Here is a 227,644-nt window from a genome sequence, read left to right on the forward strand (position 1 = left end):
CACCCACAACGCCACCCAGAAGATGACCCTGGAGGACGGCACCGAGCTGAGCGCCGCGCTGGGCATCGGCTCGTTCGCCGAGAAGACCCTGGTGGCTGCCGGGCAGTGCACCAAGGTCGACGAGGATGCCGACGCCGCCGCGGTGGGCCTGCTCGGCTGCGGGGTCATGGCAGGCATTGGCGCGGCCATCAACACCGGTGAGGTCAAGCGCGGTGAGTCCGTGGCCGTGATCGGCTGCGGCGGGGTGGGAGCCGCGGCCATCGCCGGCGCCCAGCTGGCCGGGGCGACCACCATCATCGCGGTGGACGTCAACCCGGACAAGCTCAAGACCGCTCAGAAGCTGGGTGCCACCCACACCGTGGACTCCAGCAAGCAGGACGCCGTGCAGGCGATCCAGGAACTGACCGGGAGCTTCGGCGCCGATGTGGTCATCGACGCGGTGGGCCGGCCCGAAACCTACAAGCAGGCCTTCTACGCCCGCGACCTGGCCGGACGCGTGGTGCTGGTGGGCGTGCCGACCCCGGAGATGACCCTGGAGCTGCCGCTGCTGGACGTGTTCGGCCGCGGCGGGGCGCTGAAGAGCTCCTGGTACGGGGACTGCCTGCCCAGCCGGGACTTCCCGATGCTGGTGGACCAGTACAAGCTCGGCCGCCTGGACTTGGACACCTTTGTCTCCGAACGCATCAAGCTGGACGAGATTGAGGCGGCCTTTGACAAGATGCACGAAGGAACCGTGCTGCGATCGGTGGTGGAACTCTAATGAACGCACAGATTGAAAACGTGATCACCTCGGGGACCTTCAGCCTCGATGGCGGGACCTGGGATGTGGACAACAACGTCTGGATCATCGGCGACGCCAAGGAGGTGCTGGTCATCGACCCGGCCCACGAGCCGGAGAAGATCCTCACCGCCCTGGGCGAGCGCAAGGTCAAGGCGGTGCTGCTCACCCACGGCCACGATGACCACATCCGCGCCGCCGGGGAGTTCGCCGACAAGGTCGGTGCCCCGCTGTACCTGAACCCGGAGGACTCGATGCTCTGGGACGCGGTCTACCCGGAGCGCAAGCCCGACGCGGAGATCAAGGACGGGGACCAGTTCTCCATCGCCGGGGTCACCCTGCATGCGATGCACACCCCCGGGCACTCGCCGGGCTCCACGTGCTTCCACGTGCCGGAGCTGGATGTGGTGTTCAGTGGTGACACCCTGTTCAGCGGGGGCCCTGGCGCCACCGGGCGCAGCTACTCCAGCTTCGAGACGATCATCGAATCGATCCGCGAACGCCTGCTGAACCTGCCGGAGAAGACCGTGGTCTACACCGGGCACGGGCCGAGCACCAGCATCGCGGCCGAGGCCCCGAACCTGGATGAGTGGATCGCCCGCGGCCACTAGGTCCTGGGGCAACATTCCGCGCTAAACCTGCCGTCGCGCCATGGCTGACCCGCCATCGCCCGACGGCAGGTTTTTGCTTTGGTGACTCCCCAGTGGGTCCGGCCCGCGCGCCCGGCGCCGAAAGTGCGCGGGACCCGGTCATAATGACAACATGTCAACGAACCTTCCCGGTACGAAGCCGCGGCCTCGCGGGGCCGCCATCCTGATGCTGAGTGGAGTCCTGTGCCTGATCGCCGGGCTGGTCATGAAGTGGTGGGATGCCCGCCAGCTGCGCGAATTCGGCTGGTTCGCCTACGCGCCGCTGAGCGAGACCACGTATTTTCCCGGCCCCACGCCGATGGCGGTGGCCGCCCTGGTGCTGCTCTTCGCCGGGGTGGCGGCATTCTTCCTGGGGCTGGGCATCCGGCTGGGCCGGCGCCGGCGCTAGCCACGGCCGCTGCCTCGGGCGCCCGCCGGGCCGGAATGGGCTAGAACAGCTGGGAGGTATGGGGTTCGACCAGTTCCGGTGAGTTGTTGCGGACGTTGCCCACGGCGGAGTCCACCTCATGCATGGCCCACTGGGAGGCAACGTCGAAGGCCTGGTCACGCAGCTGCTCAATCAGCCCCGCCCCGTCCTCGTCCATGGGGGCCAGCCACCGGGCCATCATGTCCTTGTCCATGGGAATCGGCAGGCGGTCGTGCAGGCCAGCCAGTTCCCCCAGCACCCCGGGCTCCGATTCCTGGGGCGATTCCATGGTGAGGATGGAGGTGGACAGGATCCAGCTGCCGTCCTCGTCCTTCCACCACTCGTACAGGCCGGCAAAGAAGATCAGGCTTCCGTCCCCGGTGTGCACGAAGTACGGACGTTTCTTGCCCCCGGGCTCCTTCTTCCACTCGTAGTAGCCTTCCACGGGCACCGCGGCCCGGCGTTTCTTCACCGCGGCCCGAAAGGTCGGTTTGCTTTCGGCGGTCTCGCTGCGGGCGTTGAAGGCCCGCACCCCGACCGACAGGTCCTTGGCCCAGCCGGGAACCAGGCCCCACCGGGCCACGTGGACTTGTCGATGCAACTGCCCGTCGATCAGCCGCTCCAGGACGATCGGCACATCGGTGGTCGGCGCAACATTCCAGGACTGGCGCAATTCCAGGTTCGCATCCGCTTCGGCTTCCGCTTCGGCCACCAGATCCCCGATGGCCTTGGCCATGACGTATCTTCCGCACATGGGAACAAGTCTGCCAGCAAAATGGTTCAATGAGGTATGAGCAACCCAGTAAATTATGACCAGTACATCCCGGAATCCGGGTCGGTAACCATGTTCACGACCAGCTGGTGCGGTTACTGCCGCAACCTCAAGCGCATGATGGACCAGAAGGGTGTGAAGTACACCGAGGTGAACATCGAAGAGGTGGAAGGCACCGCCCAGATCGTCGAGTCCTTCAACGGCGGCAACCAGACCGTGCCGACACTGGTGTTCTCCGACGGCAGCGCAGCCACCAATCCGCGCATCGAAGAGGTCCTGGAACGCGCCTAACGGCGTCGGTGATTGATCAGAGAACTTAGCGCAATGCCCAGCAGCCCGCACCGCGGCCTGCTGGGCATTGCGTTATCCGGCAGTAGCTGGCTGACCCCGGGTCGGCGTTGCTAACTAAGTGTCTTCTCCCCCACCTGGTCCAACTGGTATCTGGTGGAGTACTCCTTTAGTAGAGCTCGGGTAAAGTCCTCGACGCTGAGCCCGGGAACCAGGTCATCAGCCGCCCCAATGGTCGATGGATCCATGGGGATCTGCATCCGCTGGTAGACCTCGTCGAGCACGGCACGGATGGGAGCCGATTCGCTGATGACGAAGACCGATGAAAAAAGCCACGCCCCGGCCACCACCCGTTGGGCCGTTCCGATGAGTTTCACCGGGGCGTCGACTCGTGCGCCTGGGCCGGGCACCCCGTGCACGGAGTGCTCTCCGGCACAGTATTCGCCAGCCAGTTCCCCCATTCGCGCCTGGACTCCCAGCCGCTGCAGCGCCCTGGCATACAGTTCCCCGAAATCGGTGAACCGGGCCTGGTGTCCCATCATTGCCTCGGCTTCGGCCTCAATGTGATCCACAATCAGTGTGCCGCGGTGGTAGGCCGCCGCCCGCCCACCGGCCTGGCGGACCACGGGCGTGAACCCATGACGTTGCGCCGCTTCCACGGCCGCCTGATAGCCCTCGAGCCGGACATCACGCTGCCCGAAGGCCAGGGTCGGATCGGGGCGGTAGATGCGCAGCAGTGCGGGCATCTGACCGGCGCGCACCTCACGCAGCAGCTGCACCCCGCGCTCCAGGTCCGCAGCCGGATCCCCGCTCGGTTCCTCGATGAGCACACGCAGCCGTGCCGGCTGACCTTCGCTAGCTAAACCCATGATGTCGATTCTACTGCCAGCCCGTACCACCGATCCGGAGGTGACAAGGAATGCCCCGACCAGGACCGCATCGTTTACCGGTCGGTACGGTTCTGCGCGATAATGGTCAGCGTGCCTCTTTCAACAACCCCGGTGATACTTATTGGCGGAGCCTCCGGCTCGGGCAAGTCCTATCTGGCTTCCCGCTACGGCAGGCCGCACCTGCCCCTGGATTCCTTCTACCGCCAGATCAGCGAAGACGGCCAACCGGAAATCTTCCCCCGCACCCAGTACGGCGAAATCGACTGGGACCATCCGGGAACCTGGAACCGCGCAGCGGCACTGGAGGCGATCGGCGAGCTGCTGGAAACCGGGTCAACGAACGTGCCGGACTATTCGATCGCCACCTCCAGCTACAGCGGGTACCTGCGGATCACCGGGGCCGGACCAATTGTTGCCGAGGGGATCTTCCTGGCTGAACTACTGCAGCCGCTGCGGGAGATGGGGGTAAACGTACAGGCCTACTACGTAGATGAGCCGGCCCTGGTCACCGCCCTGCGCCGCTTCGTCCGCGACGTCTCCGAACGTCGAAAACCGGTGGGTTTCCTCATCAAGCGCGGCTACGCCCTTTACCGCTCCCACAGCGCCAACCGTGAGGCCTACCGGGCCCAGGGATTCACCCTGCTGCCCAAGCCCACGATCAAGCAGCTGCTAGCCGACCTGGCGCAGGACCCCTCACGCAGCTAAAGCGGGCGAACCGTGAGGATCTGTTCGCTGTGCCCGAAAGGGCCCTGCTCGTCATGCAGGACCGCGGAGGTCAGCCCAATCCCGTCGGCGCCGTAGCTCTGCTGAGCCTGCAGCCCCAGCCACTGGCCCACCGGTTCACGGTACATGTGGATCTGCAGGTCCACGTTCGGGAACATCCAGCTGTTCGGGCCGGGTTCGGATCGTGGCGCCACACCGTTGGCGGTGTCCACCATTCCCAGCAGCCGCACCATGTCCGGGGAGCTGACCCCGTCCACCAGGCTGAACGGATTGCGCAGCCAGACGATGCCCTTGCCCGGCCGGTGCCCGGCCGCCGCACGCATTTCAACTCCACGAATGTAGCCGCCAGGCCACTGGGATACCGCGTCGTAGGGCTCGCACTCCTGCGGGCCGGGCACCCGCGCGTCCTCGCTCCCGGCCACTGCCGAGGAATCCCCGGTAGCCAGGCGCCAGGCCCGGGCAACGATGCTGGTCCGCCCATTGGTCACCATCTCGGCTTCAATCAGCTCAATCGTGCGTCCAGGACGAATCATGCGGGTATTGACTTGGAACTCACCGGCGTGGATCAGGCCGTGGATCTCCAGGCTCACCCGGGCCAGTCGCATGTCATCCCGGGGCTGGAAGTTCAGCATTTCATGCACCAGCACACCGGTGGCCGGAGCCATATGCTGCTCATGTTCATTCCAGGCGCCCTGGGCATGAATCGTGGAGCGGTATCGCCCCTCCCCCAGCGGTTCATAGTAGAAGTCACCGGTAGCCAGGATTTGTTCGAGCTCTTCGCCGACCTGATGAGTCATCGCATTACCTCATTGAAATGTTCCGATACGTGCTGCAACTCACCCTACCCGAACCGGCTTCGGCGCTAGGCATCACCATGTGAGCAGTGAATTTGCTGCCCAGTGGTGTCAAGAATGCTCAGCAGCTCGGCCACCCCGCCCACCGCCCAAAACGAATGCGGCGTCATCGTGTCGAACTGGGCGGCCTGTCCCGCCTTGACGTGGTAAATGCGCTCGCCGAGTCGCAGCTTCACTTCGCCGCGCAGCACCGTGAACCAGTCCTTGCCCGGGTGAACGCGTGGTTCGGGTTCACTGCCGCCTTCTCGCGGGTCGATGCGCATCTTGACGACCATGGACCCGTGCAGGCCGTCGGGTTCGGACAGGCGCCAGGTTGTCAGGCCCGGAACACTGACCGGTTCGGGGCGAATGAGCGCGTCCTGCTCCGCCGGGGGCGCCACCAATTCATCAAGGGTGGTGTCCAGGGCCTGGGCAAGCGGCACCAACTGATCAAGGGCCATGCGGCGATTGCCGGTCTCCAGGCGGCTGAGGGTCGAGACGCTCATTCGTGCCCGGGTCGCCAGGGACTCCAGCGACCACCCTTTGGCTTTGCGCAGTCCTCTGAGCCGAAGCCTCACGACAGAATCCACATCCATTTCTTGCGTCATAGGCAAAACTATATCCGATAAGAGCAAAAACGGTTAGCGTGGCATTGTCCCACTCCCCCACCTACAGAACGGATCAAACCATGGAACATTTCGATGTAGTCGTGATCGGCGGCGGAGCCGCCGGCTTGGCCGCCGCTTCAACTCTGGCCCGCTCACTACGCTCGGTGCTCGTCTGCGACGCCGGCGAACCGCGCAATGCGACATCGGCAGCAGCACACAACATCCTCGGACACGACGGCGCTTCACCGCAGCAGGTGCTGCAGCTAGCGCGAGACCAAGCGATCAGTTATGGGGTGAAACTGAGCGGGTCAGCGGTCACGGGCCTGGAAGGGTCCCTGAACCAGGGATTTACGGTGCGCACCGACTCCGAACACTTTGGCGCCCGCCGCATCGTCCTTGCCACCGGGCTGCGGGACACTCTGCCAAAAACCCTAGGCCTTGGGCAGGGCTGGGGAAAGAGCGTACTGCATTGCCCGTACTGCCATGGCTGGGAAGTACGCGGACAACGGATCGCGATACTGGGTGTCAGCGCGATGAGCTCACATCAGGCCCAGCTCTTCTCCCAGCTCAGCAAGCACGTCACTTACGTGAACCACGATCCCTCGGCACTCGCCGAAGATCAGCGGACCTTGTTGGAAGCCTTGGGCATTGAGATCGTCAATTCGGCGGTCCAGGCGTTGGACGTCCACGATGATGGCTCGCTGCATGGGATTACATTGTCCAACGGGGTAGTCCTTGACGCAGATGCGGCGGTAGTGGCCAGCAGCATGCACGCAAATGCGGGACTCTACCTGAGCTTGGGCGGCCAACTGGCCCAGCACCCAATGGGAGAATACATTGCCACCGACCAGATGGGCACTACTGATATTCCCGGCGTTTACGCCGCAGGCAATGTTGCCAGCCTGGGCGCTATGATCCTGGCTTCAGCTGCCGCAGGGGTGACCGCTGGGGCGGCAGCCAACGCTGACCTATTGCAAGAGGCTGCAAAGAAGGTCATGCTAGGCCGGAAGACCAAGTCCCCTGCAAGCCGCTAATCCTTCCCAGGCCCACCGCACCTGGGGTGGGCCTGGGGAATGGGGTGCGATAGAGGATCAGCAAGACCACCCCGGTCACCGGGCATCAAAGTGAACGGCGTAGGCACCCGATGGCTAGCATCGATTCACAGACTGCTTTCAGTTGGCACTCCCACTAGGCGCTATGCGGAAGAACGAACTGGGAAAGCTCAGTTTGGCAATGAAGAGTGCAAGTTCTGACCATAAACCTGCTAGACTCGTATAGTTATCTTGTGCACCGTGTCGGCCTAACAGCTTGCGGAGCACCGTGACTCGGCTCTGGTACATACTCAGGGCCGCGCACAGCAGCAGTTCAGCTCGATGTGTTCCACACGCGTTCGAGCTCTTAGTTTGAATCGAATCCTTAATCTCTTTTTATCCACTGTCTTTCGGCTCAGCACCGTCACCTTCCCTCAACAGGGTTCTCTTCGTGCATCCCCAAGCCATTCCCTTTCCAGTGGCCAACTTCAGCGCAGAAATTCGATTCACATCATTCACGTTGCATCACCACCCCGTGCGGTCTCTGCAGCATCCAAAGTTCAGTAATCGATCACCGATGCTAGTGCCTCGTGCTTCGGCGCGAGCCGAGTCAACGGATAACCCACAATTTTCGTGCCGCGAACGCAGCACGGCTTCATCGGCCACACTTGTGGCCAGAACAAAATAAGGAAACAAAAAATGGCCACTGGCACTGTGAAATGGTTTAACGCTGAAAAGGGCTTCGGCTTCATCGCTCCCTCTGACGGTTCCGCCGACGTCTTCGCCCACTACAGCGCAATCCAGAGCTTCGGTTTCCGCGCTCTGGAAGAAGGCCAGACCGTGGAGTACAGCGTTGAGCAGGGCCCGAAGGGCCTGCAGGCAACCAACATTCAGGCTCGCTAAAGCTTGAGCCGTGTGGGAGCCAGGAGATCATCCTGGCTCCCACACTCATTTAAGACCTGCCAAGACCAAGAAATTACGGCGCCTTTCGCCCGTCATTGTCGATTTTCGCGGTAATGCCCGAACCCTGGGCTGCCATCGGTGGACTCTCGCGCAACAGACCAACGCCGATCAGACGCGCCGGAATCCTCGCCAACTGTGGAATTCTGCGCAGCACCCATCCTATGGCGCTTGACAGTTCGACCTCGGAGTCACTGTCCAGGATCTGCACCAGGCCCCGGTGCAGAATCCGCTGAACCGACTGCACCACCATCGTCGGCAGTTCTCGTCGGCGCTGAACTGCAGCCACATCGCGATCGGTAATCCGGCCCGTCGCCAGCGGAACAGCAAGCCGCCGTGCGGCGCATACCGCATCCTGCACTGCCAAGTTCACCCCCACGCCTCCAACCGGACTCATCGCATGAGCTGAATCCCCGATGCACAATAATCCGCGCCTCCACCATTTATTGGCCCGGTTCAGCAGCACCTCCAACAGCTTCAGATCTTCAAGTTCCAGGTCCTGGACTGCCGATTCCAGGTCTGGAACGGCCGCAGTGACCTGACGACGGAACTCCTCAATGCCTTGACGCCGCAGCTTGGTGTCATCCCCCTTTTTGAGCAGCATCGCCGTTTGGACATAGTTTCCCCGGGGTATGAGCACGAAGACGCGATTGGGCGAGAACACCGGCAACAGCGTGTTGCTGGCCTGCATTGACCCCTTGATGCGGAACCACCAGACATCGACCGGTACTCGATATTCCCTTAAAGATAGTCCCGCTTGACGGCGCACGGTAGACCAGCGTCCGTCCGCGGCGATCGTGAGCAGCGCCCTGAGCTGCCCCTCCCCGGTCTCGCTGCGGTACTGGACTCCGACAACTTGGCCGGATTCAATCACCACGTCGGTCACTTCGCAATTCATCCGCAGCTCGAAGTTCTCCTCCTGCTCCCCCGCACGGGCCAACAGGCTCAAAAAATCCCACTGCGGCGCCATGGCGATAAATGGGTAGGGATGCTTCAGCCCGGCAAGGTCAACCACCCTGACGTCGTGCCCCCGGCGATCCGGGATGCTGGCACCAAAGACCTTCGAATAGGGAATCTTCTCGAATTCGCCCATCAGACCCAGCTGATCCAGAAGTTCCAGGGTCGAGGGATGAATGGTGTCCCCCCGGAAGTCGCGCAGGAAATCACCGTGCTTCTCCAAAACGACGACCTTCACCCCGCAACGCGCCAGCAGGAGTCCGGCAACCATTCCCGCCGGACCGCCACCGACAATGATGCAGTCGGGATTTTCTGCCATAACCACTCCCTCGCCTCGCAACCTGTTTCAACTCTCGCACCGAAAAGCGGCTCGCGGAAGCCCGGAAAGGTGCTTCCATCCAGGGGAAGGTCAGCTCAGGGTCTGGCTGAAATGGCGGGGAATGTTAACCAGCAGCACCACCGCGACCAGGCCCAGCAACACGAGCCCCAGGCCGCCGAAACCGAGCCACACGAGGATGGGGCCGGCGACCAGTCCCCCGGCCGCACCGCTGAGGTTCATCAGCAAATCCGAGGTGCCCTGCAGCTGCGGACGATGGGCAATGTCAACCGCCCCGCTTACCATGGCCGCGCCGGCCACGGTGGAAGCGCTCCATCCCAGGCCCAGGCAGACCAAAGCCGCGGTGATCAGCGCATAGCTCTCCATGCCGAACCACACCAAGATGCTCGCGGTAATGAAAAGCAGTTGGCCGGCATACACGACGGGGCGTGCGCCGACCCGGTCGGTCAACCAGCCGAAGACTGGGGAGAGCGCGTACATTCCGGCAACGTGGGCTGAAATGGTGACTCCTATCAGGGTCAGCGTTGAGCCGTGGTGCTGCAGGTGGATCGGGGTCATCGACATCAACGCAACCATGTGGGCATGGCTCATCGCGACCGTGATGACTGCTCCCCGGGCGGCCAGGGAGGTGCGCAGAATGGAGAACCCACTGGTTCGCGATACCGCTCCGGTTCCGGGGTTCCCCTCCCGGTGCTGGGCCACGAGCATCGGGTCGGGGCGCAGGCCAAACCAGTAGATCCCCAATCCCACCCCTTGGGCCACCATGGCGATGAGGAAGCCGCCGGTGAACTGCGGCAGATTCAGGGCCCGGGAGATCACTTCGCCCGGCTCAAACAAGTTCGGCCCGGTAACGGCACCAATCGTCGTCGCCCAGACAACCAGGGAGAGATCCCGTCCCCGAGTCCTGTCACTGGACAGGTCGGTGGCGGCGAACCGGGATTGCAGGTTGAGGGCGCTTCCGGTTCCCAGCACTCCCATCCCCAGTAACACCACCGGCCACCAGGCAAGAAGCGTTCCGGCCAGGATGGTCAGCACTCCCACGATGGCGATCAGTGCCCCGGTGGCCAATGAAACCCTGCGTCCCCGACGCTGGGCAAGAATGGCCAGGGGTATGGCCATCACAGCAGCCCCGATGGTGTTCATGGTTGCTGCCATGCCCGCCAGGGCGTCGGTTCCGGCAACGTCCACGATCAGCAGGGAACCGAGAGTCAGGGTGGCTCCGGCACCCAGACCGCCCAAGACCTGCCCCAGCGCGAGGACCGAGATTGAGCGGCGGCGCACAGCCTGAACCTGCTGTTCGGTCCATGTGATGCTCATAAGCCTCATTTCAGCACTGATGGTTCGGGGCCGATAGTAATACCTGTCATGATCCTAGCGGCCCCGGCGCCACCAGGAACACCGCTGTCGTTGTTGCGGGCGCATCGGTCGCGGTTGAAGCAGCCGTCCATGGACCTGTCCGGCTACACGGTGGCAGATCAGCCTGGGGGCCGTGCTATTGGCGGGCCCATTAAGCTGGGTTCGTCCTCCGCCCCTTTGAAAGCCAATGGCGTCGGTACACGCAAGGCCCGAAACCTCCCGATATTTTCGGGGGCCTCGGGCCCTGTTGCCGGTGCAGCTAGCCGCTGATCAGCTGGCTCGTTGTCTGGCTCCTAGAAGTCCCAGTCCTCATCCTCGGTGTTGACGGCCTTGCCGATCACATAGGAGGAACCGGAGCCGGAGAAGAAGTCGTGGTTCTCATCGGCGTTCGGGCTCAGTGCCGAGAGGATTGCCGGAGATACGCCGGTGACGGTGGCCGGGAACATGGCCTCGTAGCCCAGGTTCATCAGCGCCTTGTTCGCGTTGTAGTGCAGGAACTTCTTCACGTCCTCACTCAGACCGACCGGGTCGTAGAGGTCGTGGGTGTACTGCACTTCATTTTCGTAGAGTTCGAAGAGCAGGTCGAAGGTGTAGTCCTTCAGTTCCTGGCGGCGCTGCTCGTTCTGCTGTTCCAAGCCCTTCTGGTACTTGTAGCCAATGTAGTAGCCGTGCACGGCTTCATCGCGGATGATGAGTCGGATCAAGTCCGCGGTGTTCGTCAGCTTTGCACGCGATGACCAGTGCATCGGCAGGTAGAAGCCCGAGTAGAACAGGAAGGACTCCAGCAGGGTCGAAGCGACCTTGCGCTTGAGCGGGTCATCACCGTGGTAGTAGCTCTCGATGATCTGCGCCTTCTTCTGCAGGTTCTGGTTCTCCGTGGACCAGCGGAAGGCCTCGTCAATTTCCTTGGTCGAAGCCAGGGTGGAGAAGATCGAAGAGTAGCTCTTGGCGTGCACCGACTCCATGAAGGCGATGTTGGTGTACACCGCTTCCTCGTGCGGGGTCAGCGCATCGGGAATCAGTGAGACCGCGCCGACGGTTCCCTGCAGGGTGTCCAGCAGGGTCAGCCCGGTGAACACCCGCATGGTCAGCAGTTTTTCGTCTTCGTTGAGGGTGGCCCAGGACTGGATGTCGTTGGACAGCGGCACCTTCTCGGGCAACCAGAAGTTGTTGACCAGCCGGTTCCAGACTTCAACGTCCTTCTCGTCCTGGATGCGGTTCCAGTTAATGGCTTCGACCTTGTTGGTGAGCTGAATCTTCTCGGTCATGGTTCCTCGTTGAAGAGTCGTGGTTTGGTGGTTTAAGTCTACCGCCGCAGGCGGATTCCGGTCTGGCTGGAGGGGGCACCTGTGGGTTCGCCGGTACTGTCTGGAAGCAAACGAGGCATCTGAAAACATTGCGGTCTTCAGATGCCTCGTTTGTTGTGCCCCTCGCGGTGCGAGTCGGGCCAGCTCAGGTTAGAGCATGCACGAGACGCAGTTGTCGACCTCGGTGCCTTCCAGGGCCAGCTGGCGCAGGCGGATGTAGTACAGGGTCTTGATGCCCTTGCGCCATGCGTAGATCTGGGCCTTGTTGATGTCGCGGGTGGTGATCGTGTCCTTGAAGAACAGGGTCAGCGACAGGCCCTGGTCCACGTGCTGGGTGGCAGCGGCGTAGGTGTCGATGATCTTCTCGTAGCCGATCTCGTACGCGTCCTGGTAGTACTCCAGGTTCTCGTTGTTCATGAACGGCGCCGGGTAGTAGACGCGGCCGATCTTGCCTTCCTTGCGGATCTCGATCTTCGAGGCCACCGGGTGGATGGAGGAAGTCGAGTTATTGATGTAGGAGATCGAACCGGTCGGCGGGATCGCCTGCAGGTTCTGGTTGTAGATGCCGTGCTCCATGATGGAGGCCTTCAGCTTCTTCCAGTCTTCCTGGGTAGGGATCTGGATGTCGGCGAACAGTTCACGAACACGCTCGGTAGCCGGCTCCCACACCTGGTCGGTGTACTTGTCGAAGAACTCTCCCGAGGCGTACTTCGAGTCCTCGAAGCCGTCGAAGGTCTCGCCGCGCTCGATCGCGATTTTGTTCGAGGCGCTCAGGGCGTGGAACACCACGGTGTAGAAGTAGATGTTGGTGAAGTCCAAGCCTTCTTCGGAACCGTAGTGCACGTGCTCACGGGCCAGGTAGCCGTGCAGGTTCATCTGTCCCAGGCCGATGGCGTGAGAACGCGAGTTGCCGTCGGCAATGGAGGGAACCGAGTTGATGTCGGACATGTCCGAGACCGCGGTCAACGCACGGATGGCGATGTCCACCGAGCCGGCCAAGTCCTTGCCGTCCATGGCCTTGGCGATGTTCATCGAGCCCAGGTTGCAGGAGATGTCCTTGCCGACACGGGCGTAGCTCAGGTCATCGTTGTATTCCGACGGCGAGGAGACCTGCAGGATTTCCGAGCACAGGTTGGACATGGTAATCCGTCCGGCGATCGGGTTGGCCCGGTTCACGGTGTCTTCGAACATCAGGTACGGGTACCCGGATTCGAACTGGATCTCGGCGATGGTGGTGAAGAAGTCGCGGGCGTTGATCTTCGTCTTCTTGATGCGCGAGTCATCAATCATCTCGTAGTACTTCTCGGTCACCGAGATTTCGCTGAACGGCACCCCGTAGACGCGCTGCACGTCGTAGGGGCTGAACAGGTACATGTCCTCGTTCTTGCGTGCCAGCTCAAAGGTGATGTCCGGAACGACCACGCCGAGCGAGAGGGTCTTGATGCGGATCTTCTCGTCCGCGTTCTCGCGCTTGGTGTCCAGGAAGCGCAGGATGTCCGGGTGGTGCGCGTTCAGGTAGACGGCACCGGCACCCTGGCGGGCACCGAGCTGGTTGGCGTAGGAGAAGGAGTCTTCCAGCAGCTTCATGACTGGAATGACGCCGGAGGACTGGTTCTCGATCTGCTTGATCGGGGCCCCGTACTCACGCAGGTTGGTCAGCGCCAGGGCGACACCGCCGCCGCGCTTGGACAGCTGCAGCGAAGAGTTCACCGCGCGGGCGATGGACTCCATGTTGTCTTCAATGCGCAGCAGGAAGCAGGAGACCAGTTCGCCGCGTTGCGCCTTGCCGGCGTTCAGGAAGGTGGGGGTTGCCGGCTGGAAACGGCCGGAGATGATCTCATCGACCAGCTTTTCGGCCAGCTGCTCATCTCCGCGGGCCAGGTGCAGGGCCACCATGCACACGCGGTCTTCGTAGCGTTCCAGGTAACGCTTGCCGTCAAAGGTCTTCAGCGTGTAGGAGGTGTAGAACTTGAAAGCGCCCAGGAAGGTCTGGAAGCGGAACTTGTGGTTGTAGGCGCGCTTGTAGAGACCGCGGATGAAGTTCATCGAATACTGGTCGAGGGTTTCCCGCTCGTAGTAATCGTTCTTCACCAGGTATTCGAGCTTCTCATCCAGGTCGTGGAAGAAGACGGTGTTGTTGTTGACGTGGTCCAGGAAGTACTGGCGCGCCGCGTAACGGTCGACCTCGAACTGGATCTTGCCATCGGGACCGTAGAGGTTCAGCATGGCGTTCAGGTCGTTGTAGCTCAGTCCCTGCAGGTTCGCAGGAAGCTCCTTGGCATCCTTCATCAGGTCCGCTTCTGAGACTTTAGTGTCCAAAAGGTATCAAGCCCTTCTTTGACTTTGTGGACGTCTTCCGATGTCCCCATCAATTCAAATGTGTATAGAACCGGCACCTGGCATTTGGCTGCGACGCGTTTAGCCGCCAGACAATATGTGGTGCCGAAGTTGGTGTTGCCCGAGCCGATGACTCCCTGAAGAAGCCGGCGGTTCTGTTCATTCCTCAAGAAATTCAGAATTTGCGGTAGAACTGCCCGTTTTCCGTTCTCTCCCCCATAAGTGGGAATCACCAGAACGTAGGGCTTGGTGGCAATGAGCTCTGGTTCGCGCGCAAACAAGGGGATGCGCGCCGAACCGATATTCAGTTTTTGCACAAACCGGTGCGTGTACTCCGACGCAGAAGAGAAGTAAATCAACTTCTGGTCGGTGTACTGCACGGCGTGGCTAGCCTCATCCAACTGCTGATTCTCGGCCAGCGCTGATGGTGGCAAGTCGATCGCCTCCGCTTACTAGTTGAGACGAGTAAAACCCGTGGTTGTTTCGAGTGGCTGAGCCTAGTTTGCCTGGGCCAGAGTCTCGATCTTGTCCGGGCGGAAGCCGGACCAGTGGTCGTTGTCGGTGATGACGACAGGGGCCTGCATGTAGCCCAGGTTGCGCACACGCTCCAGCGCCGCGGCGTCCTGGGAGATGTCGACCTTGTTGTACACGATGCCCTTCTTATCCAGGGCTCGATAAGTGGCGTTGCACTGCACGCAGGATGGCTTGGTGTATACCGTGACGGTCATGTCCCTGTTCCCCTTTGGAAAGTCCCTTTTTGGCTCTGCGACACCCTTCAAGGGTTCGTCACGCGGCCGCCTCTCAAATGCCCCGAAACCGTGATATCGAGGTGTTTCCGGCGCCTAACGCGCCATCGGGTTCAATACTACATCTTGTGTTGGCCCGTGCAAGCAGCCACAACATGATGTATTACAAGTATGTCATTCGGCCATTGTCAAGTCCACACGTCTTGTGGATAAGAGGCCCGGTTTAAACCGCGATTTCTCGGGGTCGACCCCATCTTGTCCACAGCCGGTGGACGGCTCGATGTGCGTTAAAAATTCTTTGTGTGAGCCTCCTTTCGGCGTGTTGGGCGAGCCTGCGGCGGACACACTATCTAGTGCCGGGCGACGGCTGCCGGACCTATCCCTAGTGTCATCCCCGGCACCGACGTTTAGGCTTCGATATCGCCGAATGTGGGAAACTTTTCCGCACCCGTTTCCGCCGCCGCAGACCGCCCGCCACGGACTGATCGGAGCCAACCTCCCTTGCCTGACACAGACTGATACCAGTGCACGAGAGTGTGCGGGCATGCGGAAGGCCGCGGGGCTCGGGACAAGTGTCCCCAGCCCGCGCGACCTCTAGAACAGCGGATGGTTGCCGGAGAGCGCGCTCGAGGTTCCCAGCACCGCCTGTTCCACTGCCGGCAGCAGCTCGCTGCCGCGCAGCAGTTCACCGATCATCAGCCCGGCGAAGCAGTCTCCCGCGCCCTTGGCGGTGCTGGTGACCCTGGCGGTGTCTACCTGCTCGAAATGCTCCTCGTCCAGGGCGATCAGGCACCCGATGAGGGACGGATCATCGGTGGGCGCGGAGGTGAGCACCACGTAGCGGCAGCCGGCCTCCATCAAGTCCAGGCAGGCGTTCGCCGCGTCCTGCTCGTCGTAGATCGGCTCCCCGCTGAACAGCGCCAGCTCAAAGCGGTTCGGGGTGCTCAGCCAGGCGATCGGCAGCAGGTGCTCCCGGTAGCCGTCGGCAACGTCCTGGTGGGTGTAGAGCCCCACATCGTCATCACCCATGGCCGGGTCCAGGATCAGCTTTAGCTGCGGGTAGCGCTCACGGGCCCGGAGATACCAGGCGGCGATGATCTCGGCCTGCCGGGCCTCACCCAGGTAGCCGACGAACACGTACTGGGTGTCATCGAGCACCTGGCGGGCCAGCAGATCGTCAAGGAACCCGGTCAGCCAGGTCTCGGGCACCGGGCCCCCGGCCAGGCTCGGGTAGTGCGGCAGGTTGCTGAGCACCACGGTGGGCACCTGCACGCAGCGGTGCCCGGCCGCCTCGATCATCCGGGCCACGGTGTTGTTTCCCACCGCGCCGTAGGCCAGCTGGGATCCGATCACCACGGTCTTGACCGGGCGTCGGTCCAGTTCCAGCCCGCTCACTGCGCGGGCCGGTCCGGATAGTGGCGGGCGCCGAAGATTCCCTGGCCTACGCGCACCACGGTGGCGCCTTCGGCGATGGCCAGCTCGAAGTCCCCGCTCATGCCCATGGACAGCTGTGTGAAGCGTTCCGGGTTGGGTGCGGCATCGCGCACCGACTCGGCGCACTCGCGCAGTCGCCGGAAACTGGCCCGCACTATCGCCTGGTCGGTGGAGTGGGCCGCCATGGTCATCAGCCCGCGCAGTTCCAGGCGGTCCAGGGGCTGTAGCGCGGCGGCCAGTTCGGCGGCCTCGTCGGCCTGGATCCCGGATTTGGTGTCCTCGCCGGACGTGTTGACCTGGATGTAGACCTCCAGGGTCCGCTCGGCGGCCTCCAATTGGCGCTGCAGGATCTCGGCCAGGCGCAGCGAGTCCAGGGCGTGGAACTCGTGGGCAAAACGGGCCACGAACTTGGCCTTGTTGCGCTGCAGGGGCCCGATGATGGCATAGCGCAGGTGGGTCAGGTCCGCCAGCTCCTCGCTCTTGGCCAGGGCCTCCTGCACCTTGTTCTCCCCCAGCGTGTCAACGCCGGCGGCGATGGCCAGGCGCAACCGCTGGGAGGGGATGGTCTTGGTTACCGGCAGCAGCCGTACGTCCTTCGGGTCCCGGCCGGCCGCGGTGGCCGCCGCGGCGATGCGCTGGTGAACCGCCTGCAGGTTGTGGGTGAAATCCTCGATGGTCGCGGCGTGCGCCGCAGCTGGTTGCGATGTCATGAAAGCGTACAGGCCTCTTCTTCAACGTAGTCGATCTGAACGTCCGCAAAACGTGGTGCCCCGGCGGGCACGGTCCTGCTTAAGCATAGGCTCCTACGGGCGTGGGCTTCACATTTGACGCAGTAGCCCGCCGATGTCCGGGCGGGTGTCGATGATGCTGCGGATCGGGCCCAACACGGCGGCGACACTGGCCCGCCGGGTGAGCGCGTCGCGCACGGCGGCCCAGGCGGCGCTGCGCCGGAACATCAGCCGGGCCAGCCGGCGCGAGTTGTCCTGGGCGGCCAGCACGCGGGGCCTTGCGGCCTTCAGGTAGCCCGCGAGCAGCTGCGGCAGCGGGTAGCGGCCGTGTTCGGCCAGGGCGCCGGCCAGCAGCCAGGCCGAATCCAGGGCCATCCCGGCCCCGATCCCGGCGGTGGGCAGGAAGCCGGCGGCCGCGTCCCCGAGCAGCACCACCGGCCCGCTGACCCACCGGCTGGCCCGCACATCCTCCAGGTTCCAGTAGTAGGGGTGCTGCTGGGACATCAGCGTGTCCCCGACGGTGCGAAATTCCTGCGGGATGGCCCCGGTGCCGCGGTAGACGGTGTCCAGGAAGCCGGCCGGCCCGGCCTGGCACAGGGCGCTGGGCCCGCCCAGGAAGAAGCCGGTGGCGCCGGGAACCGGGTAGGCGCCCATGAAGTAGCCGTTGCCCCACAGTTCACTGCCGGTGGCTGGCGATGCGGGTTCAGCTGCCCCGCCGGGCTCAACGCTGCGCCGGCCTTCGGTTTCCTCCCACACCACCCAGCCGCCCCAGCCGGTGTTCAGCCGTTGGGTGGGTACCCGCAGCAGGGTTCGGGTGGAGGAGTTCATGCCTTCGGCAACGATCGCCAGGTCAAAGCGTTGGGTCCATTGCCGTTCGGGGTTCTGCAGCGTCACCGAGGCCTGCTCCCCCTGGACCTGCAGGTCGGTGAGGATCGTGTTGTAGGAGGCCGGGACCGCCGCGGAGCGCAGCAGCTGCAGCAGCCCGGCGCGGCCGATGCCGCGGTAGCTGCCGGCGGCGCCCATCAGCTCGCCCAGCCGGTCCTCGCGCAGCAGTGCGCCGTGCCGGTCGTAGAGCCGGTAGTTGGCCAGCTCGATGCTGTGCCGCCGGTAGGCTTCGGTGAGCCCCAGGGCGTGGAAGAGGTCCTCGGCCAGCGGGAAGAGGGCGAGCATGTATCCCGCCGGGGCGTGGGCGCCGGCGCGTTCAATCAGGGTGACCCGGTGCCCGCTGCGCTGCAGCAGCCCGGCCACCGCACTGCCGGCGATTCCCGCGCCGCAGACCAGCACGTCCAGTGGCGTACTGGTCTGCGGCAGCTGGTGCTCGGTCATGGCGGTGGGTTGGGGCTACCGGGGACTGGTGCGGGTCATCGGCGGTGTCCTAGAACATTCGGCGCCAGTTCGTCTTGGCCAGATCCAGCAGTTCGTCGCCGCGACCGGACATCACGGTCTTGATCGCGAACAGGGCAAAGCCCTTGGCCTGTTCGAACTTGATGGTCGGCGGCATGCTCAGCTCCTGGCGGTCGGTGAGCACATCGAGCACCACCGGTCCGTCGTGGGCGAACATCTGCTCCACCGCGTCGGGCAGGTCCGCCGAGTCGGTGACCCGGATGCCCTTGATGCCCATGGCCTCGGCCACGGCGGCGAAGTCCGGGTTCTCCAGCGTGGTGCCGTAGGTGAGGTAGCCGGCGGCTTTCATCTCCAGCTCCACGAAGTTCAGCGAGGAGTTGTTGAACACCACGGTCTTCACGTTCAGCCCGTTCTGTTTCACGGTCAAAAGCTCACCGAGCAGCATCGTCAGCCCGCCGTCACCGGCCAGCGCGATGGACTGGCGCTTGCGGTCCACGGCCTGCGCGCCGATAGCGTGCGAGAGCGCGTTGGCCATCGACCCGTGGTTGAAGGAGCCCAGCAGCCGGCGCTTGCCGTTCATGCTCAGGTAGCGCGCCGCCCACACGGTCGGTGAGCCGACGTCCGCGGTGAACACCGCGTCCTCGCTGGCCGCCTGGTCGACCAGGCGGGCCAGGTACTGCGGGTGGATCGCGTCCCCGCGCTTGGAGGGGGTGGCCAGCTCGTCCAGCTTTTCGCGGGTCTTGGCGAAGTGCTTGGTCGACTCGTCCAGGTGCTTGCGGTGCTTGGAGCGCGGCAGCACCTCGGACAGGGCCCGGGCGGTGTCCTTCACGGTGCCCACCAGGGGGATGTCCACCTTGGTGCGCCGCCCGATCTGTTCACCGCGCAGGTCCACCTGGATGGTGGTGGCCTCCTCGCGGAGGAACTGCTGGTACGGGAAGTCGGTGCCCAGCATCAGCAGCACGTCGCAGTCCTCGATGGCGCGGTAGCCCGAGGCGAAGCCGATCAGCCCGGTCAGGCCCACGTCGAACGGGTTGTCGTAGGAGATGTGGTCCTTGCCGCGCAGCGCGTGCACCACCGGGGCGGCGAGCTTGTCGGCCAGCTCCATCACCTCGGCGTGGGCTCCGGCGCTGCCGGCACCGGCCAGGATGGTGACCTTCTTGGAGCCGCCAAGCACCTGGGCGGCGCGTTCGATTTCCGCCTCGCTGGGCAGCACCCGTGGTTCGGTCTTGGCGATCTTGCGCGGGGTGATGCGCGGCATGTCCTGCAGGGCCACGTCCCCGGCGATCACCAGGACCGCCACCCCGCGCTTTTCAATGGCCTCGCGCATCGCGATGTTCATGATGCGTGGCATCTGCGAGGCGTCGGAGACCTGCTCGACGTACACCGAGCATTCGCGGAACACGTCGGTGGGGTGGGTTTCCTGGAAGTAGTTGGAGCCGATTTCCTCGGTGGGGATGTGGGCGGCGATGGCCAGTACCGGCACGCGGGAGCGGTTGGCGTCGTACAGCCCGTTGATCAGGTGCAGGTTGCCCGGCCCGCAGGAGCCGACGCAGACGGCCAGCTCCCCGGTGATCTCGGCTTCGGCGGCGGCGGCGAACGCGGCGGCCTCCTCATGGCGGGTGTGCACCCATTCGATGCGCCCGTTTTCCCGCAACGCGTCGGTCAGGCCGTTGAGCGAATCGCCGGGGATCCCGTACATCCGCTTCACGCCCTGGACTTCGAGCTGGCTAATGATGTTTTGCGCGACCGTAGGCATAGTGCCTCCTCATTTTCGCCGGCGGACGATTTCCACCGTTTGCCTCACTGCTGAGCCTACGACGCATTGCGCCCAGGTGCCACGTTTGGCCACAAATCTCACACCCCCGTGTGCATAAGGCCGCATGTCACCGGTGGAACTCTTAGGTCGGATCGGGGGTGGCGGCTAGCCGGCGAAGCCGGGCCAGTAGTGGCTGTCGGGCAGGGCGCGGGCCCCGAAGATCGCCTGGCCGACCCGCACCACGCTCGCGCCCTCGGCGATGGCCAGTTCAAAGTCCCCGCTCATCCCCATGGACAGTTCATCCAGGCCCACCGTGTCCGGGGCCTGCTGGCGCAGCCGCTCACGCAGTTCGCGCAGGCGCACGAAGCAGGCGCGCACCCGTTCGGTGTCGCTGGAGAAGATCGCCAGGGTCATCAGCCCGCGCACCCGCAGCCGGTCAAAGGCCGGCAGCTGGGTGAGGAAAGGCGCGGTGTCCTCGGGCGCCAGTCCGAACTTGGATTCCTCGGCGGACGTGTTCACCTGGACGAACACATCCAGCGTCCGGTCCTCCAGTTCCAGCCGCCGCTGCAGGGCGGTGGCCTGGCGCAGGTTGTCCAGCGCCTGGAATTCGTGGGCGAAGCGGGCCACGTACTTGGCCTTGTTGGTTTGCAGGTGCCCAATGACCGAGAACTTCAGGTTCGGGATGTCCGCCAGGTTCTCCGCCTTGCGCGCGGCCTCCTGCACCTTGTTCTCCCCCAGGTAGTCCATGCCGGCGCCGATCGCGATGCGCAGGCGTTCCTCCGGCACGGTCTTGGACACCGGCAGCAGGCGCACCGAGCCCGGCTCGCGTCCGGCGGCGCGTTCGGCTTCGGCGATGCGTTCGCGCACCGAGGCCAGGTTGTGCTGGAAGTCCTGCAGGGTCTGTGCGTGCGCTGCGGCGCTGGAACCTGGCTGGGGTGCTGTCATGATGCGTGCTTCCTTCCCACGATGCTGGTCACGGTGCGGGCCCGGCGGACCCGCCCACTGCCCTTCAGTCTAGGCACTCCCGGCGAAGAACCGGTTCCCAAAGGTCGCGGGGCTAAGCTGTGGCAAGAGCCGGCAGACCCAGCCGGCACACCCCAGGCCGTGAGATAGAGGAAGTCTTGTCCCCTAAAGACCCGCAGACCATCGATGTGCGCCAGATCCCCAAGCCGCAGCGCCACGCCCGGATTTTCGAGCTTTTCGCCCGGTTGCAGACCGGTGAACAGCTGGTGCTGCTGGCCGATCATGAACCGCAGAACCTGCGCCGCGAGTTCGAGCGGGACCAGCCCGGCGCCTTTGACTGGCAGGCCCGGGCCCTGGATTCCGGACAGTGGCGGGTGCTGCTCACCCGGCTGGCCTCCACGCCGCTGCCCCGGGTGCTGGCCAACACCACCGGGCTGGCCGCGGCGGCCCAGGGCAGCGGGGCGATCTGGAAGCTGGAGCCCGAACAACGGGATCTGGATGGGAACATCATCGCGCTGGGCCCCGGGGAGCAGATCGGCGAACACCGGGGCCCGGACCTGGACGTGCTGATCCACGTGTTTTCCGGCTCCGGGATGCTGTACACCGAAACCGGCAGCGTGCCGCTGGCGGTGGGCGACGTGCTCTACCTGCCGGCCCGGTCGCGGCGCCGCTTCGTGGCCGCGGATGCGGGACTACGCTACTTCTCGGTCCACCAGCGCAAGAAGACCCTGGGCCTGATGCCCACCCTGCGCCCTTCGACGTAGCGGCGCCCCGACCGGCGGAGCGGGCTACTGGCCCGGATCCCACTGCCCGGTCTGCAAAAAGTGCTCCAGCACCGCGGTCTGGTGTCGTGGCTGCAGGTCATTGGCCTGCAGCCACGCGTCATCGTAGTAGGTGTTCTGGTAGCGCTCGCCCCTGTCGCAGATCAGCGTCACCACGCTGCCCTGCTCGCCATTGCGCAGCATCCGGGCGATCACCTCGAAGGCGGCGTACAGGTTCGTGCCGGTGGAGGCCCCGGCCCAGTGCCGGGTCTTGGCCCGCAACAGGCGCATGGCGGCGATGGACCCGGCGTCGGGAACCTGCAGCATCTGGTCGATCACCCCGGGCACGAAGGACGGTTCGACCACCGGACGCCCGATGCCCTCGATGCGTGAGCCAATGCCGGTGGCGTAGTTCATGTCCCGGCGCCGCCAGCCCTCATAGAAGGCCGAGTTCTCCGGGTCGGCGACGGCGACCTTCGTCGCGTGACGCCGATAACGCACATAACGCCCGAAGGTGGCGCTGGTGCCGCCGGTGCCGGCGCTGATCACGATCCAGGAGGGAATCGGGTGGCGTTCGGCGGACATCTGGGAGAACACCGATTCGGCGATGTTGTTGTTGCCCCGCCAGTCGGTGGCCCGTTCGGCGTAGGAGAACTGGTCCAGGTAGTACCCGTTGCTCTCCGCGGCCAGCTCACGGGCCGACTGGTAGACGGCCGCCGGCCCATCCACGAAGTGGCAGTGCCCGCCGTAGAACTCAATCAGCTCCACCTTCTCACTGCTGGTTCCGTGCGGCACCACGGCTATGAACGGCAGCCCCAGCATGCGGGCGAAGTAGGCCTCGGAGACCGCGGTGGACCCGCTGGAGGCCTCCACCAGGGTGGTGTCCTTCCCGATGTGGCCGTTGACCAAGCCGTAGAGGATCAGCGAACGGGCCAGGCGGTGCTTCAGCGAACCCGTGGGGTGCACCGATTCGTCCTTCAGGTACAGGTCGATGCCCCACTGGGCGGGCAGCGGGAAGACGTGCAGGTGGGTGTCGGCGCTGCGGTTGGCGTCGGCGTCAAGCAGCGCAATGGCTTCGCGGACCCAGTGGGCGCCCTCGGAGAGTTCTTCGTTCACTTGATCAACACTAGCCGTTTGCCGCCAATCCGTCAGCGGCACGCCGTGTTTCGGCCCCGCGCCCACGCTGCGGTGGTATGTTGTGACAACCATCAGCTCACTAGGCAGGATCTATTGAGGACAGGAACGTCTTGAGCACCAGCACCCCACAGGTTTCCACGACCCTGGCCCTGGGCTGCGCAGCGCTGGTTTTCGCCGGTGCCCTCTGGGCGCTGCTGGCCCACGGGCTGGCCTTTGCCACCCAGCTCGGCCCGCACGGCGTCGGCGTGCTCTATGCCCAGCATGGCGCCCCTGCCGCGTCGGCGGACTGGATCTGGGTTCCGCTGCTGCTGGGGCTCGGACTGTATGCCCTGTACCAGTGCCGGGAGCCTCAGCGCCAGGCCCTGCTGCACTACCGGATCCGCTTCCTGGTCGCCGCAGCGGCCCTGCTGGCCGGGTTGTGGCTGCAGCTGCTGGATGCGCGGCAGCTCGGCGCGGCGCTGGCGATCGGGCTGCTGCTGCTGGCCGATCTGTTCCTGATCCTGCGCCGGATCAGCCGCAAGGTGCTCTACACCTCGGCGGATCGGTGGATTACCCGGGCCACGATGGGACTGTTCTTCGGCACGACGCTGGTGATGGTCCTGACGAATTTCACCGCCTGGGTTCCCACGCTCGGTGTCGAGGCCCTGGCCCGGCCAGTGCATGCGGCCACCGCGCTGCTGGTACTGCTCACCTGCCTGGCGGTCAGCGCGATGACGTTCTTTAACCCCATGGGGATCTATGTGAACCTCGGCGCCGCCTGGATGGCCCTGTGGATTGCCGTGGCCGCCTATGACGGTCCGCGGGCCTCCGCCCCGGTCGCGATCTGCGCCACCATCGGCACCGCGCTGCTGCTGATTTGCCTGCTCAGCAGCGTGCGCATCCGGGTTCGTCAACTCACCGGCGCCTGAGCTTTCGCGCCTGCCGATCTGGCCCATGGCACACCGGCCTTGGTCTTCCCCCGGTGTTCGCCCACAGCGGGATTACTGGGAGTTTTCCATAATGAGCCGGTGTTGCCTTGAGTCGGAACAACGCGCTGGCTAGGGTGTAATCAGTAGCTTTCGTGGTGTCCCCATCATGGAAGCGCTGGGGAATCCAAAGGAAAGAGGGAACGTATGTCCAAGACCAAGAAGAGCTTCAAAGAAGTCGAGAAGTCGCTGAAGAAGCTCGCCAAGAACGCGAAGACTGAAATCCCCCAGGAACTGAAGGAAAGCTGGAGCAAGGCCATTGCCGGTGTTGATGCTGGGGCCATCAGCGACGCAGGCGCCAATCTGGTCAGCAACGTGACCGGGAACTCCAAGGCCGCCAAGCGCACCCGCAGCTCCGTCGAGGATGCCGTGAACCGCGCGCAGAAGGCCTTGAACACCCAGAAGAAGGGCTCCAAGGGACGCAAGTTCCTGATGTTCCTTGTTGTGGCCGGTGTAGCCGTCGCCGCCGCCGTGGCCGCCAACAAGAAGACCGCCACCAGCTAATTCCCACACCCAGTTTTGGCTCACGCCCCGGAACGCTCGTCGTTCCGGGGCGTTCGCGTCTACCCGGCGGGCCGGCGACGCAAAGTGTCCCGGGTCCCTATTTCTTTCCGTACTTCCGGTGTGCCGCCTGTCGGCTGATGCCCAAAACCGTCGCGATCCCCGACCAGCTCATCCCCGCGGTGCGGGCGCTGCGAACCGCGGCGGCCTCACGACGGGCCAGCTCCTTTTTCTGGGCCACGATGTCACCCAGCTCCCGGATGGGGTCCCGTCCGTCATCCTGGCGCAGATTCGTTTTCATTTCCCTGTACCCTCCTGCCAAGTTGTCAATTAAAGGTGACACAGTTTGCCACGGCCGTCAATGGATGTTGACAACCATGCCCGATGGCTCCGAAGCGCCGACGATCAACCGGCGTTGGCACCGCAGGCACTGGCCGCATGAACGAAGGACGCCGACGCGTCGATAGGATGGAGCGGTGGCACACATCGACGTATCCGACATCCAGTACTTCCTTTCCGACGGCACGCAACTCCTTGGCGGCGTCAGCTTCAAGGTCACCGAAGGTTCCAAAACGGCCCTGATCGGCCCCAACGGCACCGGCAAGACGACGCTGTTCAAGATCATCGCCGGGGACCTCAAAGCCGATGACGGCGCGGTCAGCCGTTCCGGAAGCCTCGGCATCATGCGTCAGTTCATCGGCCAAGTCCGCGACGAAAGCACCGTGCGGGATCTGCTGCTTTCCACCGCCACACCGCAGCTGTCGGCCATTGCCGAGCGGGTGGCCACCCTGGAAGCCAAAATGCTGGAGTCGGAAGACGAAAAAGTGCACATGAAGTACGCCGAGGCGATCATCGAATGGGGTGACGCCGGCGGATATGAGCTGGAAACCGCCTGGGACAAGGTCTGCATGGCTGCGCTGGGGGTGGAATTCGAGGCGGCGGCAGGACGTCTGGCCTCCACGCTCTCCGGCGGTGAACAAAAGCGTCTGGTTCTGGAGGCGTTGTTTGCCGGACCCGACGACCTGTTGCTGCTTGATGAACCGGACAACTATCTGGATGTCCCGGGGAAACAGTGGTTGGAGCAGCGGCTGAACGAATCGGCGAAGACGGTGCTGTTCATCAGCCACGACCGGGAACTTCTGGATAACGCCGCCACTCGGATCGCCACCCTTGAACCCGGGCACAGCGGCGCCACGGCGTGGGTGCATGGCGGCTCCTTCGGCAGTTATGTCGAGGCCCGCCGCGAACGCAACGAACGCTTCGAAGAGCTGCGCAAGCGCTGGGACGAGGAGCATGCCAAGCTCAAGGAGCTGGTGAACATGTACAAGACGAAGGCCGCGTTCCGTTCGGACATGGCCAACCGCTATCACGCGGCACAAACCCGGCTGGAAAAGTTCCTGCAGGACGGTCCCCCGCAGGCAATTCCACTGGAACAAAACGTGCAGATGCGCCTCAAGGGCGGGCGGACCGCCAAGCGTGCAGTGGTCGCCGAACGGCTGGAACTCACGGGCCTGATGAAACCCTTCAGCAACGAGATCTGGTTTGGCGACCGGGTGGCCGTTCTGGGATCCAATGGGTCGGGCAAATCCCACTTCCTGCGCTTGCTCGCCTCCGGTGGCACTGATCCAGAACGCGAACACCTCCCGGTCTCGGACGTCGAGATCGCTCCGGTCAACCATGCGGGCACGGTGAAACTTGGGGCACGAATCCGCCCTGGCTACTTCGCCCAGACGCACACGCGCCCGGATCTGTTCGGCCGCACGCTGCTGGAGATCCTGCATCGCGGCGACGAGCACCGCAGCGGGCTGCCCCGCGAAGCCGCAGCCGCCGCCCTTGACGGCTACGGCCTAGCCGGGCAGTCGGAGCAAAAGTTTGAATCCCTCTCCGGTGGGCAGCAGGCACGCTTCCAGATTCTGCTGCTGCAGTTATCCGGTGCCACCCTGTTGCTGCTCGATGAGCCCACCGACAACCTGGATCTGCATTCCGGGGAAGCACTGGAACGCGCCATCAACGCCTTCGAGGGCACGGTGGTGGCCGTAACCCACGACCGCTGGTTCGCCAGGTCCTTCGATCGGTTCTGGGTGTTCGGGGCCGACGGACGGATCTACGAGTCCGACACCCCGGTATGGGATGAGCAGCGAGTGCAACGCCAACGCTGAGTCGGCGCTTTCTGTCACATTGAGGGTGACAGGGGTGATTTGTGGGGTGAATATTCCGCTGACCACGGTTTTCTCCACAATTTGAGGAACACTTAGAAGTGAGTGGTACACATGGGGGAGCCATTTGTTCGCAAATGACTCAAGTACCGGACGTCAGCCACAACTCGCTCAGGTCGGCGTCATGCTGGGTCCAGCCGCACCGTGCGTGCTGGACCCTAGCCATTCTGCCCGCCTGCCGGAACCGGGAAGTCTCCCTTTCTTCACAGATCGGTCAAGAACGGCATCTAGAATTCGTCTATCACAATCTTCTTCATCCCCATGAGTTTTTCGAACGCACCGGACAGCTGCATCAGCTCCCCCATGTTCTGCGGAACGATCTGCCAGCTGACACCGAACCTGTCGGTCAACCAGCCGCATTGCTCAGCCTCAGGGACGGCCGAGAGCGCCTCCCAGAGCGCGTCGATTTCAGACTGGTCACGGCAGGCAACTTCCAGGGAAACACCGGGCGTGAAGGTAAAAGCCATCTCCACTCCGGAATCCATGGCCGAGAACATCTGACCCTTGAGAGTGAAGTCACAGTACATCACCGACTCCGTGGTGACCGGCGGATTGGCCTCGGGATAGTGGAAGCGCTGCCCCGGCTTGCTGTCGCTGAAAGTGGCTACGTAGAAGTCCGCGGCTTCGGTGGCGTGGTTCTGCGCCGGTCCGCAGAACATGAGGCACGGAGTCAAGAACTCGGGCACCCTCTCCCCCTGGTCCACCAGGGTCAACTGCCAGCTAACCCCGTAGCGGTCCTCCACCCACCCGTACCGGGGACTGAACTCATACTCGTCCAGCTCCATCATGACCTGTCCGCCCTCGCTCAGCCGCTGCCATGCCTGGTCCAGCGCGGTCTGGGTTTGTCCCGGATCTCCCCCGAAGAACGCCGGGTGGAAATTGGCGGTGAAGGAAATGGCGGGATTGGGCCGAAAGTTGTCATCGGCGTTCACCAGGGTAATCTTTGTGCCGTTGACATCAACGGCGACCGTCAGTGGTTCCCCTGCCAACAGCTGCTGGAAGTCCAGCAGACCCTGGGTCGGGTACCGCGACTCAACCTCACTGGTGGTGCGCGGAAAAATCCCTGCGTAGAAATCCCCGACTTCCTGCGCATTGCCGTTGCACCAAATATTCGGAACGATATAGGCCATTGCTGCCTCCCGGCTTTCCCGACCACAGGCCTGTTGAACAAACGCCAGCCCTCCTGGCGCCATCGGGCCGCGGGCTGCAAGGCCCGGACCTGCGCAGTCCTTAGCCTACCGACAACGCCGAAAGGCCGGTACCCTCTGAGGGAAAATCACTGCCCACCGAGCCGAGACAGCTAGGGATCAGCCTCTGCCGTCCGGTCGGGGCTGGCTCTGAGCGGCGGTGCGGCCGGTAAAGCCATCCATGGATCGGTAGATTCCCAGCGGCCCTCCGGCCAGCCGGTCCCATAGCGAAGTGGGCAGCAGCCCACGCAGCACTTGGCCCAGCTTGCTTGTCCACGGCATTAACACAATCGGGGTGCCACGCAGCATCGCTTCCCACGCCTTCCTCGCAACCTGTTCCGGGGACAAAATCGGCGTGAACAGCATCTTGTTGACCCCGGCGAACATCCCGGTGGAGACATAGGTGGGGCAGAACGAAGTGATCTTCACCTGGTGTCCCCGGACCCGCTCCAACTCCAAACGAACCGAATCGCTCCAGGTCAACACGGCCGCCTTGGAGGCCGCGTAAACGCTCATGTTCGGGTTGGAGACCAGGGCCGCCGCCGAGGCGATCGTCAGGATCCGCCCCGGGCCGCGGCTGGCCAGCATCCCGGGAAGGAAGTGGGAGGCCAGGTACATCGGAGCTAGGGTGTTCACCGCAAGGGTGGCCTCAATGTGGTCGGGCTCCTGGTCCATGAAGGCTCCGCCGGTCACGACCCCGGCATTGTTGATGAGCACTTGCACCCCACCATGGTGGCGTACCTTCTCGGCGGCGCGCTCGATCGATGCGCGAGTGCTCAAGTCGACCACTTGAGCATGGATCGCCACCTGCGGGTGCTGCTGGCGCAACTCATCGGCGGTGCACTGCAGCAATTCTTCATTGATGTCCCAGAGGAACAGTGACTGAGCCCCCTCCGCCGCGGCCGTCCGGGCAAAGATGGCGCCCATGCCTTGGGCGGCACCGGTGATCAGCACCGTCATCCCCCGCACCGATTCCAAGGAGTCTTGGTGATTCATCCTCAGTCCTTCCCCCGCTTTCGATCAGCGGATCTTGCCGCAGGCGTCTACGCCTGGCGGAGCCGGCCATCACCTTCTATGTAGATTACGTCACAGTAACCCATGGATGGCATTGAGACATGGCCGGGGCGGCCCTTCGCCCCTGAACCAGGGCCAGAGACCCCACCGAGCGGTGCAGAGAATGCAGCCCACGCGCTATTCGGGAGAGGACTTTCCCACCGGAACGGTAATCTGGGATGAGACCCAAGCCACCAACTGCGAGGACCGACCCCGTGCGACTTGATCGATTGGATGCCCAGCTGATCCAATTACTCACCGACTCCCCCATGCTGCCAGCCATGGAGTGCGCTCGTCGGCTGGGGGTCGCCCGCGGAACCGTGACCAGCCGCCTGTCCCGACTCCAGGACAACGGGGTCATCGAGGCGATCGTTCCACGGATCCAGCCGGCCGGGTTCGAATACCAGCTGGTGGCATTCTGCTCCGTGGAGATCAACCAGAAGTTCGGACACGAGCGGGTCACCGGCGCCCTGGCGCGCAGCATCCCGGAAATCATGGACATGTACACGGTCACCGGCGACTTTGACCTGCAGCTGCGGGTCGTGGCGCGCAACGCCTCGGAACTTCAGGATGTCTTCGACCGCATTGCGCAGGTGCCGGGCGTCGCCCGAACCTCCTCCGCACTGGCCCTGCGCGAGCATTTTCAGGGCCGCACCCTCCCGCTCGTCCAGGCTCAGGCAGACCGGGAAGATTAACAGGTTCTAGCTATACAGTCTGTATAGTGAAATACCTCCGCCGTAGCCAGAAGTTGGTCAATTCGCACAGTGTGGTGCGCACCACTTGCAGTGGGCGCAATGAGACTTCTACCATCACAGTTCGTGATCCTGTTCACCGAACAGGGCTTTAATTACGGCCAAGCACGAGGAACAGAATCCGGGGAATGAGCACGCAATTCCAGCTGTCGACCAAACTTGGTGTCCACCGCGTTGGCGCGCGGCACCGATACGGCAGTCATCCCCCGGCCCGGCACTGGTTGATGTCCTAGTCTCGCGGCCGCGTCCAAACGCTTCCCACCTGCCACTGCCCGTACCGCCGCCACCGCGGCCACCGGGAGGGCGCATGTTCCATTCAGAGAGGAATGTCATGACCATCCACCACCGCCCAGGCCTGGAGCTGGTACCTGCCTACCGTCAGGGAAAGGCTGCCGCCCCGGGAGCCTCCAAGCTTTCCTCGAATGAATCCCCGAACCCTCCGCTGCCCTCGGTCGTCAAGGCGGTGGGCCAGGAGCTGGAAATGATTCACCGCTACCCGAACATGGGGGCGAGAGACGTCATTGCCGCGCTGGCGCAAAAGAACGGCGTCCAGCCGCAGAACATCACCCTGGGCTCCGGTTCGGTGGAGGTGGCAGCCCAGCTGATCCACGCAGTCGCCGGTCCCGGCGATGAAGTGATGTTCGCCTGGCGCTCCTTTGAGGCCTACCCCTCCCTGGTCCGCGTTTCCGGCGCCGTGCCGGTGCAGGTGCCGTTGGATGAGAACTACGGCCATGACCTGCCGGCCATGCTCGATGCCATCACCGACCGCACCCGTCTGATTTTCATCTGCAACCCGAACAACCCGACCGGCACCGTTCTGGAGGCCGAGGCGCTGGAGAAGTTCGTCGCCGCCGTTCCGCGCAATGTGCTGGTGGTCATCGATGAGGCGTACGTGCATTTTGACCGTTCAGAGGTTCGCGCCGACGGGCTGGCCCTGTTCGCCAAGTACCCGCACGTGGCCGTGCTGCACACCTTCTCCAAGGCCTACGGCCTGGCGGGTCTGCGCATCGGCTACGCGATCAGCCCAGAGCCGGTGGCTGAAAACCTGCGCAAAGTCGCCGTCCCGTTCGGCGTGACCAACTTGGCCCAGGCCGCGGCGGTGGCCTCCCTGGCCGCCGAGGACGAACTGGCGCTGCGGATCAACGAGGTCGTTGAACAGCGTGAGCGGCTCTACCAGGGCCTGATCGCCGCCGGTTACCCGGCCGTGCCGTCCCAGGCGAACTTCGTATGGGTACCGGCCGGTGAGGGCACCAGTGAGCTGGAGGCAACCCTGGACGCCGGCGGTGTGGTTGTGCGCGCCTTCCCGGGCGAGGGGCTGCGGATTTCCTCGGGGACCGCCGAGGACGTGGACCGGGTGCTGGCCGCCCTGGCTCCCAAACTGTCCGGGGTCAACGCATGAACGGGGCTGATGTGAAACACAGGACCACCACCAAGAGCACTGACTCCAATGCGCTGCATTCGGGTCTGACCCGCTCCCAGATTTCCATGATGGGCCTGGGCGGGGCCATCGGCGCGGGTCTGTTCGTCGGCTCGGGCCAGGCGATCTCCATCGCCGGGCCCGCCGTGCTGATCTCCTACCTGCTGGCCGGAACGATTGTCATTGTCATCATGGCCATGCTCGCCGAAATGGTGGCCGCCAACCCGTCCGCCGGTGCCTTCAGCACGTTCGCGCACAAGGCCCTGGGCCGCAGCGCCGGCAGCACCGTGGGCTGGCTGTACTGGATCCAGCTGGTGGTGGTGATTGCCGCCGAAGCCACCGGCGCCGCCGCGATGCTGGTGATCTGGTTCCCCGGCATCCCCCAGTGGGCGTGGGTACTGGCCTTCGTGGTGCTGTTCACCGGCATCAACCTGCTGGGTGTGGGCAACTACGGCAAGTTCGAATTCTGGTTCGCGTTCATCAAGGTCGCCGCCATCCTGGCTTTCCTGGTGCTCGGTGCCCTGGTGATCGTGGGCGTGATCCCCACCAACCAGCCCATTGGCTTCGCAAACTTCACCGCCCATGGCGGGTTCGCACCGGCCGGCATGGCTGGCATCGCTGCGGCGCTGCTGATCGTGATCTTCTCCTTTGGCGGTACCGAGGTCGTTTCGATCGCGGCGGCCGAGTCCGATGACCCGGCCGGCAACATCAAGCGCACCGTCTCGCAGGTGATGCTGCGCATCCTGTTCTTCTACCTCGGTTCGATCATCGTGATCGTGGCCGTGCTGCCGTGGAACTCACCAGAGGTTGTCGAGGGCCCGTTCGCCGCCGTGCTGTCGGTGCTCCACGTGCCGGGTGTCGAACTGATGATGTCGCTGCTGATCGTGGTGGCCCTGCTCTCGGCCATGAACGCGAACATCTACGGCGCCTCGCGCATGCTCTACTCGCTGGGTACCCGCAAGATGGCCCCCACCGCAGTCACCCACGTGACCGGCAAGGGTGTTCCGGCCAACGCGGTGGTCTGGTCGGTGTCCTTCTCGTTCATTGCGGTGGGACTGAACTGGATCTGGCCCGATGTGGTCATGCCGCTGCTGCTGAACGTGGTCGGCTCAACCATCATCGTGATTTGGTCGTTCATTGCGGTGACCCAGTTCGTGCTGCGCCGCCGGGCAGATCGCGAGAACCTGCAGATGCCGCTGCGTCTGTGGGGCTTCCCGTACCTGTCGTTGGCCACCATTGCGGCGATGGCGGCCGTGGTGGGCATTGCAATGACTGACGTGACCGCGCGCACCCAGTTGCTGCTGACCCTGGGGTTGACCGGTCTGCTTTGGCTGGTCTCCAAGCTCAGCTACCGCAACCGTCAGCCACAGGACGTCGCCTAGCTGTCGATTCCCAACTGGTGAATTGCTGAAGGCTCCATCGCAAATTGCGGTGGAGCCTTTCTGCATGTGTGGGACGGGTGAGGCCGCAGATGCGGGGCGCCGGGTTTATTGGGCCGCGGCTTGTTGGCGGCGCACCATTTCGTTGATCCATTCCGGGGCGAACGGTGAGGTGCAGCCCGGGGAGGTGGGGTAGTCGGCCAGGACCTGCAGCCTGTTTCCGATGGCCAGGGCCCGTTCGCGGTGCTTCGGGTGGTTGATGCCGATCTGGGCCAGTGTGGTGTTCATGGACCACTGCAGACGTTCTGGCGCGGCAGCCATCTGCTCCTCGATGGTGTCCAACAAGGCCGCAAACTCCAGCAGTTGTGGGGCCCTGATGACCTGGTGGGCCGTCAGCTCCCAGCCTGCGCTGGCAATTACGGGATCGAGGTCCCCGATCCACAACTGCCGCAGCGGTTCGAGGAACTTGCTCTTCTTCACCACGTAGTTCAGCAACCAGTCCTGCACCTTGGGAACCCTGGCCTCGCGCAACCAAGCATCGAGCTGCTCCTGGCTGAAGGCCTTGGGGCGGCAGATGAGGAGCGCCAGCAGCCGCAGGGTGCTCTCCCCGCTTTGCCAGAGCTCCTCGGCCAGCTCCTGGTTCGTTTTCAGGGCCTTGGCCATCGCCCGCAATTTGGTCAGGTTGATGCCGAAGTCATTGCCCTGCTTCTCATTGACGGCCCGCATCCGAGGATCCTCAAGACGCTGGATTTCGTCCCGAATCGCCACGATGCTGCTGCCCGGGTGAAGTTCGTCCTGTTTGGTCATGCCGTGCTCGCTCACCGTTTCTCCTCGTCGTACGTTACCCGTGGCTGCCTCACCGGCCCAGCCTGGGGCCTGTTCCCCAACTTTATCGCCGCGCTCGACGGTGCTCCTAGGCGAACAAAATATCGTCCACAGTATTCAGCCAGCGACGCTGAAACACGGTTTCGACCGCGCGCGGAGAGTAGCGTTACCTCACCCACTCGACAGCGCACCCGCAACGCATCCCGGCAAGCATGACCATGACCGTCAGCGCCGTACCGGTACGCCCAACACCTCCCCGGCAACTGATCAGCCCCCGCTCCTCGGCGCAGCGCTCGAACGCCGTTTGCAGCTCGTTGAGCGCTTGCCCGGTGTCGGTGGGGGCCCGAAAATCCGGCCATTTGATCCATCGTTGGTGCGGATCATCCTGAACCGGCCTGCGCCCAGCCAGGCGGACCAGCAGCTCAGGCGGTGGGGTCAATTGGAACGCGATTCGTCTGGGAAGCCCACGGACCGTACTGCCGTTGGGCAGCACCAGGACTTCGAGTGATTCGTCCCAGGCCACCATGCAGCAGAGCTTAGCAAGAGATGGCGCACGGGCGACATGGGCCAGGATGCCCACAGGGCAAGACCTTCCCCGGATGCCGGGAGCATGACGCTATTCGTGATAAATCAGGCCACCAATTTGACAGCGTGCCATCTGAGATTCGCGTACGGAATATTGCCTGGATCCCTCCGGCATTCGTCAGCTGCATTGCGCTCCCGCACGTTCTGGATTTCAATCGTATTCTGTAATCTGATTCCACGCATTTGCACCATAACATTATCCGAATATTCGTCCATATACCGTGGATCACCTATCAAATACAGGGTGTCAATGCCCTACTCAGCACGGAATTTCTACGTCGATCAGCGCGTCGCCCGCATGGATCACGCGCATATTTCCGCAGGTGCGGAGCCGAGTTCTGCTAGACTGAAAGACATTGGCTCCCAGAATTGGTGAGATTTTTCCTCGGCAAGTGACCACTTTTTGTTGCGTTTAGCCGAGATGGCGGCTGGTGCCTGTTCTTCCGCGCGGCGAACATCAGTCGGATTTTTTGTTTGGTTTGCCGCGCGACGAATGAGATCAGGCTCTAAGCCGGAGAGGTACTATTGGCACAACGCGTCGCAATTATCGGTGCAGGACCCAGCGGAATGGCGCAACTTCGAGCGTTCGAATCCGCGAAGAAAAAGGGAGCAGAAATCCCGGAAATCGTCTGCTTCGAGAAGCAGGATGACTGGGGTGGGCAGTGGAACTTCACCTGGCGAACCGGGCTGGACCGCCACGGTGAGCCGGTGCACTCAAGCATGTACCGGCATCTGTGGTCCAACGGGCCGAAGGAAGCACTGGAGTTCGCGGAATACACCTTTGATGAACACTTCGGTCGACCGATTTCCTCCTACCCGCCTCGCGCTGTGCTGTGGGACTACATCAACGGCCGCGCCGAAAAGTCGGGGGTGAAGCAGTTTGTCCGCTTCAGCACGATCGTACGGTGGGTCGACTTCGATGAAAGCAGTCAGAAGTTCACCCTGACCGTTGAGGACCTGAAATCGGGTACGACCGAGACCAGTGAATTCGATCAAGTGATTGTCGGTTCCGGACACTTCAGTTTCCCCAATGTTCCCGACTTTGAGGGGATTGAGACTTTCCCGGGTCAGCTGCTGCACGCCCACGACTTCCGCGGCGCGGAGGGCTTGGCCGACAAGGATGTCCTGCTGATCGGTGCGAGCTACTCTGCCGAAGACATCGGGGTGCAAACCTTTAAGATGGGTGCCCGCTCGGTCACCATGAGCTACCGCAGTGCCCCCATGGGCTTTGACTGGCCAGAAGGCATGGAGGAACTGCCGCTGGTGGAGCGGTTCGAAGGATCCACCGCCCACTTCAGCAACGGCGAATCACGGCGCTTCGATGCCGTGGTGCTGTGTACCGGCTACCTGCACCACTATCCGTTCCTTCCTTCCCACCTGGCGCTGTCCTCCCCCAATAACCTCTACCCGGATACGCTGTACCGCGGGGTGGTCAGCGAAGCGAACAACAAGTTGTTCTACCTCGGCTCGCAGGATCAGTGGTTCACGTTCAACATGTTTGACGCCCAGGCGTGGTACGTGCGCGACGTGATCCTGGGGCGTGCGCAGCTGCCGGGGAAGGCGGAGCAGCGCCGCAGCATCGAGACCTGGCTCGATCGGCTTCACAGCCTGGAATCGGCCGCCGATGAGGTTCATTTCCAGGCCGACTACATCCGGGATCTGATCGAGCAAACCGATTACCCGATGTTCGATCTGGATGAGGTTTCACGCATCTTCCTGTCCTGGAAGAACGACAAGCAGCACAACATCCTCAATTACCGAGATCAGGTGTACCCATCGGTGATGACTGGAACCATGGCGGCCGTGCACCACACTCCGTGGTTGCGCGAGCTCAATGACTCGTTGGAGCGCTACCTGTCGGTGCCCGAGGAAGACGATCTGGAAAAGATCATGCGCGGGGCCGACCAGGACGTTCAGGCCCGCAGCTAGCGCGGCCACAGGCTCACGCGTTCGCTCGTTGGCCAACGCATAAGGCCCTGACGAACCACCCGCGGGTGATTCGTCAGGGCCTGTGACAGTGGCCTAGGGGAAGCTAGCCCAGATCCGCCTTGCGCAGCCATTCTCGGGCGATCTCCGAGGCGGGCAACTGGTCCGCCACACTGCGCCGGTTCATGTTCAGCAGGTCCTCGGGTTGCATGGCGGCACTGACCTTGTTGATCACGTCCTCTGCTCCCTGATCCACGTTGTCGCTGGCCAGCGGGACCACGTGGGAGGCCAGGAACAGCCCCTTGGTGTCCTTGATCGGCACCAGCTTGTTCTGGGCGATGGTTGGGTCGGCGGTGTAGATGATGGCCAGCTGAATGGAACCGTCATTCAGTGCCTTGACGGTCAGCGGGCCACCGCTGTCCTCGATCGGGGTGAAGCCCACATCGACGCCGTAGGTTTCCTTTAGGCCCTTCGGTCCGTTGGGGCGTTCCTCGGCCTCGGAATTCGCCCCCATGGTCATTGGCTCGGTGACCTTGGCCAGGTCGTCAATCGTCTCGACTCCCCAACGCTCGGCAAACTCCTTGGTGACCGTGTAGGAGTCCTGGTCGGTGGCCGGGGACTGTTCCAGCACGCGCAGCCCGTCCGGGGCCGCCTTCTTCAATGACTCATAGACGTCATCGGACAGCCGTGCCTCGGTGTCCGGCTCCCAGTACTGCAGCAGCGGACCGGTGTACTCCGGGAAAAGATCGATGTCTCCGGACTCCAGCTCCGGAACATAGACCTCACGCTGTCCAATGCGGAACTGGCGGTCCACGCTGTAGCCCTCGGCCTCCAGTGCCTGGGCATAGACTTCAGAAATGATTTCGCTGGAGTAGTAGTCCTGTGAACCGATGACAATCGGCTCGCCCTTCCCGGAGGCTGAGGACTCCCCGGAATCCAGTGGATCACCGGAGCCACAACCGGCCAGCGCAAACATTGCGGCCAAACCGATGATTCCGGTTCGGATCATTTTCCTCATGGTTCGATCTTCTCCTTATACCTGGCTGCCGTTGCCGGACAGCTCCGAATCCTGTCTTTCACGGGCCGCCGGGCTCGCTTTGCGCCGTGCACGTCGTTGCCACATAGCCAACAGGATCTCGGCCAGCACGGCAAGCACCGCGACGAGAATGGCTCCGGCGAGCATCTGGGCGTAATCCCTGGTCTTCAGGCCGGCGAACAGGTAGCGGCCCAGCCCGACGTCGGCCGTGTAGGCCGCCAGGGTTGCCGTGGCAATGACCTGCAGCACTGCGGCGCGCACGCCGCCAATGATGACCGGAGCTCCCAGGGCCAGCTCGACACGGCGGATAAGCTGGCCTTCGCTCATGCCCACCGCCCGGGCCGCATCCACCACGGTGCGGTTAGCCGATTCGACCCCCGCGTAGGCACCCGCCAAGAGTGAAGGAATCGCCAGGATGATCAGCGCGATGACCGGAGCCTTCAAACCAATCCCGAGCCACAACCCCAACAGGGTGAGCAGCCCCAGCGTGGGTACGGCACGTGCCGCTCCGAGAACGCCCACAACCAGGGTCCGGCCGCGGCCGGTGTGTCCCACGGCAATCCCAACGGGCAAGGCAATGACGGCGGCGACCACAACCACCAGCAGCGTGATGAAAACGTGTTCACCCAGCCGGGTGCCGATGCCATTCGCCCCCGACCAGTGGGTGGGCTCAGCGAGCCACTGAAGTGCATCCAAGAACAAGCTCATGCGCTCACCTCACGGGTGGTGTCCTGGGCCTTGATTGCCACGTGCTGGGAGGCCCAGGGGGTGGCGATGCGACCCAGCAGGAGCACCAGCCCGTCAAGCACCAAGGCCAGGATGACAGTGGCGATAATCCCGGTCAGCACCGAGGCGGTGATTCCACGCTGGAAACCATCCGTGAACAAGGTGCCCAGGCTCGCGATGCCGACCAGCGCCCCAATCGTCACCAGCCCCACCGTGGAGACCACCACCACCCGCATTCCGGAAATCAGCACCGGGATAGCCAGCGGCAATTCCACCTTCCAGAACGTCTGACGCGGGGAATGGCCGATCGCCATCGCGGCCTGACGCACCTCAGCAGGCACGGCGTTAAACGCATCAGCGGCGGTACGCACCATCAATGCGATGCCGTACAGCGTCAACGCCACGATAATCGTCGCCGGGGACCGCAATGAGAACCCGAAGAGTGCTGGAATGATGATCAGCAGTGGAAGGGCCGGAATCGCGTAAAGCAGGGTCGCGGCCGAGAGCAACGCTCCGCCCACCCGCGGATGACGGTACGCCAGTCGCCCGAGCGGCACCGCGATCAGCACACTGAGCACGATGGCCGGCACGCTCAGTGCCAGGTGGCGTGCAGTGAGCTCAAAGATCCAAGGCCAGGAATGGCTCAGCCAGTTCACGAAGGCAGCACCCCTACCGCCCGGCCCCGGTCATCGACCGCCAGCCGAGTTCCGTTCACCAGCTTTTCGCTCAGTTGGCGGCTGCCGCGGTGTGCACCGGTGAATTCGCGGACAAAGTCATCGGCCGGATCACTGAGGATTTCGGTGGGTGAACCCGCCTGGGCGATCTGGGCACCCTCGCGCAGGATCACCACCTCGTCGGCCAACCGGAATGCCTCGTCGATATCGTGGGTGACCAGCACGATGGTCTTGCCCAGCTGCTGCTGCAGGTGGGCCAGCTCGTCCTGCAGTTCACGGCGCACAATCGGGTCAACCGCGCCGAACGGCTCATCCATCAGCAGGATGTTCGGATCCGAGGCCAAGGCCCGAGCCACTCCCACGCGCTGCTGCTGCCCGCCCGAGAGCTGCCCCGGATAGCGTTGGGCCATCTTCTGGTCCAAGCCGACCCGGGAAAGCAGCTCTTCAGCTTCGCCCAACGCCTGACGGCGCGCAGTCCCGTTGAGCATGGGTACGGTGGCAATGTTCTCCAGCACGGTCCGGTGCGGCAACAGGCCCCCGGCCTGCAGGACGTAGCCGATTGAGCGGCGCAGGCGCACTGGATCGGCGTCGGCCACGCTCTCGTCATCGATCAGCACACTGCCGGAGGTCGGCTCGACCATCCGGTTCACCATCCGCAGCAAAGTGGTCTTGCCGCAGCCGGAGGAGCCAACCAGGGCGACCACCTTATGGGAGGGGATCGTGTAGCTGAAATCGCGCACGGCAATGGTGCCGCCCGGGTACTGCATCTGTACTGCACGAAATTCGATCATGCTTCCCCTTCTCCCCTGCTGTAGGCACACAGTCCACGCCCACCTGTGTTCACCCTACCGAGGCGAAGGAACCCAATTCCAGCCGATGCGTAGTCAAACAGGAAATTCTGAGCGAGCGGCGTGAGCGGCGTCTATCCGGTAAGTATCGAACCTGACAGGAAACCGATTTGGTAACTACCAAGTGACAGGAGTAGTCTCGATTAAGTCAGGGGCTATAGCTCAGTTGGTAGAGCGTTTCGTTCGCAATGAAAAGGTCAGGGGTTCGATTCCCCTTAGCTCCACTGCTAAGAAACCCGCCCTCACGAGGTCATCAATCACTGGTGAGGGCGGGTTTTCTTGATTGTGCCGCCAGTTTCCCGTTCGCCTAAGGGGTTCGAACCGTAGGCGAACCGGAAATCACGGGTTAAGTCCCAAAATGTGTGTATGGAGTCGTTGTCATGTTTGCGTCATCGGCGTCCGCCCCATCCTTTTTGGATGCCGTTACCGTCTTCGTAGCTGAAGTGCCGGCCGTATAGTTCGGGGCCCGGGTCTTCTTCGGTTACGGGTCGTGGGGCTGGTTTGGCCGACCAATGCTTGGGGGTCACGAAGCTCCATGGATCCACCGGGTTCTGCGTCCGCTGGTACAGGTGCCAGCTCACCAAGGACATGGCATGTTTGGCTTTCAGGCCGCGGTGGGCCCGCAGGTGGTCTTTGATGCCAGCGTTGATGCCTCCTTCTAAGGGGCTGGTGGTCCGAGGAAGCGTCTCATCTTCTGCGGCCATTTCTAACCATGTGAACAGTTGCTTATTCTTCAGCAACCCGTGAATGAGGCGATCAGCTCGACGTAGGCGCAGATGCGTGTACCACCAGACCTGGTTGGGCTTGACGTGCAAGGGTCTGTTGCCGGCGTGGTCCTTGGCGTAGGTGCGGGCTTTGAGGGTGGTTTCGTGCATGGCCCGCCAGGCCATGAATTGTTCTTCCCACTTGTTGGCCAGTTGAAGTGTGGTGATGTCTTTCAGCGCTTTGATCAGTGAAAGGAGTTGCTGACCTGGGATGGTGCGGGGGTTGCGGGTCAGGTGTTTGTGGATGGTTTGTCGGATATGGAAGTAGCAGCGTTGGATGCGGGTTTCGGGCCATAGCGCTTTGATGACAGATTCCAGGGCGCCGTGCCCGTCAATGATCACTAGGTCCGGGGCTGGCAGACGTTGCAGCAGCAGGGTCCAGGAAGCGACTTTTTCGCGGTCGCAGTATTGCCAGCCGATGATGTGTTGGCCGTTGTAGGCGGTAAGGGCGCAGAAGCCGTTGAAGTAGGTGCCGTCGAGCATGAGGTACCGGTATTGTTCCCCAGTCGGGATCAAGGTCGGGTGAACTTTCCAGCACCAGTAGGTGTTGCGGTAGAACGTGGAACGGGCAATGCCGGTGTCGGACACGGAGAGCTTACCGGTGGCCCATTGGTGGAAGGCCCTAAATTGGGCTTTGGCGGTGGTGTCTGGACGGGCCAAGGTACTTGACGCGCCGCAGATCTTACACCGCCAGCGTGTGCGCCCGGAGCTGGTTTTCCCGTTCTTGACGAGCTTATTTTTGCATACACCACAGGTAGGTCGGTTTCCAACTTTTGCCACGGTACATGCTTTCAAAGCATGTGATTGAGGTGTTGCCCCTAGTGGTTAGATGGTTTTGAGGGTTTCTGTACACACATTTTGGGACTTAACCCGAAATCAGAGCTTGTCAGATGGATTGTGTAAGCCCCTAGTCACCTCTGTTTTTCAGGGCTTGTAATACTCAGTTCACGTACGGCTCGACACGTTCCGGGTAAGCCATCGCCAGCTGCTGCAATGCCTGTTTCCACCCGTTCGTCCCAGCGCCTTCCACCAGGTGCGAACCGGCACCAGCGCGCGGGGTGCGGCCTTTCCTGGCAGCGTCCTTGAACCGTTCACGGGCCCGCTTATCCTCGATATTACAGATCGCCAGCCACAGCATCTTTACCGCCGCCGTATCGGACGGGAAATGCCCTCGGGATTTAGTGACCTTGCGCAGCTGGTAGTTCATCGACTCAATCGCGTTCGTCGTATAAATGACCTTCCGCAATTCAGGGGCGAACTCCAAGAACGGGGTGAACCTTTCCCACGCGTTGCGCCAGGTCGCCACCGCCGAGGGGTACTTGCGCCCCAACTCGCTGGCCTCGAAGTCCTCCAACGCCGCCTGCGCGGCCTCGATGCTCGGAGCAGTGTAAATACTCTTCAACTGGGCACTGACCGCCCTGCGGTCGGTGTAGGACACGAACCGGTTCGCCGTCCTGATCAGGTGCACCACGCAGGTCTGCACCGTGGCCTTGGACCAGGTCGCCTCGATCGCCTCGGGGAAACCGGTCAGCCCGTCGCAGCAGGCGATCAGCACGTCCTTCACGCCTCGATTGGCCAACTGGGCGCACACCTGAGCCCAGAACTTCGCACCCTCATTCTCGGTCACCCAGATGCCCAGCACGTGTTTGATGCCCTCCACGCTCACCCCGACGGCCATGTGCGCGGCCTTATTGCGTACTTGGTGCCCGTCGCGGACCTTGATGACAATCGCATCCAGGTACAGGATCGGGTAGAACTCCTCCAAGGGCCGTTCCTGCCATGCAGCGACTTCATCCAGCACCTCGTCGGTGATCTTGCTGATGGTGTCGTGGGACAGTTCGGTGCCGATGGTGGTTTCCAGGTGGTAGGCGATATCCCGCACGGTCATGCCCCCGGCGTACAGAGACACGATCATCTCATCCAGGCCACCGGTACGCCGCGACCCCTTGGGCACCAGGGTGGGGGTGAACGTTCCGGCCCGGTCCCGCGGGATCTGCAGGTCCACGTCCCCGGCCACCGTGGATACGGTCTTGGGGTAGGAACCGTTGCGGGAATTCGGGGCGAACCGTCCTTGCCCGTCGCCCTTTTCGTATCCCAAGTGCTCAGTCAGTTCGGACTTTAGCCCGCGCTCCAGTCCGGCGCGGATGATCTGCTGAATAAACCCGTCCTTGCCATCGAGCTGGATCTCTCCTCGGTCAATAAACCCCATGAGCTCATCGAACGCCCCGGACTCTTTGACCGCATCCATGGAACCCAGGGCGGCGAGTTTCTCGGCAACGTCGGAGGCATTCTTCATCGGGGTCTGATCCTGGTCTTTCTCAACGGTCATCGTGTGTTCTTCCTAGTCGTTTCTATCAACTGACTAGAGGTCTTACACAATCCCTCTGACAGGCTCCGAAATCACCAGGCCTCCCCCGGCAAATAATTAGCAGTACATCGTCCACGGGACTAACCGGCACTGATCCGCAGCATCCTTGGTTCGCTCCCACGTGAAGTCATCCTCGAAGGCCTCACAAACTGGGCCCTCGCTCCTCAAGCAGGGTAAGTAGTGGCAGCCGCTTCCCAGCGAATGAGGCGCCAGCCTGCTTTGAGACAAACGCGGCGACCAGGAACACGCTGGGCAATGGGCAACCACGCAAGAAGGGGTGGCCCCTCCAGATCGGCCCGTGCCCACGCTGTAACGACAACGACGTGAGAACCCAAAACGCGTTCCTCACTACCGCCGACCCGCGCAAAGGCGCTAGGGCGAGGAGCGTGAAGCAGGCGACGCCGTTCCTTGTTTCAGGCGCAGTAACAGGCGTGATCATGGTCACCCTTGCGTTCTTCATCGAGGATGCCGGACAGTCGAAAGGCACCTTGTTTGCGGGACTGATCGCAGCGGCGACCATTGCTGCGATGCCCATCTATGACATCAATTCATGGCCGCTCGCGAAACGATCGCTCGTGCATTTCCTTGCGATGCTCGTGACCGTGTTGCCGTTGCTTCTATTCAGCGCATGGTTCAGCGTACCGCTAGCTTTCGGCGTGTTCCTGCTATTGGCATCGCCGGATGAACAATCGGATATCTTGTCAACCGGATTCAGGAACTGAAGCGGTCCTAAAACTTGAACAGCCGACAGTGCACGGAACGAAGCTTCGAGGTGACGTGCTGAATGGTTCAATCCAAGAAAACTGCCAGGGACTAACAAACCTCGGCTTGACGCGCGAATGAGCGGCTTTCGTCGTTTAGCCGAAACCCCGTCATCGCCAGAGCCCTCAGGCAAGGCATCGCACAGCTACCCGCTTCTCTCAGCATGAGCCCGACCTAGACCCGTGGAGATCGCTTCCTGCGAGGTACTGGGCCAGAGTGCGTTGAGAACATAGGCAACTTCGCTGCCGCTTCTGCTATTCCTAGCGATATACCTGGGCACAAAAAGAAGATGACGCCGGAAACCCGACGCCATCTCTTATTCGGTGGACCTCCGTAGAGAGTTTGAGAACCCCTGCCCACACCTGAAAACCTTGTCTTTGCGCAGGTCACGGAGCTTCTACGACCACGACCGACGCCCCTCGGCACCTACCGTTTCCGACTCAAGGGGGCGAGTGGTGCGAACACTTGGGATGGCTCAAACCCTCCTTCGCCCCGAACAAGTCGACGATCTGGTGGCTCAGTACCGCGAGGGCGCAACGCTCGTCGAGCTGGGATCCATCTTCGGAGTGAACCGCCGGACGGTGGCCATGCACCTCAGCCGGCGTGAGGTGGCGATCCGTCGTGGTCGGTTCGATCCCTCCCGCATCCACGAAGCAGCCGACCTCTACCTCAGCGGGTTGACGCTGGTAGAGGTCGGCGTGAAGGTTGGGGCGGGGCCTCAGGCTGTCCGGAAAGCACTCGCTTCCCATGGTGTCGTGATCCGGCCTGGCGGAGGGCGTCGTTCGCGAATCACGGCATCCGCTGCCGTCGGCGGTTGAGCCTAGGAATGAAGGAATGGCACACGCCTGTCTGCTTCGGCGACCGCCTCGCAGCTCTGGTGCCGACGGATCACGGCCTCGCGCAGGCGCGCACGAGTGAGTAGAACGACGCTCACGGGTCCCATGATGATGAACTTCAGTGCGCTCCAGCAGGCCCACAGCACGATGAGGTGGAGCCAGCCAGGACCGCCGTCTGCTGCCGCGCCAGAGCAGACGCTGGCGATCAGGAAGTATGGAAGTGCGATCAGCATCGCGGGTGTCCCCCACTTGAGTCCGCGACGGGTGCGGATGGCAGCGAGCAGTCGGTTGCTCGGCATGTAGCGGTGCAAGTAGTCGCGGGTGCGAACGCTGAGCGTCCAGATAAGGCGGAACATGGCGGACCTCTCGTCACACGTGTTACTCCCTCGAGGAGGCAGAACGTGTGTCAGTGCCCGAAGGCCGTCCCGGAGGACCCGCAATATGAGGAGAACCTGCCTCACCATCCACTGTACGCCGGGGTTGGCGTTCACGAAACCCTCACCCCCGGCTCCCGCGTCGCAGCGCGCACCTTTCTGTAGAAGCTAGAGGAGCCGACGATGACGATCTTGAGCCAGGTAGTCCAGGACGAGCGCACGGCGCGGATGGCGCTTTCGATGCTCGTTGAACCGGACGATGCCGTGACGGGTCGCCTCTTGGGCGAGTTCGGTGCGATTGACCTGTTTCGGCTCGCCGAGGGTGAAGGCGCGGTGCCGGGGTTCAGTACCGTTGACACTCAGGTGTGGCGTGCCCAGTTCCAGCGCTCAGATGCTCGGACACTTGAGCAGAACATCGTCGGAGCAGGGCGCGCCGGTATCAGCACGCTGATTCCCGGCGACAAAGAATGGCCTTCCGCGCTCGACGATCTTGGCGACCGGCAATCGTACATCCTCTGGACTCGTGGCTCCGCATCATTCCTCGCGCGATCGCTCAACGATCTCGTCACGATCACCGGCGCGAGGGCCTCGACCTCCTACGGCGAGCATGTGGCCGGGCAGCTTGCCTCCGACCTCGCCAGCGCTGAGCGGATCATCGTGGCCGGCGGTGCATACGGCGTCGAAGGCGCTGCCCACCGAGCGGCCCTCGCTTCAGGCGGCGACACGATCGCTGTCATGGCGAACGGCGTGGACCGCATGTACCCGATGGGTCACCGTGAACTGCTTGAGCGGGTGGCAGGCCTCGGCCTTCTTGTCAGTGAGGTTCCACCGGGCGCGGTGCCGACGCACCATCGTTTCATTGCTCGGACGCGGCTCCTGGCTGCGCTCGCCGCGTCGACCGTCGTTGTCGAAGCTGGCGCTCGATCTGGATCGATGACCGTCGCCCGGCATGCGCACGAACTCGGGCGTGCAGTCGGAGCTGTTCCCGGCCCGGTGACCAGTGCGACGAGCACCGGGCCACACCAACTCCTGCGAGATGGCGCTTCACTGGTCACGGATGTCACGGACCTTCTCTCTCCACGAGGACATAACAGCGCAAGCGCGATCCGGGCTTCTGCGGCATCCCGCGGTACAGGGCGACGCTCAGTAGCCACGAAGTCGATGAGTACCCGCGACCTGTAGCCGCCTGCGAGCCGCTTCGACGCCGATCCGGCGTTCAGGTGGAGATGTATGCCGAGCGCGCTGCTTTCGCCTTCTCCCAGTCTTCCTGCACTTCGCTCACAGTCGGCTTGGTGCTCATGTACTCGGCAGCGTGAGAGTGTCCGGTCATCCGTTCGCAAGCACGATCGAAGAGGGGATCAATGACTGCAATGGCAGCGTCGAGCCGAGAGCTGTCGATCTTCGACAGGCGGGTCATCATGATGTTCTTGCGATATCGCTGTGTGACGTTCTGCAAGAGTTCCTGCTCAACGAATGCTTCGCACCAGGCGCGAATGAGGTCGTAGGTCTCTTTGATGAGTGCATCCTGGACCACGGGCTCCGCGCTGGTCATCTCTTGAAGTTTGACGTTGATCCGCTTGGCTAGATCGGCCGGCGTATCGAGTCTCGGCTCGACGTCGGCAGCCAGAATTCCCTTGACCTCTCCACCGTCGCGCACCTCGTATATTTTCGTCCTGAGCTTCTTGTTCTGCCTGGCTGCCATCAGCGCTGACGCGAACATAATGTTGTGGGTCAAAACAACGACCTGATGTGTCTCGGCGAGATTCTGGATGCGTGCAGCAACCTCATCAAGTCTGCGGTAGTCGAGACTTGTCACCGGGTCATCGAAGATCAGAGGTGCTTTGGTCCCTCGCATCCGACTCTCGGCAAGAAAGTCGGCCAGCGCCAGAACTTTCTGCTCACCTTCCGAGAGCACCGCAGAGGGCTTGTATGAGGCGACCGCTTTCTTGCGTTGCGCCTGCCCGCTGCGCCCTTGAAACCGAAGTGCGACTTGAGGCGCTCGGAGGCGCGCGCACTCCTCGGCGAACAGCGTCTCGAAGTTCTTGTTCACGAGGTCTTCGCTGGCGAGTTTGGACTGGACCGTGAGCTGCTTCGACGCGCCGCTTGAAATGACCCGTGAGAGCTTTTCGAGCTGTTGCGCTCTTCGCGCGCGTCGGACATACTCGCGGGCTGCGGCGATGTTCCGGTTCAACTCAATGCGTGCAGCGAGCTCTGAAAGTTCCTTCTGCTTTCCGGTGAGCGCGGTTGTCGCATTCGCTTTGTCCTCCGACATCTGCTGGATCGCTGCCCGTGCAGTCGCCAGTTCGGCTGCGACCGTCGAGGCTACTGTTTCTACGCTCTCTCGGAGGGTGCCTGCGGTCACGGGCGTCCCATTCGCAGTGTCCTGCGCGGCGGCCCGAGCCGTAGCGAGCACCTCACATGCTTGAGTGGCCCATGCCGGAGGGTCTTCACCATCCCGCTGTTCTGTGGCGAACTCATTCGCGCGGGTGAGCTCGGCTTCGTCGAACCTGAGGCTGGAGTTGCGCACCTCGGTGTTCGCGTCCTCGACCTGACGGACAAGCGTTTCATCGAGGAACGTGCGATATCGAGTCAGCAGATTCAAGGCCGTCGGGCTGAGCTCCTGCATGCAGTAGAGGCACTTGTCCCCGGCAGTTGGATAGTGCTCGCGGCCAAGGTGTTGGCGGTATGAGTCTCCGGCAACGATGAACTCCTGCCATTCCCCATCTGCTGGGCCTGGCAACTCATCCTGACTGAAGAGTTGCTCTCGCGCTTCTGTCCTTCGACCTTCAGCCTCCTGGAGTTTCACCCGAGCCTTCTCGTAGACGACCGCATCGAAGTTCATCGCCGTTGTAAGCACGCCGTGCAGCCGATTGAGGTGACGTCCCGTCTCCTGTGTGTTGGAAAGAATTGCGTCGAGCGAGTTGGAGCGCAATGCCGCGATCTCACCTTCGAGACGCTCGCGGTTGGCTTCGGCACCGTCCGGCAGCGTTGCCAGTGCGTCAAGCTCCGCGAGGTCCGTGGTAGCACCCAGGGTCTCGATCACGGGATAGACCTTCGTACCTCGCGTGAACCTCGACAACAGCGGGTTACTCCCCGGCGCCAAGGCCTTGACCTCGGTGGCGATCCGCTGCTGAATACCTTGCAGCCCGGCAGCGACGTGACCAAACAGTGCCAGTTCGGCCGGCGTGTAGACGTAACCCAGATCGCTGTCAACGTGCAACGAGACTGCGCTCGCGTCGAAGACGCTGATGCGGGTGAATGGCGCAAGGCCGGATTCGTCCTTCCACATCACCGAGGAGTCCGTGCCAGATAGTCGGTACTGGATGGTGGCACTGGGCGACGGCGGGCTGTCGAGATAGGCGGTGTGCGCGTTCGGCAGGATGTCCTCAGCGGTGCGAACCGCCGAGATGCGCTTCAGTATTCGTGCATACCCCGTCTTCCCCGATCCGTTCTGCCCAAAGAGCACGGTCAGTTCCGGGTCGAAGCCAAGTTCTTGGTCAGCGGCGAGCGCATTGACACCTTCGATATTCGTCAGACTGACGAGTTCAAGAGTCTCCTCTTCCGCCGCATCCGTGGCGACGAGTTCAAGCTTCGAAACTTCCGGGGCCTCCCCGTCGCCAAGCCCCTTTTCCGCAAGGAAGGTAGTGTAGGCGGCGTCCAGCAGAGCATCGCTCGGCGCCTGTCGAGAGAGGATCGTCTCGGCAGTGATCTGACGCACCCATGCGTCCTGCCCGTTCGCCCAATCCACGAGCAAGCGTCGGGGCGTCGCGTCTCCCAAGTTGACCGAGACCTCTTCAGCGGCCACGTCTGCCTCCGTCCTGGCGAACGGTGTCAGGAAATACGTGTCGCCGATCCAGCTCGAACTGTCATGGTGCTTTCCATCATGCCCGAGGAGTCGGGGTCGGGGCTGGACGACACAGCGGCTGCAGCGCTCCGAATCTCGTTCTGGCTCACAGCGACGGCCCGGTGCGCTGGGTCCCAGAGTGTCGGGAGTGTTCTTGATCTTGTTCGACGCGAGCGAGGTTCAGCGTTCTGTCTAGGGCTGTACGCGCCCGCGCCGCGTCGATCCTCTGCGCGGCAGACTCTGGCGCGGTGCCGAGGGGTGTGTCCTCGGTGAGGCGGTAGCGGTCTCGGTAGGCGGCGACAACCCGGGCAGCCTTGCGCCAGGCCGCGGCCCGTCGTCGGTCGTTCGGCTGCGCTCCAAGAGCTTCCGTCCACGGTGCGCTCTCCGTCAGCGCAGCTTCGAGTGCGGCGTCGGCGCGCGCCTCGATCAGTTCCTCTCGCTCGTCGAGAGCCGCTCGCATCTCGGCGTCGATGACTCCGCGCGCCGATGGGATGAGGCCGACGATGAGCCGCGATGGCTTGCGAGCCCTTCCTGATCCTGCCGGACGCGCGGTCGCCCGCTCGACCCGGTAGTGGAGGACGGCGGCGATGTCGTCCGCGGCACCAAACCCGCGCGCGGCCACAAGGCGCGGCAGCAACACATCGACGTTGTGATGATTGGCCTCGGCGCGTCGGAGTTCAGCCGCGAGCGGGCCGAACGCCTCAGACCCGACGGCGCTCTCGGCTTGTGCGTCGGTGAGCCCGGAGCTGCGGACGAGGGTTGCCCAGCGATCGTGCTGGGCCACCGCGGCGATGGTCTCGTACTCGGCAGCGAGCTGCACGATCGAGCCCCACTGCTCCTGCTCAGCCACGATGGTCTCGTGCGCCGAGAGTTCGGCGCCGCTGTGCTGCAAAACGCCGTAGAGCACGCTTCGCACTGTGGCATGCGGGTCGTCGCCGGGGTGCGGCTGGGCGTGGCCGTCGGCGCGGTCGAAAGTCACATAAGCGCGGGTTGCGTGCCGTCCCCGGGTCATCGCGACGTAGAAGGTCTCCCTCGTCGAAGTCGGCTCGACCACAACGTGCGCGGTGTCGGTCGTGATGCCTTGGGCACGGTAGGCAGTGACTGCATAGCCGAGATCGACATGCTCAGCCACATACGAGGCCGGAATCACGATGGTGCCACCGAACCTGCGCCCACGCTTCCGAGCCTTGATGGTTCCGTCTTCCCTGACCGCGGTGCCGGTCCCGTAGTCGTGTGCGATGGTGACGGTCCCGTCGTCACCGACGGCGGTGACAGTCCAGATGTCGCCGTTGCGCACCCAGTCCCGCCCCGTCAGGGTGCGGAGTTTCCGGTTGTTGAGCCGCGTGATGATGGTGTCGCCGACGCCTGCGGCGGTGCCGTCGCGCAGCTCGACCTCGCGATCGGGGTTCAGCGTCCTGTTGAGGATCAGGTCGGCACGGGCGCGTCCGTTCGGCGTGGTCACGTCTTCGTGGGTTTCGGCGATCAGCACCGAGATGAGTCCGGCGTCGCGGTCGGCGCGCCAGGCGTTGTAAGCGGCATCGGTCATGGCCTCGGCGTCGCCGTCGGTAATGCGCTCGCGGATGCGGTAGGTGTCGATAGCCGCCGTGCGTCCGTGGCGTAGTTCGAGTGAGGCGGTCTTTTCCCAGGAGTGGGTGAAGCGGTGGACGTCGACCAGTTCGGGGGTGTCGGCCCGGTCTCTGGCGATCATCGCGAACGCACCGCCCGCATCCACGGATTGCAGTTGGGCGTAGTCGCCATCGAGCAGCACCTTCGCGCCCGCGTCCTGGGCGAGGTGGGTGAGGCGGTCCAGTGACAGGGTGCCAGCGAGGGAGGCTTCGTCGATGACGACGAGCTGGCCCGCCTCGAACGTCGTGCCGTGGAGAAGGTGGTTCTGCCACCACTTCGCCGTGTTCTCCGTCGCGATACCGAGATCATCGGCGAGGACTTGGGCTGCGATCGCTGACGGTGCAAGCCCGACAACGGAACCGGTGCCGTGCTCGGCTTCCCAGGCGCGGCGGAGGGCGTACATGGCGGTGGTCTTCCCAGCCCCGGCGGGACCGACCAGTACATCGAGGGCGCGTCCCGAGACTGCGATGCGGGTCAAAGCGTCGGCCTGGTCGTCGCCGAGCATCCGGCCATCCGCGTCGGGACTGCGCGTGATCTTCTCGACCGTCGCGAGCTGTACCGTCGGACCGGCCAGGTTCGCTGCTCGTTCAAGGAGTCTGTCCTCGGCCGCGAGCTGGGACTCGGAAGTGAACACCGTTGAGCTCTTCGGCCGGAACACCGAGGTGCCATCGGGCCGACGGAACACAACCGGCGAAGCGGAGAGTTCAGGCGGCGTCAAACGAAGCGAGACGAGCTCGGCGGCGTCGGCGACCATCGCGACGACGGCTTCCCGGTCCTGCATAGTGGCGAACCGCCAGCCCATCGTCTGCCGGGACGCCTCGGCCATGAGATTCCACCGTCGCCAGGTCGAACGCTTCTCACCGACCACCTCGACGACCGACCCAGCCAGCTCGCCGATCACGTCAAGCGGCACGTCGTCGGCACGCAGCAGGAGCGGTCTATCATTGTCGGTCACCTCGCGCGCCCAGGTCGTCGCATCCCGCCCCAGCAACTTCGTGGCGCGCTCCCGCCATTCGGCGGTCAGTTCAGCCAAGGATCGGACCTGCTTCTCAGGCCGGGTAGCAAGCGTTGCTTGGGCTCGGAGTTTCATGATCGATGCTGGTGTCGGGCGTCGTCCGTGCAATGCGACGTACTCGGCGATGAGGTGATCGGTCTCAGCATCGATGTGACGGGCGCGGGTCGAGAACTCGGCGATCAGTTCCTCGGGCACCCCAGTGATTGCCCCTGCCGGGTTTCGGTAGCGACCCATCTCTCGGGCCTCCCAGGAGACGCCGAAGGTGCGCGTCATGTGGTCGGCAAACACGGCTTCGTGTAGTTCGGACAGGGCGACGACGGCGGCGTGCATCGGCCTGCCATCGAGTGATCGCCATTTGCCGTCGAGGACGGTCTTGGCCTTGTTGCTGATGACCACGTGCGTGTGGAGGTGGGGGTCGCCGGCGCGGGAGTCGAAGTGATCGAAGGCGGTCGCGATGAGCCCGGTGACATCAACTTGGGCAACCGCGCCGTCCCCGGCGGTTGCGCCCGTCCGCGTTGCTGCAACCTCGCGTTCCATGAACGCAACCACCTCCGCAACCGCACGATGATGCGCTTCCCCGATGAGTGCCTGAACCTCGGCATCGGCGACTGCCCACACCACTGATGCGGACTTCGGGATGGAGAAGGTGAAGTCGAAGCCTGCCACCGCTCGTCGGGTACTCCGGGCAGTCTCCTCGGCAACGATCTGCGCGACCGCCTCTCCCTTGGCCCCAGGTGTCATGGTCGGCTCGAGTTCGGCGATCCGCGCTTCGATCCGCTCCTCCTGGCTCTTGTGTGCCGGGAACGCCAGACCGAGGTTGTCTCCGGTGATCGGATCGCAACCCGTGCCCATCAGGAGATGGAGTTGGTCTTCAGATACTCGGTCGCCCACCTGAATCTCGCCCTTCCCGAGGGCCGCTACGCCCGCGCCGAGCCAGCGACCAGGCGGGGTGCCTTCCTCCATGTAATAGCGCGTGAGCGGCGTCGAGAGCGGCCGGTCTCCGTCGGCTGCCGCGACGGTCTTGAGCAGGTACTTGTAGCCATCACCCGCCGACATCACGCGCATCGAAACCGTCATGTTCACCTCCGCTCCTGGCGAGCAGGTGAGCACCCGTACCCGGTGACTTCTACCTCGACCTGCAAGAGGCGTGTGACCTCGGACGGCGGTCGGAGCGGAGGCCGGAGGTGGAGGCATCGGGCGGCGACAAGCGAGAGCTCGGTTGAGCAGCGGGCGCGTGCTGGAGCCGTGCACCTGACAGGTGACCAGCTCTGCATCAGCTTCGTGATGAGGCGATGCAGGGGACGACCGTCACCGGAGCGGACTTCATGCACGACCTCGACGCCAGCGGCGGCTCAGAACTCAGGATCGGGTCGCTGTTCAGCGGCTACGGCGGCCTCGACCTCGCGGTCGAGCACGTCTTCAACGCCAAGACCGTGTGGTTCTCCGAACTCAACGCGCCCGTCGCCCGCGTCTTCGCCCGCCACTGGCCCGACGCACCGAACCTCGGCGACATCACGGCCATCGACTGGAGCCAGGTCGAGCCCGTGGACATCCTCATCGGCGGGTTCCCGTGCCAAGACGCGTCCACCGTCGACAAGCGCGCCGGCCTCGCACCCGGCACGCGCTCGGGGCTCTGGGCGCACATGGCGGCAGCCATCGACGCGCTCTAGCCCGAATGGGTCGTCATCGAGAACGTTCGCGGGCTGCTGTCCTCACCCGCGACGCGGCCACCCGCACAAGGAGACGACCATGACCGACGCAACCCCGGCGATGCAACCCCCAACGGCGCAACCCTTCACGGCGTGGAATCCGACCCGTGGCATCTGGGAGACAACGCAGCTCGACCTCTACGGGCTCTCGGCGCCGTTCTCGGCGATCTGGCCGACCTGCGGCTGGATGCGCGATGGATCGGCCTACCGGCTTCCCTTGTCGGCGCTCCTCACCAACGCTTCCGCATCTTCGCCCTCGCCCGGCGCGCCGTCCCGCACCCCGCTGGCGACGGACTCCTCGCGCGGCGGGGAGACTCGCGATCAGGTGCGAGCGAGGCGAGGGACGATCGCGCTCTCGCACCAGATCATCGACTTCGCACTCCACGGGCCGGCTGGCTCGCCGAGCAGGAGAGCCGAATCGGAGACTCTGTGTTCTCTGATCGACGGACTGTTCAGCGCTGGGGACGTTACGCCGACGCCATCACCCGCTGGGAACACATCACCGGACGATCCGCTGCAGCGCCAGCCCTCTTGAACGACGCCGACGGCCCCCGCCCGGCACCAGCATTCGTCGAATGGCTCATGGGCCTGCCGACTGGATGGGTCACGGACACCGATGAGCTGACGCAGAATCAGCAGATCACCGCGCTTGGCAACGGAGTGCTACCTCTCCAAGCCGTGTCCGCACTGTCGCTGCTCGCCGCGTGAACGTCGGCTACGAGAGAACCGCGTCCTCCGGTGCGCCCGGTGTTGTTCCCAGAGCGGCGAGTAGACGGGTCCGGATTCGCTGCTTGCGCCCCTCGAAGAACGACGTGAAGTCGGCCAGGTCGAGCGGAAGGCCGTCGAGGTCGTTCTCGGCGAGGTAGGTGGCGCGCTTGTCCTCGCTCGGGAAGGCGGTGTCGATCCACTCCGCAGGCAGGCCGTCCTGCTTCTCGATGTTGGCAGTCCCGGCGAGCAACTGGAGGTTCGGCAAGAGGTTCACGGCAGCCAGATAGTCGTCGACGCTGTCGAGCGGGACACCGGCGTCGAGAAGCTTCTTCTTGGTGAACCGTGACTTCGGGAATATGTGATCCTCGTGGAACTTCTTGCTCAGGTCCAGCCCCGGGTATAGCACGGACAGCACTGAGAACGTCCGCTGGCCCGCGTACTTGAGGTTGAGCAGCTCGTCGATCTCGGCGTTGTCGAACGCGAGACTCTTGCCCACGGCCGCCATCGCCTCCTCAACCGCCACAACCGGGAAGCCATTCATCGAGTTGCTCCGGAGGACATCGCGGATGCGGGTGAGGAGCGTGTCGAGCCCCGAACCCCAGATGCCACGCTTGACCAGCGAGCGGGTCACCCACCGTTGGAGGGCGAGCCTGTCGGCAGCGTCGGCGGTGGAGTCGAGGTAAGAGTCGCCTGCACCCCGCAGGTGCAGGTAGTGCGCGACCGGGACGATCACGCTGTTAGCAGTGAGGTTGCGTTCGTTGTACCCGAACTGCTGAAGCAGCGTCGCGGCGCGGAGCAAGGCTCCCTTGATCTGCGGCCAAGCGGCCTCCACCTTGGCCATGTTCCCCTGGGTGAAGTTGGTGACCTTGAACCGCACGTCCACGTCCGCGATCGTCAGCGCGGTCTTCAGCACCACATCCTTGGAGAACGAGAACTGTCGGCCGGCGTTGCTGTTGATCTCCGAGACCAGCGATCGGACCTCCTCCCGCGCATCCAGATCTTGCCACTGGTTCGTCGCCATCGACAGCAGCAGGTCAGAGTAGGAGAGCGTGGTGCCGCCGCTGTTGACGCGGACGAAGATTTCGAGCACCTTGTCGGCGTCCTGATCGGTCACCAGGAAGTAGTTCATCGGCTTGAGAACCCGCACCGCCTCGTACAGGTCGTAGAGCCGCTGGAACGCGTCAGCCGATCCGGCGATACCCCGCTGCTCCAGCTTCCGCATGATCGCAGGGCCAGCGTTGGCGAGATCGAGGACCGCTCCGACCCGGAACCACTTGTCAGCCTCGCCGTCCGCCGCAGAGGCCTCCTGGTCGGTGAGGAACCGGAGGTCGTACTTCGTGCCGAGTTCTTCGTCGTCGGGATCGTCGACGAGATTGAGATAGAGGCGCTTGACGGGGAACGCGTCCGCGCTGTTCCACCACGCGTACTTCTTCTTCTCCGCGAAACTGCCGTACAGCGCGATGTTCAGGGAAGTGAGCCGCTGCTGTCCATCGAGCACCGCCGTCGTACCGCTCCCGGCGGGAACAGTCGCCTTGTCCGCGTAGGGGTTATCGCGCTCGTGGTAGTTCGTCAGGAACTCGTAGAACGTGTACGACTGCGCGGTTTCAGGCTTGACGTCCCAGAGCAGGAAGGACCCGACGGGGTACCCGCGCATGAGGCTATCGACGAGCTTGGTGATCTGATCGGCACCCCAGACGAACTCTCTCTGGATCGCCGGCATCAGGTACTCGCGCTTGTGGATAGCGGTCAGCATCTCCTCGATGCTGCGCGGGGTCTGGAACGACATGTGGATTCTCTCGGTAAGGCTGGCAGGTGGTCAGGCGATGGCGTCGGCATCTACGGCCACCACGGTGTCGTAGAGGCCGTAGCGCCGCAGCCCCTTGTGGGACTCGATCCCGGTGTAGGACAGGGACGAGTCTTCGTAGCGGCGGAAGGCGAAGACAGCCTGGTTCATGTGGGTCGCGTTGAAGACGCCAAGGTTGACGAGGAGGTGGAAGTCCTCGACGGTCAGTCCGGTGACGGTGCGGAACAGGCCGGGCTCGAGTTTGGTGATGACATCCTGGAGCGTGTTCTCGCGGAAGTCGGTCAGGTACATGAACGCTGGGATGCGGGTGGCGAACTTGACCAGCTTCTCCTGAATCTGCTTTCGCTTGGACTTGTACTCCTTCTCCTCCGCTGTGAGCTCCTTTTTCTCCGCCGGGGTGATGTCGTCGCCCTTCTCCTTCCTAGCCTTCTTCACGGCGTCGCTCTTGTTCACGACGGTCTCGAAGATGTCGTTGCCGAGTGCGCGGAAGCCTTCGATGTTCATGACGGCGCTTAGGGCGTCGGGGTTGTTCATGATCTTGCGCAGGGTGTCGTTGTCGACGTTGACGAGGATCGCGGACTCCCACTTGCGGGCCAGGAGGGTTGCGGAGGTGCCCGACATGGCGATGTCGAGGATGCCACCGGCATCGACCTGGGTCATGTTCGACCCGTCGTAGGCCAAGACGGGCAGGAACTTCACGAGCTCCTCGACGGCCTGCTCCGGGTTCGGCGTCTCTGGTGACAGACCGGCACCGTAGTCGGCGATCTGACGTAGCGCCCGGGTCGGCGCGAAGTCGAACACGAAACACACCGGCTTGAGTACGGCCTCGGCGCTCGGGTTGTCTCCGTCGGGATTCTTGATCGACCAAGGTGACTGCACGCGGAACGCTGCCTGGAAGTAGGTCTCGGGCGAGTTGAGGTTGCGCAGCATCAGGATCGAGGACCACTGTTTGACAGTGACGCCTGTAGTGAGCTTGCCGCAGGACAGGGTGATCGTCTTCGTGTCGTGGCCGTCGCCGATCGCCGCCCGTACCGGTGGAAGGGCATCCAGCCCGATGCCCGCGCCGGCACCCGCGACGACGAGGACCTGGTAGTCGTGCCAGAACACGTTCTGCTTCTCCGCGAGCAGGTTCGCCATCGCCTGGCACGCCGCAACGTTGGGCAGGAACCAGAACGAGTGCTGGAGGTACGGCAGGAGCCGGACATCGGAGTACGGGAACGGCGGGCGGGTGCCCATCCGCATCGCGTCAACCTGCGTGGGCAGGTGAGCACCGCGGATGAGATCGAGCCACTTCTGCACGTCGGTCTTGTGCGTGAACTCGGCGTCCTTGCCGATGCCCTTCGCCTCGAAGAACTCGTTGAGGTCGAACTCGTCGAACTCTCCCTGGTTCGCGACGGCGATGAGCTCGTCGGGCATCTGGTAGGTGAACAGGCGCATCTCCGGGAGTGCCCCGTACGGGTTCCAGACGTTCGGGTGCGCGACTGCGTACTCGGCCTTGGCGCGCTGCTCGTCGGTGTAGGTCCAGTTGAAGATTTGCTCCTCGATGAACTCACCTGTGGCCAGTGCTTTGAACGGCGTTCCCGACAGGTACAGGTAGGCGCGGGTGGTGATCGGCAGGAAGTCGTCCTCGTCGTTGCCGAGCTCGTCGAGTTCCTCGTCGAAGGCCACGAGGCCGTCGTTGTACTCGGCGGCCAGTTCCTTCTGCTTGACTTTCTCGTCCTCGCCCTCGAACAGCTCCTTGGCGGACTCTCGCCAGGCACCGAAGTGGTACTCGTCGAAGACGACGAGGTCCCAGTTGGTGGTGTGGACCCACTCGTTCTTCGCTTTGATGAGCCCGGTCTTCCGGTCGCGCCCGAGCAGGTCCTGGAACGAGCCGAAGTAGACCAGCGGTCTCGTCTTGTCGGCATCGTCCGGGCTACCCCCGGTGGCCGAGGAGAGGTACTGCCAACCGTCGAAGTCAGCGTGAGACTCCAGGTCGGTCTGCCAGGCATCTTCCACCGCAGGCTTGAAGGTGACCACGAGGATGCGTCTCGCGCCGAGCCGCTTCGCGAGCTGGTAGGAGGCGAAGGTCTTCCCGAAGCGCATCTTGGCGTTCCACAGGAACCGCGGCACCGCCTGGGAATCCTCGGCCCATATGGACTCGTAGTACCCCTCGGCCTTGTCCACGGCGCTGGCCTGCTCCGGGCGCATCGGGAACGTCTCATGATGGGTGCCACTGAGTTTCACGCCGGTGCGAAGCTCTGTGATCGCTGCGCGCACATCGTCCGGAGTGCAGCGCATCCACTCTCGCGCCGAACCGAAGATCGGGTTCGCGAAGCCCTTGTCGATCAGACGTTGGCGCACATCTGAGTCACGAAAGATGGACCCGTCGTGGCGCTCGGCAAGTTCATCAACGTGCAGCGTGTAGGCTTGCTGCATCTGGCCCTGCGACTCGCGAATGCGCGCATTAACGTCCGTCTTCGTCGTCTGCCCCACCTTCAATAGACCTGCGTATCCGACCGGTGGAGTTTTCGGTGACCACGCGTAAATGCGAAGACGCACTTCGGGCTTTGCAGGGAGCAGACCCTCAACGCCGCGCATCATCACGCAATGGGAGCACCTCGTCGTATAGCTCACCACAGTTGATTCGAGCCTTGAGTCGAGTACCACGCCCCGCCGTCCAGTTGCGTGTAAGGCCTACGGGAACGCCGGATTCGGAATAGAAGTGAATCCGCTTCTCCGGCGCCCAAGCCCCCTGCTCCTGATTCTGTTCATGGTAAAACTCCACGTCTTCAGAATTGATCAGGTACTCAAACGCCTCTTTCTTCTCCGCCTCATTCATGAATCTCACTTGCTGATTCTTGCCGTACACAAGTTTAGTCATTGGCCTGCCTCCTCCATTTCCTTGATGGTCTCGTTGATCAGTGCAACTTGCTCAGCCCTCAACTGATACTCGTGGTAAAGGGCGTCATCTGTCCATACTCGATCCAGTGGAGGGAGCGGGACAAACTCGAACATCGCCCGCGTGATGTTTTGCGTGAGAAGTATCGACGACACAAGGAACCGCGCGAAACGCGTGCGTAAATACGAAACGGCGCTTTCGGCCTCTGATTCAGACTCGAATGGACCTACGATTAAATAGGACTCCGTTGCGACGGACCCCGGAGGCATCACTTCCACACGTGATAGCACGCGCTTCATTCCGTTCTTGTCCGTCTGACCGGCATGCTCGCTCGACGTCTTGGACAACAGCACTTTCCACTTGTCGACCAAATCTTCGCCCCGCGTCACATTATTGCGGTCTGTCCACCCGTCCCCCGAGCTCGAGTAGAGACGCGTGTTCCCAGAGGCCGACGCACGTAGCGAAGCATCGAGCCCGAATGGACGCCTGCTCGACACGATGGTCGAAAACGAATCGCTGCCTAAGGAATTGACATGTTCGACGACCTCGAGCACCCGATTGTCACGGATGAACACGCTATACGCGTCCAACTGCCGCTCCGCGCGCGTTACGCCACCGGACCCGACGGTCTCGACAGAACAGAGACCCTGCCAGCTCCGGTCCCAGAGAAAGTAACACACGCCTCCCGCAACGTCGACGCCACCAAACACGTCCCTGGAATTGGGGAAGTCCACTAGCTTCTTAAGACGTCGGTCACCGAGCATTTCACTTCGAAAACCGTCAAGGCCTTTGCCGCCAGCGAACCAGCGTGATGGGATCACCATGGCCAAGAATCTAGGGTCAAGTGCTTTAGCGCGATCCACAAAGGCGTTATAAATTGGCCGTGCACTTGACCCAGCACCCCCTCCATCGCTGAGCTGGTACGGCGGGTTGCCTATGATGACGTCGAACTGCATGTTGTCTCCGAACAGCTCCGCGATGCGAGCATTGATGTCGTCTGTGTGGATGAAGGCGTAGGCGTGAGTCTCAAGATCGTCACCACGAGCGTAGTCATCCTCGCCCGCCCCGCAATAGATGCACTTGCGGTTGGTATAGACGGCGACTTCCTCGCTGGTCAGTGGATCAGCACGGAACTCGCGCTTCCCGCCACCCCAGGTGTGCTCGGTGCGCTCGAACCAGATATTGCCGTCCTCGGACGTGAACGACTTGCCGATCGAGTGCGGGCCGTTGGCGGACTTCGAGCAGTAGACGCTCCGGCGAGCAAGCAGCGCCGTGAGCTGGGTGATCCCGATGCCAAACACTTGGTGGGTGAGGATGTGATCGACGCGCTCGGTGAGGTCGGGTATAGCCAGGATCAGGCCGTCGGTGAGTCGACGGACGATCTCTCGGAGGAACACGCCGGACTTGGTGAAGGGGTCGAGGAAGGTGACGTCGGGGTTGGCCCAGATGTCGGCGCCGTCGTTGGCGTCTGCCCACGCGGTCGTGAGCGTGTCGAGCATCTGGTTCGCGAACTCTGGCGGCGTGAAGACCTCATCGTTGGAGAGGTTAGCGATGCAGGTCAGGACATCTGGGTTATGCCGTCGGAGGGTGAATGGTGCAAGGGTCACGCGGCGGCCTCCGCGATCTGGCTGACGGTCATCGTCGGGTAAGTCTGCGCGGGGATGAATAGGTCGTCCTCGTCGAGTTCGCCGAACAGGGTCCCCTCGTATGAAGCACGCTGGGTGAGGTCTTCGTAACGAAAGTCGCGCCTCTGGAATTTTCCTTTACCGAGGTAACCCCACTCAGGAAAAGTGATCGGTTGGCCGCTGGGCACGGTCATGGTCAAGGCATCGCCTTGGACAATGTTCACCGCTAGAACCGCGCGTGCTGCTTGCGCCCACCGGTCATCGTTGCTGATGCCCAGAAACAAGTTGAACAACTCGGCAAGGTTGTCGCGGCACTCGTTGGCGTTGTCTACTAAAAGTTCGATACCATAAGTGCACATCAGCGCGAATAGCGCGTAGTGGCGCTTCTCGAACTCGCTTTTGCCGTGGCGAAGCCGGACGGTCGCCAGCTTACGAGCCAGGACCGGGACAAGGAAGTTGCCCGAGCCGCAAGCGGGTTCGAGCACGCGAGAGTCGATCCGCTCAGACTCATGCTTGACGAGATCGAGCATGTCCTCGACCATCCACCCCGGTGTGAACACCTCGCCGTGATCCGCAACGCGTTGCTTGGACTTCACTAAGCGCTGGACTTCACGCAGCGTCATCGCCTCTCCTCCCTGTGCTCTTCGTCATAATCGTAGGAACGACCACCGACATTGGCGTGACATGCTGCGGCGCCTCGTGGTCGCTGGCTGCAGCCCCTCGTCGCACCCAGTCGTCGATCTCGCAGGCTTGGAACTTCCAGTGGCGGCCGACCTTGTGGGCGGGCATGGCCTTCTCGGCGATCCAGGTGTAGACGGTGTCTTTGGTGACCCCAAGGTGGGCGGCGATGTCGTCTGCTGACAGCCACGGCTCAGCCACGTTGGTCCTCCCTCGCTCTGGCCTGTGCAGGCCAACACTAATGATGATACCAGTGGAGGTACGGCTTGAGTTGGGTTTCTGCGGGCGTGGCCGAACGAGTGGGCTGCCGAGGGTGGTCGCTGCGTTCTGCCGATCAGTCCCGGACACGGGCCTTGAGCCAGGTCCACTGTCTCGTGCCACCGGTCGGGGTTGGCGTTCCAGCAGACGGTGTGGCCAGCGTCAAAGGTCGCCAGATCAACAAGGTCTGGGCGTGCGTCGTGGAGTGTTTGTGAGAGCCGGATCGGTACGTTGTCGTCTCGGGTGCCGTGGAGGATCATGGTCGGCTTGGTTATGTCTGGGGCCCACGCAGTCCAGTCGAAGGAGCGGAGCGGGACGCGGCGTGGTAACCCGCCTGCGCGCCCCAGTGGTGTGATGGTGAGCCACGGAATCGAGAGGTGCCCGGCTGGTGCGGGCAGTCCGCTTCGGGCGCAGTTGGCCTTGATGACCTCGCTCCAGTTCAGGATTGGTGAGTCGAGGACGGGCGCGGCGTTTAGTCCCTCGTGGCGAGGCCGGTCGTCGAGTTGGAGTGCGACGGCGGCACGCATTGACCAGCCGAAGAGAATGATTCTTGGGGCTCTGCGTCGTACGACGTATCCGATGGCCTAGTCAACGTTAGGAGTCACGGTATCGACGAGGGTTGATCGCCCGGTGCCGACTCGCGGCCCTTCGGCGGTGTTGCGATAGCTGAGGACGAGCGAGGTGTAGCCGAGTTCGGTCGCGGCGAGGACGCCGCGGAGGGTGCCTGATCGAGTGCTGCCGAGCCCGTGGACGTGGATCGCCCACGTCGAAGGGTTGCCGTCAATGCGCCACGCCGGGCAAGGTCCAGCCGGAGTGGTGATGGTGATCTCGCGCGTACGGAGCCCGGCGTCGGCTGGTGTGGCCTAGCAGATGCCGCTTCAGGAGACACGGTCGCCGATCTTCGGGGTGAGGCCAGGTGCAGTGCCGGTGATCCCTCGCGCCACGCGAGTAGCTCCGCGATCGACGATCTCGGTGGATAGCTGGCCCAGCTTCCGTGCTCGGACCAAAGATGGTAGCTGCCAGGCGCGGTGGTTTGGTCGGTGTGGCCGAGCACGATCAGGTCATCTTTGCCGTCGTGCTCAACACCTCGATTAGTGAGGTCGAACGTGAGTGGGCCGACGGGTGTGGTGAGCCGCCGAGCGATGGCCCACCTGACCCTAGCAGCCGTTACCGCTGCGACCCCCGCACCGACGGTGATGCAGCCGATCATGCTACACGCTCGTCGATGTTGGGAACGTGCAACGTCATTGCGACGGCCATGTCGTTTCCGACGAGGTGGCGCTCGGCGCGTTCGAGTAGGTCGCGGTCGTCGGCGCCGATGTCGAAGGTGATGCTGGGGTCGATCATCGCGTCGCGGATCTCGACGATCACGCGGTGGAGGTGTCCCTTGGGGGCGTCGCTGCTGGCGGCGAGGGGGCGGCCTATTTGAGCCCGGGTCGTGCGTGTGTCGCTCGGAGCCAAAGCGGCTCCAACTGCTCCGTGAACGAGATGGTGTGCTGACGCCGGGATCGGTGCTTGGCGCCGCGCGCAGCTGGCTGGACAGCGAACCCGGCGCAGAGGAACACGAAAGTGAGGACGGACAGCGGGTCGTAGACGGCCTGAATGGCGTGCATGAGGTCGAGGTGGCCTGCAGCGTGGGCGATGTCTATGACAATTACGGCGAGGCTGAGCGTGACACCGAACGCCGATCCTAGTACTACAGTCGCGTTTATTTTCATCGCTCACGGCGGTTTAATCGGACTTCACACCAGAATCCTGTTAATCCTGTTCCGTGAGCGATGATATTTGTGTGGCAGAAATACGTGAATGGGCCCAAGGACTTGATGAAATCCGTGAATTGATCGGTAGTCAGTTCGCCCGCACCGAGCCGAGAAACAACGCGATCGGATACATCGAAGGCCTGCTGTCCGATGAGGAACGCAAGAATTCCTGGACCCTGTCCGAACGTGCCGGGCACGGCACCCACGACGGGATGCAGCGCCTGCTGTCCACCACGGACTGGGATCCCGATGCTGTCAGGGATCTACTGGCCGGCTACGTCATCAAGCATCTGGGAGACCCGGAAGGGATCCTGGCCATTGACGAGACAGGTTTCCTGAAAAAGGGCACCGCCTCGGCCGGGGTCGCCCGCCAGTACTCGGGCACCGCTGGCCGGATTGAGAACTGCCAGATCGGCGTGTTCCTCACCTACGCCACCCGGCACGGGCGCACCTTCCTGGACCGGGAACTGTACCTGCCCAAGGCCTGGATGGATGACCCGGCACGCTGCGCCAAGGCCGGGATCCCCGCAACCCGGGCCATGGCCACCAAACCGGTGCTGGCCGCCGACATGATCGAACGAGCCCTGGACGCCGGAGTCCAGGCCAAATGGGTGACCGGGGACTCGGTCTACGGGCAGCATTCAGGCCTGCGCCGCCGGCTGGAATCGCGCGGCATGCACTACGTGATGGCCGTGCCGACGAACCAGCAGGTCATCACCCCGGCACCCGCCGGTATCGGCACCCAGGGCCGGGTCGATGAGCTGGTGGCCGCGCTGGATCCGCGGGCATGGAGGGAACGAACCGCCGGAACGGGATCGAAGGGCGAACGGATCTACGCGTGGGCGAAACTGCGGATCAACGGTCCTGGCGAGGACGGGGAGCATTGGTTGCTGGCCCGCCGTTCGGTGAAGGACCCGACGGACCTGGCCTACTTCGTGTGCTACACGCCCAAGGGCATCACACTGATCGCCCTGGCCCTGGTGGCCGGGGCCCGGTGGTCGATCGAGGAAACATTCCAGACGTCCAAGGGCCAGACCGGGCTGGATCACTACCAGGTGCGCCAGTACACCGGCTGGTATCGGCATATCACCCTCTCGATGTTCGCCCACGCGTTCTTAAGGGTGGTGCGGGCTAAAAAGGGGGCTCTGATCCAGGTTCCGGGGCTTTGGTGAGGCTTTCACTGCCTGAGATCCGCCGGTTGATGTGTTTGGTTGTTTTCCCTTGGGTTCAGCACCCGGAACTGGTGCTGGACCGTTCACGGTGGAGGCGTGCGCGTCAGTTCCGGGCGCGGGAGTGTCATTTCAGGGCACGGGGGTTCACTCGCGAAACGCGACTGTAGTACTAGGGCCCGGAACCCGGCCCACGGGCACCGGGTGGCGTGCGCTGGCCGGGCCAATCGGTCAACGCATCCTGGCTGGACTCCTGCCCGCGCGCAGGCTGCGCACCGGGCCACGCACGGTGAAACGAGCGATCTCGGAGTACCAGGCCAGGGCTCATAAGCCACACGGCCCCACCCTGCCGGCCTGGCTGCGCGTGCAGATCATCGGTGCGGAAACGGGGTTGACAGCCGGGGCCGTGACTTAACTGAACGGCATTGGCACTAGGCCGCGCCGAACAAGCCCGAGTAACGACGATACGACCGCACCTGTCGACCTGCCGCACGTCCTCGTCACCGTCGCAGAAGATGGCACTCTCACCGCCGCAGTCGATGGAACACCGTTCCCGCCCCAGGACGGGACCGCGTGGACGCGGCGCACCTGTCTGACAGAGCAATCGACACACAGTTGGTCGCCCGAGTCAGGAGGAGGCCATTATGGCCATTCACACCCAGAAATCGCTGTCAGGCTTCATCGCTTCGGAGCCGCAACTCACCGAGACAGCCAAGGGAGACGCCGGATTCTTCGCACGTATCGGCAAGGAGCACTTCCGCCGCGAGGACGACGGATCGTTCACGCAGACCGAGACGACCTACCACCACTTGGTGATGTTCGGGCGTTCCGCTGAGCACGCGCACGCAAACTTCTTCAAGGGCGACAACTTCGTCGCCGAGGGTTACACCCGGCCGGTCAACTACGAGCGCAACGGCCAGGCGATCGAAGGCGAAGCTTTCGTCGCCAAGAAGATCGGCCACGACGCGGCCCGGACCCGCTACGAGGTGGACCGCACACCGCGCAACGGAGTCGGCAGAGACGCAGCGGCATACAAGCCGACGAAACGAGCAGCGACCACGGCGCACGCCCCGGTCAGCATGTGAGTTCGGGAGCCACAGCGATGAACGATCAGCATGAGATGGTGAGCCGGACGTCTTCGACGGACCGCCCCGCGTCACCAACGCGGACATGCCCGAGCCGCCTCACCCCGTGAACTGGAACCTGCTGAGGGCGCACGAGCTAGAGCAGGAATGGCTCGCGCTGAACCGGTGGGTTGACTGGCTGCGACGCACCTATGGCCTCACCGTCGCGGTGGTGCCGCCGTTCTGGCACCAGCACCCGGAGATGGTCTGGGAGCTATCGGCGTTGGCTCGCGGCCTACGATCCCGAGCAGAACGCATCCGCGCCGCTCGGCTGGCACCGCGACTTCGCCGACGCACGCGAGCGCCTTCGCTACTCAGTCACCGCCTGTGGAACTCGTGGCGATCGTGACCGCCCGACCCGGCAAGCTGCGTGGCCCGGTGAGGACCCGGCACCCGCGATCCAGGACTTCACCTTCACCAACCGGGACACCGAGTTCGTCGAGTTCGTCATCGCCCAAGTCCGCAAGCGCCAGGAGGCCGAAGACGAGTTCTACGCCAACCTGGCTGACGACGAGGGTCCGTAGACCGATGAGCCGCTATGCCAAGAAGACCGACCGTCGCCCGTACGAGGAGCGTTCGTTCTCCGTTCGGGCCGTCCACCGCGAACGCGCCGACCTGCACAAGCTCGCCGAGGTTCTCATCCGGCTGACCTTGCAGGAGACCGGCGAGAGCCGCGCGGCCCGCGCGGCCACGCGGCTACCCGACACCTACCGAGCGGTTACGGATGATCTGGCCACTTCTGAAGCCGCCCGGTAGAATGAACACTGCAAGCCGCGCAATGCGGGGTGTTGTGGCCTAAACCTGGCCGCTCGGCGGGCAACTCGCACCGAGACCATCGGGTCTCGCCCTACAGTCTTCACCGGCTGCTCTCACGATCAACACCCCTCCCACGAACAGTTGGGAGCGCGAGGGTCGAACCGCGTGAGAGTGAGCCCCCGATGACCACCATTGCCAACGATTCGGCTGCCAGCCTCATCGACCCGCCCAAGACAATGGCCGCCGCTGTGTCCTACCTGCGGGTCTCGAACCGCGAGCAGGCTGAGAAGGGCGGCACCGATGAAGGCTTCTCGATCCCAGCCCAGCGCGAAGCGACCAGGCGCAAGGCCGAACAGCTCGGCGCCGGGATCGTCGAGGAGTTTATCGACGCGGGAGCGTCAGCCAAGTCTTCCGACCGGCCCGAGCTGATGCGGATGATCCAGTACGTCAAGGCCAAAAAGGTCGCGTACTGCATCGTTCACAAGGTCGACCGGCTCGCCCTCAACCGCGCCGACGACGTGAGCATCCACCTCGCACTCCAACAGTGCGGGTCCTGCTCGTATCCGCGTCCGAGAACATCGACGAGACCCCCTCCGGGATGCTGCTGCACGGCAGCCTGCCCACGCCGAAACGCCCCGCGAAGCCGCTGGCCGTGTCCTCCATCCACCGGCTCCTGACCAACCCGTACTACAAGGGCGATGTCATCAACCGAGGCACCCGCTACAAAGGCAACCACCCGGCGCTCGTTCCTGCCGAGGTCTGGTACCAGGTCCAGTCCGTGCTCACCGCGCACCAGCGCGCCGTCGAGGCGACCCAAATCCACGGCCACTACCTCAAAGGCACCGTCCACTGCGGACAGTGCGGCTCCCGGCTCATCGTCTCCAACGTGAAGAACCGCCACGGCAACGTCTACTGCTATTTCGTGCGCTCCGGGCGGCACTCCAAGCGCACTGACAGCACGCGCCAGGCAATGCTTATCCAGGACGTCGAGAAGCTCATTGAGGACTACTACTCGCGTGTCCAGATCATGCCTGCCCAGCAAGACGCCCTGTCAGGCATCCTCCACCACGAGTTCGACCGGCTCATGGCCGCCGAAACCGAAGAACTGGAACGCCTCACCAACAACCGCGACCGGCTCGAATGCGAGCAGGACCGGCTCATGCAGGCGCACTACGCCGACGCGATCCCGCTCTCCGTGCTCAAACGTGAGCAGAACCGCATCCTCGCTGAACTCGACCAGGTGACCCGCCGCATCGACGCCCACTTTGGCGACTATGCCGAAGCCCGCGCCCACCTCGACGACGCGCTCGGCTTGCTAGGTGATTGCGCCAAAATCTACCGCAGGTGCGACGACACCAATCGGCGCCTGTGCAACCAGGCATTCTTCACCAAGGTCTTCCATCGACGAGGACAACGAGGTGCGCGTCGAGCACAACCGGACCTTCGAGATGCTTCTCGATCCGCAGGTGAACGCCAACGCTCTGACCTGGGCCGCAGACCCGAACAAGGCCCGAACCTCGACCAACGTTTCCGTTGGCAAGGGTTCGAGCCTTGTGCATAGGGTGGAGGTAAGGGGATTCGAACCCCTGACCTTCTGCATGCCATGCAGACGCGCTACCAACTGCGCCATACCCCCGAAAGGTTTGCCGCCCTCATCAGGCAACTCAATAATCATAAGTGAGTTGCCGACTCAGACGCAAATCCAGACCTAGCTTTGTTCCTGAGCAACCTCTGCCGGCAGGTCGATGACCGGGCAGTCGGCCCAGAGACGTTCCAGCGCGTAGAACACCCGGTCTTCCTGGTGCTGCACGTGCACCACGACGTCACCATAGTCCAGCAGGACCCAACGGCCCATGCCGAAGCCTTCACGACGCACCGGGCGCAGGCCAAACTTTTCCAGCAGCTTCGCCTGGATCTCGTCCACAATGGCATTGACCTGCGGCTCGGAAGATCCCGAGACGATCAGGAAGGCGTCGGTCACGCCCAGGCGGTCGGCAATATCCAATGCGACCTGGTTTTCGGCCTTCTTCTCGCTGGCGGCCAGTGCGGCAGCGTGAACAAGTGCGATGGAATCAGCGTGTGCGCCCATATAGTGGAGTGTCTCCTCGACGATGAATTAAGTCAGCTCAATTATAGTTGACGGATACAGCTTAGTTGTTGAGCATCATGATGATTCCGACAACCAATGCGATCCCGCCCACGGCCAGGGCCGCAATCATGGCCAGGAACATGTTGTTGGCGCGGCGCACACCAGCCGTCTGGGCGTCCAGGGGCTGCAGTCCCTGGGCGCTGACGGCTTCGACACGCGGCATCTGCACCGGGTCGCCCGAAGTGGCCTGGGCCGAGGTGGCCTGCTCTTCTTCCTTGGGCTTCGGCTTGGCCGCTGGCGTGGCCTTCTTCACTGCCGGCTTCTGTGCCGCAGGCTTGGGCGCGGGCTTGGCCGCTTCCTTCGCCGTAGGCTTTGCCGGGGTCTTGCCGGCCGGCTTGGCTTCAGGTTTCTTGCCGGTCTTGTCCGCCGGCTTTTTGGCCGGGGCGATCTTGCCGGTGGAATCCAGGTCCAGGGACACGCTCTCGGTCTTCGGGCTGGGCACCCCGGAACGTGAGACCTTGTCCTCAAGTTCACTGATGTTGCCCATCGCTCCGGTGAAGGGATCCGAGGCGGGAGCTTCCTGGCCGGCCTTGGCGTTCTGCTGACGCAGGCGTTCGCGTTCGGCCGCACGGCGGGAGATGATGGCGGCGCGGGCCGCCATTTCGCGCTGGTGGGCGAGAACTTCCAGATCGATGTCGTTGTCGTCATCACGCAGCAGGTTCGGGTCCACTGGCGGCGCGGGGGCGCTTTCACGGCGGGCCGCCAGAGCCTCCTCCACGCTCATGACGGTGGTTTCCGGGGAGTCCTCGTCCTTGGACGGCGTGGAATTCTTGGGCTTGACCGGTACTGGATTGGCTGCCCCGGCGTTCTCCGCCTTCTGCTGTTCGGCCAGGGCCTGCAGACGCAGCTGGCGGCGGGTCAGCGGCTTCGGGTCATCCCCGGGCTCAACGGCGGGAATGTGGTTGGTCAGCTGGGAAACTTCCTCCTGCAGCCGACGGCGCTCTCGCAGCGCTTCACGGTCCCGGGCACGTCGCAGGGACGCGCGCTCCCCCGCCGCCGTTTCACCAGATTCGCTTTCGCTCGACTGGGCGGCAGGCTTGGAGTCCCCCGCCTTGGCGTCAGTGGGCTTCCCGTTTGGGGTCTTGACATCCGCTGGCTTCGCGGCGGGCTTGGCATCCGCAGGCTTGGGAGCAGCAGATTTCGCGGCCGCTGGCTTGGTTGCGGCCGGCTTCTCGGCAGCCTTTTTTGCCGCCTCAGGCTTGGCGCTCTGCTGGGTTGCGCCGCTCTTGGCGGTGTCCTTCTTGGCCTCGGCGGCCTTGGCGGCGCCGCTCTTGTTGGCAGGCTTCTTGGGTGCCTCGTCAGCCTTGGGTGCGTTCTGCGGTGCGGGCTTTGCGCCCGAAGCGGGCTTAGAGGTGTTCGAACCGGAGGTGGAGGAAGGCTTAGGGGTCTGCTTCCCTGGGGCCGCGGCGGGGGTTCGCGGAGCCTTCTTGGAATCGGCTGCCTCTTCACGGGCTGCCTGTTCCCTGGCTTCCTGCTCGGCCTTGCTGTTGGCCAGCAGGGCCTCCATTTCCGCCCGACGCTTTTCACGCAAAGCACGCCGGCTTGAAGCCGGTTGCGTGTTATCGCTCATCCTGTCCTTCTCCCGACCGCGTAGACTTCTGCATGCACCCTTACCAAGTGATTATGCCGTGTTTTGGGTGCCACTTTCAGGCTGCGACTCGGTATAGAGCCCATATTTTGCAATGTACTGCACCACACCATCCGGCACCAAGTACCATACCGGTTTTCCCTGTCCAACGCGGGCCCGACAATCCGTGGAGGAGATCGACAGTGCCGGGATCTCCAGTTCGGAGGCGCTGGACTGTGCGACTTCCGGCATCGGGTGGCCGGGACGGGTGACCCCCACGAAGTGTGCCTGGTTCCACAGTTCGTCGGCGTTCTTCCAGCTCATGATCTGGCTCATCGCGTCGGCGCCGGTGATGAAGAACAGTTCCGCCGTGGGGCGTTCGGCCCGCAGGTCGCGTAGCGTGTCGATCGTGTATGTCGGCCCCTCGCGGTCGATGTCGACGCGGCTGACGGTGAAGCGCGGGTTGGACGCGGTGGCGATCACGGTCATCAGGTAGCGCTGCTCGGCGGGGGTGACCTTCCGGTCGGCCTTCTGCCACGGCTCACCGGTGGGAACGAACACCACTTCGTCCAGGTCGTATTCGGCAGCGACTTCGCTGGCGGCGACGAGGTGGCCGTTGTGGATGGGGTCAAAAGTACCGCCCATCACGCCGAGGCGGAATGGGCGGTGCTGTGCTGTTGAATTCACCGGGGCCTAGTGCTTGGTCTCGTGCACCTTGGTCTGGCGGTGGATGTCGTGCGGTTCCGGCTTCACCTGGTGGCGGTTGCCGACGTTGGTGTACGACATGGTGATCAGCAGGCCGACCATCAGCGCGACGAAAATGCCCACACCGATCAGCAGTGCCCAGGTCTCGCCTGAGAGGGATGAGGTGGAGGCTGCGGTAGCCAGGTTCAGCGCGTTCAACTAACTCTCCAGATATTCTTGGTGATCAACGGCCTGCCATCGATCGTTTGTGAATAGTTTGTTCTTCTACATCGTACCGAAAACAGGTTGCAGAAACTATTTGCGGATGTGCCCGTCGCCCTGCACGATCCACTTGGTGGTGGTCAGCTCCGCCAGCCCCATTGGCCCGCGGGCGTGCATCTTCTGGGTGGAGATCCCCACCTCGGCGCCCAGGCCCAGCTGCCCGCCGTCGGTGAAGCGGGTGGAGGCGTTTACGATCACCGCGGCCGAGTCGACCTCGGCCACGAAGCGTTCGGAGTTTTGCAGGCTGCTGGTGATGATGGCCTCGGTGTGCCCGGTGGAGTATTCGGCAATGTGCTCCATGGCCTCATCGATCCCGTCCACGACCTTCACCGCGATTTGCAGGTCCAGGTATTCATTGGCCCAGTCCTGCTCATCGGCCTGGACCGGGTCCAGGCCCTCGGCCAGCTCGGCGGCACGCGGGTCGGTGTGCAGGCGCACCCCGGCCTTGGACAGCTCCTCCAGCACACTGCGTCCGGCGGCCGCGTCCTGGTGGATCAGCAGCGTCTCCACGGTGTTGCACACACTCGGGCGCTGGGTTTTCGCGTTGAGCAGGATGTCCACTGCGGTGTCGGTGTCCGCCGACTCGTCGATGAAGATGTGCACATTGCCTTCACCGGTCTCGATGACCGGCACCTTGGCGGTGGTGACCACCCGCTGGATCAGTTCGCGTCCACCGCGCGGGATCAGCACGTCGATCTTGCCGCGCGCCCCCATCAGGGCATCGGCTCCGGGGCGTCCGTATTCATCCACGGAGATCACGATATCCCGCGGCAGCGAGACCTTCTCCAGGGCGTCGCGGATCAGCCCGACCAGTGCCAGGTTGGAGTTCAGGGCGGCCGAACCGCCGCGCAACAGAACCGCGTTGCCACTTTTCAGGGCCAGTCCGGCAATGTCCACGGTCACGTTCGGGCGGGCTTCGTAGATGGTGCCGACCACGCCCATGGGCACGTTGACCTGGCGCATGCGCAGCCCGTTGGGCAGGGTTTCCCCGCGCAGCACGGTGCCCACCGGGTCCGGCAGTCCGGCCAGCTCCTCCAGTGCGCCGATCAGTCCGTCGATGCGGGCATCATCCAGCTTCAGCCGGTCCAGCATGGCCGCGGAGGTGCCGTTGGCGCGCCCGACCTCCAGGTCCTTGGCGTTGGCCTGCAGGATGGAGACGCGGTTGGCGTCCAGGGTGGCACCGATCTGGCGCAGGGCGCGGTCCTTCCAGTCCCGGTTGGCGCGCGCCAGCAGGCGTGAGGCCTTCCGGGCCCGGTCGGCCAGGCGGTAGACCTGTTCGGTCACGTCCTGGCCCTGGCCGGCGGCGGCGTCGGTGGCGTGCTGGCCCTGGTCGTTGGCGGGGGTGGCGGCATGCAGACTCATGCCTCCATGATAGGAATTGGCCCTAGACCAAGGCCAGATCGTCGACATGAATCACGGCCCGTTCGTAACCTTCACCCAGCCAGGTGGCCAGCTGGCTGGTGGTGCGTCCGAGCATGGCCGGCAGCTCGTGGGAGGCGTAGTTGACCAGCCCGCGGGCCAGCACGCTGCCCTGCTCGTTGCAGACCTCCACCGCGTCCCCGGCCTCGAACTCGCCGTGCACGGCGGTGATGCCCGCGGCCAGCAGCGAGTTTTCCCCGCTGCGCACCGCCCGGGTGGCTCCGGCGTCAATGTAGAGCTTGCCCTGCGGCTTGGCCAGGTGGGCCAGCCACACGTCGCGTGCCGAACGGCGGGTGTTGCGGGCGGCGAACCAGGTGCCCACGTCCTTCCCGGCCAGTGCGTCGGCCGCGTTCTCGGCGCTGGTCACCAGCGCCGGGATGCCCGAGGAGGAGCTCATCACCGCGGCCTCGACCTTGGTGATCATCCCGCCGGTGCCCACCCCGGCCTCCCCCGGGGTGCCGAGGTTCACCGCCTCCAGTTCGCTGGGGTTCTTGATCAGGGCGATGCGCTGCCCGCCGTGGCGGGGGTGCGCGTCGTACACGGAGTCCACGTCGGAGAACAGCAGCAGCGCGTCGGCCTTGATCAGGTGGGCGACCAGGGAGGCGAGCCGGTCGTTGTCCCCGAAGCGGATTTCGTGGGTGGCCACCGTGTCGTTTTCGTTCACGATCGGCAGCACCCCCAGGTTCAGCAGCCGCACCAGCGAGCGCAGCGCGTTCGTGTAGGTTTGCCGGCGGCGCAGGTCATCGGCGGTGAGCAGCACCTGGGCGACGGTCAGCTCGTGGGCGGCGAACTCGGTGGTGTACTGGGCCAGCAGCAGGCCCTGGCCGACGGCGGCGGCCGCCTGCTGGGTGGCCAGGTCCTTGGGGCGCTTGGCCAGGCCCAGCGGGGCCAGCCCGGCGGCGACCGCACCGGAGGAAACCAGCACCACCTCGGTGCCGGCCTTCACGGTGGCGGCCAGCGCGTCCACCAGGGCGGAGAGCCGTTCGTGCGAGATCCCGCCGTCCACCGTGGTCAGCGAGGAGGAGCCGACCTTGACCACCAGCCGCTGCGCCTGCGGCAGCTGGTGGCGGGAGGTGATGGCCGACAGCGTCTTGGTGGCACGTACGCTCATGAAGGTGGTTCTTCCCCTGCCTGGTTCCTGCGGCCCGTGGCGGGCCGGTGCTAGTCTTCCTCGGTCTGCCCGGTCTCGGCCGCGGCGCGCCGGGCGTTCTTGCCCTGCACGCTTTCGGTCCAGATCCCGGCCTTGCGCTCGGCTTCCAGTTCGGCGCGGGCCGCGGCCTTGGCGGCCTTGCGTTCCTCGTGCTCGGCGCGCTTCTGTTCGCGGGTGGGACGGCTGCGGTCTTCCAGGCGCACGTCCTCGCCACGGCGCGAACCACCCAGCAGATCGGCCCCGGCGGCCATGGTCGGCTCCCAGTCAAAGACGACCGCGTTGTCCTCGGCGCCGATGACCACCGCGTCCCCGGGGCGGGCCCCGGACTTGAACAGTGCGTCCTCCACGCCCAGCCGGTTCAGCCGGTCGGCCAGGTAGCCCACGGCCTCGTCGTTGGAGAAGTCGGTCTGCAGGATCCAGCGTTCGGGTTTCTCCCCGATGACCCGCCACAGCGGTTCCAGGTTCTGCTCCTCGCGGCGGATCGTGAATTCCTGGCGGTTCACCGCGCGCGGGCGGACCACCGGCACCTCCACCACGGGGGCGGCGTGCTCCAGCTTGGCGCGCTCCTGCTCCACCAATTCAGCCATGGCGAAGGACAGTTCGCGCAATCCGTTACGCGACAGGGCCGAGACCTCGAACACCCGGTAGCCGCGCTTTTCCAGTTCGGGGCGCACGAATTCAGCCATGTCCTGCCCGTCGGGCATGTCAACCTTGTTCAGCGCCACCAGCTTGGGGCGTTCGCTAAGCGGGATGATGGTCCCGTCGGTCCCGGCATAGGAGGAGTCGACCTCGTAGGCGGCCAGTTCGGCCTCGATGACCTCCAGGTCGGTGATCGGGTCGCGCTCGGATTCCAGGGACGCGCAGTCAAGCACGTGCACGATCGCGGCGCAGCGCTCAACGTGGCGCAGGAACTCGTGACCCAGCCCCTTGCCCTCCGAGGCGCCGGGGATCAGCCCGGGCACGTCGGCCACGGTGTAGCGCACTTCACCGGCCTGCACCACGCCCAGGTTCGGCACCAGGGTGGTGAACGGATAGTCGGCGATCTTCGGACGCGCCGCGGACAGCGCGGCGATCAGCGAGGACTTGCCGGCCGAGGGGTAGCCGACCAGGGCGATGTCCGCGACGGACTTCAGCTCCAGGACCACGTCCTGCTCCTGGCCGGGGATGCCCAGCAGCGCGAAGCCCGGGGCCTTGCGCTTGTCCGAGGCGATGGCGGCGTTGCCCAGCCCGCCCTGCCCGCCGGCGGCCGCCAGGTAGCGGTCCCCCGGGTTGATCAGGTCGGCCAGGATGTCCCCGGCACGGTTCTTCACCACGGTGCCAGCCGGGACCGGCAGCACCAGGTCCACGCCCTGCTTGCCCGGGCGCAGCCCGCCCTTGCCCGGTTCGCCGTTGCTGGCCTTGCGGTGCGGCAGGTGGTGGTAGTCCAGCAGCGTGGTGACCTGTGGGGAGACTTCGAGGATGATGTCGCCGCCGTTGCCTCCGTTGCCGCCGTCGGGGCCGCCGAGGGGCTTGAATTTCTCGCGTCGGATGGACACGCACCCATGTCCGCCGTTTCCGGCGGTGGCATGCAGGGTGACGCGGTCAACGAATGAAGCCACGGGGGTTCTTCTCCTTGGTTCTGGCGGTGCAAAAGACACTCGCCATTAAGTTTAGCGAAACGCACGCAAGGGGTGGGCCGGTAATCCGACCCACCCCTTGGCGTACTAAAAAGTTTTGCCTGGTGCCTAGAACTAGGCGGCAGAAACGATGTTCACCACGCGGCGACCACGACGGGTGCCGAACTCAACCGCACCGGCGGTCAGGGCGAACAGGGTGTCGTCCTTGCCACGTCCCACACCGTTGCCCGGGTGGAAGTGGGTGCCACGCTGGCGCACGATGATCTCGCCGGCGTTGACTTCCTGGCCGCCGAAGCGCTTTACACCCAGGAACTGCGGGTTGGAGTCGCGACCATTCTTGGTCGAGCTCGCACCTTTCTTACTTGCCATAGCTTAAACCTCTTTCGCTACAAATTTTCTTGATCTCTACGATACGCCAGAAATTAGGCGATCGAGGTGACCTTGACCTTGGTCAAGGCGGCACGGAAGCCCTGGCGCTTCTTGTAACCGGTCTTGTTCTTGTACTTCTGGATGACGATCTTCGGACCGCGGAGGTTCTCAACGACCTCGGCGGTGACCTTGACCTTAGCCAGCTCGGCAGCAGCGGAAGTTACCTTCTCGCCATCCACCAGCAGCAGGGCCGGAAGCTCAATGGAGCTGCCTTCGGCAGCCTGAAGACGGTCAACGGTAATGAGGTCTCCAACGGAAACCTTTTCCTGGTGGCCGCCAGCGCGGACAATTGCGTACACCACGTGGGTACTCACTTCTACTCGACGTTTCATTGTCTTACGGCGCAGAAATCAACCCGTATTCCTTATACAGCGGAACGACCTGGGGATCTCATGCGCTTGTGCCGTGACGCCGAGCGGACAAAACCGTGATCTTGGCGTTTAGCACCGATGAACCAGATTACGCTAGGAAAGCGTGCCGGGGCAAATGAAAACCCGCCCCGGCGCGCCCTGCGTGATCAGGATCATCATTTCAGTTCGCGTACCGGAACCCCGACCCCGAGCATGACCGGCTTGGCGGCCGGCTCGGCGGGAGTTTCGCTTGGCTTACTGGACGTATCCATCTGCACCCGGTTGCCCTGGGCAGTGGCTACTTCGCTCACGACAACCTCCGCGTTCGCATCCCCCTGGGCCGAGGTGGCCCGGCGGCTGCGGCGCTTTGGCTTCGTGGAACTCTGTGGGGCGGCCGGCGCGGACGACTGCACAACCGGCTGCTGTGCGGCAGCGGACTGCGCGGCGGCCTGGGCCGGCGCCTCAATGGTGTCGGCCGGCAGGGCCAGCCCGGTCAGCAGCGGCTGCTCACTGACCGCACCGGTGGCGGACCCGGCGGGGCTGCCGGCACGGCGCGAACCGCGCTTGGTGCGTGCCGGGCGCTTGTCCTCGCCGGACTCGGCGCGCTCGGGCGCGGTCTGGGCCGGAGCCTGCTCGGTCTGCTGCCCGGCGGCGGGCTGATCGCCCTGCCCAGCCTCCTGCTGCGGCGCACCGGCAGCCTCCTGGCCGGAGTGCTGCTCGGCGGTCTCGGCGCCCTGGCCGTTGCGGGACCGCGAACGCGGGCGGCGACGCTGCTTGCGCGGCTTCTGCTCGCCGGTCTCCTCATCCCGGTCCTGGCCCGGCAGGGCGGCTTCCAGCTGCTCCAGGCTCACCGGAGCCTGGTCCTTGCCGGATTCCTGCTTGGCTTCCGCTTCCTCGGCCTCGGTCAGGTGCGAGGCGGCGGCGATGCTGGCCAGGGCGCTGCGTGCGGCCTCGCTCTTCTCGTCGCTCTCGGTTTCCTGGGCGGCCCGCTGCTCGGCGGGCTTGGTTTCCTCCTGGCCGCTGGAGCCACCGCGACGGCGCCGGGAACGGCTGGACTTGGATTCCTGGTTCTTCTTGGCGTGCGATTCACCGTGCGAGTTGTAGCTCTTGCGGTGCTCCACCGGCTCCTCGTGGGTGATCACCCCGCGTCCAGCGCAGACCTCGCAGGCCTCCCCGAAGACTTCCAACAGGCCGGTGCCCATGCGCTTGCGGGTCATCTGCACCAGACCCAGGCTGGTGACCTCGGCGACCTGGTGCTTGGTGCGGTCGCGGCCCAGGCACTCGATCAGCCGGCGCAGGACCAGGTCCCGGTTGGCCTCCAGCACCATGTCGATGAAGTCGATGACGATGATGCCGCCGATGTCGCGCAGGCGCAGCTGGCGCACGACCTCCTCGGCCGCCTCCAGGTTGTTCTTGGTGACGGTTTCCTCGAGGTTGCCGCCCGAGCCGGTGAACTTGCCGGTGTTCACGTCCACCACGGTCATCGCCTCGGTGCGGTCGATGACCAGCGAACCGCCGGAGGGCAGGAACACCTTGCGATCCAGCGCCTTGTTGATCTGCTCGTCGATGCGGTAGTGGGCGAAGATGTCCTCTTCGTTCTTCCACTGCTCCAGGCGGCCCATCAGGTCCGGGGCCACGTACATCACGTAGGCCTCGATGGTGTCCCAGGCCTGGGTGCCGGAGACGATCAGCTTGGTGAAGTCCTCGTTGAACACATCGCGCACGACCTTGATGGTCAAGTCCGGTTCGGAGTGCAGCAGTTCTGGGGCGAGGGTCTTGTTCGACTTGGACTGTTCCTCGATGCCCTCCCACTGGGCGCGCAGGCGGTTGATGTCATTCATCAACTCTTCCTCGCTGGCACCCTCGGCGGCGGTGCGCACGATGACGCCCGCGTTCTCCGGCAGGTGGTCCTTCAGGATCTTCTTCAGCCGCTGGCGCTCCACATCCGGCAGCTTGCGGGAGATGCCGGTCATTGAACCGCCGGGAACGTACACCAGGTAGCGTCCGGGCAGGGAGACCTGGCTGGTCAGGCGGGCACCCTTGTGGCCCACCGGGTCCTTGGTCACCTGCACCAGCACCGAGTCGCCGGCCTTCAGCGCGTTTTCGATGCGCCGCGGCTGGCCCTCCAGGGCTGCGACGTCCCAGTTGACTTCGCCGGCGTACAGCACGGCGTTGCGTCCGCGCCCGATATCCACGAACGCGGCCTCCATGGAGGGCAGCACGTTCTGGACCTTGCCCAGGTACACGTTGCCGATCAGGGAATCCTGCTGGGTCTTGGACACGAAGTGCTCGGCCAGCACCCCGTCCTCCAGAACACCGATCTGGATGCGGTCCTCGCGCTGGCGCACGATCATCTGGCGTTCCACCGACTCGCGGCGAGCCAGGAACTCGGCCTCGGTGATTACCTGACGGCGGCGACCGGTTTCCCGCGATTCGCGGCGGCGCTGGCGCTTGGCTTCCAGACGGGTGGAACCGCGCACCGAGGTGACCTTGTTGGAGACCGGGGTGTCCAGGCTGGCGCGCGGGGCACGTACCCGGGTGACGGTGTTCGGCGGGTCATCCTGCGAACCGCCATCCAGTTCCAGATCCACTTCCCCGCGACGGCGGCGACGCCGACGGCGTGAGGTGACCTCATCGGCGTCCTCGTCGTGGTGTTCCTCCCCGCGCTGTTCGGCTTCGGCCTGCTGCTTGGTCTTGGGGATGGCGTGGCGTACGACCGTGTGGGCCGCCTCGGGCACGGCGAAGGGATTGATCATCATGGTGCTGCCGTGCTGCGCGAGCAGGGCGCCGGTGTGGTCCTCGTTTTCCTTCGCTGCGCCGCTTTCGCTGGCTTCAGCGGCGGCATCGGTTTCGGTGGTTTCGGTCGCCCCGGTGGATTCGGCAACTGCCTCGGTGGCCGCGGTCGGTTCCTGCTGGCGGGGCGCCTTGGAGGTCTTGGGCTGGTGGGACTCTGCCGGGGCTTGCTTGCGGTCGGTGTCCTGGCCGCCCTGGGCCGCGCTGGCCTTGTCCGTGCTGGTCTCGTTGGCGCTGGCCTCGGCGTCGGCCTGGGTGGCGCGCTGGCGGCGTTCGGCCTGGCGATTCATACGTGCGGTGTCCGGGGTGGAGACCGGGGTGCGGCGGGTGACCCGTATGCGGGTGCCGGTGGGTTCCACGCCGGCGGCCGCGTTCAGTTCGGCCAGGGTCATTGCCTGGCGCAGCGGGCGGGCCGGGGTGGTGGCTACGGTCGTGCGCCGGGCACGAGTCGAACGGTTGCCACGCTTATTTCCTCCGGAACCACTCTTGCGTTCTTTTGATGCGCTCATCAGGTTCGCGTACTCCTCTAAAACATTCCAGCGCCGGCGCTTCCACAGACAGCGCAGCAGCCGAAACTCTATTCATTTATGCCATGCGGTCGGCCACGTTTCTGGCCTGTCGGGCATCAAAGTCCTCTGTAGGTCCGTCTCACCGATTTTCGCGATGCAACGTATTGCACCGTGGAAACTGGACACGGTCAACGGGTGTGCTTCAGAACCGGCCGTTTTCCTATACGGCCCTTCGATCCGCGGTATTCCCCCGGGAGGCGCACTTTCTTGGGCACTCAACCGGAGCGATGCATCGCCTGACGATCTGTCGTTCAAAGTCTCTCGTTGGGTTGAAAGCAGACTGTGGATCCACGAACAACCACCAACATTCTCTCACATTTAGCCGCATAGCGGATGATCTTCGCTATGGGAGCACACAGTAAGTGCTTTTAGGATTGGAATAACCAATGCGCAAAACCGCGCATTCCAATGAGCAAACGGACTAGGCAGAACATGAATTCAGCTGTAGAGAATCCCCCGACACCGGGCGTGTTGCCCCGGTGGGCCAAGGATCGCGGTTTTGGAATTTTTACCGTGGTGACCGGCGTGATCGCCTGGATCGCCTCCGGTGTACTGGTGCTGGATCGGCTGGCCTTGTACAAGAACCCGGACTACGTCACCAGCTGCGACATCAACCCCTGGATTTCCTGCGGCACGGTCATGAAGTCCTGGCAGGCCGAACTGCTGGGCTTCCCGAACCCGCTGCTGGGCATCGTGGGATTCGCGATCGTGATCACCGTGGGCATGGCCTTGCTGGCCGGGGCCCGCTTTGCCCGTTGGTACTGGATGGGGTTCCAGATCGGCATCACCCTGGCGATGGTGTTCATCATCTGGCTGTGGTCCCAGGCACTGTATGACATCAGCGCGCTGTGCCTGTACTGCATGGTCGTATGGGCCATGGTGATCCCGCTGTTCGTGCACACCACCGCTCGCAACGTCATCCACGGGGTGATTCCGGCCGGGGCGGGCGTGAAGAAGTTCTTCGCCGAGTGGTCGTGGGTGATTACCGTGGTCCTGCTGCTGGTCGTCGCCGCGACCGTGGTCTTGCGCTTCCCGAACGCCTTCTTCGGCTAGGGCACGACGAAAGCCTGCTGATGCGCCGCATGGCACTAACGCGTCGGGCGTGGATGGGGATCACCGCACTGCTGGTGGTCCCCATCGGCCTTTTCGCCCGCTTCCTGCCCTTGGGGCTGGCCGCCGACCTGGCTGGGGGTCTGCTCTACGCCACGCTGCTGTATGTGCTGCTCGGTATCCTCTTCCCACGCGCGGCCCGGCTGCGCCTGTTCCTGGGTTCCCTGGGGTGGTGCGTGGCCGTAGAACTGCTGCAGCTGACTCCCCTGCCCCTGCAGCTGGCCCAGTCACTGCCCATCCTGCGCCTGGTGTTGGGCACCAGCTTCGCGGTGCTGGACCTGTTCGCCTATATGGCCGGGGCCGCGCTGGCCTGGACGGTGGATGGACTCATCCGCCGGACGCGGGCCCGTGCCCAGGCGGCCCGGGAGCTCTAGCGCAGGGCTTGCCCGGGCGTGTCGCCCGTACCGCGTCCGGCTGCTGCACCGCAATTGCGCCCACTCGTGGCGGTGGGCCACCCAGCGTAAACCATGGCAAAAGTGACCCATCTGGCACACCGGGAGAAAAACCGACTAAGTTTGAGTCATGGCCCATGACAATTGGAATACGGAAACAGCCCAGGATTACGGCATCAACCTGTTGGTCTCCGACACCATCAGGCTGCGAGAGCTTCAGGAAGAAGACCTGCCAGTCCTTGCCGGCTGGTGGAACAGCCCGGAATTCATGGCGCTGCAGGGCAACATTGTCCTGCCCCACCCGCGCACCGAGGCTGCGGAGATCTTCCGGGACTGGAGTCAGAACCGGGGCACGAAGGACGGCATCGGCTTGTGCATCACCCTGCCCGACGACACGCTGGTGGGGCACACTGCGCTGTACAACTACCACGCCTCGGCCCGCTCGGCCGAGCTGATGATGATGATCGGCGGCTCCTATGTGGGCCAGGGCTACGGCACCGAGGCGACCAAGATGATCGTGGATTTCGGGTTCCGCGAAATGGGCCTGAACCGCATCGGGTTGAGCATCTGGGAGTACAACGAGCGGGCGCTGCGCACCTTCACCAAGGCGGGTTTCCGTGAGGAGGGCCGGGCACGGCAGGCCGGGTTCCACAACGGCGAATTCCACGACAAGATCCTGCTCAGTCAGCTGGCCGACGAGTACTTTGGCTAGACCCGCCGCAGACTTCGGCGCCGCGGCAACCGGCGCGAGGCCTGACCGGGTTCGTCTGCGCGAACTGCGTGCGGAGGACCTGCAGCCGTTGTCGTGCTGGTGGAATGACCCGGCAACCATGGTGCACCAGACGAACCTGGTGCTGCCCCAGCCGATGAAGGGCCTTTACCGGGTTTGGCAGGTCTGGAGCCAGAACCGGCCGACTTCCCGCGAAGCCGGTTTCAGCATTGAGCTGGTCGGCGGGCCGCTGATCGGGCACGCGACGCTCTACGGCGGGAACACCCCGGCCCGGGCGGCCGAGTTCGCGATCATCCTCGGCCCGGATTTCCGGGGACAGGGCCTGGGGGCGCAGGCCACCGCGCTGATGCTGCGCCATGGCTTCCACCAGCTGGGGCTGAACCGCATCCACCTGGGGGTGTACGAGTACAACCAGCGCGCCCAACGCACCTACACCAGGCTGGGTTTTCGCCCCGAGGGCCGCCAACGGGCCGCCGTTTTTCATGATGGCCGGTTCCACGACCGGATCCTGATGGGCCTGCTGGCCAGCGAGTACCCCGCCTCCCCCGCCGCGGGGCTGGCAGCAACCCGCTGAGGGCGGGAACCAAGCAGTGACGGACAGTTGAATTAACTCATCCTTTTGGACGTGTCTCCCGCGCTTCGGCGACCGCTAGCCTATTGTTTAATTGATCAATCCCCCTGACGTAGGAGCAAGAATGGCGTTCTTCCGCAAGGCTGCATCCTCAAAAAACAGGCCACCGACACAGCAAGTGGTGGTCGCGGCAGAAGCACCGGTTCGTGAGCGGCCGGAGTTCACGGTTCAGGGATTGTGGACCGACATGCTCGGCCGGTTGGGGATCCGCTGCCTGCAGATCCTGATTGTGGGACTGGTCGCCGGCTTCGTCATCATTGGCATGCTGCGCCTGACCATGATCGTGATCCCGACGCTGATCGCGCTGATCCTCTCCTGCGCCCTGTGGCCGCTGGTCACCAAGCTGCGCAAGCACCTGTCCCCGATGCTGTCCGCCTGGGTCGTCTTCCTCGGGTCGCTGCTGGTTCTTGGCGGGATCGGCACCGGCCTGGTCTTCTCGGTCATGCGCGAATGGAACACCCTGGTCAACCAGGCCGCGGAGGGCTTTAACCAGCTCAACGACCTGGTGCAACAGTTCATCGGGGACATGCCGTTCACGGTGGACCAAGGCCAGATCGATGAGGCGGTGGACACCGTCACCTCGTTCATCACCAGCTCCCAGTTCGGCGCCGGAGCCCTGAACACCATCACTGCCGCCGGCAGCTTTGTCACCGGCAGCATCCTGCTGATGGTCATCCTGTTCTTCTTCCTCAAGGACGGGGACCGGATCTGGGCGTTCTTCATTTCCTGGACCCCGAAGCACTACCGCCACAAGTGGATCACCTCCGGTGATCGGGCGCTGCACACCTTCGGCGGCTACATCCGCGGCACCGCGATCATCGCAGCCGTGGATGCCATCGGCGTGACCGCCACCCTGCTGGTGCTGCAGGTGCCGCTGGCCCTGCCGCTGGGCGTGGTGGTCTTCCTCGGCGCGTTCATCCCCATGGTCGGCGCAACCGTGGCCGGCATCCTGGCCACCCTGGTCGGCCTGGTCACCAGCGGCCCGCTGGTTGCCCTGGTGGTGCTTGCCGCGGTGATCATCGTGAACCAGCTAGAGGGCAACTTCCTACAGCCGGTGGTCATGGCCCAGGCGCTGAACCTGCATGCCCTGGTGATCTTGATGGCCCTGACCGCCGGCACCGTGCTGGGCGGAATCGTCGGCGCCGTGCTGGCCGTGCCGCTCTCCGCCGTGGCCTGGGGAATCATCAAGGTGTGGACCGAGCGCGAGAACATGGACGCGGTCGCCGCCGCCAAGGCGCAGATCAAGATCGAGGCCGAGATCCGTGCCGAGGACAAGGCTTTGGAAAAGCTGAAGAAGAAGGAGAAGGTCGACGAGGTCAAGCAGGACGTGGACGAGATGGCAGATGAGATCATCGCCAACTCGGAAGAACACTCCGACAAGGCCCAACGTCCAGACACGGAGCAGTAGGTCGCAACACCGCAAAGCGTCATCAAGGGCAACGTCGTTGACCGGGTGAACCTCAAGTGTGTTTAATGTGAATTAAGTTAAAATTGTGACTCCGTCCTCGGCTTCTCGCGCTTTCGCCGCCGGCACCCGCGGGCAGCCAGGACAAGATCCGGGTCACAGCGAAACTCATGTGCCTTCGAAAGTTGGATGCGAAGGCAGGAAGGTAGCCTCATGCTGAACGTCAGTTCCTCAGAAGGGCCAGAAAATCCCAGAACCCTTACCGCCGCGGCCCGTGATTCACGCGCCGTCCATTCCGCGGGTGAAGGCGGCGGCGGTCAGCTGCTGACCGAGAACGGGTTTGCCGCCTCAGCGGCGGCCAAGGGCGGAAGCGCGGACAGCGGCTGGTTGGATGAGCCCGCGAGCGGCTACCTGCAGAACGCGGGCCGCACCAACGACACGCTCGGCGGCTGGCTCTAGAGCACGAACCACCCGAATCAAGCCCCAGGGGCTGCGGCATGCGCCGTGGGCTCCTGGGGCTTGTTTGTATCCGGGACGGGCCCTTGCCGGCGTGAGCGGCGCGGGAACGCAAAACGCCCGGGTGCTGCCTCCAATGGGAGGCAGCACCCGGGCGTGATCGACGGCGGAGCTTCGCCGAGTTAGTCCGTGACGGCTAGTTGCCGAACCAGATGCTGATCTCACGCTCGGCGGATTCGGGCGAGTCCGAGCCGTGCACCAGGTTCTGCTGCACCTTCACGCCCCAGTCGCGGCCGAAGTCGCCGCGGATGGTGCCCGGGGCGGCGGTGGTCGGGTCGGTGGCGCCGGCCAGCGAACGGAAGCCCGGGATCACACCGTGGCCCTCGGCCACGATCGCCACGACCGGCCCGGAGAGCATGAACTCCACCAGCGGCTCGTAGAACGGCTTGCCCTCGTGCTCGGCGTAGTGCGCGGCCAGCATCTCGCGGGTGGCCTGCAGCTGCTGCAGCTTGGCGATGGTGTAGCCCTTGGCTTCGATGCGGGCCAGGATCTGTCCGGTCAGCCCACGCTTGACGCCATCGGGCTTGACCAGGATCAGGGTGCGGTCAGACATGTAAATACCTCTTGTCTTCGACGAAATTGATACTTACCTAGGATTCTACCGGTGGGTTGTTGCGTTCCCATTCGGCCTGCTCGGCTTCCCGGCGCTTGTTCTCCACGTCCATCTGCCCACCCTTGTACAGGGCATACCACCAGCAGGCGGCGAACGCGGCGCCGATGTAGAACATGTCGGCCAGCACGAAACCGCACAGGATGAACATCAGCTGGATGATCCAGCCCATGACGATTCCGAACGGCTTGCGCAGGAAGGCGCAGGTGATGATGCACAGCGCGATCATCACCGCTCCCCCGCCCAAGATGAGCCCCGGGGCAACCTCAGAGCGCTTCAGCCCCAGGGTGGCCAGGGTGAAGAACAGCGCCACGAACGCCTCCAGGGACAGCACCGAGGAGGCCAACATGATTTTCAGCGAGCGCGGCTTCTTGCGCATGCCCGGGCGCCATTCGCGCTGGGCCTTGGTCAGACGTGCCATGAGTGCTACTCACGTCCCTTCAACAACAGTGAAATCTCGCCAACCAGCGTAATCGACCCGGTGACCAGCACGCCGCCGGCCAGGTCGTTGCCGGCCTCGGCCCGGCCCACGCACCATTCGATGGCGTCTTCCAGGTCCTCGGTCACGTGCAGGTCCTCTTCGGGCCAGCCGGCCTCCAGGGCCAGGTTCGCCAGTTCCCCGGCGGGGATGGCCCGCGGGGAGGAGGACTGGGTCAGGCACAGATCCTCAACCAGTTCCCCGTATTCCTCGCGCATCTGGTAGAGCATCCCGGCGGGGTCCTTCTCCTGCAGGATCCCGACCATCAGCACCAGGCGGCTGAACCCGAAGGATTCCTTCACCGCGGTGGCCGCTGCCTGGACCCCGTCCGGGTTGTGCCCGGCGTCCACCAGCACGGTCGGCGCGGTGCGCACGATCTCCAGGCGTCCGGGGCTGGTCACCTCGGCGAAGCCCTGGCGGATGAGTTCCACGTTCAGCTCCTTGGCTCCCCCACCCAGGAAGGCCTCCACCGCGGCCAGCGCGACGGTGGCGTTCTGCGCCTGGTGGGCACCGTAAAGTGGGAGGAACAGCTCGTCGTAGCGCGCGGCCTGGCCCTGGATGTCCAGCATCTGACCGCCCACGGCGACCTTGCGCTCCAGCAGCTTGAAGTCCAGGGTCTCAAAGGCGAACGGCACCTCAAGCTCCCGGGCCTGGCGCAGCAGCACATCGGCCGCGTCGACCGGCTGCACCGCGGTGACCAGGTAGCCGCCGGGCTTGAGGATCCCCACCTTCTCCTCGGCGATCAGCTCGGTGGTGTCGCCCAGCAGGTCGGTGTGGTCCAGGGAGATCGGGGTGATCACCGAGACGTCGCCGTCGGCGACATTGGTGGCATCGGTGATGCCGCCCAGGCCTACCTCCAGCACCAGCACGTCCACCGGGGCGTCGGCGAAGATCGCAAATCCCAGGATCGTCACGGCCTCAAAGTAGGTCAGCCGGTTTTCCCCGTTGGCCTGCAGCTCCGAGTCCACCAGGTCCAGGTAGGGGGCAATCTCGTCCCAGATCCGCACGAAGGTCTCATCATCGACCGGTTCCCCGTCGATGCTGATCCGCTCGGTGACCGAGACCAGGTGCGGGGAGGAGTAGCGCCCGGTGCGCAGGTCATGCGCGCGCAGCAGCGACTCGATCATCCGCGCCGTGGAGGTCTTGCCGTTGGTGCCGGTGATGTGGATGACCGGGCAGGCCTTGTTCGGCTCGCCCAGCACCTCCATGGCCCGGAACATCGGGGCCATGCGCGGCTCAATCTTGTTCTCCGGGGCGCGCGCCAGCAGTTCGGCGTACACCCGTTCCAGTTCGCTCACGCGCTGACCTCGACCTTCACCTGGGGTTCCTTGGCGGCACCGTTGGCCTGCAGGACCAGGTCAACGGTCAGCGTCTCGCCGCTGATCAGTTCCCGGTTCGCCTCCAGGGCCGCAATCACGGTTTCGTTCGCGCTGATGGTGGTGCGGATCCGGTCCGAGACCTGCAGATCCGCGTCCTTGCGGGCGGCCTGGATGCTGCGGACCATGTCGCGGGCGATGCCCTCGGCGGCCAGCTCCTCGGTGACCTCGGTGTCCAGCACCAGGAAGCCGCCATCGATGACCGCTGCGGCGATGTCCGCCTCCGCGTTCACCACGGTGTCCAGGGTGTACTCACCCTCCACCAGCTCCAGCCCGCCGGCGGTGACCACGCCGTCGGCCACGGACCAGTCGCCGGACTTGGCGCCCTTGATGGCCTGCTGCACGTTCTTGCCCAGGCGCGGGCCGGCGGCGCGCGCGTTGACCACCAGCTGCTGGCTGATCCCGTAGCTGGCCGCGTCCACCCCGGCCGCGTCGATCAGGGTGACCTGCTTCAGGTTCAGTTCATCCTTGATGATCGAGGCGTAGGTGCCTTCCAGGCGGGCGGCGTCACTGAGCACGACCTTCAGTTCGGCCAGCGGCAGGCGCACACGCAGGTTCTTGGCCTTGCGCAGCGAGGAGCCGACCGAGCAGATCTTGCGGGTGGTGTCCATGGTTTCCAGCAGCGCGGCATCGGCCGGGAACTGCTCGGCGTCCGGCCAGTCGGTCAGGTGCACCGAACGCTGCCCGGTCAGCCCGCGGTAGATTTCCTCGCAGGCCAGCGGCAGCAGCGGGGCGGCGACCTTCACCAGGGTCTCCAGCGCCGTGTACAGCGTGTCAAAGGCGTGGGTGTCCTCGTCGAAGAAGCGCTGGCGGGAGCGGCGCACATACCAGTTGGTCAAGGTGTCCATGTACTGGCGCACCGCGTCGGTGGCGTCGGAGACCTCGTACTCATCCAACGCGGTGGTCACCTCGCGCACCAGCTGGCCGGTGGCGGCGATCATGTACTGGTCCAGCGGGTCCGGGGAATCGTGGGAGATCTTCGCCTCGTACCCGGCGCCGTTGTTCGCCGCGTTGGTGTACAGGTTGAAGAAGTGCCACACGTTCCACAGCGGCAGCAGCACCTGGCGCACCCCTTCGCGGATGCCCTGCTCGGTGACCACCAGGTTGCCGCCGCGCAGGATCGGGCTGGCCATCAGGAACCAGCGCATCGCATCCGAGCCGTCGCGGTCCAGCACCTCGGTGACATCCGGGTAGTTGCGCAGCGACTTGCTCATCTTCTGCCCGTCGGAGCCGAGCACAATGCCGTGGGAGATCACGTTGGTGAACGCCGGGCGGTCGAACAGGGCGGTGGACAGGATGTGCAGGGTGTAGAACCAGCCGCGGGTCTGCCCGATGTACTCCACGATGAAGTCCGCCGGGTGGTGGCCGGTGTCGAACCATTCACGGTTCTCAAACGGGTAGTGCACCTGGGCGTAGGGCATTGAACCGGAGTCGAACCAGACGTCCAGCACGTCCTCGACGCGGCGCAGCGTGCCCCCGGCCGCGCAGCCCGCGTGGGCCTTGGTCAGCTCGTCGATGAAGGGGCGGTGCAGGTCCGGCTCGCCCTCATGGCTCACCGGCAGCCGGCCGAAGAAGTCCTTCAGCTCCTGCAGGGAGCCGAACACCTCGCGGTGCGTGCACTCCACCCCGTCGCACTCCCACACCGGGATCGGGGATCCCCAGAAGCGGTTGCGGGAGATCGACCAGTCGCGGGCGTTTTCCAGCCACTTGCCGAACTGGCCGTGCTTGACGTTCTCCGGGATCCAGTTGATCTGCTCGTTCAGCTCCAGCATCCGGTCCTTGATCTGGGTGACCTCAACATACCAGGAGGAGATCGCACGGTAGATCAGCGGGTGGCGGCAGCGCCAGCAGTGCGGGTAGGAGTGCTCGTAGGAGGCCTGCTTGACCAGTCGGGCGTCGTCCTTGAGGACATTGGTGATGGTCTTGTTCGCGTCAAAGACCTGCACCCCGACGATGTCGTTCAGCGGCCCGCCGGCGAACACCGGCAGGAACTTGGCGCCCTCATCGACCGAGAGGATCACCGGGATCCCGTTTTCCTCGCAGACCTTTTGGTCATCTTCGCCGTAGGCCGGGGCCTGGTGCACCAGGCCGGTGCCGTCCGAGGTGGTCACGTAGTCGGCGGTGACGATCTGCCAGGCGTTTTCGGTGCCGTACTTCTCGGTGTCGGTGTAGGTGTCCCACAGCGGTTCGTAGCGCAGCCCGGCCAGTTCGCGGCCCTGGTAGCTGGCGGTGATGGCGGCTGCGGCCTGCTTGGCGTCGGCGTAGCCCAGGTCCTTGGCGTAGGAGCCGAGCAGGTCGCGGGCCAGCAGGAAGCTGCCGCTGGCGGCCGAGGCCTTCACACCGGCTTCCCCGGCGGGCACGACCACGTATTCCACGTCCGGGTGCACGGCCAGCGCCTCGTTGGTGGGCAGGGTCCAGGGGGTGGTGGTCCAGGCCAGGGCCTGCACGCCGACCAGGTGGCGGGAGACCGGCAGCTCGCCCTCAAGGATTGGGAAGGTGACGGTCACGGTCTGGTCCTGGACGTTCTTGTAGACGTCGTCGTCCATGCGCAGTTCGTGGTTGGACAGCGGGGTCTCGTCCTTCCAGCAGTACGGCAGCACGCGGAAGCCCTGGTAGGTCAGCCCCTTGTCGGAGAGCTGCTTGAACGCCCAGATCACCGATTCCATGTATTCGACGTTCAGGGTCTTGTAGTCGTTTTCAAAGTCGACCCAGCGCGCCTGGCGGGTGACGTACTCCTCCCACTCGTCGGCGTACTTCATCACCGAGCTGCGGCAGGCGTCGTTGAACTTGTCGATGCCCATCTCCAGGATGTGCTTCTTATCGGCCATCCCCAGCTGCTTCATGGCCTCCAGCTCGGCCGGCAGCCCGTGGGTGTCCCAGCCGAAACGGCGTTCCACACGGTGTCCGCGCTGGGTCTGGTAGCGGGCGACCAGGTCCTTGACGTAGCCGGTGAGCAGGTGGCCGTAGTGCGGCAGGCCGTTGGCGAACGGCGGGCCGTCGTAGAAGACGAATTCGTTGTCTTCGCGCTGGTCAATGGAGGCCTGGAAGGTGTTGTCCCGCTTCCAGTACTCGAGGACTCGTTTTTCGATCTCGGGGAAGCGCGGAGATGCCGGGGTGGAACCGGAGGGATCGGTAGTGACCTTCGGGTAGAAGCTCATCGTAGGCGGCCATCCTTACAAGCGTAGGTTCGGAAACATCCACTGCGAGGACGACCTGTGGCCGCGGTACCACCCCGCTTGTTCCCCCATCCGGCACCGCGTGGGGGCCGGCGGACAAACCGCTTGTCTTCAGCTGTCACGGGCTGGTCCCGCTCGGTTCTACTAGGCCCGGAACCGGGCTGTTCTTCCAAGGACTCCCCGGTGATGGCCGGATCAACGTCGTACGTCTTCCACTTTACCCGGATTTGTCCACCACGTCATGCCACCCTGACCGCATGCTTCGGCACATCCTCGGCCAACACGGCCCCTGCTGCCCTGAACGCTGGCCGGTGAGCGGCTTCTGCCCTAGGCTCGGGGTGATCGGCACGGATGGGAGCACCGCGCCGCGCATTGTTCGAAGGGACCAGGAAAGTCAATGACGGACCATCACGGGCAGGACGGGATCTGGACGCATCTGGAGGATCTGCCGGACACCGACGCCGGTCCACCGCACGACAATGCCCCCATCGCGGGTGAGGGCGAGTTTAACTTTGCCGTCAAGGCCAATATCCAGGTGCAGGGCCTTCCGACGAACGCGGCCAGTCCCGTCTATGGCGGGTACCGGGCTCCGGCCGATGCACTGGTGGTTTCCATCCTGCGCCAGCATGGCGGTCGGGTGCACGGCCTGACGAACATGCATGAGCTGGCGTTCGGGATCACCAGCAACAACGCCGTCTACGGGCCGGTGCGCAACCCTTATGATCGGCAGCGCACCGCGGGCGGATCCAGTGGCGGCAGCGCCGCGGCCGTGGCCGCCGGAACCGTGCGCATTTCCCTGGGTACGGACACCGGCGGCTCAATTTCCATCCCGGCCTCCTCCTGCGGGGTGGTCGGGTTTCGTCCCAGCACCGGACGTTGGCCCATTGACGGGATCATCGGGCTGTCCACCTCCCGCGACACCATTGGCGTGCACACCCCCACCGTGGCCGAGGTGGGCCTGCTGGACAACTGGATCAGCAACACCCCGCCGGCACCTGCCCCGGTCGCGCGTGCGCGCCTGGGACTGCCCGCCGCTTTCCACCGGGACCTCGATCCCGACGTGGCCCGGGTGCTGCGCCGGGCGCTAAAGTCCCTGGAACCCCATGTGCAGTTCGTTGATGTGGACCTGTCCCCGATCATTGCCCTGACCGACCGGGCGCAGTGGGACCTGGTGGGGTGGGAGGCTCCGCGGCTGCTTAGCGCCTGCCTGGCGGCGGCCGAGGACCTGAGCCCAACCCGGGCGTGGGCCGAGGTGGTTCACCGGGCGGCCTCCCCCGACGTGCGCGGCATCCTGGACAGCTATGCCAGCGAGCCGGTGGACCAACGCTCCTATCAGCAGGCCAGGCTCGCCATGGCAGCGGCGCGAGAGCGGTATGCCCGGCTCATGGAGCACCAACGCCTCGACGCCCTGTTCTTCCCCACCATGCCTGCGCTTCCCCAGCGGGTGGGCGAGGACCATGTGGTGGACCACTGCGGCCAGCCGACTGCCCTGTTCCCACTGATGACCCGGAATGTCGGGCCGGGCACGATACTGGGCGTGCCGTCGGTGACCCTGTCCGCCGGCCGGGGCTCGCACGGACTGCCGGTGGGGATGACGGTGCAGGGTAGCGCCCACCAGGATGCTGATCTGCTGGCATTGGCGGGGCAGCTCGAGCCACTGCTCGCGCGCGCCGGCTGAGGCGGTTTCCGTCCGGCGCGCGGCTTGTTCCACGGGCGGGCCAGCTATTGACAGTGAGCCTCGGCACACCAGCTCGTGAGGCCGCGGTGTACCGCGGGCAAGGAAAAACCAAGGAGAACGCCATTGTTCTTCCCTTGGTACCTTCAGCATATCGTCTGGGTGGGGGCTGGCCGCAAGACCCGGGGCAGGATTGAAAATGAGTAGCCGAACCGCCACCCCGATCCCGTGCAACATCAACCATCCGTGCCACCTCCCAGCGGCCCTGCGACCTGCTGCTGGTGATGTCCGAATGGGGCAACGCCGTGCCCGCCGATTCACTGCGCCCTTACTTACCGCCGTCCGAGGCCTCTCACCGACAGCGGCCTCCACCGAAAATCATTGACGAACCGGCCGAATGCCAGGAGCATCTAGCCGCGGTGGCAGAGCGCATACCTCAGCTGCGCGCCCAAATGTAGCAGATTCCGCATCGGCGCATGATCCGGCGGAGGATAGAAATACGACTTCCAGGTATCAGACTCGGTCACTTGGCCACTGTGTGCGTACCGGACCGGTGACGCTCAGCCGCTGCGTCGACACGCCGCAGATACTCCGTCTGGTCGATCGCACCGCGGGCCTCGTCGGTCAAGTTCTCGACGTCCTCGCGGTTCGGGACCCATCCCTCATGCCAGGCTGCGGCCAGTGACTGCCGAACGGCATTGCGTTGGTTAGCATCGAGCTGCGCAAACAGTTCTGGCCAGCGTTCCTCAATATCAAACTTCTCGGTCACGGCCGGACTCCTTCCAAGAAAATGACCCACTTCATTTTACCAAGTCACCTGAAAACGATCCTTAGATAGTTTCGGTTGGTGCTGGTTTCGGGCACAGGTTTCGGGCCGCCTTTCTGCGGCGTGTCACTCGAAATAGTGAGTGCCAGGCAAGACGGTCTTAAAACGATCGTTTTTGGCGTCCGTATGAGGCACCTTCATTGGGCATTCTCGCGGGCGGGGTATACGCGACGCGCATCTTGGCCGCGAGCATAGAGACCTCTAGCAACCCACATCAGTAGAGCCGGTGCCCCGGTGAACGACGACCGTCGTATGGGACAAGCATCAGCACTTGAGAGAACTTCGTTTCTATCATCCTTGCTTTGGACCAGAACTTGTTATTGGTGATCGCCCCCGGCACAAAAAAGTCTGATCGCGAGGGTCAATGCCAAATCAGCAGGTCATTGGGTGGGCTGGTAGTCGCTTGGCGAAAACGTTCTAGGAGGAGTGCCGATCCAGGCTGTTTTCACGGGCAGGCTGGGGCTGGAGGGCGACGATGAAACTAATTGGGCCGGTGAGTGATCCAAGGCAGCATCCAATGATCAGGAGCAGCGTCACGTCATAGTCTGGAATCTGCTGCGTGAGGAGAGCAAAGACGAAGCCCAGAAGCAGCACGCCCGCGACGGATGCAATAATTCCTCCGGAAACTCGCCCCTTTCGGCTCCCCAGCACGAACAGTCCCGTCGAGACGACAGAAGCTATCAGTGCAGCGAAGACGCTGGAAACGGCGAAGAATACCACTAGCGTTGAGATGCTGTCGGAGAGTGAATTTGAGTTATATCCAAGGAGCGAAGAGAGCGTAGCCAAGACGACAGTTCCGAGCGAACTGATGAAGGAGAGACCAAAGCCACGAATATGACTAGATAGGTTTTCCTTCATTCGGGTCTCCTTACACGAGGTAGAGACCATTTCCCGCCCTCTTTAGCGAAGGGCGCGTCTCCTGGTTTCCGAATATGTCCCTCACCTTACCTCTGTGCTCCATTGCCGAATGCTCAGAGCTTCCGGCGAAGGCGTATTGGAGCCAGAGAGCCCTTCGCTGAAGAGTCGAGGACGGGGCAGCGTTAGGTTGATACGCTGCCCCGTGCTGTCAACCTGTTTAGGTCATGGCAACGCGCGCGGTCCGGTAGGCGAACGTCTTCCGGGGCTTCTCCGGTCATGGGCAAGGGCGTCTTTGGTTCTCGGTTACTGGTTCGGCGGCAGCTACGGCCGTGAGGTTGCTCGGAGGGGCGTCGTCCAGCACGAGCACATGCAGCCCGCAGAGCATGCCAGAACGGGCCAGGTGGAAGATAGTCGTGGGTCTTCCGACCCCGCCTTTCTGGTTGCCGAGAGCGCAAGTGTGGGTGGTCCTTGCAACCCGGGATCCTTCGGTGCCGGCGTCGTCGGCGCGGTGGACCTCTATATTTTCATAAACAGAGCCCCTGCCCAGCTGGTGATCCTTGGGCCATCCGAACCTGCGACCTAAGTGAGGTTGAACCGGCTGCCGGCCGGGTTGCGAGGCCCGGCCAGGCCGCCTAAGGGAATGATCTGGCTTTCTGAGGCACCGCGCTTGGGACATGGTTGAGCCCGCAAGGACCCGGTGGCGGCTCCTGACTGGCTCGTGTCGGTCGCAGTTTTCCGGCGTTCGCGAAGATACGCACGCCGCAACGGTTATCTAGGAATCCTTGCCGTTCTTGGAGGGGCGGGTCCCCAGTTCCCCGTCGACCTGATCGGCAAACTTCGTGCTCGCCGCGGTTTCGGGTGACTCTTCCTGCCAAATCATCTCAAGATCGGCAGCAAGGTTCGCTTCCTTCCGTGCCTTTTTCCTCTGTTCATTAGCCATGGCCTCAGTCTAGCGACCTTTGGGAAAAGAAGCAGTGACCCCCGATACCGGTGCACTCCAAAACCGCCTTGTCACCTCGAAATGGGCTGCCGGTTGCAGAACGGCCCCCGCGCCGCGACAGGGGGTTCCTGTCGCGGCGCGGGGGCCGGTTCTAGAGCCTGGGGTAGTGCTTACAGGCTCTCAGCAAATTTTTTTGCCCGGGCATGCTCCAGCATCTCTTCGCGGGAAACTACCTTGACGCGGTCACGGGTAACCTCGCCGAAGCGGGTCGGCACGGTTCCGGCCTCGCTGCCCAGCTGCTTCTCCTGCTGGTCCAGGGCCAGCCAGCCTTCCCAGGTGGCGAAGTCGACGCCGCGTTCCTCCAGCAGCTGAGTGATCGGTGCGTCCTGGCTCGGCTGGGCCAGCTGGTCCAGGTCGGTGAGCAGGTGGTTGATGGTCTCCAGGGCGTCGCCCTTGGTGTGGCCGATCAGGCCCACCGGACCACGCTTGATCCAGCCAGTGGCGTACAGGCCCGGCACATGCTGGCCGTGGGCGTCCAGGACGCGGCCGCCTTCGTTGGGCAGCACGCCGGCAGCGCCATCGTATTCGATGCCGTCCACGGCCGAACCGAAGTAGCCCACCGCGCGGTAGACCGCCTGGACGGGGTATTCGGTGAACTCTCCGGTGCCGCGCACGTTGCCGGTCCCGTCCAGTTCATTGCGTTCCATCTTCAGCCCGGCAACCTTGCCGTCCTCGCCGACGATCTCGACCGGGGACTGCAGGAAGTGCAGGTGCAGGCGACGCGAGGCGCTGGGGGCCTCTTCGCGTTCTTCCTGCTCGATCAGCCAGTTGGTCAGCGTGGAGACCATGGTCTTGGTCTGGTTGTTGGTCTTCATCGCTTCATCGGAGGCGGCGTCGAACTCGAAGTCCTCCGGGTACAGGACGATGTCCACATCCTTGGAGTGCGACAGTTCGCGCAGCTCCAGCGGGGTGAACTTCACCTGCGCCGGACCGCGGCGGCCGAAGATGTGCACGTCGGTGACGGCCGAGTTGTTCAGCTGCTCGTAGATGTGCTCCGGGATTTCGGTTTCCAGCAGCTGGTCGGCGTGCTTGGACAGGATGCGTGCCACGTCCAGGGCCACGTTGCCGTTGCCGATGACGGCCACTTCCTTGGCCGACAGGTCCCAGGTGCGGTCGGTGTCCGGGTGGGCGTCGTACCAGGAGACGAAGTCGGCGCCGCCGAAGGAGCCTTCCAGGTCCACGCCTGGGATGTTCAGGTCGGCGTCCTTCTGGGCGCCGGTGGCGATGATCACCGCGTCGTAGCGGGCCTTGAGTTCATCCAGGGTGATGTCCCGCCCCAGGCCCACGTTGCCGTAGAAGTCGATCCAGTCGTTGTGCAGCACCTTGTGCAGGGCGGTGATGATGCCCTTGATGCGCGGGTGGTCCGGGGACACCCCATAGCGGATCAGGCCGAACGGGGTGGGCAGCTCGTCGAAGAGGTCGACTTTCAGCTGCAGGGCGCCGGAGGAGACTGCTTCGCTTTTGGCCAGCATGTCGGCCGCGTAGATCCCGGCCGGTCCGGCGCCGACGATGGCCACGCGCAGGGGTCGGTTGGTCAGGTGCTCTGGAATGCTAAGTTCACTCATCAAACAACTTCTACTTTCTTAGTCAACGAATAGGGCCGGCACAGCAGTATCGGTGTGGGTCAGCGGCTGAAGCTCAGCCAGCTGCACTGCAGCATCGGGGGCCAGTCGAACCACGTCACCAATCACAATGACGGCCGGATTCGTTACTGCGGCTTGTTGGGCGCGCACTACGATCTCTTCTAGGGTACCGATAGTTGTGCGTTGCGTCTGTGAGTAACCTCGCTCAATTATGGCAATCGGAGTGTTAGTTCCCAGCCCACGCCCAGTTAACGTCTGCACTGTGGCGGCCAGGCGGCCCACGCCCATCAGGATCACCAGGGTGTGGTCCGTGCGCAACGGCACATCGCCAAGCTCCTGGTGGCCGGTGACCACGCTGAACCCGGTGGCCAGCCCGCGGTGGGTGACCGGGATGCCGGCGGCGGCCGGCACCGCCACGGCGCTGGTGATGCCGGGAATCACCCGCACGGTAAACCCGTGGGCGGCCGCGTAGGCGGCCTCTTCTCCCCCGCGGCCGAGCACGTACGGGTCTCCGCCCTTCAGGCGCACCACGTTCTTCCCCTGCCGGGCCTGGCTGACTAGGCATTGGTTGATTTCGTCCTGGGTGGCCAGGTGGCTTCCCGGGGCCTTTCCCACGTCAATGACCTGCACGTGATCTTCCAACTCGTCCAGCAGCGCCGTGGGACCGAGCCGGTCCGCCAGGACCACGTCCGCTCGCATCAATGCCTTGTACCCGGCCACGGTGATCAGCTCCGGGTCTCCCGGGCCGCCGCCGATGAGGGTAATGCTTCCTTTATCCATTGTTTTCTCCAGTTCGTCTCATTCCCCGGTCCCGCAGGAGTTTGCGTTCCACCGGGGCAAAGCAGGCCAGTTCAATGAGCACCCCGACCAGCAGGATGACCACTATGACCAAGATCACCAGGGGCAAATCGGCCAGGTCCCGTCCACGCTGCAGCAGGGAGCCGACCCCGGGGGCCAGCGCGCCGCCGACCGCGATCAGTTCCGCGGCCATCAACGAGCGCCAGGCGAAGGCCCACCCCTGGCGCAGCCCGGACACATAGCCGGGCAGGGCGGCGGGCAGCTCCACATGCCACAGGTGCTGCAGCCGGTTTGCGCCCAGCACCTGGGACAGGGCCCGGTACGCCGGGGGCATCAGGTCCATCCCGCCCAGCAGCCCGTTGATGATGGAGGGAATCGCCCCGAGCAGCAGCACCGTGTAGATCGTGGCGTCGCTGAGCCCGAACAGGATGATCGCCGCCGGCACCCAGGCGATGGAGGGCAGCACCTGCAGGGCGGAGACCAGTGGGCCGATGCCTTTGCGCAGCAGCGGCTGGCGTCCCAGCAGCAGGGCCATGGGGGTGGCGACCAGCACGGCCAGCACAAACCCGCTGGCGGCGCGCCAGAGGCTGGTGCCCACCGCAGCCACCAGCGTCCCGTCCGCCAGCACGGCCGGCAGCCGGGCCGCGACGTCGGCCGGGGCCGGGAACAGGTCATCGCGCAGCGGGGAAACCCAGGCCAGGATCTGCCAGAGGCTCAGCGCCACGACCACCACCAGCAGCGGGGCAACAACCGCATCAATCCGGGAGGGCACCGCCGGCGGGCGGCGCCGGGCGGCGGGTGCCAGGCCCCGTTCAAGCCGGGGTGCGAGAATGCTCATTTTTGGCCTGCTCCTTTCTGAGGATCGCGGTGAGTTCGTCCGCCAGGTCGGCGGCCCGGACCGCGTTGTTGCGCAGCGCGTCGCTGACCTGCCGGGTTTCCAGGATCCGCCCCGGGTGGGAGGAGAGCACCAGGATCCGACCGGCCAGCCGGATCGCCTCGCGCACGTTGTGGGTGACGAAGATGATGGTCTTGGCCGAGCTGTGCCACAGGGCGCGCAGCTGTTCATGCAGCAGGTCCCGGGTGATGGCATCCAGCGCGGCGAAGGGCTCATCCATCAACAGCACCTGGCGCTGCTGGGCCAGGGCCCGGGCCAATGCCACCCGCTGGCGCATGCCGCCGGAGAGTTCATGGGGTTTGCGCTGCGCGGCGTGCCCCAGCTGCACCAGTTCAAGCAGCCGGTGCGCGTCCTGTCCCCGCTGGTCCGCCGGCACCCCGGCCAGCTTCAGCGCCAGTTCCACGTTCTGCGCGGCGTTCAGCCAGGGCAGCAGGTTCGCGTCCTGGAACATGAACGCGGCCCCGTCGGCCGGGACCTCCACCCAGCCGGCGGTCGGTGGCTGCAGTCCGGCGATGATGTTCAGCAGCGAGGACTTCCCGCATCCCGACGCGCCGAGCACCGCCACGAACTCCCCGGCCTCGATCCGGGTGCTCAGCCGGTCGATCACCACCGGCCCACCCGGGTAGCGCAGACTGAGCTCGTGCAGCTGGACGCTCATGGCTCCTCCTGGTGGCGCACCCAACGCCGATCGATCAGCCCGCTCACGTCCCCCGGCTGGCCCAGCCCCACCTCGGCGGCGTGCTGCACCAGGGTGGTGAAGCTGCTGCCGTCCGGGACCGGGCTGAAATCCACCTCGGCGAGCGCGGCGCGAATCACGCTGCGGGGCAGGCTCGCCCCGTTGGCCGCGGCCAGGGCCTGCTGCACCGCCTGGACCTGCTGGTCCGTGGTGGCCTGGTTCAGCCAGGCGATCGCCTCGGTGTTCGCCTCGGCCAGCCGGGCCACGGTCTGCGGGTGGGCGTCAATGAATTCGGTCCGGGCCACCAGCACCGTAGTGGGGAAGCGTCCCTGCGGCCACAGGCTGGCTTCATCCACCAATCGGCGGGCCCCGTACCGTTCGACCAGCAGTGAGGCGTAGGGTTCGGGCAGCCAGGCCCCGTCGATGGCGCCGCGGGCGAACAGCTGGGCGACCGTGCCGTTGGAGGTGGGGGTGATGCTCACCGCGTCGGACAGCTGGTGCTCGGCCAGAAAGTGGCGCAGCGCCACGTCCTGGGTGCCGCCGTACTGCGGGGTGGCCAGCTGCCTTCCGGCCAGTTCGGGCACCGTGGTGATCGTGGGGTCCACCACCAGGCTGGCTCCGGATTCGGTGGCCCCGGCAATGATGCGCAGCGACTTTCCGCCGCTGGACAGGTAGCTGTTCAGGGCCGGGCTGGGCCCCAGGTAGGCGGCATCCAGCGCCCCGGAGTTCAGTGCCTCGATGGCGGCCGGTCCTGCGCTGAAGACCTGGGGCACCAGTTCGGTGCCATGTGGCTGCAGCGCCTGCCCCAGCAGTCCCCGGGATTCGGCGATCAGCGCCGGGGCGTGGGTGATGGTGGCGAAGTAGCCCAGGCGCAGCTGCTGGGCCGGGCCCGCCGCCTGCCGCCGTTCGCCTTGGGGCGCCGGCAGGAACGCGGTGAGGACCGCGGCCGCGGCCAGCAGCGCCACCAGCGTCCCGCCCACCCGACGGATGCGGTGCGGGGCCCGGGCGGCGCCGGCGCTGAAGCGGGTGCGGGCGCCGTCGTTAGGTGCGGGCACCGGTTGCCTAGGCGGGGACATGGCCGGGATCCTCGTGGTGTGCCGCATCCGTTTCGGCCCCTGGGGGCCGGATGATGCCGGCCGCCAGGGTGGCCCCGTCCCGCGGGTCGATCAGCAGCAGGGAGCCGGCGGCGCGGGAGTGGGCGTAGTCGCCGGGGGCGATCGGGGCGGAGCTGCGCAGATTGATCCGACCCAGGTCGTTCAGCCCCAGCGTGTCGGCCGGATGCCGGGTGTAGTCGGCGACCTGCAGTACGCAGTCGATGTCGGTGATGCGCGCCGGGGCCACCCGGGTGCCGTGCTTGAGCAGTACCCGGTCCCCGGCGCTGAGCCGACGGTTCTCGAGCACGCACACCTCGGCCTGCAGCTGCCGGGTGGGGTCCGGCAGTGCGCCGGCGATGATGGTGTCCCCGCGGGCGATGTCCACCTCGTCCTCCAGCAGCAGGATGACCGCTTCCCCGGCAGCGGCCCGTTCGGCCGGTCCGGCGGGGGTGCGCAGCTGGCGGATGCGGCTGCTGAGCACCTGGCCGTTGGACAGGATCTGCACCGGGTCCCCGGGTGCCAGCTGCCCGCCGCTCAGGGTGCCGGCGTAGCCGCGGAAGTCCCGGTACTCGTCCTGGTCCAGTCCGGGGGCCAGCGCCCCCTGCGGGCGGATGACGTATTGCACGTCCAGCCGGGCCGGGCCGTGTTCGGTTTCGGCCGGCAGCCCTTCGAGCAGCCCCAGCAGGGTGGGCCCGGTGTACCAGGGCGCCTGCCCGGCCGGTTCGACGATGTTCTGCCCGTGCAGGGCGCTGACCGGGATCAGGTGGGTGGTACCCACCCCGAGCCCGGCGGCCAGCTCACCCACCTGCTCGCTGATGCCGCGGAACACGGTTTCGTCCCAGCCGACCAGGTCCATCTTGTTCACGGCGATGATCAGCTGCGGCACCTGCAGCAGCCCGAGCACCCCCAGGTGGCGGCGGGTTTGTTCCACCACCCCGTGGCGGGCATCGACCAGCACGATGGCCGCGTCCGCGGTGGAGGCGCCGGTGACGGTGTTGCGGGTGTACTGCACGTGGCCCGGGCAGTCGGCCAGGATGAAGGAGCGCTGTGGGGTGGCGAAGTAGCGGTAGGCCACGTCGATGGTGATCCCCTGTTCGCGTTCGGCGCGCAGCCCGTCGGTGAGCAATGCCAGATCCAGGGCCGGGGTGTGGCCGCCGAAGCCGCGTTCGGCGCTGGTGCGGGCCAGCTCGTCCAGTGAGTCGGCCAGGATCGCCTTCGCATCGTGCAGCAGGCGGCCCACCAGCGTGGACTTGCCGTCGTCCACCGACCCGGCGGTGGCGATGCGCAGCAGGGTGGTGCTCGGCGGTGCGGTGGCGTGTGGTGTGGTGTGGGTGGCGGTCATTTTAGAAGTAGCCTTCCTTCTTGCGGTCTTCCATGGCGGCGGAGGAGATCCGGTCATCGGCCCGGGTGGCTCCGCGTTCGGTCAGGGTGCTCAGGGCCAGTTCGTCCAAAACCTTGGGGACGGTGTCGGCCTCGGAGAGCACCGCCCCGGTGCAGCTGGCGTCCCCCACGGTGCGGTAGCGCACCTTGCGCACGCTCACGGTCTCGTGCGGGTGCGGCTGGCTGACCGGGGTGACGGCCCGCCACATCCCGTCGCGTTCGAACACCTGGCGGCAGTGGGCGAAGTAGATGCCGGGCAGTTCGATGCCTTCGCGTTCGATGTACGCCCAGATGTCCTTTTCGGTCCAGTTGGAGATCGGGAAGGCGCGCACGCTCCAGCCGGGCTCGTGGCGCCCGTTGTACAGGTTCCACACCTCCGGGCGCTGGTTGCGCGGATCCCAGGTGCCGAATTCGTTGCGCAGGGACAGGATGCGTTCCTTGGCCCGGGCCTTGTCCTCATCCCTGCGGGCGCCGCCGAAGACCGCGTCGAAGCCGTTGGCCTCCAGCGTGTCCAGCAGCACCCGGGTCTGCAGCCGGTTGCGGGTGCCGTCGGCCGGCTGGATGAGCTCGCCGCGCTCGATGTACTCCTGCACCGAGCCGGTGATCAGGCGCAACCCGTACCGGGCGACGGTGGCGTCGCGGAACTTGATCACCTCACCGAAGTTGTGGCCGGTGTCGATGTGCACCACGGGGATGGGGATCCGGGCCGGGGCGACGGCCTTGGCCAGCAGGTGCAGCACCACCACCGAATCCTTGCCGCCGGAGAAGAGCAGGGCGGGTTTTTCGAATTCGGCCAGCACCTCACGGATGATGTGGATGGATTCGGCCTCCAGGGCGTCCAGCACGCTGCGGGCGGTGGCCGGTGGGGCGGTAGCGGTCAGGGTCATCGGGTTCTCCTTCGGAGGGCAGGGTCGGCGCCGGGACCGCGGGTGGGGTGCCCGGCGGCGGAGGTGTCATGGCGGGAAAAAGGGGGTGTCAGAGGTGGATGCCGCATTCGGTCTTGGCCAGCCCCGCCCAGCGTCCGGAGCGCGGGTCCTGGCCGTCGGCGACCGGCTGGGTGCACGGGGCGCAGCCGATGGACGGGTAGCCGTGGGCCAGCAGCAGGTTCAGCGGCACCGCGTGCTGGGCGGCGTATCCGCTGAGCTCGTCGAAGCTCCAGGCGGCCAGCGGGTTGAACTTGATCAGCCCGTGCGCCTCGTCGAAGGTGACCAGCGGGGTGCCGGTGCGGGTGGGCGCCTCGTCCCGGCGCACCCCGGTGAACCAGGCCGAATATCCTTCTAGGGCCCGGCCCAGCGGCTGCATCTTGCGCATCCGGCAGCAGGCGGCAGGATCCCGGGCGAAGAGGTCCCTGCCGTGGGCGGCGTCCTGTTCGGCCACCGACAGTTCGGGGGTGATGTCAATGACGTTCACCTTCAGCCCGGCGGCCACCGCATCGCGGGTCGCATGGGTTTCGGGGAAGTGGTACCCGGTATCCAGGAACAGGACATCGACCCCGGGCAGGCGTTCGGCCACCAGGTGCGGCAGCACCGCATCGGCCATGGAGCAGGCCACCGCAATCCCGGGTCGGGGCAGGTGCCGGGCGGCGAAATCCACCACGGCCGCGGCCGGCGCATCCCAGCCCAGCTCCTGGGCGCCGCGCTGCGCGATCGCGCGCAGCTGCTCCTGGGTGTGCGGTGTGCGGCTCATGACAGTTCCCCGTCCTCGGCGCGGTGGGCCCAGGTGGCAAAGGCCTCCCCGTCCGCGGAGTGCCGGGAGTAGCTGCCCAGCACGCGGGTGACGTACTCGGGCAGTTCATCGGCGGCGATCTTCAGCCCACGCACGGTGCGCCCCAGCCCGGCCTCCCCGTTCTCCACCCCGGCCAGGGTGCCGCCCAGGTGCACCTGGAAGCCGGGGACCTGTTCGCCGTCCTGGTTGGTGATCAGCTGTCCCTTGAGCCCGATGTCCGCGGTCTGCACCCGGGCGCAGGAGTTCGGGCACCCGTTCACGTGCAGGGTCAGGGCCTTGGGCAGCCGGCCCTGGTGGTCGCTGAGCCGGGCTTCGATCTGCCGGACCGCGTCGATGGTGGTGTCCTTGGTGTCCACGATCGCCAGCTTGCAGTACTCGATGCCGGTGCAGGCGATCGCCGAACGCTTGACCAGGCCCGGGAACGCGTCCAGGCCCAGCGCGGCCGCGGCATCGGTGAAGCGCCGCACGTGCTCGCCGGGGATGTCCAGGGCAATGATCTTCTGGTGCGGGGTGGTGCGCAGCCGGCGTGAGCCCTGGGCCTCGACCAGCTCGGCGAGCGCGAGCAGGATGCTGCCCGAGACCCGCCCGGCCGGGGCGGTCAGCCCGATGTAGTACTTCCCGTCGTGTTGTTCATGCACCCCGGAGTGGTCCCCGGCCTGTTCGGGCTTGGGCGCCGGCGGCCCGTCGGGCAGCTCGTAGCCCAGGTACTCCTCCTGCAGCACCTGCCGGAACTTTTCCGGGCCCCAGTCGGCCAGCAGGAACTTCAGCCGGGCCCGGTTGCGCAGCCGGCGGTAGCCGTAGTCGCGGAAGATGGAGGTGACCGCCTCCCAGACGTCCGGGGCCTGCCCCGGGGTGACAAACGCGCCGAGGCGCTCACCCAGGCGCGGGTTGGCGGACAGTCCCCCGCCCACCCACAGGTCGTAGCCGGTGCCCAGTTCCGGGTGCTGCACGCCCACCAGGGCGAAGTCGTTGATTTCGTGGACCACGTCCTGGCTGGGGTGCCCGGTGATCGCGGTCTTGTATTTGCGCGGCAGGTTGGAGAACTGGGGGTTGCCGATGTAGCGGCGGGCGATTTCCTGGATCACCGGGGTCGGGTCGATCAGTTCGTCCTTGGCGATCCCGGCCACCGGGGAGCCCAGGATCACCCGGGGCACGTCCCCGCAGGCCTCGGTGGTGTGCAGGCCCACCGCTTCCAGCCGCCGCCAGATTTCCGGGACGTTGACGATGTCCACCCAGTGCAGCTGGATGTTCTGCCGGTCGGTGATGTCCGCGGTGTCGCGGGCGAAGTCCCGGGAGATCTGCCCGATGACCCGCAGCTGTTCGGTGCTCAGTGCGCCACCGTCGATGCGCACCCGCAGCATGAAGTATTCATCTTCCAGCTCATGGGGTTCCAAGGTGGCGGTCTTGCCGCCGGGGATGCCCTGGGCGCGCTGGGTGTACAGCCCCCACCAGCGGAAGCGTCCGTGCAGGTCGTCGGGGTCGATGGAGTCAAAGCCGTGCACCGCGTAGATCGTCTCGATGCGTTCGCGCACATTCAGCCCGTCATCGGCCTGCTTGAGTTCCTCATTGGCATTCAGCGGGGTGGGGCCATCAATTTTCCATTGCCCGTTGGGTTTCGCGGCCCGTGGGGGCCGGCGGCTTGGTGTGGTTGTCTGCGTCATGGTTGCCAGCGTAGGAAGTGGGCCCCACCCGCTGGCAACCGGTCGCTGTCACATCTCTTCGTGCGGCTTAGCGGCCCTCAACTTCGACTTTTTTCGTCACCCACGCCGCCGCTTGCAGCGCCTGGAAAAGTCTTTCAAGGAAACATTGCGCGATCATGACGTCGGGCAACAGCGGTGTTGTCACCTGCCAGGCGCCGGTGCTACGCAGCTTGTCCTGGAAGAACCCCTCGGCCAGCAGGGCGCTGAGCACCAGGGCGCGCTGCCCCGCCTGTCCCTGCACCAGTGCTGGCACCCTTGGTTCGGCCCCGGCGCAGTAGCCCACCTGCACACCTCGGCCCAGGCGCTGGGAAAGCTGCCCGGCCAGGTCGCTGATCTGCTGCTGCCCGGCCGGCAGACGGGTGCCGGCGGCGGCCAGCACCACCGTCGTGGCACCGTGCAGGTGTGGTTCGGCCCGGTTGGCGAGCACCGCGGCCAGGGCCGGCAAGGCGCCCAGCGGTGCGGCGGCCACCGTGTAGGCCCGCCCGGCAACCGCCCCGGCGATGTCTTCGGTGGTGTGCACCCCATCGGCCACCAGAAGCGGCAGCACCAGGGCCGCTTCCCCCTCCGGCAGGCTTTTCAGGACCTCGGGCAGCTGCGGATGCTGCACGTCGACGTAGGCCTCATGCCAGATGAGCTCCACGCCCTGGTCCCGCAGGGCGCGGTGCCCGGCGGCCTGCTCGACCAGCTGCTGGCGCAGCCGGTTGATCTGCTCCTGCCCATGCGGGTTGTCCGTGCCGTGCGAGGCGGCCACTACGTGCACCGGGCGCACCGGCTGGTCGCTGCCGGGCTGCGGGCCGGTCACTGTCCCGGCTCCTGGCGGCGCACCAGCTTGTGGTTGGCGGCCTGCGCCTGCGGGCGGATCACAATCTCGTCCAGGTTCACGTGGTGCGGCAGGCTGACCGCGTAGCGGATCACCTCGGCCACGTCCGCCGCGCTCAGTGGTTCGGCCACCCCGGCGTACACCTGCTCGGCGGCCTGCTCGCTGCCCAGCCGGCGCAGCGAGAATTCCTCGGTGGCCACCAGCCCGGGCAGCACCTCGATGACCCGGACCCCGTGCTCGACTTCCTCCAGGCGCAGCGCCTGGGTCAGGGCCCGCTGGGCGGCCTTGGCCGCGTTGTAGCCGCTGCCGCCCTCGTAGCTGGCCAGGGCGGCGGTGGAGGTCAGGTTCAAAACGGTGCCCTGCACGGTGCGCAGGTGCGGCAGCAGCGCCCGGGTCAGGCGCATGGTGCCCATCACGTTCACCTGCAGCATGAAGTCCCAGTCCGCGTCCTTGGCCTGGGCCAGGTAGTCGACCCCGCGGGCCCCGCCGGCCACGTTGATGACGGTGTCCACCCCGCCGGCGGCAAGGATCCGGGAGGTCAGCTCGTCGACGCTGTGCTGCTCGCTGACATCCCCGGCCAGCGCGATGGCCCCGGTGTCCGCGGCCAGGCTCTGCAGCCGCTCGGCGCGCCGGGCGATGGCGTAGACGCGCCACCCTTCCTGGCGCAGCGCCCTGACGGTGGCCTGGCCGATGCCGCTGGAGGCCCCGGTGACGACGGCGGATCTTTCGGTGGCGGGGGCTGGGGAGTTTTCATGGTTGGTCATGGCACCAGAATAGAACGGCGCGGCGGCCCACCACGAGCGGGGTGAATGACTCTTACGCGCTGTCCGCCGGGTGTCCCACCCCATGGGCCGCAATGCCCGCCCGGGCGAGGAAACATGAAAGAATGGCTTACATGGCAGAAGAAAACTTGGGCACAGACACGCCCAACACGGTTTCAGTTCCCGACAAGCCCGCATTGGAAGGCCTGGAGGAACGTCTTTCGTCCCGGTGGCGCACCGAGGGCACCTATCACTTCAATGAGGACACCAGCCGCGAGGCGGTGTACTCCATCGACACTCCCCCGCCGACCGCTTCCGGTTCGCTGCACGTGGGCCATATGTTCTCCTACACCCAGACCGACGTGGTGGCCCGCTACCAGCGGATGAGCGGGAAGAACGTGTTCTACCCGCTGGGTTGGGACGACAACGGCCTGCCCACCGAGCGCCGCGTCCAGAACTACTACGGGGTGCGCTGCGACCCGTCCAAGCCCTACATCCAGGACTACCAGCCGCCGGCCAAGCCGGCGAAGAACCAGCGCGACTGGGACGTGGTCAGCCGCAGGAACTTCATCCAGTTGTGCGAGCAGCTGGCCGTGGAGGACGAGAAGGTCTTCGAACAGCTGTTCACCACCCTGGGCCTGTCCGTGGACTGGCGGATGACCTACCGGACCATCGATGACAACTCCCGGGCCGTGTCACAGCGCGCCTTCTTGGAGAACCTCTCCGCCGGGGACGCCTACATGGCCGAGGCCCCGACCCTGTGGGACGTCACCTTCCGCACCGCGGTCGCCCAGGCCGAGCTGGAGGACCGCGAGGTCGCCGGCGCCTACTACCGCTACCCGTTCACCACCGAGGACGGCGAGCAGGTCTTCATCGAGACCACCCGCCCCGAACTGCTGGCCGCCTGCGCCGCCCTGGTCGCCCACCCGGAGGACGAGCGCTACCAGCACCTGTTCGGCAAGACCGTCACCTCCCCGCTGTTCGGCGTCCCGGTCGAGGTGCGCCCACACGCCCTGGCCCAGGCCGACAAGGGCTCGGGCATCGCCATGGTCTGCACCTTCGGTGACCTGACCGACGTGACCTGGTGGCGTGAACTGCAGCTGCCCACCCGCGCCATCGTGGGACGCGACGGACGCATCATCGCCGAAACCCCCGAGTGGATCACCAGCCCCGCCGGGGCCGAGGCCTACGCCCAGATCGCCGGCAAGACCGTGTTCTCCGCCAAGGAGACCGTGGTTGAGCTGCTGCAGGAAGCGAACCTGCTCGACGGAGAGCCGAAGAAGGTCACCCGCCCGGTGAACTTCTTCGAAAAGGGCGACAAGCCCCTGGAAATCGTCTCCTCCCGCCAGTGGTACATCCGCAACGGCGGACGCGACGAGGACCGCCGCAAGGCGATGATCGCCCGCGGCGAGCAGATCGACTTCCACCCCTCGTTCATGCGCTCACGCTACGAGAACTGGGTCTCGGGCCTGAACGGCGACTGGCTGGTCTCCCGCCAGCGCTTCTTCGGGGTGCCGATCCCGGTGTGGTACCCGCTGGATGAGAACGGCGAGCCGAACTACGACGCGCCGCTGCTGCCGCAGGCCCAGCAGCTGCCGGTGGACCCGGTGGCCGAGGCCCCGGCCGGCTACACCGAGGACCAGCGCAACCAGCCCGGCGGCTTCATCGGGGACGCCGATGTGCTGGACACCTGGGCCACCAGCTCGCTGACCCCGCAGATCGCCGGACGCTGGAACACCGACCAGTCCTTCTTCTCCAAGGTCTATCCGTACGACCTGCGCCCGCAGGGCCATGACATCATCCGCACCTGGCTGTTCTCCACGGTGGTGCGCGCCGACGCGCTGCACGGGGACGCCCCATGGCGCCACGCGGCGATTTCCGGCTGGATCCTGGACCCGGACCGCAAGAAGATGTCCAAGTCCAAGGGCAACGTGGTGGTTCCCACCGAGGTGCTGGAGAAGTTCGGCGCGGATGCCGTGCGCTACTGGGCGGCTAGCGCCCGGCTCGGCGCCGACACCGCGTATGAGATCAACCAGATGAAGATCGGGCGCCGTCTGGCCATCAAGATCCTCAACGCCTCCAAGTTCGTGCTGAACCTGGGTGCCACCGAGGCGAACATTCTCACCGATGACGCCGCGGTGATCACCAACGGGCTGGACCGTTCGCTGCTGGCCCGCCTGGCGGTGGTCATCGAGGACACCAAGCGCGCGTTCGAGTCCTACGACTACGCCCGGGCCCTGGACATCACCGAATCGTTCTTCTGGTCGTTCACCGACGACTATGTGGAACTGATCAAGGACCGCGCCTACGGCGGGCACGGGCAGGCCGAGCAGGCCAGCGTGCTGGCCGCCCTGGCCACCACCCTGGATGCGGTGCTGCGCCTGTTCGCCCCGTTCCTGCCCTTCGCCACCGAGGAGGTCTGGAGCTGGTGGCGCACCGGTTCGGTGCACCAGAGCGCCTGGCCGACCGCCGGGCACCTGTCCCAGGTGCGCCAGAGCGCGGACACCGCGGTGCTGCCCACCGTGGGCCTGGCACTGTCCGGGATCCGCAAGGCCAAGAGCGATGCGAAGGTCAAGCAGCGCACCGAGGTGCTCTCCGGGCAGATCCATGCCCCAGCCAGCCTGCTGGACCAGCTGCGTCCGGGATTCGCCGACCTGAAGTCGGCCGGCAACGCCCGTGACCTGCAGCTGATCGAGTCCGACGGTGAGCTGCAGGTACTGAACGTCGAACTGGCTCCGGCCGAGGACGTCGCCGCCCAGTAGGTGCACCGCGCAGGGTGATCACCCAAAAAACAACCGTGGCTCCGGAAGAATGACAAACATCCTTCCGGAGCCACGGTTTTCCCAGAAGCCCGCAGCGCCTGCCCCCGGCGAGACGGTTTAGCGGCCCAGGGCGCGCAGGGCCGGGCGCAGCGAGAACAGGCCCACCACGGCCAGCACCACCACTGCGGCCAGTGCCGGCGGGGACACCGCGAATCCCAGGCAGAGCCACAACGCGATCAGCAGGATCGTCCCGTAGCCCACGCCTTCGCGCAGCCGTGCCCGCACATCCGCTCGGGCACCGGCATCCCGTGCCGCTCCTTCCCCGGGCGTGATGAGCAGGCGGCTGGCCACCGCCAGCACACCCACCCAGATCGCCAGCGCCACCAGCAGCGAATGCTCCTGCTGCACCAGGTTCGTGTACCCCTGGCGCACGATGCCGCCGCCCTGCCCATCCTGACCGAGCCAGCGGCCCAAGGAGGACTGGACGAAGTCGGACAGCGCGACCACCGCGGCCAGCAGCAGGCTGGCAGTGGCCGCCGTCAACGGCAATGCACGGTAGTTCAGCAGCAGCCCGGCAGCCAGCAGGCCCAGGCTCGCCCACAGCAGCCAGCCGCCGGTGGCGTCAAAGAACGCCACCCACCCCTTGGCCTGGCCCAAATCCGAGTAGTGCAGCAGCACCACCTCATGATCGACGTCCGGGATCAGTGAGGCCAGGGAAACCCCGCGCTGCTCCAGGTCGGTTTTCACGGCATCAACCAGCACCCCCAGATTGATGCTCAGGCGTCCGGAGTCCTGCAGGTTGACCGTGGAGCTTTCTTCACGCAGCACCGCCAGGCTCTGGGTGTGGCTCAGATGCACACCCTGCTCCCAGGCCCGGGCGAACGCGTCGGAACGCACCGCGGACTGCACCGCCTCATGCACCAGCGGCTGAACCTTCTCATCCAGAGCCGTGTCCAGTGCATTCCCCAGCGCCGTTCCGGTCTGCTGGGCCAGGGTCGAGAGCCACTTCGGCAGCCTATCGGCGGGGATCCGGGAGTCGTGCACCACGGATTCCACCCGGTCCATGATGGCGCCGGTGGCTTCGTCCGTGACCTGTTGCTGGATCCCTGGATCCTGGGCCAGCGGGGCCAGGGCGGCACTGAAGGTGGGGGTGTCCAGCAGCTGTGTTTTGCCCCAATGGCTGATGATCCCGGTGGGCAGGGCCAGCAGGCCCAGGATCAGCAGCACCGCCGCGATCACCCGGGGTATGGGGTGGAGCCGCATCGAGCCGTCGTGGGAAGCTTGCTTAGCTAGTGCCACTGATTTTCCTTTCACGTGGCCTACGATCTGGATGGGACTAAACGAGAAAAGCGACCACACTTAGTGGTCGCCATTCTCGTTGGGTCATGCCTAGTTCTCGAAGACCGGGCTCTCGGTGCGGGTGCGCTTCATCTCGAAGAAGTACGGGAAGGAAGCCAGCTGCACGGAGGCGTCGAACAACTTGCCCGCGTCCTCGCCGGTCGGGACCCGGGTAATGACCGGGCCGAAGAACGCGGTGCCGTTGACCTCCACGATCGGGGTGCCCACGTCCTGGCCCACCTTGTTGATGCCCGCCTCATGGCTGGCGCGCAGCGCCTCATCGTGGGCATCGCTCTGCCCGGCCTCGGCCAGCTCGGCCGGAAGACCCACCCGTTCCAGGGCCAGGCGGACCACTTCCTCGCGGTCCTGAACCTTTTCGTAGTGGATCAGTTCGCCCATGGCGGTGTACAGCTTGTCCTTGTACTGCTCACCGTGTTCGGCCGCGGCGGCAATGATCACCCGAACCGGAGCCCAGGCGCTGTCCATCGACTTGCGGTAGTCCGCATCCAGGTCGCGTCCCTCGTTCAGCACGGACAGGCTCATGACGTTCCATGTCACGTTCACGTCGCGGACCTTTTCCACTTCCTTCATCCAGCGGCTGGTGGCCCAGGCGAAGGGGCAGATCGGATCGAACCAGAAACCTACTTGGGCTCGTTCGGCCATGGTGATTCCCACTTTCTTCTCGACGTTGCGTTCTGTGTACTACTGCGCTCTCCCGCGGTGCCGACGCCGGCTGCGGTTCTGCAAAGCCGGCGGCCGGTCCTAGGCGGACTTCTTGCCGCGCTTGTCGGAGACGGCGGCGGAAACCAGGGTCGGTTCTGCGCCGTCGAGCACCACCTCACGGGTGATGACCACTTCCCCTATGTCCTCCAGGCTGGGCAGGTCGAACATGATCGAGGCCAGGGTCTCCTCCAGGATGGCGCGCAGGCCGCGGGCACCGGTTTCCCGCTCGATCGCCAGTTCGGCGATGGCCTCCAGTGCCGGCTGTTCGAAGCTGAGGGCCACCCCGTCCATTTGGAACATCTTCTGGTACTGCTTGACCAGCGCGTTCTTCGGCTCGGTCAGCACCCGGACCAGGGCCTCGCGGTCCAGGTGTTCCACGGTGGTGATCACCGGCAGGCGGCCAATGAATTCGGGGATCAGCCCGAACTTCAGCAGGTCCTCGGGCCGCACGTCCGAGTAGGAGGCGGTTTCGGATTTCAGCGCGGTCAGCGGCGCCCCGAAGCCGATGCCCTTGCGTCCGGCGCGGGAGGAGATGATTTCCTCCAGCCCGGCGAAAGCGCCGGCGACGATGAACAGAATGTTGGTGGTGTCCAGCTGCAGGAAGTCCTGGTGCGGGTGCTTGCGTCCACCCTGGGGCGGCACGGCGGCGACGGTGCCCTCCAGGATCTTCAGCAGTGCCTGCTGCACGCCTTCCCCGGAAACGTCGCGGGTGATGGACGGGTTTTCGCTCTTGCGCGAGATCTTGTCGATCTCGTCAATGTAGATGATCCCGGTTTCGGCCTTCTTCACGTCGTAGTCGGCGGCCTGGATGAGCTTGAGCAGGATGTTCTCCACATCCTCACCGACATAGCCGGCCTCGGTCAGGCTGGTCGCGTCGGCGACCGCGAACGGGACGTTCAGTTTCTTGGCCAGCGACTGGGCCAGGTAGGTTTTGCCGCAGCCGGTGGGGCCGATGAGCATGATGTTGGACTTGGAGACCTCGACGTCGCTGAGCGGGTCGTCGTTGGTCAGGGCCGCGACGGGGGCCTTGTCCTGGTTGCCGTGGATGCGCTTGTAATGGTTGTACACGGCCACGGACAGGGCGCGCTTGGCGGCTTCCTGCCCGATGACGTACTCCTCCAGGGAGGAGAAGATCTCCCGGGGCTTGGGCAGCGAAAATTCCTCGCTGGTGTGTTCCTCGGCGAACTCCTCGGCGATGATTTCGTTGCACAGCTCAATGCATTCGGTGCAGATATAGACACCGTGGCCTGCGATCAGCTTCTTAACCTGCTTCTGGCTCTTTCCGCAGAAAGAACACTTCAGCAGGTCCGAACCTTCTCCCATTCGTGCCATCGCGCTGTTCTCCCTATAAGTTGAGGACCGTGATCTAAAGTTAAGTCTAAGACAGGACGCCGACGCTTTAGCTGAAGATGGCGGTCTACCGATCGTGTGCCCGCTGCCTGCTCGGGGTTACTCTCGGTAAACCGCCATCGTTCACTTCTTTATTCCCGGGTCGCCACCCGGTTTGCTGCTAGTGCCCGACCTGGCGAGCGAGCTTGCGGGAGGTGAGCACCTCGTCCACAATGCCGTAGGCCTTGGCTTCATCGGCCGTCATGAACAGGTCACGCTCGATGTCGTTGCGGACCTTCTCGGTGTCCTGACCGGTGTGGGAGGAGAGGGTGTTCTCCAGCCATTCGCGCATGCGCATGACTTCCTCGGCCTGGATCTGCAGGTCGGTCGCGGTGCCGCGCTCCCCGCCGCCCATGGCCGGCTGGTGGATCAGCACACGGGCGTTGGGCAGCGCCAGGCGCTTGCCCGGGGTGCCGGCGGCCAGCAGCACTGCGGCGGCCGAGGCGGCCTGGCCCAGGCACACGGTCTGCACTTCGGGGCGGATGAACTGGATCGTGTCGTAGATCGCGGTCATCGCGGTGAAGGAACCACCGGGCGAGTTGATGTACAGGGTGACGTCGCGCTCCGGGTCCATGGATTCCAGCACGAGCAGCTGGGCCATGACGTCGTCGGCCGAGGCGTCATCGACCTGGGCGCCCAGGAAGATGATGCGGTCCTCGAACAGCTTCGCGTACGGGTCCTGGCGCTTGAAGCCGTACGGGGTACGCTCTTCGAACTGCGGCAGGATGTAACGGGCCTCGGGCATTGTCCCCGCGGTGGCTTCAGGGTTGAACTGCATGGTGTCTCCTACAAAAAATCTGGTGAATTCAATCGAGGGGCTGGCTTTAGGATTCGTTGCCCACGCCGCCGCCACCGCTGACGCTGCCGGCGTGCAGGGCGATCTTGTCGAAGAAACCGTATTCCAGGCCTTCTTCCGCGGTGAACCACTTGTCGCGCTGGTTGTCGATCAGGATCTGGTCCAGGCTCTGCCCGGTCTGCTCGGCGGTCAGCTCGCTCATGATCTTCTTCATGTGCATGATCAGTTCGGCCTGGATCTTGATGTCCGAGGCGGTGCCGCCGATGCCGCCCGAAGGCTGGTGCATCAGAATGCGGGCGTTCGGGGTGGCGTAGCGCTTGCCCGGGGTGCCGGAGGAGAGCAGGAACTGGCCCATCGAGGCGGCCAGGCCGGTGGCCACGGTGACCACGTCGTTCGGGATGAACTTCATGGTGTCGTAGATGGCCATGCCCGCGGTGATCGAACCGCCCGGGGAGTTGATGTAGAGGTAGATGTCCACTTCCGGGTCCTCTGCCGAGAGCAGCAGCAGCTGCGAGCAGATGGCATTGGCGTTCTCGTCGCGCACCTCGGAGCCAAGCCAGATGATGCGTTCCTTGAGCAGGCGGTTGTAGATGTAGTCCTCACGGTGGGCCGGGTCAACGCTGGCCATCGTGGGAGTGCGCGAATCATTTGACATGTTCTCTACCTCTTCCGAATGTGGAGATCAGATCGTGGGAGCCGGGCTGGCTCCCGCGACGAGACTGGTTATCTTTGAGATTACTGACTTCAACTGCCTCTTGGGGAGTTTCATGCCCGTGTTTCGCTCACGGCGCATGCCCGGTGGGGAAGAAGCACACAATTCGCCCCGGGGCGGGGCGCGGTGTGGTGCAGGCAGCGGATTCCTCTCACATTTGAGCCCAACCCGGTACTCCCCACGGTATTCCCTCCGTCCCCGGCGGCAGCAACGCAAAACGCCTCCGGGCTGCCCAGCGCGTGGCGGGCAGCCCGAAGGCGTTGCGGTTGGCTACAGGCCAGGACTACTTGGCGTCGGTCTCTGCGGCCTGTTCGGTGGCGGTTTCCTCGGCCGGGGCCTCGGCGGCCTCTTCCTCACCGGCCGGCTTCACGAAGGAGGTCAGGTCGACCTTCTCGCCGTTCGAGTCGGTGACCACGGCGTACTCCAGCACCTTGGCCAGTGCCTTGCGGCGGCGCACCTCACCCATCAGCATCGGCACCTGGCCGGCACCGTCGAGCATCTGGGCGAACTGGTTCGGATCCATGCCGTACTGACCGGCGGTCTGCACGATGTAGTCGATCAGCTCGGACTGCTCCACGCCAACTTCCTCGGCGTCGGCGATGGCGTCCAGCACCAGCTCGTTGCGGAAGGCACGCTCGGTGTTCTCGCGCACCTCGGCGCGGTGCTCCTCGGTGTCGTGGTCCGCTTCGGCGTTCGGGTTCTCGAAGTGCTGCGCAACCTGCTCTTCGATGACCGACTCCGGAACCGGTACCTCGACCATTTCCAGCAGCTTGTCCAGCACCAGTTCGCGGGCCTCGACGCCCTGCTCGACGACCTTGCCCTCGGCGGCGTCCTTGGCCAGCGACTCGCGCAGTTCGGCGATGGTGTCGAACTCGGAAGCCAGCTGGGCGAAGTCGTCGTCGGCCTGCGGCAGCTCGCGCTGCTTCACGGCGGTGACGGTCACCTTCACGGTGGCGTCCTTGCCGGCGTGCTCGCCGCCGGCCAGCTTGGTTTCGAAGGTGGCGTCTTCACCGGCGGACAGGCCGGTCACGGCCTCGTCCATGCCCTCAAGCATGTTGCCGGAACCCACCTGGTAGGACAGGCCCTGGGCGTTGTCGACTTCTTCGCCCTCGACGGTGGCCACCAGGTCGATGGTCACGAAGGAATCGGCGGCGGCCGGCTCTTCAACTTCCTTCAGGGTGCCGAAACGACCGCGCAGGTCGTCCAGGGCCTTGTCAACGTCTTCGTCGCCAACTTCCTTGGCGTCCACGGACACTTCCAGGCCCTTGTAGTCGGGCAGTTCCACGTCCGGGCGGATGTCAACTTCCAGGGTGAAGACCAGCTGGCCCTCGCCTTCCTTCTCGATGGAAGGCAGTTCGGTGATGTCAACCTCGGGACGGGAGAGCGGGGTCAGCTCGTTCTCCACCATGGCCTGCTGGTAGTAGTCGTTCAGGCCCTCGTTCACGGCGGTCTCGATGACGTAGCCGCGGCCAACGCGCTGATCGATCAGGCGTGCCGGAACCTTGCCCTTGCGGAAGCCGGGGACCTGGATCTGCTGTGCGATGGTCTTGTAGGCCTCGTCCACGCGGGGCTTGAGCTCCTCGTAAGGAACTTCAACGGTGAGCTTCACCCGGGTCGGGTTGAGGTTTTCGACGGCGCTCTTCACAGCGTTGTACTCCTGATTTATCTAAGAATTAGGTCTTATCTGCAAAAGAACCCCGCAACAAAATACTTGTTGCGGGGTTCTTCACACAGAGTCGGGGTGACAGGATTTGAACCTGCGACCTCACGCTCCCAAAGCGCGCGCTCTAGCCAAGCTGAGCTACACCCCGATTAGCAGTGACAAGTCTAACCGCAGTCAGACTCGATCCACTAATCGTTTGTGATTCCTTCCGGCAACCTATTGAGTTTCCGCTGATCACAAGAACTAAACGAATTAGATCTCATCTGCCCCGGAGGCGACACGGTCAAGTGCTTTAATCCGGTTCAGAGTCGGGGTGACAGGATTTGAACCTGCGACCTCACGCTCCCAAAGCGCGCGCTCTAGCCAAGCTGAGCTACACCCCGATCAGTAGGCTTTGAGTTCCACCCAAGGCAGAACATAAAGACACTAATCACATGGTCATTTCGAACTGTGCCGCGAAGGCTGTCCGGGATTGGCCACAAGAGACAAATTTACACTGCGCGAAACTGAAAACAAAATCTGCGGCGGATTGTGATTGAGCGTGTTCATTGGCCCAATTACGGGTTAAGTCCCAAAATGTGTGTACAGAAACCCTCAAAACCATCTAACCACTAGGGGCAACACCTCAATCACATGCTTTGAAAGCATGTACCGTGGCAAAAGTTGGAAACCGACCTACCTGTGGTGTATGCAAAAATAAGCTCGTCAAGAACGGGAAAACCAGCTCCGGGCGCACACGCTGGCGGTGTAAGATCTGCGGCGCGTCAAGTACCTTGGCCCGTCCAGACACCACCGCCAAAGCCCAATTTAGGGCCTTCCACCAATGGGCCACCGGTAAGCTCTCCGTGTCCGACACCGGCATTGCCCGTTCCACGTTCTACCGCAACACCTACTGGTGCTGGAAAGTTCACCCGACCTTGATCCCGACTGGGGAACAATACCGGTACCTCATGCTCGACGGCACCTACTTCAACGGCTTCTGCGCCCTTACCGCCTACAACGGCCAACACATCATCGGCTGGCAATACTGCGACCGCGAAAAAGTCGCTTCCTGGACCCTGCTGCTGCAACGTCTGCCAGCCCCGGACCTAGTGATCATTGACGGGCACGGCGCCCTGGAATCTGTCATCAAAGCGCTATGGCCCGAAACCCGCATCCAACGCTGCTACTTCCATATCCGACAAACCATCCACAAACACCTGACCCGCAACCCCCGCACCATCCCAGGTCAGCAACTCCTTTCACTGATCAAGGCGCTGAAAGACATCACCACACTTCAACTGGCCAACAAGTGGGAAGAACAATTCATGGCCTGGCGGGTCATGCACGAAACCACCCTCAAAGCCCGCACCTACGCCAAGGACCACGCCGGCAACAGGCCCTTGCACGTCAAGCCCAACCAGGTCTGGTGGTACACGCATCTGCGCCTACGTCGAGCTGATCGCCTCATTCACGGGTTGCTGAAGAATAAGCAACTGTTCACATGGTTAGAAATGGCCGCAGAAGATGAGACGCTTCCTCGGACCACCAGCCCCTTAGTACTACAGTCGTGTTTAATTTCATCGCTCACGGCGGTTTAATCGGACTTCACACCAGAATCCTGTTAATCCTGTTCCGTGAGCGATGATATTTGTGTGGCAGAAATACGTGAATGGGCCCAAGGACTCGATGAAATCCGTGAATTGATCGGCGGCCAGTTCGCCCGCACCGAACCGAGAAACAATGCCATCGGATACATCGAAGGCCTGCTGTCCGACGAGGAACGCAAGAACTCCTGGACCCTGTCCGAACGTGCCGGGCACGGCACCCACGACGGGATGCAACGCCTGCTGTCCACCACGGACTGGGACCCCGACGCGGTGCGTGATGCGCTGACTGGCTACGTCATTAAGCACCTGGGCGACCCGGAAGGGATCCTGGCCATCGACGAAACCGGCTTCCTGAAAAAAGGCACCGCCTCCGCCGGGGTCGCCCGCCAATACTCCGGCACCGCCGGAAGGATCGAAAACTGCCAGATCGGCGTGTTCCTCACCTACGCCACACGCCACGGGCGTACCTTCCTGGATCGGGAGCTCTACCTGCCCAAGGCCTGGATGCAGGATCCTGCCCGCTGCGCCAAGGCCGGGATCCCCTCAGATCGGGCCATGGCTACCAAACCGGTGCTGGCCGCCGACATGATCGAACGGGCCCTGGACGCCGGAGTCCAGGCCAAATGGGTGACCGGGGACTCGGTCTACGGGCAGCATTCAGGCTTGCGCCGCCGGCTGGAATCCCGCGGCATGCACTACGTGATGGCTGTGCCGACGAACCAGCAGGTCATCACCCCGGCACCCGCCGGTATCGGCACCCAGGGCCGGGTCGATGAGCTGGTGGCGGCACTGGATCCGCGGGCATGGAGGGAACGAACCGCCGGGACCGGTTCCAAGGGGGAACGGATCTACGCGTGGGCGAAACTGCGGATCAACGGTCCTGGCGAGGACGGGGAGCATTGGTTGCTGGCCCGCCGTTCGGTGAAGGACCCGACAGACCTGGCGTACTTCGTGTGCTACACGCCCAAGGGCGTCACACTGATCACCCTCGCATTGGTGGCCGGGGCCCGGTGGTCGATCGAGGAAACGTTCCAGACGTCCAAGGGGCAGACCGGGCTGGATCATTACCAGGTGCGCCAGTACACCGGCTGGTATCGGCATATCACCTTGTCGATGTTCGCCCACGCGTTCTTAAGTGTGGTGCGGGCTAAAAAGGGGGCTCTGATCCAGGTTCCGGGGCTTTGGTGAGGCTTTCACTGCCTGAGGTTCGCCGGTTGCTGTGCTTGATTGTTTTCCCTCGGGTTCAGCACCCGGAACTGGTGTTGCATCGTTCTCGGTGGAGGCGAGCACATCAGTTCCGGGCGCGGGAGTGTCATTTCAGGGCACGGGGCTTCGTTCCGGAAACACGACTGTAGTATTAGAAGGAGGCATCAACGCTGGCATCAAAGACCACCTGCGGGCCCACCGCGGCCTGAAAGCCAAACATGCCATGTCCTTGGTGAGCTGGCACCTGTACCAGCGGACGCAGAACCCGGTGGATCCATGGAGCTTCGTGACCCCCAAGCATTGGTCGGCCAAACCAGCCCCACGACCCGTAACCGAAGAAGACCCGGGCCCCGAACTATACGGCCGGCACTTCAGCTACGAAGACGGTAACGGCATCCAAAAAGGATGGGGCGGACGCCGATGACGCAAACATGACAACGACTCCATACACACATTTTGGGACTTAACCCCCAATTACCGGCGAAATTCCGCGGAATCAGGGGAAATTATCCCTACCACTCCTGGCCCTTGCAGGCCTGCCGCGACTCCGGCGTTGACCGAATGGCTGTGATAACCACGACACGCAGCGTGAAGAGACCGTGATTTGCGGGGAAACAGAAACAGGACCCCGGGTGAACGGGATCCTGTCGGTGGAGGGGATGACGGGAATCGAACCCGCGTCATTAGTTTGGAAGACTAAGGCTTTACCATTAAGCTACATCCCCAGATTCCGCAGCGACGGTGCCGCGAACAGGAATCAGTCTAGAACACTTTTCTTGACTAGCGCAAATCCGGGGTTATCCAGTTCCGACTAGGGCTCTCATTTCCCACTGCAGGGCACGCGCGAGCCGCTGACCGCGCAGATCACCGACCAGTGGCTGGGCCGGCTGGACGCTTGCGCGGCGGTCGCTGGCAGCGAGTGCACCAATACAGTTTGCGGCCCGCGACCTCCTCGAGCCGGATGGCGGTGCCGCAGCGCCGGCAGGCCTGCCCCTGACGCTGGTAGACGTAGTAGGCGTTATCGGGCCACAGAGGTCCCGGCTCGTTGCGGTCCTCCTGCCAGGTGGTGATGATTTTCCCGTCACGCACCCCGTCCTGCATGATCTGCACAATGTCCCACCACAGCTTCTTGGCCGCCCGGGCGGAGAGCTCATTGGCCGGCAGCTGCGGGCTGATCCGGCAGCGGTAGAGCGACTCAGCGCGGTAGATGTTCCCGACGCCGGAGATCAGCGCCTGGTTCATCAGCACCAGGCCGATGGGCGTGCGGGTGGCCGACAGGTTGTGCCGGAACTGGCGGTACCCGGCCTCCAGTGCGGCCTGCGGGTCGGCGTCCAGGTCCCTGCCCTTGGACTGGTTGAACCGGATCGCGGCTCCAGCCAGGGGGTCCGGCCCGAGCTTGTCCAGTTGCACCTGGACCTGTTCCCACTCCAGCACCTCGCAGGCGCTGGGGCCGCGCAGATCCGCCCAGCCGTGCTCGCTGACGATCCGGGCGCGCACCTGGCCCACCGGCTCGGGCGGGCCCAGGTATTCCCCGTTGGCCTCGGCGGCAACTTCCCGTTCGCCAATGCGCCGGGGCGCACCGATGGAGGAGGCGCCGCGGAAGAACTCGTCCCCGCCAAAGTCGAAGGCTCCGTAGAGCCCAAGGTGGATTCGCAGATACAGGTCGTTGGAGAACTGGCAGAACAGTTGCTTGCCCTTGGCCCACGCACGTTCCAGCTGCTGGCCGCTGATGCGTTCGGCGTCGGCGGCGAACCGTCCCTGCGGGGATGAAACCTGAACCGCCTGGCCGGCGAAGACGTCGTCGAATTGGCGGGCCAGGCGGTGCAGTGAATGTCCTTCCGGCACGGCTAGTCGATGACCTCGCCGGTGGTTTCATAGGTGGCGATCTTGCCGATGCGCCGGCTGTGGCGCTCGGCACCGCTGAACGGTTCGGCCAGGAAGGCCTCGATGATGGCGGTCGCTTCCTGCGTCGAGTGCTGGCGGCCGCCTACGGCGACCACGTTGGCGTCATTGTGCTGGCGCGCCAATTGAGCAGTGTCCAGGTTCCAGGCCAGGGCCGCGCGCACCCCTTCGACCTTGTTCGCGGCGATCTGCTCGCCGTTGCCCGAACCACCCAGCACGATTCCCAGCGCCTCAACCCCGGCCCGCTGGTCATTGATCACCGCGCGGGCCGCGTTGATGCAAAAGGCAGGGTAGTCATCTTCCGGGTCGTAGGAGCTCGGTCCATGGTTGACCATCTCGTAGCCCTTGGCGGTCAGGTGCTTGACCAGATGGTCGCTCAGTTCCAGGCCGGCGTGGTCGGTGGCGATGTGCACGCGCATAGGTTGTCCCTCTTCGTGTTTTTGCTTTGATGACATTTTGCCCCGGGGGCGGAGGTCTTCTGTGGCCGCTGCCGTCATTGGCGGCGGGCACCACTCCAGCTTATCCACCGGCGCTGGGGTTCGCGCATTGTGTAGCGTCTTCGCGCAGACTCCCCCGCCGACCGCGCCTTCCCCGATCGATCGGGGCGGGGCCGGCGGAAGCGGAAATATCCGCCAAATGACTTGCGCCACCCCCTTGCCGCAGTGGCAGAATAGGGACTAGTTGTTCAATAGATATTTCAGATTTCCCTAATGCGGCGCACGAGCCGCATGGATGCGGAGCGAATGCATATGCCCGGAATGAACCTGACCCGTGACGAGGCCATCGAACGCGCCAACACGCTGCGTGTTGAAAGCTACGAGGTGGAGCTGGACCTGACCAAGGGTGAGCGGGTCTTCGGCTCACGCACCACAGTGCGCTTCACCGCTACCGCAGGCGCTTCAAGCTTCATCGACGCGGTCACCGACACCGTCCGCTCGGTCACCCTGAACGGTACCGAACTGGATCCCTCCGAGGTCAGCGACGGCGTACGCATCCAGCTGCCGCACCTGGCGGCGGAAAACACCCTGGTGATCGACGCTGATGCGCTGTACATGAACACCGGTGAGGGCCTGCACCGTTTCGTGGATCCGGTGGATGACGAGGTTTACCTGTACACCCAGTTCGAGGTGGCCGACTCACGGCGCATGTTCGCCGTCTTCGAGCAGCCGGATTTGAAGGCCAGTTTCCAGTTTTCCGTCACCGCCCCGAAGCACTGGAACGTGGTCTCCAACTCCCCCACCCCGCATCCGCAAATGCTGCAGGAGGGCAAGGCCCGGTGGGACTTCTCCCCCACCCAGCGCATTTCCTGCTACATCACCGCGCTGATCGCCGGACCGTACCAGGTGCAGCGCGATTCGCTGGTTTCCCGCGATGGGCGCACCATTGAATTGGGCGTGTTCGCCCGCTCCTCGATGATGGAATACCTGGATTTCGAGAACATCATCACCGTCACCAAGCAGGGCTTTGAGTTCTTCGAGAAGAACTTCGCCGTGCCCTACCCGTTCGTGAAATACGACCAGCTCTTCGTCCCGGAGTTCAATGCCGGAGCCATGGAAAACGCCGGGGCGGTCACGTTCCTGGAAGACTACGTCTTCCGCTCACGTCCCACCCACGCCATGGTCGAACGCCGGGCCATCACCATCCTGCACGAGCTGGCGCACATGTGGTTCGGCGACCTGGTCACCATGAAGTGGTGGAACGACTTGTGGCTGAACGAGTCCTTCGCGGAGTTCATGTCCACCCTGGCTGCGGCGGAAAACACGGAATTCACCAGCTCCTGGACCACCTTCAACATGTTGGAGAAGAACTGGGCCTACCGCCAGGATCAGCTGCCCTCCACCCACCCGGTGGTCGCCGAGATGCGGGACCTGGCCGACGTGGAGGTCAACTTCGATGGCATCACCTACGCCAAGGGCGCCTCCGTGCTGCGCCAGCTGGTCGCCTTCGTGGGCCAGGAGGAGTTCATGGCCGGGGTGCGCAGCTACTTCGCCAAGCACGCCTGGCAGAACACCGAACTGCCGGACCTGCTGCGGGAACTGGAGACAGCCTCCGGCCGCGACCTGAGCAACTGGTCCGGCCAGTGGCTGGAAACCGCCGGGGTCAACACGCTCACCGCCGCCATCGAGGCCGATGAGAACGGAACCATCACCGACTTCAGCATCCGGCAGAGCGCGGTCACCGACTACCCCACGATCCGCGACCACCGTCTGGCCGTGGGCTTCTACAGCCTGAATGACTCCGGCCAGCTGGTGCGCACCCACCGCGAGGAACTGGATGTCACCGGCGAAAGCACCCCGGTGCCCGCACTGGTGGGACTGCAGCGTCCAGACCTCGTGCTGCTCAACGACGACGACCTGACCTACGCGAAGATCCGTCTCGACGAGCGTTCCCTGGCCACCGCCACGAAGCATCTGAAGGACTTCACGGAGTCCCTGCCGCGCACCCTGGTCTGGAGTGCCGCCTGGGATGCGGTGCGCGATGCCGAGGCCCCGGCCAGCACCTATGTGCAGCTGCTGCTGAACAACATCGGCCACGAGGTGGACTCCTCGGTGATCATGGTGCTGCTGCGCCAGCTGAACACCGCATTGGACTTCTACGTGAACGAACAGGCACGCGAACAGTCGGGCATCGACGCCGCAGACCGACTGTGGGAGCTGGCCGGCAACGCCGAGCCGGGCTCCGACGCGCAACTGCAGTTCACCCTGGCCTACGCCAAGCGCGCCCGCACCGAAGCCCAGCTGGATGCCGTGGCCGCGCTGCTGGAGGGTTCAGCGAGCCTGCCGGGGCTGGAGGTGGACACCGACCTGCGCTGGTCGCTGATCAGCGCCCTGTCCGCCGGTGGACGCCAGAGCCCGCAGCAGCTGCAGGCCGCCCTGGGCAGCGACTCAACCGCCAAGGGCAAGTCCAGCTGGTACACCGCCCAGGCGGCCCGGCCCACCGCCGAGGCGAAGGCGGAGGCGTTCGAGCAGATTCTGTCCGGAACGCTGTCCAACGACAACCACGGCGCGGTGATTGCCGGCTTCAACATGGTTCATGACCCGCAGCTGATTTCCGGCTACACCGAGCGCTACTTCGCCTCGATCCTAAAGAAGTGGACCGGCCTGTCCCATGAGATGGCCAAGCAGATCGTGGTGGGGCTCTACCCGTCGCAGGAGGTCTCACAGGCCACCATCGAGCGCACCGACCAGTTCCTGCAGGAGCTGGGCGAACAGCACCCGGCCCTGCGCCGCCTGCTGCTGGAAAGCCGCGCCGACATCGTCCGCGCCCTGCAGGCCCGGCAGGCCGACCAGGCCTGATCCCCCGGGTGACGCCCATGGCGTGGTCCACGGCCGCCGGCTGTGGACCACGCCATACCCGTTTGTGGGCGAACCATGGGAGAATCGGGCCATGGACCTTTCGCGACACAACTACCAGATTTCCATGCGCTGGACTGGTAACCGCGGCGAAGGCACCACCGGGTACCGCAGCTACGGTCGCGAGCACATCATCAGCGCCGCCGGGCTGCCCGATATCGCCGGCACCGCGGATCCCACCTTCCACGGGGACGCGCAGCGCTGGAACCCGGAGCAGCTGCTGCTGGCGGCCCTGAGCCAGTGCCACATGCTCTCCTACCTGCACATGGCGGTCAAGCATTCGCTGGTGGTCACCAGCTACGCGGACCATGCCAGCGGCACCCTGAAACTGAACTACGACGGCAGCGGGCAGTTCACGGAAGTCACCCTGCGCCCCGCGGTGGGGCTGCAGGATGAATCACAGCGCGAACTGGCCGATGCCCTGCACGCGCAGGCCAACAAGGTCTGCTTCATCGCCCGCTCGGTGAACTTCACCGTGCACCACGAACCAGTCATCCCCTCATCAGGAAAGTAGACATGAGCGAAGCCAACCCGTTGACGCCCCGCGTAGTGAACAACCCGTTCAACAACCCGGTGGTGACCGGCCCGTCGTCCCAGGAGTTCCTGGACCTGGCCACCGAGCCGGTCGACGCCGCCGAATACGGTGGAACCTTCTACGAGGAGGTCGGGGGCCGCCCGGTCTTCGCCGAGCTCACCCGGCTGTTCTACGCCTCGGTGGCAGAGGACGCGGACTTCCGGCGCATGTACCCCGAACAGGACCTGTACCCGGCGCAGATCCGCCTGCAGCTGTTCCTGGAACAGTACTGGGGCGGGCCCAAGACCTACTCGGAGCACCGCGGGCACCCGCGGCTGCGGATGCGCCACGTGCCATTCCACATCGACTCGCACTACCGCGACGTGTGGCTCGGGCACATGAACAAGGCCATCGACCAGTTGGAACTGCCGATGCTGCACGCGGAAACGCTGCGCGACTACTTCGAGCGCGCCGCCCATTCGCTGGTGAACCAGCCCGACTGAGTCGCCCCGGTCCGACTTCAACCGCACCAAACTCAAGGCCTGCAGCGAAGTGATCGCTGCAGGCCTTGGGCCTGCTCGGGCATCGCGGCTGGGAGCCCGAGCCCCTAGAGCAGGGAGTTGCTGCGCCGCACCAGCACGTGGCCGCGCGGGCCACTGACCCGCAGCCAGCTGCCGCTGCGGTAAACCGCACTGGTGCCCGCCTCGGTGATGAAACCCAGCGAATGCATCGCGAACCCCGCCCCGAGGGGAAGCTGGATGCCGCCGGGCAGGTTGGTCTCGGGCAACGGCGAGGACCAGATGCGCTGGCGCACCTGGGTGATGACCGGGGCTCCGGGGTTCTCCGGCAGCGCCTCGGTTACCGCGTTGATCCCGCTGCGCGCCGCCTCGGCCAGATGCGCGTCCCTGATCTGGCCCACCGGTTCCCAGCCCGCGACCGGCACCTGGATGCCGGCCCACGCCGGGTTCTCCTCCACCGGGGGCAGGGTGAACGTCGTGGAGGTTTCACCCATGCGGGCCAGGCGGTCCTGGATGGAGGCCAGCGAGTAGCAGGCATTGAGCTGCCGCGGCTCGGCCAGGCGGTGCACCCGCATGCCCAGCACCGTAAAGTCCCCGCCGTCGACCGACCCCTTGGCCAGCACCGGAACATAGACGGCCAGGGCGGTGCCCCGGGCGACGAACTGTGCCGCGTCATCCTCGATACTCTTGGCCCGGCTCACGAAGCTGGCCAGGTCCTTCACGGCGGAAATGTCATCAAAAATCAACGCTTCACTTGACATGTTTTCATGCTCTCACGTTTCTGCGGACCCGAGCCCGGCAATGTGATGATTTAGGCATTTGGCGCGGAATCGGGCAATATCTACTCATAAACCGACTTATGCCGACACACTGGAAGTTACTATTCCGTAAGGATACTCTTTTCCACAGATAGCCTCTGATTCGCACGCGCACCACACCGAGGGAGTACACATCGTGGCTGATGACAGTCAGAACACCCAGACCCTGCTGAAGCTGTTGGATCTAAACGGGATGGAGGCACGCACCGACGAGGACATCTTCGTCGGCCATACCCCGCACCAGTCCCGTCCACGGGTGTTCGGCGGACAGGTCCTGGGCCAATCGGTCATCGCCGCCACGCGCACCGTGCCGGAAGACCGGCAGATCCACTCCATGCACGGATACTTCCTGCGCCCGGGAGATACCCATGTGCCGATCACCTTCGGGGTCGAGCGGATGCGTGACGGTCGCTCCTTCTCGGCTCGCCGTGTGCACGCCTACCAAAACGGCAAACCGATCCTGTCCATGATCGCCTCCTTCCAGGAACCGGCCGAGGGCCTGGAACACCACGACCCGATGCCGCAGGGAGTCCCGGACCCCGAGACCCTGCCGACCACGGCGGACCTGCTGGGCAAGATCAATCACCCGGTCGCCCGCGAGTGGGCCTTCGAGCGCCCCTTCGACATCCGCCACGTCACCGAGCCGATCTACTTCGGCCCCACCAGCGAACGGACCGCGGAGAGCGCGGTATGGCTGCGGACCACCGGGCCGATGCCCGATGACCCGGCACTGCACCGCGCCGCCCTGGCCTACGTCAGCGACTACACGCTGCTCGAACCGGTGCTGCGCCGCCACGGGATCGGCTGGACCCGGGAGGACATGAGCGTGGCGAGCCTCGATCACGCGATGTGGTGGCACCGGGACTTCCGGGTCGATGACTGGCTGCTGTACGTGCAGCGTTCCCCGTCCGCTTCCTCGGCCCGCGGGTTGGGCACCGGCAGCATCTATGACCGTTCGGGCCTGCTGGTCGCCACCGTCGCCCAGGAGGGCATGGTGCGACTGCCCGAGGGCGAACTGGACTGAACCCGCGCCCCCCGGGGAGGATCGGCGCGCACGAGCGCCGGCGTCCCCGCGTGGGGCACACTAATGGGCCCGGTGTTTACCGGGCCCATTTGCCGTTGGCGCCTACTTGCGCTGTCCCTGCTCCAGGTGCAGCGCGGTGGACAGCCCCAGGTAGCGGCGGTCCTGGTACAGCAGGTGTTGATCCGTCGGTCCGTGGAAGATGTCCAGGATCTCGGCGGCGATCAGCCGCGAACCGCCCACCTGCAGGGAGCTGTGCATGCGGGCGCGCATCGCGACCGGCGCCTGGTCGAAGTACGGTTCACCGTTCTCCAGGTACTGCCACTGCTGTTCGGAGCTGAAGCGCTCCCCATCGGGGCGGGCGAACGCGTCGGCGACGCTGCTGTGCTGCTCGCCAAGCAGATGAATCATGAAGGTCGGCGACTGCAGCAGCGCCCCGGCCGAGCCCGAGGAACGGGTGAGGGAAAAGGACACGGCAACGGGGTCGATCGACAACGAGGCCAGGCTGGAAATTGTCAGCCCTACGGGCCGTCCATGCGGGTTCGCGGTTACCAGGGCCACTCCCGCTGGATGGGAACGGAACGCCGCACGGAAATCGTCAGCCAGGCTGCTCATGGATCGCTGCTCTCAATTCTTTGAAACCTCATCTTGTCGGCCATCCTAGACCACGCGAATGGGATGGCCGCCTGTCATGAACGATCCTAGAACCTCAAGTAGACTTGAGGTCAACGCCAAAGGTTCGGAGGTGCCCAATGTCACACTCGTCACGCCAGGAGGCCACAGCGGCCGATGAGCTGCTGACCATCGGGCAGGTGAGCGAGCGCACCGGCGTCGCCCGTTCGGCGCTTCACTACTATGAGCAGCTCGGCCTGGTTGGTTCCCTGCGCACCGCCGGCAACCAACGGCGCTATCCCCGGCATATGATTCGGCGCATTACCCTGATCTCCGTCGGAAGGAACCTGGGGATCGCGCTGGAGGACATTGCCCGTGCCCTGGAGCCGGTCCCCCTGGATCGCCGCCCGAGCGAAGCCGATTGGCAGCGCGCCTCCCAGGCCTGGATCAAAATCCTGGAACAGCGCCGCCGCGCCATTGAAGAACTGGAAACAAGGCTGACCGGGTGCATCGGCTGCGGCTGTTTGTCCATGCAGGCCTGCCAGCTGCTGAATCCACAAGACGAGCTGGCCACCGAGGGCGTGGGGCCACGTCGCCTGGCCGCCCAGGAGTCCGGCGTCTGCGATTAACGCGATCCGCCCGCCACCCTTTGGCAGGGCGGCGGGCGGTACAACCAATCGGAGAAGATCAGTCGCGGGTTAGGCGGCGGTGGGTGACGCGGTGCGGCTTCGCGGCATCCGGGCCCAGGCGGTCGACCTTGTTCTTCTCGTAGGAATCGAAGTTGCCCTCGAACCAGTACCAGTTCGCGGGATCCTCTTCGGTGCCCTCGTAGGCCAGGATGTGGGTGGCCACGCGGTCCAGGAACCAACGGTCGTGGGAGACGACCACGGCACAACCGGGGAAGTCCAGCAACGCGTTTTCCAGGGAGGACAGGGTCTCGACGTCCAGGTCGTTGGTCGGCTCGTCAAGCAGCAACAGGTTTCCGCCCTGCTTGAGGGTCAGCGCCAGGTTCAGGCGGTTACGCTCACCACCGGAGAGTACCCCGGCCTTCTTCTGCTGGTCCGGGCCCTTGAAGCCGAAGGCGGAGACGTAGGCACGCGAGGGCATTTCGACCTGACCGACCTGGATGTAGTCCAGGCCATCCGAAACCACTTCCCACAGCGACTTTTCGGGGTCGATGTTCTCACGGTTCTGGTCCACGTAGGAGATCTTGACGCTGTCGCCAATCTTCAGCGTTCCGCCGTCCAGCTCCTCCAGACCAACAATGGTCTTGAACAGGGTCGACTTGCCAACGCCGTTGGGGCCGATCACGCCGACGATGCCGTTTCGGGGCAGGTTGAAGGACAGCCCGTCGATCAGCACGCGGTCGCCGAAGCCCTTCTTCAGGTCCTGGGCCTCGATCACCAGCTGGCCCAGACGGGGGCCCGGTGGGATCTGGATTTCTTCGAAGTCAAGCTTGCGGGTGCGCTCGGCTTCCGCGGCCATTTCCTCATAGCGAGCCAGACGTGCCTTCGACTTGGTCTGACGGCCCTTGGCGTTGGAGCGGACCCAGTCGAGTTCCTCGGCCAGGCGCTTGGCCAGCTTCGCATCCTTCTTGCCCTGAACGGCCAGACGCTCACGCTTCTTCTCCAGGTAAGTGGAGTAGTTGCCCTCGTAGGGGTGCAGACGACCACGGTCAACTTCACAGATCCATTCGGCAACGTGATCCAGGAAGTAGCGGTCGTGGGTAACCGCCAAGACGGCACCCGGGTAGGAGGCCAAGTGCTGCTCGAGCCACAGCACCGATTCGGCATCCAAGTGGTTAGTCGGCTCATCGAGCAGCAGCAGGTCCGGCTTCTGCAGAAGCAGCTTGCACAGGGCCACGCGGCGGCGTTCACCCCCGGAAAGGTGGGTTACCGGCTCGTCGCCCGGAGGGCAGCGCAGCGCGTCCATGGCCTGCTCCAGCTGGGAATCAATATCCCAGGCATCGGCAGCATCAATCGCTTCCTGCAGCTTTCCCATTTCCTCAAGAAGTGCGTCAAAGTCGGCGCCCTCCTGGGACATCTCCTCGGAGATCTGGTTGAAGCGCTGGATCTTCTCGTAGATCTCACCGACGCCTTCCTGGACGTTGCCCAGGACGGTCTTCTCTTCGTTCAGTGGTGGTTCCTGCAGCAGGATGCCCACCGAGTAGCCTGGCGAAAGACGTGCTTCGCCGTTGGACGGGGTATCGATCCCGGCCATAATCTTCAAAATTGTCGACTTACCAGCACCGTTAGGACCCACAACGCCGATCTTGGCGCCCGGGAAAAACGACATGCTGACATCGTCAAGAATGACTTTGTCACCAACGGCCTTGCGGGCCTTGGTCATCGTATAAATGAATTCCGCCATGCTCTTAAGGCTAGTCGCTACCCAGCCCCATTTCCGAATTACCGCGTCACCAATTGGCGCGGGCGGTGCGCAGGGTCACAGGAAGGTTCTGCGCACCGCCTCGGGGAAGCAAAATCACGCGGCATCCGGGTGTTCTTCAGGCCAGTGAGTGACCGTGGGCCCCTCAGGGTTCCCCCTCGAGTCCGGTTGACTGCCCCGGTGGCTGACGCGCTCCTTCTCACCGCCTTCAAAGCGCACGCGGTTGAAGCTCGAGGTGCCGAACCTCAGGTCGTGCCCGACCGCATAGGCTTCGACATCGGCGCTGGTTCCCTGCGTGCCGTCGGTGCGCTCGAACTGCCGGATCTGCAGTTTGCCGAAGATGATCACCCGGTCCCCTCGCTGCAGGCTTTCCATCGCGTTCTCCCCCAGCGCGCGGAAGCATGAGACCGAAAACCAGTTGGTTCCCGCATCGCTCCATTCCCCGGTTTCCGGATCACGCTTCCGTTCGTGGGTAGCCGCACGGAATTTCAAAATGGTGGTTCCTTGGGGTGTGATGCTCAGCTGCGGTTCGGTACCGACCACGGCACGGATGGTTACTAGATCACTCATGGATCAACACTCCTTCGTTGGCTTCGTTCCCGGATTCCCTTACCCGGTCGTGCCACCATGTCTCAGTCATCGACCGGGCGCTGGTGGCGTCGAACGCTTTGTGGATAGTCGAGGCGAAGGTTGTTTCGTCTTGTCGGGAGCCAATGGGCTAAACTATTTTCGGTCAAGCCTCCATAGCTCAGCTGGATAGAGCAAGAGCCTTCTAATCTCTAGGTCGCAGGTTCGAATCCTGCTGGGGGCGCCGAAACCGCCGTCACCTGGATTCCAGGTGACGGCGGTGTTGTTTGAAGCTTCGCATTCAGATCATTGGGGTCAAGCCACTAGGACAGAGCGTTGGACAGCGCTCGGCCGGCCTGCAAACCGGAGAACAAGCAGCCACCCAAGAATGTGCCTTCCAATGCGTTATACCCGTGCAGGCCTCCCCCGCCGAAGCCGGCCACTTCCCCGGCCGCATAGAGCCCGGGTACGGGCGTTCCGTCGTTGACCAACACGCGACCGTCAAGGTCAGTTTGGATCCCACCCAGGGTTTTGCGGGTGATGACTCGAAGTCGCACGGCGATTAGTGGACCGGCCTTGGGGTCCAAGATCCGGTGCACCTTCACGGCGCGGGTTGCCCGATCCCCGAGGTAGCGGCGTGCGTTGTGGATGCTCTGGATCTGCTGATCCTTGCCGAAACGGTTGCGTGTCTGCAGATCCCGGGCTTCCACCTGCTGGCGCACAAGTGCATGGTCGATGGGGGTTTGCGGTTCCAGCCGGTTCATCCCTTCCACGAGCTGTTCCAGAGTGCGGGCAACAACGAAATCCTCGCCGCGCTCCAGAAAGGCCTGGATGGGCGCCGGGGCACCGCGTGCGAAAAGCCTGTCCATCACCACTCGTCGCCGATCACGGCTGGTCAGATCCGGGTTCTGCTCTGATCCGGAAAGCGCGAACTCCTTGGCGATGATGCGCTGGTTCAAGATGAACCAGGAGTGATCGTAGTTGTCGATTCCAGGATCCGTGCGAAGGTGCTGAAGGGTACCCATGGTGTCGTGACCGGGCAGGCACGGTGCTTCCATCCGGCGGCCCAGCGCGTCGAGCCACAGGGACGAGGGACCGGGCAGTATTCGAATGCCGTGCCCGGGCCACACGGGATCCCAGTTCTTGATGCCCTCGGTGTAGTGCCACATCCGATCACGATTAACGATTCGGGCTCCGGCGGCCTCCGCCACCTGCAGGCCACTGCCGTCAACGTAGCTGGGCACCCCGGTGAGCATGTGCCGCGGCGCCCGCCCCAGCCGTTCAGGCCAATGCTTGCGGATCAGGTCATGGTTGGCCCCGATCCCTCCAGTGGCGATGAGCACTGCCTCGGCCCTGAATTCGAATTCCGCGAGGACTTCACGTGAGGAGCTGACACCTCGCGCCGCACGGTCTTCTCTTAAGACCTGCCCACGCGCTCCGGTAACCGCTCCGTGTGTGGATACCAGCTCGGTAACTTTGTGCCGCCCGCGGAACACGAGTTTCCCTTCGTCACGAGAGCGCAGAACCTTCTCGGCAAATGGTGTCGAAACGCCGGTTCCGGTCCCCCAGGAAACGTGAAACCGCGGGACGGAGTTCCCATGCCCCTCGGCCCTCCCGTCGCCTCGCTCTGCCCACCCGACAATGGGAGTCAGCTCGATGCCTTGGCGGCGTATCCATTCCCGCTTCTCACCGGCAGCGAATTCCACATACGCCCGGGCCCACCGCTCGGCCCATTGGTCTTCATCGTCAAGACGGTCAAATTGGGCGCTCGACGTCCAATCGCTCCAGGCAAGATCCAGCGAATCCCTGATTCCGAGCCGACGCTGTTCGGGCGAGTCAACCAGAAACAACCCACCGAACGACCAGTGCGCCTGGCCGCCCAGGTTCGCCTCGTTTTCCTGATCAAGGACGAGGACCCGCAAACCCGCCTCGACCGCTTCGCAGGCGGCCACGAGCCCGGAAAGGCCAGCACCAATGATCAGCAGGTCCGCATGCTCTGTCTGGTGCACGGTATTGACGCCTTTCCCCGATGGGCCGCGCCGCGGCGGCTTTCCTCGACCCTACTGGGTAGTTCTCCTCGTGAGAAGGGTGTGAATCAGTACTAGTCGGCCACTTTGGCAGCGGAGGCCGCGGCCTGTTCGGCGTCCAGCATCGACTCGGTGCCGCGCCCGGTAGTGCGGGTGTGTGAGCGGAAAGCTCCACAGAGGATCATGAGCACGATGACCACGGCCGGAAGAATCCAGCCGGTCCACCCGGAGATGGTCATGCTGGTGGGGTCAAGGAATCCACCGAATGCCAGGAAAAGCACGCCGAAACCGACGCTGGCGTTGAACACTCCATGAGCCAGCGCTGCTGGCCACACCGAATTGCTGTACAGGCGCAGCCAGCCCAGCAGCGCACCGAAGACGATGCACATTCCGGACATGCAGGCGATCGCTACCGGCCCCGAGGAGTACGGGTAGTTGTATCCCAGCAGCAACAGGGGTGCATGCCAGACGCCCCAAACCACCCCGGAGATCAGAATCGCCGGAACGGACCCCAGGCGCAGCAGCCGTGGAAAGAGCCACCCGCGCCACCCGATTTCCTCCCCCAGCGCCGGTATCGCGTTGAGGAATCCTCCCATCACCGCAAAGCCCAGTTGGGTCCAGAGGAATTCGCTCGCACCAGTGCGTCCGGCCAGAATTCGCACCGTCGTCAGGTGCTCGAAATCTGCCGGGTAGACACCCAGCAGATCACCGACGAACAACGCCTGGAAGATCAGCGCCAGCGGTATCACGATGGCCAGCAGCACGCCGAAGAGAAAACGGCCCAGGGGACGGACGGGCCACAATCCCACGTTCCTCGCAAAGCCGCGCAGGCGTCGCTGAAAGGCGCTGACAATCACTGCCGCCACGGCCGGAGTCCACATCATGACGACCGCGATCCAGGTGAACTGCGGGTGCTGCAGTCCGGGCCCCAGCCAGAGCGGAAGCGCAACGAGCCAGGCCAGCCCCATGCTAAGAACGACATACCAGAGCACGGGAACAAGCCAGTGTACTTGACGCTGCTTCATTTCATCTCACTTAGACAGGGGCACGAGTTCGATCTTGCACCTAGTCAACCAGATTCGGAAGCAGCAAGGAGCAACGCCGTTGAAACCACGGCGCCAATCCCTGCGCTGTGCGTGCGCGCCGGAGCGCTCGTCCCGCGAAGCGAATGGTTTCCATTACTCCCGCCTTCGCGTCGGTAGAGGACGCACGCCTGCCGCGCATGCCAGAGTGCGGCAGGAGCCGCGGCTCTTCCTCGCGACTAACCACTTCGAAAAGTGATGCAGATAACACCAGCGTGAGGAAATTGCGAAGTGGAGCTGTGAGTTGGGTTTGCCGCACCTCAAACATTGCCCAATTGTTGGTCTTCCCGCGAGCTGTCTGTTGATACATCAGCAATTGAGGAGATAAAATCAAAGTACTGTAGATATTTGGAGGTTTCTCTCATGGCCATCGCCGCCAAGCCAGCCAGCCGGTTTACCGGCGAACGCCTGGGCATCAGCCTGGTGTTCTTTTTGGCCGGGCTTTGGTATGCCTCCTGGGTGGGCCGACTATCGGTCATCGGCGATGTATTTGACTTCTCCAGCAGTGGGCTCGGCGCGTTCCTAGCGTGCCTGACGGCCGGCTCGCTCGTAGGGCTATCGGTCGCCCCGATGCTGATTCGCCGTTTTTCGATCCGGAACCTTTTGTTCTACCTTCCCCTGGCACTGGCGATCGGCCTGTTGCTCATGGGGCTGTCCATTTCCACCTTCGTCGAACCGGTTCTTGCCTACGTCGTGCTGTTGGGCAGCGGAATCATCTTCGGAACTTTGGACGTGGCCATGAACGTCTACGGCGGAGGCGTCGAACGCCGTCAGGGACACAGCATCCTGCCCTCACTACACGGATTTTTCAGTCTTGGAACCCTGCTCGGCGCCGGTGCCGCCACCGCCACTATTAGTCTGCAGTGGCCAAGCCTCTGGCATTTCAGCGTCATCTCGCTGATTATCGCGGCACTGGCGGTCTGGTCCACAACCCTGGTCGCGGACGAGACCCCCGCTCCCGCGCCCACGCCGGTCACCGAAGAATCCTGGTCTTCCAATGCGGCAAGCGGAAGATACACGCGATACACGCTGCTGCTGTTGGGGCTGATGGTCGCCGGCCTGAGCTTCACTGAAGGAGCGGCCAACGACTGGCTGGCGGTCGCCACCAATACCGGCCACGGGTTCTCCCACTCCCTCGGCGCGCTGGTCTTCACCCTCTTTGTCGCGGCGATGACCCTGGGGCGCTTCACCGGCGGTCATATCGTGGACCGCCTGGGTTCGGTGCGGGCCCTGCTGCTCATGGGCGGCATCGGGCTGTTCGGCGTGGCGTTGTTCATCGCCGGAGACAGCGCCTGGAGCATCGGGATGGGCGCGCTCTTCTGGGGACTGGGCAGTTCACTGGGCTTCCCGGTGGGAATGTCCATCGCCGCCTCGCATTCCAAGCACCTGGGGCCCCGGGCGGTCAGCATCGTCAGCGGCTTCGGCTACGGGGCGATGCTCAGCGGTCCACCACTAATCGGGCTGCTCGGTGACCACATCGGCATCCTGCCGGCCCTATGGCTCCCGGCCCTGGTGATGCTCGGCTCCCTGCTGCTCACCCCAATCGTCGGCAAACCTGCGCGGCGAGAAGGGAAAAAGGTTACACCGGCAGCAGAGCCCGGTCCTTGATGTTGCGCATGACAATGGTGCTGGTTAGCTTCTCCACTCCGGGAAGTTCGACCAGCACGTCGTCATAGAGTTGCTGATAGCTGGGAAGGTCAGCGGCATAAACCCTTAAGAGGAAATCCGGTTCCCCAAAGAGCCGCTGCGCCTCGACGATGAAATCCACTTCCTCCACGGCGGCTTCAAACTGCTTCATCTCCGAACGGTTCTTCAGCGTCACGAAGACCAGCGCCTCAAACCCCAGCCCCACCAACTTCGCGTCGACCACCGCCTGGTAGCCGCTGATAACTCCGCTTCGCTCCAGTTCCCTGATGCGTCGATGACACGGCGCCACGGTGAGACCAACTTTTTCGGCCAGCGCGGTGGCGCTGAGCCTGCCGTCCCTCTGAAGCTCTGCGAGGATGGCTCGATCCAGCTGATCCATGCCGCTTTTCCTTCCTATGCGCAAATAAATTCTTAATTTCAACCTGCTTCACCTATTATCTTGCGCTAGGAGCGGGTAAAGGGAGAAACTTCGCAAGCACATTTCGCCGTTTTTTGCCTAGCGTTGAGGCAGAACGACCGAACGGAGAAACTCATGGACCCCTCGCTCCTGGCAGGCTTTGCGCTTGTCTCGCTCACCCTGGCGTGCACCCCGGGAGCCGATTGGGCCTACATCATCTCCTCGGCGATCTCCCGTCGCTCCTTTGTCCCGGCCGTGATCGGCCTGCTGGTGGGGTACCTGTTTCACACCGCACTGGTGGCAGCCGGGATCGCGGCGCTGGTGGCAGGATCCCCGCAACTGCTCAGCTGGCTGACCGCCATCGGGGCGCTTTACTTGTTCTGGCTGGGGATCAGCACCCTGCGCAATTGGAAGTCGGCCGCATTCCATGACGGACCACTGGAGGAAATCGAAGCAGAAGACCGCCTAGAAATGGCGGATGCTTTCGCACCGCAGCCAACATCCGGAACCCTGACCATGATTCGCAAACCAAAGTTGCGCCGTGCCACCCCGCGCGCCGATTTTGCCAAGGGCGTGCTGACCAGCGCGACGAACCCCAAGGCCCTATTGCTGTACGTTGCCCTGATCCCGCAGTTCATCACCGAGGCCGCCGCGTGGCCATTGGCATTGCAGACCACGCTACTGGGACTGCTGCACTTCGCGGTGTCCATTGGCGTGTACTTCGCGGTGGCACTCGGAGCGCGCATCCTGTTGCGCAGTCGGCCACTGGCCGCCCGTGCCGTGACCGTCCTGAGTGGGCTGATCATGATCTGCCTGTCCATTGGGCTGATCTTCGAGCAGATCCTGCTGAAGTAGGCCCGACCACAGATTTGTTGCAGCATCCGCCTCCAGTAAGCGCCGGGGCTTTCGGTCGACTTGCGGCCATAACGTGACGATTCTTGAACACTGATCAAGACAATTGAACAGTGATCAAGTATGCTCTTGCTTGACGGTTCCACGGAACCGGGCACAGCCGCCGCAGGATCTCAGGAAGAATCGCATGACACAGCCCCGCACCACCCCGATTCCACGCGAACTCCACTTTCAGGGTACGCCGGAGCAGGAACAGCTTTCCGCACTCCCCCAGATCCCGCAGCTGAGCATCGACCACGTGTCCGTGCAGCGGGCAGGCACACTGGTGTTGGATGACATCAACCTGACCCTCAACGAATCTCGCATTGGGGTAATTGGTCCGAACGGCGCGGGCAAGTCCACACTGGTGCGCCTGCTCAACGGCCTGGTTCTGCCCAGCACCGGTACCGTGCGGGTGGGCGAACTGAGCACCACCCGGGACGCGAAGAAGGTGCGACGCGATGTCGGGTTCGTGTTCCAGAACCCGGCCAACCAGATCATCATGCCCCTGGTCGAGGACGACATCGCCTTTGGCCTGAAGAACCTGCGCCTGCCGGCCACCCAACGCCGCGAACGAGTCAGCGCCACCTTGCATGAACTGGGGATCAGCCACCTGGCGCAACGCGAAAGCCACACGCTCTCCGGGGGTGAACAACAGATGGTGGCGCTGGCCGCCGTCCTGGCCATGGACCCGAAGGTCATCGTCTTCGATGAACCCACCACGATGCTGGATCTGCGCAACCGCCTGCGATTCCAGCGGGAGATCGCGCGGCTGCCGCAACGCTGCCTGGTGGTCACCCACGACCTGGAGCTGCTCGAGGACTTCGACCGGGTGCTCGTGGTCACCGACGGCGGCATCGGCTTCGATGGCCCCCCGTCCGCAGCGGTGCAGTACTACCGCGACTGGAGCGCCCAATGATAACGGCCCACAATGACTCATGGCTTGGCCAGGTGCCCGCCGGAGCGAAGTTCCTGGTGCTGCTTCTGGTGAGTATCGGCCTCTATCTGATCCCCAGCTGGCACGTCCTGGCGGCCGCCCTGGTCGTGGCGGTACTCCTGATGCTCTCCGCCCGGGTGCCGTTGCGCAGCCTGAGACTGCCGCTAATCACCCTGGTGGTCATCGTGGGGCTGGTCTTTGTGGTGATGGGGCTGCAGACCGACTGGAACCAGGCAGCGGTGGCGGCTCTGCGCCTGCTCACATTATGCGTCTGCGCCTATACGGTCAGTCTCACCACCACGTTCGACCAAATGCTCGAACTGTTCCAGCGCATTGTGGCGCCGCTGCGCCACGTCGGCGCGAATCCGGCGCAGATCGCCCTCGGGTTGGCCCTGGCCATCCGCTTCATCCCCGAACTCAAGCGCATTTACCTCGAAGTACGCGAGGCACAGCACGCCCGCGGACTGGGCAACAACCCGTTGGCCGTCTCGGTCCCACTGGTCATCCGGGCCCTGCGGGTTGCCGATGAGACCGCCGAAGCCCTCGACGCCCGCGGCTACGACAGCGTCGAGGCGGGCCAGCAGGCCCGAACTCGCCCAGAACGCCACGCATAGCCGGCCCGAACCACACCGGCCGGGCCTTGCTCGGCAACCAGAAATTCAGACTCTTCCCATCCACCCTTGATCCAGGAAGCAACAATGAATCGCACTCCTTCAGTTAGAGACTCCGCCAACGGCAGCTCGGCGCGCCCGTCGAACCTGCCGGAAAACCCTGGCCGTTCCAACGCCACCAGGGACACCGTTCTGGTGGCCGTGTTCGCGGCCCTGATCGCCGCGATGGGCCTGGTACCGCCGATCACCTTGGGTGTGATCCCCGTTCCGATCACACTGCAGACCCTGGGTGTCATGCTTGCCGGAGCCCTGCTGGGCCCCTGGCGCGGCATGCTGGCCAATCTCACCCTGGTGGCATTGGTGGCCGCGGGGCTTCCGCTGTTGGCCGGCGGCCGTGGAGGGCTGGGCGTCTTCGCCGGTCCGACCGGCGGCTACCTGCTGGGCTGGGTTCTCGGTTCGCTGCTGATTGGCCTGTTGTTCAAGTACTGGGTGCTGCGGTGCCACAGCAAGGGCGCACAGCTGGCCGCTGGCCTGGTGTCCACCATCATTGGCGGCATCCTGGTGATCTACGCCTGCGGCATCCCCTGGACCACCATGGTCACCGGCATCCCGATGGGCACCTCGGCCCTGGGCTCGCTTGGCTTCCTGCCCGGTGACCTCTTCAAGGCCGTCCTGACCACCGTGGTGGCCGTGAACGTGCACCGCAGCTACTCCGGACTGATGAAGTAGCACCCATGGATCTGGCCGCCACCCTTTATCAGCGTGCCCTAACGGCTCCGCAACAGCCGGCACTGATCGGCACCGAACGGACGCTGAGCTACGCCCGGCTCTACGCCGCGGCCAGCCGGGGCGCTGACCGGGTGGCGGCCGCCACCGGCAGCAAGATTTCCGAGGACCAGCTCCCGCCCCGGGTGGGCCTCTTGGCCTTCGAACCGCTGCACGCCATCACCGGGTTCTACTCATTGGTGCTGGCGGGGATCAGCGCCGTGGTGCTGGATCCGGCTTGGCCGGAATCCCGCCTGGGAGCCGTGATCCGCCAGCTGGATCTGCGCCACGTGCTGTGTGACGCGGCAGGCGCCCAGGCGCTGCAGCAGGCAGCCGTCCCCGGCCTGATGCGGTTGCCCATTGACTTGTCCGAAGATGAGCCAGAGTCCCTACTGGCCCCACCGCACATCGATGCGGACCGTGAATTGCTGGTCGTCTTCACCTCGGGTACCACCAGCTTGCCCAAGGCGATTTGCCGCACCCGCCACTCCTGGCAGGCCAGCGTCCGGTTGGGCAGCAAGATTCTCCACGCCACCGCCGGAGAAATCAGCCTCATTCCCGGGCCGCTGGCCCACGGACTCAGCCTCTACGCGGTCGTGGAAAGCCTTACCACCGGGGGCACGGCGCTGCTGACCGGACGCTGGATCCCACGGCAGGTACGAGAACTGCTCGAATCCCACCGGTGCACCCGCGTGGTGGCAGTTCCCTCCATCCTGCGCCGACTACTGGAGCAGTTTGATCCACGGCTGCTGGAGGGCCTGCGCTACGCGATCAGCGGCGGGGAAAACCTGCCCGCGCCCCTGCGCCGCCGGCTGCAGCAGCTGCCCGGCCTCGAGGACGTCGTGGAATACTACGGCACAAGCGAACACAGCCTAATCGCCTACCGCAGCACCACCACGGCGCAGCGTAATGCCTCCACCGGATTCGCCGGCACTCCATTTCCCGGCGTCCAGTTGCACATCGCCGCACCGGATCAAGAGACCGGCATCGGGGAAATCTACGTGCACAGCCCCCTGCTGGCCAGCGGATACCATCCCAGCGGTCAGGAACGCTTCCGCTGGGACGGCAACCGGCTCAGCGTCCGGGACATGGGCCGGTTTACGGACGGGACGCTGTTTGTCCTCGGGCGGGCCGGAGGAATGCTGAACCTGGGTGGCAACAATATCCACCCCAGCGAAATCAGCCAGGCCATGGCCGCCGCACTGGGGCTGGCCCATGTCGAGGTTCTGCTGCATGAGGAGCCTGAAGCGGCTCCCCGGCTGATCGCGGTCATCCACCGAGACGAGCTCTGCCCCACCCTGGATGCGCAGGAAATCCGCGCCCGGCTGGCGGCGGTCCTGCCGACCTACAAGATCCCGCACGAGCTGCGGTGCGTCGACACCTGGCCGCTGACCAGCAGCGGCAAGATCGCGGTCGGGCGGCTTTCCGACGTCTGGTCGCCCGAGGGCGCGGTGCTGCTGCGGGCGCCGGCCAACAACACGGTACGGGCTTAGGTTTGCGGCGCACGCGCGCGAAGCCCGCTGGGTCCGCACCTCGTGCAGGAAGGGAAGAGTTCATGAACCAGGTCTATGTGGTTGCTGCACGGCGTACCCCGATCCTGCGCAGCGCCAGGCAGTACTCGCAGATCGGCGCCGAACGCTTGGCCGCCACCGTGATCGATGCACTGCTACAGGAGACCGGGGTGCCGCCCGGGGAGGTGGATCAGGTGCTGCTGGGCAGCGCGGCCGGGCCCGGGGGCAACATTGCCCGGGTGGCCACCCTGGCCAGCGGCCTCGGCCCCGACGTGCCGGCCACCAGTTTTGACGCCCAATGCGCCAGCGGGCTGGAGGCAATCGCGGCCGGGGCCAGGATGATCGCCTGCGGCGAAGCCCGGGTAGTCATCGCCGGCGGCACCGAAAGCGTGAGCACCGCGCCCTGGAGGCTGAGCAACCCCCACGATCCGATGGAACCGGTCCGCCGCTATTCCCGTGCACGGTTCACGCCCGCCCCGGATCCCGACCCGGGCATGGGGGTTGCGGCAGAAAACATTGCCAGGCGCTATGGGATTTCCCGCGAACGACAAGACCGTTTCGCGCTGCGCAGCCACCATCGGGCGCTGGCGGCCCAACAGGCCGGGCACTTCACCGGCGAGCTGGTTCCGGTTGGCACGCCACAGGGGGTCGTCACCCACGATGGCTGCCCCAGAAGCAACCTGAGCATGGAGAAGCTTTCCGCGTTGCGTCCGGCCTTCGTGACTGGGGGCAGCGTGACGGCCGGGAACAGTTGTCCGATCAATGATGGCGCGGCGGCGGTGATGCTGGTCGATGCCGAAACCCTGGGGCGTCTACGAGTGGGTTTTGCGTTGCGGTACCTGGGCGCTGCCGCCGGCGCCTGTGATCCGCAGGTATTGGGAATGGCGGCGGTGCCGGCCTACCGCAATCTGCAGCGGCTGTTGCCGCAGCTGCTGCAGGCCCCGCCCCGGCTGGTGGAGTTCAATGAGGCCTTCGCCGTCCAGGCCCTGGCGTGCCTGGACGAACTGGATGTGGCCGAGGCCTGCGTCAACCTGGAGGGCGGCGCCCTGGCACTGGGACACCCGTATGGGGCCAGCGGCGGGATCCTGGTGTCCCGGCTCTTCTGGCAGGCCCGGCGGCATGGGCTGCACGGGGCGAATGCCGTGGCGTTGATGGCTGCCGCCGGGGGTACGGGCAGCGCGGTCGCCTTCGAGGCCCTGGCCTTGCAAGGCCCTGCTGCGGCCTAGGACTGCTCCTACGCGCGGGCCGGAACTAAATGTTGAAGCCCAGTGCCCGCAATTGCTCTCGTCCCTCATCGGTGATCCGCTGCGCGCTCCAGGGCGGCAGCCAGGCCCAGTTCAGGTGGTAGGTGCCGACCAGGTTCCTTAGGACCGAAGCGACCTGTTCCTCGATCACATCGGTCAGCGGGCATTCGGCGGTGGTCAGCGTCATGTCGATTTCCAGTACCCCGCGTTCGCTGAAGCGCAGCCCGTACACCAGGCCCAGATCGATGATGTTGACCCCGAGCTCGGGATCAATCACGTCCTTCAGCGCCTCGCGGATCTCGGCCATGGGCCGGGCCAACCGGGTGGGGACGCCGTGTTCCGGGGATTCGGACATCAACTGCTCCGCAAACTCATGTGACTAAGGCGAACCTGCATTGATTACGCCACTTGACCATCACGTTATCATCCGGCGTGGCGGTCCCCCAGCAGATGACGCCGCACCGGGTAACTTCCACGCAGCCGCTGCTTGTGGCGGCGCGGCTGCGGCCGGCTGCTGCACCCCCGCCGCGCGGGGGTTAACGCCAACAGGCCGGCACGCCCGCCCGTGGGCGGTGTGCCGGCCTGCTGGACCGTGGTCTGTGACTAGATGTTGAACCCGAGGGCACGCATCTGGTCACGGCCGTCGTCGGTGATCCGTTCCGGACCCCATGGCGGCATCCAGACCCAGTTCAGACGGTGCTCGTCGACTATGCTCTCCAGCGTCGCTGCCACCTGCTCCTCGATCACGTCGGTGAGCGGGCAGGCCGCGGTGGTCAGGGTCATGTCGATCAGAAGCACGCCGTCCTCGGCGTACTTCAGCCCGTAGAGCAGACCCAAATCGACGATATTGACTCCCAGTTCCGGGTCAATAACATCCTTGAGCGCTTCCTCGACATCCTCCAGCGGGGTCGTGGTCGACCCCTCGTGCTGTTCAGTTGATTCGCTCATGGTTTCCACCTAACTAGGCCGTGACCTTCAGGAAACGGTCGTAGCCCTCTTCTTCCAGACGGTCGGCCAGCTCCGGGCCGCCCTGTTCGGCGATCTTGCCGTCAACGAACACGTGCACGTGGTCCGGCTTGATGTAGCGCAGGATGCGGGTGTAGTGGGTGATCAGCAGAACGCCCATCTCGTTCTCGTCCTGGGCACGGTTCACGCCCTCGGAGACAACCTTCAGCGCGTCAACGTCCAGGCCCGAGTCGGTTTCATCCAGCACGGCAAACTTCGGCTTGAACAGTTCCAGCTGCAGGATTTCCACGCGCTTCTTCTCACCGCCGGAGAAGCCTTCGTTGACGTTGCGCTGGGCGAAGTCGGCGTCGATCTTCAGCTTGCCCATGGCTTCCTTGACGTCCTTGGTCCAGGTGCGCAGCTTCGGTGCTTCGCCGTCGATGGCGGTCTTGGCGGTGCGCAGGAAATTGGTCATGGACACGCCCGGGACCTCGACCGGGTACTGCATGGCCAGGAACAGGCCGGCCTTGGCGCGCTCGTCAACGCTCATCTCCAGCACGTCCTCGCCGTCCAGCATGATCGAGCCGCTGGTGACGTTGTAGCGCGGGTGACCGGCGATGGTGGCGGCCAGGGTGGACTTGCCCGAACCGTTCGGACCCATGATCGCGTGGGTTTCGTTGGTGTTGATCACCAGCGAGACGCCCTTGAGGATTTCCTTCTCGCCCTGCTCGGTGTCGATCGAGACGTGCAGGTCCTTGATTTCCAAAGTAGACATACGTCGTTCCGTTTCTGTGTCTAAAATCTTTCGAATTACCCGGCCAACTAGTTGTTGGTGACGGCCAATTCCTTTTCGATGATGTCGGTCAGGCGCGCTTCAAGTTCCTCATCGCGGATCTGCTGCACGATTTCGTTCAGGAAGCCGCGAACCACCAGGCGGCGGGCGGACTTCTCGTCGATGCCACGGCTCATCAGGTAGAACAGGTGCTCGTCATCGAAGCGTCCGGTGGTCGAGGCGTGCCCGGCACCCTCGATCAGGCCGGTCTCGATCTCCAGGTTCGGCACCGAGTCGGCACGGGTGCCGTCGGTGAGCACCAGGTTGCGGTTGGCTTCGTAGGAGTCGGTCCCCGAGGCCTCCTTGCGGATCAGCACGTCGCCGATCCACACGGTGTGTGCCCCTTCGCCCTGCAGCGCACCCTTGTAGAGCACGTTGGAGGTGCAGTTGGGCAGGTTGTGGTCCACGAACAGGCGGTGCTCCTGGTGCTGGCCGGCGTCTGCGAAGTACAGGCCGTACAGCTCCACCTCACCGTGCTCCCCGGCGAAACGGGCCGAGGGGTTCACGCGCACCAGGTCGCCACCGAAGGAGATGGCGATGTGCTTGAAGTAGGCGTCCTTGGCTACGGCAGCCTGCTGGCTGGAGGCGTGGATCGCGTCATCGTTCCAGGCCTGCAGCGACACGACGGTCAGCTTCGCCCCGGCGCGCACCTCGAACTCGATGTTCTGCGAGAGCACGGCGGAACCGACGTGGTCCAGCACCAGGGTCGCCTCGGAGTTCTCCTGGGCGATCACGATGATGTGCTGGGCGGCGGGGTCCATGGACTCACCGGTAATGGTCAGGTGCGACTTGATGCCCTCGGCGTTGGCCGGGATGGTCAGCACGTGCGCCTCGTTGGCGTACTTCCAGCCGTTGGCCGCCACCCGATCCTCCGGGGTGGAGACCACGCCGCGCAGCTTGTCGCTGGCCGGCACGGTGGTGATGGTGACCTTCTCGTCGCCGCTGAGCTCAACCTTCGGCGCGGCGCCGGTCAGTTCCTTCTTGTGCAGCCCGCCCAGGCGCTTGAGCGGGGTGAAGCGCCAGTCTTCCTCGCGGCCGGTCAGCGGCGCGAAGTCATCGACGTTGTAGCTGGTCAGACGGCCGGCACGGGAGGAGTCGGGAATGCCGACCCCGCCACCGTGGCTGTGGCCCTTGACCGAGTCGCCGGCCAGCGGCGAGGCGGCCTCGTTCAGCGGCGAGAGGTTCTCGCCCTCTTCGGTGAAACCCGGGATTGAGGGGGCGCCGATGCGGGCCTTCTCGTCCGGAATATGGGTAGTGGTCTCCGACATGCTTAGCCGACCGATCCTTCCATCTGCAGTTCAATGAGGCGGTTCAGTTCCAGTGCGTATTCCATCGGCAGCTCGCGGGCGATCGGCTCGACGAAGCCGCGCACGATCATTGCCATGGCCTCGTCCTCGGCCATGCCGCGGCTCATCAGGTAGAACAGCTGGTCCTCGGATACGCGCGAGACGGTCGCCTCGTGGCCCATGGTGACGTCGTCTTCACGCACGTCAATGTAGGGGTAGGTGTCCGAACGCGAGATCTGGTCGACCAGCAGCGCGTCACACACCACCGAGTTCTTGGTGCCCTTGGCGCCTTCGCGCACCTGCACCAGGCCGCGGTAGGCCGAGCGTCCGCCATTGCGGGCCACCGACTTGGCGACGATCGCGCTGGAGGTGTTCGGGGCGATGTGCACCATCTTCGAACCGGTGTCCTGGTGCTGGCCCTCGCCGGCGAAGGCGATGGACAGGGTCTCGCCCTTGGCGTGTTCGCCGACCAGGTACACGGCCGGGTACTTCATGGTGACCTTGGAGCCGATGTTGCCGTCGACCCACTCCATGGTGGCGCCCTCTTCACAGATGGCGCGCTTGGTGACCAGGTTGTAGACGTTGTTCGACCAGTTCTGGATGGTGGTGTAGCGAACGCGGGCGTTCTTCTTCACGATGATCTCCACCACGGCCGAGTGCAGCGAGTCCGACTGGTAGATCGGTGCGGTGCAGCCCTCGATGTAGTGCACGTAGGAGCCCTCATCGGCGATGATCAGCGTGCGCTCGAACTGGCCCATGTTCTCGGTGTTGATGCGGAAGTAGGCCTGCAGCGGGATTTCGACGTGAACGCCCTTGGGGACGTACACGAACGAGCCGCCGGACCATACGGCCGTGTTCAACGCGGCGAACTTGTTGTCGCCCGCCGGGATCACGGTGCCGAAGTACTCCTGGAAGATTTCCGGGTGTTCCTTCAGCGCGGTGTCGGTGTCCAGGAACACCACGCCCTGCGCTTCCAGGTCCTCACGCAGCTGGTGGTAGACGACCTCGGACTCGTACTGGGCGGCCACACCGGCCACCAGGCGCTGCTTTTCAGCCTCCGGGATGCCCAGCTTGTCGTAGGTGTTCTTGATGTCCTCGGGCAGGTCCTCCCAGCTGGTGGCCTGCTTCTCGGTGGAGCGAACGAAGTACTTGATGTTGTCGAAGTCGATGCCCGACAGGTCCGCGCCCCAGGTGGGCATCGGCTTGCGGTCAAAGTACTTCAACGACTTCAGGCGGCGTTCGAGCATCCATTCCGGCTCGCTCTTCAGGTGCGAGATGTTCTCCACCACGGCCTCGCTGAGGCCACGCTGGGCGCTGGCACCTGCCTCGTCGCTGTCAGCCCAACCGTATTCGTAGTTTCCGATCCCGTGGAGTTCAGGGTTCTTCTCCAGGATCTCGGAAATCACGCCCGGGTCGGCAGACTCATGTGCAATCTGATCCGTCATCGCGGCCTCTCCTGCTTCGTGAACTGAATTCGAGTTCTCTTCTCGGCGCGTCGCGGCGCCTTTTCACGGCCCACGGGGATGTGGGTCGTGCACACGTGACCGCCGCTGGCCAGCGTGGAGAGCCGACGTACGTCGACCCCCAGCAGCCGGGCGAACATTTCCGTCTCGGTGTCACAGAACACCGGGAACTCACGTGCCAAGTCTTGGATGGGGCAATGCCCCTGGCACAGCTGCACGCTGTGCATCAACGCCGTGGGCAGCTTGGTGTCCACGGTGCGCGTGTACCCGACAAATCCGTCGGCGTTCAGCAGCTCACCGAGCACCTCGGCCCGCTGCTCCAGGCCTTCGACCCCCTCAAGGGCCTTGGCGTACCGGGCCTCCATGTCCTGGAAGCGGCGGCGGGCGAACCCGCGGATGGCGTCCTCCCCGGCCGCGTCGCCCAGATCCCGCAGGGCCTGGGTGGCGATGTCCAGGTAGTCGTTGCCCAACTTCGCCTGCCCCCGGTGGGAGAGCACGTACCGACGCGAGGGGCGTCCGGCACCAGACTTCTGGTTTGCGACCAGCTTGACCTCGACCAGCCCGGCCTTGGACAGGGCGTCGAGGTGGCGTCGAACGGCTGCCGGGGTGAAACCAAGTTTCTTGCCCAACTCTGCCGCGCTGACCGGGCCGTCTTCCAAGACGGCATACAACACGCGGTCGCGCGTCCGTTCTTCGGTATCCCCAATCGCGCCCACTACCTTTGCCGGCTGATCGCCAACTGAGTTTGCTTTAGATGAATACACAACACAAGCATGACCATATTTAGCGCTAAGGTCTAGTAAGGAAGTGCTTACTAAGGTTAGCCATTGTCGGCACCTGCTCGGCACCGGCAATTTTCAACATGACCACGAAATTTATCTTAGCGTGTTTGCCCGAAAACCGCCGTGAGCAAAGCCTCATCGGACCCAACTTCGACCTAGCGTAGAATCGATGGGTGTCTTCCGATTCCCCCAGTCTCATCATCAGTGAGCTGTGCAAGGACCTTGGACCGGTGCCGGCGCTGAATAACCGGATGCTCCGGGTCCTGCACTCCGTCTCACTCAAGGCCCACCCCGGACAGGTGACCACCCTGCTTGGCTCCAACGGCGCCGGGAAGTCCACCACCCTCAGCTGCGCCCAGGGCCTGCTGCGCCCGGACAGCGGAAGCATCCAGCTGCTGGGGCAGGACCCCTACGGGGACAAGCCCGAACTGCGCTCCCGTGTGGGAGTGATGCTCCAGGATGGCGGGCTGCCCCCGTCGATGCGCCCGATCCCGCTGCTGCGCCACGTCGCTTCGCTTTACCGCAACCCCATCGACCTGGATGCGCTGATCAAACGGCTGGACATCGAATCTTTCGCCTCGCGCACCATCCGCCGGCTCTCCGGCGGACAGAAGCAGCGCGTCGCGCTGGCCGCGGCACTGGCCGGGGACCCGGAAGTCGTCTTCCTCGACGAGCCCAGCGCCGGGCTGGACCCGCAGTCGCGCCAGGTGGTGTTCGACCTGATCGGCGACCTGCGCGATGCGGGCAAGGCCATCATCCTGACCACCCACCTGATGGATGACGCCCAGAAGCTCAGTGACTACGTGTACATCATCGACCGTGGGCGCACCGTCGCCCAGGGCACGGTCAGCGAACTGACCACCCTGGCCGCCGCCGAACAGCAGACCCGCCCGGTCTCCTTCGGGGCCGGAGCCGGCCTGGCGCTGCCGGATGCCGTGCCCGCCGGACTGCACCTGAGCGAAACGGCCCCGGGCGAATACCGCCTGGACGGGGTCCGCTCCCCCGACCACCTGCTGTGGCTGACCACCTGGTGGGCCGAGGCCGGCATCCTGCCCCACCACCTGAGCCTGCAGGCCCGCAGCCTGGAGGACGTGTTCCTGGAGATCGCCCAGAAGGAGCCCGATAACGCATGAGCGCACCGACCGAGCTTCCCCGGCACCAGAGCGTGCCCAACAACGCGGTCTCCCCGTTGCGGCGCATCGCCCTGCAGGGCAAGTACGAGACCCTCGTGATGCTCAGCAACGGTGAACAGCTGGTGCTGGCCATCGTGATGCCGCTGATCGCCCTGTTCGCCCTGACCTTCACCAACCTCATCGACGGGGTGGCCGAACGCAACATCGACGCCGCCGTGCCCGGGGTGCTGGCCCTGTGCGTGGTGTCCACCGCGTTCACCGGGCAGGGCATCGGCACCGGGTTCGACCGGCGCTACGGGGTGCTGCGGATGTTCTCCACCACCCCGCTGGGGCGCACCGGGCTGATCTTCGGCAAGGTCGTGGCCGTATTGACCGTCCTGGCCATCCAGCTGGTGCTGATCGGGGCCTGCGCGCTGCTGCTGGGCTGGGAACCACGCCTGGTCGGCATCCTGCCCTCCCTGCTCTTCCTGCTGCTGGGCGCCGGCTGCTTTACCGCCCTGGGCCTGCTGATCGCCGGGACCGTGCGGCCCGAGGCGACGCTGGCCATCACCAACCTGGCCTGGATCCTGCTGGCCGGCGTCGGCGGGGTGCTCTTCCCGACCTCCATGGCCCCGGCCTGGATCCACCCCATCCTCAACGCCCTGCCCTCCGCGGCATTGGGCGATTCGCTGCGCGCGGCGCTCATCGACGGCGTCTTCCACTTCCCGGCAGGCCTGCTGCTGGTGGTGTGGACCGTCGTGGGCTCATTCGCGGCCGTCAAGCTGTTCAAATGGAACTAACCGCCACACCAATCCGAGGGAGAAGTTAATGTCTTCGTCCGTTGCCCCGTCCACGAGCTGGGCGGACAGGCTGCCCACCAAGGTCACCAAGACCGTGCACGGCTTGGCGATCGCCTCGCTGGTCTCCCAGGTGGGCATCATCATCAGTGGCGGCGCCGTGCGCCTGACCAAGTCCGGGCTGGGTTGCTCCCAGTGGCCGAACTGCATGCCCGGCACCATGACCCCGGTCCCGGAAATGGGCATCCACGGTTTCATTGAGTTCGGCAACCGCCTGCTGACCTTCGTGCTGATGGCCATCGCCCTGGCCTTCCTGGTGGCCATCTGGAGGATGCGCTCCACCCGCCGTTCGCTGTTTGTGATCGGCTGGGTCCTGCTCATCGGCATCCCCTTCCAGGGGGTCATTGGCGGCATCACCGTCTGGTCGGGGCTGAACCCGTGGGTGGTGTCCCTGCACTTCCTGCTGTCCATGGCCCTGGTCATGCTGGCCACCGTCCTGGTCAACCGCACCGGCCGCGAATACAAGCACACCCCCGCCCCGGTGCAGGACAAGACCATCGCCCAGGTCTCCTGGGTGGCCTGGATCGCCTCCATGCTGGCCATCATCTTCGGCACCGTGGTCACCGGCACCGGTCCGCACGCCGGGGACGCCTCGGCCCCCCGCCACCTGTTCGACCCGCTGACCGTGACCCGCATGCACACCGCCCCGGTGTACCTGCTGATCGGCGCGACCATTGTCCTGCTGGTGCTGGCGGCCAAGCGCAAGGCCGGTCCGGAATTCACCCACGGGCTGTACTGGCTGGTCGGCGTGCTGCTTTTGCAGGCCGCGATCGGGTACATCCAGCACTTCACCGGCCTGCCGATCGTGCTGGTCATCCTGCACATGCTGGGCAGCGCGCTGCTGGGCATCGCCACCACCAACGTGTGGGACCGTGCGGTGCGCCTGCCCAAGTACGAGGTGCCGCAGCACAACGTCTCCCAGCTCTAGCCGGCCCCAAGGCGGCCCCAGGCCGTCCCACCGTGGTGCGCAGCGACCCGGTGCCGGAACCCATTGCGATCCGGCACCGGGTCGCTGTTCTTTGTCCAGCATCACGCGCTTCCGGTGGCACTTCACTGCCCGAAACCCTGGCGCGGAGCCGCACACAGCCGGGGACGCCCGAGACCCGGGGCGAGGCTGCTGCACCCCTGCTTTCGGTCGGTTGATGGCCCTGGAAGCTAGGACAGCTCGCTGGCGGCCTCCGGCACCCGAAGCGCGCTGCGCGGGGGCAGGCGCAGCAGTCCGTACAGCCCCATCGCCAGGATGACCCCACCGCCGACCCACAGGGCAGCGACCAGGATTCCGGCATCAACAACCGCCACCCCCAGTACCAGCAGACCGTAGGCCAGGGTGACCCAGTGGGCTGCACGGGAGTTCGCGGCATAACCCGCGGCAAGCAGCACACTAAAGACGGCCCAGAGCAGCAATGGGATCTGAGCCGCGCCGAAGCTTCCCACCATCAAGCCGGCGAGGACCAGCACCACCGGCACCACCAACAGCAGTGCCCCGAGAATGCGCATCACCAGCGCCTCCGCCCGGGGCGCTGTCACCGTGCTGGCATACCCAATGACGGCGCCCATCCACGCGGTGACCGCCATGGGCACCAGGAACAGGCCCGCGTCGAAGGGCCCGATGAACACCAGCACACTCAGCAAGGCCGCGATGAGCATCATCAGCCACCGCCGCGCACCGTACGGCACCAGCACCACCGCAGCGCAGGCCAACGCCGGGAGCAGGGTCAACACGGCAGCGCCCGGGCCATACGCGTCGACCAGGGAAGATAGCGTCCCCTGCGGCACACTGGTCGCCTCCGGGCTCTGCCCCTCGGGATTGCGCAGGAAAAAGCTCACCACCACCGCGGCCAGAACACCCAGGGCGACCGTGACACCCCACAGCACCGCTGCCGGATTGCGCACGCCGCCCCGGGCGCGTGGATCCAGTTCGCTGCGGCTTGCCTCGGCGACGAGCCTGGGCTCACCCAATGCCGCCAGGATCCGTTCCGGCTCACGCCCCTGGGCCAGGGCCTCGTCAATATGGTCCCGCACGTCCTGCAGAATCGATTCCCTCTCAGGTCGCGGCACATCGGCCAAAGCACCCTTGAGCCGGCGCAAATACCGCTGGGTCGCACGATCGGTGGAAATGCTAGCCATGATGCCCTCCCAAGAGCCCGTCAACCTGCTGCTGAATCCCCCGCCACACCTCACGAAAGCTGGCCAGCTGATGTCGGCCGTGCTCGGTGATGGCATAGTACTTCCGCGAACGGGTGCCATCACCGGCCTCCCAGCGCGCATCGACGCTGCCAGTGTGCTTCATGCGCGCCAAAAGGGGGTACAAACTTCCTTCGCTGGCCGAAAGCTCGCGTTCCATGAGCTCGTTTGCGATCTCCAGGCCGTACATTTCGCGTTGATCGAGCAAGGCGAGCACACAGTACTCCAGCACGCCCTTGCGCAGGTTGGTTGCCATTTTCTCCACTGCCCGATCCATAAGTCGAAGATACCTTGTACCACAAGACTTGTACAGCAAGAGTTACCCATCGGCCGAACTTAGGAGCTGGACGAGAACGCAAAAGCCCCCGGTGAATGCACCGGGGGCTGAAGTGTGGGGTTCTAGCCGAACAGCGGGCTGCCGACGAACGGGTCGATGGCCAGCGCCAGGAACACGATCGACAGGTAGGTGATGGAGATGTGGAAGACCTTCATCGCCTTGCGGTTCATCTCAGCGGGCTTGTGCTCGCGCTGGGCTTCGCGGTAGAGCACGTGCGACTCGTAAACGAACCAGAGACCGGCCCCGCCGGCCAGGGCGGTGTACACGATGCCGGCGTAGCCCATGGGCACCAGCAGCATCGAGCAGACGAAGGTGGCCCAGGCGTAGAGCACGACTTGCACGGAGACGCGCCGAGCGTTGGCGATCGCGCCAAACATCGGCACCGAAGCCGCGTTGTAGTCATCGGCGTACTTCATGGACAGCGGCCAGTAATGCGGCGGGGTCCACAGGAAGATCACCACGAACAGGATGAAGGCCGGCCATTCCAGGGTGTTGGTGACCGCGGCCCAGGCGATCAGCACCGGCATGCATCCGGCGATGCCGCCCCACACGATGTTCTGGGTCGTGCGGCGCTTGAGGATCAGCGTGTAGAGCACCACGTAGAACAGGATGGCCAACAGCCCCAGCGCCGTGGTCAGCGGGTTGGTGCCAAACCAGAAGATCGCCAGGGAGGTAATGGCCAGCACCCAGGAGAAGATCAGCGCTTCGCGCGGAGTCACATCTCCGGTCACCAGCGGGCGGCCCTTGGTACGCTTCATCAGCCGGTCCATGTCCCGGTCGAAATAGCAGTTGAAGGCGCCCGAGGCGCCAGCGGCCAATGCGCCGCCAATCAGGGTCGAAGCCATCAGCCACACCGAGGGGAACCCGCCGTAGGCGAAGATCATCGTGGGCAGGGTGGTGACCAGAAGCAACTCAATGACGCGCGGCTTGGTCAATGCCACGTAGGCACTGGCCTTGCGCTTGATGAATTCGCCGGTGGTCTCATCGAGCTGACGCGAGGCCTGGGGGCTCGGCGCATCGGCGACACTAAGAGACTTCAATTAAACGCACTCAGTTCTTCACGGGTACAAGACAGACGTCCTTATTCTACGCGTAATAGAAGACTTAGGGTAGTTGAGTTGGGTCATATCCGGCCTACTCCGGCGTGATTCCGGCCATCTCCCGCACTAAATCGGCAAACGGGCGAGAACAGGGCAGGCGTGGGCGCACCGTCCCGCCCTGTGGACGGCGGCACATTCGCCCCGGCTGGCGGCCCGGCTCCGGCTACCACGTGCGCGACGCGGCAGCGGCAGGCCAAGCGCCGGACTGCTGAGAGAACCCAACGAACCGCGATCCTGCACCTAACAAGTAACAGGCTTTGTAATGTGCCAGGCGAACAATGCCGAAGACTTGTGGGCGCGTTCCGAAGACGGGTACAGGCAAGACAGCCTCCGCACCCGCAGGCCCGGGGAGGAGGCAGGGGTGTCCGCGCCGTCGGTCCCGACGGGGAAGCAGCCCGGAATCCGCGGCGGACCACGACAAATGCGTCCGGCGTACGCCGTCAGCTAACTTGGCCCCGTCATCTTGAAACAACCCACCACAAACCGGGTGATCCGCGATAGAGTGGACACTAGTTGCGCCGTCGCCGCCTTATCCCCGAGTTCGAACGACACGGGTTCGAGGTCGACGGCGTATTGCGTGTCAGCGGGAAAACACCATTCCCCCAGCCTGAATGGAAGGAAACGCCGCAGTGGCGACTGAATCCTTAGTTGAAGAATTTTCACTCACCGAGTTGGACCAGAAGGCCATCGACACGGCTCGCGTCCTGGCCGCTGATGCCGTCGAGAAAGTCGGCAACGGCCATCCCGGTACCGCCATCAGCCTGGCCCCGGCCGCCTATCTGATCTTCCAGAAGCACCTGCGCCACGACCCGAACGACCCGAACTGGTTCGGCCGCGACCGCTTCATCCTCTCCCCCGGTCACACTTCGCTGACCCTTTACCTGCAGCTCTTCCTCTCCGGCTATGGCCTGGAGATGGAGGACCTGGCCGCGCTGCGCACCTGGGACGCCAAGACCCCGGGCCACCCGGAGTTCGGCCACACCGCGGGCGTGGAAATCACCACCGGCCCGCTCGGCCAGGGCCTGGCCTCCTCGGTGGGCTTCGCCTACGCCCAGCGTCGGATGCGCGGCATGTTCGACCCGCAGGCCCCGGCCGGCACCAGCCCCTTTGACCACACCATCTACGTCATCGCCTCCGACGGCGACATGCAGGAGGGCGTCACCTCCGAGGCCTCCTCGCTGGCCGGACACCAGCAGCTGGGCAACCTGGTGGTGATCTACGACGACAACGAGATCTCCATTGAGGACGACACCGACATCGCCTTCAGCGAGGACGTGCTCGCCCGCTACGCCGCCTACGGCTGGCACACCCAGCGGGTGGACTGGACCAAGACCGGTGACTACGTCGAGGACATGAACGAGCTGGACGCGGCGATCCGCGCGGCGAAGGCCGAAACCACCCGCCCGTCGATCATCTCGCTGCGCACCATCATCGGCTGGCCCTCGCCGACCAAGGCCAACACCGGCGGCATCCACGGCGCCAAGCTGGGCGGGGAGGAAGTCGCCGGGCTGAAGAAGGCCCTGGGCTTTGACACCGAAGCCCACTTCCACATCGCCGACGACGTGCTCGCCCACGCCCGCAAGGTCGCCGACCGTGGTGCCCAGGCGCACCGTGAGTGGGACGAGAAGTTCTCCACCTGGGCCAAGTCCAACCCGCAGGACGCGGCCCTGCTCGAACGCCTGCGCGCCGGCGAGCTGCCCGAGGGCTGGGAGCAGAAGCTGCCGGTGTTCGAGGCCGGCACCTCCCTGGCCACCCGCGCGGCCTCCGGCAAGGTCATCAACTCCATCGCCGAGGTGCTGCCCGAACTCTGGGGCGGCTCTGCCGACCTGGCCGGTTCGAACAACACCACCATCAACGACGCCGCGTCCTTCGCCCCGGCCGAGCGCTCCACCGACGCCTGGGCGGCCAACCCGTACGGGCGCGTGCTGCACTTTGGCATCCGTGAGCATGCAGCCGCGGCGATCACCAACGGCATCGTGCTCGGCTCCCCGACCCGCGCCTTCAACGGTACGTTCCTGATCTTCTCGGACTACCAGCGCCCGGCCATCCGCCTGGCCGCGCTGATGGGCGTGCCCTCGATCTTCGTGTGGACCCACGACTCGATCGGCCTGGGCGAGGACGGCCCGACCCACCAGCCGGTGGAGCACCTGGCCAGCCTGCGCGCCATCCCGAACCTGGACGTGGTGCGCCCCGGCGACGCGAATGAGGTCTCCTACGCCTGGCAGGGCATGCTGCAGCTGAAGACCAACCCGGCCGGCATCGTGCTCTCCCGCCAGAACCTCGCCGTCTTCGACCGCACCGCCCCGGGCTTCCGCAGCGCCGAAGGCACCCTGAAGGGCGGCTACATCCTGGCCGAGGCCATGCGCGGGGGCGCCGAGGTCACCCCGGACGTCATCCTGATCGCCACCGGCTCCGAGGTGGAGCTGGCGGTGCAGGCCCGTGAGGAACTGGCCCAGAAGGACATTGCCGCCCGCGTGGTCTCCCTGCCGAGCAAGGAATGGTTCGCCAAGCAGGACGCCGCCTACCGCGAAGAGGTGCTGCCCGCCGCCGTCACCGCCCGCGTCTCCGTGGAGGCCGGGGTGGCCATGGGCTGGCGTGAATTCGTTGGCGCGCAGGGCGAGATCATCTCGCTGGACCACTTCGGCGCCAGCGCCGACTACAAGACGCTCTACCGCGAATTCGGGATCACCACCGAGGCCGTGGTGGCCGCCGCGGAAAAAGTTGCGAAGTAAGGAAACCATTTACCCATGAGTAATCCAAACACCCAGGCACTATCCGACGCCGGTGTCTCCATCTGGCTCGATGACCTCTCCCGTGAACGGCTCACCAGCGGTTCGCTGGCCAAGCTGATTGAGGAGAAGAACGTCACCGGCGTGACCACCAACCCCTCGATCTTCGCCGCCGCCCTGTCCAACGCCGAGGTCTACGGCACCGCGATCGCCGAACACCGCGAGAAGTCGGTGGACGCGGCCATCCTGGAAATCACCAGCGACGACGTGGCCCGCGCCTGCGACCTGTTCCGTCCGGTCTACGACGCCACCGGCGGGGTGGACGGACGCGTGTCCATCGAGGTGGACCCGCGCCTGGCGCACACCACCGCGGAGACCATCGCCCAGGCCAAGGCGCTGCATGAGCGCGTGGGCCGGGAGAACGTGCTGATCAAGATCCCCGCCACCCTGGCCGGGCTGGAGGCCATCAGCGAGACCATCGCCGAGGGCATCAGCGTGAACGTCACCCTGATCTTCTCCCTGGAGCGCTACCGCGAGGTCATCAACGCGTACCTGATCGGCCTGGAGAAGGCCCACGCCAAGGGCCTGGACCTGTCCAAGATCCATTCGGTCGCCTCCTTCTTCGTCTCCCGCGTGGACACCGAGATCGACAAGCGCCTGGATGCGCTGGGCACCGATGAGGCCGCCGCCGTGCGCGGGCAGGCCGGGGTGGCCAACGCCCGCCTGGCCTACCAGATCTTCGAGGAGCAGTTCTCCACCGCCCGCTTCGAGGTGCTGGCCGCCGCCGGCGCCAACGTGCAGCGTCCGCTGTGGGCCTCCACCGGCGTGAAGGACCCGGCCTACCCGGCCACCTTGTACGTCACCGAGCTGGTTGCCCCGCAGACCGTGAACACCATGCCGGAAAAGACGCTGGACGCCACCGCCGCCGAGGCCCAGGTGCGCCCCAACGCGATCGCCGGCAGCTACGATGCCGCCAACCGCGTGCTGGACAAGCTGGCGGCCCTGGGCATCGACTACAACCAGGTCGTGGAGCAGCTGGAGACCGAGGGCGTGAAGAAGTTCGAGGACTCCTGGAACGAACTGCTGCAGGACATGGCCGTCGCGCTCAAGGAGGCCAAGTAAATGGAACTGGGTCTGGTGACCTCCGGGGCCGCCCTGGCCTCGGTCGAGAAAAACCTGCCGCGGCTGCTGGAGGATAAGGTCGGCAGCCGCATCGCGGCCCAGGACCCCACCCTGTGGGGGCCCGAGGCCGAGTCCGAGGCCGCCATCCGGCTGGGCTGGACCAACCCCTTCGACACCGCCGAGGAACTGGTGCCGGCAATCCTGAACCTGCGCGATGAGCTGGTGGCCGAGGGCCTGACCCGCATCGTGCTGTGCGGGATGGGCGGCTCCTCGCTGGCCCCGGAGGTGATCACCGCGAACGACGGCGTGGACCTGGTGGTGTGCGACACCACCGACCCGCAGATGGTCTCCGCGATCCTCAACGAGGACCTGGAGCACACGGTGGTGGTCATCGCCTCCAAGTCCGGCTCCACCGTGGAAACCGATTCGCAGCGCCGCGCCTTCACCGCCGCCTTCCAGGCCGCCGGCATCGACCCGGCCACCCGGCTGGTGCTGGTCACCGACCCGGGCTCGCCGATGGACGACCCTAGCGGGGTGCGGGCGGTGTTCACCGCCGACCCGAACGTGGGCGGACGCTACTCGGCGCTGACCGCGTTCGGCCTGGTGCCCTCGGGGCTGGCCGGGGCGGACATCGACGCGCTGCTGGAGGAGGCCGGGCTGGTCTCGGACCTGCTGGCCGAGGACGACGAGGACAACCTGGCCCTGCACCTGGGGGCCGCGCTGGCCACCACCGGGCGGGACAAGCTGGTCTTCGCCTCCGACGCCCAGGCGCTGGGCGGGTTCGGGGACTGGGCCGAGCAGCTCATCGCCGAATCCACCGGCAAGCTGGGCAAGGGGATCCTGCCGGTGGTCGCCCACCTCAACGCCCCGGAGCTGCGTGACCCGGCCGGCGATGTGATGCCGCTCTACCTGTACGGGCAGCTGCCCGACGAGGTGGCCGAGGACACCACCGCCATCCACTTCTCCGCCCCGCTGGGCGCCGCGTTCCTGATCTTCGAGTACGCCACCGCGGTGGCCGGCTACCTGCTTCAGCTGAACCCGTTTGACCAGCCCGACGTGGAGGCCGCCAAGGCCGCCGCCCGCACCCTGCTGGACGCCCCGTCCGCCGGGGAACCGGACGCGGTGTTCGGCGCCATCGAGGTCTACGGTTCCACCGCCGACAGCCTGGCCGATGCGCTGGAGCAGCTCACCGCCCAGCTGCCGGAGAACGGCTACCTGGCCATCCAGGCCTACCTGGACCGGCACGGGGATGCGAAGCTGCAGTCGCTGCGCGACGTGCTGGCCGAACGCACCGGACGCCCGGTGACCTTCGGCTGGGGTCCGCGCTTCCTGCACTCCACCGGGCAGTACCACAAGGGCGGGCCGCGCACCGGGGTCTACCTGCAGCTGACCACCCAGTCGCAGCGGGACGTGCAGATCCCCGGGCGCAGCTTCGGCTTCGCCGGGCTGATCGCCGCGCAGGCCTCCGGGGACGCGAACGTGCTGTGCGATGAGGAGCACGCTCGCCCGGTGCTGCGCCTGCACTTCACCGACCGCGCCGCGGGCACCGCCCAGCTGCTGACCGCGCTCGGCCTCGAGGACGGCGCGCAGTAGCCGCGCCGGTGCCCCACCCGGCTTCCGGGTGAGTGTCCCGTCCATCCCGGCCAGCGCCGGCGTGGGCGGGGCACCGCCGGCGGCCGACCGGGTAGGCGGGCACCAAAGGATTTTTGACCATCAGCCAGCCGCTGATCGGTGAGCTTAAGGACGAGTGAGCTAAGGAACAGATGAGCAACCCACTACGCGATCCCCGGGACCGGCGGCTGAACCGCATCGCCGGTCCCGGAGCGCTGGTGTTCTTCGGGATCACCGGCGACCTGGCCCGCAAGAAACTCATGCCCGCGGTCTACGACCTGGCCAGCCGCGGCCTGCTGCCGCCGAACTTCGCGATCGTCGGGTTCGGGCGGCGTGACTGGTCCGCCCAGGACTTCGCCGCCGAAGCCCGTGAATGGATCCTGGCCAGCGCCCGCACCCCGTTCAACGAGACCGTGTTCGAGCAGCTGGCCTCCGGGATGCGCTTCATCTCCGGCGCCTTCGACGACGACGCCGCCTATGAGCAGCTGGCCGCCACCCTGGATGAGCTGGCCGAAACCCGCAACACCGGGCGCAACCACGCCTTCTACCTCTCCATCCCGCCCAGCTGGTTCGAGGTCGTCTGCCAGAAGCTCTCCGAGCACCACCTGGCCAACGACAACAACCCCGGCTGGGAACGGGTGGTCATCGAAAAGCCGTTCGGCCACGACCTGGCCAGCGCCCGGGAACTGAACAGCATCGTCGAATCGGTCTTCCCGCCCGACGCCGTGTTCCGCATCGACCACTACCTGGGCAAGGAGACCGTGCAGAACCTGCTGGCCTTCCGCTTCGGCAACCAGCTGTTCGAACCGCTGTGGAACAACAAGTACGTGGACCACGTGCAGATCACCATGGCCGAGGACATCGGAATCGGCGGACGCGCCAGCTACTACGACGGGGTCGGCGCGGCCCGCGACGTCATCCAGAACCACCTGCTGCAGCTGCTGGCGCTGACGGCCATGGAGGAGCCGATCTCCTTCAACGCCGACCACCTGCGCGCCGAAAAGGAGAAGGTGCTCACCGCCGTCACCCTGCCCGAGGACCTGGACGCGGCCAGCGCCCGCGGACAGTACACCTCCGGTTGGCAGGGCGGGGAGAAGGTCGTCGGATTCCTGGACGAGGAAGGCTTCAACCCCAAGTCCAAGACGGAAACCTACGCGGCGATCCGGCTGAACATCAACACCCGGCGCTGGCACGGGGTCCCGTTCTACCTGCGCGCCGGCAAGCGCCTGGGCCGGCGCGTCACCGAGATCGCGGTGGTGTTCAAGCGCGCCCCCAACCTGCTGTTCACCGACCACAAGGATGACGAGTTCGGGCAGAACGCGATCGTTATCCGGGTGCAGCCCGACGAGGGCGCCACCATGCGCTTCTCCTCCAAGGTGCCCGGCACCCAGATGGAGATCCGCGACGTGACCATGGACTTCGGGTACGGCAACGCGTTCACCGAATCCTCCCCCGAAGCCTATGAACGGCTCATCCTGGACGTGCTGCTGGGCGAGCCGCCGCTCTTCCCGCGCCACGAGGAAGTCGAACAGTCCTGGCGGATCCTGGACCCGTTCGAGGAACACTGGGCCGCGCTGGACTGCCAGCCCGAGCCCTACCACCCCGGGTCCTGGGGCCCGTCCAGCAGCGATGAGCTGATGGACCGAGACGGAAGGACGTGGCGCCGGCCATGATGATCGATCTTCCCAACACCACCACCAGCCAGGTGGCCAAGAAACTGATCACCGCGCGGCGCACCCACGGCGCCTCCGCGCTCTCCCGGGTGCTGACCCTGGTGGTCATCACCCGTGAGGGGTTCGCCGAGAAGGCGATCGACGCCGCCGACCTGGCCAGCCGCGAACACCCCTGCCGGGTGATCGTGGTGGTGCGCGGGCCGGTGACCGGCAAGAACTGCCTGGACGTGCAGATCCGCGTGGGCGGAGACGCCGGGGCCTCCGAGGTCATCGTGATGCGCACCCGCGGCCCGAACATCATCGCCGACGAGGCGCTGATCTCCGCCCTGCTGCTGCCCGACGCGCCGATCGTGGCGTGGTGGCCGCACGGGGTGCCGGACGACCCGGCCAACACGCCGCTGGGCAAGCTCGCCCACCGGCGGATCACCGACTCCGGGCAGGCCCCGGACCCGGAGGCCGCCCTGTTCCAGCGCGCCAAGACCTACCAGGCCGGGGACTCGGACCTGGCCTGGACCCGCATCACCCTGTGGCGCGCCCAGCTGGCCAGCATCATCGACCTGATCGGCACCAAGGGGCTGAAGAACATCACGGTGAAGGGCTCGGCGAACTCGCCGTCCACCACCCTGCTGGCCGCCTGGCTGACCATGTGCCTGAACGTGCCGGTCACGATCGCGGCGGACAAGTCCACCGGCGGGCTATCCAGTGTGCGCCTGAGCCGCAAGGCCGGGGACGTGGAACTCTCCCGCCCCACCGGGGAGGTCGCCCACCTGTACCTGCCCGGCAGCGCACCGCAGCGGATCTCCCTGCCGCGCCGCCCGATCGCCGACTGCCTGGCCGAGGAGATGCGCCGCCTGGACGCCGACGACGTGTTCGGCGAGGTGGTCACCCGCGGACTGCACCTGACCAACCTGAGGAGTATTGAGCCCAGTGATCGCTAGACAGATCGTCATCCACCCGGACGCGGACACCACGGCCCAGGCGGTGGCCGGCCGGCTGATCACCGCCGTGCAGGACGCCATCGCCGCCCGCGGGGTCGCCCACGTGGTGGTCACCGGCGGCAGCCTGGGCATCGCCGCGCTGCAGGCCGTGGCCGGCAACCCGGCCCGGCACGCCGTGAACTGGTCGCTGGTGCACTTCTGGTGGGGCGATGAGCGCTTCGTCGCCGCCGATTCACCGGAGCGCAACATCGGCCAGGCCGCGGAGCTGTTCACCGAACTCGACGCGCTGGGCCTGGACCGGCAGACCGTGCACCCGATGGGTTCCAGCGACGAATACGACACCGCGGAGGCCGCCGCCGAGGCGTACACCGCGCTGCTGGCCGCCGAGGCCCCCGAGGGGCAGGCCAGCCCGGCCTTCGACGTGCTGATGCTGGGCATGGGGCCCGACGCCCACGTCGCCTCCCTGTTCCCGCACCACACCAGCTCACAGGACACCGGGGCGATCGCCGTCCACGAGTCCCCCAAGCCGCCGGCCGACAGGGTGTCGCTGACCATGCCCACCATCAACGCGGCCCGCGAGGTCTGGCTGCTGGTGGCCGGCTCCGAGAAGGCCCCGGCCTTGGCCGCGGCCCAGCACGAGGTCAACGAGGCCGCGGTCCCGGCCAGCGCCGTGCACGGCACCACCGCCACGCGATGGCTGGTGGACCGCGCCGCTGCGTCCCTGCTCTAGACGCCACCGGGTAAAAGCCCCGCTCGCCGGCTCCCTGTCCTCCAGGACGGGCGCCGGCGGCCGGGGCTTTTGGCTGCGCCCACGCCCACCGGGCGCCGGGTCTAGCCGGGAAGGCTGAACAGCCAGAACGCGACCCCCAGCAGAAAGGCGGCCACTCCCCCGATCACGCAGGCGTGCCCCAAGCCCAGACGGTGGACGGCGGCCTCGGCCAGGCTCCTCTCGTAGCGGCTGCGGTTGGGGAAGCGCCAGAGGAACCAGGCGCGGCGCACCGCCTGCTGCGGTGGAGCCTCGGCGCGGGTGACAAACCACAGCCCGGTGAGCATCAGGCCCAGCCCGAGCAGCAACAGCACGATGATCAGGCTCCGCCAGGGTTCGGCCACCAGGTCCAGTGAATCCCCGCTGACCACCACCGCCGAGACCAGCAGGGTCAGCAGGCCCGTGTAGCCGGCACCCCACACCTTGGCCGTGGCCGCCGTGCGCGGCAGCATCCCCTGCACGATGTCATCCCACAGCTCCTTGCGTTCCAACGCATCAGCGCCCGGGAACGTGCTGGGCCGGCTGGGCACCCAGACCCCCGCATTTTGCTCCTTGAGCGCAACACGGAACACCGCCCCGCACCCCAGGGGTTCCTGCGGCGGATGCCCGGAATGGGAGTAGGTGCAGCGGCAAAACACATCCACCTCGATCCCCAGGGTCTGCGCGGCTTGCGCCGGAGCCGGAGTGTCCGTTTCGGTGCGTATTGAGATTCCGGGTTCCGCTGCGGACCGGCCGGGTACGGCCGCGACACCTCGTTCAACGCTGCGGTACGTCATCTCATCCGCACAGCGCGGGCACGCCCCGAGGACCGTGATCTCACTTGCCGCGGCGTCCGCGACGGTCACTGACAACCGCCCGTCGTTGATCGATTCCCAGGCCAGCTCCGTCCACAGCGGGTCCAGGCGCCGGCGTGACTCCAGATCGGGTATCCGCCCCTTTGGCACTCGTGTCCCCATCGCCTGCTCCTCCCCACGCCCGATCCAACGGCGGACGCCGCTGTCCCGTCCCCGGTGCCTCCACCGTACCGCCGCGCCGCCACGGCGTCCATGCACCCTCGGCCCGGCTCAACAACCGTGGAGAAGCACAGCCGCCGCGTTGCGGTTAACCCGCAGGCTGGGCCGCACCCCCTGGCATTTCACCGGAGCTGGCCTAGGCTGGGGTTAAAGCTCGATCCCCCGGGAAAGGAGCCCGACATGGAACCGTTCATCTCGCAATGGGTGTGTTCGCTCATCATGGTCATTGGTATTTTCTGCCTCCTCAGCGGCCGGGCGGAACTTGGGGTGCTGTGCCTGGTGTTGGGTGTGGGCCTGACCCTGGTGGACCGGTTCATTGCGCCCCAGGCCGGTGAAACCGAGGGACGCACGCAGCACACTTAGCAGGAGGAGCGCGCAGTTCACCTGCCCGTCGCCATGATGCCACCGGTTCCTCTTCCCTTTGCCATCGCCGAAGCCTACGGTGTTAGAAAGCGTGGGACCTAACGGGGTAAAGATGGCAGATGAAACGCAGTCGCTGACATGGCTCAAGGTGCTGTTGGGCGCCATGGGGACCGCATGCCTGATCACCGGACGGGTGGAGCTGGGCCTGTTGTACCTGGTGCTGGGGATGAGCGCCGAACCGCTGCGCCGCCTGCTGAGCACCCCCGCGGCGTTGCGTTGCCAAAGGCCCCCGGACTGACCTGGGCACTGATTCCGCCGAGCCAGCCCGCCGCTGTGCGCAGTGCTGCTCCCCCTGCCAATCCTTTGGATCGGACGCTGTCCCTGTTGACAAAACCTTCCGTCCGGTACCCTGAAAGACCAGGGTCCTCGACAGGGGGTGAACCGCAGATGAGTCCTCGGAGCATGATGCTGCTGCAGGGTTTCATTACGCTGGTCGGCATTATCAGTTTGCTCAGCGGAGCCACCGGCTTCGGAGTGTTCTGTCTCCTCGTGGCCATGGCGCCCAGTATTTATGACCACTACCGCAGGCAGAATCGCACCACCAGGCATCACCACGGCAGTGACGCCCGCTGACCGTCAGGGTGCGTTAAAAAGCGGTGGGGACTTCCCTCATGGAAAGTCCCCACCGCTTTTTTGGTGGTCTAGAGTTCGACGCTGAAGCGCATGATCAGCGCCAGCCCGATGATCACCGCGGCCCACACCAGGCCGAGCACGACGGTGATCCGGTTCAGGTTCCTCTCGGCGACGCCGGAGGAGCCGAGCGAAGAGGTGACCCCGCCGCCGAACATGTCCGACATACCACCGCCACGGCCCTTGTGCAGCAGGATCAGCATGGTCAGCAGAACACTGGTGATGCCCAGCAGTACCTGCAGGACGATCTTGATGATATCCACTACGTCGGTTCCTTACCTAGGGTTCAGTCGGTCACGAGGTGATGCTCGAACCTAACAATGTTAGCAAACTCTTCGGCATCCAGGCTGGCGCCGCCGACGAGCACGCCGTCCACATCGCGTTCGCGCATGATCGCCGCCGTGTTGGCGGCCTTCACGCTGCCGCCGTAGAGCAGGCGGATCGACTGTGCGACCTCGTCGCCGAAACGTTCGGCCAGGGCGGCACGGATGGCGGCGCACATTTCCTGTGCGTCGGCCGGTCCGGCCACCTCGCCGGTGCCGATGGCCCACACCGGTTCGTAGGCGATGACCAGGCTGGCGGCCTGTTCTGCGGTGAGCCCCGCAATGGAGCCCTCCAGCTGGTTGAGCGTGTATGCCACGTGCTCGCCGGCCTGGCGCTTGTCCAGTCCCTCGCCGATGCACAGCACCGGGGTCAGCTCGTGGCGGTACGCTGCGGCCAGCTTGGCGGCGACGACCTCGTCGGTCTCGTTGTGGTACTGGCGACGCTCGGAGTGACCGACCAGCACATAGCTGCAGCCCAGCTTGTTCAGGAACTGGCCGGAGATTTCCCCGGTGTAGGCTCCCGAATCCTGGGTGGACAGGTCCTGGGCACCGTAGACGATGTCCAGCTTGTCACCCAAGGTCAGGGTCTGCACCCCGCGGATGTCGGTGAACGGCGGGAATACGGCCACTTCGGCGCGGTCGTAGTCATGCTGGTGGTCCTTCAGGGTCCAGGCCAGCTTCTGCACCAGGGTGATGCCCTGGATGTGGTCCATGTTCATCTTCCAGTTGCCGGCGATCAACGGCGTGCGGACGAACTTTCCATCTTTTGAAATAGTCATTGACTAGCCTTCCAGAGCGGCCAGACCCGGCAGGGTCTTGCCCTCAAGGTATTCCAGCGAAGCTCCGCCGCCGGTTGAAATGTGACCGAAGTCGTCTTCATCGAAGCCCAGGGTGCGTACCGCGGCCGCGGAGTCTCCGCCGCCCACCACGCTGAAGGCCTCCGATTCGGCCAGGGCACCGGCCACCCGGCGGGTGCCTTCGGCGAAGGCCGGGATTTCGAAGACGCCCATTGGCCCGTTCCAGAAAACGGTGTTGGCGCTGGTGATGTAGCTGGCGAACAGTTCAGCGGTCTTCGGGCCGATGTCCAGGCCCAGCCCGTTGGCCCCAAAGCTGGCCTGCTCGATCTTGTCGGCGTCCAATACTTCGTGCGCGGCGTGGGCGTCGAACTTCTCCGCCACCACAACGTCGGTCGGGATGATGATGTCGCAGCCAAGCTTCTCGGCGCGGGTCAGGTACTCCTGGCAGGTCGCGACCTGGTCCTCTTCCAACAGGGAGCCGCCGACGGCGTGCCCCTGGGCCTTGAGGAAGGTGAAGGCCATGCCGCCGCCGATCAGCAGTTGGTCGGCCTTGCCCAGCAGGTTGTCGATGACCGCCAGCTTGTCCGAAACCTTCGAGCCGCCCAGCACGACCACGTAGGGGCGCTTCGGGGCTTCGGTGAGGGTCTTGAGCACCTTCACCTCGGTGGCCACCAGGTCTCCCTGGTAGGAGGGAAGCAGTGAAGCGATGTCGTAGACCGAGGCGTGCTTGCGGTGCACTGCACCGAAGGCGTCGTTGACATACGCGCCGTTCTGGCCGGTCAGCTCCGCCAGTTCGCGGGCGAACTGGCCACGCTCGGCGTCGTCCTTGGAGGTCTCGCGCGCATCGAAGCGCACGTTTTCCAACACCAGCACCTGCCCCTCGGCCAGTGCGGCGGCGGACTGCTGGGCGGAGGGGCCCACCACGTCCTCGGCCACGATGACCTCGAAGTCGGACAGTTCATTGAGCCGGTGGGCGGCCGGGGCGATGGAGTACTTGGGATCCACGGTGCCCTTGGGGCGGCCCAGGTGGGCCATCACGATCACCTTGGCGCCGGCCTCGGTGAGTTTGGTGAGCACGGGCAGGGACGCGCGCACGCGTCCGTCGTCGGTGACAGTGGTACCGTCCAGCGGCACGTTCAGGTCGCTGCGGACCAGAACGTGCCGCCCACGGACACCGTCGGCGAGCAATTCGTCGAGAGTGTGTGCAGACATGTCTCTAGATTATCTGACTAGAGCTGCGATCCCACGAATTGAGTCAGGTCAACGAGTCGGGAGGAGTAGCCCCACTCGTTGTCGTACCAGGCCAGGACCTTCACGCTCTTGCCCATGACGGTGGTCAGCTCGGAGTCGAAGATCGCCGAATGCGGGTTGGTCACGATGTCCGAGGAGACCAGCGGATCGGTGGAGTACTGCAGGTACGGGGCCAGGCTGCCTTCGGATGCCGCCTTCTCGAAGGCTGCGTTGACTTCCTCCACGGTGACCTCGCGCGGCAGGTTCACGGTCAGGTCGGTGGCCGAACCGGTTGGGACCGGCACGCGCATGGCGTAGCCGTGCAGCTTGCCCTTCAGCTCCGGCAGCACCGAACCGATGGCCTTGGCGGCACCGGTGGTGGTCGGGATGATGTTCAGGGCGGCGGCGCGGGCACGACGCGGATCCTTGTGCGGGGCATCCTGCAGGCGCTGGTCGGCGGTGTAGGCGTGGATGGTGGTCATCAGGCCGTCAACGATCCCGAATTCGTCGTTGAGCACCTTGGCCATCGGGGCCAGGCAGTTGGTGGTGCACGAGGCGTTCGAGATGATGTGGTGGTTGGCCGGATCGTACTGGTCGTCGTTCACACCCATCACGATGGTGATGTCGTTGTTCTTCGCCGGGGCGGAGATGATGACCTTCTTGGCGCCGGCGTCCAGGTGCTTCTGGGCATCCTTGGCCTTGGTGAAACGTCCGGTGGATTCCACGACGATGTCGACGTTCAGTTCGCCCCAGGGCAGGTTTTCGGGGTTCTTCTCCGAGAGCACCTTGATGCGCTTCTCGCCGACGACGATGACGTCTTCTTCCACGCTGACCTCTACGGGCAGAACACCCAGAACGGAGTCGAACTTCACCAGGTGGGCCAGGGAGTCGATTGAACCAAGGTCGTTGACGGCGACAATTTCAATGTCTGCGTTCTTGGCCAGGGCCGCGCGCAGGTAATTGCGTCCGATTCGTCCGAAACCATTGATTCCAACACGGGTTGTCACGTGACTATCTCCTCTAAGTGGGGATGTTGGTGCCACTACCGCGTGCTAACGGAAGCGGCCTTTCGTTGAAGGACACTCCGTTGTGTCGTGTCTTCGGGCCCCGATGGTTCGGGGCCCGAATCACTGATTACATTCTACGCCATCACTGGCGAGATGTGTGAGACAGCTAACTGTCTCTTTCGTTACTTGCCCGGAACGACGAGCGAGGTTGCACCCTGGCGGGCGGCCGCGAAGCGAGCCTGAACGTCAGCCCAGTTCACGATGTTCCAGAACGCCTTGACGTAATCGCCCTTGACGTTGACGTAGTCCAGGTAGAAGGCGTGCTCCCACATGTCCAGCATCAGCAGCGGGATGGTGCCGACCGGGACGTTGCCCTGCTGATCGTAGAGCTGCTCGATGACCAGCTGGCCACCGATCGGCTCGTAGGCCAGCACGGCCCAGCCCGAACCCTGCAGCGAAGTCGCAGCAGCGTTGAACTGGCCGCGGAAGGCGTCGAACGAGCCGAAGAACTCGTCGATGGCAGCTGCCAGTTCGCCCTCGGGCTTGTCGCCGCCCTCTGGGGAGAGGTTGTTCCAGAAGATCGAGTGGTTGGTGTGGCCACCGAGGTGGAAGGCCAGGTCCTTGGACAGCTTCGGGATGTTGCCGAATTCACCCTTTTCGCGGGCTTCGGCCATCTGCTCCAAAGCGGTGTTGGCCCCGGCCACGTAGGTGGCGTGGTGCTTCGAGTGGTGCAGCTCCATGATGCGAGCCGAGATATGCGGCTCCAGAGCGGCGTAGTCGTACTGCAGTTCAGGCAGCGAATAAACAGCCATGATTCTCCTCAATCTTCTCAATCGGATGAATCTCCGCGAACTGTTGTCCGCGGGGACACTTACTGTTCCAGTGCATCTACTGGAACGCTGGACTCAGTCCCAGGTATTCCCAGTTCGCCCGCCTTTTTGTCGGCCATGGCCAAAAGGCGGCGGATCCGGCCTGCGATGGCGTCCTTCGTCATTGGCGGTTCGGCCATGCGACCAAGCTCGTCCAATGAAGCTTGTTTGTGTTCCAGTCGCAGTAACCCGGCGTAACGCAGGTGCTCGGGCACCTCGTCGCCCAGGATCTGCAGGGCACGTTCCACGCGCGCTCCGGCGGCCACCGCCGCCTGGGCGCTGCGTCGCAGATTGGCGTCGTCGAAGTTGGCCAGCCGGTTCGCGGTGGCCCGCACTTCCTTGCGCATCCTGCGTTCTTCCCACACCATCAGCGCATCATGTGCGCCCATGCGTGTCAACAGCTGGGCAATGGCGTCTCCGTCACGGATGACCACGCGGTCCACCCCGCGCACTTCACGGGCCTTGGCGGTGATGTCCAGCCGGCGGGCGGCACCGACCAGGGCCAGGGCGGCTTCCGGGCCGGGGCAGGTGATTTCCAGGGCGGAGCTGCGCCCGGGTTCGGTCAGTGAGCCATGGGAGAGGAAGGCGCCGCGCCACACCGCTTCGGCGTCGGCAGTGGACCCGTTGACGATCACCGAGGGCAGTCCGCGCACCGGACGCCCGCGGGCGTCCAGCAGCCCGGTCTGCCGGGCCAGCACCTCACCGTCGCGGGCGACCCGCACGATGTAGCGGCTGCCCTTGCGGATGCCGGAACCGGTGACCATGACGATCTCGGCCTCGTGCCCGTACAGTTCGGAGATCGCGACCTTCAGTCGGCGGGCGGTCGCGGCCAGGTCGACCTCGGCCTCGATGACGATGCGTCCGGAGACAATGTGCAAGCCGCCGCTGAAGCGCAGCATGGTTGAAACCTCGGCCTTGCGGACCGAGGGCTTGCGGATCTCTACCCGTGACAGCTCGTCTTTGACGGAAGCCGTCAATGCCATGAATCAAACTCCCTTACATGGTTCTTCGTACTACGAGCCGATGGCGGTGAACACTTCGTGGTAGGCCGCCGCGAGTCGCAACGGGTCGTGAACAGCACGACCGTCAGATACCCCTACTGTACCGAAAAAGACCCGGGCCCCGAGCTTTTGTGCTGCCAGCTCAAAGCGCTCCCGGTTCCCCACCTTGGATTCTTCGGCGATAATGGCGTCGAACTTCACCTCCGGCGCGTAGCGGGCAATCACCTCCAGGTGCGCGGTGCCATCCATCCCGCCGGTCTCGGCGGTATTCGTGGACAGGTTCATGGTCAGCAGCTTCTTGGCCGTCGTCGAGGCGATCGCCGAACGCATTTCGGGCAGCAGCAGGTGCGGCAGCACCGAGGTGTACCAAGAGCCCGGACCCAGCACCACCCAGTCGGCCAGGTCGATGGCTTCCAGCGCCTCGATGCACGCCGGGGCGCCTTCCGGCTCCAGGTTGACGTTGGTGACTAGGGCGTTGTTCCCGGCGGCGGCCAGATCGGCTTGCCCGTCGATGCGCCCGCGCACCAGGTTTCCGTCCTGCCCGGCCTGCAGCACCTCACCGTGGATGGTCAGCGGCACGGTGCTCATCGGCAGCACCTGTCCGCGCGCGCCGAGCAGCGCCCCGGCCCAGCGCAGCCCGGCCACCGGGTCCTCCAGCAGTTCCCACAGCGCCAGGATCAGCAGGTTGCCCACCGCGTGCCCGTTCAGCGGCTCGGTCTCATTCGTCTTCGCCTCGAAACGGTGCTGCATGACGTCCCGCCACGTGCGCCCCCAGTCGTTATCGTCACATAGTGCGGCCAGCGCCATGCGCAGATCCCCGGGAGGCAGGACCGGGAAGGATTCGCGCAGCCGCCCGGAGCTTCCCCCGTCATCGGCGACGGTGACCACCGCGGTCAGCGACGTGGTCAGTCGGCGCAGTGCCGAGAGCGACGTCGACAGCCCGTGCCCGCCGCCCAGGGCCACGACGGAGGGGTTGTAGGAGTTGTCTCTGCTCAGCCCCTGGATGGGGATGGGCCCGGTTGCAAATGCCACGGTTTACCGCCGCCTATTCCCGGCCCAGGTCACGGTGGGTGACGTTGACGCGCACGTTGGGCAGCTGGGCCAGGCGGCGGCCCAGCTCGATGGCTGTGGCGACCGAACGGTGCTTGCCGCCGGTGCAGCCCACGGCAATGGTGGCGTAGTGTTTGTTTTCACGCCGGTAGCCTTCGAAGACCGGTTCCAGGGCCTTGAGGTAGCTGACAATGAACTCCTCGGTGCCCGGGTGCTCCAGCACGTACTCGGCCACCTCGGCGTCCCGCCCGGTTTTCGGGCGCAGCTCGGGCACCCAGTGCGGGTTGGGGATGAAGCGCACGTCCGCAACGTAGTTCGCGTCGGTGGGCAGGCCGTACTTGAACCCGAAGCTCATCACGTTCACGCGCAGGATGATCGGCCCGGAGTCGCTGAACAGTTCGTTGACCGCGCGGGCCAGGTCGTGCACCGACATGTCCGAGGAGTCCAGGACCACCTCGGCGGCCTCGCGCAGCTGCGCGGTGACGTCGCGTTCCCGGCGGATGCCGTCCAGGATGCGCCCGTCGGCCTGCAGCGGGTGGGGGCGGCGGCCCTGCTCGAAGCGGCGGACCAGCACGTCGTCGTGGGCGTCCAGGTAGAACAGCCGGTAGCCCACTCCCCCGGCGGTCAGTGCGGAGAGCGCCTCACGGATTTCGGGGAACAGGTCCTTGGAGCGCACGTCCATGACCACCGCGAGCTTGGGCAGCCCGCCCTGGGAGCGGCTCATCAGTTCGGTGAGCATGCCCAGCATGGCGGGGGGAAGGTTCTCCACCACGTACCAACCGAGGTCCTCCAGGGCGTGGGCGACGGTGGTGCGCCCGGCTCCGGACATGCCGGTGACGATTACCAGTTCTGACTCGGGGGGCTTTACTGTCTCATACTCGACGGTCATACCTCAAGGCTAGTCGAGAATTTCGCCGGTCGTCATGTTGACGGCGCCGGATGACTGACCTTCCAAGGATTCTTTGATCGTTTGCGCCAGCTTTTCACCTACGCCCTTGACCTGTGTTAACTCCTCGATGTTGGCGGCGCGGATCTTCTTCATGGAACCGAAGTGCTTGCGCAGCGCGGCCTGCTTGGCCGCGCCCAGTCCGGGGATCTTGTCCAGCTCGGATTCGATCATCGACTTCGAGCGCTTCTGCCGGTGGAAGGTGATCGCGAAGCGGTGCGCCTCATCGCGCAGGCGCTGCACCAGGTACAGGGCGGCCGAGGCGCGCGGCAGGATCACCGGGAACGGGTCATCGGGCAGCCACAGCTCCTCCAGGCGCTTGGCCAATCCCACCACCGGAATGTCATCGATCCCCAAATCGTCCAGGGCCCGCTGCGCGGCGGCCACCTGCGGCGGTCCGCCGTCAACGATCACCAGTGAGGGCGGGTAGGCGAACTTGCGGGTTTCCGGCTCGCTGCCGTCGATCACCCCGCTGGTGAACTTCTTGGCGTCCACCTTGTCCTTCAGGTACCGGCTGAAGCGGCGGTGGATGACGTCGTACATGCTGGCGGTGTCATCGCGGGCCGCTTCCCCGGTGATGGCGAACTTGCGGTATTCGCTCTTCTTCGGCAGTCCGTCCTCGAACACCACCATGGAGGCGACCACGTTGGTGCCCTGCGTGTGGGAGGCGTCGTAGCATTCGATGCGCAGCAGCGCATCCTCGGTGCCCAGCGCCTCCTGCAGTTCCTGCAGCGCCGCCGAGCGGGTGGAGATGTCCCCGGCCCGCTTGGACTTGTGCAGCCGCAGCGCCTGTTCGGCGTTGTCCACCACGGTCTTGGCCAGCGCCGCCTTGTCCCCGCGGCGCGCCACGCGCAGCGAGACCCGCGACCCGCGCAGTTCGCTGAGCCAGGTGGTCAGATCGTTGATGTCCTCGGGCAGTTCGGGAACCAGGATTTCGCGCGGGATCCGGTCCGGGTGGTCCGCGTACACCTGGGTGAGCAGGTGCTCAACGAATTCGGCCATCGTGGTGTCGACGACCTTCTCCACCACCCAGCCGCGCTGGGAGCGGATGCGCCCGTCGCGCACGTGGAAGACCTGCACGGCGGCTTCCAGCTCATCCTCGTGCACCCCGAAGATGTCGGCCTCGGTGTTTTCGGCCAGCACCACCGCGTTGCGTTCAAACACCCGCTTCAGCGCGGCAATGTCGTCACGGTAGCGGGCCGCCTGCTCGTACTCCAGCTCGGCGACGGCCTCGTTCATCTTCGTTTCCAGCTGGCGGACGAACTTGGTCGCCTCCCCGCCCATGAACGTGCACAGGTCATCGGCCAGCTGGCGGTGGTCCTCCACGCTGATCCGCCCGACGCAGGGGGCGGCGCACTTGTCGATGTACCCCAGCAGGCAGGGGCGCCCGGAGGCCTGGGCGCGGTTGAAGACCCCGGGTGAGCAGCTGCGTACCGGGAAGACGCGCAGCAGGGTGTCCAGGGTTTCGCGGATGGCCTTGGCCGGGTAGAACGGGCCGAAGTACTTCACGCCCTTGCGCTTGTCCCCGCGCATCACCAGGGCGCGCGGGAACTTCTCGTTCATCGTCACCGCCAGGTACGGGTAGGACTTGTCGTCCCGGAAAACGATGTTGAAGCGCGGGTTGTACTCCTTGATCCAGGTGTACTCCAGCTGCAGTGCCTCCAGTTCGGAGGCCACCACGGTCCATTCCACGCTGGCGGCGGTGAACACCATCGCATGGGTTTTCGGGGTCAGCCGGGCCGGGTTGACGAAGTAGGAGGCCAACCGGTTGCGCAGCACCCGGGCCTTGCCCACATAGATGACCCGCCCGTGTTCGTCGCGGAAGCGGTACACCCCTGGGCGGGTGGGGATGTCCGAGGACTTGGGTCGGTAACTGGCCGGATCTGCCATGGCTACTTCGCGTCCGGGGGCAGCTGGTTGTAGGACTCCACCCGCTCCTGGCCGCTTAGTTCGGCGATCGCGTCCACGATCCGGTCGGTGGCCCGGCGCCGTTCGGGCAGCGGGTGCTTGCGCCCCATCTGCTCGAAGTACAGCGGTTCACCGTAGTGGATGGAGAACTTGGTGGGGCGGATGCCCTTCTTGTCGGCTGGCTGCAGCTTTTCGGTGCCGATCAGCCCGACCGGGACCACCGGCGCACCGGTGGTCAACGCCAGCCAGCCCACCCCGGTGCGTCCGCGGTAGAGCCGGCCGTCCCGCGACCGGGTGCCCTCCGGGTAGATGCCGATGCCGCTGCCGGAGTCCAGCACGTCGATCAGCGAATCCAGCGCGGCCACGCTGGCGGCCTGCTCCCCGCGCTGCACCGGGATGGAGCCGACCGATTCGAAGAAGTTCTTCATCAGCTTGCCCTTCACCCCAGGGGTGGTGAAGTACTCGGCCTTGGCGAAGAACGCGACGTCACGGGGGGTCAGGGCCTGGATGATGATTGAGTCGAGGAAGGAGAGGTGGTTGGAGGCCACAATGAACGAACCCTCGGTGGGCACGTTGGACAGCCCGGTGATCTCGGGGCGGCACAGGGTGTGCAACGCCGCCCGGATCGATGAACGGGTCATCGTGTACAAGCTCATGGCCTGGTGCCTTCCTGTTCCAGTTCCTCATCGGCGGTGGCCGCCGGCTCCGCCCCGTCGGCCGCCGGCAGCAGCAGCGCCGCCAGCTGCTCGACGCTTTCCACTACGTGGTCGGCGGCCTCAAGTTCGGCGCCCTGGGCGAAGCCCCACCGCACGCCGATGCTGCGCACCGCGTTCTCGCGGGCGGCATCCAAGTCATAATAGCGGTCCCCGACCACGACGCTGCCGGCCGCGTCCAGGTCCGCCTCACGCAGCGCGGCGGCCACGATGTGCGCCTTGCTGGAACCGTGGTTCCCGCCCTCGCCGAGGTTCCCGTGCACGGCATCGAGCAGGGGGCTCAGTTCCTGGACGTCCAGCAGCTGCCGGGCGATCGGCTCGGGTTTGGCGGTGGTGACCGCCACGTGGATCCGCGCTTCGCGCAGCCGGTGCAGCAGCTCGCGGATTCCGGGGTAGACGCGGGATTCGGCCATGCCCGATTCGGCGTAGCGCTGCCGGTAGCTGGCGATCACCGCGTCAATGTTGTGCTCCCCGACCCCGTCCAGGGTGCGCAGCCCAATCTGCAGCGGCGGGCCGACCAGCGCGGCGACCCGCGCCTCCCCCGGATCCGGCAGGCCGTGGCGCACCAGCGCATGGCGGATGCCAGAGGTTATGGCTCCGGCCGGGTCCACCAGGGTCCCGTCCAGATCGAAAAGAACACTTGAAACCGACAACATCACCTAGTCATTCTCGCATGCCCGCGCCCCGGCCCCCGCCATCCATGCCCGCGGGGGCATACGCGGGGGCGCAGGCGGGCCGGGCGCCGGCTACGGAAGGATCTCGGCCAGGAAGCGTCCGGTGTGCGATTCGGGCACCTTTGCCACCGCCTCGGGGGTGCCGGTGGCCATCAGCTGCCCGCCCCCGGAACCGCCCTCCGGGCCCAGGTCGATGACCCAGTCGGTGGACTTGATGACATCCAGGTTGTGCTCGATGGTCAGCACCGTGTTGCCCTTGTCGACCAGGCCCTGCAGCACCTTCAGCAGCTTGCGGATGTCCTCGAAGTGCAGCCCGGTGGTCGGCTCGTCCAGCACGTAGATGGACCGGCCGTTGGAGCGCTTCTGCAGTTCCGCGGCCAGCTTCACGCGCTGGGCCTCACCGCCGGAAAGGGTGGTGGCCGGCTGGCCCAGGCGCACATAGCCCAGCCCGACGTCCACCAGGGTGTTCAGGTGTCGGGCAATCGGGGTGAAGGCGCTGAAGAACTCGGCGGCCTCGCTGATTGGCATGTCCAGCACGTCGGCGATGTTCTTGCCCTTGTAGAGCACCTGCAGGGTTTCGCGGTTGTAGCGCGCCCCATGGCAGACCTCGCACGGCACGTACACGTCGGGCAGGAAGTTCATCTCGATTTTCAAGGTGCCGTCACCCGAGCAGGCCTCGCAGCGTCCGCCCTTGACGTTGAAGGAGAAGCGCCCGGGCATGTAGCCGCGCAGCTTGGCCTCATTGGTTTCGGCGAACAGCTTGCGGATGTGGTCGAACACGCCGGTGTAGGTGGCCGGGTTCGAGCGCGGGGTGCGCCCGATCGGCGACTGGTCCACGTGCACCACCTTGTCCAGGTGTTCCAGGCCCTGCACCCGGGTGTGCCGGCCGGGCACCTGCTTGGCGCCGTTGAGCTTGTTCGCCAGCACCTTGTACAGGATGTCGTTGACCAGGGTCGACTTGCCCGAGCCGGACACGCCGGTGACGGCGGTGAACACGCCCAGCGGGAAGTCCACGGTCAGGTCCTGCAGGTTGTTCTCCTTGGCGCCGACGACCTTCAGCATCCGCTTCTTGTCGACCTTGCGGCGGTTTTCGGGCACCTCGATCCTGCGCCGCCCGGCCAGGTAGTCGCCGGTCAGCGACAGCTCGTTGCGCTTCAGCTCCTCCAGGGACCCGGAGTGCACCACGGTGCCGCCGTGCTCCCCGGCGCCCGGGCCGATGTCCACGATCCAGTCGGCCTCGGCAATGGTGTCCTCGTCGTGTTCCACCACGATCAGCGTGTTGCCCAGGGAGCGCAGCCGGATCAGGGTCTCGATCAGCCGGCGGTTGTCGCGCTGGTGCAGCCCGATCGACGGTTCGTCCAGCACGTAGAGCACCCCGACCAGCCCGGAGCCGATCTGGGTGGCCAGGCGGATGCGCTGGGCCTCGCCGCCGGAGAGCGTGCCAGCGGCCCGCTCCAGGGTCAGGTACTCCAGGCCCACGTCCAGCAGGAAGCGCATGCGCGCCCCGATCTCCTTGAGCACCTGCGCGGCGATCTGCGCCTCGCGTTCGCTCATCTGGACGGTTTCCATGAACTGGGCGGCGCTGCGCAGGTCCATGGCACACACCTCGGCGATGGACTTGCCGCCCACCAGCACGGAGAGCGAGGCCGGGTTCAGCCGGGCGCCGTTGCAGGTCGGGCACGGGATCTGGCGCATGTACTGCTCGTAGCGGTCCCGGGCGTGGTCGGACTCGGTTTCCTGGTGCTTGCGGTGCACGTAGGCGATGACGCCCTCAAAACCGGTGGTGTACTTGCGTTCGCGCCCGAACCGGTTGCGGTACTGCACCACGACCTTGTGGTCCTTGCCGTTGAGGATCGCGTTGCGGGCCTTGGCCGGCAGGTCCTTCCAGCGGGTGTCCATGGAAAATCCCAGGTCCTTGCCCAGGCCCTCGATCAGCCGGTTCCAGTATTCGGTGGTGGCCTTGCCCAGCGACCAGGGGGCGATCGCCCCGTCGGCCAGCTTCACCTCGTCATCGGGCACGATCAGCGCCTCGTCGACCTCCAGCTTGGTGCCGATGCCGCTGCAGGCCGCGCAGGCGCCGAACGGGTTGTTGAAGGAGAAGGTGCGCGGTTCGATCTCGTCGATCGCCAGCGGGTGCTCATTCGGGCAGGCCAGGTTCTCGGAAAACGCGCGCACCCGCTGCGGGTCATCGGCGTCCAGGTCCACGAAGTCCACTAGCACGCGCCCGTCGGCCAGGCCCAGCGCGGTCTCAATGGAATCGGTCAGCCGCTGGCGCACGGTGTCGTTGATCGCCAGGCGGTCCACGACCACCTCGATGGTGTGCTTGTACTGCTTGGCCAGCTTCGGCGGGTCGGTCAGCTGGATGGTTTCCCCGTCGACGCGGGCGCGGGCGTAGCCCTTGGCGGACAGCTCGGAGAACAGGTCCACGAACTCGCCCTTGCGGGCGCGCACCACCGGGGCGAGCACCTGGAAGCGGGTGCGTTCGGGCAGTTCCAGCAGCTGGTCCACGATCTGCTGCGGGGTCTGCTTGGAGATCGGCTCCCCGCAGACCGGGCAGTGCGGGTGGCCGACGCGCGCCCAGAGCAGGCGCATGTAGTCGTACACCTCGGTGATGGTGCCCACGGTGGAGCGCGGGTTGCGGCTGGTGGACTTCTGGTCGATCGACACCGCCGGGGACAGGCCCTCGATGAAGTCCACATCCGGCTTGTCCACCTGGCCCAGGAACATGCGGGCGTAGGCGGAGAGGGACTCAACGTAGCGGCGCTGGCCCTCGGCGAAGATGGTGTCAAAGGCCAGGGAGGACTTGCCGGACCCGGAGAGCCCGGTGAACACGATCATTGCATCGCGCGGCAGGTCAAGGTCCACATTCTTCAGGTTGTGCTCACGGGCACCCTTGACCACCAGGTGCGACAAATCAAGTGAAGTAGTCTCTGCAGTAATAGCCACCAGCCCATACTAATCGAAAACTGGTTCGAATAAGAGTGCCGTTGGGCACATCTTCCGGTGATGTGCCCCGCTCCCGGCGAGCGCCGCCGGCAGGCGCTACCGCTGCACCTGCCGGGGCACGTCAGGCGCGCCCGGGGCCGGTACGGCCGGCGGCATCCGGTAGGCGGTCATCCCCTGGGTCCCGGCCAACACCACCACCTGCTGCTGGTCGTGCCCGGTGCGCACGAACTCGGCGTAGCGCGGCGGCACCGTGCCGGGTTTGAGGGTGTCGCGGTCGCACGGGTGGATCGCGTCCTCGCCGTTGAGGTAGCGCGGCTCCCGGTCCCCGGGGATCGGCAATTCCAGCGTTTCACGCGCCGTCGTGCACAGCACACTCTGGCCCAGCACCTGCCCCAGTTCGCGCACGTTTCCGGTGGCGATCTCAATGGCGCGCCACCCCTGGGGCAGCGGCAGGATGGCGTGTTCGGTGTCGGACAGGATCCGTGCCCGCGGTTTGATCAGCTCCCGGGTGCGCTTCAGCTCCGGCAGCCCGTGGCTCCACTGTTCGACGCCGGTGCGGGCGTACAGGGCGGTGACCCGCCATTTCAGGCCGGTGAGCACGCTTTGGCGGGTGTCGCTGTCCGATTCGAGGATGGAGGACATGCCGCTGTCGATGGTGCACAGCACCACGGTGCGCCGTGCGTCGGTGACCCAGTCGGTGAAGATCCCCTGGCGGTAGGCTTCCGCCCCGGGCTGGCGCCACAGCACCGTGCCGCTGGCCGCGTCCACCGCGATGCTCATGTAGTCGCTGGCCAGATCGAGCAGGTAGGTGCCGCTACTGGCCCGGTTGTGGGCGCGCGAACCGCTGCCGATCAGCGTGTCGGACGGTTCGCTGGCCAGGGTCCAGATCCATCCGGAGTCGGAGGAGTACTCGGTGGCGAACGCCTTCTCGTAGGGCTGCTTCCAGAGGATTTTGCCGTTCCGGGCGTAGGCGAGCTGTTCCTTGTTTGGCCCGCACTGCCCGGTGGCCGACAGCCCGTGCCCCAGCAGGCGGGAGTCCTCATCCGGCAGGGGCACCGGCAGTTGGGCGGACGGCACCGCTGTCCAGCTGCCGCCGCTCGCGTCGAAGCGGTATTGCCTCGCCCCGCGCCGGTCGACCGAGTCGTTGGTGCCCTCGGTGCACCAGCTGGTGGCGCAGGGCTGGGGCCTGCTCCCCCAGTAGTGTTCGCCCCACCCCGGTGCCAGCTGCCGGCCGGTGTCGGTGTTCAGCACCACCAGTCGGGCGCCCTGCTGCCCGTCGGGGATCTGCACGGCCACCGTGTCCTGCCCGTCGATGCTCACGCTGTCCAATCCCACCGGCACCCCGGAGGGGTCATTGCCCGGGTAGGCCCGGCGCTGCCAGGCCAGTTTGCCGCTGTACAGCTCCCGTGCGGTGAGGTACAGCTTGTTCTTTTCCTGGGTGTAGGCCAGCACCCGTTGGCCGACCACGAGGCTCTGGCTGAGCAGCGCATCCTGGCTGTCCCACAGTTTGGTGGCCGGTTTGGCCAGGCGCTCGGCCTGCGCCGCCGCCTGGCGCTCCCGGTCGGGCTGCCCGCCGTCCTGCCCGGCCACGCAGCCGGTGAAGGCCAGCGTGCCGGCCAGTGCGGCGGCCAGTGCGGAGGCCAGGAACAGCGGGGCCCGTGTGCCCCGGTGCGGGGGCGCGGCGGCAGCTTCGGGCGGGGTGTCGGTGGCGGCTGGACTGCGGTGCATGATGGCCCTCCTGGTTCACCGGCGGGGCCGGTGCTGATCGGTGGGCTCATCCTATGGCGGGGAAGAAATCTGTGCGGAGGATATCCACAGCCGGGGCCTGCCGCTGGTCCGCCGGGGGTGGGAGGTGGGGCCGCAAGCCGGTCCGGCGGCCGGCCGGGGACCCTAGCGCGGCAGTGAGCTGAAGGCGGCGCGCAGGTACTGTATCGCCTTGTCCTCGGTGACGTTCCACAGCTGGCAGGCCCGGGCCAGGTCGGCGGCGGCGTCGGTGACCTCCTGCACGCCGCGCTCGGCGCTGGCCTGCACGATGGTGCCGTGCCGTCCCCGGGTGACCACCGCGCCCTGGGCCTCGAGCTCCTTGTACACCTTGGCGACCGTGTTCGTGGCCAGGGACAGCTGCTCGGCCAGGGCCCGCACGGAGGGCAGCTTGGTTCCCGGGGCGAGCTTGCCCCCGGCGATCGCCGCCAGGATCTGTTCGCGCACCTGCTGGTAGGGGGCGGTGGGATCCTGCGCGTCGATCGTGATGAACCCGAGGCTGTCCATGGCTGCTGTCACTTCCATTTCATCGAAAAGCTAAATCGTTGTTCCCTTGAGCCTATCGCCTTGCCCCGGGTGCCGGACGTAGGGTGGGGGCATGAATACCTTGGATCTTGACGACGTGATCATTCGCCAGATAAGCGTTTCCGACATGGACAACAACGTGTACCTGCTCACCGAGAAGGCCAGCGGCAAGCAGCTGCTGGTGGACGCGGCCGATGACTGGTCGGCGATCTCGGCGATGATCGAGCAGGCCGCCGGGGACGGGTCCGATCCGGAGCTGGTGGGCATCGCCACCACCCACCAGCATTGGGATCATGTGCGGGCGCTGTCCCAGGCGCATCAGGCGCACGCGGTGCCGACCTACGCCGGGGCCGAGGATGCGGCGCAGATCGAGCAGCATAGCGGGGTGGCGACCAGCAACCCGGTCAAGCACGGGGACCGGCTGCCGCTGGGGGACGTGGTGATCGACTGCGTGCACCTGCGCGGGCACACCCCCGGTTCGATCGCCTACGTGGTGCGGGATTCCTCGGGCAGGATCGCGATCCTCAGCGGGGATTCGCTCTTCCCCGGCGGAGTGGGCAACACCGGGGAAGATCCCCAGCGTTTCATGCAGCTGTTCGCCGATGTCAGTGAGCGGCTCTTTGGCGCCTACCCGGATGAGGCGGTGGTGCTGCCCGGGCATGGGGATTCCACCACCCTGGGCCAGGAGCGCCCGCACCTGGAGGAATGGCAGGAACGCGGCTGGTAGCCGGCCCGGGACCGGCTAGCTTCCCGGCCGTCCGAGCTTCTGCCCGACCATGAAGATCCGGCGGAACGGGAAGTTGGTCAGCTGCTGCCCGCCGGCGACCTCGATGCGCCGGTAGTGCCCGCCGACCGCCTGGCGGTAGTCGTCTTCGAAGCGCCGGTAGTCCTCCGGATCCAGGGCGGCCTTCACCGGCAGCAGTGCGGTGCCGCGCACCCAGTCCAGGATCGGGTCGCTGCCGGTGAGCAGCTGCTGGTAGCTGGTCTCCCACACGTCGGCGGTGAACCCTTCCTCGATCAGCAGCCGCTGGTAGTCCGCCGGCGCGGCGACCGCGTCGGCGTGGCGCAGCACCCCGGCCAGCTTGGCCGACCAGTCGGGGCGTTCGGCGACCTGGCGCATCACCGCGTGGGAGGGCGAGTCGAAGTTGCCCGGCACCTGGATGGCGATGGCCGCCTCGCTTTCCAGCTGCCGCAGCCAGCCCCGCAGCAGCTGCAGGTGCCCGGGGATCCACTGCAGCATGGCGTTGGAGAACAGCAGGTCGATCGTGTCATCGGCCTGCCACGAGGTGGCGTCGGCCAGCTCAAAGCGCAGGTTCGGCGGGTTGTCTCCGGCGTGGGCGGTGTCAATCATCTGCCGGGAAGAGTCCAGGCCCAGCACCAGCGCCTCGGGCCAGCGTTCGGCCAGCAGCCTGGTCATGTTCCCCGGCCCGCAGCCCAGGTCCACGATTTTCTTTGGCGCCAGGTGCTCCACCCGCGCCATCAAATCCAGGTAGGGCCGTCCCCGGTAGTCGGCGAATTCGGTATATGTGCTCGGCTCCCACTTCATAACCCAAGTTTATTGCCGCACACTGCGCCACGACTAGGGTCTGTTAACAGTTCGCAACCGTTAGGCTGGAAGCATCATGATGCTCACTGACTTGCTGCCGGCAGACCCGAACAACGTCTCCGACGAGGAAATCTACGAGGCCTTCGGCCGCTGGGTTTCCGACCGCGGAATCACCCTCTACCCCGCCCAGGATGAGGCGTCCCTGAACCTGGTGGCGGGGAACAACGTCATCCTGGCCACCCCGACCGGTTCGGGCAAGTCGCTGGTGGCGGTCGCCGCCCACTTCTACGCCATGTGCCGCGACCAGGTCAGCTTCTACACCGCGCCGATCAAGGCGCTGGTTTCGGAGAAGTTCTTCGATCTGTGCAAGATCTTCGGCGCCGAGAACGTCGGGATGCTCACCGGGGATTCGGCGGTGAACGCGGATGCGCCGATCATCTGCTGCACCGCGGAGATCCTGGCCAACATTGCGCTGCGTGAAGGTTCGCGCGCCGATGTGGGCGTGGTGGTGATGGACGAGTTCCACTTCTACGCCGACCCGCAGCGCGGCTGGGCCTGGCAGGTGCCGCTGATCGAGCTGCCCCAGTCCCAGTTCCTGCTGATGAGCGCCACCCTGGGCGATGTGACCCGCTTCGAACGTGAACTAAGCGAACGCACCGGGCGGGAGACCACCACCATCGCGCACACCGAACGCCCGATCCCGCTGCACTTCTACTACTCCATGGACCCGGTGCAGGAGGCAGTCGACCAGTTGATCAAGACCCGCCAGGTGCCGATCTACATTGTGCACTTCTCCCAGCTGGACGCGATCGACCGCGCCACCGGGCTGATGAGCATCAACGTCGCCACCCGCGAGGAGAAGGAGAAGATCGCGCAGCTGATCGGCGGGTTCCGCTTCGCCGCCGGGTTCGGCAAGACCCTGAACCGCCTGGTGCGCCACGGCATCGGGGTGCACCACGCCGGGATGCTGCCCAAGTACCGCCGCCTGGTCGAGCAGCTGGCGCAGGCCGGGCTGCTGAAGGTCATCTGCGGCACCGACACCCTGGGGGTGGGCATCAACGTGCCGATCCGCACCGTGGTGATCACCGCGCTGTCCAAGTTCGACGGGACCCGCACCCGGCTGCTGAACGCCCGCGAATTCCACCAGATCGCCGGGCGGGCCGGGCGCGCCGGGTTCGACACCGCCGGCACCGTGCTGGTCCAGGCCCCCGAGCACGCGATCGAGAACGCCAAGGCCATGGCCAAGGCGGTGAAGAAGCACGGCGAGGGTTCCTCCAAGCTGCGCCAGATCCCGAAGAAGAAGCCGCCGCAGGGCTTTGTCAGCTGGGGTGAGAAGACGTTCGAGAAGATCGTGCACGCCGCCCCGGAAACCCTGCGCTCCTCCTTCCAGGTGTCGCACTCGATGATCCTGAACCTGCTCGAGCGCGAGGACAACGCGTTCGAGGCCGCGAACCGGCTGCTGAGCGAAAACCATGAGCCGCCGGCCGCCCAGCGCCGGCTGAAGCTGCGCGCCCTGGGGATCCTGCGCGAACTGCTGGCCACCGGGGTGGTGGTGCGCAACGCGGAACCGGACCAGTACGGCAACCACTATGCGCTGACCGTGCACCTGCAGCAGAACTTCGCGCTGAACCAGCCGCTGTCCCCGTTCGCCCTGGCCGCCCTGGAACTGTTCGACCCGGAGTCGGCCAGCTACGCGCTGGACGTGGTCTCGGTGATCGAGGCGACCCTGGAAAAGCCGCGCCAGGTGCTCTCCGCCCAGGAGAAGAAGGCCCGCGGGGAGGCGGTCGCCCAGATGAAGGCCGACGGGATCGAATACGACCAGCGGATGAACATCCTGGACACCATCAGCTACCCGCAGCCGCTGGCCGAGCAGCTGGAGTCCGCGTTCGAACAGTACCGTGCCGGCGCCCCGTGGCTGGCCGACTTCGAGCTCGCCCCGAAGTCGGTGGTGCGCGACATGTACGAACGCGCCATGGGCTTTTCCGACTTCGTGCAGTACTACCAGCTGGCCCGCTCCGAGGGCGTGCTGCTGCGCTACCTGACCGATGCGTACAAGGCGCTGCGCCAGAGCGTGCCGCAGGATGCGCTGCGTGAGGACCTGGTGGATCTGATCGAGTGGCTGGGCGAGATGATCCGCCAGATCGACTCCTCGCTGCTCGATGAGTGGGAGGAGCTCTCGCGCGGTGAGCTGGTTGAGGAGACCGAGATCGCCCCGCCGGCCCCGGAGAACCTGACCAGCAACATGCGCGCGTTCCGGGTCATGGTGCGCAACGAGATGTTCCGCAGGGTCAAGCTGTTCGCCGACGAGCAGGAGGCGGCGCTGGGCGAGCTGGACGGGCACAACGGGTTCGACGCCGACGCCTGGGCCGAGGTGATGGACCAGTACTTCGAGGAGCACGAGGACATCGACGACGGGCCCGGCGCCCGCAGCCCGAAGCTGTTCCTGGTCACCGAGAAACCCAACCGCATCTGGCAGGTGCGCCAGATCTTCGCCGATCCGCAGCAGAACCACGACTGGGGCATCAACGCCACCATCTCGCTGGACGAGTCCGACGAGGCCGGTCACCCGGTGGTCACGGTGACCTCGGTGGGGCGCCTGGACTAGCGCGGCCCGGGCCCGGGCACGCCCAGGATCCGCAGTTCCTCCGCCCGGCTCAACCCGGTCGGTGCGGCGGTCTCCGCCCCGGCTTCCAGTACCGACCGGGCACTGTCCGCCACCGGGCGCACCCGCAGCCCGGCCCGCCGGGCCGGGGCGTGGTCCCGGTCCATCAGCGCGGTCAGCTGCGCGGGCAGCCACAGCGGCAACGACCGGGGCCCGGACCACGGTTCGATGCGGTGCGCGGCCAGCTGCTCGGGGCTCAGCCAGCGCACCGCCGGAGCCGGCGGGCCGAGCGTTGCCGCGAGCCGGTCGATGAACTGCGCACGGGTCATGACCGGGCCGACGGCATCGCACACCAGTTGGCGGCGCCCGTCGGCCAGCAGCAGAATCCAGTCGGCCAAATCCCGCGCGTCGATGAACTGCACCGGGTCGTCCCGGGGTTCGGGGGCGATGAACGGGTGCCCGTCGGCGGCGGCCGCGGCCAGGCGCAGCGGCCAGTAGCTGAAGCGCCCGGTCCGGTCCCCCGGCCCGATGATCAGTCCCGGACGCAGGATCGTGAAGCTCGGGGCGTGCGCGGCCACCAGCTGCTCGCAGCCCACCTTCATCCCGCCATAGGACTGCGGGGAGTCGATCGAAACGTCCTGCCCGATCGCCGGCACCAGCCGCTCATCCGGCCCGGCCGCATCCCCGGGCCGCGGGTCGGCGTACACGTTGAGCGTGGAAATGAAGATCCAATGCCCCGCGTGCAGCCCCTGCAAGGCCCGGCGCACGTGGCTGGGCTGCCCCAAGACGTCCACCGCCACATCGAAGCGGGCCCCGGCCAGGGCGGCGGGCGCCGCGTCCTTGCGGTCCCAGCGCACGAACCGGCAGCCGGCGGGCGGGCGGCCGCTCACGCCGCGGCTGGCGCAGGTGACCTGGTGCCCGGCGGCGAGCGCGGCGGCGGCCAGGTGGCGGGAGAGGAACCCGGTGCCGCCCAGGATCAATAGTTTCATTGGCCCAGTCAACCAAGCGGCGGCGGGATTGGGAAGGGGCAGGGGGCAGGCCGCCCGGGCTTTTCCTGCCGCCCCGGTGGTCCGGCGGTGCCTAGTGCAGCAGCAGCGCGACGGTCACATAGGAGGTCAGCGCGCTGGCCAGCACCCATTCGGCGTTCGAGCCGGTCGCCCCGAGCACCGGCACCGCCACCCGGCCGTTGGCCTTCCAGCATCCGCCGATCCCCGGCAGGCGGCGGAACCAGCGCGGGGCCTTGAAGCGGATCGGCCACAGCAGGTTCACCCCGCCGATGGTGAGCATGTCCCCCAGCAGGTGCACCCCGGAGCCCAGCACCACCGCCAGGAAGAACCAGGAACGCTCATCGGGGGCGTTCATTCCCACGAACGCGGCCCCGGCCAGGGCGATCACCCAGCACAGCAGCGCCGGCATGAACTTCATGGTCTTCACGGCGAAGGAGATCAGCAGCACCGCGAACACGGCGGCGCCCGGGTAGACCACCCCCAGGCCCGCGGTGTGGATCGACCACTTGTCCAGCACCCAGGCCAGCAGCGCGAACGCGCCGACCCCCAGCAGCGAGTGGGTGCCGTTGCGGTGTCCCCCGGAGATCGTGCAGACCAGGCGGGTGACCAGGTTGGAAATCGGCGGCAGGGAGCGGGCGATGGTCGCCGAGGGGTGGTCCGCGTCGGGCAGCATCGCCGCCCCGGCGCACACGATCGCCCCGGCCAGCGTCTCCCACTGGTTCATCTCGAACAGCCCGAGCCCCAGGTTCACCGGTCCGAGGTCCACCTGTGTTGTTATTGCCAGCCACGCGGCCGCGCCGCTCATGGCGTGGTGTCCACCCATCATGGATTCAACCTTAGAACGTATGTACGACACTTCCCGATCCGCGACAGGGGTAACCTTAGACACATGTCAACCGTGAGAATTGCGCAGAAGCACGATTGTGCCCGCATCCTGGAGCTGATCCATGAGCTGGCCGTCTACGAAAAGGAACCGGACGCGGTGAGGAACACCGTCGCGGACCTGCAGGAGCACCTGTTCGGCGCCAACCCGCAGGTCTTCGCCCACGTGGCCGAGGACGCCACCGGGCAGGTGGCCGGCGTGGCGATCTGGTACCTGACCTATTCAACGTGGGAGGGCCGGCACGGGATCCACCTGGAGGACCTGGTGGTGCGTGAGTCCGCCCGCGGGCAGGGGCTGGGCAGCGCGCTGTTGAAGGAGTTGGCGCGGATCGCCGTCGAGCGCGGGTACCGGCGCCTGGAGTGGGCGGTGCTGGACTGGAACGCACCGGCGATCGGCTTCTACGACGCCATCGGCTCCAGCTCTCTGGACGGCTGGACCACCCGCCGGCTGGACGGTGCGGCGCTGGCGAAGGCGGGTGCCTGATGGAGTACCGCGGCATGCACGTCACCGACCACTGGGTCCAGGTGCCGCTGGATCACCAGAACCCGCACGGGGAGCAGATCAGCGTCTACGCCCGTGAGGTGAGCACTGATCCGGCCAAGCCCTGGCTGCTGTATCTGCAGGGCGGGCCCGGAGGCAAGTCCCCGCGCCCGGCCTCGCTCTCGGGCTGGCTGGCCGAGGCGGTCAAGCATTTTAGGGTGCTGCTGCTGGACCAGCGCGGCACCGGGCTGTCCACCCCGGCCAACCGACAGTCCCTGGCGCTGCGCGGGGACGCGGCCGCCCAGGCGCACTACCTGCGCTTCTTCCGGGCCGATTCGATCGTGCGCGACGCGGAGGCGCTGCGCACGGCGCTGGGCATCGAACGCTGGAGCACGCTGGGCCAGAGCTATGGCGGGTTCTGCACGCTGAGCTACCTCTCGCTCTTCCCGCAGTCCCTTCAGCGCTGCCTGATCACCGGCGGGCTGGCCTCGCTCACTGCCGACGCGGACACCGTCTACCGGGCCACCTACCGCAGGATGGCCGAACGCAACGCCGAGTACTTCACCTGGTACCCGCAGGACCGCCAGGTGCTGCAGCGCATCTACCGCCACGTGCGCACCTTCCACGATGAACGCCTGCCCGATGGGCGGCCGGTGACGGTCCCGCTGGTGCAGATGCTCGGGCAGTACCTGGGCGGGAACACCCGGGTGCATTCGCTGCACCATGTGCTGCAGGAGGCGTTCATCGACACCCCGGGCGGGCCGCGGCTGTCGGACACGTTCCTGGGGGTGCTCTACGACCAGGCCCGCCGCGCCGCGAACCCGCTCTACGCGGTGCTGCACGAATCGATCTACGCCCAGGGCCAGGCCACCAACTGGGCCGCGGAACGGGTGCTGGAGGAATTCGCGGAATTCAGCCCGCAGGCCGAGGTGCCGCTGCTGACCGGTGAGATGGTGTACCGCTGGTACTTCGCCGAGGACCCGGCGCTGCGCCCGCTGGAGGAGACCGCCCGGCTGCTGGCCGAATACGAGCACTTCACCCCGCTGTACGACCTGCAGGTGCTGGCCCGGAACCAGGTCCCGGTGGCCGCCGCGGTCTACCATGACGACGTCTACGTGGACCGCGAGCTCTCCCTGGACACCGCCAGCCGGGTGCGGGGCCTGCAGACCTGGGTGACCAAGGCGTTCCACCACGATGGGATCGCCGACGAGGGCGCGTACATCTTCAAGCGGCTGCTGGACATGACCAACGGCGTTGACCCGGATGCGGCGCTGAAGTCCGCCACCGGCCACGGCTCCCCCGGCGCCGCCGTCGCGGACCCCGCCGCCGAGGACACTGCAGCCAAAGACACCGCCACCGAAGACACCACGGCACAGGGCACCACCGGGAACTGAGCGGAGGCCCCGGCACGAACAACGCCCTGCCCCGCGCATCAGTGGATGCGTGGGGCAGGGCGTGGTCCTGTCCTTGGGAGGACTGGTCGTCAGGCGTCCGCGGCGGTGAGGTCCTCGGCGAACTCCTGTTCGCTCTCATGCGAGACGCCGATGTGGCTCAGCGTGTGCCCGGCGAAGGCCAGCACCAGGATCGCCACCACGATCGACCCGGCACCGAACCAGTACGGCGCCCCAGCCCCCAGGGCGGTGGCCAGCGGACCGGCCACGGCCGGGGCGATCGCCCCGCCCAGGAAGCGCACCCCGGAGTAGGTGGAGCTGGCCACGTTGCGCGGCAGGTCGGTGGCCTCCATCACGGCCTCGGTCAGCGCCGTGTTCATCACGCCCAATGCCAGGCCGGCGACGACGATCAGCACGATCAGGACCACCAGGTCCTCGTGGAAGACGGCCATCGCGCCCAGGATCACGGCCAGCGCGCCGAGCATCGTGAACAGGGTGGGACGCAGCCCGAAGTTGCGGGTCAGCGGCGGGGCCACCAGCACCGAGGTGACCGCCAGGGCCAGGCCCCAGCCGAAGAACACCAGACCCAGCTCGTGGGCGCCGAATTCCATGCCCTGGGCGTGCGCGGCGGCCTCCAGCGGGAACGGCGAGTAGGCCAGCAGCACGAAGAACCCGAAGTTGTAGAACACGGCGGTGACCGCCAGCGCCAGCAGCGCCTTGTTGCGCAGCGCCCGGAACCCGGCCAGCAGGGACACCTGCACCGGCGCCTGGGTGGGGGCGCGCAGGAACGCCAGGATCGCGACCAGGCCGATGGCCATCAGCACCGCGGTGCCGAAGAACGGCCCGCGCCAGGAGATGTCGCCCAGCATGCCGCCCAGCAGCGGACCGGTGGCCATGCCCACGCCCAGTGCGGCCTCATAGAGCACGATCGCCTGGCGGCTGCCGCCGCTGGCCGCGCCGACGATGGCCGCCAACGCGGTGGAGATGAACAGCGCGTTGCCCAGCCCCCAGCCGGCGCGGTAGCCCAGGATCTGGTTGACGCTGCCGCTGGCCCCGGCCAGGGCGGCAAATGCCACGATCAGCACCAGGCCGGTCAGCAGGGTGCGCTTCACGCCGATGCGGGCCGAGACCCAGCTGGTGAAGAACATCGCAATGCCGGTGATGAACAGGTAGCTGGTGAACAGCAGCATCGTCTGCGAGGCGCTGGCCTCCAGTTCGCGGCTGATGGCCGGCAGGATCGGATCGACCAGGCCGATCCCCATGAAGGAGACCATGCAGGCAAAGGCGATCGCCCATACCGATCCGGGCTGTCGCCATAGTGAGGGCTTGCTAGCGGTACTCGTGTGGATCATCTTCTTTCTGTACGTTTGGTTCTCACAAAATTCGTGGGTGCCGGCCGCGGTCCGCGCCGCGGCCGGCGCGGGTCAGGACAGCTGGGATTCGAGGCTGGCCACCATGCGGGTGTACAGCTGCTGCGCCTGGCGCAGCGTGTCGAGCTCCGCCTGGCTCATCTGCCCCAGCGCCTGGGACAGGGCGGCGGTGGCGTGGGCGCGGTAGCCCTGCAACGCGGCTTGTCCCTGCCCGGTGATCTCCACCAGGGCGGCGCGCCGGTCCTGCGGGTCCGCCGAGCGGGTGACCAGCCCTTCGCGTTCCAGGCGGCCCACCAGGCCGGTCATGGTCGGCTGGGCGATCCGCTCGTGCCCGGCCAAATCCCCCACCCGTTGGGCGCCGTGGCGATCCAGCGTGGAGAGCACCCGCCAGGCGGTCACCGAGCGGCCCTGCCCGGCCACCCGGCCCAGCAGCCGGCTCATGAACGCCGCGGAGGTGGAGATCTGCGAGGCGAGCTCGGCGAAGTTCGCGGCGTCGGAGGCTGGCTGGTCTGTCATGGGTACCAGTATAGAAGAAATTACATAGCATGGCTATGTAAGAGCGTGGAGTGTGACTCTCCTCATCTCCGGCCGGGGTGCGCCGCGGGGGCGCCGGGCATGGCAACGGCCGGGACGGATCATCCGTCCCGGCCCTTGGCCCGGTGGGAGGTCTAGTGCCGGCGGCCCGTGCCGGCCGGCTCCCCCGCAGGCGTTACTTCTCGTCCTTCGCTGCGGCCTCGGCCTCGGCGCGGGCCGCGGCACGGCGTCCGAGCGGGGTCCACAGCGACATGACGGTGGCGACCACGATGGTGGAGGCGATCACGATCAGCGACAGGCTGGTGCTGATATCCGGCACCCACTCGATCGGCTGGCCGCCGTTGAGGAACGGCAGCTCGTTCTCGTGCAGTGCGTGGAAGATCAGCTTCACGCCGATGAACGCCAGGATGAAGCTGAGCGCGTGCTTCAGGAAGACCAGTCGGTTCATCAGCCCGCCCAGCAGGAAGTACAGCTGGCGCAGGCCCATCAGCGCGAAGATGTTCGCGGTGAACACGATGAACGCGGACTGGGTCAGCCCGAAGATCGCCGGGATCGAGTCAACGGCGAACAGCAGGTCGGTCATGCCGATGGTAATGAAGACCATCACCATGGGGGTGAACATCTTCTTCCCGTCGACCTTGGTGCGCAGCTTGTTGCCGTCGTAGTCGTTGGCGATCGGCAGCTTGCTGGTCAGCCGCTTGACCAGACCGGATTCGCTTTCCTCGTCCTCGTCATCGTCCTTCAGCTGGTGCCAGGCGGTCCACAGCAGAAAGGCGCCGAAGATGTAGAAGATCCAGGACAGGTGCTCGATCAGGGTCGCACCCAGCAGGATGAAGACCGCGCGCAGGATCAGCGCGATGATGATGCCGAACATCAGCACTTCCTGCTGGTACTTCCGCGGGACCGAGAAGCGGGTCATGATGATGATGAAGACGAACAGGTTGTCGATCGACAACGAGTATTCGGTGATCCAGCCGGCGTAGAATTCCTGGCCCAGCTGCGGACCGGCCTGCCACCACAGGATGCCACCGAAGATCACGGCCAGCATGACGTAGAAGGCGACGAACAGGCCGGCTTCCTTCATTGAGGGCTCGTGCGGCCGGCGGACCACGTACAACAGGTCCAAAAGCAGGATCACGCACAGCGCGGCCAGCGAGATGATTTCAAATTGGAGGGTTAACCCTGAAACGCCCACAGAAAAGTAGCCTTTCGTCGTAAGGGTAGGACAAGGGAACCGAAGGTCTCTCCGCCGTCACAAGATCGTGTTGTGTTCGGCTGCTGCATCCGGCGGAACTTCCTCGTCCCACGTGTTGACGTTCACAGCATTTGGGATACTCCCCTACGTACGAGAAACCATTGTATCCCATCGCCCCGTCCCAGCCCATGGCCCCGGCCACCCCGCACCGCCACGCGCCGACACATCCATCCACGCCAGCGCCGCGAGCGGCGGCGTAGGCCGTAGGATGGATGAATGGAACAAATCGAGACCGACGGCAGCGCCAACCTCGAGGTCAGCCGCGGAACCCGAATCCATTTGGTAATGCCGGTCCCGGATGCCAGCGGCTTGTTGTGGACGCTGACCGAATGCGGCCAGGGACTGATGGTCGAGCGGGAGCCGGGCACGATCCGCCAGCAACCCGACGGCAACGGCGCCGCCAAGCGCACCGTCCCGCGGCACCTAGACGCATCACAGCGCGCGGACCAGGCCACCGCCACCCACGTGGCCTCGCTGCGCGCGATCACCGCCGGATACTGGTCGGTGGAGCTACAGCTGAGCCGGGCGTGGGAGAACCGCACCGCCCAGGTGCGCCGCTTCACCGTCACCGTCATCTAGCCGCGGCCCGCACCGGGCGTGTCGCTAGGCGTGCCCGGCGCCCTTCATCTGGCGCAGCTCCTTCTTCAGCTCGGAGACCTCGTCGCGCAGCCGGGCGGCAAGCTCGAACTGCAGTTCGGCGGCCGCCGCATGCATCTGCTCGGTCATCTGCTCGATCATCCCCACCAGGTCCTCGGCCGGGGCGGCGGCCAGCCCGTCGCTGCGCACCGGGGCGGACTTGCGCTTGGCGCCCTTGGCCAGCCGGTTGTTGTTCAGCAGCTCCTGGGTGTCGGCGTCCTCGCGGGCCAGCTGGTCGGTGATGTCCGCGATCTTCTTGCGCAGCGGCTGCGGGTCGATGCCGTGCTCCTCGTTGTGCGCCTGCTGGATCGCCCGGCGCCGGTTGGTCTCCTCGATCGCCTGGGCCATCGCGTCGGTCACCTTGTCCGCATACATGAACACCTGACCCGAGACGTTGCGCGCCGCACGCCCGATCGTCTGGATCAGCGAGGTCGCCGAGCGCAGGAAGCCCTGCTTGTCCGCGTCCAGGATCGCCACCAGGGACACCTCGGGCAAGTCCAGGCCCTCACGCAGCAGGTTGATGCCCACCAGCACGTCGAAGGAGCCCATGCGCAGTTCGCGCAGCAGCTCCACCCGCCGGATCGTGTCCACATCCGAGTGCAGGTACTGCACCCGGACCTGGTGTTCGGTCAGGTAGTCGGTCAAGTCCTCGGCCATCCGCTTGGTCAGCGTGGTCACCAGCACGCGCTCGTCGCGCTCCACGCGCACCCGGATCTCATCGAGCAGGTCATCGATCTGCCCCTTGGTCGGCTTGACGATGATCTGCGGGTCCACCAGGCCGGTGGGGCGGATGATCTGCTCCACCACCCCGTCGGACTTGCCCAGCTCGTACTTGCCCGGGGTCGCCGAGAGGTACACCGTCTGCCCGATCCGCTCCAGGAACTCGTCCCACTTCAGCGGCCGGTTGTCCATGGCGCTGGGCAGTCGGAAGCCGTGCTCGACCAGGGTGCGCTTGCGGGACATGTCCCCCTCGTACATCGCCCCGATCTGCGGGACGGTCACGTGCGACTCGTCGATCACCAGCAGGAAGTCATCCGGGAAGTAGTCCAGCAGGCAGTGCGGGGCCGAACCGGCCTCACGCCCGTCGATGTGCCGCGAGTAGTTCTCGATGCCGTTGCAGAAGCCCATCTGCTCCATCATTTCCAGGTCATAGGTGGTGCGCATGCGCAGCCGCTGGGCCTCGACGAGCTTGTTCTGCTGCTCCAGCTCCGCCAGCCGTTCGGCCAGCTCATCCTCGATCGACTTGATCGCCCGGTTCATCCGCTCCGCACCGGCCACATAGTGGCTGGCCGGGAACACGTACATCTCGTCTTCCTCCCGCACCACTTCCCCGGTCACCGGGTGCAGGGTGTGGATCGCGTCGACCTCGTCGCCGAAGAACTCGATGCGCACCGCCAGCTCCTCGTACATCGGGATGATCTCCACCGTGTCCCCGCGCACCCGGAAGGTGCCGCGGTGGAAGTCCATGTCGTTGCGGGTGTACTGCATGGCCACGAACTGGCGCAGCATGTCGTCCCGGTTCAGCTGCATGCCGCGGCGCAGGGTGACCATCCCGGCGACGTATTCCTCCGGGGTGCCCAGGCCGTAGATGCACGAGACGGTGGCGACCACGATCGTGTCGCGGCGGGTGAGCAGCGAGTTCGTCGCCGAGTGGCGCAGCCGCTCCACCTCCTCGTTGATCGAGGAGTCCTTCTCGATGAAGGTATCGGTCTGCGGCACGTAGGCCTCGGGCTGGTAGTAGTCGTAGTAGGAGACGAAGTACTCCACCGCGTTGTTCGGCAGCAGTTCACGAAATTCGTTGGCCAGCTGCGCGGCCAGGGTCTTGTTCTGCACCATCACCAGGGTGGGGCGCTGCACCTGCTCCACCAGCCAGGCGGTGGTGGCGGACTTGCCGGTGCCGGTGGCGCCCATCAGCACAATGTCCTTCTCGCCGGCCTTGATGCGTTCGGCCAGCTCGGCGATCGCCTGCGGCTGGTCCCCGGCAGGCTGGTACTCGCTGATGACTTCAAAGGGGGCGACGACGCGCTTGATCGGCTGTGCAAGGCTCATGCACCCAGCATAACGAGCCGCACCCCCGCGCGGCACCCGTTATCGCCCTCGGCGCATCCCGCCGCGGATGATCGCCCGCTTGGCCGTGTTGGACATCATCGAGCCAAAGAAGCCGGCGGTAAGCACGGTCGCCGCGGCCAGCCCCAGCAGCGCCAGCCACCCGGAAACGTAGACCACCGGGGAGTAGGGCCCGTTCGAGGCGACGAACTCACTGCGCCCGCCAAAGCCCAGCCACAGCACCAGGGCGACGGCGAACGCGGCAAGCATCACCCACTTGGAGATCCGCAGGGTCAGCTTCATGCACTGAACCCGTTCCGGAAGACGCGGGTGACCTTCTCGTTCAGCTGCTCGATGCTCCCGTCGTTGTGGATCACCACGTCGGCCACGGCCGCGCGCTGCTCGTCGGTGGCCTGGGCCGCCATCCGGGCGACCGCCTCGGCCCGGTCCCAGCCGCGGTCCTCCATCATCCGCCGGATCCGCTCATCGTGCGGGGCCTGGACCACCAGCACCTTGTCAAAACGCTGGTGCTGGTCGCTTTCCACCAGCAGCGGGATGTCCTCCACCACCACCTCGGCGCCGTCGGCCACCGCCGCGGCGCGCAGCCGTTCGGCCTCGGCGCGCACCGCCGGGTGCACGATCGCGTTCAGCTTCTCGCGCTCCCCGGCGTCGGCGAACACCACCGCGGCCAGCGCGGCCCGGTCCAGGCTGCCGTCCTCGGCGAACACCTGCGAGCCGAAGGCCAGCCCGATCTGCTCCAGCGCCGGGGTCCCGGGCTCCACCACCTGCCGGGCGATCGCGTCGGCATCGATCACCACCGCGCCCAGCTTCAGCAGCTGCGCGGCCACCGCCGATTTGCCCGAGGCAATGCCCCCGGTCAGTCCCACATGAATCATGACACCCGCTAAGTAAGAATGGCCTCAGGTCTAGAACTCCACCCTATAAACTAAGTCAGATGAACAGCAACGTTTCGGTGGCGAGTCGGTACACCACCTTGGCCGCGGACCTGTCGCACGAAGTGGAGATCAAGCGTTCGCGCTTCATCACCTACCTGTACCGGGTGTCCTCCGAAACCGACGCCCGCGGGCACATTGCCGCGCTGCGCAAGCAGCATTTCGACGCCCGCCACCACTGCAGCGCGTTCGTGCTCGGCGCGGACCGGATGACCCAGCGCTCCTCCGACGACGGGGAGCCGGCCGGCACCGCCGGGATCCCGATGCTGGAGGCGCTGACCAAACGCGAAACCACCCACGGCACCGATTTGAGCGACGTGCTGGCCGTGTGCGTGCGCTACTTCGGCGGGATCAAGCTCGGCGCCGGCGGGCTGGTGCGGGCCTACTCCGACTCCGTCTCCCAGGCGCTGGACGCGGCCACCCTGGTTACCCGGCAGCGGATGCTGCGCTTGGCCGTGCCCGCCGCGCACTCGCAGGCCGCACGCTACGAAAACGACCTGCGCGCCGCCGGCTACCAGCTCGGCGCCACCGACTGGCAGGCCGAGGGCGCGCTGCTGCAGGTGGCGATCGCCGACGAGCCCGGCGCCGAGGACGAGTTCCAGCGCCAGCTGGCCACCCTCTCCTCCGGCGCCCTGCACGGGCAGCTGCAGGGCCACGACTGGGTGGACGTGCCCCAGGGCGGTGGGCGATGAGCGAGCTGCTGGACGCCCTGCGCCGCTACCCGGACGTGGAGGCCGAGAACCTGCACGCCGTGGACGCGGCCGAACGGCTGATCCTGGACACCGTGCACAGCTGGCCGGGCACGGTCAGCGTGCTCAACGACCACTACGGCGCGCTCAGCCTGGGCGCGTTGGCCGCCGGCGCCGAACGGGTGCTGGTGCACACCGATTCGCTCACCGCCCAGCGTGCGATCACCGCGAACCTGCAGCGCCTGGCCCCGCAGTGGCTGGAGCGGCTGCAGCTGCTGGACCCCGGAATGGCGCTGCGGGATGCCGAACTGGTGCTGCTGAACCTGCCGCGCGGGCTGGATGTGCTCGACGAATTCGCCGCGCTCATCGCGGAACACGCCCACCCGGAGGTGGTGGTGCACGCCGGGGGGCGCATCAAGCACATGAACCGCTCCATGAACCAGGTCCTGCAGGCGCGCTTCGCCCGGCTCGACGTGTCCCTGGCCCGGCAGAAGTCCCGCGTACTCACCGCCCGCACCCCGCTGCCGCACCAGCCGGTGCCCAGCTTTCCGGCGCAGGCCACCCACACCGTCAACGGCCGGCGCTTTACGCTGCGCGCCTCCGCGGCGACCTTCGGCCAGGCCCGGCTGGATCCGGGCACCCGGCTGCTGCTGGAGCACCTGCCGGATCTTTCCGGGCAGGATGAACTGGTGGACCTGGCCTGCGGCAACGGCAGCACCGGGATCTACGCGGCACTGGCCACCCCCGGGCTGCGGGTGGCGGCCTCGGACCATTCGGCCTCCGCGGTGGCCTCCACCGCCGCCGGTGCGGCGCTGAACGGACTGGGCGGGCGCATCAGCGTCGTGCAGGATGACGGGCTGTCCCGGCTGCCCGCCGCCAGCACCCACCTGATCACCCTGAATCCGCCCTTCCACATGGGCAACACGGTGCACGCCGGGATCGCGCTGAAGCTGCTTGACGAGGCGGCCCGGGTGCTCGCCGACGGCGGCCAGCTGTTGTGCGTCTACAACTCCCACCTGCGCTACCGCGGGGAAATCACCCGGCGCATCGGCCCGGTCCGCCAACTGGCCCGCAACTCCAAGTTCACGGTGCTGCAGGCCACCCGGCAGCGGCACTAAACCGGGGCCTGTGGCCCGGCTCCGCTAGGCACCGAAACGCCATGCCGCGCCAGCCACCGGGCGCGGGAACGACCGGGCACGGGAACACGAAAAGAGTTATCCACATCTTTCGCTGCCCGCCGCCGCCTCGCGGATTGGCGGCGCACACTGGGGCCATGAGCAACAACAACCTGCGCCAGGCGGTCGAACAGATCGCCGCGCACCTGCGACAGCCGGCCGGGCTCAGCGCCCCGGACGCCGCGGCACTGTGCCAGCTCATGACTTCCCTGCCCGCAGCTCTGCATCAGGCCGCCCAGGCGAACACCGATCCCCGCTACGCCGTCCGGCTGGCCAGCAGCACCGAAAGCGCCGGGGACCACATCGCCCGCCTCAAGATCCTGTGCGCCCACCTGGCCGAGCGCCACGCCCTGCACTGCCTGGATCCCCGGGAGCTTGACGCACTGCGCGATCATTGCGATTCCCCGGACACCGCCACGGACGAGGCGTCCCCGGCGGCCCCCGACTCCGCCGACGTTGCGGCCCGCTACGCGCTGGGGCGGCCCACCTTCAAGGACCCGGCCGAATTCCTGGCCGGTTGGCTGCCGCTGGACTACCACGAGGCCAAACGCCGGGTGAACGCCGCCCGGCAACTGATTGGCCGGTTCGATGACGCCGGCGTGCCGGTCGACCCCCAATTCCCGAAGCTGGCCGCGAAATTCAACGACGCCTCTCTGCCGCCCCAACCGGTGATCTCCGCGGCCGGGCGGCTGGCCACCTTGGAGCCCGTCGCCGAGGGCACCGAGCAGCCGCTGCCACCGGTGCTCACCCCGGAGGGCGCCACCGTGGAAGACATCGCCCAGAGCCTGGTTGCCGAACCCGATCCGGCCACGCGCAGCAAGAAACTAAACCAGCTGTTCAAGCAGGCGCGGACCACCACCGAACAGCTCGATCCCGTCACGGCCACCGGCCTGTTCCGTACCGGGGCGAAGAACGGGCTGGTGAACTATGCGTTGCGGCTGTTGCCTGGCGACGCGGAACTGATCGAATCACTGATCGCCCAGGCCGATAATCCGCGCACCGATGCCGGGAACGACAGCCGTGTGCTCGATGATCCCGCGGAAGCTGGCGCACCGAGTGGATCTGCGCCGGCTCCGGACGCCGAGGATCGCCCGGACTTTGTCACCGCAGAGGAAGCGGCGCAGAGCGGTCCGATCAGCTCGGTGGCCGCCAATGTCCCACAGCGCCGGCTCAAGGCGCTGCTCGGGTTCCTGCGCCTGGACATTGACAAGATCCTGCGCGACCACTCGCGCCGCCAACGCAAGGCCAAGGGCAAGGCCCAAAAGCGGGCTGCCTTGCCGCCACTGGTCCGGCCCCTGGTAATGGTGCACCTGACACTGGCCGAGCTGCGCGGCGAAGCCAAAACCCACGGACTGACCGCACACGGGCTGGAACTGTCGGCCACCGACCTGCGCCGAATCCTGGCCCGGGCCAGGATCATCCCGATGACGCTGGGCGGCAAGGGGGAAATTCTCGATGTGGGCCGCAGCCAGCGCGAATACCCGCTGCCCATGGCCCGGGCGATCAAGGCCCGGGACCGCGGATGCATCGTCCCGGGCTGCAAGGTGCCGGTGGAGCACTGCGAAATCCACCACATCAGGTTCTGGAAGGATGGCGGAGTTACCGCCGTGCGGTGGGCCGCGACCATGTGCACGAAGCATCACCACGATGTGCATGCCGGGCTGCTCAAAGTCATCTCGAACGGCGGGGTGCCGCAGGTGATCCTGCCCAAATTCCAGGATCCGCTGCAGCTTCCCCGCCGCAATTCCATCAACTACCGGCTCGGCGACCGGTTCCGGCCGGCGGACCCGGTCGCTCCTCCCCCATAGGGCAACCCGCTCCCTGCCGCCGGCGCTGCTGGCTGCCCGTCGCGCGCCGACGCGATGAAGGTCTTCGGCCGTGGTGCGTGTTCAGCCCGCCTGTCGGTGCGGAAGCAGATAGGGCCGCCGCCCCTCAACCCGCACGGCACTGCCGTCAATCCCGACCCCGGTCAGAGGGATGCGATCCAGTTCCTTGCCCGGTTGCCCCTGCCACACCACCGGTTCCAGGGACACATCGCGCCGCGCCCGCCAGCGTACGGTGCGCCGGTTGCGGCACAGCACCTCCGAAACCCGATGCGGGTACAGCGCCAAACGTCCCTGCGGTGACCCAAGTGTGGAAACCGGGTCAATGTCCACCGGCACCGGGCGGCAGTCCCACCCGCTCAGCCCCACCACCTCCAGCTCGGTCCCTGCGGGAATCAGCTGGTCGTTCACGTGCTCTGCCCAGACCCACGGGTTCAGGGCGTGGCGCACAAACTCCTGCCTGCTCATGCTGTTGACAGCCTGCACCCCGTGCCGGGCACATTCTTCGTGGACCGGTACGAACGCAGCCAGCCAGGGATCGTCGTGTTCCGGTTCGGCGGCTGCCTCAAAGTTGCTTGCAGGTGCGCCACATCTGCAGTCCTCCTCGGAGGCTTCCGAGCGCGCCACCACTCCGCTCAGTGCGCCCAGGTGGATCGCGCCGCCTTGTCCCCCACCGACCGGGATCCGCAGGACCAGGGGCCCGACGAACCGCTGGGCGGCGAAACGCACCAGCACCAGCAACCCCCAGAACGCGAGCCCGCTCAGCCCAAAGGCAGCGGTTTGCAGATGTTGCATCTGGAGCCGGTCCACCTGTTGCTGTGCATCGTTGAAATAGTCGAAGCCGACCCTCGCCAAGCCGTACACGAACCCGGCCGCGGAGAGTTTGGCCAGCCACGGGGCCACTTGTTTCCGGGCGGCGGTGTGCTGCAGCAGACTCTTCTCAACCATCACGGATTGCACTGCTTCACGTCGCCAGGTGCGCAAGCTTCTGGTGAAACGCAGGCCACTGAGCATTCCGAGCCCACCCAGCAGGCCGTAATATCCGGCGCCCAGCGCAAGGACCCACTGTTCCAGCGGCGGCCATGGCATCCAGGCCACGAGGGCCAAGCAGGTGGCCGCGGCAACCCAGGGCGCCTGGCGCCCGCTGGCCACCATCACCGCGACCGCACCGACGGCGGCAGTGAGCGCACCCCACCAGCCCTGCGCCAGAAAGGGAAGGTCATGCCCGCGGCAGCCGATGAGCCAGATGAGCAACCCCAGTACCGGCAGCCAGGTGCCAAGGCTCAAGATCCAGTTGGGGATGCTGCGCGGAACATTGCCCCACTCCTGCTCGCTCAGGCGCCGGAACGGGACGCTGACCTTCTCGGAGCGCAGCAGGTCCCTTGCCATCTCGGTTTCCTGTCTCATCGGCCCCTTTGCCTCTCGTTCGTGATGCCCGCTTAATTGGGGTTCTCTAAATCAAGACTAGTTTTGGGGCAGCGGGGAAGAAGGCCCGGAAGGAGGACTTTGCGGCGCGGCTCGTCAACATTTAGGAGGAGCTACGCAGCCCGCCACGGTGACACGTGGCGTCCGATTAAACGACGACGGCGGGTTTGCCCCTGGTATCAGGGACAAACCCGCCGTCGTTCAGCTAGCGCTGGACGCTACGCGGCAATTAGTTGCCGGTCAGCTTCTCGCGCAGGGCAGCCAGTGCCTCGTCCGAAGCCAGGGTTCCGGAATCGGAAGCCGGTGCCTCGGAGGAGTACGACGCCGGTGCCGGCTCGGCAGCGGTCGGCTCGGCGGTGGCGTCGGCGTTCATGGCCTCGGCAACCTGCTTCTTGTGAGCTTCCCAACGCTCCTGGGCAGCAGCGTACTGTGCTTCCCAAGCGGCGCGCTGGGTCTCGAAGCCCTCCAGCCATTCGTTCGACTCCGGATCGAAGCCCTCCGGGTACTTGTAGTTGCCCTCTTCGTCGTACTCTGCGGCCATGCCGTACAGAGCCGGATCGAATTCGGTACCCTCCGGGTCGACACCCTCGTTGGCCTGCTTGAGGGACAGCGAGATGCGGCGGCGCTCCAGGTCGATGTCGATGACCTTGACGAACAGCTCGTCGCCCACGGAGACAACCTGCTCGGCCAGCTCGACGTGGCGCACGGCCAGCTCGGAGATGTGCACCAGGCCCTCGATGCCGTCTTCGACGCGAACGAACGCACCGAACGGAACCAGCTTGGTGACCTTGCCCGGCACAACCTGGCCCAGGGCGTGGGTGCGGGCGAAGGTCTGCCACGGATCTTCCTGGGTGGCCTTCAGCGACAGGGAGACACGCTCGCGGTCCAGGTCCACTTCGAGAACCTCGACGGTGACTTCCTGGCCAACCTCGACAACCTCGGACGGGTGGTCGATGTGCTTCCAGGACAGCTCGGAGACGTGCACCAGGCCGTCGACGCCGCCCAGGTCCACGAAGGCACCGAAGTTGACGATCGAGGAGACAACGCCCGGGCGAACCTGGCCCTTCTCGAGCTTGTTGAGGAAGGTCGAGCGAACCTCGGACTGGGTCTGCTCCAGCCATGCACGGCGGGAGAGCACCACGTTGTTGCGGTTCTTGTCCAGCTCGATGATCTTGGCTTCGATTTCCTGGCCGATGTACGGGGCCAGGTCGCGAACGCGACGCATCTCGACCAGCGATGCCGGCAGGAAGCCGCGCAGGCCGATGTCCAGGATGAGGCCACCCTTGACAACCTCGATGACGGTACCGGTAACGACGCCGTCTTCTTCCTTGATCTTTTCGATATCGCCCCAGGCACGCTCGTACTGAGCACGCTTCTTGGAGAGAATCAGACGGCCTTCCTTGTCTTCCTTGGTCAGGACCAGGGCTTCGACGTTGTCGCCGACGGTGACAACTTCACCCGGGTCAACGTCGTGCTTGATGGAAAGCTCGCGGGAAGGGATGACACCTTCGGTCTTGTAACCGATGTCGAGCAGGACTTCGTCATGGTCAACCTTGACGACGGTGCCTTCGACGAGGTCACCATCATTGAAGTACTTGATGGTGGCGTCGACGGCAGCCAGGAAGTCCTCAGCAGATCCGATGTCGTTGATGGCAACGACCGGGGTGCTGTGCTTCTCGTTCGAGGTGATGGTCATGTAGTAGGGACTCCGATGTGGATAGTTTATGGTCAGTCGAGACTCCGGAAGTCCCGGAATTTCGAGGTGTGTACTGCATAGCGAGTGGACATGGCAAAGCCATGACACACTTTTCAAGTTTACGCGCTTGCACAGGCCTCGGTCAAAGTCACGTCGACATCCGGTGGATGGCCGCGCAAGTGTTGTTGGACACAATTGCCTGCCGCCGCGTCCTACGCAATGCCGGCGCGGCTCTGGCTAGAACTCGTAGGGCGTGAACGCGCTGCGCGGTTGGGCGAACAGCATTTCCAGCTCGTTGAGGTCGCGGTCTGAGCGGCACTGCACCAGGCCCACGTCCGCCAGATCGGCCAGCCGAACGCTGGCGAGGTAGAGCCGCGGCAGCACCGAAACGTCCATGGACAGCTCCGGCAGCCGGTGTTCGGTGGCGGGATTCGGCGTGACCTTCGCCCGGCCCTGCTCGATGCGCACCTGATAGGTGCCGTCGGCCAGGCCCAGCTGATCACGCAGCACCAGCACGAAGGAACCGTCCCGGCTCCACGCGCGGGCCTGCAGCGCGGCGACGGGGTCCAGCAGCCGCAGCCACAGCACGTCCCGGGTCTCTTCCACCTTGTAGTTGCGGTCGTTGGCCAGCATCAGGCGCAGCGGGTCATCGACCGGCCCGGCGCCAAGCACCTCGCCGATCAGGTCGTGGTTGCCCAGGAATTCGAGCAGGGCCACCCGGGCGGCGGCGTTCTGGGCCAGCAGTCCACGCACCGTCATGGCCCGGGGCTTGGAGTCCCGGCTCTGGTACTTGTAGCTGATCAGCCCGTCGAGCGTTCCGTGCTGGTCGTAGTGCGCGGCCAGGCGCGCGTCCTTGGCCGGGGCGAGATTCTCCCACCCGTCCAGCTGGCCCAGGATGTAGCCGCGGTCGAACGCCGAGGCGTCAATGGAACCGTAGGTGCCGGCCATGCAGCGTTCGGCCAGTTCGTCGAAGTGCGGTTCGATCTGCTCGGCGCTGACCTCCATGACCCGCCCGGGCAACGGCTCGCGCAGCTTCAGCCCGTCGGTGCACTCCAGCGCGAAGCGGTTCTCGTAGCTGGCGATGCCGTAGCCCCAACGCCCGTAGATCCGGGCGTCCGAGGCGGTCAGCGCCGCCCACGGGTAGCCCTGCTGCTTCGCGTAGCCCAGATCCTCGGTGATCTGGCGTCCCAGGATGCCGCGGCGCCGGTAGCTGGGGCTGACCGTGACGGCGGTGATCTTGTAGATCGGCAAGTCGGTTCCCGCGCCTGCGTTCAGCCGCCCCGGGAAGCCGCCATAGGTGTGCACCGGTTCGTTTTCGTGCAGCGCCGGGCTGCCCGCACCCCGATCGTAGACCAGGGACATCCGCATTTTCTGGGCCGCGGTAATCTGCCGCCAGCGCTCGGCCGCGTCCTCGTTGGTCACCGGACTGTGGAAGCCGCGGGCGGTGGCGCGGTGGAACCGGTCCAGGTGTTCCATTTCTTGCTCGGTGAGCTGGTCGGCCTGCCAGTGCTCGGTGTGCAGCTTGTCCATGGTGGGTCCTTCCATCGGTTGATGGGACGTGGTGCGGGCCGCGCGGGTGTGCTGCCCGTCGAATCGTGGATGGTGCCGTGAGTCGTGGATGGTGCTGGGGGTGGTGCATGGTGCGGTGGGCGGTCAGTGGGAGCGCTGGCCCGTGGGGTGTGCGCCCCGGTGTCCGATCCGGCTGCGGGACCGGATCGGACACCGGCTAGGGGTGGCTTGGCCCCTAGTGGCCGGCCTCGTGCCAGGAGTGGCCGATGCCGGGCTGCACGTCCAACGGGACACGCAGCTGGGCCGCGTTGCCCATCTGTTCGGTGACCAGGGCCTGCACCTGCTCCAGCTCCCCCTCGGCGATCTCCAGCACCAGTTCGTCATGGACCTGCAGCAGCATCCGGCTCTTCAGCCCGGCCGCCGCCAGTTCCGCGTCCACCTGCAGCATCGCGACCTTGATGATGTCCGCGGCCGAGCCCTGGATGGGGGCGTTCAGCGCCGCGCGTTCGGCGATGTCGCGCAGGCGGCGGTCGGAGCTGTTCAGTTCCGGCAGGTAGCGGCGGCGCCCGAAGATCGTTTCGGTGAACCCGTCCTTGCGGGCCTGGTCGACCACTGAACGCAGGTAGGTGCGCACCGCGCCGAAGCGGTCGAAGTAGTCCTTCATCAGGGTGCGGGCCTCATCGACGGTGATCTTCAGCTGCTTGGACAGTCCGAAGGAGCTCAACCCGTAGGCCAGCCCATAGCTCATCGCCTTGACCTTGGAGCGCATCTCGCTGGAGACCTCTTCGGGGCTGACGTTGAACACCCGCGAGCCGACGTAGCGGTGCAGGTCCTCCCCGTCCTGGTAGGCCTGGATCAGGCCCTCATCCCCGGAGAGGTGGGCCATGATGCGCATTTCGATCTGCGAGTAGTCCGCGGTCAGCAGCTTGTCGTAGCCCTCGCCCACGACGAACACGTCGCGGATGCGCCGGCCCTCCTCGGAGCGGATCGGGATGTTCTGCAGGTTCGGGTTCAGGCTGGACAGGCGTCCGGTGGCCGCGACGGTCTGGGCGTAGGTGGTGTGGATCCGCCCGTCCTCGGCGATCGACTTGCGCAGCCCCTCCACGGTCTGGCGCAGCTTGATCGCATCGCGGTAGGCCATCAGCGCGACCAGGAACGGGTGCCCGGTCTTGACCAGCAGATCCTGCAGCGATTCGGCGTCCGTGGTGTAGCCGGTCTTGATCTTCTTGGTCTTGGGCAGCTCCAGTTCCTCGAACAGCACCACCTGCAGCTGCTTCGGGCTGGAGAGGTTCACCTCGTGGCCGATCGCGTCGTAGGCCTCCTGGGTGGACTGCTCCACCTGGGTGGTGAAGTGGTCGTAGAGCTCATCCAGCTTCGTGCGGTCCACCGCGATCCCGGCCCGCTCCATGTCGAACAGCACCCGCACCAGCGGCAGCTCAATGTCCTTCATCAGCTGTGCGGCGTGCTTTTCCTCCAGGCGCCCGACCAGGTACTCGGAGAGCTCGTTGATGGCCTGGCTCTGGGCCAAGGTGGCGTTCTTCAGCTCCGGGTCCACCCCCATCCCCAGGTCCAGCTGCCCCTTCTTCTCCGGCTTGACCACCGGGACGGTGGCCTTCAGGTGGTACTGGGCGATGTCGGCCAGGTCGTGGCTGCGCCGGTCCGGCTGGATCAGGTAGGCGCCGATCAAGGTGTCGTCGACGACGCCGACCAGGTCCAGACCGCGTTCTGCCAGCAGGTGCATGCTGGCCTTCGCATCGTGCAGCACCTTCGGCGCGCGCGGATCCCCCAGGTAGTCGGCCAGCGCGCGGTCGGTCTGCTCATCCAGTTCAGTCAGGCTGATCCAGGCGGACTCGGTACCGTGGGTCAGCGCCAGCGCGGCCGCTTCCCCGCCGCTGACGGCCGGCTGCAGGGCGATCTTCGCCCCCTCGGCGGCCTTGATGAACTCGTCCAGCTGCTGCGCGGTGGTGATCTCGGTGAGGTTGAACTCGATGACCTCGCGTTCGACCTCCTCTTCCTGGGCGGCGAACAGGTCAAAGAGGCGCTTGCGCAGGGTGTTGAACTCCAGCGCGTCGAACAGGTTTTCCACGGCCTCGCGGTTCGGGCTTTCCAGCACGGACTCTTCCAGGGTGACCGGCAGGTCCAGGTCGCGGTGCAGTTCGTTCAGGCGCCGGTTGCGCTTGACGTTCTCCACGTGTTCGCGCAGGTTGTTGCCGACCTTGCCCTTGATAGAGTCGATGTTCTCCAGCACCCCGTCCAGCGAACCGTACAGGCCCAGCCATTTCGCGGCCGTCTTGGGGCCAACCCCGGGCACGCCGGGCAGGTTGTCCGCGGTTTCCCCGACCAGCGCGGCCAGGTCGCAGTACCGTTCGGGGCGGACGAAGTACTTGGCTTCAATCGCATCGGCGTCCATCGGCGGGATGTCGCTGATGCCCTTCTTCGGGTAGAGCACCAGGGTGTCCTCGTTGATCAGCTGGAACGCGTCGCGGTCCCCGGAAACGACCAGCACCTTGAAGCCGGCGTCCTCACCCTGCCGGGCCAGGGTGGCCAGGATGTCATCGGCCTCGTACCCCTCCAGGGTGATGCTGGGAATGTTCATCGCCTTCATGACCTCTTGGATCAGGTCGATCTGGCCGTAGAACTCCTCGGGGGTCTTGTTGCGCCCGCCCTTGTATTCGGTGTACTCCTGGGAGCGCAGGGTCGGGGTGTCCAGGTCGAACGCGACCGCCACGTGAGTTGGCTTCTGCTGGCGGATCATGGTCAGCAGCATGGAGACGAACCCGTGCACAGCGTTGGTGTGCTGACCGGTGCTCGTGGCGAAGTTCTCGGCGGGCAGCGCATAGAAGGCGCGGAACGCCATCGAGTGCCCGTCAATGATCAGCAGTCGTCGGTCCGATTCGGACATCACTTTGGTTGTTTCACTCACACCTGCCAGCCTAGTTGCACTTCGGGACATTTTCACTTCCTGAACCACGCAATCTTTGGCACATCCCCGGGCCCTTGGCTCCGGCCGGAGCGGCAACATGGGCAGGTCAGGTGCGGGAGGGGGCGGTGCCACTGCCGGGCTACGGGGCGGCAACCCGGTAGCGGTCCTCCAATACCCCGTTCTCGTGGGCCGTGCGGTCGATCAGGGTGAAGTCGGCAGGGGTCTTGGTGTCGAAGACGCTCACCCCGCTGCCCAGGACCACCGGGACGGTAAGCAGCTGCAGCTCATCGAGCACCCCGGCGGTAAGGAACCGTCCGGCCAGCTGGGCCCCGCCCAGGATCCAGACGTCCTGCTGGCCGGCGCTGCGGGCAATGTCGTGCGACCACAGGTCAATGTCCCCGCGCACGAACGTCAGGTCGGCCCCGGGAGTGGAGGGCAGCTCGTGGTGGGTGAACACCCACACCGGTTTGCCGGCGTACGGCCAGGGCCGCTCAAGTGCGGTGAGCTGCTTGACCAGCCACAGGTAGGTCTGGCCGCCAATGACGATCGCGCCGACCTCGTCGAAGAACTTCTGGAACCCGGGCAGCGCGCCCTGCGCGTCGCCGAAGGGTTCAAGCCAGCGGGTTTCACCGGCCGAATCGGCGATAAAACCATCGATGGAGGCACCCACATAGTATTTGAAGCTCGTCATGGCTCCAGTCTATGGGTGCCTCCATCGGTGAAGGTACTCGGGCGGGAAATTAGCTCAAACGCCCAGGATTCTGGCGCTCAGGGCCGGCACGATCAGGATGATGCCGAAAAGCACCACGATTCCGCAGAAGGCGAAGCAGGCGAACGCGCCGAAGCGGTTCAGGGCCTCATGGCGGTCGTCATCGCGGGCGACGGCCAGCAGTCGGACGCCAAACGAGTACGCGCTGACGATGAGGATGGCGGCGACCCAGGTGGTTACCGCGACGATCAGGAATGCTGCCCAGTCGATGGTCACTTCTTGGCCCCCTGCGTGGGATTCTTCTTGGCGTTGTTCTTCGCCGCTTCCTTCGCGGCGGCCTTGGCGGCCTTCTCGCGCTTGCGGCGTTCCTTCTTCGACAGGATCTTCACTGCGGCACCCGAGGAGTCGATGTCGGAGATCGCGTTGTCGTGGCCGACAACGTCACGGCGCGAGAGCACCCAGAACACCAGCAGGATTCCGGCGCCCAGCACGCTGACGACCAGGGTGCCGGCGTTGCCCAGGTGCATGACCAGGGCGGCCAGCGCGCCGACGACTGCCGCTGCCGGCAGGGTGAACAGCCAACCCAGCGCGATGCGCCCGGCGGTCCCCCAACGCACCTCGGCGCCCTTGCGGCCCATGCCCGAACCGATCACCGAACCGGAGGCGACCTGGGTGGTCGACAGGGCGAAGCCCAGGTGCGAGGAGGCCAGGATCGCCGAGGCGGTGGACACTTCCGCGGAGAAGCCCTGCGCGGGCTTCACATCGGTCAGTCCCGAGCCCATGGTGCGGATGATGCGCCAACCGCCGGTGTAGGTGCCCAGCGCGATGGCCAGCGCACAGCTGGTGATGACCCACAGGTGCGGGCCGGTGCCGGCTTCCTGCATCCCGGCGGCAACCAGGGTCAGGGTGATGACGCCCATGGTCTTCTGCGCGTCGTTGGTGCCGTGGGCCAGTGCCACGAGCGAGGAGGAGAAGATCTGGCCGTAGCGGAACCCGCCGCGCTTGGGCGAAGCGCCTGATTGACGCTTAGTGATGGCGTAGGCCAGCTTCGTACACACGTACGCGGAGACACCGGCAATCACCGGGGCACACAGCGCCGGCAGCAGCACCTTGCTCATCAGCACGCCGTAGTCGATGGCGCCCAGCCCGGCGCCGACGATGGCCGCACCGATCAGGCCGCCGAACAATGCGTGGGAGGAGCTGGAGGGAAGGCCCAACAGCCAGGTCAGCACGTTCCAGATCACTGCGCCCATCAGGCCGGCGTAGATCATTTCCGGCATGATTTGCACGCCGCCCTCGCCCTCCTTGATGATTCCGCCGGAGATCGTCTTGGCAACCTCGGTGGAGAGGAACGCGCCTACCAAGTTGAGGGCTGCGGCGAGCAACACAGCTTTTTTCGCTGTGATGGCGCCGGTTGCGATTGGAGTGGCCATCGCATTGGCCGTGTCATGAAAACCGTTGGTGAAGTCGAAGAACAACGCCAAGGTAATGACCAGGACGACGATGAGCGTCAAATCCATTGAATACCAGCCTGGGGGTCGAACGGCTAAGGGAAAGTTTTCTGCTCAGCACACCGCGATATCGATCCATCTGCACGGTGAACGACACGGCACAATGGCCGCGAGCCAGTTCAATCATATGACTACCTGTCACTGAGTCAATCTGGAAAGTCAACCCAGATCTGGCGAACAACGGGTGACACGCAGGTGAACCCGGATCGTCCTATGATCAAGCTAACAGGCGGTTTCCGCCGGCTTTTCGTTTCTGCGGATGCGGTGCAAAGCACTGCTGGCACGAAAAATCCCCACCGCGCAACCCGCAGGTCGTGCGAAGGGGATTTCATCACCAGGTGCCCAAGGTGGGACTCGAACCCACACATCTTTCGATACCGCATTTTGAGTGCGGCGCGTCTACCGATTCCGCCACTTGGGCTGGCACTTTTACGATAGTACTGGACGGATTTTGGATTTCCTAATCGAATCTTCCGCGTCATCGGGCATACTGGCCCCCAGGCAAGTAGGCTGTTCTTAGAAACCCCGGTTTCCCGCCCAGCATCTGCCTTCCGGCGTTAGCGAGCGACCAGAATTGCTGCCCGTGTGAACACAAAGGAAACGAATTGAGCCAGCTGCCCGACATCACCAAGATCCCCGCCGAAACGCCTGGCACCGCCCGCCGCGTACTCGTGGCCGAGGATGAGACCCTGATCCGTCTGGACATCGTCGAAATCCTGCGCCAAGAGGGGTACGAGGTAGTGGCCGAGGTCGACAATGGGGAAAGCGCCATTGAGAAGGCCCGCGAGCTGAAGCCGGATCTGGTCCTGATGGACGTGAAGATGCCGGTGCTTGACGGGATCAGCGCCGCGGAAACCATCGTCAAGGAACGCATCTGCCCGGTCGTGCTGCTGACCGCGTTCAGCCAGAAGGAACTGGTGGACCGGGCCCGGGAGGCCGGCGCCATGGCGTACGTGGTCAAGCCGTTCACGGAGGCCGACCTGACCCCGGCCATCGAAATCGCGATCTCCCGGCACGACGAGCTGCGCGCCCTGGAGGAGGAAGTCAGCAACCTCAGCGAGCAGTTCGAGACCCGCAAGCTGGTGGATCGGGCCAAGAGCCTGCTGATCACCAAGATGGGGCTGACCGAGCCCGAGGCGTTCCGCTGGATCCAGAAGACCTCCATGGACCGCCGGCTGAGCATGCGCCAGGTGGCCGAAACCGTGATCGATCAGGTCAAGTAGGGACCACCCCTGCCACGGGTTCACCGCAAGGCAGCCCGCCGCCGCTGCGGACCGAATCTCACGCGGCCATCGCCTTGCCGGAGGTGGCCGCGTTTGACGTTTAAATCGTACCGTGGCGCCACAGCGGCGGAGCCGTCATCGCACCTCGGGCGCGGACGCCGCGCTGCACGGTTTGCTGCCCGGCACCGGAGGCCAGGGCCGAAGGCCGGGGCCCGGCAGCATGGGAAACGGCCACGGGCGCCAATCCCGCAAAGGATTGGCGCCCCTGGCCGGTGGCCGTGAGAAACCTCGCGGCCCGAGTCGGCGGCTATGCCTAGATGGAGGTGCCGCGCACGTTCTCCGGCGCCCACGGTCCGACCTTCTCCCGGTCCGGCATCGGCTTGCCGTCCAGCAGCTGGCCGGCATCGGCAAGGTCACCGACCTTGTGGATGCGCAGGGTGTTGGTGGACCCGGCCTGCCCTGGAGGCGAACCGGCGGCGATGCACACCAGGTCGTTGACCTCGGCCAGCCCCTCGGAGAGCAGGCGTTCGTCGACCTGGGCGGTCATCTTGTCGGTGTGGTCGGCGTATTCCACCAGGCGGGCCTGCACACCCCACATCAGGGTCATGATGTTGTAGGTCTGCGGCAGCGGGGTGAAGGCCAGCACCGGCTTGTGCGGGCGCAGCCGGGAGAGGCGGCGCGCCGAGTCACCGGACTGGGTGAACGCGACAATGTACTTCACATCGAGCTGGTCGGCGATCTCCACGGCGGCGCGGGTGATCGCCCCGCCGCGGGTCTTGGGCTTGGAGCCCAGCCGCGGGATGCGGTCCAGGCCGTGCTGCTCGGTGGAGGTGATGATCCGGGCCATGGTGGCCACGGTCTCCACCGGGTAGGCGCCCACCGAGGTCTCCCCGGAGAGCATGACCGCGTCAGCGCCGTCGATGACCGCGTTGGCGCAGTCCGAGGCCTCGGCCCGGGTGGGGGTCGGGGACTCGATCATCGATTCGAGCACCTGGGTGGCCACGATGACCGGCTTCGCCCAGCGGCGGGCCAGTTCGATGGCACGCTTCTGCACCATCGGGACCTCCTCCAGCGGCAGCTCCACGCCCAGATCGCCGCGGGCGACCATGATCGCGTCGAACGCGTCGATGATCTCCTCCAGGGCGGCGACGGCCTGCGGCTTTTCGATCTTGGCGATCACCGGCAGGCGGCGGCCTTCCTCGTCCATGATTTCGTGCACGCGACGGATGTCGCTGGCGTTGCGCACGAAGGACAGGGCGACCATGTCCACTCCGGCGCGGATCGCCCAGCGCAGGTCGTCCTCATCCTTCTCGCTCAGTGCCGGCACGTTCACCGCGACGCCGGGCAGGTTGATGCCCTTGTTGTTGGACACCTCCCCGCCGACGACGACTTCGGTGAGCACCTTGACCTCGTCGACCTGCAGGGCGCGCAGCTGGACCTTGCCGTCGTTGACCAGCAGCATGTCCCCCGGCTGCACATCCCCGGGCAGGCCCTTGAAGGTGGTGGAGCAGATGCTGCGGTCCCCTTCGATGTCCTCGGTGGTGATGGTGAACCGCTCCCCCGGCTCCAGGATGTACTTCGCGTCGTCCTTGAACCGGCCCAGACGGATCTTCGGGCCCTGCAGGTCGGCGAAGATCCCCACGGCGCGGCCTACCTCACGGGAGGCGTTGCGCACGTTTTCCAGGTTGTTCGCGTGTGTGGAATGGTCGCCATGGCTCATGTTCAGCCGGGCGACGTCCACCCCGGCCTGCAACACCGCCACGGTGTTTTCGTAGCTCTCAATCGATGGTCCCCAGGTAGCAACAATCTTCGCGCGTCTCATACCGTCAGCCTATTATGCCTTTCACTTTCCACGGTACGTCCGGCCGGGAATTCCAAGGCTGAAACTCCATGGCTGGCCGCAACGCACCCGTGACACTCACATGATGCTGATGGCCCTATCGGTGGGGGCGACCGGTGCGGGCAACATGGTGTGCCCCTGCAGGTGACGGTCCACCGCCGCGGCGACGGAGCGCCCCTCGGCGATGGCCCACACGATCAGGGACTGTCCCCGACCGGCGTCCCCGGCGGCGAACACATTGTCCGCGCCGGTGTGGTAGTAGCCATCACGGGCGACGTTGCCCAGATTGTCGAAATCGATACTGACCTGTTCATCCAGCCCGGCTTTTTCCGGTCCGGTGAACCCGAGGGCGAGCAGCACCAGATCCGCCTTGATCAGCTTCTCGGTGCCGGGCTTCGGGAGGCGTGAGCCAGCGACAAATTCCGTCTCTGCCACTGTAACACCGATCACCCGGCCCTGCCGACCATTAAATCTCACAGTGGAGGCCAGGTAGCTGCGCTGCCCGCCCTCCTCGTGGGAGGACTGCACCTCGAACAGCGGCGGCACCGTCGGCCACGGGTGCCCGGGCCCGCGTTCGGCCGGGGGCTGCTGGCCGATGGCCAGGGTGGTGACGCTGGCCGCCTGCTGGCGCAGCGCCGTGCCCAGGCAGTCCGCCCCGGTGTCCCCGCCGCCCAGGATCACCACGTGCTTGCCGCGGGCGTCGATCCGCGGGCTGCGGCGCGCCTGGGACACCACGCGGTTGCTGTCGGTGAGGTACTGCATCGCAAAGTGCACCCCGTCCAGCTCCCGGCCCGGCACGGGCAAATCGCGCGGCACTCCGGCGCCGATGGCGATGATCACCGCGTCATAGTCCCGGCGCAGCTCATCCCAGCCGACGTCCACACCGATGTTCACCCCGGTGCGGAAGATGGTGCCTTCCGCACGCAGCTGCTCCAGCCGGCGCTCGAGCACCCGCTTGTCCAGCTTGAAGTCCGGGATGCCGAAGCGCAGCAGTCCGCCGGGGGCCTCGTCGCGTTCGAAGACCACCACGGTGTGCCCCACCCGGGTCAGCTGCTGGGCGGCGGCCAGCCCGGCCGGGCCGGAGCCGACCACCGCGATCCGCGCCCCGGTGTGCCGGGCCGGCGGCTGCGGGGTGAACGCCCCGGCGTCCAGCAGGTGCCCGGCCAGTTCGGCCTCCACCTGCTTGATCGTCACCGCCGGCTGGTTGATGCCCAGCACGCAGGCGGCCTCGCAGGGCGCCGGGCAGAGCCGGCCGGTCAGTTCCGGGAAGTTGTTGGTCTGCAGCAGCCGGTCGGCCGCCTCGTCCATCCGCTGGCGGTAGACCAGGTCGTTGAACTCCGGGATCAGGTTGCCCAGCGGGCAGCCCTGGTGGCAGAACGGGACCCCGCAGTCCATGCAGCGCGAGGCCTGGGCCTGCAGGGTGCCGGCGCGCTGGCGTTCGCTGACCTCCCGGTAGTCCAGCAGCCGCAGCGGCACCGGGCGCCGGGGCTGGGTTTCACGGTGGCGGATGTTCAGAAAGCCGCGTGGGTCAGCCACGGGTCACCTCCAGGATCTGGGTCCACACCTGGGCCGAGTCCGGGTTCTGCCCGGAGTCGGCGGCGTGGGTGCGAAGTTCTTCGATGGCGGCGTAGTGCCGCGGGATGATGCTGGTGAAGCGGGTGCGGCTGGTGTCCCAGTCCAGCACCAGGCGCTGGGCCAGCGGGGAGCCGGTGCGGGCGATGTGCTCGGTGAGCAGCGCGTGCAGCTGCCCGGCCTGCGCGTCGTCCAGCGGGCCGATCAACAGTTCCTGCCCGGCGGCGGCCAGCGGGTTCAGCCGCCGGGGGTCGAAGTCCAGCACCCAGGCCACACCCCCGGACATGCCGGCGGCGAAGTTGCGTCCGGTGGGCCCGAGCACCGCCACGGTGCCCCCGGTCATGTACTCGCACCCGTGCTCGCCGATCCCCTCGGCGACCAGCGTCGCCCCGGAGTTGCGCACCGCGAAGCGTTCGCCAACCCGCCCGTTGATGTACAGCTGGCCGCTGGTGGCGCCGTAGCCGATCACGTTGCCGGCGATCACCTGTTCCTCGGGCGGGCAGGCGCTGCCGGAGCCCGGGTGCACGGCGATGATCCCGCCGCTCAGGCCCTTGCCGACGTAGTCGTTCGCGTCCCCGGCCAGGCGCAGGGTGATCCCGGCGGGCAGGAACGCGCCCAGCGACTGCCCGGCCTGGCCCTGCAGGCGCACCGTGATGGTGTCCGCCGGCCGGTCGGCGTCGAAGGCGGCGCGGGTCAGGTGGTGGCCCAGCAGGGTGCCCACCGAGCGGTCGGTGTTGGACACGCTGGCCGCCAGCCGCACCGGGGTGCCCGCGGCGAGCGCCGGACCGGCCTGGGCCAGCAGCCGCCGGTCCAGGTGGTTCTCCAAACCGTGCTGTTGCCCGGTGGTGCGCCGCCGGGCGGCCGGGGCCACGGGTGGCACGTGGGTGATCGGGCCCAGGTCCAGCCCGCGGGCCTTGTAGTGGGCGGCCGCTTGGGCGGTGTCCAGCAGTTCGACCCGCCCGATCACCTCGTCCAGGGTGCGCGCGCCCAGTGCGGCGAGCAGTTCGCGCACCTCCTGGGCCAGGAACTGGAAGAAGTTGACCACGAACTCTGCCTTGCCGCTGAAGCGCTCGCGCAGTTCCGGGTTTTGGGTCGCCACCCCGACCGGGCAGGTGTCCAGGTGGCACACGCGCATCATGATGCACCCGGAGACCACCAGCGGGGCGGTGGCGAAGCCGAACTCCTCGGCGCCCAGCAGCGCGGCGATCACCACATCGCGCCCGGTCTTCAGCTGCCCGTCGGCCTGCAGGGTCACCCGCTGGCGCAGCCCGTTGAGGATCAGCGTCTGCTGGGCCTCGGCCAGCCCGATCTCCCACGGGGTGCCGGCGTGCTTGAGCGAGTTCAGCGGGCTGGCACCGGTGCCGCCGTCGTGCCCGGAAATGAGCACCACGTCCGCCTTGGCCTTGGCGACTCCGGCCGCGACGGTGCCGATGCCGGCCTCGGAGACCAGCTTGACCTGTATCCGGGCGGAGGGGTTGGCGCATTTGGCGTCGTGGATCAGCTGGGCCAGGTCCTCGATCGAGTAGATGTCGTGGTGCGGGGGCGGGGAGATCAGCCCGACCCCGGGGGTGGAGTGCCGGGTCCGGGCGATCCACGGGTAGAGCTTGGTGCTCATCAGCTGCCCGCCCTCCCCGGGCTTGGCGCCCTGGGCCATCTTGATCTGGACGTCCGCGGCGCTGCTCAGGTAGCGGCTGGTCACCCCGAAGCGCCCGGAGGCGATCTGCTTGATGGCGCTGCGCCGCAGCGGGTCGTTCAGCCGGGCCCGGTCCTCCCCGCCCTCACCGGTGTTGGACTTGCCCCCGAGCCGGTTCATCGCGATCGCCAGGGTTTCGTGCGCCTCGGCGGAGATCGAGCCGTAGCTCATCGCCCCGGTGGCAAAACGGGTGACGATCGCGCTGACGGGCTCCACCTCCTGGATGGGCACCGGGGTGGCGGCCTGGGTGTTCAGCCGCAGCAGCCCACGCAGCGTCTTGAGCTCGGCGGCCTGTTCGTCGACCGCGGCGGTGTACCGCTTGAACACGTCATAGCGCCGGGTGCGGGTGGAATGCTGCAGCCGGAACACGGTCTGCGGGTCAAACAGGTGCGGGGGCCCGCCGCGGCGCCACTGGTATTCCCCGCCGCCGGGCAGCTGCGGGGCACCGCTCACGGCACTGCTCCCGGTGCCGGTACCGGGGTGGGAGGGGTGGACGGGGTAGGCGCGGGCGTGGCGGGCCGCGGTTTCCCGGGCGATCACCTCCAGCCCGATCCCGTCCAGCCGGCTGGGGGTGCCGGTGAAGTATTCGTCGACCAGCGCCCGGCCCAGCCCCAGGGCCTCGAAGGTCTGGGCGCCGCAGTAGGAGGCGATGGTGGAGATCCCCATCTTGCTCATGATCTTCAGCACCCCCTGGCCCAGCGCCCTGACCAGGTTCGCGGCCGCGGTCCGCCCGTCGGGGGCCGGGTCCACCCCGGGCAAGGTGCCCTCCAGGGCCATCTGCTCCACGCTCTCCAGCGCCAGGTACGGGTTCACGGCGCTGGCGCCGTAGCCGATGAGCAGCGCCACATGGTGCACTTCCCGGGCGTCGCCGGTTTCGACCAGCAGCGAGACCCGGGTGCGGGTGGAGCTGGAGAGCAGGTGGTGGTGCACCGCGGAGACCAGCAGCAGGGAGGGGATCGGCGCCCACGCGGCGGAGGAGTCCCGGTCGCTGAGCACGATGAAGCGCACCCCGCGGTGCACCGCGGCGCAGACCTTCTCACAGATCTCGTCCAGCCGGGCGCGCAGCTCCCGGTCCCCGCCGGCGGGCCGGTAGAGCCCGCGCACCCGCAGGCTCTGGCGGGCGCCGTGCCCGTCGCGCAGGAACAGCACCTGGTCCAGCTGGTCGTTGTCCAGCACCGGGTAGTCCAGCGCGATCTGCTCGGCCGAAACCGGCCCGGGCTGCAGCAGGTTCCCCTCCGGGCCGATCGAGGTGGCAAGGCAGGTGACCAGCGCCTCGCGGATCGCGTCCAGCGGCGGGTTGGTGACCTGGGCGAAGGACTGGGTGAAGTAGTCAAACAGCAGCCGGTCGCGCTCGGAGAGGACCGCGACCGGGGTGTCGGTGCCCATGGCGCCCAGCGGTTCGGTGCCGGTGGCGGCCATCGGCCCCAACAGCAGGCGCAGCTCCTCGTTCGTGTAGCCGAAGGTGAGCTGGCGCTGGCGCACCGAGGCGGCGTTGTGGTGCACGTGCTCACGCCGCGGCAGCTGGTGCAGCCGGCGCTTGTTCTGCCCCACCCACTTCGCCCAGGGCGCGGCTGCGGCCAGTTCGGCCTTGAGCTGCGCGTCGGGGATGATCCGCCCGGCCGCGACGTCCAGCAGGAACACGGTGCCCGGGGCGACGCGCCCCTTGGCGGTGACCTGCTGGGCGGGCACGTCCACCACCCCGACCTCGCTGGCCAGCACCAGCAGCCCGTCCGCGGTGGTCAGCCAGCGGGCCGGGCGCAGCCCGTTGCGGTCCAGCACCGCCCCGGCCAGCTGCCCGTCGGTGAAGCACACGGCGGCCGGCCCGTCCCACGGCTCCATGAGCATCGCATGGTACTCGTAGAACGCCCGCAGATCCCGGTCCATGTGCTCATCGTGTTCCCAGGCCTGCGGGATCATCATCATGATCGCCGCGGCCGGGTGCCGCCCGGAGAGCATCAGCAGTTCGGCGACCTCGTCGAAGCTGGTCGAGTCCGACGCGCCGGGCGTGCAGATCGGGAACAGCTCCTCGGGCACCTCCCCCAGCAGCTCGCTGGCCAGCTGGGACTGCCGGGCGCGCATCCAGTTGCGGTTGCCCTGCACGGTGTTGAACTCCCCGTTGTGGGCGATGGTGCGCAGCGGCTGGGCCAGCGGCCAGGAGGGGAAGGTGTTGGTGGAGAAGCGCGAATGCACGATCGCGCAGCGGGTGCCCAGCCGGGCGTCGGCCAGGTCCGGGTAGAAGCGGTCCAGCTGCGCGGTGGAAACCATGCCCTTGTAGACCAGGGTGCCGCTGGCAAAGGAGGCGAAGTACACCCCGTGGCGGTGCTGGGCCCGGCGCCGGATGCGCCAGCACACCGCGTCCAGCGCCCGGCCGGAGGGCACCCCGGTGACGAAGAACTGGGCGAGGTGCGGCATGCATTCGCGGGCGGCGGCCCCCAGCACCCGTGCGTCCACCGGCACCTGGCGCCAGCCCAGCACGGTGAGACCCTCGGCCTCGGCCAGCTGCTGCACGGCGGCCACCGCGGCCTGACGCTCAGCGGGGGCGGCGGGCAAAAATGCCATGCCCACGGCGTAGCGTCCGGGCTCGGGCAGCTGGAAGTCGGTGACCTGGCGCAGGAAGCGGTCCGGCAGGTGCAGCAGGATTCCGGCCCCGTCCCCGGTGTCCGTGTCGGCGCCGGTCGCGCCACGGTGTTCCAGGCGGCGCAGGGCGGTCAGCGCCTGTTCGACGATGCGGTGGCTGGCTTCATTTTTCAGGCTGGCGATCATCGCCAGCCCGCACGCGTCCTTCTCGGCGCCGGGATCGTAGAGTCCCTGCGCGCCGGGCAGCGCGGCGAATCGGGTGTAGGGCGAGGAGATGGGTTCCCCGCCACCATCTGGCGAGGCGTTCAGCTGGACTCCGGTCATGCTCATGAGCGTGCCTTTCAAGGGTGTGCCGTATTGCTTGGGGCAGCACGCAGGACGCTGGGTTTCAGCCCGAAAAACGGAGGCTGCCGGTCATCGTCGCCGCCCCGGCGGCAGGCCGACGCCGCGGGCCGGGTTCGCCGATGGGTGGGATACCGGGGCCGGGCAGCGAAGGCACGCCGCGGGCCAGGGAGTGGGGCCCGAAGGTGTGGTGTGCGCACGATGGATCCACCGCGTTGTGGGTCGTGTCCGACCGGTGGGCCGCGAAATGGTGGTGCGGGCCGCAAGCGGGTCGGGTGTTCCACGTTACAAGTCGTTTGTTTCCGCCGCGTGCCCGGTTGTGTTTCGGGGGCGTTAACGAATTCCCCCGGTTGCCCCGGCAGTTGCGGGCGGGTTAACGCACCGTGGCGGCACCCCTGGTTCGGGGTGCCGCCACGGTGGGCTGCTGGCCGGCACGGGCATTCCTGCCGGCGGCCGCCTTGCTACTTCTTTTGGGCGGGGCCGGCGGTGCCGGGGCCATTGCTGCCGGGGCCATCGGCAGGGTCCTGGCCGGCAGCATCCGGATTCCGCGCCGCATCCCTTGCGGTGCCCGCGTCCTTCACGTCGCCCGTCTTCTTCACGCCGCCCGTTTTCTTGGCGTCGCGTCCCCGCGGTGCGCGTCCGGCGCCGGCCTCCAGGGCACTCGAACCGCCCTCCACGGCGGCGGCCTCGGCCACCGGTTCCCGCCCGGGCAGGTAGATGGTGTCCTGGTGCTCCGAGCGCAGCCGGCCCAGCGAGTACGCCAGCCCGATCACCCCGCCGATCACCAGCAGGATCGCCAGCAGCTGGTGGATGCGCAAGTCCAGCGGGCCCAGGCCGATCACCTCGGCCGGGTCGATGCGGAACGATTCCATGATCGTGCGCCCGATGCCGTACCAGATGACGTAACAGGCGAACATCGCCCCGCGGCGCAGCTTGTACTTGCGGTCCAGCGCCAGCAAGAGGATCACCCCGGCCACGTTCCACAGCGACTCGTAGAGGAACGTGGGGTGAAAGAGCGTGTCGGCCGGCAGCCCGGCCGGGAAGTTGTAGCTGTCCGGGTCAATCTCCAAGCCCCAGGGCAGGGTGGTGGGTGAACCGAACAGCTCCTGGTTGAACCAGTTGCCCCAGCGTCCGGCGGCCTGCGCCAGCAGCACGCCCGGGGCGGCCGCGTCGGCGAACGCCGAAAGCCGGATCCCGATGCGCCGGCAGCCGATCCACGCGCCGACCGCGCCCAGCGCCACCGCGCCCATGATGCCCAGCCCGCCCAGCCACAGCTGCGGGATCTCGGCCAGGTGCGCCGGGCCGCCGCCCAGCCCGAAGTAGTACATCGGGTCGGTGATCAGCACGTGGTAGAGCCGCCCGCCGACGATGCCGAACGGGATCGCCCAGATCGCGATGTCCCACAGCGTGTCGCTGGTGCCGCCGCGGGCGCGCAGCCGGCGGCCGGTGAGCCACAGGGCCAGCACGATGCCGACCAGGATGCACAGCGCGTAGGCGTGGATGGTCAGCGGCCCCAGCGTGAAGCGGGACCATTCAATGGGCGGGGAGGGGATCGCGGCGCTGATCATGCGCTGGCTCTCCCGCTCAGCTCGGCGGCCAGCGCCCCGAGCGCCTCCACCCCGCCGTCACGCAGCGCCGCGACCAGGGCGGTGCCCACGATCACCCCGTCCGCGTACGCGCCGATCTGCTGGACGTGCTCCCGCTTGGAGACCCCCAGCCCGACGCAGGCGTTTTCCGCCCCGGCCGCGTGCGCGGCGGCGACCACGTCCTGGGCGGCGGCGGAAACCTCGCTGCGCGCCCCGGTCACCCCCATCACCGAGACGCAGTACACGAACCCGCTGGAGGCCTGCACGGTCATCTTCACCCGGGCCGGGGAGGAGCTGGGCGCAATCAGGAAGACGCGCTCCAGGTCGTACTTTTCACTGGCGGCCACCCATTCCCCGGCCTCGTCGGGCACCAGGTCCGGCGTGATCAGCCCGGACCCGCCGGCCTCGGCAAAGCGGCGGGCGAACTCCTCCACGCCCATGCGCAGCACCGGGTTCCAGTAGGTCATCACCATCACCGCGGCGTCGCAGCGGGCGGTGATCCCGGCGATGATCTCAAAAATCTGGGACACCCTGAAGCCGTTGGCCAGCGCCTGGGTGGTGGCCTGCTGGATCACTTCCCCGTCCATCACCGGGTCCGAATACGGGATCCCGATCTCGATGATGTCCACCCCGTTGTTGGCAACCGCCACGGCCGCGTCAATGGTGGTGGCCACGTCGGGGAACCCGGCGGGCAGGTAGGCGATCAGCGCCGGGCGGCCCTCGGCCTTCGCGGCGGCGATCTTCTGGGCACTTCTCACCCGGGTCATCTATTTCCCCTCCCCGGCCGCGTCGGCCGCATCAAGTAATCCAAACCATTCGGCGGCGGTGGACACGTCCTTGTCACCGCGCCCGGAGAGGCTGACCACGATCACCACGTCCTGCGGGTCGCGGCCCTCGGCGATCTTGCGCTGGGCGACCTTGATGGTCCCGGCCAGCGCGTGCGAGGACTCGATCGCCGGCAGGATCCCCTCGGTGCGGCACAGCAGGCGGAACGCGTCCATCGCCTCGGTGTCGGTGATCGGCTCGTAGCTGACCCGACCGATGTCGGCCAGGTGCGCGTGCTCCGGGCCCACGCCCGGGTAGTCCAGCCCGGCGGAGATCGAGTGCGATTCGATGGTCTGCCCGTCGTCGTCCTGCATCAGGTAGCTCTTGGCCCCGTGCAGCACCCCGGGCTTGCCCAGGGTGATCGTCGCGGCGTGGCGGTCGGTGTCCACCCCGTCCCCGCCGGCCTCAAAACCGTAGAGCTCCACCTCGGCGTCGTCCAGGAAACCGTGGAAGATGCCGATCGCGTTGGAGCCCCCGCCGATGCAGGCGGTCACCGCGTCGGGCAGGCGTCCGGCCTGGGCCAGGATCTGCTCACGCGCCTCCTCGCCGATGACCTCGTGGAAGTAGCGCACCATGGCCGGGAACGGGTGCCCGCCGGCGGCGGTGCCCAGCAGGTAGTGGGTGTTCTCCACGTTCGCCACCCAGTCGCGCAGCGCCTCGTTGATCGCGTCCTTCAGGGTCTGGCTGCCCACGGTCACCGGGATCACGGTGGCGCCCAGCAGCTCCATGCGCGCCACGTTCAGCGCCTGGCGGCGGGTGTCCTCCGCGCCCATGTAGACCACGCACTCCATGCCCATCAGGGCGGCGGCGGTGGCGGAGGCGACCCCGTGCTGGCCGGCGCCGGTTTCGGCGATGATCCGGGTCTTGCCCATCCGCTTGGCCAGCAGCGCCTGGCCGAGCACGTTGTTGATCTTGTGGCTGCCGGTGTGGTTCAGGTCCTCGCGCTTGAGGAAGATCCGCGCCCCGCCGCAGGCCTTGTGCCCAAAGCGCTTGGCCTCGGTGAGCAGCGAGGGACGCCCGGAGTAGTTCTTGTTCAGGTCCTTGACCTCTGCGATGAACGCCGGATCGTGCTTGGCCTGCTCGAAGGTGGCGGCCAGCTCATCCATGGCGGCCATGAGGGACTCGGGCATCCATCGCCCGCCGTAGGCCCCGAAGTATGGTCCGCTGGCGTGCTTCAACGAGTCGTCGGAAGTGCTCATTGTTCCCTCTTTTCCCTCGCAATGTTGGCAGGTGCCCCCGCGGCGCTTCTCGCCGGGCGGGGGCACCACCGTGGATCGTTCGGATCGTGCGGCGTGCGCCGCTGGCCGTCAACTGTTGATTCTCTTTAACTGTGGCCGTTCACCGGCGGTTTGCGTAGTTTGTTGCGTCAGTTGTCCTGGCCGCGTGCGGGCTTCGCCGCGGTGCCGGCCCGGATGAATTCGGCGACCGTTTCCCGCGGGGCGGCGTGCTTCACCAGTGCCTCGCCGACCAGGATCGCATCGGCGCCCGCGGCCGCGTACTGTGCCACCTGCTCGGTGGATTCCACACCGGATTCGGCGATCACCACGGCCTCGCGCGGCAGCAGCGGGGCCAGCTTGGCGAAGGTGGCAGGATCCACGTCCAGGGTCTTCAGGTTGCGCACGTTCACCCCGATGATCTTCGCACCGGCGGCGACCGCACGCTGGATCTCCTCGGCGGTGTGGGTTTCGACCAGGGCGTGCATGCCCAGCTGTTCGGTCAGCGCCAGGAAGCGGCACAGTGTCGCGTCGTCCAGGGCGGCGACGATCAGCAGCACCAGGTCGGCCCCGTGGGCGCGGGCCTCGTAGATCTGGTACTCGTCGACCGTGAAGTCCTTGCGCAGCACCGGGATGTCCACGGCCTGGCGCACCGCGTCCAGATCCTGCAGCGAACCGTTGAAGCGGCGCTGCTCGGTGAGCACGGAAACCACCGAGGCACCGCCGGCGGCGTATTCGGCGGCCAGGGTGGCCGGCTCCGGGATCTCGGCCAGCGCCCCCTTGGACGGGGAGCGGCGCTTGACCTCGCTGATCACCCGCAAGGTGGTGTCCCGGGCGGACTGGTCGGTGTTTCCGCCCAGCGCAGCATAGGCGTCGCGGGCCGGGGCGGCGGCGTGGGCGGCGCCGATCATCGCCTCAAGGCCGGTACGTGCACGTCGGGCGTCCAGGTCTTCCCGGACGCCCGCAATGATTTCGTCGAGAACGCTCAACTTAGTGGTGTGCTCCGCTGCGCGAGCCGCCCACGCCGTAGCCGGCCTTGCGCATGATCCAGCCGACCACCAGACCCAGCAGGATCACGCCGCAGCTGATGTACACCAGCAGGTGGGCGTGGTTGGCGAAGGCGATTCCGCCCACGATGGCACCGACCATCATGATGATGACAGCCGTCCAGGCTGCGATCGAGTTACCGTGTCCAACCTCTTCGGCAAAGATCGGGTCGATCTCGGTCTTCTGCGACATAACGGAACGTCTCCTTGGTTTTCTACCCATGTCCGCGCGGTGGCCCGGGCGGATCCTTAAGCTTCCTGCTCTATTCTGCCACCAGTTCACACCGATGACACATTTGGGGGCAATCGTGTTGCCCACCGCCGCGGCGCACGAATCAGCGCCCGGACTCGGTGGGATCATCCCCCGCCGAGAGCTGCTCCCAGTCCGAGATTCGGTCGTTGCGCGGGGATTCGCCGGTGGGTTGCGCCTCGGAGCGCACCCGGTCGTACTTGGTGGTCTTGGACCAGTGCCCGGCGGCCAGCAGCACGCAGATGCCCTGCAGCACGATCAGCGCCCCGGCCACCGCAACCACCATCGGCCACGCGCTGACCTGGTAGTCGGCGACGATGTCCTTCAGCCCGGTCGCCTCGGCCACGGCCCCGGCGGCCGCGCCCTGCGGGTTCAGTGCGCCGTTCAGCCCGGCGCTGATCACCCCGGCCCCGGCCAGCACGGAGATCGCGCCGATGATGTAGCGCACCACCTTCCCGCCGATCAGCAGCGCCAGCGCCGCGGCCAGCACCACCACGCACAGCGCGGTGACCGCCGGGGCGGCCTGGGAGCCGTCGACCACGATCTGCGGCACCTGGACGGTGGTGGCCTGGACGTCGACCAGCACCCAGGTGCGGGTGGCGGCCCACAGGCCCAGCCCGGCGGCGACCACCCCGAACAGTGCCACGTTCCTCAGGCTCAGCATCTTGCGCATCATGCACCTTCCGTCACGTCGGTGGCCTGGCGCAGGCTCTGCGCGGCCCAGACCGCGCGCAGCGGTGCGGCGGCCTTGTTGGTGGTTTCCAGGGCCTCGTCGGCCAGCTTCGAATCGTTGACAATCCCGCCGCCGGCCTGCACATAGGCCCGCCCGTCCTTCAGCAGCGCCGAACGGATGGTGATGGCCATGTCCATGTCCCCGGCGAAGTCCAGGTAGCCAACCACTCCCCCGTACACCCCGCGGCGGTAGGGCTCGTACTCATCCAGCAGCTGCAGGGCGCGGGGCTTGGGTGCCCCGGAGAGCGTGCCGGCCGGGAACGTCGCGGCCAGCACGTCGTACGCTTCGATTCCCTCACGCACCTTGCCCACCACGTTGGAGACCAGGTGCATGATGTGGCTGAAGCGCTCCACCTCCATGAACTGGGTGACCTCCACCGTGCCGGCCTGGCAAACCTTGGACAGGTCGTTGCGGGAGAGGTCGACCAGCATCAGGTGCTCGGCGCGTTCCTTCTCGTCGGCCAGCAGCGACTTCTCATGCAGCTGGTCCTCCTCGTAGTTCGCACCGCGCGGGCGGGAGCCGGCGATCGGGTGGGTGACCACGTGCCCGTCGTTCACGGTCACCAGCGCCTCCGGGGAGGAGCCGACAACCTGGAAGGGCTGGCCGTCCTCGTCGACGAAGTTGTACAGGTACATGTAGGGGCTCGGGTTGGTGGCGCGCAGCACCCGGTAGATGTCCAGCGCGCTGGCCTGGGTTTCCAGCTCGAACCGGCGCGAGACCACGATCTGGAACACCTCACCATCCACAATCGCCTGCTTCGATTCGCGGATCGCCTGCAGGTACTGCTGCTCGTCCCAGGAGTGGGTGACCGCCTCCATCAGCTCTTCACGCGGCACGTCGGTGCCCTGCAGCACCGCCCCGCCGGTGGGCAGGTGCCCGTCCAGCTGCTCCAGCATCCGGTGCAGGCGCTGGACCGCGTCATCATAGGCCTGCTCCGCGCGTTCGGCCCGCCCGTCGAAGTTGATGGCGTTGGCGATCAGCGTGACCGTGCCCTCCGCGGCGTCGTGCACGGCCAGGTCGCCGACCAGGTTCATGCTCAGCTCCGGCAGCTTCAGGTCATCGGCCGGCGGGTTGGGCAGCTTTTCCCAATGCCGCACGCACTCCCAGCCGATGAAGCCGACCATGCCGCCGGTCAGCGGGGGCAGGCCCGGCATCGGTTCGGTGCGCAGGGCCCGCACGGTATCGCGCAGCACCTCAACCCCGACGCCCGTGGTGGGCAGCCCGGCCGGGGCCTGGCCCTGCCAGTACGCCTGCCCGTCACTGCGGGTGGAGAGCGTGGCCGGGGAGTTGACCCCGATGAAGGAGTACCGCGACCACACCCCACCGGCTGCCGCCGACTCCATCAGGAAGGTGCCGGCCCGTCCCCCGGCCAACTGCCGGTAGAGACCGATCGGGGTCAGTGAGTCGGCCAGGATCCGCACCGAGACGGGGATGACCCGCCGCGTGGAGGCCATCGCCAGGAACTGCTGGCGGGTCGGGGAAATGCTACCTAGGGTTTTCATCAGCTTCTTTTCAACAGCTACTTGCCAACAACTACTTTTCAACCGCTTGGGGCGCCGCGGGATCTCCCGCGGCCCGCGGGAACCGTCCCTGCCGCCTTCGGCCGGGGTGCTTAGGCCGGGCGGTGGCCGACCTGCGCCGGCAGCTGCCGGTCGGTGAAGCACGTCGGGGCCCCGGTGTGGCAGGCCGCCCCCACCTGGTCCACCTGCACCAGCAGGGCGTCCCCGTCGCAATCCAGCGCCACGGACTTGACGTACTGGGCATGGCCGGAGGTGTCCCCCTTGCGCCAGTACTCCTGGCGTGAACGGGAGAAGAACGTGACCCGCCCGGTGCTCAGGGTGCGGCGCAGGGCCTCGTCGTCCATCCAACCCAGCATCAGCACTTGGAGGGTGTCGGCCTGCTGGACGATCGCGGCCACCAGGCCGTTGGGATCGCGCTTGAGGCGGGCAGCGATCTGGGGGTCAAGCTGCGCCGCATCCGGCTGGGATTCGGCGCTGGAATTAGTAGTAGACATCCCCTCAAGCATACTTGCTGGGCCTGTGCGTCCTCACCGTGTGACAAGACTCAATGCCACTAGTTCGGGGCATTGCCTCGCAACATGTCTTTATAGGTGCTCAAGGTGCCGCACTCCATGCTAGGTTCAGAGGTAATGCACCTGGTACATGCTTCTCGACTCGCCCTGGCCGAGGCCCTGTTGGCAGCTGGCCCCTCGGCTGATACGTTGTGCGCGGGCTGGGAAACCCGCCACCTTGCCGCGCACCTGGTTCTGCGCGAAAATTCGCCGCTGGGCGCCGGGGCGGTTCTCAAGCCGCTATCCGGGAAGCTCGACGCGAAGATTAAAAAGCTAGCCGACGAGGCCCAGCGCCCCGAAAGCTATGCCGGGCTGGTGCGGCGTTTCCGCACCGGGCCGAGCAAGTACTCCCCGTTCTCCATCGAGCGGGTCAGCACCGCCGCGAACATGTCCGAGTTCTTCATCCACACCGAAGACGTGCGCCGGGCACGGACCCAGTGGGCTCCGCGCATCCTCGATCGCGGCTACACCGAAATGCTCTGGAATGACCTCACCCGCCGCGCCCGCATGTACTACCGCCACTGCCCCGTCGGCGTCATCCTGGCCCGGCCGGACGGCAAACGCCATGTGGCCAAGAAGGCGGCCAACCCGGTGACGATCACCGGCCCCGTCACGGAGCTGATCATGCACGCTTCCGGTCGCATCGACAGCGCGCTTGTTACCTTTGAGGGCAGCGACGAATCCATCAAGGCGCTGAAGAAGACGAAGCTGGGTTTCTAGCCTCCCCTGGCTTCAGTGCCGCGCGTTGACGCAGTTGCATTCGATGGCGTTTGCTGCCTTAGCGGCAGCAGTAGTTTTCCCCAGTTATTGCCGCGCCCTCCCAAAGCTGACCGTTCCGGTCTAGGATGTCGAACAATCGTGACGGCTTTCGAAGGCAACGGAGGTTCGAAATGTCTAGCCGATCCCGCGCACTTGCGCTATTCGCCGTTCCCCTAGCATTCTCGTTCGCGCTTACCTCCTGCCAAGACGGCAACGACCCCGCAGCAACAACTCCACCGTCAGAGTCACCAGCCACCGCTTCGCCCACAGCCTCATCGTCGCCGACAAAATCACAGCCACCGAAGCCAGTGCCAGCAAGCGCGGAAGGACCGGCGAAAAACATCCCGGTACCCAAGATGCCCGATGCAGCCAAACAAAATTCCAAGAATGGTGCCATTAGCTTCGCCGAACACTATTTCGAAGTTGTGAACTACAGCATCGCGACGACGACAACAGATGAGCTAAAAAAACTGACCAGCCGCCAATGTAAGTTGTGTGCTGAGCAACTGATTGATCCCATAGATGCTGCGGTCGACATCAAAGCCTGGCAAGTTGGAGGCGAATATGACTACGATTTTGTCGATCTTTTGGAGCCCGTGGATAACAAAGCTGTCGCAATTTTCAATTTCGACGCAGCAGCTCAGAAGCTCTACCGAGAGCCCCACAAGGTACTCAAAACTTGGGAACGCGTCAATCATCAAGTCGTATCATTTGAACTTAAATTCACCAAGGACTGGGAAGTGACGAAAATTGTCATACCGAAAAATTAGCGTCCTGTTGTCCGTCGTATTTCTCGGAGGAGCTGTTCTCCCCTGCCTAGACGTCCGCGCGGCAACAGCAGCGTCGTGCAACGATGTTGGAGGTCGAATGGGAGATAGAGACGCAAAAGTCGAATCTGATGACTGTCCGGGTGGAAAGCTGAGAGAAAGTTACTACAAAGAGCTAAACACTCTCTTACTGAAGGAACAGGCACCAAAATATCGGGTCGAACACTCCGAAACTTGCGGAAAGAGCGTAGAAACAACTGATAGCTGCAACGTAAACTCCGATCGAGACCGATGCGGAGACGGCAGCTTTCCCTACATAGAATCCTTTATTGGCTCTTCACAATCCAGGGTGTAAAACGGGTCTGAACCCGCCGGATTCCAAAAGTGAACGGGCAATATAATTCGCTAGGCTCCGGAACCCCAGAGCACTACCGCGCAGGTGTTCCAACCTGCCGTTGATCGCTTCGGTGGGCCCGTTCGAGGTGCCTGCCCGGTCAAAGTAAGCCAGGATATCCCCGGCCCGGCGTTTCAGGGTGCGGCCCAGGGACGCCAGTTCGGGCAGCCCGGTAGGAATTTTTGCTTTGATCAGCTCGATGACCTGCTCCATCGACCACTTGCCGATACTCTTCTCCTTTTGCCGGTACGCGTCCACGATGCGCTGATAGATGTTCCAGGTGAATTGCACTGGCTCATGCTGCTGATCAGCAAATAAGGCATCAAGCCGTTCAATCTGCTTCTCAGTAAGCAAACCATCCCCGGTCAATAGCGTGCGACGCGCCGCATAGAGCGGATCACCCTTGCGGCCGCGGTGACCACGGGTGTCTTGCTGCACCCGTTGACGGCACTTATCCAACGCTTCGGCAGCAAGGCGCACCACATGGAAGGGATCCATCACTTCTACCGCGTCCGGGAGTTCCTCGGCAGCTGCGGTTTTGAAGCCACTGAACCCGTCCATGGCCACCACTTCAATCCCGTCCCGCCATTCTTGGGGCCGGTTCGCGAGCCAGGACTTGAACACGGCCTTGGAGCGGCCTTGCACCATATCCAACAGCCGGGCCGGGCCAGCACCTTCGGTGACCGGAGTCAGGTCAATAATCACGGTGACGTACTTGCCTCCACTGCGGGTGTGGCGCCATACGTGCTCATCCACCCCAATGACTTTCACCCCGTTGAACCGTTCAGGCTTGTTGATCAGCACCCGTTGCCCCTGACCCAACACCGCGTCATTAGCGGTATTCCAGGACACGCCCAACCCCTCAGCGACCCGGGCCATGGACAAGTGCTGACACACGATCCCGGCCAGCGCCCAACCCAACCCGCCACGAGAAATCTTCGCCCGGGGCTCGGCAGCCTGGCTAGTGTCCTGACGCCACACAGTACCGCAGTCAGCACACCGGTACCGGCGCACCCGGATCACCAGCGTGGTCGGCCGCCAGCCGACTGGCTCATGCGCCAGCCGGCGCACCACGGTGCCACGAGGCGTTCCCGGCTGCCCGCAGTTACGGCACCACGGATCCGCCTCGGTGACCGTGCACAGGATCTCGGCACGTTCAGGCAACAACCGCTGACCGCAGGCTGTCAGGCCCAGCTCGTCCAGGCGGCAGAACGTGGTCAGATCCGGGGCGGTAAAGGTAGTATGGGACAACGTCGAGGTCTTTCAAGAAGGTTGTGTAGGAACTTCCATTCTTGTGAAGACCTCGACTTTTTACTGCCCTGCGACACGCCCAGAAATCAGACCAACGGCAATGCTGCCCTACACCCTCGATTGCGAAGAGCCCCTTTATTCGTCTTTCGGGGCCGGAGGCCGGAGAGGTTTTCGTGCAGCGCCTTCGGTGCCCAGAAGATGCGGAACTCGGGATACCAGATAGTGAAAGAATCCAGGAAATTCAAGTGACTCCCGCACAGTTCAGAAGCTTTCCCATCAAAGGATCCCTAGTAAACAGTAACCCTAAACAGTTTTCTCTTCGGAATGGGCATGTGCACTTATGGGCCTCCAGCGAAACTCAAACTTTCACAACTCGAATCGCGGAGACAGACGTCGAGATACGTGCGATACCGATTGCTTGGCGATGGGACTATGGCGACGGTTCTTCACGTAGTCTAAACCAACCGGGGAACCCTATGCCGAGTCATACGCTTCACGACAAAACACCGACCAGCCATTCCTACCTGGAAACCGGTCTCTTCAACGTCAATCTCACGACCCTCTATCGGGGCGAGTTCAGAGTGTCGGGCGGGTCGTGGCAAACAATCCCCGGTCAGGCGGCGGTTCCAAGCGAAGCAGTCCCGATCGATGTATGGAGGACCGAGAAAGAACTCATCGCTGGCGAGGGAGAATAAGCCGGAAACAACAAGGTCCCCAGTCCAAGAAGTATTAGATCTCCAGACTGAGGACCTTGCAAGGGTCCGACGCAACTAGCGTACGGGATATCCCGCTTCGCGAATTCTGTCCTTGACCTTGGCGATCATGTCGTTCGGTCCGAAGTGGAAGATCGATGCAGCCAGGACCGCGTCTGCACCCGCTTCAATAGCAGGTGGGAAGTCCTCAGGCTTTCCTGCTCCTCCGGACGCGATCAGCGGGACCTTGACCTCCGCACGGACAGCGCGAATCATCTCCAGATCAAAACCATCCTGGGTGCCATCGGCATCAATGGAGTTCAGCAGGATCTCCCCGACACCACGTTCAGCAGCTTCCTTGGCCCACGCAACTGCGCACGTTCCCGTACCGCTGCGTCCACCATGGGTGGTGACCTCGAATCCGGAAGCGATGTCCGGGTTGTCGGTCCGCCGTGCATCCAGAGACAGAACCAGAACCTGCGACCCGAAACGGTCAGTGATTTCGTTGATCACCTCGGGACGGGCGACAGCCGCGGTGTTGATCGAGGCCTTGTCCGCACCCGCACGCAGCAGACGATCGACATCCTGCGCTGTACGTACTCCGCCACCGACGGTCAGCGGAATGAAAACTTCGTCAGCGGTGCGGCGAACCACATCGTAGGTGGTTTCCCGATCCGAGCTGGAGGCGGTGACGTCGAGGAAGGTGATTTCGTCTGCCCCGGCCTCGTTGTAGCGGCGAGCCAGCTCCACCGGGTCACCGGCGTCACGCAGCCCTTCGAAATTGATGCCCTTCACGACGCGTCCAGCATCGACATCCAGGCAGGGAATGACGCGGATAGCCACAGTCATTTTCTTCTCCTTGGTTGGTGCCGAACTAGATGCGGCAGGCGTGGATCTGGCTGACGAGGATGGCGCGGGCGCCCAACTCGTAGAGCTCATCCATGATGTTGTTGGTTTGCGACTTTTGCACCATCGCACGCACCGCGCACCAGTCCGAGTCCTGCAGTGGGGACACGGTCGGTGATTCCAGACCCGGGGTCAGCGCGGCGGCCTGCTCGACCTGTTCAACGCGCACGTCGTAGTCAAGCATCACGTATTGGCGGGCCACCAGCACGCCGGACAGGCGGCGGATCAGCACTTCCAGACCGGAGGGCTTGTGATCCGTGCGTCCCAGCAGGACCGCCTCGGAGGCCAGCAGCGGGGGCCCGAAGATCTCCATGCCGGCGGCCTTGATGGTGTTTCCGGTTTCGACGACGTCGGCAATGGCATCGGCCACGCCCAGGCGGACCGAGGATTCCACGGCTCCGTCCAGGCGGACCACCGAGGCGTTGATTCCGGTTTCCTTCAGGTAGTGATCCAGCAATACGTCGTAGCTGGTGGCGATGCGCTTGCCATCCAGCTCATCCACGGAGCTGAAGGTGCCAACCGGGGCGGCGAAGCGGAACGCGGACTTGCCGATGCCCAGCGGCAGCAGCTCCTCCACCGCATCGTCCACATCGGCATCACGGTACAGGTCGCGGCCGGTGATGCCGACGTCCAGGATGCCGCGCCCAACGTACACGGCGATGTCGCGCGGGCGCAGGTAGAAGAATTCGACGTTGTTGTCCGGGTCGATGATGACCAGTTCGCGGTTG

Annotated in this window: 205 protein-coding genes, 7 tRNA genes and 3 pseudogenes (2 of these 215 running past the window's edge); 76 read left to right on the forward strand and 139 right to left on the reverse strand. The window is 65.4% G+C overall.

All coding sequences use genetic code 11. The annotated features are described in order from the left end of the window. The 3 genes from AC6I21_RS08115 to AC6I21_RS08125 form a co-directional block, all read left to right on the forward strand. Positions 1-760, forward strand: the 3' portion of a protein-coding gene (locus AC6I21_RS08115; RefSeq protein WP_497762148.1) for an S-(hydroxymethyl)mycothiol dehydrogenase. It extends 326 nt beyond the left edge of the window; the window shows 760 of its 1,086 coding nt (coding positions 327-1,086); its start codon lies beyond the left edge, outside the window; its stop codon occupies positions 758-760. Beyond that, positions 760-1,389: an MBL fold metallo-hydrolase gene (locus tag AC6I21_RS08120; RefSeq protein ID WP_138174182.1), complete on the forward strand. Its 630-nt coding sequence runs from the start codon at positions 760-762 to the stop codon at positions 1,387-1,389. Before AC6I21_RS08115 ends, AC6I21_RS08120 begins: the two co-directional genes overlap by 1 nt. A gap of 151 nt (positions 1,390-1,540) precedes the next feature. Next, on the forward strand, positions 1,541-1,816 hold the full coding sequence (locus AC6I21_RS08125) for a hypothetical protein (RefSeq protein WP_360028881.1): 276 nt from the start codon (positions 1,541-1,543) through the stop codon (positions 1,814-1,816). A gap of 40 nt (positions 1,817-1,856) precedes the next feature. Here AC6I21_RS08125 and AC6I21_RS08130 read toward each other — a convergent pair whose 3' ends face one another. Continuing rightward, complete coding sequence (locus AC6I21_RS08130; protein ID WP_497762149.1) at positions 1,857-2,588, reverse strand: SOS response-associated peptidase; 732 nt, start codon at positions 2,586-2,588, stop codon at positions 1,857-1,859. Positions 2,589-2,624: 36 nt separating this feature from the next. Between AC6I21_RS08130 and AC6I21_RS08135 the strand changes: the two genes are divergently transcribed. Next, complete coding sequence (locus AC6I21_RS08135) at positions 2,625-2,897, forward strand: mycoredoxin (protein WP_138174192.1); 273 nt, start codon at positions 2,625-2,627, stop codon at positions 2,895-2,897. 110 nt (positions 2,898-3,007) lie between these two features. Here AC6I21_RS08135 and AC6I21_RS08140 read toward each other — a convergent pair whose 3' ends face one another. After that, positions 3,008-3,763 carry a lipoate--protein ligase family protein gene (locus AC6I21_RS08140; RefSeq protein WP_246049462.1) on the reverse strand — a complete coding sequence of 252 codons (756 nt, stop codon included), beginning with the start codon at positions 3,761-3,763 and terminating at the stop codon, positions 3,008-3,010. A 102-nt stretch (positions 3,764-3,865) separates the two neighbouring features. Between AC6I21_RS08140 and AC6I21_RS08145 the strand changes: the two genes are divergently transcribed. Next, positions 3,866-4,489, forward strand: coding sequence for a uridine kinase family protein (locus AC6I21_RS08145; RefSeq protein ID WP_138174194.1), 624 nt, complete (start codon positions 3,866-3,868; stop codon positions 4,487-4,489). Here AC6I21_RS08145 and AC6I21_RS08150 read toward each other — a convergent pair. Both AC6I21_RS08150 and AC6I21_RS08155 read right to left on the reverse strand, forming a co-directional pair. Next, positions 4,486-5,304: a thioesterase family protein gene (locus AC6I21_RS08150; RefSeq protein ID WP_343830503.1), complete on the reverse strand. Its 819-nt coding sequence runs from the start codon at positions 5,302-5,304 to the stop codon at positions 4,486-4,488. The two genes, AC6I21_RS08145 and AC6I21_RS08150, sit on opposite strands and share 4 nt — an antisense overlap. A gap of 65 nt (positions 5,305-5,369) precedes the next feature. Beyond that, the gene (locus AC6I21_RS08155; protein ID WP_497762150.1) at positions 5,370-5,948 is read right to left on the reverse strand and encodes a helix-turn-helix domain-containing protein; all 579 of its coding nucleotides are present in this window, start codon (positions 5,946-5,948) and stop codon (positions 5,370-5,372) included. An 80-nt stretch (positions 5,949-6,028) separates the two neighbouring features. Between AC6I21_RS08155 and AC6I21_RS08160 the strand changes: the two genes are divergently transcribed. After that, a complete protein-coding gene (locus tag AC6I21_RS08160) occupies positions 6,029-6,982 on the forward strand; it encodes an NAD(P)/FAD-dependent oxidoreductase (protein WP_497762151.1) in 954 nt (317 codons plus the stop codon). A 696-nt stretch (positions 6,983-7,678) separates the two neighbouring features. Then, entirely contained in the window at positions 7,679-7,882 is a 204-nt protein-coding gene (locus AC6I21_RS08165; RefSeq protein ID WP_360028876.1) for a cold-shock protein, read from the forward strand. A gap of 73 nt (positions 7,883-7,955) precedes the next feature. Here the strand turns inward: AC6I21_RS08165 and AC6I21_RS08170 are convergent, their stop codons facing one another. The 11 genes from AC6I21_RS08170 to AC6I21_RS08220 form a co-directional block, all read right to left on the reverse strand. Further along, positions 7,956-9,215 (reverse strand): FAD-dependent oxidoreductase, encoded by a 1,260-nt coding sequence (locus AC6I21_RS08170; protein ID WP_497762152.1) that lies wholly within the window; start codon positions 9,213-9,215, stop codon positions 7,956-7,958. Positions 9,216-9,305: 90 nt separating this feature from the next. Then, on the reverse strand, positions 9,306-10,550 hold the full coding sequence (locus tag AC6I21_RS08175) for an MFS transporter (RefSeq protein ID WP_249354265.1): 1,245 nt from the start codon (positions 10,548-10,550) through the stop codon (positions 9,306-9,308). A gap of 332 nt (positions 10,551-10,882) precedes the next feature. After that, entirely contained in the window at positions 10,883-11,857 is a 975-nt protein-coding gene (gene nrdF, locus AC6I21_RS08180; protein WP_497762153.1) for a class 1b ribonucleoside-diphosphate reductase subunit beta, read from the reverse strand. Between the two features lie 189 nt (positions 11,858-12,046). After that, positions 12,047-14,185: a class 1b ribonucleoside-diphosphate reductase subunit alpha gene (nrdE, locus tag AC6I21_RS08185; RefSeq protein ID WP_343830492.1), complete on the reverse strand. Its 2,139-nt coding sequence runs from the start codon at positions 14,183-14,185 to the stop codon at positions 12,047-12,049. Then, positions 14,185-14,652, reverse strand: coding sequence for a class Ib ribonucleoside-diphosphate reductase assembly flavoprotein NrdI (nrdI, locus tag AC6I21_RS08190; protein ID WP_497763410.1), 468 nt, complete (start codon positions 14,650-14,652; stop codon positions 14,185-14,187). The genes nrdE and nrdI overlap by 1 nt, the downstream gene beginning before the upstream one ends. A 78-nt stretch (positions 14,653-14,730) precedes the next feature. After that, positions 14,731-14,961 carry a glutaredoxin-like protein NrdH gene (nrdH, locus tag AC6I21_RS08195; protein WP_054820723.1) on the reverse strand — a complete coding sequence of 77 codons (231 nt, stop codon included), beginning with the start codon at positions 14,959-14,961 and terminating at the stop codon, positions 14,731-14,733. 612 nt (positions 14,962-15,573) lie between these two features. Beyond that, positions 15,574-16,374, reverse strand: a complete 801-nt coding sequence (locus AC6I21_RS08200) for a PfkB family carbohydrate kinase (protein ID WP_497762154.1) — start codon at positions 16,372-16,374, stop codon at positions 15,574-15,576. Further along, complete coding sequence (locus AC6I21_RS08205; RefSeq protein ID WP_497762155.1) at positions 16,371-17,123, reverse strand: YggS family pyridoxal phosphate-dependent enzyme; 753 nt, start codon at positions 17,121-17,123, stop codon at positions 16,371-16,373. The genes AC6I21_RS08200 and AC6I21_RS08205 overlap by 4 nt, the downstream gene beginning before the upstream one ends. A 108-nt stretch (positions 17,124-17,231) precedes the next feature. Continuing rightward, on the reverse strand, positions 17,232-18,467 hold the full coding sequence (locus AC6I21_RS08210; RefSeq protein ID WP_497762156.1) for an FAD-dependent oxidoreductase: 1,236 nt from the start codon (positions 18,465-18,467) through the stop codon (positions 17,232-17,234). A gap of 49 nt (positions 18,468-18,516) precedes the next feature. Further along, positions 18,517-20,241, reverse strand: a complete 1,725-nt coding sequence (gene poxB, locus AC6I21_RS08215) for a ubiquinone-dependent pyruvate dehydrogenase (protein WP_497762157.1) — start codon at positions 20,239-20,241, stop codon at positions 18,517-18,519. A 165-nt stretch (positions 20,242-20,406) separates the two neighbouring features. Then, positions 20,407-21,186 (reverse strand): YggS family pyridoxal phosphate-dependent enzyme, encoded by a 780-nt coding sequence (locus AC6I21_RS08220; protein WP_138926291.1) that lies wholly within the window; start codon positions 21,184-21,186, stop codon positions 20,407-20,409. A gap of 176 nt (positions 21,187-21,362) precedes the next feature. On the opposite strand from AC6I21_RS08220, the gene AC6I21_RS08225 reads away from it, so the two are divergent. After that, positions 21,363-21,968: a DUF2249 domain-containing protein gene (locus AC6I21_RS08225; protein WP_497762158.1), complete on the forward strand. Its 606-nt coding sequence runs from the start codon at positions 21,363-21,365 to the stop codon at positions 21,966-21,968. 24 nt (positions 21,969-21,992) lie between these two features. Here AC6I21_RS08225 and AC6I21_RS08230 read toward each other — a convergent pair whose 3' ends face one another. Then, positions 21,993-23,081, reverse strand: coding sequence for a PLP-dependent cysteine synthase family protein (locus AC6I21_RS08230; RefSeq protein WP_497762159.1), 1,089 nt, complete (start codon positions 23,079-23,081; stop codon positions 21,993-21,995). A gap of 131 nt (positions 23,082-23,212) precedes the next feature. Here AC6I21_RS08230 and AC6I21_RS08235 point away from each other — a divergent pair, with 131 nt between their 5' ends. Together AC6I21_RS08235 and AC6I21_RS08240 are read left to right on the forward strand one after the other, a co-directional pair. Further along, positions 23,213-24,010 carry a TspO-related membrane protein gene (locus AC6I21_RS08235; protein WP_497762160.1) on the forward strand — a complete coding sequence of 266 codons (798 nt, stop codon included), beginning with the start codon at positions 23,213-23,215 and terminating at the stop codon, positions 24,008-24,010. Between the two features lie 204 nt (positions 24,011-24,214). After that, positions 24,215-24,571: a hypothetical protein gene (locus tag AC6I21_RS08240; RefSeq protein ID WP_054820735.1), complete on the forward strand. Its 357-nt coding sequence runs from the start codon at positions 24,215-24,217 to the stop codon at positions 24,569-24,571. 97 nt (positions 24,572-24,668) lie between these two features. On the opposite strand, the gene AC6I21_RS08245 is transcribed toward AC6I21_RS08240, so the two are convergent. Continuing rightward, a complete protein-coding gene (locus AC6I21_RS08245) occupies positions 24,669-24,869 on the reverse strand; it encodes an AsnC family protein (protein WP_396276713.1) in 201 nt (66 codons plus the stop codon). 175 nt (positions 24,870-25,044) lie between these two features. Here AC6I21_RS08245 and AC6I21_RS08250 point away from each other — a divergent pair, with 175 nt between their 5' ends. Next, a complete protein-coding gene (locus AC6I21_RS08250; protein WP_343830476.1) occupies positions 25,045-26,727 on the forward strand; it encodes an ATP-binding cassette domain-containing protein in 1,683 nt (560 codons plus the stop codon). A gap of 284 nt (positions 26,728-27,011) precedes the next feature. On the opposite strand, the gene AC6I21_RS08255 is transcribed toward AC6I21_RS08250, so the two are convergent. Both AC6I21_RS08255 and AC6I21_RS08260 read right to left on the reverse strand, forming a co-directional pair. Beyond that, the gene (locus AC6I21_RS08255) at positions 27,012-27,977 is read right to left on the reverse strand and encodes a VOC family protein (RefSeq protein ID WP_497762161.1); all 966 of its coding nucleotides are present in this window, start codon (positions 27,975-27,977) and stop codon (positions 27,012-27,014) included. 114 nt (positions 27,978-28,091) lie between these two features. Further along, positions 28,092-28,967: an SDR family NAD(P)-dependent oxidoreductase gene (locus AC6I21_RS08260; RefSeq protein ID WP_497762162.1), complete on the reverse strand. Its 876-nt coding sequence runs from the start codon at positions 28,965-28,967 to the stop codon at positions 28,092-28,094. A 272-nt stretch (positions 28,968-29,239) separates the two neighbouring features. Between AC6I21_RS08260 and AC6I21_RS08265 the strand changes: the two genes are divergently transcribed. The 3 genes from AC6I21_RS08265 to AC6I21_RS08275 all read left to right on the forward strand — a co-directional run bounded on the left by AC6I21_RS08265 (position 29,240) and on the right by AC6I21_RS08275 (position 32,575). Further along, positions 29,240-29,719, forward strand: a complete 480-nt coding sequence (locus tag AC6I21_RS08265) for an Lrp/AsnC family transcriptional regulator (protein WP_138177634.1) — start codon at positions 29,240-29,242, stop codon at positions 29,717-29,719. Between the two features lie 388 nt (positions 29,720-30,107). Beyond that, complete coding sequence (hisC, locus tag AC6I21_RS08270) at positions 30,108-31,175, forward strand: histidinol-phosphate transaminase (RefSeq protein ID WP_497762163.1); 1,068 nt, start codon at positions 30,108-30,110, stop codon at positions 31,173-31,175. 11 nt (positions 31,176-31,186) lie between these two features. After that, positions 31,187-32,575 carry an amino acid permease gene (locus AC6I21_RS08275; protein WP_497762164.1) on the forward strand — a complete coding sequence of 463 codons (1,389 nt, stop codon included), beginning with the start codon at positions 31,187-31,189 and terminating at the stop codon, positions 32,573-32,575. A 105-nt stretch (positions 32,576-32,680) separates the two neighbouring features. On the opposite strand, the gene AC6I21_RS08280 is transcribed toward AC6I21_RS08275, so the two are convergent. Together AC6I21_RS08280 and AC6I21_RS08285 are read right to left on the reverse strand one after the other, a co-directional pair. Then, a complete protein-coding gene (locus AC6I21_RS08280; protein ID WP_497763411.1) occupies positions 32,681-33,379 on the reverse strand; it encodes a DNA alkylation repair protein in 699 nt (232 codons plus the stop codon). Between the two features lie 184 nt (positions 33,380-33,563). Continuing rightward, positions 33,564-33,977 carry a protein-tyrosine phosphatase family protein gene (locus AC6I21_RS08285; RefSeq protein ID WP_497762165.1) on the reverse strand — a complete coding sequence of 138 codons (414 nt, stop codon included), beginning with the start codon at positions 33,975-33,977 and terminating at the stop codon, positions 33,564-33,566. 530 nt (positions 33,978-34,507) lie between these two features. Here AC6I21_RS08285 and AC6I21_RS08290 point away from each other — a divergent pair. Then, complete coding sequence (locus AC6I21_RS08290) at positions 34,508-35,911, forward strand: trimethylamine monooxygenase (protein WP_497762166.1); 1,404 nt, start codon at positions 34,508-34,510, stop codon at positions 35,909-35,911. 103 nt (positions 35,912-36,014) lie between these two features. Here the strand turns inward: AC6I21_RS08290 and AC6I21_RS08295 are convergent, their stop codons facing one another. Genes AC6I21_RS08295 through AC6I21_RS08310 form a run of 4 tightly spaced genes read right to left on the reverse strand, consistent with a single transcriptional unit; the run spans position 36,015 to position 39,135 of the window. Next, positions 36,015-36,926 (reverse strand): ABC transporter substrate-binding protein, encoded by a 912-nt coding sequence (locus tag AC6I21_RS08295; protein WP_497762167.1) that lies wholly within the window; start codon positions 36,924-36,926, stop codon positions 36,015-36,017. 15 nt (positions 36,927-36,941) lie between these two features. Beyond that, positions 36,942-37,652 carry an ABC transporter permease gene (locus AC6I21_RS08300; protein ID WP_421013696.1) on the reverse strand — a complete coding sequence of 237 codons (711 nt, stop codon included), beginning with the start codon at positions 37,650-37,652 and terminating at the stop codon, positions 36,942-36,944. Then, the gene (locus AC6I21_RS08305) at positions 37,649-38,326 is read right to left on the reverse strand and encodes an ABC transporter permease (RefSeq protein WP_421013697.1); all 678 of its coding nucleotides are present in this window, start codon (positions 38,324-38,326) and stop codon (positions 37,649-37,651) included. Before AC6I21_RS08305 ends, AC6I21_RS08300 begins: the two co-directional genes overlap by 4 nt. After that, positions 38,323-39,135, reverse strand: a complete 813-nt coding sequence (locus AC6I21_RS08310) for an ABC transporter ATP-binding protein (protein ID WP_497762168.1) — start codon at positions 39,133-39,135, stop codon at positions 38,323-38,325. The genes AC6I21_RS08305 and AC6I21_RS08310 overlap by 4 nt, the downstream gene beginning before the upstream one ends. A gap of 208 nt (positions 39,136-39,343) precedes the next feature. Between AC6I21_RS08310 and AC6I21_RS08315 the strand changes: the two genes are divergently transcribed. Further along, a tRNA-Ala gene (locus AC6I21_RS08315) sits at positions 39,344-39,416 on the forward strand. A 165-nt stretch (positions 39,417-39,581) separates the two neighbouring features. Here AC6I21_RS08315 and AC6I21_RS08320 read toward each other — a convergent pair. Together AC6I21_RS08320 and AC6I21_RS08325 are read right to left on the reverse strand one after the other, a co-directional pair. Beyond that, positions 39,582-40,736 (reverse strand): IS1249 family transposase, encoded by a 1,155-nt coding sequence (locus tag AC6I21_RS08320; RefSeq protein WP_497762169.1) that lies wholly within the window; start codon positions 40,734-40,736, stop codon positions 39,582-39,584. A 160-nt stretch (positions 40,737-40,896) separates the two neighbouring features. Then, on the reverse strand, positions 40,897-42,285 hold the full coding sequence (locus AC6I21_RS08325; protein ID WP_497762170.1) for an IS256 family transposase: 1,389 nt from the start codon (positions 42,283-42,285) through the stop codon (positions 40,897-40,899). Between the two features lie 425 nt (positions 42,286-42,710). Here AC6I21_RS08325 and AC6I21_RS08330 point away from each other — a divergent pair, with 425 nt between their 5' ends. Both AC6I21_RS08330 and AC6I21_RS08335 read left to right on the forward strand, forming a co-directional pair. Beyond that, positions 42,711-43,046: a DUF3021 family protein gene (locus AC6I21_RS08330; RefSeq protein WP_497762171.1), complete on the forward strand. Its 336-nt coding sequence runs from the start codon at positions 42,711-42,713 to the stop codon at positions 43,044-43,046. Between the two features lie 510 nt (positions 43,047-43,556). Continuing rightward, positions 43,557-43,904 (forward strand): hypothetical protein, encoded by a 348-nt coding sequence (locus tag AC6I21_RS08335; RefSeq protein WP_497762172.1) that lies wholly within the window; start codon positions 43,557-43,559, stop codon positions 43,902-43,904. A 2-nt stretch (positions 43,905-43,906) separates the two neighbouring features. Here the strand turns inward: AC6I21_RS08335 and AC6I21_RS08340 are convergent, their stop codons facing one another. Further along, entirely contained in the window at positions 43,907-44,278 is a 372-nt protein-coding gene (locus AC6I21_RS08340; protein WP_497762173.1) for a sulfate permease, read from the reverse strand. Between the two features lie 201 nt (positions 44,279-44,479). Between AC6I21_RS08340 and AC6I21_RS08345 the strand changes: the two genes are divergently transcribed. Continuing rightward, complete coding sequence (locus AC6I21_RS08345; RefSeq protein ID WP_497762174.1) at positions 44,480-45,478, forward strand: DNA-processing protein DprA; 999 nt, start codon at positions 44,480-44,482, stop codon at positions 45,476-45,478. Positions 45,479-45,512: 34 nt separating this feature from the next. Here AC6I21_RS08345 and AC6I21_RS08350 read toward each other — a convergent pair whose 3' ends face one another. Both AC6I21_RS08350 and mobF read right to left on the reverse strand, forming a co-directional pair. Then, complete coding sequence (locus AC6I21_RS08350) at positions 45,513-48,101, reverse strand: AAA family ATPase (RefSeq protein WP_497762175.1); 2,589 nt, start codon at positions 48,099-48,101, stop codon at positions 45,513-45,515. Positions 48,102-48,246: 145 nt separating this feature from the next. Then, on the reverse strand, positions 48,247-51,858 hold the full coding sequence (mobF, locus tag AC6I21_RS08355; RefSeq protein WP_497763412.1) for a MobF family relaxase: 3,612 nt from the start codon (positions 51,856-51,858) through the stop codon (positions 48,247-48,249). 215 nt (positions 51,859-52,073) lie between these two features. Here mobF and AC6I21_RS08360 point away from each other — a divergent pair, with 215 nt between their 5' ends. Continuing rightward, a complete protein-coding gene (locus tag AC6I21_RS08360) occupies positions 52,074-52,451 on the forward strand; it encodes a DNA cytosine methyltransferase (protein ID WP_497762176.1) in 378 nt (125 codons plus the stop codon). A 79-nt stretch (positions 52,452-52,530) separates the two neighbouring features. Beyond that, entirely contained in the window at positions 52,531-53,025 is a 495-nt protein-coding gene (locus AC6I21_RS08365; protein ID WP_497762177.1) for a hypothetical protein, read from the forward strand. Positions 53,026-53,205: 180 nt separating this feature from the next. Here the strand turns inward: AC6I21_RS08365 and AC6I21_RS08370 are convergent, their stop codons facing one another. The 7 genes from AC6I21_RS08370 to AC6I21_RS08400 form a co-directional block, all read right to left on the reverse strand. Next, positions 53,206-54,984: a DUF262 domain-containing protein gene (locus tag AC6I21_RS08370; protein WP_497762178.1), complete on the reverse strand. Its 1,779-nt coding sequence runs from the start codon at positions 54,982-54,984 to the stop codon at positions 53,206-53,208. Between the two features lie 30 nt (positions 54,985-55,014). Then, complete coding sequence (locus AC6I21_RS08375) at positions 55,015-57,477, reverse strand: DEAD/DEAH box helicase (RefSeq protein ID WP_497763413.1); 2,463 nt, start codon at positions 57,475-57,477, stop codon at positions 55,015-55,017. Positions 57,478-57,568: 91 nt separating this feature from the next. Beyond that, positions 57,569-57,865: a hypothetical protein gene (locus AC6I21_RS08380; RefSeq protein ID WP_413454939.1), complete on the reverse strand. Its 297-nt coding sequence runs from the start codon at positions 57,863-57,865 to the stop codon at positions 57,569-57,571. Beyond that, positions 57,862-59,490 (reverse strand): Eco57I restriction-modification methylase domain-containing protein, encoded by a 1,629-nt coding sequence (locus tag AC6I21_RS08385; RefSeq protein ID WP_497762179.1) that lies wholly within the window; start codon positions 59,488-59,490, stop codon positions 57,862-57,864. Before AC6I21_RS08385 ends, AC6I21_RS08380 begins: the two co-directional genes overlap by 4 nt. Then, positions 59,487-60,131, reverse strand: a complete 645-nt coding sequence (locus AC6I21_RS08390) for an N-6 DNA methylase (protein WP_497762180.1) — start codon at positions 60,129-60,131, stop codon at positions 59,487-59,489. The genes AC6I21_RS08385 and AC6I21_RS08390 overlap by 4 nt, the downstream gene beginning before the upstream one ends. Further along, positions 60,118-60,387, reverse strand: coding sequence for a helix-turn-helix domain-containing protein (locus AC6I21_RS08395; RefSeq protein ID WP_497762181.1), 270 nt, complete (start codon positions 60,385-60,387; stop codon positions 60,118-60,120). Before AC6I21_RS08395 ends, AC6I21_RS08390 begins: the two co-directional genes overlap by 14 nt. A 1,263-nt stretch (positions 60,388-61,650) precedes the next feature. After that, a complete protein-coding gene (locus AC6I21_RS08400) occupies positions 61,651-61,815 on the reverse strand; it encodes a hypothetical protein (protein WP_413454942.1) in 165 nt (54 codons plus the stop codon). A gap of 122 nt (positions 61,816-61,937) precedes the next feature. Here AC6I21_RS08400 and AC6I21_RS08405 point away from each other — a divergent pair, with 122 nt between their 5' ends. The 7 genes and pseudogenes from AC6I21_RS08405 to AC6I21_RS08435 all read left to right on the forward strand — a co-directional run bounded on the left by AC6I21_RS08405 (position 61,938) and on the right by AC6I21_RS08435 (position 66,814). Then, positions 61,938-62,138: a hypothetical protein gene (locus tag AC6I21_RS08405; RefSeq protein WP_497762182.1), complete on the forward strand. Its 201-nt coding sequence runs from the start codon at positions 61,938-61,940 to the stop codon at positions 62,136-62,138. 89 nt (positions 62,139-62,227) lie between these two features. Then, entirely contained in the window at positions 62,228-63,376 is a 1,149-nt protein-coding gene (locus AC6I21_RS08410; RefSeq protein ID WP_497763414.1) for an IS701 family transposase, read from the forward strand. Between the two features lie 641 nt (positions 63,377-64,017). Then, positions 64,018-64,458 (forward strand): single-stranded DNA-binding protein, encoded by a 441-nt coding sequence (locus AC6I21_RS08415; RefSeq protein WP_497762183.1) that lies wholly within the window; start codon positions 64,018-64,020, stop codon positions 64,456-64,458. 85 nt (positions 64,459-64,543) lie between these two features. After that, positions 64,544-65,021, forward strand: a pseudogene (locus AC6I21_RS08420) (hypothetical protein). 4 nt (positions 65,022-65,025) lie between these two features. Beyond that, positions 65,026-65,253 (forward strand): hypothetical protein, encoded by a 228-nt coding sequence (locus tag AC6I21_RS08425; RefSeq protein WP_497762184.1) that lies wholly within the window; start codon positions 65,026-65,028, stop codon positions 65,251-65,253. Between the two features lie 182 nt (positions 65,254-65,435). After that, positions 65,436-65,930, forward strand: a complete 495-nt coding sequence (locus AC6I21_RS08430; RefSeq protein ID WP_497762185.1) for a recombinase family protein — start codon at positions 65,436-65,438, stop codon at positions 65,928-65,930. Then, the gene (locus AC6I21_RS08435; RefSeq protein WP_497762186.1) at positions 65,906-66,814 is read left to right on the forward strand and encodes a recombinase family protein; all 909 of its coding nucleotides are present in this window, start codon (positions 65,906-65,908) and stop codon (positions 66,812-66,814) included. Before AC6I21_RS08430 ends, AC6I21_RS08435 begins: the two co-directional genes overlap by 25 nt. A gap of 2 nt (positions 66,815-66,816) precedes the next feature. Here the strand turns inward: AC6I21_RS08435 and AC6I21_RS08440 are convergent. The 11 genes from AC6I21_RS08440 to AC6I21_RS08490 all read right to left on the reverse strand — a co-directional run bounded on the left by AC6I21_RS08440 (position 66,817) and on the right by AC6I21_RS08490 (position 78,201). After that, a tRNA-Ala gene (locus tag AC6I21_RS08440) sits at positions 66,817-66,889 on the reverse strand. Between the two features lie 72 nt (positions 66,890-66,961). Then, on the reverse strand, positions 66,962-67,342 hold the full coding sequence (rsfS, locus tag AC6I21_RS08445; RefSeq protein WP_497762187.1) for a ribosome silencing factor: 381 nt from the start codon (positions 67,340-67,342) through the stop codon (positions 66,962-66,964). 61 nt (positions 67,343-67,403) lie between these two features. After that, positions 67,404-68,972 (reverse strand): hypothetical protein, encoded by a 1,569-nt coding sequence (locus AC6I21_RS08450; protein WP_497762188.1) that lies wholly within the window; start codon positions 68,970-68,972, stop codon positions 67,404-67,406. Between the two features lie 51 nt (positions 68,973-69,023). After that, positions 69,024-69,656, reverse strand: a complete 633-nt coding sequence (gene nadD / locus AC6I21_RS08455; protein WP_279403072.1) for a nicotinate-nucleotide adenylyltransferase — start codon at positions 69,654-69,656, stop codon at positions 69,024-69,026. A gap of 6 nt (positions 69,657-69,662) precedes the next feature. Beyond that, the gene (locus AC6I21_RS08460) at positions 69,663-69,872 is read right to left on the reverse strand and encodes a hypothetical protein (protein WP_138177654.1); all 210 of its coding nucleotides are present in this window, start codon (positions 69,870-69,872) and stop codon (positions 69,663-69,665) included. 96 nt (positions 69,873-69,968) lie between these two features. Next, the gene (locus AC6I21_RS08465; RefSeq protein ID WP_421013701.1) at positions 69,969-71,297 is read right to left on the reverse strand and encodes a glutamate-5-semialdehyde dehydrogenase; all 1,329 of its coding nucleotides are present in this window, start codon (positions 71,295-71,297) and stop codon (positions 69,969-69,971) included. Positions 71,298-71,319: 22 nt separating this feature from the next. Continuing rightward, entirely contained in the window at positions 71,320-72,465 is a 1,146-nt protein-coding gene (gene proB, locus AC6I21_RS08470; protein ID WP_346922936.1) for a glutamate 5-kinase, read from the reverse strand. Between the two features lie 50 nt (positions 72,466-72,515). After that, positions 72,516-74,102 carry a GTPase ObgE gene (obgE, locus tag AC6I21_RS08475; RefSeq protein ID WP_497762189.1) on the reverse strand — a complete coding sequence of 529 codons (1,587 nt, stop codon included), beginning with the start codon at positions 74,100-74,102 and terminating at the stop codon, positions 72,516-72,518. A gap of 132 nt (positions 74,103-74,234) precedes the next feature. Continuing rightward, positions 74,235-74,489, reverse strand: a complete 255-nt coding sequence (rpmA, locus tag AC6I21_RS08480; RefSeq protein WP_054821895.1) for a 50S ribosomal protein L27 — start codon at positions 74,487-74,489, stop codon at positions 74,235-74,237. A 53-nt stretch (positions 74,490-74,542) separates the two neighbouring features. After that, on the reverse strand, positions 74,543-74,851 hold the full coding sequence (rplU, locus tag AC6I21_RS08485) for a 50S ribosomal protein L21 (RefSeq protein ID WP_138177725.1): 309 nt from the start codon (positions 74,849-74,851) through the stop codon (positions 74,543-74,545). A gap of 224 nt (positions 74,852-75,075) precedes the next feature. Further along, positions 75,076-78,201, reverse strand: a complete 3,126-nt coding sequence (locus AC6I21_RS08490) for an Rne/Rng family ribonuclease (RefSeq protein WP_497762190.1) — start codon at positions 78,199-78,201, stop codon at positions 75,076-75,078. 492 nt (positions 78,202-78,693) lie between these two features. Here AC6I21_RS08490 and AC6I21_RS08495 point away from each other — a divergent pair, with 492 nt between their 5' ends. The 6 genes from AC6I21_RS08495 to AC6I21_RS08520 all read left to right on the forward strand — a co-directional run bounded on the left by AC6I21_RS08495 (position 78,694) and on the right by AC6I21_RS08520 (position 82,988). Next, a complete protein-coding gene (locus AC6I21_RS08495) occupies positions 78,694-79,314 on the forward strand; it encodes a vitamin K epoxide reductase family protein (RefSeq protein ID WP_360028847.1) in 621 nt (206 codons plus the stop codon). A gap of 29 nt (positions 79,315-79,343) precedes the next feature. After that, complete coding sequence (locus AC6I21_RS08500; RefSeq protein WP_497762191.1) at positions 79,344-79,745, forward strand: DUF2809 domain-containing protein; 402 nt, start codon at positions 79,344-79,346, stop codon at positions 79,743-79,745. Between the two features lie 148 nt (positions 79,746-79,893). Further along, entirely contained in the window at positions 79,894-80,475 is a 582-nt protein-coding gene (locus tag AC6I21_RS08505) for a GNAT family N-acetyltransferase (RefSeq protein WP_497762192.1), read from the forward strand. Continuing rightward, entirely contained in the window at positions 80,468-81,067 is a 600-nt protein-coding gene (locus AC6I21_RS08510; protein ID WP_175419366.1) for a GNAT family N-acetyltransferase, read from the forward strand. The genes AC6I21_RS08505 and AC6I21_RS08510 overlap by 8 nt, the downstream gene beginning before the upstream one ends. Positions 81,068-81,311: 244 nt before the next feature. Further along, positions 81,312-82,532 carry an AI-2E family transporter gene (locus tag AC6I21_RS08515; RefSeq protein ID WP_246049485.1) on the forward strand — a complete coding sequence of 407 codons (1,221 nt, stop codon included), beginning with the start codon at positions 81,312-81,314 and terminating at the stop codon, positions 82,530-82,532. 210 nt (positions 82,533-82,742) lie between these two features. Further along, complete coding sequence (locus AC6I21_RS08520) at positions 82,743-82,988, forward strand: hypothetical protein (protein WP_343830339.1); 246 nt, start codon at positions 82,743-82,745, stop codon at positions 82,986-82,988. Positions 82,989-83,181: 193 nt separating this feature from the next. On the opposite strand, the gene ndk is transcribed toward AC6I21_RS08520, so the two are convergent. The 4 genes from ndk to ileS are packed head-to-tail and all read right to left on the reverse strand — an operon-like array spanning position 83,182 to position 88,667. After that, positions 83,182-83,598 carry a nucleoside-diphosphate kinase gene (ndk, locus tag AC6I21_RS08525; RefSeq protein WP_138926322.1) on the reverse strand — a complete coding sequence of 139 codons (417 nt, stop codon included), beginning with the start codon at positions 83,596-83,598 and terminating at the stop codon, positions 83,182-83,184. Between the two features lie 37 nt (positions 83,599-83,635). Beyond that, complete coding sequence (locus AC6I21_RS08530) at positions 83,636-84,076, reverse strand: DUF4233 domain-containing protein (protein WP_138926323.1); 441 nt, start codon at positions 84,074-84,076, stop codon at positions 83,636-83,638. Between the two features lie 5 nt (positions 84,077-84,081). Further along, positions 84,082-85,431: a bifunctional folylpolyglutamate synthase/dihydrofolate synthase gene (locus tag AC6I21_RS08535; protein ID WP_497762193.1), complete on the reverse strand. Its 1,350-nt coding sequence runs from the start codon at positions 85,429-85,431 to the stop codon at positions 84,082-84,084. Then, positions 85,428-88,667, reverse strand: a complete 3,240-nt coding sequence (ileS, locus tag AC6I21_RS08540; RefSeq protein ID WP_497762194.1) for an isoleucine--tRNA ligase — start codon at positions 88,665-88,667, stop codon at positions 85,428-85,430. Before ileS ends, AC6I21_RS08535 begins: the two co-directional genes overlap by 4 nt. Before the next feature lie 415 nt (positions 88,668-89,082). Between ileS and AC6I21_RS08545 the strand changes: the two genes are divergently transcribed. Further along, the gene (locus AC6I21_RS08545; protein ID WP_497762195.1) at positions 89,083-90,363 is read left to right on the forward strand and encodes an amidase family protein; all 1,281 of its coding nucleotides are present in this window, start codon (positions 89,083-89,085) and stop codon (positions 90,361-90,363) included. Between the two features lie 520 nt (positions 90,364-90,883). On the opposite strand, the gene AC6I21_RS08550 is transcribed toward AC6I21_RS08545, so the two are convergent. The 14 genes and pseudogenes from AC6I21_RS08550 to AC6I21_RS08615 form a co-directional block, all read right to left on the reverse strand. Further along, on the reverse strand, positions 90,884-91,129 hold the full coding sequence (locus AC6I21_RS08550) for an antitoxin VbhA family protein (RefSeq protein ID WP_446754430.1): 246 nt from the start codon (positions 91,127-91,129) through the stop codon (positions 90,884-90,886). A 474-nt stretch (positions 91,130-91,603) separates the two neighbouring features. Further along, positions 91,604-92,044, reverse strand: a complete 441-nt coding sequence (locus AC6I21_RS08555) for a hypothetical protein (RefSeq protein ID WP_497762196.1) — start codon at positions 92,042-92,044, stop codon at positions 91,604-91,606. Positions 92,045-92,816: 772 nt separating this feature from the next. Continuing rightward, positions 92,817-92,984, reverse strand: coding sequence for a hypothetical protein (locus AC6I21_RS08560; RefSeq protein WP_171021251.1), 168 nt, complete (start codon positions 92,982-92,984; stop codon positions 92,817-92,819). A gap of 170 nt (positions 92,985-93,154) precedes the next feature. Next, the gene (locus AC6I21_RS08565; protein ID WP_138177688.1) at positions 93,155-94,609 is read right to left on the reverse strand and encodes an FAD-dependent oxidoreductase; all 1,455 of its coding nucleotides are present in this window, start codon (positions 94,607-94,609) and stop codon (positions 93,155-93,157) included. An 18-nt stretch (positions 94,610-94,627) separates the two neighbouring features. Continuing rightward, a pseudogene (gene cobA / locus AC6I21_RS08570) lies at positions 94,628-95,398 on the reverse strand (uroporphyrinogen-III C-methyltransferase); the annotation flags it as partial. A gap of 1 nt (position 95,399) precedes the next feature. After that, positions 95,400-96,263 (reverse strand): ABC transporter permease, encoded by an 864-nt coding sequence (locus tag AC6I21_RS08575; RefSeq protein ID WP_497762197.1) that lies wholly within the window; start codon positions 96,261-96,263, stop codon positions 95,400-95,402. Continuing rightward, the gene (locus AC6I21_RS08580; protein WP_497762198.1) at positions 96,238-96,978 is read right to left on the reverse strand and encodes an ABC transporter ATP-binding protein; all 741 of its coding nucleotides are present in this window, start codon (positions 96,976-96,978) and stop codon (positions 96,238-96,240) included. The genes AC6I21_RS08575 and AC6I21_RS08580 overlap by 26 nt, the downstream gene beginning before the upstream one ends. Beyond that, on the reverse strand, positions 96,975-98,072 hold the full coding sequence (locus tag AC6I21_RS08585; RefSeq protein WP_497762199.1) for an ABC transporter substrate-binding protein: 1,098 nt from the start codon (positions 98,070-98,072) through the stop codon (positions 96,975-96,977). The genes AC6I21_RS08580 and AC6I21_RS08585 overlap by 4 nt, the downstream gene beginning before the upstream one ends. Further along, positions 98,059-99,432, reverse strand: coding sequence for a sulfate adenylyltransferase subunit 1 (locus tag AC6I21_RS08590; protein ID WP_497762200.1), 1,374 nt, complete (start codon positions 99,430-99,432; stop codon positions 98,059-98,061). The genes AC6I21_RS08585 and AC6I21_RS08590 overlap by 14 nt, the downstream gene beginning before the upstream one ends. 1 nt (position 99,433) lies before the next feature. Beyond that, complete coding sequence (gene cysD / locus AC6I21_RS08595) at positions 99,434-100,357, reverse strand: sulfate adenylyltransferase subunit CysD (RefSeq protein ID WP_138177699.1); 924 nt, start codon at positions 100,355-100,357, stop codon at positions 99,434-99,436. An 88-nt stretch (positions 100,358-100,445) separates the two neighbouring features. Then, entirely contained in the window at positions 100,446-101,156 is a 711-nt protein-coding gene (locus AC6I21_RS08600) for a phosphoadenylyl-sulfate reductase (RefSeq protein WP_497762201.1), read from the reverse strand. Further along, complete coding sequence (locus AC6I21_RS08605) at positions 101,153-102,856, reverse strand: nitrite/sulfite reductase (protein ID WP_497762202.1); 1,704 nt, start codon at positions 102,854-102,856, stop codon at positions 101,153-101,155. The genes AC6I21_RS08600 and AC6I21_RS08605 overlap by 4 nt, the downstream gene beginning before the upstream one ends. 67 nt (positions 102,857-102,923) lie before the next feature. After that, positions 102,924-103,697, reverse strand: coding sequence for a sirohydrochlorin chelatase (locus AC6I21_RS08610; protein ID WP_497762203.1), 774 nt, complete (start codon positions 103,695-103,697; stop codon positions 102,924-102,926). After that, complete coding sequence (locus AC6I21_RS08615; RefSeq protein ID WP_446753550.1) at positions 103,694-104,479, reverse strand: SDR family oxidoreductase; 786 nt, start codon at positions 104,477-104,479, stop codon at positions 103,694-103,696. The genes AC6I21_RS08610 and AC6I21_RS08615 overlap by 4 nt, the downstream gene beginning before the upstream one ends. Before the next feature lie 131 nt (positions 104,480-104,610). On the opposite strand from AC6I21_RS08615, the gene valS reads away from it, so the two are divergent. After that, the gene (gene valS / locus AC6I21_RS08620; RefSeq protein ID WP_497762204.1) at positions 104,611-107,238 is read left to right on the forward strand and encodes a valine--tRNA ligase; all 2,628 of its coding nucleotides are present in this window, start codon (positions 104,611-104,613) and stop codon (positions 107,236-107,238) included. 117 nt (positions 107,239-107,355) lie between these two features. Here valS and AC6I21_RS08625 read toward each other — a convergent pair whose 3' ends face one another. The 8 genes from AC6I21_RS08625 to AC6I21_RS08660 form a co-directional block, all read right to left on the reverse strand. Further along, on the reverse strand, positions 107,356-108,537 hold the full coding sequence (locus tag AC6I21_RS08625) for a hypothetical protein (protein WP_497762205.1): 1,182 nt from the start codon (positions 108,535-108,537) through the stop codon (positions 107,356-107,358). 90 nt (positions 108,538-108,627) lie between these two features. Continuing rightward, positions 108,628-109,239: a mycothiol-dependent nitroreductase Rv2466c family protein gene (locus AC6I21_RS08630; protein WP_421013733.1), complete on the reverse strand. Its 612-nt coding sequence runs from the start codon at positions 109,237-109,239 to the stop codon at positions 108,628-108,630. 99 nt (positions 109,240-109,338) lie between these two features. Continuing rightward, positions 109,339-110,631, reverse strand: a complete 1,293-nt coding sequence (clpX, locus tag AC6I21_RS08635) for an ATP-dependent Clp protease ATP-binding subunit ClpX (RefSeq protein ID WP_138177715.1) — start codon at positions 110,629-110,631, stop codon at positions 109,339-109,341. A 178-nt stretch (positions 110,632-110,809) separates the two neighbouring features. Further along, positions 110,810-111,466, reverse strand: coding sequence for an ATP-dependent Clp protease proteolytic subunit (locus AC6I21_RS08640; protein WP_396276757.1), 657 nt, complete (start codon positions 111,464-111,466; stop codon positions 110,810-110,812). A 46-nt stretch (positions 111,467-111,512) separates the two neighbouring features. Further along, positions 111,513-112,112, reverse strand: a complete 600-nt coding sequence (locus AC6I21_RS08645; RefSeq protein WP_497763415.1) for an ATP-dependent Clp protease proteolytic subunit — start codon at positions 112,110-112,112, stop codon at positions 111,513-111,515. 367 nt (positions 112,113-112,479) lie between these two features. Continuing rightward, on the reverse strand, positions 112,480-113,841 hold the full coding sequence (tig, locus tag AC6I21_RS08650) for a trigger factor (protein ID WP_138177719.1): 1,362 nt from the start codon (positions 113,839-113,841) through the stop codon (positions 112,480-112,482). A 91-nt stretch (positions 113,842-113,932) separates the two neighbouring features. Further along, positions 113,933-114,007, reverse strand: a tRNA-Pro gene (locus tag AC6I21_RS08655). A gap of 160 nt (positions 114,008-114,167) precedes the next feature. Next, a tRNA-Pro gene (locus AC6I21_RS08660) sits at positions 114,168-114,242 on the reverse strand. Positions 114,243-114,512: 270 nt separating this feature from the next. Between AC6I21_RS08660 and AC6I21_RS08665 the strand changes: the two are divergent. The 3 genes and pseudogenes from AC6I21_RS08665 to AC6I21_RS08675 all read left to right on the forward strand — a co-directional run. After that, positions 114,513-114,620: pseudogene (locus AC6I21_RS08665) on the forward strand (transposase-like zinc-binding domain-containing protein); the annotation flags it as partial. Positions 114,621-114,632: 12 nt separating this feature from the next. Continuing rightward, positions 114,633-115,439, forward strand: coding sequence for a transposase (locus AC6I21_RS08670; protein WP_497763416.1), 807 nt, complete (start codon positions 114,633-114,635; stop codon positions 115,437-115,439). A gap of 48 nt (positions 115,440-115,487) precedes the next feature. Next, positions 115,488-116,636, forward strand: coding sequence for an IS701 family transposase (locus AC6I21_RS08675; RefSeq protein ID WP_497763417.1), 1,149 nt, complete (start codon positions 115,488-115,490; stop codon positions 116,634-116,636). A gap of 669 nt (positions 116,637-117,305) precedes the next feature. Here AC6I21_RS08675 and AC6I21_RS08680 read toward each other — a convergent pair. The 3 genes from AC6I21_RS08680 to AC6I21_RS08690 all read right to left on the reverse strand — a co-directional run bounded on the left by AC6I21_RS08680 (position 117,306) and on the right by AC6I21_RS08690 (position 118,975). Further along, a tRNA-Gly gene (locus AC6I21_RS08680) sits at positions 117,306-117,379 on the reverse strand. 139 nt (positions 117,380-117,518) lie between these two features. Further along, positions 117,519-118,499: an Fpg/Nei family DNA glycosylase gene (locus AC6I21_RS08685; protein ID WP_138926339.1), complete on the reverse strand. Its 981-nt coding sequence runs from the start codon at positions 118,497-118,499 to the stop codon at positions 117,519-117,521. A 2-nt stretch (positions 118,500-118,501) separates the two neighbouring features. Further along, positions 118,502-118,975: a ribose-5-phosphate isomerase gene (locus tag AC6I21_RS08690; protein WP_138177734.1), complete on the reverse strand. Its 474-nt coding sequence runs from the start codon at positions 118,973-118,975 to the stop codon at positions 118,502-118,504. A 330-nt stretch (positions 118,976-119,305) separates the two neighbouring features. Here AC6I21_RS08690 and pepN point away from each other — a divergent pair, with 330 nt between their 5' ends. The 3 genes from pepN to AC6I21_RS08705 all read left to right on the forward strand — a co-directional run bounded on the left by pepN (position 119,306) and on the right by AC6I21_RS08705 (position 122,926). Further along, on the forward strand, positions 119,306-121,852 hold the full coding sequence (pepN, locus tag AC6I21_RS08695) for an aminopeptidase N (protein WP_346921541.1): 2,547 nt from the start codon (positions 119,306-119,308) through the stop codon (positions 121,850-121,852). A gap of 91 nt (positions 121,853-121,943) precedes the next feature. Continuing rightward, the gene (locus AC6I21_RS08700) at positions 121,944-122,423 is read left to right on the forward strand and encodes an OsmC family protein (protein ID WP_138177736.1); all 480 of its coding nucleotides are present in this window, start codon (positions 121,944-121,946) and stop codon (positions 122,421-122,423) included. Positions 122,424-122,425: 2 nt separating this feature from the next. Then, on the forward strand, positions 122,426-122,926 hold the full coding sequence (locus AC6I21_RS08705) for a globin (protein WP_343832900.1): 501 nt from the start codon (positions 122,426-122,428) through the stop codon (positions 122,924-122,926). A gap of 104 nt (positions 122,927-123,030) precedes the next feature. Here AC6I21_RS08705 and AC6I21_RS08710 read toward each other — a convergent pair whose 3' ends face one another. After that, positions 123,031-123,702, reverse strand: a complete 672-nt coding sequence (locus AC6I21_RS08710) for a DUF8185 domain-containing protein (RefSeq protein WP_497762206.1) — start codon at positions 123,700-123,702, stop codon at positions 123,031-123,033. Positions 123,703-123,952: 250 nt separating this feature from the next. On the opposite strand from AC6I21_RS08710, the gene AC6I21_RS08715 reads away from it, so the two are divergent. Continuing rightward, positions 123,953-124,783, forward strand: a complete 831-nt coding sequence (locus AC6I21_RS08715) for an acyl-CoA thioesterase (protein ID WP_138178085.1) — start codon at positions 123,953-123,955, stop codon at positions 124,781-124,783. Positions 124,784-124,885: 102 nt separating this feature from the next. On the opposite strand, the gene AC6I21_RS08720 is transcribed toward AC6I21_RS08715, so the two are convergent. Continuing rightward, entirely contained in the window at positions 124,886-125,395 is a 510-nt protein-coding gene (locus AC6I21_RS08720) for a flavin reductase family protein (protein WP_054820713.1), read from the reverse strand. 137 nt (positions 125,396-125,532) lie between these two features. Here AC6I21_RS08720 and soxR point away from each other — a divergent pair, with 137 nt between their 5' ends. Next, positions 125,533-126,021 carry a redox-sensitive transcriptional activator SoxR gene (gene soxR, locus AC6I21_RS08725; RefSeq protein ID WP_497762207.1) on the forward strand — a complete coding sequence of 163 codons (489 nt, stop codon included), beginning with the start codon at positions 125,533-125,535 and terminating at the stop codon, positions 126,019-126,021. Positions 126,022-126,079: 58 nt separating this feature from the next. On the opposite strand, the gene ettA is transcribed toward soxR, so the two are convergent. Then, positions 126,080-127,762: an energy-dependent translational throttle protein EttA gene (gene ettA, locus AC6I21_RS08730; protein ID WP_138177744.1), complete on the reverse strand. Its 1,683-nt coding sequence runs from the start codon at positions 127,760-127,762 to the stop codon at positions 126,080-126,082. A 114-nt stretch (positions 127,763-127,876) separates the two neighbouring features. Continuing rightward, a complete protein-coding gene (locus AC6I21_RS08735) occupies positions 127,877-128,350 on the reverse strand; it encodes a single-stranded DNA-binding protein (protein WP_497762208.1) in 474 nt (157 codons plus the stop codon). A 167-nt stretch (positions 128,351-128,517) separates the two neighbouring features. On the opposite strand from AC6I21_RS08735, the gene AC6I21_RS08740 reads away from it, so the two are divergent. Then, positions 128,518-128,591 (forward strand) — tRNA-Arg (locus AC6I21_RS08740). 79 nt (positions 128,592-128,670) lie between these two features. On the opposite strand, the gene AC6I21_RS08745 is transcribed toward AC6I21_RS08740, so the two are convergent. Next, on the reverse strand, positions 128,671-130,356 hold the full coding sequence (locus AC6I21_RS08745) for an FAD-binding dehydrogenase (protein WP_497762209.1): 1,686 nt from the start codon (positions 130,354-130,356) through the stop codon (positions 128,671-128,673). 92 nt (positions 130,357-130,448) lie between these two features. Then, positions 130,449-131,399: a CPBP family intramembrane glutamic endopeptidase gene (locus tag AC6I21_RS08750; protein ID WP_497762210.1), complete on the reverse strand. Its 951-nt coding sequence runs from the start codon at positions 131,397-131,399 to the stop codon at positions 130,449-130,451. Positions 131,400-131,819: 420 nt separating this feature from the next. Here AC6I21_RS08750 and AC6I21_RS08755 point away from each other — a divergent pair, with 420 nt between their 5' ends. Further along, positions 131,820-133,064, forward strand: coding sequence for an MFS transporter (locus AC6I21_RS08755; protein WP_497762211.1), 1,245 nt, complete (start codon positions 131,820-131,822; stop codon positions 133,062-133,064). Here the strand turns inward: AC6I21_RS08755 and AC6I21_RS08760 are convergent. Further along, positions 133,036-133,482 (reverse strand): Lrp/AsnC family transcriptional regulator, encoded by a 447-nt coding sequence (locus AC6I21_RS08760; RefSeq protein WP_054820708.1) that lies wholly within the window; start codon positions 133,480-133,482, stop codon positions 133,036-133,038. The genes AC6I21_RS08755 and AC6I21_RS08760 overlap by 29 nt on opposite strands. A gap of 153 nt (positions 133,483-133,635) precedes the next feature. Here AC6I21_RS08760 and AC6I21_RS08765 point away from each other — a divergent pair, with 153 nt between their 5' ends. From AC6I21_RS08765 to AC6I21_RS08790, 6 genes are all read left to right on the forward strand, one after another. Further along, positions 133,636-134,355, forward strand: coding sequence for a LysE family translocator (locus tag AC6I21_RS08765; RefSeq protein ID WP_497762212.1), 720 nt, complete (start codon positions 133,636-133,638; stop codon positions 134,353-134,355). Between the two features lie 184 nt (positions 134,356-134,539). Beyond that, positions 134,540-135,310, forward strand: coding sequence for an energy-coupling factor ABC transporter ATP-binding protein (locus AC6I21_RS08770; RefSeq protein ID WP_497762213.1), 771 nt, complete (start codon positions 134,540-134,542; stop codon positions 135,308-135,310). Next, positions 135,307-135,942: an energy-coupling factor transporter transmembrane component T family protein gene (locus AC6I21_RS08775; RefSeq protein ID WP_497762214.1), complete on the forward strand. Its 636-nt coding sequence runs from the start codon at positions 135,307-135,309 to the stop codon at positions 135,940-135,942. The genes AC6I21_RS08770 and AC6I21_RS08775 overlap by 4 nt, the downstream gene beginning before the upstream one ends. An 84-nt stretch (positions 135,943-136,026) precedes the next feature. Continuing rightward, a complete protein-coding gene (locus AC6I21_RS08780) occupies positions 136,027-136,668 on the forward strand; it encodes a biotin transporter BioY (RefSeq protein ID WP_497762215.1) in 642 nt (213 codons plus the stop codon). 5 nt (positions 136,669-136,673) lie between these two features. Further along, a complete protein-coding gene (locus tag AC6I21_RS08785) occupies positions 136,674-138,197 on the forward strand; it encodes a class I adenylate-forming enzyme family protein (RefSeq protein ID WP_497762216.1) in 1,524 nt (507 codons plus the stop codon). A 62-nt stretch (positions 138,198-138,259) separates the two neighbouring features. After that, a complete protein-coding gene (locus tag AC6I21_RS08790; protein WP_497762217.1) occupies positions 138,260-139,441 on the forward strand; it encodes a thiolase family protein in 1,182 nt (393 codons plus the stop codon). Positions 139,442-139,466: 25 nt separating this feature from the next. On the opposite strand, the gene AC6I21_RS08795 is transcribed toward AC6I21_RS08790, so the two are convergent. The 6 genes from AC6I21_RS08795 to AC6I21_RS08820 form a co-directional block, all read right to left on the reverse strand. Next, on the reverse strand, positions 139,467-139,814 hold the full coding sequence (locus AC6I21_RS08795) for a metal-sulfur cluster assembly factor (protein WP_497762218.1): 348 nt from the start codon (positions 139,812-139,814) through the stop codon (positions 139,467-139,469). 248 nt (positions 139,815-140,062) lie between these two features. Then, complete coding sequence (locus AC6I21_RS08800; protein WP_138177766.1) at positions 140,063-140,407, reverse strand: metal-sulfur cluster assembly factor; 345 nt, start codon at positions 140,405-140,407, stop codon at positions 140,063-140,065. 13 nt (positions 140,408-140,420) lie between these two features. Then, entirely contained in the window at positions 140,421-141,179 is a 759-nt protein-coding gene (sufC, locus tag AC6I21_RS08805; protein ID WP_054820772.1) for a Fe-S cluster assembly ATPase SufC, read from the reverse strand. Positions 141,180-141,226: 47 nt separating this feature from the next. Next, the gene (sufD, locus tag AC6I21_RS08810) at positions 141,227-142,504 is read right to left on the reverse strand and encodes a Fe-S cluster assembly protein SufD (RefSeq protein WP_138177768.1); all 1,278 of its coding nucleotides are present in this window, start codon (positions 142,502-142,504) and stop codon (positions 141,227-141,229) included. Positions 142,505-142,506: 2 nt separating this feature from the next. Further along, positions 142,507-143,967 (reverse strand): Fe-S cluster assembly protein SufB, encoded by a 1,461-nt coding sequence (sufB, locus tag AC6I21_RS08815; protein ID WP_138177770.1) that lies wholly within the window; start codon positions 143,965-143,967, stop codon positions 142,507-142,509. Further along, on the reverse strand, positions 143,964-144,749 hold the full coding sequence (locus AC6I21_RS08820) for a helix-turn-helix transcriptional regulator (RefSeq protein ID WP_138177772.1): 786 nt from the start codon (positions 144,747-144,749) through the stop codon (positions 143,964-143,966). Before AC6I21_RS08820 ends, sufB begins: the two co-directional genes overlap by 4 nt. Positions 144,750-144,940: 191 nt before the next feature. Here AC6I21_RS08820 and AC6I21_RS08825 point away from each other — a divergent pair, with 191 nt between their 5' ends. From AC6I21_RS08825 to AC6I21_RS08835, 3 genes are read left to right on the forward strand one after another with little or no spacing between them, the layout of a single operon-like run. Beyond that, complete coding sequence (locus AC6I21_RS08825) at positions 144,941-145,900, forward strand: ABC transporter ATP-binding protein (RefSeq protein ID WP_138177774.1); 960 nt, start codon at positions 144,941-144,943, stop codon at positions 145,898-145,900. Beyond that, positions 145,897-146,679 (forward strand): ABC transporter permease, encoded by a 783-nt coding sequence (locus AC6I21_RS08830; protein WP_138926350.1) that lies wholly within the window; start codon positions 145,897-145,899, stop codon positions 146,677-146,679. Before AC6I21_RS08825 ends, AC6I21_RS08830 begins: the two co-directional genes overlap by 4 nt. Positions 146,680-146,707: 28 nt before the next feature. Beyond that, entirely contained in the window at positions 146,708-147,664 is a 957-nt protein-coding gene (locus AC6I21_RS08835; RefSeq protein ID WP_497762219.1) for a COX15/CtaA family protein, read from the forward strand. 227 nt (positions 147,665-147,891) lie between these two features. Here the strand turns inward: AC6I21_RS08835 and AC6I21_RS08840 are convergent, their stop codons facing one another. The 3 genes from AC6I21_RS08840 to AC6I21_RS08850 all read right to left on the reverse strand — a co-directional run bounded on the left by AC6I21_RS08840 (position 147,892) and on the right by AC6I21_RS08850 (position 150,222). Continuing rightward, the gene (locus tag AC6I21_RS08840) at positions 147,892-148,863 is read right to left on the reverse strand and encodes a DUF1700 domain-containing protein (RefSeq protein WP_497762220.1); all 972 of its coding nucleotides are present in this window, start codon (positions 148,861-148,863) and stop codon (positions 147,892-147,894) included. Further along, complete coding sequence (locus AC6I21_RS08845; RefSeq protein WP_497763418.1) at positions 148,856-149,176, reverse strand: PadR family transcriptional regulator; 321 nt, start codon at positions 149,174-149,176, stop codon at positions 148,856-148,858. Before AC6I21_RS08845 ends, AC6I21_RS08840 begins: the two co-directional genes overlap by 8 nt. A 143-nt stretch (positions 149,177-149,319) precedes the next feature. Continuing rightward, positions 149,320-150,222 (reverse strand): heme o synthase, encoded by a 903-nt coding sequence (locus tag AC6I21_RS08850; RefSeq protein WP_246049874.1) that lies wholly within the window; start codon positions 150,220-150,222, stop codon positions 149,320-149,322. Between the two features lie 764 nt (positions 150,223-150,986). Here AC6I21_RS08850 and tkt point away from each other — a divergent pair. The 6 genes from tkt to pgl all read left to right on the forward strand — a co-directional run bounded on the left by tkt (position 150,987) and on the right by pgl (position 159,160). Next, positions 150,987-153,089, forward strand: coding sequence for a transketolase (tkt, locus tag AC6I21_RS08855; protein WP_497762221.1), 2,103 nt, complete (start codon positions 150,987-150,989; stop codon positions 153,087-153,089). Between the two features lie 15 nt (positions 153,090-153,104). Further along, positions 153,105-154,208, forward strand: coding sequence for a transaldolase (gene tal / locus AC6I21_RS08860; RefSeq protein WP_138177788.1), 1,104 nt, complete (start codon positions 153,105-153,107; stop codon positions 154,206-154,208). After that, positions 154,209-155,801 (forward strand): phosphoglucose isomerase-related protein, encoded by a 1,593-nt coding sequence (locus tag AC6I21_RS08865; protein WP_138177790.1) that lies wholly within the window; start codon positions 154,209-154,211, stop codon positions 155,799-155,801. A gap of 170 nt (positions 155,802-155,971) precedes the next feature. Further along, positions 155,972-157,492: a glucose-6-phosphate dehydrogenase gene (gene zwf / locus AC6I21_RS08870; protein ID WP_497762222.1), complete on the forward strand. Its 1,521-nt coding sequence runs from the start codon at positions 155,972-155,974 to the stop codon at positions 157,490-157,492. Beyond that, positions 157,489-158,430 carry a glucose-6-phosphate dehydrogenase assembly protein OpcA gene (locus tag AC6I21_RS08875; RefSeq protein ID WP_138177793.1) on the forward strand — a complete coding sequence of 314 codons (942 nt, stop codon included), beginning with the start codon at positions 157,489-157,491 and terminating at the stop codon, positions 158,428-158,430. Before zwf ends, AC6I21_RS08875 begins: the two co-directional genes overlap by 4 nt. Next, complete coding sequence (gene pgl / locus AC6I21_RS08880) at positions 158,420-159,160, forward strand: 6-phosphogluconolactonase (RefSeq protein WP_497762223.1); 741 nt, start codon at positions 158,420-158,422, stop codon at positions 159,158-159,160. Before AC6I21_RS08875 ends, pgl begins: the two co-directional genes overlap by 11 nt. A gap of 101 nt (positions 159,161-159,261) precedes the next feature. Here the strand turns inward: pgl and AC6I21_RS08885 are convergent, their stop codons facing one another. Beyond that, on the reverse strand, positions 159,262-160,152 hold the full coding sequence (locus AC6I21_RS08885) for a hypothetical protein (RefSeq protein WP_497762224.1): 891 nt from the start codon (positions 160,150-160,152) through the stop codon (positions 159,262-159,264). Between the two features lie 237 nt (positions 160,153-160,389). Here AC6I21_RS08885 and AC6I21_RS08890 point away from each other — a divergent pair, with 237 nt between their 5' ends. The 3 genes from AC6I21_RS08890 to AC6I21_RS08900 all read left to right on the forward strand — a co-directional run bounded on the left by AC6I21_RS08890 (position 160,390) and on the right by AC6I21_RS08900 (position 161,205). Further along, positions 160,390-160,572, forward strand: a complete 183-nt coding sequence (locus AC6I21_RS08890) for a hypothetical protein (RefSeq protein ID WP_497762225.1) — start codon at positions 160,390-160,392, stop codon at positions 160,570-160,572. 112 nt (positions 160,573-160,684) lie between these two features. Continuing rightward, positions 160,685-160,870 carry a hypothetical protein gene (locus AC6I21_RS08895; RefSeq protein WP_497762226.1) on the forward strand — a complete coding sequence of 62 codons (186 nt, stop codon included), beginning with the start codon at positions 160,685-160,687 and terminating at the stop codon, positions 160,868-160,870. 164 nt (positions 160,871-161,034) lie between these two features. Beyond that, positions 161,035-161,205, forward strand: a complete 171-nt coding sequence (locus AC6I21_RS08900) for a hypothetical protein (protein ID WP_175419371.1) — start codon at positions 161,035-161,037, stop codon at positions 161,203-161,205. Positions 161,206-161,273: 68 nt separating this feature from the next. On the opposite strand, the gene secG is transcribed toward AC6I21_RS08900, so the two are convergent. The 14 genes from secG to AC6I21_RS08970 form a co-directional block, all read right to left on the reverse strand. After that, the gene (secG, locus tag AC6I21_RS08905) at positions 161,274-161,525 is read right to left on the reverse strand and encodes a preprotein translocase subunit SecG (protein ID WP_054821883.1); all 252 of its coding nucleotides are present in this window, start codon (positions 161,523-161,525) and stop codon (positions 161,274-161,276) included. A 23-nt stretch (positions 161,526-161,548) separates the two neighbouring features. Next, a complete protein-coding gene (gene tpiA / locus AC6I21_RS08910) occupies positions 161,549-162,364 on the reverse strand; it encodes a triose-phosphate isomerase (RefSeq protein WP_138926362.1) in 816 nt (271 codons plus the stop codon). Between the two features lie 3 nt (positions 162,365-162,367). Beyond that, positions 162,368-163,594, reverse strand: coding sequence for a phosphoglycerate kinase (locus AC6I21_RS08915; RefSeq protein WP_497762227.1), 1,227 nt, complete (start codon positions 163,592-163,594; stop codon positions 162,368-162,370). A gap of 17 nt (positions 163,595-163,611) precedes the next feature. After that, the gene (gene gap, locus AC6I21_RS08920) at positions 163,612-164,619 is read right to left on the reverse strand and encodes a type I glyceraldehyde-3-phosphate dehydrogenase (RefSeq protein WP_138177807.1); all 1,008 of its coding nucleotides are present in this window, start codon (positions 164,617-164,619) and stop codon (positions 163,612-163,614) included. Positions 164,620-164,801: 182 nt separating this feature from the next. Next, the gene (locus tag AC6I21_RS08925; RefSeq protein WP_497762228.1) at positions 164,802-165,431 is read right to left on the reverse strand and encodes a superoxide dismutase; all 630 of its coding nucleotides are present in this window, start codon (positions 165,429-165,431) and stop codon (positions 164,802-164,804) included. Positions 165,432-165,490: 59 nt separating this feature from the next. Beyond that, positions 165,491-166,471: a DNA-binding protein WhiA gene (whiA, locus tag AC6I21_RS08930; RefSeq protein WP_138177811.1), complete on the reverse strand. Its 981-nt coding sequence runs from the start codon at positions 166,469-166,471 to the stop codon at positions 165,491-165,493. A 30-nt stretch (positions 166,472-166,501) separates the two neighbouring features. Beyond that, on the reverse strand, positions 166,502-167,521 hold the full coding sequence (locus AC6I21_RS08935; RefSeq protein WP_497762229.1) for a gluconeogenesis factor YvcK family protein: 1,020 nt from the start codon (positions 167,519-167,521) through the stop codon (positions 166,502-166,504). Positions 167,522-167,534: 13 nt separating this feature from the next. Then, positions 167,535-168,428 carry an RNase adapter RapZ gene (gene rapZ, locus AC6I21_RS08940; protein WP_138177815.1) on the reverse strand — a complete coding sequence of 298 codons (894 nt, stop codon included), beginning with the start codon at positions 168,426-168,428 and terminating at the stop codon, positions 167,535-167,537. A gap of 9 nt (positions 168,429-168,437) precedes the next feature. Continuing rightward, positions 168,438-170,375 (reverse strand): excinuclease ABC subunit UvrC, encoded by a 1,938-nt coding sequence (gene uvrC, locus AC6I21_RS08945; RefSeq protein ID WP_497762230.1) that lies wholly within the window; start codon positions 170,373-170,375, stop codon positions 168,438-168,440. 2 nt (positions 170,376-170,377) lie between these two features. Continuing rightward, positions 170,378-171,049: a lysophospholipid acyltransferase family protein gene (locus AC6I21_RS08950; protein ID WP_138177819.1), complete on the reverse strand. Its 672-nt coding sequence runs from the start codon at positions 171,047-171,049 to the stop codon at positions 170,378-170,380. After that, positions 171,046-171,762, reverse strand: coding sequence for an HAD hydrolase-like protein (locus tag AC6I21_RS08955; RefSeq protein ID WP_138178087.1), 717 nt, complete (start codon positions 171,760-171,762; stop codon positions 171,046-171,048). Before AC6I21_RS08955 ends, AC6I21_RS08950 begins: the two co-directional genes overlap by 4 nt. Positions 171,763-171,852: 90 nt before the next feature. After that, complete coding sequence (uvrA, locus tag AC6I21_RS08960; RefSeq protein ID WP_249354571.1) at positions 171,853-174,726, reverse strand: excinuclease ABC subunit UvrA; 2,874 nt, start codon at positions 174,724-174,726, stop codon at positions 171,853-171,855. A 96-nt stretch (positions 174,727-174,822) separates the two neighbouring features. Beyond that, complete coding sequence (locus AC6I21_RS08965; protein ID WP_497762231.1) at positions 174,823-176,454, reverse strand: outer membrane protein assembly factor BamB family protein; 1,632 nt, start codon at positions 176,452-176,454, stop codon at positions 174,823-174,825. Positions 176,455-176,616: 162 nt separating this feature from the next. Beyond that, positions 176,617-177,012, reverse strand: coding sequence for a GntR family transcriptional regulator (locus AC6I21_RS08970; protein ID WP_246049495.1), 396 nt, complete (start codon positions 177,010-177,012; stop codon positions 176,617-176,619). A gap of 73 nt (positions 177,013-177,085) precedes the next feature. Here AC6I21_RS08970 and AC6I21_RS08975 point away from each other — a divergent pair, with 73 nt between their 5' ends. Then, positions 177,086-177,739 carry an MBL fold metallo-hydrolase gene (locus AC6I21_RS08975; protein ID WP_497762232.1) on the forward strand — a complete coding sequence of 218 codons (654 nt, stop codon included), beginning with the start codon at positions 177,086-177,088 and terminating at the stop codon, positions 177,737-177,739. Between the two features lie 15 nt (positions 177,740-177,754). On the opposite strand, the gene AC6I21_RS08980 is transcribed toward AC6I21_RS08975, so the two are convergent. Further along, on the reverse strand, positions 177,755-178,558 hold the full coding sequence (locus AC6I21_RS08980; protein WP_138177825.1) for a methyltransferase domain-containing protein: 804 nt from the start codon (positions 178,556-178,558) through the stop codon (positions 177,755-177,757). A gap of 76 nt (positions 178,559-178,634) precedes the next feature. On the opposite strand from AC6I21_RS08980, the gene AC6I21_RS08985 reads away from it, so the two are divergent. Beyond that, entirely contained in the window at positions 178,635-181,163 is a 2,529-nt protein-coding gene (locus AC6I21_RS08985) for a DEAD/DEAH box helicase (protein WP_497762233.1), read from the forward strand. Here the strand turns inward: AC6I21_RS08985 and AC6I21_RS08990 are convergent. Beyond that, on the reverse strand, positions 181,160-182,149 hold the full coding sequence (locus AC6I21_RS08990; protein ID WP_497762234.1) for an NAD-dependent epimerase/dehydratase family protein: 990 nt from the start codon (positions 182,147-182,149) through the stop codon (positions 181,160-181,162). The genes AC6I21_RS08985 and AC6I21_RS08990 overlap by 4 nt on opposite strands. A gap of 91 nt (positions 182,150-182,240) precedes the next feature. Further along, positions 182,241-182,993 carry a metal-dependent hydrolase gene (locus AC6I21_RS08995; protein ID WP_497762235.1) on the reverse strand — a complete coding sequence of 251 codons (753 nt, stop codon included), beginning with the start codon at positions 182,991-182,993 and terminating at the stop codon, positions 182,241-182,243. Positions 182,994-183,056: 63 nt separating this feature from the next. Here AC6I21_RS08995 and AC6I21_RS09000 point away from each other — a divergent pair, with 63 nt between their 5' ends. Together AC6I21_RS09000 and AC6I21_RS09005 are read left to right on the forward strand one after the other, a co-directional pair. Further along, the gene (locus AC6I21_RS09000) at positions 183,057-183,533 is read left to right on the forward strand and encodes a GNAT family N-acetyltransferase (protein ID WP_138177833.1); all 477 of its coding nucleotides are present in this window, start codon (positions 183,057-183,059) and stop codon (positions 183,531-183,533) included. Next, positions 183,533-184,924 (forward strand): alpha/beta fold hydrolase, encoded by a 1,392-nt coding sequence (locus tag AC6I21_RS09005; RefSeq protein ID WP_497762236.1) that lies wholly within the window; start codon positions 183,533-183,535, stop codon positions 184,922-184,924. The genes AC6I21_RS09000 and AC6I21_RS09005 overlap by 1 nt, the downstream gene beginning before the upstream one ends. Positions 184,925-185,013: 89 nt before the next feature. On the opposite strand, the gene AC6I21_RS09010 is transcribed toward AC6I21_RS09005, so the two are convergent. The 3 genes from AC6I21_RS09010 to AC6I21_RS09020 all read right to left on the reverse strand — a co-directional run bounded on the left by AC6I21_RS09010 (position 185,014) and on the right by AC6I21_RS09020 (position 188,020). Continuing rightward, positions 185,014-186,273 carry an MFS transporter gene (locus AC6I21_RS09010; protein ID WP_497762237.1) on the reverse strand — a complete coding sequence of 420 codons (1,260 nt, stop codon included), beginning with the start codon at positions 186,271-186,273 and terminating at the stop codon, positions 185,014-185,016. Positions 186,274-186,345: 72 nt separating this feature from the next. Then, entirely contained in the window at positions 186,346-186,807 is a 462-nt protein-coding gene (locus AC6I21_RS09015; protein ID WP_343832836.1) for a MarR family winged helix-turn-helix transcriptional regulator, read from the reverse strand. Positions 186,808-187,000: 193 nt separating this feature from the next. Continuing rightward, positions 187,001-188,020 carry a TerC/Alx family metal homeostasis membrane protein gene (locus AC6I21_RS09020; protein WP_138926374.1) on the reverse strand — a complete coding sequence of 340 codons (1,020 nt, stop codon included), beginning with the start codon at positions 188,018-188,020 and terminating at the stop codon, positions 187,001-187,003. Positions 188,021-188,296: 276 nt separating this feature from the next. Between AC6I21_RS09020 and AC6I21_RS09025 the strand changes: the two genes are divergently transcribed. Then, a complete protein-coding gene (locus AC6I21_RS09025) occupies positions 188,297-188,659 on the forward strand; it encodes a protease inhibitor I42 family protein (RefSeq protein ID WP_138177843.1) in 363 nt (120 codons plus the stop codon). A gap of 24 nt (positions 188,660-188,683) precedes the next feature. Here the strand turns inward: AC6I21_RS09025 and uvrB are convergent, their stop codons facing one another. From uvrB to coaE, 3 genes are read right to left on the reverse strand one after another with little or no spacing between them, the layout of a single operon-like run. Then, positions 188,684-190,765: an excinuclease ABC subunit UvrB gene (gene uvrB, locus AC6I21_RS09030; RefSeq protein WP_138177845.1), complete on the reverse strand. Its 2,082-nt coding sequence runs from the start codon at positions 190,763-190,765 to the stop codon at positions 188,684-188,686. Positions 190,766-190,804: 39 nt separating this feature from the next. Next, positions 190,805-191,065, reverse strand: coding sequence for a hypothetical protein (locus tag AC6I21_RS09035; protein WP_138926375.1), 261 nt, complete (start codon positions 191,063-191,065; stop codon positions 190,805-190,807). Beyond that, positions 191,062-191,658, reverse strand: coding sequence for a dephospho-CoA kinase (gene coaE / locus AC6I21_RS09040; protein ID WP_138177849.1), 597 nt, complete (start codon positions 191,656-191,658; stop codon positions 191,062-191,064). Before coaE ends, AC6I21_RS09035 begins: the two co-directional genes overlap by 4 nt. 59 nt (positions 191,659-191,717) lie before the next feature. Between coaE and AC6I21_RS09045 the strand changes: the two genes are divergently transcribed. From AC6I21_RS09045 to AC6I21_RS09055, 3 genes are all read left to right on the forward strand, one after another. Further along, entirely contained in the window at positions 191,718-192,407 is a 690-nt protein-coding gene (locus AC6I21_RS09045; RefSeq protein WP_346922629.1) for a YigZ family protein, read from the forward strand. Further along, the gene (locus tag AC6I21_RS09050) at positions 192,404-193,522 is read left to right on the forward strand and encodes a class I SAM-dependent methyltransferase (protein ID WP_497762238.1); all 1,119 of its coding nucleotides are present in this window, start codon (positions 192,404-192,406) and stop codon (positions 193,520-193,522) included. The genes AC6I21_RS09045 and AC6I21_RS09050 overlap by 4 nt, the downstream gene beginning before the upstream one ends. A 155-nt stretch (positions 193,523-193,677) precedes the next feature. Next, positions 193,678-195,387 carry an HNH endonuclease signature motif containing protein gene (locus AC6I21_RS09055; protein ID WP_497762239.1) on the forward strand — a complete coding sequence of 570 codons (1,710 nt, stop codon included), beginning with the start codon at positions 193,678-193,680 and terminating at the stop codon, positions 195,385-195,387. 81 nt (positions 195,388-195,468) lie between these two features. Here the strand turns inward: AC6I21_RS09055 and AC6I21_RS09060 are convergent, their stop codons facing one another. The 8 genes from AC6I21_RS09060 to AC6I21_RS09095 form a co-directional block, all read right to left on the reverse strand. Further along, positions 195,469-196,809: a hypothetical protein gene (locus tag AC6I21_RS09060; protein WP_497762240.1), complete on the reverse strand. Its 1,341-nt coding sequence runs from the start codon at positions 196,807-196,809 to the stop codon at positions 195,469-195,471. 247 nt (positions 196,810-197,056) lie between these two features. After that, positions 197,057-198,523: a 30S ribosomal protein S1 gene (rpsA, locus tag AC6I21_RS09065; protein ID WP_138177861.1), complete on the reverse strand. Its 1,467-nt coding sequence runs from the start codon at positions 198,521-198,523 to the stop codon at positions 197,057-197,059. A gap of 237 nt (positions 198,524-198,760) precedes the next feature. Further along, the gene (locus AC6I21_RS09070; protein ID WP_497762241.1) at positions 198,761-200,053 is read right to left on the reverse strand and encodes a GNAT family N-acetyltransferase; all 1,293 of its coding nucleotides are present in this window, start codon (positions 200,051-200,053) and stop codon (positions 198,761-198,763) included. A 214-nt stretch (positions 200,054-200,267) separates the two neighbouring features. After that, a complete protein-coding gene (polA, locus tag AC6I21_RS09075; protein WP_497763419.1) occupies positions 200,268-202,934 on the reverse strand; it encodes a DNA polymerase I in 2,667 nt (888 codons plus the stop codon). 160 nt (positions 202,935-203,094) lie between these two features. After that, positions 203,095-203,646, reverse strand: a complete 552-nt coding sequence (locus tag AC6I21_RS09080) for a dihydrofolate reductase family protein (protein WP_138177867.1) — start codon at positions 203,644-203,646, stop codon at positions 203,095-203,097. A 54-nt stretch (positions 203,647-203,700) separates the two neighbouring features. After that, the gene (locus tag AC6I21_RS09085; protein WP_497762242.1) at positions 203,701-203,940 is read right to left on the reverse strand and encodes a hypothetical protein; all 240 of its coding nucleotides are present in this window, start codon (positions 203,938-203,940) and stop codon (positions 203,701-203,703) included. Next, positions 203,937-205,184: an inorganic phosphate transporter gene (locus AC6I21_RS09090; protein WP_138177871.1), complete on the reverse strand. Its 1,248-nt coding sequence runs from the start codon at positions 205,182-205,184 to the stop codon at positions 203,937-203,939. Before AC6I21_RS09090 ends, AC6I21_RS09085 begins: the two co-directional genes overlap by 4 nt. 330 nt (positions 205,185-205,514) lie before the next feature. After that, positions 205,515-205,596, reverse strand: a tRNA-Leu gene (locus AC6I21_RS09095). Positions 205,597-205,780: 184 nt separating this feature from the next. Between AC6I21_RS09095 and AC6I21_RS09100 the strand changes: the two genes are divergently transcribed. Next, positions 205,781-206,398: an ANTAR domain-containing response regulator gene (locus AC6I21_RS09100; RefSeq protein ID WP_171021256.1), complete on the forward strand. Its 618-nt coding sequence runs from the start codon at positions 205,781-205,783 to the stop codon at positions 206,396-206,398. A gap of 313 nt (positions 206,399-206,711) precedes the next feature. Here AC6I21_RS09100 and pyk read toward each other — a convergent pair whose 3' ends face one another. From pyk to hisI, 11 genes are all read right to left on the reverse strand, one after another. Beyond that, on the reverse strand, positions 206,712-208,220 hold the full coding sequence (pyk, locus tag AC6I21_RS09105; protein WP_138926384.1) for a pyruvate kinase: 1,509 nt from the start codon (positions 208,218-208,220) through the stop codon (positions 206,712-206,714). Positions 208,221-208,316: 96 nt separating this feature from the next. Further along, a complete protein-coding gene (locus tag AC6I21_RS09110) occupies positions 208,317-209,774 on the reverse strand; it encodes a glutamate synthase subunit beta (RefSeq protein ID WP_138926385.1) in 1,458 nt (485 codons plus the stop codon). Next, a complete protein-coding gene (gene gltB, locus AC6I21_RS09115; protein ID WP_497762243.1) occupies positions 209,767-214,410 on the reverse strand; it encodes a glutamate synthase large subunit in 4,644 nt (1,547 codons plus the stop codon). Before gltB ends, AC6I21_RS09110 begins: the two co-directional genes overlap by 8 nt. A gap of 473 nt (positions 214,411-214,883) precedes the next feature. After that, positions 214,884-215,990 carry a prolipoprotein diacylglyceryl transferase gene (gene lgt, locus AC6I21_RS09120; protein ID WP_497762244.1) on the reverse strand — a complete coding sequence of 369 codons (1,107 nt, stop codon included), beginning with the start codon at positions 215,988-215,990 and terminating at the stop codon, positions 214,884-214,886. Next, the gene (trpA, locus tag AC6I21_RS09125) at positions 215,987-216,775 is read right to left on the reverse strand and encodes a tryptophan synthase subunit alpha (RefSeq protein WP_497762245.1); all 789 of its coding nucleotides are present in this window, start codon (positions 216,773-216,775) and stop codon (positions 215,987-215,989) included. Before trpA ends, lgt begins: the two co-directional genes overlap by 4 nt. Next, a complete protein-coding gene (trpB, locus tag AC6I21_RS09130) occupies positions 216,776-218,032 on the reverse strand; it encodes a tryptophan synthase subunit beta (RefSeq protein WP_497762246.1) in 1,257 nt (418 codons plus the stop codon). 167 nt (positions 218,033-218,199) lie between these two features. Then, a complete protein-coding gene (gene trpC, locus AC6I21_RS09135) occupies positions 218,200-219,036 on the reverse strand; it encodes an indole-3-glycerol phosphate synthase TrpC (RefSeq protein ID WP_497762247.1) in 837 nt (278 codons plus the stop codon). Position 219,037: 1 nt separating this feature from the next. Next, positions 219,038-219,286 (reverse strand): HGxxPAAW family protein, encoded by a 249-nt coding sequence (locus AC6I21_RS09140; protein ID WP_054822081.1) that lies wholly within the window; start codon positions 219,284-219,286, stop codon positions 219,038-219,040. Between the two features lie 142 nt (positions 219,287-219,428). Then, complete coding sequence (locus AC6I21_RS09145) at positions 219,429-220,019, reverse strand: Trp biosynthesis-associated membrane protein (protein ID WP_138177887.1); 591 nt, start codon at positions 220,017-220,019, stop codon at positions 219,429-219,431. Continuing rightward, on the reverse strand, positions 220,016-221,578 hold the full coding sequence (locus tag AC6I21_RS09150; RefSeq protein ID WP_497762248.1) for an anthranilate synthase component I: 1,563 nt from the start codon (positions 221,576-221,578) through the stop codon (positions 220,016-220,018). Before AC6I21_RS09150 ends, AC6I21_RS09145 begins: the two co-directional genes overlap by 4 nt. 110 nt (positions 221,579-221,688) lie before the next feature. After that, positions 221,689-222,090 carry a phosphoribosyl-AMP cyclohydrolase gene (hisI, locus tag AC6I21_RS09155; RefSeq protein ID WP_138177891.1) on the reverse strand — a complete coding sequence of 134 codons (402 nt, stop codon included), beginning with the start codon at positions 222,088-222,090 and terminating at the stop codon, positions 221,689-221,691. Between the two features lie 135 nt (positions 222,091-222,225). Here hisI and AC6I21_RS09160 point away from each other — a divergent pair, with 135 nt between their 5' ends. Beyond that, the gene (locus tag AC6I21_RS09160) at positions 222,226-222,867 is read left to right on the forward strand and encodes a TIGR03085 family metal-binding protein (protein ID WP_246049497.1); all 642 of its coding nucleotides are present in this window, start codon (positions 222,226-222,228) and stop codon (positions 222,865-222,867) included. Between the two features lie 170 nt (positions 222,868-223,037). Next, positions 223,038-223,676: a DUF6318 family protein gene (locus AC6I21_RS09165; protein ID WP_497762249.1), complete on the forward strand. Its 639-nt coding sequence runs from the start codon at positions 223,038-223,040 to the stop codon at positions 223,674-223,676. A 334-nt stretch (positions 223,677-224,010) separates the two neighbouring features. Here AC6I21_RS09165 and AC6I21_RS09170 read toward each other — a convergent pair whose 3' ends face one another. Next, complete coding sequence (locus tag AC6I21_RS09170; protein WP_497762250.1) at positions 224,011-225,318, reverse strand: ISL3 family transposase; 1,308 nt, start codon at positions 225,316-225,318, stop codon at positions 224,011-224,013. A 332-nt stretch (positions 225,319-225,650) separates the two neighbouring features. Here AC6I21_RS09170 and AC6I21_RS09175 point away from each other — a divergent pair, with 332 nt between their 5' ends. Next, a complete protein-coding gene (locus AC6I21_RS09175; protein WP_497763420.1) occupies positions 225,651-226,013 on the forward strand; it encodes a PKD domain-containing protein in 363 nt (120 codons plus the stop codon). Between the two features lie 75 nt (positions 226,014-226,088). Here the strand turns inward: AC6I21_RS09175 and hisF are convergent, their stop codons facing one another. After that, on the reverse strand, positions 226,089-226,859 hold the full coding sequence (gene hisF / locus AC6I21_RS09180; RefSeq protein ID WP_138177897.1) for an imidazole glycerol phosphate synthase subunit HisF: 771 nt from the start codon (positions 226,857-226,859) through the stop codon (positions 226,089-226,091). A gap of 25 nt (positions 226,860-226,884) precedes the next feature. Then, positions 226,885-227,644, reverse strand: the 3' portion of a protein-coding gene (hisG, locus tag AC6I21_RS09185) for an ATP phosphoribosyltransferase (RefSeq protein ID WP_138177899.1). It continues 89 nt past the right edge of the window; the window shows 760 of its 849 coding nt (coding positions 90-849); the start codon falls outside the window, past its right edge — the gene reads right to left on this strand; the stop codon is at positions 226,885-226,887.

Source organism: Glutamicibacter sp. St.4D3 (assembly GCF_059728615.1).

What these genes read in the sequence shown, in the direction of transcription:
- AC6I21_RS08885 (WP_497762224.1), bottom strand. Translation starts at nt 160,152, where the DNA reads ATGGGGACACGAGTGCCAAAGGGGCGGATACCCGATCTGGAGTCACGC.
- AC6I21_RS08760 (WP_054820708.1), bottom strand. Translation starts at nt 133,482, where the DNA reads ATGGATCAGCTGGATCGAGCCATCCTCGCAGAGCTTCAGAGGGACGGC.
- AC6I21_RS09050 (WP_497762238.1), top strand. Translation starts at nt 192,404, where the DNA reads ATGAGCGAGCTGCTGGACGCCCTGCGCCGCTACCCGGACGTGGAGGCC.
- AC6I21_RS08890 (WP_497762225.1), top strand. Translation starts at nt 160,390, where the DNA reads ATGGAACCGTTCATCTCGCAATGGGTGTGTTCGCTCATCATGGTCATT.
- hisI (WP_138177891.1), bottom strand. Translation starts at nt 222,090, where the DNA reads ATGTCTACTACTAATTCCAGCGCCGAATCCCAGCCGGATGCGGCGCAG.
- AC6I21_RS08710 (WP_497762206.1), bottom strand. Translation starts at nt 123,702, where the DNA reads ATGTCAAGTGAAGCGTTGATTTTTGATGACATTTCCGCCGTGAAGGAC.
- AC6I21_RS09160 (WP_246049497.1), top strand. Translation starts at nt 222,226, where the DNA reads ATGCACCTGGTACATGCTTCTCGACTCGCCCTGGCCGAGGCCCTGTTG.
- AC6I21_RS08775 (WP_497762214.1), top strand. Translation starts at nt 135,307, where the DNA reads ATGATAACGGCCCACAATGACTCATGGCTTGGCCAGGTGCCCGCCGGA.
- AC6I21_RS08520 (WP_343830339.1), top strand. Translation starts at nt 82,743, where the DNA reads ATGCTGAACGTCAGTTCCTCAGAAGGGCCAGAAAATCCCAGAACCCTT.
- AC6I21_RS08545 (WP_497762195.1), top strand. Translation starts at nt 89,083, where the DNA reads ATGACGGACCATCACGGGCAGGACGGGATCTGGACGCATCTGGAGGAT.
- AC6I21_RS08165 (WP_360028876.1), top strand. Translation starts at nt 7,679, where the DNA reads ATGGCCACTGGCACTGTGAAATGGTTTAACGCTGAAAAGGGCTTCGGC.
- AC6I21_RS09140 (WP_054822081.1), bottom strand. Translation starts at nt 219,286, where the DNA reads ATGTCGCAGAAGACCGAGATCGACCCGATCTTTGCCGAAGAGGTTGGA.
- uvrB (WP_138177845.1), bottom strand. Translation starts at nt 190,765, where the DNA reads ATGAGCCTTGCACAGCCGATCAAGCGCGTCGTCGCCCCCTTTGAAGTC.
- AC6I21_RS08390 (WP_497762180.1), bottom strand. Translation starts at nt 60,131, where the DNA reads ATGACGCTGCGTGAAGTCCAGCGCTTAGTGAAGTCCAAGCAACGCGTT.
- AC6I21_RS08585 (WP_497762199.1), bottom strand. Translation starts at nt 98,072, where the DNA reads ATGTCCCCGCCTAGGCAACCGGTGCCCGCACCTAACGACGGCGCCCGC.
- AC6I21_RS08135 (WP_138174192.1), top strand. Translation starts at nt 2,625, where the DNA reads ATGAGCAACCCAGTAAATTATGACCAGTACATCCCGGAATCCGGGTCG.
- uvrC (WP_497762230.1), bottom strand. Translation starts at nt 170,375, where the DNA reads ATGGCAGATCCGGCCAGTTACCGACCCAAGTCCTCGGACATCCCCACC.
- AC6I21_RS08140 (WP_246049462.1), bottom strand. Translation starts at nt 3,763, where the DNA reads ATGGGTTTAGCTAGCGAAGGTCAGCCGGCACGGCTGCGTGTGCTCATC.
- AC6I21_RS09015 (WP_343832836.1), bottom strand. Translation starts at nt 186,807, where the DNA reads ATGACAGACCAGCCAGCCTCCGACGCCGCGAACTTCGCCGAGCTCGCC.
- AC6I21_RS08590 (WP_497762200.1), bottom strand. Translation starts at nt 99,432, where the DNA reads ATGACCGCCACCCACACCACACCACACGCCACCGCACCGCCGAGCACC.
- AC6I21_RS08985 (WP_497762233.1), top strand. Translation starts at nt 178,635, where the DNA reads ATGATGCTCACTGACTTGCTGCCGGCAGACCCGAACAACGTCTCCGAC.
- AC6I21_RS09045 (WP_346922629.1), top strand. Translation starts at nt 191,718, where the DNA reads ATGAACAGCAACGTTTCGGTGGCGAGTCGGTACACCACCTTGGCCGCG.
- gltB (WP_497762243.1), bottom strand. Translation starts at nt 214,410, where the DNA reads ATGAGCATGACCGGAGTCCAGCTGAACGCCTCGCCAGATGGTGGCGGG.
- ndk (WP_138926322.1), bottom strand. Translation starts at nt 83,598, where the DNA reads ATGTCTGACCGCACCCTGATCCTGGTCAAGCCCGATGGCGTCAAGCGT.
- nrdH (WP_054820723.1), bottom strand. Translation starts at nt 14,961, where the DNA reads ATGACCGTCACGGTATACACCAAGCCATCCTGCGTGCAGTGCAACGCC.
- AC6I21_RS08630 (WP_421013733.1), bottom strand. Translation starts at nt 109,239, where the DNA reads ATGGCCGAACGAGCCCAAGTAGGTTTCTGGTTCGATCCGATCTGCCCC.
- AC6I21_RS08705 (WP_343832900.1), top strand. Translation starts at nt 122,426, where the DNA reads ATGAGCGAAGCCAACCCGTTGACGCCCCGCGTAGTGAACAACCCGTTC.
- AC6I21_RS08415 (WP_497762183.1), top strand. Translation starts at nt 64,018, where the DNA reads ATGGCCATTCACACCCAGAAATCGCTGTCAGGCTTCATCGCTTCGGAG.
- ileS (WP_497762194.1), bottom strand. Translation starts at nt 88,667, where the DNA reads ATGAGCTTCTACCCGAAGGTCACTACCGATCCCTCCGGTTCCACCCCG.
- rpsA (WP_138177861.1), bottom strand. Translation starts at nt 198,523, where the DNA reads ATGACCATCACCTCGAACGAGAAGCACAGCACCCCGGTCGTTGCCATC.
- hisF (WP_138177897.1), bottom strand. Translation starts at nt 226,859, where the DNA reads ATGACTGTGGCTATCCGCGTCATTCCCTGCCTGGATGTCGATGCTGGA.
- AC6I21_RS08170 (WP_497762152.1), bottom strand. Translation starts at nt 9,215, where the DNA reads ATGGCAGAAAATCCCGACTGCATCATTGTCGGTGGCGGTCCGGCGGGA.
- AC6I21_RS08125 (WP_360028881.1), top strand. Translation starts at nt 1,541, where the DNA reads ATGTCAACGAACCTTCCCGGTACGAAGCCGCGGCCTCGCGGGGCCGCC.
- AC6I21_RS08785 (WP_497762216.1), top strand. Translation starts at nt 136,674, where the DNA reads ATGGATCTGGCCGCCACCCTTTATCAGCGTGCCCTAACGGCTCCGCAA.
- AC6I21_RS08970 (WP_246049495.1), bottom strand. Translation starts at nt 177,012, where the DNA reads ATGGAAGTGACAGCAGCCATGGACAGCCTCGGGTTCATCACGATCGAC.
- AC6I21_RS08800 (WP_138177766.1), bottom strand. Translation starts at nt 140,407, where the DNA reads ATGAGCGAATCAACTGAACAGCACGAGGGGTCGACCACGACCCCGCTG.
- AC6I21_RS08295 (WP_497762167.1), bottom strand. Translation starts at nt 36,926, where the DNA reads ATGAGGAAAATGATCCGAACCGGAATCATCGGTTTGGCCGCAATGTTT.
- AC6I21_RS08430 (WP_497762185.1), top strand. Translation starts at nt 65,436, where the DNA reads ATGACCACCATTGCCAACGATTCGGCTGCCAGCCTCATCGACCCGCCC.
- AC6I21_RS08325 (WP_497762170.1), bottom strand. Translation starts at nt 42,285, where the DNA reads ATGACCGTTGAGAAAGACCAGGATCAGACCCCGATGAAGAATGCCTCC.
- AC6I21_RS08255 (WP_497762161.1), bottom strand. Translation starts at nt 27,977, where the DNA reads ATGGCGCCAGGAGGGCTGGCGTTTGTTCAACAGGCCTGTGGTCGGGAA.
- AC6I21_RS08950 (WP_138177819.1), bottom strand. Translation starts at nt 171,049, where the DNA reads ATGAGCTTGTACACGATGACCCGTTCATCGATCCGGGCGGCGTTGCAC.
- AC6I21_RS08490 (WP_497762190.1), bottom strand. Translation starts at nt 78,201, where the DNA reads ATGAGCGCATCAAAAGAACGCAAGAGTGGTTCCGGAGGAAATAAGCGT.
- AC6I21_RS08565 (WP_138177688.1), bottom strand. Translation starts at nt 94,609, where the DNA reads ATGAGTGAACTTAGCATTCCAGAGCACCTGACCAACCGACCCCTGCGC.
- AC6I21_RS08260 (WP_497762162.1), bottom strand. Translation starts at nt 28,967, where the DNA reads ATGAATCACCAAGACTCCTTGGAATCGGTGCGGGGGATGACGGTGCTG.
- AC6I21_RS08895 (WP_497762226.1), top strand. Translation starts at nt 160,685, where the DNA reads ATGGCAGATGAAACGCAGTCGCTGACATGGCTCAAGGTGCTGTTGGGC.
- trpA (WP_497762245.1), bottom strand. Translation starts at nt 216,775, where the DNA reads ATGACCCGGGTGAGAAGTGCCCAGAAGATCGCCGCCGCGAAGGCCGAG.
- AC6I21_RS08500 (WP_497762191.1), top strand. Translation starts at nt 79,344, where the DNA reads ATGGCACTAACGCGTCGGGCGTGGATGGGGATCACCGCACTGCTGGTG.
- tpiA (WP_138926362.1), bottom strand. Translation starts at nt 162,364, where the DNA reads ATGACTATTTCAAAAGATGGAAAGTTCGTCCGCACGCCGTTGATCGCC.
- AC6I21_RS08155 (WP_497762150.1), bottom strand. Translation starts at nt 5,948, where the DNA reads ATGACGCAAGAAATGGATGTGGATTCTGTCGTGAGGCTTCGGCTCAGA.
- AC6I21_RS09035 (WP_138926375.1), bottom strand. Translation starts at nt 191,065, where the DNA reads ATGAAGCTGACCCTGCGGATCTCCAAGTGGGTGATGCTTGCCGCGTTC.
- pyk (WP_138926384.1), bottom strand. Translation starts at nt 208,220, where the DNA reads ATGAGACGCGCGAAGATTGTTGCTACCTGGGGACCATCGATTGAGAGC.
- AC6I21_RS08845 (WP_497763418.1), bottom strand. Translation starts at nt 149,176, where the DNA reads ATGGCAACCAACCTGCGCAAGGGCGTGCTGGAGTACTGTGTGCTCGCC.
- polA (WP_497763419.1), bottom strand. Translation starts at nt 202,934, where the DNA reads ATGTCCGAATCGGACCGACGACTGCTGATCATTGACGGGCACTCGATG.
- rapZ (WP_138177815.1), bottom strand. Translation starts at nt 168,428, where the DNA reads ATGACCGTCGAGTATGAGACAGTAAAGCCCCCCGAGTCAGAACTGGTA.
- AC6I21_RS08530 (WP_138926323.1), bottom strand. Translation starts at nt 84,076, where the DNA reads ATGGCACGTCTGACCAAGGCCCAGCGCGAATGGCGCCCGGGCATGCGC.
- AC6I21_RS08900 (WP_175419371.1), top strand. Translation starts at nt 161,035, where the DNA reads ATGATGCTGCTGCAGGGTTTCATTACGCTGGTCGGCATTATCAGTTTG.
- AC6I21_RS08575 (WP_497762197.1), bottom strand. Translation starts at nt 96,263, where the DNA reads ATGAGCATTCTCGCACCCCGGCTTGAACGGGGCCTGGCACCCGCCGCC.
- AC6I21_RS08210 (WP_497762156.1), bottom strand. Translation starts at nt 18,467, where the DNA reads ATGACCGAGCACCAGCTGCCGCAGACCAGTACGCCACTGGACGTGCTG.
- AC6I21_RS09145 (WP_138177887.1), bottom strand. Translation starts at nt 220,019, where the DNA reads ATGATGCGCAAGATGCTGAGCCTGAGGAACGTGGCACTGTTCGGGGTG.
- AC6I21_RS09090 (WP_138177871.1), bottom strand. Translation starts at nt 205,184, where the DNA reads ATGGATTTGACGCTCATCGTCGTCCTGGTCATTACCTTGGCGTTGTTC.
- AC6I21_RS08130 (WP_497762149.1), bottom strand. Translation starts at nt 2,588, where the DNA reads ATGTGCGGAAGATACGTCATGGCCAAGGCCATCGGGGATCTGGTGGCC.
- AC6I21_RS08765 (WP_497762212.1), top strand. Translation starts at nt 133,636, where the DNA reads ATGGACCCCTCGCTCCTGGCAGGCTTTGCGCTTGTCTCGCTCACCCTG.
- poxB (WP_497762157.1), bottom strand. Translation starts at nt 20,241, where the DNA reads ATGCCTACGGTCGCGCAAAACATCATTAGCCAGCTCGAAGTCCAGGGC.
- AC6I21_RS08770 (WP_497762213.1), top strand. Translation starts at nt 134,540, where the DNA reads ATGACACAGCCCCGCACCACCCCGATTCCACGCGAACTCCACTTTCAG.
- AC6I21_RS08345 (WP_497762174.1), top strand. Translation starts at nt 44,480, where the DNA reads ATGACGATCTTGAGCCAGGTAGTCCAGGACGAGCGCACGGCGCGGATG.
- AC6I21_RS08310 (WP_497762168.1), bottom strand. Translation starts at nt 39,135, where the DNA reads ATGATCGAATTTCGTGCAGTACAGATGCAGTACCCGGGCGGCACCATT.
- AC6I21_RS08605 (WP_497762202.1), bottom strand. Translation starts at nt 102,856, where the DNA reads ATGACGCAGACAACCACACCAAGCCGCCGGCCCCCACGGGCCGCGAAA.
- AC6I21_RS08370 (WP_497762178.1), bottom strand. Translation starts at nt 54,984, where the DNA reads ATGTCGTTCCAGACCCCGCGCAGCATCGAGGAGATGCTGACCGCTATC.
- sufC (WP_054820772.1), bottom strand. Translation starts at nt 141,179, where the DNA reads ATGTCTACTTTGGAAATCAAGGACCTGCACGTCTCGATCGACACCGAG.
- AC6I21_RS09165 (WP_497762249.1), top strand. Translation starts at nt 223,038, where the DNA reads ATGTCTAGCCGATCCCGCGCACTTGCGCTATTCGCCGTTCCCCTAGCA.
- valS (WP_497762204.1), top strand. Translation starts at nt 104,611, where the DNA reads ATGGCAGAAGAAAACTTGGGCACAGACACGCCCAACACGGTTTCAGTT.
- cysD (WP_138177699.1), bottom strand. Translation starts at nt 100,357, where the DNA reads ATGACCCTGACCGCTACCGCCCCACCGGCCACCGCCCGCAGCGTGCTG.
- AC6I21_RS08720 (WP_054820713.1), bottom strand. Translation starts at nt 125,395, where the DNA reads ATGAGCAGCCTGGCTGACGATTTCCGTGCGGCGTTCCGTTCCCATCCA.
- AC6I21_RS08425 (WP_497762184.1), top strand. Translation starts at nt 65,026, where the DNA reads ATGAGCCGCTATGCCAAGAAGACCGACCGTCGCCCGTACGAGGAGCGT.
- AC6I21_RS08360 (WP_497762176.1), top strand. Translation starts at nt 52,074, where the DNA reads ATGCAGGGGACGACCGTCACCGGAGCGGACTTCATGCACGACCTCGAC.
- AC6I21_RS08365 (WP_497762177.1), top strand. Translation starts at nt 52,531, where the DNA reads ATGACCGACGCAACCCCGGCGATGCAACCCCCAACGGCGCAACCCTTC.
- AC6I21_RS08495 (WP_360028847.1), top strand. Translation starts at nt 78,694, where the DNA reads ATGAATTCAGCTGTAGAGAATCCCCCGACACCGGGCGTGTTGCCCCGG.
- rpmA (WP_054821895.1), bottom strand. Translation starts at nt 74,489, where the DNA reads ATGGCAAGTAAGAAAGGTGCGAGCTCGACCAAGAATGGTCGCGACTCC.
- lgt (WP_497762244.1), bottom strand. Translation starts at nt 215,990, where the DNA reads ATGATCAGCGCCGCGATCCCCTCCCCGCCCATTGAATGGTCCCGCTTC.
- AC6I21_RS08915 (WP_497762227.1), bottom strand. Translation starts at nt 163,594, where the DNA reads ATGTCTGCACACACTCTCGACGAATTGCTCGCCGACGGTGTCCGTGGG.
- AC6I21_RS08615 (WP_446753550.1), bottom strand. Translation starts at nt 104,479, where the DNA reads ATGACCAACCATGAAAACTCCCCAGCCCCCGCCACCGAAAGATCCGCC.
- AC6I21_RS08555 (WP_497762196.1), bottom strand. Translation starts at nt 92,044, where the DNA reads ATGAAGGAAAACCTATCTAGTCATATTCGTGGCTTTGGTCTCTCCTTC.
- rsfS (WP_497762187.1), bottom strand. Translation starts at nt 67,342, where the DNA reads ATGGGCGCACACGCTGATTCCATCGCACTTGTTCACGCTGCCGCACTG.
- hisC (WP_497762163.1), top strand. Translation starts at nt 30,108, where the DNA reads ATGACCATCCACCACCGCCCAGGCCTGGAGCTGGTACCTGCCTACCGT.
- nrdE (WP_343830492.1), bottom strand. Translation starts at nt 14,185, where the DNA reads ATGAAGGATGCCAAGGAGCTTCCTGCGAACCTGCAGGGACTGAGCTAC.
- AC6I21_RS08715 (WP_138178085.1), top strand. Translation starts at nt 123,953, where the DNA reads ATGGAGGCACGCACCGACGAGGACATCTTCGTCGGCCATACCCCGCAC.
- AC6I21_RS08865 (WP_138177790.1), top strand. Translation starts at nt 154,209, where the DNA reads ATGGAACTGGGTCTGGTGACCTCCGGGGCCGCCCTGGCCTCGGTCGAG.
- pepN (WP_346921541.1), top strand. Translation starts at nt 119,306, where the DNA reads ATGCCCGGAATGAACCTGACCCGTGACGAGGCCATCGAACGCGCCAAC.
- AC6I21_RS08755 (WP_497762211.1), top strand. Translation starts at nt 131,820, where the DNA reads ATGGCCATCGCCGCCAAGCCAGCCAGCCGGTTTACCGGCGAACGCCTG.
- AC6I21_RS08580 (WP_497762198.1), bottom strand. Translation starts at nt 96,978, where the DNA reads ATGAGCGTCCAGCTGCACGAGCTCAGTCTGCGCTACCCGGGTGGGCCG.
- AC6I21_RS08335 (WP_497762172.1), top strand. Translation starts at nt 43,557, where the DNA reads ATGGCTCAAACCCTCCTTCGCCCCGAACAAGTCGACGATCTGGTGGCT.
- AC6I21_RS08175 (WP_249354265.1), bottom strand. Translation starts at nt 10,550, where the DNA reads ATGAGCATCACATGGACCGAACAGCAGGTTCAGGCTGTGCGCCGCCGC.
- sufD (WP_138177768.1), bottom strand. Translation starts at nt 142,504, where the DNA reads ATGTCGGAGACCACTACCCATATTCCGGACGAGAAGGCCCGCATCGGC.
- nrdF (WP_497762153.1), bottom strand. Translation starts at nt 11,857, where the DNA reads ATGACCGAGAAGATTCAGCTCACCAACAAGGTCGAAGCCATTAACTGG.
- AC6I21_RS08560 (WP_171021251.1), bottom strand. Translation starts at nt 92,984, where the DNA reads ATGGCTAATGAACAGAGGAAAAAGGCACGGAAGGAAGCGAACCTTGCT.
- AC6I21_RS08160 (WP_497762151.1), top strand. Translation starts at nt 6,029, where the DNA reads ATGGAACATTTCGATGTAGTCGTGATCGGCGGCGGAGCCGCCGGCTTG.
- soxR (WP_497762207.1), top strand. Translation starts at nt 125,533, where the DNA reads ATGTCACACTCGTCACGCCAGGAGGCCACAGCGGCCGATGAGCTGCTG.
- AC6I21_RS09070 (WP_497762241.1), bottom strand. Translation starts at nt 200,053, where the DNA reads ATGGACAAGCTGCACACCGAGCACTGGCAGGCCGACCAGCTCACCGAG.
- AC6I21_RS08925 (WP_497762228.1), bottom strand. Translation starts at nt 165,431, where the DNA reads ATGGCTGTTTATTCGCTGCCTGAACTGCAGTACGACTACGCCGCTCTG.
- AC6I21_RS08735 (WP_497762208.1), bottom strand. Translation starts at nt 128,350, where the DNA reads ATGAGTGATCTAGTAACCATCCGTGCCGTGGTCGGTACCGAACCGCAG.
- AC6I21_RS08280 (WP_497763411.1), bottom strand. Translation starts at nt 33,379, where the DNA reads ATGACCAAACAGGACGAACTTCACCCGGGCAGCAGCATCGTGGCGATT.
- AC6I21_RS08640 (WP_396276757.1), bottom strand. Translation starts at nt 111,466, where the DNA reads ATGCAGTTCAACCCTGAAGCCACCGCGGGGACAATGCCCGAGGCCCGT.
- AC6I21_RS09080 (WP_138177867.1), bottom strand. Translation starts at nt 203,646, where the DNA reads ATGACGAGCTTCAAATACTATGTGGGTGCCTCCATCGATGGTTTTATC.
- AC6I21_RS08965 (WP_497762231.1), bottom strand. Translation starts at nt 176,454, where the DNA reads ATGCACCGCAGTCCAGCCGCCACCGACACCCCGCCCGAAGCTGCCGCC.
- AC6I21_RS08220 (WP_138926291.1), bottom strand. Translation starts at nt 21,186, where the DNA reads ATGACAGCACCCCAGCCAGGTTCCAGCGCCGCAGCGCACGCACAGACC.
- AC6I21_RS08300 (WP_421013696.1), bottom strand. Translation starts at nt 37,652, where the DNA reads ATGAGCTTGTTCTTGGATGCACTTCAGTGGCTCGCTGAGCCCACCCAC.
- AC6I21_RS08380 (WP_413454939.1), bottom strand. Translation starts at nt 57,865, where the DNA reads ATGACTAAACTTGTGTACGGCAAGAATCAGCAAGTGAGATTCATGAAT.
- trpB (WP_497762246.1), bottom strand. Translation starts at nt 218,032, where the DNA reads ATGAGCACTTCCGACGACTCGTTGAAGCACGCCAGCGGACCATACTTC.
- AC6I21_RS08835 (WP_497762219.1), top strand. Translation starts at nt 146,708, where the DNA reads ATGTCTTCGTCCGTTGCCCCGTCCACGAGCTGGGCGGACAGGCTGCCC.
- ettA (WP_138177744.1), bottom strand. Translation starts at nt 127,762, where the DNA reads ATGGCGGAATTCATTTATACGATGACCAAGGCCCGCAAGGCCGTTGGT.
- AC6I21_RS08750 (WP_497762210.1), bottom strand. Translation starts at nt 131,399, where the DNA reads ATGAAGCAGCGTCAAGTACACTGGCTTGTTCCCGTGCTCTGGTATGTC.
- AC6I21_RS08840 (WP_497762220.1), bottom strand. Translation starts at nt 148,863, where the DNA reads ATGGCTAGCATTTCCACCGATCGTGCGACCCAGCGGTATTTGCGCCGG.
- AC6I21_RS08465 (WP_421013701.1), bottom strand. Translation starts at nt 71,297, where the DNA reads ATGAGTCTGCATGCCGCCACCCCCGCCAACGACCAGGGCCAGCACGCC.
- AC6I21_RS09060 (WP_497762240.1), bottom strand. Translation starts at nt 196,809, where the DNA reads ATGAGACAGGAAACCGAGATGGCAAGGGACCTGCTGCGCTCCGAGAAG.
- proB (WP_346922936.1), bottom strand. Translation starts at nt 72,465, where the DNA reads ATGAGCGTACGTGCCACCAAGACGCTGTCGGCCATCACCTCCCGCCAC.
- AC6I21_RS08780 (WP_497762215.1), top strand. Translation starts at nt 136,027, where the DNA reads ATGAATCGCACTCCTTCAGTTAGAGACTCCGCCAACGGCAGCTCGGCG.
- AC6I21_RS08980 (WP_138177825.1), bottom strand. Translation starts at nt 178,558, where the DNA reads ATGAAGTGGGAGCCGAGCACATATACCGAATTCGCCGACTACCGGGGA.
- AC6I21_RS08505 (WP_497762192.1), top strand. Translation starts at nt 79,894, where the DNA reads ATGGCCCATGACAATTGGAATACGGAAACAGCCCAGGATTACGGCATC.
- tal (WP_138177788.1), top strand. Translation starts at nt 153,105, where the DNA reads ATGAGTAATCCAAACACCCAGGCACTATCCGACGCCGGTGTCTCCATC.
- whiA (WP_138177811.1), bottom strand. Translation starts at nt 166,471, where the DNA reads ATGGCATTGACGGCTTCCGTCAAAGACGAGCTGTCACGGGTAGAGATC.
- AC6I21_RS08145 (WP_138174194.1), top strand. Translation starts at nt 3,866, where the DNA reads ATGGTCAGCGTGCCTCTTTCAACAACCCCGGTGATACTTATTGGCGGA.
- sufB (WP_138177770.1), bottom strand. Translation starts at nt 143,967, where the DNA reads ATGACGGATCAGATTGCACATGAGTCTGCCGACCCGGGCGTGATTTCC.
- AC6I21_RS08515 (WP_246049485.1), top strand. Translation starts at nt 81,312, where the DNA reads ATGCTCGGCCGGTTGGGGATCCGCTGCCTGCAGATCCTGATTGTGGGA.
- AC6I21_RS08340 (WP_497762173.1), bottom strand. Translation starts at nt 44,278, where the DNA reads ATGTTCCGCCTTATCTGGACGCTCAGCGTTCGCACCCGCGACTACTTG.
- AC6I21_RS08875 (WP_138177793.1), top strand. Translation starts at nt 157,489, where the DNA reads ATGATGATCGATCTTCCCAACACCACCACCAGCCAGGTGGCCAAGAAA.
- AC6I21_RS08975 (WP_497762232.1), top strand. Translation starts at nt 177,086, where the DNA reads ATGAATACCTTGGATCTTGACGACGTGATCATTCGCCAGATAAGCGTT.
- AC6I21_RS08120 (WP_138174182.1), top strand. Translation starts at nt 760, where the DNA reads ATGAACGCACAGATTGAAAACGTGATCACCTCGGGGACCTTCAGCCTC.
- AC6I21_RS09150 (WP_497762248.1), bottom strand. Translation starts at nt 221,578, where the DNA reads ATGAAAACCCTAGGTAGCATTTCCCCGACCCGCCAGCAGTTCCTGGCG.
- AC6I21_RS08955 (WP_138178087.1), bottom strand. Translation starts at nt 171,762, where the DNA reads ATGTTGTCGGTTTCAAGTGTTCTTTTCGATCTGGACGGGACCCTGGTG.
- AC6I21_RS09055 (WP_497762239.1), top strand. Translation starts at nt 193,678, where the DNA reads ATGAGCAACAACAACCTGCGCCAGGCGGTCGAACAGATCGCCGCGCAC.
- clpX (WP_138177715.1), bottom strand. Translation starts at nt 110,631, where the DNA reads ATGGCACGAATGGGAGAAGGTTCGGACCTGCTGAAGTGTTCTTTCTGC.
- AC6I21_RS08245 (WP_396276713.1), bottom strand. Translation starts at nt 24,869, where the DNA reads ATGAAAACGAATCTGCGCCAGGATGACGGACGGGACCCCATCCGGGAG.
- AC6I21_RS08205 (WP_497762155.1), bottom strand. Translation starts at nt 17,123, where the DNA reads ATGACATCGCAACCAGCTGCGGCGCACGCCGCGACCATCGAGGATTTC.
- AC6I21_RS08700 (WP_138177736.1), top strand. Translation starts at nt 121,944, where the DNA reads ATGGACCTTTCGCGACACAACTACCAGATTTCCATGCGCTGGACTGGT.
- AC6I21_RS08240 (WP_054820735.1), top strand. Translation starts at nt 24,215, where the DNA reads ATGTCCAAGACCAAGAAGAGCTTCAAAGAAGTCGAGAAGTCGCTGAAG.
- AC6I21_RS08990 (WP_497762234.1), bottom strand. Translation starts at nt 182,149, where the DNA reads ATGAAACTATTGATCCTGGGCGGCACCGGGTTCCTCTCCCGCCACCTG.
- AC6I21_RS08645 (WP_497763415.1), bottom strand. Translation starts at nt 112,112, where the DNA reads ATGGCCAGCGTTGACCCGGCCCACCGTGAGGACTACATCTACAACCGC.
- AC6I21_RS09025 (WP_138177843.1), top strand. Translation starts at nt 188,297, where the DNA reads ATGGAACAAATCGAGACCGACGGCAGCGCCAACCTCGAGGTCAGCCGC.
- AC6I21_RS09010 (WP_497762237.1), bottom strand. Translation starts at nt 186,273, where the DNA reads ATGATCCACACGAGTACCGCTAGCAAGCCCTCACTATGGCGACAGCCC.
- AC6I21_RS08600 (WP_497762201.1), bottom strand. Translation starts at nt 101,156, where the DNA reads ATGAGCCGCACACCGCACACCCAGGAGCAGCTGCGCGCGATCGCGCAG.
- AC6I21_RS08450 (WP_497762188.1), bottom strand. Translation starts at nt 68,972, where the DNA reads ATGAGCGATAACACGCAACCGGCTTCAAGCCGGCGTGCTTTGCGTGAA.
- AC6I21_RS09000 (WP_138177833.1), top strand. Translation starts at nt 183,057, where the DNA reads ATGTCAACCGTGAGAATTGCGCAGAAGCACGATTGTGCCCGCATCCTG.
- AC6I21_RS08795 (WP_497762218.1), bottom strand. Translation starts at nt 139,814, where the DNA reads ATGTCCGAATCCCCGGAACACGGCGTCCCCACCCGGTTGGCCCGGCCC.
- zwf (WP_497762222.1), top strand. Translation starts at nt 155,972, where the DNA reads ATGAGCAACCCACTACGCGATCCCCGGGACCGGCGGCTGAACCGCATC.
- AC6I21_RS08150 (WP_343830503.1), bottom strand. Translation starts at nt 5,304, where the DNA reads ATGACTCATCAGGTCGGCGAAGAGCTCGAACAAATCCTGGCTACCGGT.
- mobF (WP_497763412.1), bottom strand. Translation starts at nt 51,858, where the DNA reads ATGACGGTTTCGATGCGCGTGATGTCGGCGGGTGATGGCTACAAGTAC.
- AC6I21_RS08690 (WP_138177734.1), bottom strand. Translation starts at nt 118,975, where the DNA reads ATGCGCGTGCACATCGCCACCGACCACGCCGGCCTGGAACTGAGCGAC.
- coaE (WP_138177849.1), bottom strand. Translation starts at nt 191,658, where the DNA reads ATGATTCATGTGGGACTGACCGGGGGCATTGCCTCGGGCAAATCGGCG.
- AC6I21_RS08790 (WP_497762217.1), top strand. Translation starts at nt 138,260, where the DNA reads ATGAACCAGGTCTATGTGGTTGCTGCACGGCGTACCCCGATCCTGCGC.
- AC6I21_RS09005 (WP_497762236.1), top strand. Translation starts at nt 183,533, where the DNA reads ATGGAGTACCGCGGCATGCACGTCACCGACCACTGGGTCCAGGTGCCG.
- AC6I21_RS08830 (WP_138926350.1), top strand. Translation starts at nt 145,897, where the DNA reads ATGAGCGCACCGACCGAGCTTCCCCGGCACCAGAGCGTGCCCAACAAC.
- AC6I21_RS08995 (WP_497762235.1), bottom strand. Translation starts at nt 182,993, where the DNA reads ATGATGGGTGGACACCACGCCATGAGCGGCGCGGCCGCGTGGCTGGCA.